The organism is Candidatus Thiothrix putei, assembly GCA_029972225.1.
Lineage (GTDB): Bacteria > Pseudomonadota > Gammaproteobacteria > Thiotrichales > Thiotrichaceae > Thiothrix > Thiothrix putei.
Genome location: CP124756.1, coordinates 907,672 through 1,133,702 on the forward strand (window position 1 = coordinate 907,672; position 226,031 = coordinate 1,133,702).

General features: G+C 50.8%; 237 protein-coding genes, 1 tRNA gene, 3 pseudogenes and 6 CRISPR repeat arrays (2 of these 247 only partly in view). Of the genes and pseudogenes, 141 read left to right on the plus strand and 100 right to left on the minus strand.

What is annotated here, in order from left to right; translation table 11 throughout:
* Positions 1-386 carry the 5' portion of an Hsp33 family molecular chaperone HslO gene (gene hslO / locus QJT81_04690; GenBank protein ID WGZ95286.1) on the minus strand. 451 nt of this gene lie to the left of the window's left edge, so the window shows 386 of its 837 coding nt (coding positions 1-386); the start codon lies at positions 384-386; the stop codon falls past the left edge of the window.
* Between the two features lie 273 nt (positions 387-659).
* On the opposite strand from hslO, the gene QJT81_04695 reads away from it, so the two are divergent.
* The 5 genes from QJT81_04695 to idi all read left to right on the plus strand — a co-directional run bounded on the left by QJT81_04695 (position 660) and on the right by idi (position 4,732).
* Positions 660-1,706 (plus strand): rod shape-determining protein, encoded by a 1,047-nt coding sequence (locus tag QJT81_04695; protein WGZ95287.1) that lies wholly within the window; start codon positions 660-662, stop codon positions 1,704-1,706.
* 37 nt (positions 1,707-1,743) lie between these two features.
* Positions 1,744-2,610, plus strand: coding sequence for a rod shape-determining protein MreC (gene mreC, locus QJT81_04700; protein WGZ96449.1), 867 nt, complete (start codon positions 1,744-1,746; stop codon positions 2,608-2,610).
* Positions 2,611-3,102, plus strand: coding sequence for a rod shape-determining protein MreD (gene mreD, locus QJT81_04705; protein WGZ95288.1), 492 nt, complete (start codon positions 2,611-2,613; stop codon positions 3,100-3,102). It begins immediately after the preceding gene.
* 90 nt (positions 3,103-3,192) lie between these two features.
* Complete coding sequence (gene folE2, locus QJT81_04710; GenBank protein WGZ95289.1) at positions 3,193-4,182, plus strand: GTP cyclohydrolase FolE2; 990 nt, start codon at positions 3,193-3,195, stop codon at positions 4,180-4,182.
* On the plus strand, positions 4,148-4,732 hold the full coding sequence (gene idi, locus QJT81_04715; GenBank protein WGZ95290.1) for an isopentenyl-diphosphate Delta-isomerase: 585 nt from the start codon (positions 4,148-4,150) through the stop codon (positions 4,730-4,732). Before folE2 ends, idi begins: the two co-directional genes overlap by 35 nt.
* On the opposite strand, the gene QJT81_04720 is transcribed toward idi, so the two are convergent.
* Both QJT81_04720 and QJT81_04725 read right to left on the minus strand, forming a co-directional pair.
* Positions 4,724-5,389 carry a nucleotidyltransferase family protein gene (locus QJT81_04720; GenBank protein WGZ95291.1) on the minus strand — a complete coding sequence of 222 codons (666 nt, stop codon included), beginning with the start codon at positions 5,387-5,389 and terminating at the stop codon, positions 4,724-4,726. The two genes, idi and QJT81_04720, sit on opposite strands and share 9 nt — an antisense overlap.
* Positions 5,390-5,397: 8 nt before the next feature.
* Positions 5,398-6,405, minus strand: a complete 1,008-nt coding sequence (locus tag QJT81_04725) for a phosphotransferase (protein ID WGZ95292.1) — start codon at positions 6,403-6,405, stop codon at positions 5,398-5,400.
* 94 nt (positions 6,406-6,499) lie between these two features.
* Here QJT81_04725 and QJT81_04730 point away from each other — a divergent pair, with 94 nt between their 5' ends.
* From QJT81_04730 to QJT81_04750, 5 genes are all read left to right on the plus strand, one after another.
* Positions 6,500-6,943, plus strand: a complete 444-nt coding sequence (locus QJT81_04730; protein ID WGZ95293.1) for a hypothetical protein — start codon at positions 6,500-6,502, stop codon at positions 6,941-6,943.
* Positions 6,944-7,065: 122 nt separating this feature from the next.
* The gene (locus QJT81_04735; protein ID WGZ95294.1) at positions 7,066-7,317 is read left to right on the plus strand and encodes a hypothetical protein; all 252 of its coding nucleotides are present in this window, start codon (positions 7,066-7,068) and stop codon (positions 7,315-7,317) included.
* The gene (locus QJT81_04740) at positions 7,314-7,691 is read left to right on the plus strand and encodes a type II toxin-antitoxin system VapC family toxin (GenBank protein WGZ95295.1); all 378 of its coding nucleotides are present in this window, start codon (positions 7,314-7,316) and stop codon (positions 7,689-7,691) included. The genes QJT81_04735 and QJT81_04740 overlap by 4 nt, the downstream gene beginning before the upstream one ends.
* A gap of 114 nt (positions 7,692-7,805) precedes the next feature.
* Positions 7,806-8,057 carry a hypothetical protein gene (locus tag QJT81_04745; GenBank protein WGZ95296.1) on the plus strand — a complete coding sequence of 84 codons (252 nt, stop codon included), beginning with the start codon at positions 7,806-7,808 and terminating at the stop codon, positions 8,055-8,057.
* A 100-nt stretch (positions 8,058-8,157) separates the two neighbouring features.
* Complete coding sequence (locus QJT81_04750) at positions 8,158-8,919, plus strand: L,D-transpeptidase family protein (protein ID WGZ95297.1); 762 nt, start codon at positions 8,158-8,160, stop codon at positions 8,917-8,919.
* 212 nt (positions 8,920-9,131) lie between these two features.
* On the opposite strand, the gene acs is transcribed toward QJT81_04750, so the two are convergent.
* From acs to QJT81_04770, 4 genes are all read right to left on the minus strand, one after another.
* Positions 9,132-11,078, minus strand: a complete 1,947-nt coding sequence (gene acs / locus QJT81_04755; protein ID WGZ95298.1) for an acetate--CoA ligase — start codon at positions 11,076-11,078, stop codon at positions 9,132-9,134.
* Positions 11,079-11,227: 149 nt separating this feature from the next.
* Positions 11,228-11,968: an ATP-binding protein gene (locus tag QJT81_04760; GenBank protein WGZ95299.1), complete on the minus strand. Its 741-nt coding sequence runs from the start codon at positions 11,966-11,968 to the stop codon at positions 11,228-11,230.
* Positions 11,969-12,021: 53 nt separating this feature from the next.
* Entirely contained in the window at positions 12,022-12,285 is a 264-nt protein-coding gene (locus tag QJT81_04765) for an RNA-binding protein (GenBank protein ID WGZ95300.1), read from the minus strand.
* A 134-nt stretch (positions 12,286-12,419) separates the two neighbouring features.
* Positions 12,420-12,623 carry a cold-shock protein gene (locus QJT81_04770; protein ID WGZ95301.1) on the minus strand — a complete coding sequence of 68 codons (204 nt, stop codon included), beginning with the start codon at positions 12,621-12,623 and terminating at the stop codon, positions 12,420-12,422.
* A gap of 211 nt (positions 12,624-12,834) precedes the next feature.
* Here QJT81_04770 and QJT81_04775 point away from each other — a divergent pair, with 211 nt between their 5' ends.
* Positions 12,835-13,515 (plus strand): cytochrome b/b6 domain-containing protein, encoded by a 681-nt coding sequence (locus QJT81_04775; GenBank protein WGZ95302.1) that lies wholly within the window; start codon positions 12,835-12,837, stop codon positions 13,513-13,515.
* Here the strand turns inward: QJT81_04775 and QJT81_04780 are convergent.
* A complete protein-coding gene (locus QJT81_04780; protein ID WGZ95303.1) occupies positions 13,505-14,122 on the minus strand; it encodes an SCP2 sterol-binding domain-containing protein in 618 nt (205 codons plus the stop codon). The genes QJT81_04775 and QJT81_04780 overlap by 11 nt on opposite strands.
* Before the next feature lie 103 nt (positions 14,123-14,225).
* Between QJT81_04780 and msrP the strand changes: the two genes are divergently transcribed.
* Both msrP and QJT81_04790 read left to right on the plus strand, forming a co-directional pair.
* Positions 14,226-15,140, plus strand: a complete 915-nt coding sequence (msrP, locus tag QJT81_04785) for a protein-methionine-sulfoxide reductase catalytic subunit MsrP (GenBank protein WGZ95304.1) — start codon at positions 14,226-14,228, stop codon at positions 15,138-15,140.
* Entirely contained in the window at positions 15,140-15,784 is a 645-nt protein-coding gene (locus QJT81_04790) for a protein-methionine-sulfoxide reductase heme-binding subunit MsrQ (protein ID WGZ95305.1), read from the plus strand. Before msrP ends, QJT81_04790 begins: the two co-directional genes overlap by 1 nt.
* On the opposite strand, the gene QJT81_04795 is transcribed toward QJT81_04790, so the two are convergent.
* From QJT81_04795 to QJT81_04810, 4 genes are read right to left on the minus strand one after another with little or no spacing between them, the layout of a single operon-like run.
* A complete protein-coding gene (locus tag QJT81_04795) occupies positions 15,759-16,811 on the minus strand; it encodes an HD domain-containing protein (GenBank protein WGZ95306.1) in 1,053 nt (350 codons plus the stop codon). The genes QJT81_04790 and QJT81_04795 overlap by 26 nt on opposite strands.
* The gene (locus QJT81_04800) at positions 16,804-17,307 is read right to left on the minus strand and encodes a Rab family GTPase (GenBank protein WGZ95307.1); all 504 of its coding nucleotides are present in this window, start codon (positions 17,305-17,307) and stop codon (positions 16,804-16,806) included. Before QJT81_04800 ends, QJT81_04795 begins: the two co-directional genes overlap by 8 nt.
* A 16-nt stretch (positions 17,308-17,323) precedes the next feature.
* Entirely contained in the window at positions 17,324-18,799 is a 1,476-nt protein-coding gene (locus tag QJT81_04805; GenBank protein ID WGZ95308.1) for an OmpA family protein, read from the minus strand.
* A gap of 3 nt (positions 18,800-18,802) precedes the next feature.
* A complete protein-coding gene (locus QJT81_04810) occupies positions 18,803-19,321 on the minus strand; it encodes a hypothetical protein (protein WGZ95309.1) in 519 nt (172 codons plus the stop codon).
* A gap of 182 nt (positions 19,322-19,503) precedes the next feature.
* Between QJT81_04810 and QJT81_04815 the strand changes: the two genes are divergently transcribed.
* The 4 genes from QJT81_04815 to QJT81_04830 are packed head-to-tail and all read left to right on the plus strand — an operon-like array spanning position 19,504 to position 23,567.
* Positions 19,504-20,340, plus strand: a complete 837-nt coding sequence (locus tag QJT81_04815) for a CbbQ/NirQ/NorQ/GpvN family protein (GenBank protein WGZ95310.1) — start codon at positions 19,504-19,506, stop codon at positions 20,338-20,340.
* Between the two features lie 9 nt (positions 20,341-20,349).
* Complete coding sequence (locus QJT81_04820; GenBank protein ID WGZ95311.1) at positions 20,350-20,955, plus strand: hypothetical protein; 606 nt, start codon at positions 20,350-20,352, stop codon at positions 20,953-20,955.
* Entirely contained in the window at positions 20,952-21,887 is a 936-nt protein-coding gene (locus QJT81_04825; protein WGZ95312.1) for an IS1595 family transposase, read from the plus strand. The genes QJT81_04820 and QJT81_04825 overlap by 4 nt, the downstream gene beginning before the upstream one ends.
* A 27-nt stretch (positions 21,888-21,914) precedes the next feature.
* Positions 21,915-23,567 (plus strand): nitric oxide reductase activation protein, encoded by a 1,653-nt coding sequence (locus tag QJT81_04830; protein WGZ95313.1) that lies wholly within the window; start codon positions 21,915-21,917, stop codon positions 23,565-23,567.
* Between the two features lie 10 nt (positions 23,568-23,577).
* Here QJT81_04830 and QJT81_04835 read toward each other — a convergent pair whose 3' ends face one another.
* Positions 23,578-24,750, minus strand: a complete 1,173-nt coding sequence (locus tag QJT81_04835; protein WGZ95314.1) for an ATP-binding protein — start codon at positions 24,748-24,750, stop codon at positions 23,578-23,580.
* 167 nt (positions 24,751-24,917) lie between these two features.
* On the opposite strand from QJT81_04835, the gene QJT81_04840 reads away from it, so the two are divergent.
* Positions 24,918-26,126, plus strand: a complete 1,209-nt coding sequence (locus QJT81_04840; GenBank protein WGZ95315.1) for an RNA-guided endonuclease TnpB family protein — start codon at positions 24,918-24,920, stop codon at positions 26,124-26,126.
* 137 nt (positions 26,127-26,263) lie between these two features.
* A complete protein-coding gene (locus tag QJT81_04845) occupies positions 26,264-27,001 on the plus strand; it encodes a hypothetical protein (GenBank protein WGZ95316.1) in 738 nt (245 codons plus the stop codon).
* Here QJT81_04845 and mdoH read toward each other — a convergent pair whose 3' ends face one another.
* From mdoH to QJT81_04860, 3 genes are all read right to left on the minus strand, one after another.
* On the minus strand, positions 27,002-29,029 hold the full coding sequence (mdoH, locus tag QJT81_04850) for a glucans biosynthesis glucosyltransferase MdoH (protein ID WGZ95317.1): 2,028 nt from the start codon (positions 29,027-29,029) through the stop codon (positions 27,002-27,004).
* Entirely contained in the window at positions 29,026-29,460 is a 435-nt protein-coding gene (locus QJT81_04855; GenBank protein WGZ95318.1) for a hypothetical protein, read from the minus strand. Before QJT81_04855 ends, mdoH begins: the two co-directional genes overlap by 4 nt.
* A 68-nt stretch (positions 29,461-29,528) precedes the next feature.
* Positions 29,529-31,112 (minus strand): glucan biosynthesis protein, encoded by a 1,584-nt coding sequence (locus tag QJT81_04860; protein WGZ95319.1) that lies wholly within the window; start codon positions 31,110-31,112, stop codon positions 29,529-29,531.
* A 142-nt stretch (positions 31,113-31,254) separates the two neighbouring features.
* On the opposite strand from QJT81_04860, the gene opgC reads away from it, so the two are divergent.
* Positions 31,255-32,433, plus strand: a complete 1,179-nt coding sequence (gene opgC, locus QJT81_04865; protein WGZ95320.1) for an OpgC domain-containing protein — start codon at positions 31,255-31,257, stop codon at positions 32,431-32,433.
* Positions 32,434-32,450: 17 nt separating this feature from the next.
* On the opposite strand, the gene ubiE is transcribed toward opgC, so the two are convergent.
* Complete coding sequence (ubiE, locus tag QJT81_04870) at positions 32,451-33,203, minus strand: bifunctional demethylmenaquinone methyltransferase/2-methoxy-6-polyprenyl-1,4-benzoquinol methylase UbiE (GenBank protein WGZ95321.1); 753 nt, start codon at positions 33,201-33,203, stop codon at positions 32,451-32,453.
* A gap of 74 nt (positions 33,204-33,277) precedes the next feature.
* On the opposite strand from ubiE, the gene QJT81_04875 reads away from it, so the two are divergent.
* Entirely contained in the window at positions 33,278-33,691 is a 414-nt protein-coding gene (locus tag QJT81_04875; protein ID WGZ95322.1) for a hypothetical protein, read from the plus strand.
* Positions 33,692-33,695: 4 nt separating this feature from the next.
* Here the strand turns inward: QJT81_04875 and QJT81_04880 are convergent, their stop codons facing one another.
* The 4 genes from QJT81_04880 to QJT81_04895 all read right to left on the minus strand — a co-directional run bounded on the left by QJT81_04880 (position 33,696) and on the right by QJT81_04895 (position 39,296).
* Positions 33,696-34,571: an A24 family peptidase gene (locus QJT81_04880; protein WGZ95323.1), complete on the minus strand. Its 876-nt coding sequence runs from the start codon at positions 34,569-34,571 to the stop codon at positions 33,696-33,698.
* A 14-nt stretch (positions 34,572-34,585) separates the two neighbouring features.
* Positions 34,586-35,836: a type II secretion system F family protein gene (locus tag QJT81_04885; protein ID WGZ95324.1), complete on the minus strand. Its 1,251-nt coding sequence runs from the start codon at positions 35,834-35,836 to the stop codon at positions 34,586-34,588.
* Between the two features lie 96 nt (positions 35,837-35,932).
* Entirely contained in the window at positions 35,933-37,654 is a 1,722-nt protein-coding gene (gene pilB / locus QJT81_04890; protein ID WGZ95325.1) for a type IV-A pilus assembly ATPase PilB, read from the minus strand.
* A gap of 103 nt (positions 37,655-37,757) precedes the next feature.
* Positions 37,758-39,296 carry an ATP-binding protein gene (locus QJT81_04895; protein ID WGZ95326.1) on the minus strand — a complete coding sequence of 513 codons (1,539 nt, stop codon included), beginning with the start codon at positions 39,294-39,296 and terminating at the stop codon, positions 37,758-37,760.
* 88 nt (positions 39,297-39,384) lie between these two features.
* Here QJT81_04895 and QJT81_04900 point away from each other — a divergent pair, with 88 nt between their 5' ends.
* On the plus strand, positions 39,385-40,260 hold the full coding sequence (locus tag QJT81_04900; GenBank protein WGZ95327.1) for an ATP-binding protein: 876 nt from the start codon (positions 39,385-39,387) through the stop codon (positions 40,258-40,260).
* A gap of 43 nt (positions 40,261-40,303) precedes the next feature.
* Here the strand turns inward: QJT81_04900 and QJT81_04905 are convergent, their stop codons facing one another.
* The 3 genes from QJT81_04905 to QJT81_04915 all read right to left on the minus strand — a co-directional run bounded on the left by QJT81_04905 (position 40,304) and on the right by QJT81_04915 (position 43,079).
* Positions 40,304-42,034, minus strand: a complete 1,731-nt coding sequence (locus tag QJT81_04905; GenBank protein ID WGZ95328.1) for a sulfatase-like hydrolase/transferase — start codon at positions 42,032-42,034, stop codon at positions 40,304-40,306.
* 22 nt (positions 42,035-42,056) lie between these two features.
* Positions 42,057-42,518 (minus strand): pilin, encoded by a 462-nt coding sequence (locus QJT81_04910; protein ID WGZ95329.1) that lies wholly within the window; start codon positions 42,516-42,518, stop codon positions 42,057-42,059.
* 78 nt (positions 42,519-42,596) lie between these two features.
* On the minus strand, positions 42,597-43,079 hold the full coding sequence (locus tag QJT81_04915) for a pilin (protein ID WGZ95330.1): 483 nt from the start codon (positions 43,077-43,079) through the stop codon (positions 42,597-42,599).
* 312 nt (positions 43,080-43,391) lie between these two features.
* Between QJT81_04915 and QJT81_04920 the strand changes: the two genes are divergently transcribed.
* Complete coding sequence (locus QJT81_04920) at positions 43,392-43,703, plus strand: BrnA antitoxin family protein (GenBank protein ID WGZ95331.1); 312 nt, start codon at positions 43,392-43,394, stop codon at positions 43,701-43,703.
* A gap of 10 nt (positions 43,704-43,713) precedes the next feature.
* Here QJT81_04920 and QJT81_04925 read toward each other — a convergent pair whose 3' ends face one another.
* Both QJT81_04925 and QJT81_04930 read right to left on the minus strand, forming a co-directional pair.
* Positions 43,714-45,147, minus strand: coding sequence for a sigma-54 dependent transcriptional regulator (locus QJT81_04925; protein ID WGZ95332.1), 1,434 nt, complete (start codon positions 45,145-45,147; stop codon positions 43,714-43,716).
* 18 nt (positions 45,148-45,165) lie between these two features.
* On the minus strand, positions 45,166-46,794 hold the full coding sequence (locus QJT81_04930) for an ATP-binding protein (protein WGZ95333.1): 1,629 nt from the start codon (positions 46,792-46,794) through the stop codon (positions 45,166-45,168).
* Between the two features lie 262 nt (positions 46,795-47,056).
* Here QJT81_04930 and QJT81_04935 point away from each other — a divergent pair, with 262 nt between their 5' ends.
* Genes QJT81_04935 through QJT81_04945 form a run of 3 tightly spaced genes read left to right on the plus strand, consistent with a single transcriptional unit; the run spans position 47,057 to position 50,681 of the window.
* Positions 47,057-48,772, plus strand: coding sequence for an NAD+ synthase (locus QJT81_04935; protein WGZ95334.1), 1,716 nt, complete (start codon positions 47,057-47,059; stop codon positions 48,770-48,772).
* Positions 48,773-48,774: 2 nt separating this feature from the next.
* Positions 48,775-49,113: a P-II family nitrogen regulator gene (locus QJT81_04940; protein WGZ95335.1), complete on the plus strand. Its 339-nt coding sequence runs from the start codon at positions 48,775-48,777 to the stop codon at positions 49,111-49,113.
* 59 nt (positions 49,114-49,172) lie between these two features.
* Positions 49,173-50,681, plus strand: a complete 1,509-nt coding sequence (locus QJT81_04945) for a GNAT family N-acetyltransferase (GenBank protein WGZ95336.1) — start codon at positions 49,173-49,175, stop codon at positions 50,679-50,681.
* Here the strand turns inward: QJT81_04945 and QJT81_04950 are convergent.
* Both QJT81_04950 and QJT81_04955 read right to left on the minus strand, forming a co-directional pair.
* Positions 50,658-51,425 carry an undecaprenyl-diphosphate phosphatase gene (locus QJT81_04950; protein WGZ95337.1) on the minus strand — a complete coding sequence of 256 codons (768 nt, stop codon included), beginning with the start codon at positions 51,423-51,425 and terminating at the stop codon, positions 50,658-50,660. The two genes, QJT81_04945 and QJT81_04950, sit on opposite strands and share 24 nt — an antisense overlap.
* 20 nt (positions 51,426-51,445) lie before the next feature.
* Positions 51,446-52,564 carry an SAM-dependent methyltransferase gene (locus tag QJT81_04955; GenBank protein WGZ95338.1) on the minus strand — a complete coding sequence of 373 codons (1,119 nt, stop codon included), beginning with the start codon at positions 52,562-52,564 and terminating at the stop codon, positions 51,446-51,448.
* Between the two features lie 47 nt (positions 52,565-52,611).
* On the opposite strand from QJT81_04955, the gene QJT81_04960 reads away from it, so the two are divergent.
* Positions 52,612-53,355: a pteridine reductase gene (locus tag QJT81_04960; GenBank protein WGZ95339.1), complete on the plus strand. Its 744-nt coding sequence runs from the start codon at positions 52,612-52,614 to the stop codon at positions 53,353-53,355.
* Between the two features lie 3 nt (positions 53,356-53,358).
* Here the strand turns inward: QJT81_04960 and rfaH are convergent, their stop codons facing one another.
* Positions 53,359-53,874, minus strand: coding sequence for a transcription/translation regulatory transformer protein RfaH (gene rfaH / locus QJT81_04965; GenBank protein ID WGZ95340.1), 516 nt, complete (start codon positions 53,872-53,874; stop codon positions 53,359-53,361).
* Between the two features lie 204 nt (positions 53,875-54,078).
* Here rfaH and QJT81_04970 point away from each other — a divergent pair, with 204 nt between their 5' ends.
* The 7 genes from QJT81_04970 (at position 54,079) to QJT81_05000 (ending at position 63,107) form a co-directional block, all read left to right on the plus strand.
* Positions 54,079-54,828, plus strand: a complete 750-nt coding sequence (locus QJT81_04970; protein WGZ95341.1) for an ABC transporter ATP-binding protein — start codon at positions 54,079-54,081, stop codon at positions 54,826-54,828.
* Positions 54,825-55,586, plus strand: a complete 762-nt coding sequence (locus tag QJT81_04975; protein ID WGZ95342.1) for an ABC transporter permease subunit — start codon at positions 54,825-54,827, stop codon at positions 55,584-55,586. Before QJT81_04970 ends, QJT81_04975 begins: the two co-directional genes overlap by 4 nt.
* Positions 55,587-55,598: 12 nt before the next feature.
* Positions 55,599-56,975: a GldG family protein gene (locus QJT81_04980; GenBank protein WGZ95343.1), complete on the plus strand. Its 1,377-nt coding sequence runs from the start codon at positions 55,599-55,601 to the stop codon at positions 56,973-56,975.
* A gap of 1 nt (position 56,976) precedes the next feature.
* On the plus strand, positions 56,977-57,780 hold the full coding sequence (locus QJT81_04985) for a DUF4340 domain-containing protein (protein ID WGZ95344.1): 804 nt from the start codon (positions 56,977-56,979) through the stop codon (positions 57,778-57,780).
* Positions 57,781-57,909: 129 nt separating this feature from the next.
* Positions 57,910-59,916 (plus strand): FecR domain-containing protein, encoded by a 2,007-nt coding sequence (locus QJT81_04990; protein WGZ95345.1) that lies wholly within the window; start codon positions 57,910-57,912, stop codon positions 59,914-59,916.
* A 52-nt stretch (positions 59,917-59,968) separates the two neighbouring features.
* Positions 59,969-61,903 carry an adenylate/guanylate cyclase domain-containing protein gene (locus QJT81_04995; GenBank protein ID WGZ95346.1) on the plus strand — a complete coding sequence of 645 codons (1,935 nt, stop codon included), beginning with the start codon at positions 59,969-59,971 and terminating at the stop codon, positions 61,901-61,903.
* The gene (locus QJT81_05000; protein ID WGZ95347.1) at positions 61,881-63,107 is read left to right on the plus strand and encodes a hypothetical protein; all 1,227 of its coding nucleotides are present in this window, start codon (positions 61,881-61,883) and stop codon (positions 63,105-63,107) included. The genes QJT81_04995 and QJT81_05000 overlap by 23 nt, the downstream gene beginning before the upstream one ends.
* A gap of 45 nt (positions 63,108-63,152) precedes the next feature.
* Here QJT81_05000 and QJT81_05005 read toward each other — a convergent pair whose 3' ends face one another.
* The 3 genes from QJT81_05005 to QJT81_05015 form a co-directional block, all read right to left on the minus strand.
* Positions 63,153-65,105, minus strand: coding sequence for a DEAD/DEAH box helicase (locus tag QJT81_05005; protein WGZ95348.1), 1,953 nt, complete (start codon positions 65,103-65,105; stop codon positions 63,153-63,155).
* Positions 65,106-65,172: 67 nt separating this feature from the next.
* The gene (locus QJT81_05010) at positions 65,173-66,402 is read right to left on the minus strand and encodes an alpha/beta fold hydrolase (GenBank protein WGZ95349.1); all 1,230 of its coding nucleotides are present in this window, start codon (positions 66,400-66,402) and stop codon (positions 65,173-65,175) included.
* Between the two features lie 90 nt (positions 66,403-66,492).
* The gene (locus QJT81_05015; GenBank protein WGZ95350.1) at positions 66,493-67,284 is read right to left on the minus strand and encodes an enoyl-ACP reductase; all 792 of its coding nucleotides are present in this window, start codon (positions 67,282-67,284) and stop codon (positions 66,493-66,495) included.
* Between the two features lie 65 nt (positions 67,285-67,349).
* Here QJT81_05015 and QJT81_05020 point away from each other — a divergent pair, with 65 nt between their 5' ends.
* Positions 67,350-69,194: a peptide-binding protein gene (locus tag QJT81_05020; protein WGZ95351.1), complete on the plus strand. Its 1,845-nt coding sequence runs from the start codon at positions 67,350-67,352 to the stop codon at positions 69,192-69,194.
* Here QJT81_05020 and QJT81_05025 read toward each other — a convergent pair.
* Positions 69,191-69,880 (minus strand): Crp/Fnr family transcriptional regulator, encoded by a 690-nt coding sequence (locus QJT81_05025; protein ID WGZ95352.1) that lies wholly within the window; start codon positions 69,878-69,880, stop codon positions 69,191-69,193. The two genes, QJT81_05020 and QJT81_05025, sit on opposite strands and share 4 nt — an antisense overlap.
* A 184-nt stretch (positions 69,881-70,064) precedes the next feature.
* Here QJT81_05025 and QJT81_05030 point away from each other — a divergent pair, with 184 nt between their 5' ends.
* The 3 genes from QJT81_05030 to QJT81_05040 are packed head-to-tail and all read left to right on the plus strand — an operon-like array spanning position 70,065 to position 73,982.
* Positions 70,065-71,141, plus strand: coding sequence for an ABC transporter permease (locus tag QJT81_05030; protein ID WGZ95353.1), 1,077 nt, complete (start codon positions 70,065-70,067; stop codon positions 71,139-71,141).
* Between the two features lies 1 nt (position 71,142).
* Complete coding sequence (locus QJT81_05035) at positions 71,143-72,324, plus strand: ABC transporter permease (GenBank protein WGZ96450.1); 1,182 nt, start codon at positions 71,143-71,145, stop codon at positions 72,322-72,324.
* On the plus strand, positions 72,321-73,982 hold the full coding sequence (locus tag QJT81_05040) for a dipeptide ABC transporter ATP-binding protein (protein ID WGZ95354.1): 1,662 nt from the start codon (positions 72,321-72,323) through the stop codon (positions 73,980-73,982). The genes QJT81_05035 and QJT81_05040 overlap by 4 nt, the downstream gene beginning before the upstream one ends.
* 13 nt (positions 73,983-73,995) lie before the next feature.
* Here QJT81_05040 and QJT81_05045 read toward each other — a convergent pair whose 3' ends face one another.
* Genes QJT81_05045 through ftsY form a run of 4 tightly spaced genes read right to left on the minus strand, consistent with a single transcriptional unit; the run spans position 73,996 to position 76,915 of the window.
* Positions 73,996-74,214, minus strand: coding sequence for a hypothetical protein (locus QJT81_05045; GenBank protein WGZ95355.1), 219 nt, complete (start codon positions 74,212-74,214; stop codon positions 73,996-73,998).
* A 57-nt stretch (positions 74,215-74,271) separates the two neighbouring features.
* Positions 74,272-75,264 carry a permease-like cell division protein FtsX gene (gene ftsX / locus QJT81_05050; protein ID WGZ95356.1) on the minus strand — a complete coding sequence of 331 codons (993 nt, stop codon included), beginning with the start codon at positions 75,262-75,264 and terminating at the stop codon, positions 74,272-74,274.
* Positions 75,264-75,908, minus strand: a complete 645-nt coding sequence (ftsE, locus tag QJT81_05055; GenBank protein ID WGZ95357.1) for a cell division ATP-binding protein FtsE — start codon at positions 75,906-75,908, stop codon at positions 75,264-75,266. The genes ftsX and ftsE overlap by 1 nt, the downstream gene beginning before the upstream one ends.
* A complete protein-coding gene (gene ftsY, locus QJT81_05060; GenBank protein ID WGZ95358.1) occupies positions 75,905-76,915 on the minus strand; it encodes a signal recognition particle-docking protein FtsY in 1,011 nt (336 codons plus the stop codon). Before ftsY ends, ftsE begins: the two co-directional genes overlap by 4 nt.
* A 41-nt stretch (positions 76,916-76,956) precedes the next feature.
* On the opposite strand from ftsY, the gene QJT81_05065 reads away from it, so the two are divergent.
* From QJT81_05065 to QJT81_05080, 4 genes are all read left to right on the plus strand, one after another.
* The gene (locus QJT81_05065; GenBank protein WGZ95359.1) at positions 76,957-78,381 is read left to right on the plus strand and encodes a pitrilysin family protein; all 1,425 of its coding nucleotides are present in this window, start codon (positions 76,957-76,959) and stop codon (positions 78,379-78,381) included.
* A gap of 4 nt (positions 78,382-78,385) precedes the next feature.
* The gene (locus tag QJT81_05070; protein WGZ95360.1) at positions 78,386-79,699 is read left to right on the plus strand and encodes a pitrilysin family protein; all 1,314 of its coding nucleotides are present in this window, start codon (positions 78,386-78,388) and stop codon (positions 79,697-79,699) included.
* The gene (rsmD, locus tag QJT81_05075) at positions 79,689-80,237 is read left to right on the plus strand and encodes a 16S rRNA (guanine(966)-N(2))-methyltransferase RsmD (protein ID WGZ95361.1); all 549 of its coding nucleotides are present in this window, start codon (positions 79,689-79,691) and stop codon (positions 80,235-80,237) included. The genes QJT81_05070 and rsmD overlap by 11 nt, the downstream gene beginning before the upstream one ends.
* 85 nt (positions 80,238-80,322) lie before the next feature.
* On the plus strand, positions 80,323-80,844 hold the full coding sequence (locus QJT81_05080; protein ID WGZ95362.1) for a C40 family peptidase: 522 nt from the start codon (positions 80,323-80,325) through the stop codon (positions 80,842-80,844).
* Positions 80,845-80,888: 44 nt separating this feature from the next.
* On the opposite strand, the gene QJT81_05085 is transcribed toward QJT81_05080, so the two are convergent.
* The gene (locus QJT81_05085; protein ID WGZ95363.1) at positions 80,889-81,128 is read right to left on the minus strand and encodes a hypothetical protein; all 240 of its coding nucleotides are present in this window, start codon (positions 81,126-81,128) and stop codon (positions 80,889-80,891) included.
* A 129-nt stretch (positions 81,129-81,257) separates the two neighbouring features.
* Between QJT81_05085 and QJT81_05090 the strand changes: the two genes are divergently transcribed.
* The 8 genes from QJT81_05090 to QJT81_05125 all read left to right on the plus strand — a co-directional run bounded on the left by QJT81_05090 (position 81,258) and on the right by QJT81_05125 (position 89,088).
* Positions 81,258-81,416 carry a hypothetical protein gene (locus QJT81_05090; protein ID WGZ95364.1) on the plus strand — a complete coding sequence of 53 codons (159 nt, stop codon included), beginning with the start codon at positions 81,258-81,260 and terminating at the stop codon, positions 81,414-81,416.
* Between the two features lie 21 nt (positions 81,417-81,437).
* Positions 81,438-81,698, plus strand: a complete 261-nt coding sequence (locus QJT81_05095) for a hypothetical protein (GenBank protein ID WGZ95365.1) — start codon at positions 81,438-81,440, stop codon at positions 81,696-81,698.
* Between the two features lie 9 nt (positions 81,699-81,707).
* Positions 81,708-83,606 (plus strand): ATP-binding cassette domain-containing protein, encoded by a 1,899-nt coding sequence (locus tag QJT81_05100; GenBank protein ID WGZ95366.1) that lies wholly within the window; start codon positions 81,708-81,710, stop codon positions 83,604-83,606.
* Positions 83,607-83,898: 292 nt separating this feature from the next.
* A complete protein-coding gene (locus tag QJT81_05105; GenBank protein WGZ95367.1) occupies positions 83,899-84,522 on the plus strand; it encodes a hypothetical protein in 624 nt (207 codons plus the stop codon).
* A gap of 26 nt (positions 84,523-84,548) precedes the next feature.
* Entirely contained in the window at positions 84,549-85,187 is a 639-nt protein-coding gene (locus QJT81_05110) for a hypothetical protein (GenBank protein WGZ95368.1), read from the plus strand.
* A gap of 10 nt (positions 85,188-85,197) precedes the next feature.
* A complete protein-coding gene (locus QJT81_05115; protein WGZ95369.1) occupies positions 85,198-86,466 on the plus strand; it encodes a hypothetical protein in 1,269 nt (422 codons plus the stop codon).
* A gap of 27 nt (positions 86,467-86,493) precedes the next feature.
* Positions 86,494-88,014: a hypothetical protein gene (locus tag QJT81_05120; protein ID WGZ95370.1), complete on the plus strand. Its 1,521-nt coding sequence runs from the start codon at positions 86,494-86,496 to the stop codon at positions 88,012-88,014.
* A complete protein-coding gene (locus tag QJT81_05125; protein ID WGZ95371.1) occupies positions 88,015-89,088 on the plus strand; it encodes an aminotransferase class I/II-fold pyridoxal phosphate-dependent enzyme in 1,074 nt (357 codons plus the stop codon).
* Here the strand turns inward: QJT81_05125 and QJT81_05130 are convergent.
* The gene (locus QJT81_05130) at positions 89,056-90,408 is read right to left on the minus strand and encodes a sigma 54-interacting transcriptional regulator (GenBank protein ID WGZ95372.1); all 1,353 of its coding nucleotides are present in this window, start codon (positions 90,406-90,408) and stop codon (positions 89,056-89,058) included. The genes QJT81_05125 and QJT81_05130 overlap by 33 nt on opposite strands.
* Positions 90,409-90,545: 137 nt before the next feature.
* Positions 90,546-91,424 (minus strand): 5'-3' exonuclease H3TH domain-containing protein, encoded by an 879-nt coding sequence (locus QJT81_05135; GenBank protein ID WGZ95373.1) that lies wholly within the window; start codon positions 91,422-91,424, stop codon positions 90,546-90,548.
* A 106-nt stretch (positions 91,425-91,530) separates the two neighbouring features.
* On the opposite strand from QJT81_05135, the gene QJT81_05140 reads away from it, so the two are divergent.
* Positions 91,531-92,127, plus strand: coding sequence for a DUF1131 family protein (locus QJT81_05140; GenBank protein WGZ95374.1), 597 nt, complete (start codon positions 91,531-91,533; stop codon positions 92,125-92,127).
* A 38-nt stretch (positions 92,128-92,165) separates the two neighbouring features.
* Here QJT81_05140 and QJT81_05145 read toward each other — a convergent pair whose 3' ends face one another.
* On the minus strand, positions 92,166-92,432 hold the full coding sequence (locus QJT81_05145; protein WGZ95375.1) for an oxidative damage protection protein: 267 nt from the start codon (positions 92,430-92,432) through the stop codon (positions 92,166-92,168).
* A gap of 17 nt (positions 92,433-92,449) precedes the next feature.
* On the minus strand, positions 92,450-93,493 hold the full coding sequence (gene mutY / locus QJT81_05150) for an A/G-specific adenine glycosylase (protein ID WGZ95376.1): 1,044 nt from the start codon (positions 93,491-93,493) through the stop codon (positions 92,450-92,452).
* Between the two features lie 58 nt (positions 93,494-93,551).
* On the opposite strand from mutY, the gene QJT81_05155 reads away from it, so the two are divergent.
* Positions 93,552-93,625 (plus strand) — tRNA-Gly (locus tag QJT81_05155).
* Between the two features lie 16 nt (positions 93,626-93,641).
* Here the strand turns inward: QJT81_05155 and QJT81_05160 are convergent.
* From QJT81_05160 to QJT81_05170, 3 genes are all read right to left on the minus strand, one after another.
* A complete protein-coding gene (locus QJT81_05160) occupies positions 93,642-94,337 on the minus strand; it encodes a hypothetical protein (GenBank protein ID WGZ95377.1) in 696 nt (231 codons plus the stop codon).
* A gap of 3 nt (positions 94,338-94,340) precedes the next feature.
* Positions 94,341-94,811 carry a hypothetical protein gene (locus QJT81_05165; protein ID WGZ95378.1) on the minus strand — a complete coding sequence of 157 codons (471 nt, stop codon included), beginning with the start codon at positions 94,809-94,811 and terminating at the stop codon, positions 94,341-94,343.
* Positions 94,812-94,925: 114 nt separating this feature from the next.
* Positions 94,926-95,405 (minus strand): hypothetical protein, encoded by a 480-nt coding sequence (locus tag QJT81_05170; GenBank protein WGZ95379.1) that lies wholly within the window; start codon positions 95,403-95,405, stop codon positions 94,926-94,928.
* Between the two features lie 143 nt (positions 95,406-95,548).
* Here QJT81_05170 and QJT81_05175 point away from each other — a divergent pair, with 143 nt between their 5' ends.
* Genes QJT81_05175 through QJT81_05185 form a run of 3 tightly spaced genes read left to right on the plus strand, consistent with a single transcriptional unit; the run spans position 95,549 to position 98,279 of the window.
* Complete coding sequence (locus QJT81_05175) at positions 95,549-97,024, plus strand: SulP family inorganic anion transporter (GenBank protein WGZ95380.1); 1,476 nt, start codon at positions 95,549-95,551, stop codon at positions 97,022-97,024.
* A 12-nt stretch (positions 97,025-97,036) separates the two neighbouring features.
* On the plus strand, positions 97,037-97,903 hold the full coding sequence (locus QJT81_05180; protein WGZ95381.1) for a universal stress protein: 867 nt from the start codon (positions 97,037-97,039) through the stop codon (positions 97,901-97,903).
* A 22-nt stretch (positions 97,904-97,925) separates the two neighbouring features.
* Entirely contained in the window at positions 97,926-98,279 is a 354-nt protein-coding gene (locus QJT81_05185) for a YkgJ family cysteine cluster protein (GenBank protein ID WGZ95382.1), read from the plus strand.
* A 15-nt stretch (positions 98,280-98,294) separates the two neighbouring features.
* Here QJT81_05185 and QJT81_05190 read toward each other — a convergent pair whose 3' ends face one another.
* Together QJT81_05190 and QJT81_05195 are read right to left on the minus strand one after the other, a co-directional pair.
* Positions 98,295-99,002, minus strand: coding sequence for an anti-sigma factor (locus QJT81_05190; protein WGZ95383.1), 708 nt, complete (start codon positions 99,000-99,002; stop codon positions 98,295-98,297).
* The gene (locus tag QJT81_05195; protein WGZ96451.1) at positions 98,999-99,325 is read right to left on the minus strand and encodes a sigma-70 family RNA polymerase sigma factor; all 327 of its coding nucleotides are present in this window, start codon (positions 99,323-99,325) and stop codon (positions 98,999-99,001) included. Before QJT81_05195 ends, QJT81_05190 begins: the two co-directional genes overlap by 4 nt.
* Positions 99,326-99,459: 134 nt before the next feature.
* On the opposite strand from QJT81_05195, the gene QJT81_05200 reads away from it, so the two are divergent.
* Entirely contained in the window at positions 99,460-100,314 is an 855-nt protein-coding gene (locus QJT81_05200; GenBank protein ID WGZ95384.1) for a transposase, read from the plus strand.
* A gap of 75 nt (positions 100,315-100,389) precedes the next feature.
* On the opposite strand, the gene QJT81_05205 is transcribed toward QJT81_05200, so the two are convergent.
* Positions 100,390-101,091: a trypsin-like peptidase domain-containing protein gene (locus tag QJT81_05205; GenBank protein WGZ95385.1), complete on the minus strand. Its 702-nt coding sequence runs from the start codon at positions 101,089-101,091 to the stop codon at positions 100,390-100,392.
* A gap of 117 nt (positions 101,092-101,208) precedes the next feature.
* Positions 101,209-102,469: pseudogene (locus tag QJT81_05210) on the minus strand (alpha-amylase family glycosyl hydrolase).
* 73 nt (positions 102,470-102,542) lie between these two features.
* Between QJT81_05210 and QJT81_05215 the strand changes: the two are divergent.
* Positions 102,543-102,815 (plus strand): hypothetical protein, encoded by a 273-nt coding sequence (locus QJT81_05215; GenBank protein WGZ95386.1) that lies wholly within the window; start codon positions 102,543-102,545, stop codon positions 102,813-102,815.
* 17 nt (positions 102,816-102,832) lie between these two features.
* Positions 102,833-103,774, plus strand: coding sequence for an ISAzo13 family transposase (locus QJT81_05220; protein ID WGZ95387.1), 942 nt, complete (start codon positions 102,833-102,835; stop codon positions 103,772-103,774).
* A gap of 21 nt (positions 103,775-103,795) precedes the next feature.
* Here QJT81_05220 and QJT81_05225 read toward each other — a convergent pair.
* From QJT81_05225 to QJT81_05250, 6 genes and pseudogenes are all read right to left on the minus strand, one after another.
* Positions 103,796-104,023 (minus strand): annotated as a pseudogene (locus QJT81_05225) (alpha-amylase).
* Positions 104,024-104,044: 21 nt separating this feature from the next.
* Positions 104,045-104,437, minus strand: coding sequence for a type II toxin-antitoxin system VapC family toxin (locus QJT81_05230; protein ID WGZ95388.1), 393 nt, complete (start codon positions 104,435-104,437; stop codon positions 104,045-104,047).
* Complete coding sequence (locus QJT81_05235; GenBank protein WGZ95389.1) at positions 104,437-104,661, minus strand: hypothetical protein; 225 nt, start codon at positions 104,659-104,661, stop codon at positions 104,437-104,439. The genes QJT81_05230 and QJT81_05235 overlap by 1 nt, the downstream gene beginning before the upstream one ends.
* A 102-nt stretch (positions 104,662-104,763) precedes the next feature.
* A complete protein-coding gene (locus QJT81_05240; protein ID WGZ95390.1) occupies positions 104,764-105,075 on the minus strand; it encodes a PfkB family carbohydrate kinase in 312 nt (103 codons plus the stop codon).
* Between the two features lie 384 nt (positions 105,076-105,459).
* A complete protein-coding gene (locus QJT81_05245; GenBank protein ID WGZ95391.1) occupies positions 105,460-106,551 on the minus strand; it encodes a glycosyltransferase in 1,092 nt (363 codons plus the stop codon).
* Positions 106,552-106,555: 4 nt separating this feature from the next.
* Positions 106,556-106,876: a hypothetical protein gene (locus QJT81_05250; GenBank protein ID WGZ95392.1), complete on the minus strand. Its 321-nt coding sequence runs from the start codon at positions 106,874-106,876 to the stop codon at positions 106,556-106,558.
* Positions 106,877-107,046: 170 nt separating this feature from the next.
* Between QJT81_05250 and QJT81_05255 the strand changes: the two genes are divergently transcribed.
* Entirely contained in the window at positions 107,047-108,228 is a 1,182-nt protein-coding gene (locus QJT81_05255) for an ATP-binding protein (GenBank protein WGZ95393.1), read from the plus strand.
* Between the two features lie 10 nt (positions 108,229-108,238).
* A complete protein-coding gene (locus QJT81_05260; protein WGZ95394.1) occupies positions 108,239-109,585 on the plus strand; it encodes a mechanosensitive ion channel in 1,347 nt (448 codons plus the stop codon).
* A 118-nt stretch (positions 109,586-109,703) separates the two neighbouring features.
* Here the strand turns inward: QJT81_05260 and QJT81_05265 are convergent, their stop codons facing one another.
* A complete protein-coding gene (locus QJT81_05265) occupies positions 109,704-110,888 on the minus strand; it encodes a DUF481 domain-containing protein (protein ID WGZ95395.1) in 1,185 nt (394 codons plus the stop codon).
* A 210-nt stretch (positions 110,889-111,098) separates the two neighbouring features.
* On the opposite strand from QJT81_05265, the gene QJT81_05270 reads away from it, so the two are divergent.
* Genes QJT81_05270 through QJT81_05280 form a run of 3 tightly spaced genes read left to right on the plus strand, consistent with a single transcriptional unit; the run spans position 111,099 to position 112,836 of the window.
* On the plus strand, positions 111,099-111,689 hold the full coding sequence (locus QJT81_05270) for a sigma-70 family RNA polymerase sigma factor (GenBank protein WGZ95396.1): 591 nt from the start codon (positions 111,099-111,101) through the stop codon (positions 111,687-111,689).
* Positions 111,690-111,695: 6 nt separating this feature from the next.
* Entirely contained in the window at positions 111,696-111,959 is a 264-nt protein-coding gene (locus QJT81_05275) for a hypothetical protein (GenBank protein ID WGZ95397.1), read from the plus strand.
* Complete coding sequence (locus tag QJT81_05280) at positions 111,949-112,836, plus strand: mechanosensitive ion channel (GenBank protein WGZ95398.1); 888 nt, start codon at positions 111,949-111,951, stop codon at positions 112,834-112,836. Before QJT81_05275 ends, QJT81_05280 begins: the two co-directional genes overlap by 11 nt.
* Before the next feature lie 9 nt (positions 112,837-112,845).
* Here QJT81_05280 and QJT81_05285 read toward each other — a convergent pair whose 3' ends face one another.
* From QJT81_05285 to QJT81_05300, 4 genes are all read right to left on the minus strand, one after another.
* Positions 112,846-114,198: a dicarboxylate/amino acid:cation symporter gene (locus QJT81_05285; GenBank protein ID WGZ95399.1), complete on the minus strand. Its 1,353-nt coding sequence runs from the start codon at positions 114,196-114,198 to the stop codon at positions 112,846-112,848.
* A 92-nt stretch (positions 114,199-114,290) separates the two neighbouring features.
* Complete coding sequence (nhaD, locus tag QJT81_05290; GenBank protein WGZ95400.1) at positions 114,291-115,697, minus strand: sodium:proton antiporter NhaD; 1,407 nt, start codon at positions 115,695-115,697, stop codon at positions 114,291-114,293.
* A gap of 95 nt (positions 115,698-115,792) precedes the next feature.
* Positions 115,793-117,718 carry a cation acetate symporter gene (locus QJT81_05295; protein ID WGZ95401.1) on the minus strand — a complete coding sequence of 642 codons (1,926 nt, stop codon included), beginning with the start codon at positions 117,716-117,718 and terminating at the stop codon, positions 115,793-115,795.
* A gap of 12 nt (positions 117,719-117,730) precedes the next feature.
* Complete coding sequence (locus QJT81_05300; protein WGZ95402.1) at positions 117,731-117,985, minus strand: DUF4212 domain-containing protein; 255 nt, start codon at positions 117,983-117,985, stop codon at positions 117,731-117,733.
* A gap of 43 nt (positions 117,986-118,028) precedes the next feature.
* Here QJT81_05300 and QJT81_05305 point away from each other — a divergent pair, with 43 nt between their 5' ends.
* The 3 genes from QJT81_05305 to ntrC all read left to right on the plus strand — a co-directional run bounded on the left by QJT81_05305 (position 118,029) and on the right by ntrC (position 120,847).
* Positions 118,029-118,229, plus strand: coding sequence for a hypothetical protein (locus QJT81_05305; GenBank protein ID WGZ95403.1), 201 nt, complete (start codon positions 118,029-118,031; stop codon positions 118,227-118,229).
* A gap of 142 nt (positions 118,230-118,371) precedes the next feature.
* On the plus strand, positions 118,372-119,442 hold the full coding sequence (gene glnL, locus QJT81_05310) for a nitrogen regulation protein NR(II) (protein ID WGZ95404.1): 1,071 nt from the start codon (positions 118,372-118,374) through the stop codon (positions 119,440-119,442).
* Positions 119,429-120,847, plus strand: coding sequence for a nitrogen regulation protein NR(I) (gene ntrC, locus QJT81_05315; protein ID WGZ95405.1), 1,419 nt, complete (start codon positions 119,429-119,431; stop codon positions 120,845-120,847). Before glnL ends, ntrC begins: the two co-directional genes overlap by 14 nt.
* A 32-nt stretch (positions 120,848-120,879) precedes the next feature.
* On the opposite strand, the gene QJT81_05320 is transcribed toward ntrC, so the two are convergent.
* The 8 genes from QJT81_05320 to QJT81_05355 all read right to left on the minus strand — a co-directional run bounded on the left by QJT81_05320 (position 120,880) and on the right by QJT81_05355 (position 129,386).
* Positions 120,880-121,635, minus strand: a complete 756-nt coding sequence (locus QJT81_05320) for a WecB/TagA/CpsF family glycosyltransferase (protein ID WGZ95406.1) — start codon at positions 121,633-121,635, stop codon at positions 120,880-120,882.
* Between the two features lie 305 nt (positions 121,636-121,940).
* Positions 121,941-123,350, minus strand: coding sequence for a glutamate--ammonia ligase (glnA, locus tag QJT81_05325; GenBank protein ID WGZ95407.1), 1,410 nt, complete (start codon positions 123,348-123,350; stop codon positions 121,941-121,943).
* Positions 123,351-123,479: 129 nt separating this feature from the next.
* Positions 123,480-125,654, minus strand: a complete 2,175-nt coding sequence (locus QJT81_05330) for a glutamine synthetase III (protein ID WGZ95408.1) — start codon at positions 125,652-125,654, stop codon at positions 123,480-123,482.
* Between the two features lie 140 nt (positions 125,655-125,794).
* Positions 125,795-126,958, minus strand: coding sequence for a cation diffusion facilitator family transporter (locus QJT81_05335; protein WGZ95409.1), 1,164 nt, complete (start codon positions 126,956-126,958; stop codon positions 125,795-125,797).
* The gene (locus QJT81_05340) at positions 126,955-128,106 is read right to left on the minus strand and encodes a homoserine kinase (protein ID WGZ95410.1); all 1,152 of its coding nucleotides are present in this window, start codon (positions 128,104-128,106) and stop codon (positions 126,955-126,957) included. The genes QJT81_05335 and QJT81_05340 overlap by 4 nt, the downstream gene beginning before the upstream one ends.
* A 4-nt stretch (positions 128,107-128,110) precedes the next feature.
* Complete coding sequence (locus QJT81_05345) at positions 128,111-128,419, minus strand: hypothetical protein (protein ID WGZ95411.1); 309 nt, start codon at positions 128,417-128,419, stop codon at positions 128,111-128,113.
* A 5-nt stretch (positions 128,420-128,424) separates the two neighbouring features.
* The gene (locus tag QJT81_05350; protein ID WGZ95412.1) at positions 128,425-129,150 is read right to left on the minus strand and encodes a TIGR00730 family Rossman fold protein; all 726 of its coding nucleotides are present in this window, start codon (positions 129,148-129,150) and stop codon (positions 128,425-128,427) included.
* Entirely contained in the window at positions 129,150-129,386 is a 237-nt protein-coding gene (locus QJT81_05355; GenBank protein ID WGZ95413.1) for a BolA/IbaG family iron-sulfur metabolism protein, read from the minus strand. The genes QJT81_05350 and QJT81_05355 overlap by 1 nt, the downstream gene beginning before the upstream one ends.
* 109 nt (positions 129,387-129,495) lie before the next feature.
* Here QJT81_05355 and QJT81_05360 point away from each other — a divergent pair, with 109 nt between their 5' ends.
* The 3 genes from QJT81_05360 (at position 129,496) to sctL (ending at position 131,372) form a co-directional block, all read left to right on the plus strand.
* Positions 129,496-129,990, plus strand: coding sequence for a cyclic nucleotide-binding domain-containing protein (locus QJT81_05360; GenBank protein WGZ95414.1), 495 nt, complete (start codon positions 129,496-129,498; stop codon positions 129,988-129,990).
* 91 nt (positions 129,991-130,081) lie between these two features.
* Positions 130,082-130,777 carry a SctK family type III secretion system sorting platform protein gene (locus QJT81_05365; protein ID WGZ95415.1) on the plus strand — a complete coding sequence of 232 codons (696 nt, stop codon included), beginning with the start codon at positions 130,082-130,084 and terminating at the stop codon, positions 130,775-130,777.
* Positions 130,755-131,372 (plus strand): type III secretion system stator protein SctL, encoded by a 618-nt coding sequence (gene sctL, locus QJT81_05370; GenBank protein WGZ95416.1) that lies wholly within the window; start codon positions 130,755-130,757, stop codon positions 131,370-131,372. The genes QJT81_05365 and sctL overlap by 23 nt, the downstream gene beginning before the upstream one ends.
* On the opposite strand, the gene QJT81_05375 is transcribed toward sctL, so the two are convergent.
* The 10 genes from QJT81_05375 to QJT81_05420 all read right to left on the minus strand — a co-directional run bounded on the left by QJT81_05375 (position 131,326) and on the right by QJT81_05420 (position 140,709).
* On the minus strand, positions 131,326-131,748 hold the full coding sequence (locus QJT81_05375) for a YscO family type III secretion system apparatus protein (GenBank protein WGZ95417.1): 423 nt from the start codon (positions 131,746-131,748) through the stop codon (positions 131,326-131,328). The two genes, sctL and QJT81_05375, sit on opposite strands and share 47 nt — an antisense overlap.
* A gap of 5 nt (positions 131,749-131,753) precedes the next feature.
* Positions 131,754-133,088: a type III secretion system ATPase SctN gene (gene sctN / locus QJT81_05380; protein WGZ95418.1), complete on the minus strand. Its 1,335-nt coding sequence runs from the start codon at positions 133,086-133,088 to the stop codon at positions 131,754-131,756.
* On the minus strand, positions 133,085-135,130 hold the full coding sequence (sctV, locus tag QJT81_05385) for a type III secretion system export apparatus subunit SctV (protein WGZ95419.1): 2,046 nt from the start codon (positions 135,128-135,130) through the stop codon (positions 133,085-133,087). The genes sctN and sctV overlap by 4 nt, the downstream gene beginning before the upstream one ends.
* 30 nt (positions 135,131-135,160) lie before the next feature.
* The gene (locus tag QJT81_05390; protein WGZ95420.1) at positions 135,161-135,688 is read right to left on the minus strand and encodes an NfeD family protein; all 528 of its coding nucleotides are present in this window, start codon (positions 135,686-135,688) and stop codon (positions 135,161-135,163) included.
* 91 nt (positions 135,689-135,779) lie between these two features.
* A complete protein-coding gene (locus QJT81_05395; protein WGZ95421.1) occupies positions 135,780-136,838 on the minus strand; it encodes an EscU/YscU/HrcU family type III secretion system export apparatus switch protein in 1,059 nt (352 codons plus the stop codon).
* A complete protein-coding gene (gene sctT / locus QJT81_05400) occupies positions 136,835-137,617 on the minus strand; it encodes a type III secretion system export apparatus subunit SctT (GenBank protein ID WGZ95422.1) in 783 nt (260 codons plus the stop codon). Before sctT ends, QJT81_05395 begins: the two co-directional genes overlap by 4 nt.
* Positions 137,617-137,889: a type III secretion system export apparatus subunit SctS gene (gene sctS / locus QJT81_05405; protein ID WGZ95423.1), complete on the minus strand. Its 273-nt coding sequence runs from the start codon at positions 137,887-137,889 to the stop codon at positions 137,617-137,619. Before sctS ends, sctT begins: the two co-directional genes overlap by 1 nt.
* A 4-nt stretch (positions 137,890-137,893) precedes the next feature.
* A complete protein-coding gene (gene sctR, locus QJT81_05410; GenBank protein ID WGZ95424.1) occupies positions 137,894-138,547 on the minus strand; it encodes a type III secretion system export apparatus subunit SctR in 654 nt (217 codons plus the stop codon).
* 2 nt (positions 138,548-138,549) lie between these two features.
* On the minus strand, positions 138,550-139,608 hold the full coding sequence (locus QJT81_05415) for a FliM/FliN family flagellar motor switch protein (GenBank protein ID WGZ95425.1): 1,059 nt from the start codon (positions 139,606-139,608) through the stop codon (positions 138,550-138,552).
* Positions 139,609-139,740: 132 nt separating this feature from the next.
* Positions 139,741-140,709: a hypothetical protein gene (locus QJT81_05420; GenBank protein ID WGZ95426.1), complete on the minus strand. Its 969-nt coding sequence runs from the start codon at positions 140,707-140,709 to the stop codon at positions 139,741-139,743.
* Positions 140,710-141,321: 612 nt separating this feature from the next.
* Here QJT81_05420 and QJT81_05425 point away from each other — a divergent pair.
* From QJT81_05425 to sctJ, 7 genes are all read left to right on the plus strand, one after another.
* Positions 141,322-141,999, plus strand: a complete 678-nt coding sequence (locus tag QJT81_05425) for a hypothetical protein (protein ID WGZ95427.1) — start codon at positions 141,322-141,324, stop codon at positions 141,997-141,999.
* On the plus strand, positions 142,000-143,376 hold the full coding sequence (gene sctD / locus QJT81_05430) for a type III secretion system inner membrane ring subunit SctD (protein ID WGZ95428.1): 1,377 nt from the start codon (positions 142,000-142,002) through the stop codon (positions 143,374-143,376).
* Complete coding sequence (locus tag QJT81_05435) at positions 143,342-143,557, plus strand: EscE/YscE/SsaE family type III secretion system needle protein co-chaperone (protein WGZ95429.1); 216 nt, start codon at positions 143,342-143,344, stop codon at positions 143,555-143,557. The genes sctD and QJT81_05435 overlap by 35 nt, the downstream gene beginning before the upstream one ends.
* 121 nt (positions 143,558-143,678) lie before the next feature.
* Positions 143,679-143,885, plus strand: a complete 207-nt coding sequence (locus QJT81_05440; GenBank protein ID WGZ95430.1) for a hypothetical protein — start codon at positions 143,679-143,681, stop codon at positions 143,883-143,885.
* Positions 143,886-144,001: 116 nt separating this feature from the next.
* On the plus strand, positions 144,002-144,367 hold the full coding sequence (locus QJT81_05445) for a tetratricopeptide repeat protein (GenBank protein WGZ95431.1): 366 nt from the start codon (positions 144,002-144,004) through the stop codon (positions 144,365-144,367).
* Positions 144,368-144,379: 12 nt separating this feature from the next.
* On the plus strand, positions 144,380-144,931 hold the full coding sequence (locus tag QJT81_05450; GenBank protein WGZ95432.1) for a hypothetical protein: 552 nt from the start codon (positions 144,380-144,382) through the stop codon (positions 144,929-144,931).
* 42 nt (positions 144,932-144,973) lie between these two features.
* Positions 144,974-145,570: a type III secretion inner membrane ring lipoprotein SctJ gene (gene sctJ / locus QJT81_05455; protein ID WGZ95433.1), complete on the plus strand. Its 597-nt coding sequence runs from the start codon at positions 144,974-144,976 to the stop codon at positions 145,568-145,570.
* Here sctJ and QJT81_05460 read toward each other — a convergent pair.
* Genes QJT81_05460 through QJT81_05475 form a run of 4 tightly spaced genes read right to left on the minus strand, consistent with a single transcriptional unit; the run spans position 145,567 to position 148,734 of the window.
* Positions 145,567-146,493, minus strand: coding sequence for a lysophospholipid acyltransferase family protein (locus QJT81_05460; protein ID WGZ95434.1), 927 nt, complete (start codon positions 146,491-146,493; stop codon positions 145,567-145,569). The two genes, sctJ and QJT81_05460, sit on opposite strands and share 4 nt — an antisense overlap.
* Positions 146,475-147,215, minus strand: a complete 741-nt coding sequence (locus QJT81_05465; protein WGZ95435.1) for a molybdopterin-binding protein — start codon at positions 147,213-147,215, stop codon at positions 146,475-146,477. Before QJT81_05465 ends, QJT81_05460 begins: the two co-directional genes overlap by 19 nt.
* Positions 147,212-148,324, minus strand: coding sequence for a ferrochelatase (gene hemH / locus QJT81_05470; protein ID WGZ95436.1), 1,113 nt, complete (start codon positions 148,322-148,324; stop codon positions 147,212-147,214). Before hemH ends, QJT81_05465 begins: the two co-directional genes overlap by 4 nt.
* Complete coding sequence (locus tag QJT81_05475) at positions 148,321-148,734, minus strand: phosphate-starvation-inducible PsiE family protein (GenBank protein WGZ95437.1); 414 nt, start codon at positions 148,732-148,734, stop codon at positions 148,321-148,323. Before QJT81_05475 ends, hemH begins: the two co-directional genes overlap by 4 nt.
* A 50-nt stretch (positions 148,735-148,784) precedes the next feature.
* On the opposite strand from QJT81_05475, the gene QJT81_05480 reads away from it, so the two are divergent.
* Positions 148,785-149,579, plus strand: a complete 795-nt coding sequence (locus QJT81_05480; GenBank protein WGZ95438.1) for an inositol monophosphatase family protein — start codon at positions 148,785-148,787, stop codon at positions 149,577-149,579.
* Positions 149,549-150,388: a glutamate racemase gene (gene murI, locus QJT81_05485; GenBank protein ID WGZ95439.1), complete on the plus strand. Its 840-nt coding sequence runs from the start codon at positions 149,549-149,551 to the stop codon at positions 150,386-150,388. Before QJT81_05480 ends, murI begins: the two co-directional genes overlap by 31 nt.
* A 6-nt stretch (positions 150,389-150,394) precedes the next feature.
* Here the strand turns inward: murI and QJT81_05490 are convergent, their stop codons facing one another.
* Entirely contained in the window at positions 150,395-150,886 is a 492-nt protein-coding gene (locus QJT81_05490; GenBank protein WGZ95440.1) for a peptidylprolyl isomerase, read from the minus strand.
* 147 nt (positions 150,887-151,033) lie between these two features.
* Between QJT81_05490 and hldE the strand changes: the two genes are divergently transcribed.
* The 3 genes from hldE to QJT81_05505 are packed head-to-tail and all read left to right on the plus strand — an operon-like array spanning position 151,034 to position 154,465.
* Positions 151,034-152,470 (plus strand): bifunctional D-glycero-beta-D-manno-heptose-7-phosphate kinase/D-glycero-beta-D-manno-heptose 1-phosphate adenylyltransferase HldE, encoded by a 1,437-nt coding sequence (hldE, locus tag QJT81_05495; protein WGZ95441.1) that lies wholly within the window; start codon positions 151,034-151,036, stop codon positions 152,468-152,470.
* The gene (locus QJT81_05500) at positions 152,470-153,654 is read left to right on the plus strand and encodes an FAD-dependent oxidoreductase (GenBank protein WGZ95442.1); all 1,185 of its coding nucleotides are present in this window, start codon (positions 152,470-152,472) and stop codon (positions 153,652-153,654) included. The genes hldE and QJT81_05500 overlap by 1 nt, the downstream gene beginning before the upstream one ends.
* Positions 153,655-153,676: 22 nt before the next feature.
* On the plus strand, positions 153,677-154,465 hold the full coding sequence (locus tag QJT81_05505; GenBank protein WGZ95443.1) for a type II CAAX endopeptidase family protein: 789 nt from the start codon (positions 153,677-153,679) through the stop codon (positions 154,463-154,465).
* Here QJT81_05505 and QJT81_05510 read toward each other — a convergent pair.
* Positions 154,438-155,547, minus strand: a complete 1,110-nt coding sequence (locus tag QJT81_05510; protein WGZ95444.1) for an ISAs1 family transposase — start codon at positions 155,545-155,547, stop codon at positions 154,438-154,440. The two genes, QJT81_05505 and QJT81_05510, sit on opposite strands and share 28 nt — an antisense overlap.
* A 414-nt stretch (positions 155,548-155,961) precedes the next feature.
* Here QJT81_05510 and QJT81_05515 point away from each other — a divergent pair, with 414 nt between their 5' ends.
* From QJT81_05515 to QJT81_05525, 3 genes are read left to right on the plus strand one after another with little or no spacing between them, the layout of a single operon-like run.
* Positions 155,962-156,600: a hypothetical protein gene (locus QJT81_05515; protein WGZ95445.1), complete on the plus strand. Its 639-nt coding sequence runs from the start codon at positions 155,962-155,964 to the stop codon at positions 156,598-156,600.
* Positions 156,597-158,270 (plus strand): vWA domain-containing protein, encoded by a 1,674-nt coding sequence (locus QJT81_05520; protein ID WGZ95446.1) that lies wholly within the window; start codon positions 156,597-156,599, stop codon positions 158,268-158,270. The genes QJT81_05515 and QJT81_05520 overlap by 4 nt, the downstream gene beginning before the upstream one ends.
* Positions 158,271-158,288: 18 nt before the next feature.
* Positions 158,289-158,678, plus strand: coding sequence for a hypothetical protein (locus QJT81_05525; protein WGZ95447.1), 390 nt, complete (start codon positions 158,289-158,291; stop codon positions 158,676-158,678).
* Here the strand turns inward: QJT81_05525 and QJT81_05530 are convergent.
* Positions 158,641-159,558: a DMT family transporter gene (locus QJT81_05530; GenBank protein ID WGZ95448.1), complete on the minus strand. Its 918-nt coding sequence runs from the start codon at positions 159,556-159,558 to the stop codon at positions 158,641-158,643. The genes QJT81_05525 and QJT81_05530 overlap by 38 nt on opposite strands.
* The gene (locus QJT81_05535) at positions 159,555-160,388 is read right to left on the minus strand and encodes a S1-like domain-containing RNA-binding protein (GenBank protein WGZ95449.1); all 834 of its coding nucleotides are present in this window, start codon (positions 160,386-160,388) and stop codon (positions 159,555-159,557) included. The genes QJT81_05530 and QJT81_05535 overlap by 4 nt, the downstream gene beginning before the upstream one ends.
* 94 nt (positions 160,389-160,482) lie before the next feature.
* Here QJT81_05535 and QJT81_05540 point away from each other — a divergent pair, with 94 nt between their 5' ends.
* The 6 genes from QJT81_05540 to csm6 (QJT81_05565) are packed head-to-tail and all read left to right on the plus strand — an operon-like array spanning position 160,483 to position 165,049.
* On the plus strand, positions 160,483-161,172 hold the full coding sequence (locus QJT81_05540; protein WGZ95450.1) for a BPSS1780 family membrane protein: 690 nt from the start codon (positions 160,483-160,485) through the stop codon (positions 161,170-161,172).
* Positions 161,169-161,963 (plus strand): aldo/keto reductase, encoded by a 795-nt coding sequence (locus QJT81_05545; GenBank protein ID WGZ95451.1) that lies wholly within the window; start codon positions 161,169-161,171, stop codon positions 161,961-161,963. The genes QJT81_05540 and QJT81_05545 overlap by 4 nt, the downstream gene beginning before the upstream one ends.
* Positions 161,960-163,246 carry a lipid IV(A) 3-deoxy-D-manno-octulosonic acid transferase gene (gene waaA / locus QJT81_05550; GenBank protein WGZ95452.1) on the plus strand — a complete coding sequence of 429 codons (1,287 nt, stop codon included), beginning with the start codon at positions 161,960-161,962 and terminating at the stop codon, positions 163,244-163,246. The genes QJT81_05545 and waaA overlap by 4 nt, the downstream gene beginning before the upstream one ends.
* Entirely contained in the window at positions 163,243-163,623 is a 381-nt protein-coding gene (locus QJT81_05555) for a hypothetical protein (protein WGZ95453.1), read from the plus strand. Before waaA ends, QJT81_05555 begins: the two co-directional genes overlap by 4 nt.
* 6 nt (positions 163,624-163,629) lie before the next feature.
* Positions 163,630-163,917, plus strand: a complete 288-nt coding sequence (locus tag QJT81_05560; GenBank protein ID WGZ95454.1) for a 2Fe-2S iron-sulfur cluster-binding protein — start codon at positions 163,630-163,632, stop codon at positions 163,915-163,917.
* A 4-nt stretch (positions 163,918-163,921) separates the two neighbouring features.
* Entirely contained in the window at positions 163,922-165,049 is a 1,128-nt protein-coding gene (csm6, locus tag QJT81_05565) for a CRISPR-associated ring nuclease Csm6 (GenBank protein WGZ95455.1), read from the plus strand.
* Positions 165,050-165,115: 66 nt separating this feature from the next.
* Here csm6 (QJT81_05565) and QJT81_05570 read toward each other — a convergent pair.
* Positions 165,116-166,164: pseudogene (locus QJT81_05570) on the minus strand (IS630 family transposase).
* 127 nt (positions 166,165-166,291) lie between these two features.
* Between QJT81_05570 and QJT81_05575 the strand changes: the two are divergent.
* From QJT81_05575 to csx16 (QJT81_05630), 12 genes are all read left to right on the plus strand, one after another.
* Positions 166,292-166,621, plus strand: a complete 330-nt coding sequence (locus QJT81_05575) for a hypothetical protein (protein ID WGZ95456.1) — start codon at positions 166,292-166,294, stop codon at positions 166,619-166,621.
* Between the two features lie 103 nt (positions 166,622-166,724).
* Complete coding sequence (cas10, locus tag QJT81_05580; GenBank protein ID WGZ95457.1) at positions 166,725-169,376, plus strand: type III-A CRISPR-associated protein Cas10/Csm1; 2,652 nt, start codon at positions 166,725-166,727, stop codon at positions 169,374-169,376.
* Between the two features lie 5 nt (positions 169,377-169,381).
* Positions 169,382-169,834: a type III-A CRISPR-associated protein Csm2 gene (gene csm2, locus QJT81_05585; GenBank protein ID WGZ95458.1), complete on the plus strand. Its 453-nt coding sequence runs from the start codon at positions 169,382-169,384 to the stop codon at positions 169,832-169,834.
* Positions 169,835-169,846: 12 nt separating this feature from the next.
* On the plus strand, positions 169,847-170,563 hold the full coding sequence (gene csm3, locus QJT81_05590; GenBank protein WGZ95459.1) for a type III-A CRISPR-associated RAMP protein Csm3: 717 nt from the start codon (positions 169,847-169,849) through the stop codon (positions 170,561-170,563).
* A 1-nt stretch (position 170,564) separates the two neighbouring features.
* Positions 170,565-171,497 carry a hypothetical protein gene (locus QJT81_05595; protein ID WGZ95460.1) on the plus strand — a complete coding sequence of 311 codons (933 nt, stop codon included), beginning with the start codon at positions 170,565-170,567 and terminating at the stop codon, positions 171,495-171,497.
* Positions 171,494-173,062 (plus strand): RAMP superfamily CRISPR-associated protein, encoded by a 1,569-nt coding sequence (locus QJT81_05600; protein WGZ95461.1) that lies wholly within the window; start codon positions 171,494-171,496, stop codon positions 173,060-173,062. The genes QJT81_05595 and QJT81_05600 overlap by 4 nt, the downstream gene beginning before the upstream one ends.
* 38 nt (positions 173,063-173,100) lie before the next feature.
* Positions 173,101-173,466: a hypothetical protein gene (locus QJT81_05605; GenBank protein ID WGZ95462.1), complete on the plus strand. Its 366-nt coding sequence runs from the start codon at positions 173,101-173,103 to the stop codon at positions 173,464-173,466.
* Positions 173,467-173,493: 27 nt separating this feature from the next.
* Positions 173,494-174,792, plus strand: a complete 1,299-nt coding sequence (csx2, locus tag QJT81_05610) for a TIGR02221 family CRISPR-associated protein (GenBank protein WGZ95463.1) — start codon at positions 173,494-173,496, stop codon at positions 174,790-174,792.
* Between the two features lie 180 nt (positions 174,793-174,972).
* A CRISPR array of direct repeats spans positions 174,973-176,546; the repeat unit is 36 nt; unit sequence TTCTGAAGACTGCCCTGATTTAAAAGGGATTAAGAC.
* 96 nt (positions 176,547-176,642) lie between these two features.
* Entirely contained in the window at positions 176,643-176,966 is a 324-nt protein-coding gene (locus QJT81_05615) for a hypothetical protein (protein WGZ95464.1), read from the plus strand.
* Positions 176,953-177,084: a hypothetical protein gene (locus tag QJT81_05620; protein ID WGZ95465.1), complete on the plus strand. Its 132-nt coding sequence runs from the start codon at positions 176,953-176,955 to the stop codon at positions 177,082-177,084. Before QJT81_05615 ends, QJT81_05620 begins: the two co-directional genes overlap by 14 nt.
* 64 nt (positions 177,085-177,148) lie before the next feature.
* On the plus strand, positions 177,149-177,487 hold the full coding sequence (locus QJT81_05625; protein WGZ95466.1) for a hypothetical protein: 339 nt from the start codon (positions 177,149-177,151) through the stop codon (positions 177,485-177,487).
* Between the two features lie 207 nt (positions 177,488-177,694).
* Positions 177,695-177,988: a CRISPR-associated protein Csx16 gene (gene csx16, locus QJT81_05630; protein ID WGZ95467.1), complete on the plus strand. Its 294-nt coding sequence runs from the start codon at positions 177,695-177,697 to the stop codon at positions 177,986-177,988.
* 223 nt (positions 177,989-178,211) lie between these two features.
* Positions 178,212-179,085: direct repeats of the CRISPR family, unit length 36 nt; unit sequence GTTTGAATACCGCCCTGATTTAAAAGGGATTAAGAC.
* Between the two features lie 275 nt (positions 179,086-179,360).
* Here the strand turns inward: csx16 (QJT81_05630) and QJT81_05635 are convergent.
* Positions 179,361-180,416, minus strand: coding sequence for a transposase (locus tag QJT81_05635; GenBank protein ID WGZ95468.1), 1,056 nt, complete (start codon positions 180,414-180,416; stop codon positions 179,361-179,363).
* A 295-nt stretch (positions 180,417-180,711) separates the two neighbouring features.
* Here QJT81_05635 and QJT81_05640 point away from each other — a divergent pair, with 295 nt between their 5' ends.
* Genes QJT81_05640 through csm6 (QJT81_05650) form a run of 3 tightly spaced genes read left to right on the plus strand, consistent with a single transcriptional unit; the run spans position 180,712 to position 184,136 of the window.
* Positions 180,712-181,815: a putative CRISPR-associated protein gene (locus tag QJT81_05640; protein ID WGZ95469.1), complete on the plus strand. Its 1,104-nt coding sequence runs from the start codon at positions 180,712-180,714 to the stop codon at positions 181,813-181,815.
* Positions 181,816-181,824: 9 nt separating this feature from the next.
* Positions 181,825-182,976, plus strand: a complete 1,152-nt coding sequence (locus QJT81_05645) for a DUF1887 family CARF protein (protein WGZ95470.1) — start codon at positions 181,825-181,827, stop codon at positions 182,974-182,976.
* Entirely contained in the window at positions 182,973-184,136 is a 1,164-nt protein-coding gene (gene csm6 / locus QJT81_05650) for a CRISPR-associated ring nuclease Csm6 (GenBank protein WGZ95471.1), read from the plus strand. Before QJT81_05645 ends, csm6 (QJT81_05650) begins: the two co-directional genes overlap by 4 nt.
* A 456-nt stretch (positions 184,137-184,592) precedes the next feature.
* Here the strand turns inward: csm6 (QJT81_05650) and QJT81_05655 are convergent, their stop codons facing one another.
* Positions 184,593-184,733, minus strand: coding sequence for a hypothetical protein (locus QJT81_05655; GenBank protein ID WGZ95472.1), 141 nt, complete (start codon positions 184,731-184,733; stop codon positions 184,593-184,595).
* A gap of 348 nt (positions 184,734-185,081) precedes the next feature.
* Between QJT81_05655 and cas2 (QJT81_05660) the strand changes: the two genes are divergently transcribed.
* The 6 genes from cas2 (QJT81_05660) to QJT81_05685 all read left to right on the plus strand — a co-directional run bounded on the left by cas2 (QJT81_05660) (position 185,082) and on the right by QJT81_05685 (position 191,042).
* Positions 185,082-185,369: a CRISPR-associated endonuclease Cas2 gene (gene cas2, locus QJT81_05660; GenBank protein WGZ95473.1), complete on the plus strand. Its 288-nt coding sequence runs from the start codon at positions 185,082-185,084 to the stop codon at positions 185,367-185,369.
* A gap of 3 nt (positions 185,370-185,372) precedes the next feature.
* Positions 185,373-185,708, plus strand: a complete 336-nt coding sequence (gene cas2, locus QJT81_05665; protein ID WGZ95474.1) for a CRISPR-associated endonuclease Cas2 — start codon at positions 185,373-185,375, stop codon at positions 185,706-185,708.
* A 9-nt stretch (positions 185,709-185,717) separates the two neighbouring features.
* Positions 185,718-186,764 carry a CRISPR-associated endonuclease Cas1 gene (gene cas1 / locus QJT81_05670; protein ID WGZ95475.1) on the plus strand — a complete coding sequence of 349 codons (1,047 nt, stop codon included), beginning with the start codon at positions 185,718-185,720 and terminating at the stop codon, positions 186,762-186,764.
* Positions 186,721-187,548: a reverse transcriptase domain-containing protein gene (locus QJT81_05675; GenBank protein WGZ95476.1), complete on the plus strand. Its 828-nt coding sequence runs from the start codon at positions 186,721-186,723 to the stop codon at positions 187,546-187,548. Before cas1 (QJT81_05670) ends, QJT81_05675 begins: the two co-directional genes overlap by 44 nt.
* Before the next feature lie 44 nt (positions 187,549-187,592).
* Positions 187,593-188,195 carry a Uma2 family endonuclease gene (locus QJT81_05680; GenBank protein ID WGZ95477.1) on the plus strand — a complete coding sequence of 201 codons (603 nt, stop codon included), beginning with the start codon at positions 187,593-187,595 and terminating at the stop codon, positions 188,193-188,195.
* A gap of 231 nt (positions 188,196-188,426) precedes the next feature.
* Positions 188,427-190,072: direct repeats of the CRISPR family, unit length 36 nt; unit sequence GTTTGAATACCGCCCTGATTTAAAAGGGATTAAGAC.
* Positions 190,073-190,118: 46 nt separating this feature from the next.
* Positions 190,119-191,042 carry a DUF4143 domain-containing protein gene (locus QJT81_05685; GenBank protein ID WGZ96452.1) on the plus strand — a complete coding sequence of 308 codons (924 nt, stop codon included), beginning with the start codon at positions 190,119-190,121 and terminating at the stop codon, positions 191,040-191,042.
* On the opposite strand, the gene QJT81_05690 is transcribed toward QJT81_05685, so the two are convergent.
* Together QJT81_05690 and QJT81_05695 are read right to left on the minus strand one after the other, a co-directional pair.
* Positions 191,039-192,586, minus strand: coding sequence for an ATP-binding protein (locus QJT81_05690; GenBank protein ID WGZ95478.1), 1,548 nt, complete (start codon positions 192,584-192,586; stop codon positions 191,039-191,041). The two genes, QJT81_05685 and QJT81_05690, sit on opposite strands and share 4 nt — an antisense overlap.
* Entirely contained in the window at positions 192,583-194,130 is a 1,548-nt protein-coding gene (locus QJT81_05695) for an ATP-binding protein (GenBank protein ID WGZ95479.1), read from the minus strand. Before QJT81_05695 ends, QJT81_05690 begins: the two co-directional genes overlap by 4 nt.
* Before the next feature lie 113 nt (positions 194,131-194,243).
* On the opposite strand from QJT81_05695, the gene csx16 (QJT81_05700) reads away from it, so the two are divergent.
* The 7 genes from csx16 (QJT81_05700) to QJT81_05730 all read left to right on the plus strand — a co-directional run bounded on the left by csx16 (QJT81_05700) (position 194,244) and on the right by QJT81_05730 (position 198,372).
* Positions 194,244-194,534, plus strand: a complete 291-nt coding sequence (gene csx16, locus QJT81_05700; protein ID WGZ95480.1) for a CRISPR-associated protein Csx16 — start codon at positions 194,244-194,246, stop codon at positions 194,532-194,534.
* A gap of 248 nt (positions 194,535-194,782) precedes the next feature.
* Positions 194,783-195,328 (plus strand): hypothetical protein, encoded by a 546-nt coding sequence (locus QJT81_05705; GenBank protein WGZ95481.1) that lies wholly within the window; start codon positions 194,783-194,785, stop codon positions 195,326-195,328.
* Positions 195,321-195,611 (plus strand): CRISPR-associated endonuclease Cas2, encoded by a 291-nt coding sequence (locus tag QJT81_05710; GenBank protein WGZ95482.1) that lies wholly within the window; start codon positions 195,321-195,323, stop codon positions 195,609-195,611. Before QJT81_05705 ends, QJT81_05710 begins: the two co-directional genes overlap by 8 nt.
* Before the next feature lie 113 nt (positions 195,612-195,724).
* Positions 195,725-196,678, plus strand: coding sequence for a CRISPR-associated endonuclease Cas1 (cas1, locus tag QJT81_05715; protein ID WGZ95483.1), 954 nt, complete (start codon positions 195,725-195,727; stop codon positions 196,676-196,678).
* A complete protein-coding gene (locus tag QJT81_05720) occupies positions 196,671-197,441 on the plus strand; it encodes a CRISPR-associated endonuclease Cas1 (protein WGZ95484.1) in 771 nt (256 codons plus the stop codon). Before cas1 (QJT81_05715) ends, QJT81_05720 begins: the two co-directional genes overlap by 8 nt.
* Positions 197,441-197,764: a CRISPR-associated endonuclease Cas2 gene (gene cas2 / locus QJT81_05725; protein WGZ95485.1), complete on the plus strand. Its 324-nt coding sequence runs from the start codon at positions 197,441-197,443 to the stop codon at positions 197,762-197,764. The genes QJT81_05720 and cas2 (QJT81_05725) overlap by 1 nt, the downstream gene beginning before the upstream one ends.
* Positions 197,765-197,781: 17 nt before the next feature.
* Positions 197,782-198,372 (plus strand): Uma2 family endonuclease, encoded by a 591-nt coding sequence (locus tag QJT81_05730; GenBank protein ID WGZ95486.1) that lies wholly within the window; start codon positions 197,782-197,784, stop codon positions 198,370-198,372.
* A 180-nt stretch (positions 198,373-198,552) separates the two neighbouring features.
* A CRISPR array of direct repeats spans positions 198,553-199,416; the repeat unit is 36 nt; unit sequence TTCTGAAGACCGCCCTGATTTAAAAGGGATTAAGAC.
* A 217-nt stretch (positions 199,417-199,633) separates the two neighbouring features.
* On the opposite strand, the gene QJT81_05735 is transcribed toward QJT81_05730, so the two are convergent.
* Positions 199,634-200,689: a transposase gene (locus QJT81_05735; protein ID WGZ95487.1), complete on the minus strand. Its 1,056-nt coding sequence runs from the start codon at positions 200,687-200,689 to the stop codon at positions 199,634-199,636.
* A gap of 146 nt (positions 200,690-200,835) precedes the next feature.
* A CRISPR array of direct repeats spans positions 200,836-201,221; the repeat unit is 36 nt; unit sequence TTCTGAAGACCGCCCTGATTTAAAAGGGATTAAGAC.
* A gap of 43 nt (positions 201,222-201,264) precedes the next feature.
* Between QJT81_05735 and QJT81_05740 the strand changes: the two genes are divergently transcribed.
* The gene (locus QJT81_05740) at positions 201,265-202,599 is read left to right on the plus strand and encodes an IS4 family transposase (GenBank protein WGZ95488.1); all 1,335 of its coding nucleotides are present in this window, start codon (positions 201,265-201,267) and stop codon (positions 202,597-202,599) included.
* A 1-nt stretch (position 202,600) separates the two neighbouring features.
* A CRISPR array of direct repeats spans positions 202,601-202,919; the repeat unit is 37 nt; unit sequence TTCTGAAGACCGCCCTGATTTAAAAGGGATTAAGACT.
* Between the two features lie 100 nt (positions 202,920-203,019).
* On the opposite strand, the gene QJT81_05745 is transcribed toward QJT81_05740, so the two are convergent.
* Positions 203,020-203,505, minus strand: a complete 486-nt coding sequence (locus QJT81_05745; GenBank protein ID WGZ95489.1) for a GDYXXLXY domain-containing protein — start codon at positions 203,503-203,505, stop codon at positions 203,020-203,022.
* The gene (locus QJT81_05750; GenBank protein WGZ95490.1) at positions 203,498-204,721 is read right to left on the minus strand and encodes a DUF2157 domain-containing protein; all 1,224 of its coding nucleotides are present in this window, start codon (positions 204,719-204,721) and stop codon (positions 203,498-203,500) included. Before QJT81_05750 ends, QJT81_05745 begins: the two co-directional genes overlap by 8 nt.
* A gap of 75 nt (positions 204,722-204,796) precedes the next feature.
* Between QJT81_05750 and QJT81_05755 the strand changes: the two genes are divergently transcribed.
* Genes QJT81_05755 through QJT81_05770 form a run of 4 tightly spaced genes read left to right on the plus strand, consistent with a single transcriptional unit; the run spans position 204,797 to position 208,181 of the window.
* On the plus strand, positions 204,797-205,891 hold the full coding sequence (locus tag QJT81_05755) for an ABC transporter permease (protein ID WGZ95491.1): 1,095 nt from the start codon (positions 204,797-204,799) through the stop codon (positions 205,889-205,891).
* Between the two features lie 2 nt (positions 205,892-205,893).
* A complete protein-coding gene (locus QJT81_05760) occupies positions 205,894-206,652 on the plus strand; it encodes an ATP-binding cassette domain-containing protein (GenBank protein WGZ95492.1) in 759 nt (252 codons plus the stop codon).
* Positions 206,653-207,588, plus strand: coding sequence for an MlaD family protein (locus QJT81_05765; GenBank protein WGZ95493.1), 936 nt, complete (start codon positions 206,653-206,655; stop codon positions 207,586-207,588). It begins immediately after the preceding gene.
* Positions 207,585-208,181: an ABC-type transport auxiliary lipoprotein family protein gene (locus tag QJT81_05770; protein WGZ95494.1), complete on the plus strand. Its 597-nt coding sequence runs from the start codon at positions 207,585-207,587 to the stop codon at positions 208,179-208,181. The genes QJT81_05765 and QJT81_05770 overlap by 4 nt, the downstream gene beginning before the upstream one ends.
* Here the strand turns inward: QJT81_05770 and QJT81_05775 are convergent.
* Positions 208,164-208,544 carry a hypothetical protein gene (locus QJT81_05775; GenBank protein ID WGZ95495.1) on the minus strand — a complete coding sequence of 127 codons (381 nt, stop codon included), beginning with the start codon at positions 208,542-208,544 and terminating at the stop codon, positions 208,164-208,166. The genes QJT81_05770 and QJT81_05775 overlap by 18 nt on opposite strands.
* Positions 208,545-208,631: 87 nt before the next feature.
* Here QJT81_05775 and QJT81_05780 point away from each other — a divergent pair, with 87 nt between their 5' ends.
* The 4 genes from QJT81_05780 to QJT81_05795 are packed head-to-tail and all read left to right on the plus strand — an operon-like array spanning position 208,632 to position 211,086.
* Positions 208,632-208,862 (plus strand): DUF4258 domain-containing protein, encoded by a 231-nt coding sequence (locus QJT81_05780; GenBank protein ID WGZ95496.1) that lies wholly within the window; start codon positions 208,632-208,634, stop codon positions 208,860-208,862.
* Positions 208,863-208,873: 11 nt separating this feature from the next.
* A complete protein-coding gene (locus tag QJT81_05785; GenBank protein ID WGZ95497.1) occupies positions 208,874-209,059 on the plus strand; it encodes a DUF2283 domain-containing protein in 186 nt (61 codons plus the stop codon).
* A 4-nt stretch (positions 209,060-209,063) separates the two neighbouring features.
* Positions 209,064-210,287, plus strand: coding sequence for a flavodoxin-dependent (E)-4-hydroxy-3-methylbut-2-enyl-diphosphate synthase (gene ispG / locus QJT81_05790; GenBank protein WGZ95498.1), 1,224 nt, complete (start codon positions 209,064-209,066; stop codon positions 210,285-210,287).
* A 19-nt stretch (positions 210,288-210,306) separates the two neighbouring features.
* Entirely contained in the window at positions 210,307-211,086 is a 780-nt protein-coding gene (locus QJT81_05795) for a dienelactone hydrolase family protein (GenBank protein ID WGZ95499.1), read from the plus strand.
* A gap of 3 nt (positions 211,087-211,089) precedes the next feature.
* Here the strand turns inward: QJT81_05795 and QJT81_05800 are convergent, their stop codons facing one another.
* The gene (locus tag QJT81_05800) at positions 211,090-211,872 is read right to left on the minus strand and encodes a formylglycine-generating enzyme family protein (GenBank protein WGZ95500.1); all 783 of its coding nucleotides are present in this window, start codon (positions 211,870-211,872) and stop codon (positions 211,090-211,092) included.
* 47 nt (positions 211,873-211,919) lie between these two features.
* On the opposite strand from QJT81_05800, the gene QJT81_05805 reads away from it, so the two are divergent.
* On the plus strand, positions 211,920-212,558 hold the full coding sequence (locus QJT81_05805; protein WGZ95501.1) for a phosphoribosylanthranilate isomerase: 639 nt from the start codon (positions 211,920-211,922) through the stop codon (positions 212,556-212,558).
* Between the two features lie 5 nt (positions 212,559-212,563).
* On the opposite strand, the gene QJT81_05810 is transcribed toward QJT81_05805, so the two are convergent.
* A complete protein-coding gene (locus tag QJT81_05810) occupies positions 212,564-212,977 on the minus strand; it encodes a DUF3368 domain-containing protein (protein ID WGZ95502.1) in 414 nt (137 codons plus the stop codon).
* 135 nt (positions 212,978-213,112) lie between these two features.
* Between QJT81_05810 and QJT81_05815 the strand changes: the two genes are divergently transcribed.
* Together QJT81_05815 and QJT81_05820 are read left to right on the plus strand one after the other, a co-directional pair.
* A complete protein-coding gene (locus QJT81_05815) occupies positions 213,113-213,343 on the plus strand; it encodes a hypothetical protein (GenBank protein WGZ95503.1) in 231 nt (76 codons plus the stop codon).
* Positions 213,333-213,752, plus strand: coding sequence for a PIN domain-containing protein (locus tag QJT81_05820; protein ID WGZ95504.1), 420 nt, complete (start codon positions 213,333-213,335; stop codon positions 213,750-213,752). The genes QJT81_05815 and QJT81_05820 overlap by 11 nt, the downstream gene beginning before the upstream one ends.
* On the opposite strand, the gene QJT81_05825 is transcribed toward QJT81_05820, so the two are convergent.
* Positions 213,745-214,119, minus strand: a complete 375-nt coding sequence (locus tag QJT81_05825) for a hypothetical protein (GenBank protein WGZ95505.1) — start codon at positions 214,117-214,119, stop codon at positions 213,745-213,747. The two genes, QJT81_05820 and QJT81_05825, sit on opposite strands and share 8 nt — an antisense overlap.
* A 3-nt stretch (positions 214,120-214,122) precedes the next feature.
* Positions 214,123-214,689, minus strand: a complete 567-nt coding sequence (locus tag QJT81_05830) for a Uma2 family endonuclease (GenBank protein WGZ95506.1) — start codon at positions 214,687-214,689, stop codon at positions 214,123-214,125.
* 548 nt (positions 214,690-215,237) lie between these two features.
* Here QJT81_05830 and QJT81_05835 point away from each other — a divergent pair.
* Positions 215,238-215,474 carry an AbrB/MazE/SpoVT family DNA-binding domain-containing protein gene (locus QJT81_05835; GenBank protein ID WGZ95507.1) on the plus strand — a complete coding sequence of 79 codons (237 nt, stop codon included), beginning with the start codon at positions 215,238-215,240 and terminating at the stop codon, positions 215,472-215,474.
* A gap of 2 nt (positions 215,475-215,476) precedes the next feature.
* Positions 215,477-215,887 (plus strand): type II toxin-antitoxin system VapC family toxin, encoded by a 411-nt coding sequence (locus QJT81_05840; GenBank protein ID WGZ95508.1) that lies wholly within the window; start codon positions 215,477-215,479, stop codon positions 215,885-215,887.
* Here the strand turns inward: QJT81_05840 and QJT81_05845 are convergent.
* Positions 215,884-216,822, minus strand: coding sequence for a hypothetical protein (locus tag QJT81_05845; GenBank protein ID WGZ95509.1), 939 nt, complete (start codon positions 216,820-216,822; stop codon positions 215,884-215,886). The genes QJT81_05840 and QJT81_05845 overlap by 4 nt on opposite strands.
* A gap of 205 nt (positions 216,823-217,027) precedes the next feature.
* On the opposite strand from QJT81_05845, the gene trpB reads away from it, so the two are divergent.
* The 9 genes from trpB to QJT81_05890 form a co-directional block, all read left to right on the plus strand.
* Positions 217,028-218,212 (plus strand): tryptophan synthase subunit beta, encoded by a 1,185-nt coding sequence (trpB, locus tag QJT81_05850; GenBank protein ID WGZ96453.1) that lies wholly within the window; start codon positions 217,028-217,030, stop codon positions 218,210-218,212.
* The gene (gene trpA, locus QJT81_05855; GenBank protein WGZ95510.1) at positions 218,209-219,012 is read left to right on the plus strand and encodes a tryptophan synthase subunit alpha; all 804 of its coding nucleotides are present in this window, start codon (positions 218,209-218,211) and stop codon (positions 219,010-219,012) included. Before trpB ends, trpA begins: the two co-directional genes overlap by 4 nt.
* A gap of 21 nt (positions 219,013-219,033) precedes the next feature.
* Positions 219,034-219,930, plus strand: a complete 897-nt coding sequence (accD, locus tag QJT81_05860) for an acetyl-CoA carboxylase, carboxyltransferase subunit beta (GenBank protein ID WGZ95511.1) — start codon at positions 219,034-219,036, stop codon at positions 219,928-219,930.
* Positions 219,927-221,159, plus strand: a complete 1,233-nt coding sequence (gene folC / locus QJT81_05865) for a bifunctional tetrahydrofolate synthase/dihydrofolate synthase (protein ID WGZ95512.1) — start codon at positions 219,927-219,929, stop codon at positions 221,157-221,159. The genes accD and folC overlap by 4 nt, the downstream gene beginning before the upstream one ends.
* A gap of 61 nt (positions 221,160-221,220) precedes the next feature.
* Positions 221,221-222,300, plus strand: coding sequence for an SPOR domain-containing protein (locus QJT81_05870; protein ID WGZ95513.1), 1,080 nt, complete (start codon positions 221,221-221,223; stop codon positions 222,298-222,300).
* 7 nt (positions 222,301-222,307) lie between these two features.
* Positions 222,308-222,823, plus strand: a complete 516-nt coding sequence (locus QJT81_05875; protein WGZ95514.1) for a CvpA family protein — start codon at positions 222,308-222,310, stop codon at positions 222,821-222,823.
* Between the two features lie 114 nt (positions 222,824-222,937).
* A complete protein-coding gene (gene purF, locus QJT81_05880) occupies positions 222,938-224,443 on the plus strand; it encodes an amidophosphoribosyltransferase (protein WGZ95515.1) in 1,506 nt (501 codons plus the stop codon).
* 13 nt (positions 224,444-224,456) lie between these two features.
* Positions 224,457-225,092 (plus strand): L,D-transpeptidase, encoded by a 636-nt coding sequence (locus tag QJT81_05885; GenBank protein ID WGZ95516.1) that lies wholly within the window; start codon positions 224,457-224,459, stop codon positions 225,090-225,092.
* A gap of 3 nt (positions 225,093-225,095) precedes the next feature.
* Positions 225,096-226,031, plus strand: partial view of an O-succinylhomoserine sulfhydrylase gene (locus tag QJT81_05890; GenBank protein ID WGZ95517.1) — the 5' portion only. 246 nt of this gene lie beyond the right edge of the window; 936 of the gene's 1,182 nt are visible here — the first part of the coding sequence; it begins with the start codon at positions 225,096-225,098; its stop codon lies off the right edge, out of view.

A 226,031-nucleotide genomic window follows, 5' to 3' on the forward strand; every position in this document is an offset into this window, starting at 1 on the left:
GCGGCACTTAGTGATTCACCTTCTACCGGGATCAGGCTTTGGTAACGTTCATTGCTTTGGTTCGATTCCAGGGTAATGGCAAGTTGTGCCTCGCCAAAGAGGGCAGGCAGGCTCGTGCCATCGGCTTCACGACTCCATTGTGCCAGCCCACGTACCGTGCCGTGTGCGGTGGCTTGAATGACCAGTAAATGGATGGGGCCATCTCCCCGAATCTGCAACGAGAGTGACCCGTCATGCTTGATGGTGGCGGCTAACAATACTGCCGCTGTTAGCGCTTCACCTAGGATGGTTTTCACAAAGGCAGGGTAATCTGCCCGTGACAAAACGTCTCGCCAGGTTTGGTCGAGGTGTAACCACTCACCACGAACATGTGCCTGTTCTAGCATAAAATGTCTTAATGTATCTGCTGACATATTTTCTATTAACCTCACGCGGTGAGAATTGCTTTCTAAATGCGGCTTAATCTGCTAAAAAGCATCCATTTTAGCCGGAACGTGAACTTATCACACAAGTCGGCTTGCCCAAAGTAGCGGCGGTTGTTACATTTAGCGAATTATTTTGGGGCTGCCCAGAGGTTAGCCTGTTCGCGGAAAAACGACAGTCACACAGGACGTGTTCGAGTACTCCCTTTATTAGCTTTAAGCCGGATTGATTAGATTATGTTCAGAGCCTTATCAGGTTTGTTTTCCAATGATATTTCCATTGACCTGGGCACCGCCAATACCCTGATTTATATGCGTGGCAAAGGTATCGTACTGGATGAACCTTCTGTTGTCGCTATTCGTCAAGATCGTGGGCCGGGCGGCCCTAAGTCCATTGAGGCGGTGGGAACGGAAGCCAAGAAAATGTTGGGGCGTACCCCAGAGAATATTACCGCGATCCGCCCGATGAAAGACGGCGTTATTGCCGACTTCACCTATACCGAAAAAATGCTGCAACATTTTATTCGTAAAGTGGATGCGGGGCGCATTTTGCGTCCAAGCCCACGGGTGGTGATTTGTGTGCCGTGTGGTGCAACGCAAGTTGAACGCCGTGCCATTAAAGATTCTGCACTAGGGGCAGGTGCTCGCAAAGTTTACCTGATTGAAGAACCCATGGCGGCAGCCATCGGTGCAGGCATTCCGGTGGATGAGGCGATTGGTTCCATGGTGTTGGACATTGGCGGCGGCACTTCCGAGGTGGCGATCATGTCATTGCGCGGGATTGTGTACTCGGCTTCGGTACGTATTGGTGGCGACCGTTTGGATGATGCCATCATCAGCTATGTGCGCCGTAATTACGGGATGTTGATTGGTGAAGCCACCGCTGAACGGATTAAGTGCGAAATCGGTTCCGCTTACCCCGGTAAAGAATTGCTGGAAATTGAAGTCAAGGGTCGTAACCTGTCTGAAGGTGTGCCACGCAGCTTCACCCTGACGAGCAATGAAATTCTTGAAGCCTTGCAAGAACCCCTGTTCGGCATCGTTAGTGCGGTGAAAACAGCGTTGGAGCAAACACCACCAGAATTGGCTGCTGACGTCGCCGACCGTGGGATTGTGCTGACAGGTGGTGGTGCTTTGTTACGTGACCTTGACCGCTTGCTGATGGAAGAAACAGGTATTCCGGTTGTTATTGCTGATGATCCATTGACTTGCGTAGCCCGTGGTGGTGGCAAGATTCTGGAAATCATGGAAGAAGAAGGCGTTAACTTCCTCGCTACCGACTGATCAGCAAGCTGAATAACAAGCAGCAGCGGAGGCGACTATTAACGACACAAACTATCATGCTACGCCGGGCTTTTCTTTTCGGTTCATGGTATTGATCTTAGGTGCATTGGTGCTGATGGCCGTGGATAATCGAACTCCTGCGGCGTTAGCGCCTGTGCGCACGTTCGCGACTATGGTGGTTTACCCGCTGCTGTATGGCGTTGACTTCCCGCAACAGGCGTATCAACGTTCCAGTGGATTCTTTTCTGCCCAACGTCAATTGGCAGAGGAAAATATCAGCCTTAAGCAGCAAGTGCAGGTATTTTCCGCACAACAGCAAGACCTGAATAGAGTGTTGGCTGAAAACCAGCGCCTACGCACGATGTTGAATGCTGCTCCCCGCGATGCTTATACTTTTGTGATGGCGGAAATCTTTAAGGTTGCTCAAGACCCAGTGCGGGGGTTGGTTACGCTGAATAAAGGAAGCAGTGAGGGTGTGAAAGAAAGCCAAGTTGTCCTTGACGGTAATAAGATTTATGGACAGGTGGTGAATGTTACCCCCTTTGATTCCAGCGTTATGCAACTCATCGACCGTGAGCATTCTATTCCTGTGCAAAACCAGCGCACCGGTGAACGTGGCTTGGCAAATGGTCATGGGCGTGGAATGCCTTTGGAAATCAAAAACTTGCCTGCAAGCAGCACCGTCAAGGAAGGTGATGTGTTTGTGTCATCTGGTTTGGGTGGTTTGTTCCCTGCCGGTTATGAGGTGGCGCAAGTACTGCCCAAAGGGGTGGAATTTAAGCAAGGTGATTTGTTTGCAACGGTGTGGGCTATGCCATTGGTTGATTATGAAGCAGTGCGAGAGGTTTTGTTAGTGCGAGGCAAGGCCAGTGACGAAACTGTGCAGCCAGCAGGGGGGAATTAGATGCCCGTTAATGACCCACGATTTCCTGGTGCGGTATTGCTGACGCTTATTCTAGCGATAGTGTTGTCAATCATTCCCTTAGGGGAGTCTGTGGCTTTTTGGCGACCAGAATGGGTGGCATTAACGTTAGTACACTGGGCGCTGATTATTCGTGATCGCATCAGTCTGGTGATGGTGTTTGCTATTGGCCTAATAGTTGATGCTTTATACGGCTCTTTGCTGGGGCAACATGCTTTAGGTTATGTGTTGGTGACTTATTTGGCTGTGCGTCTCAGTTTGAGGATGACACCGGAAGCCTTTTTACAACAGTTGGCGCTCTTGTTCGCTATTTTAGGTGTGTATATGTTGGTGAACCTGTGGATGCTGCGGGTAATCAGCAGCGGTGGTGCTCTGGGTTGGATTTACTGGGTCTCATTGCTGAGCAGCATTGTTATCTGGCCGGTTTATCACTCCCTGTTGGGGTATTTCCATGTGCAGCGTAAAGCCCTTTAATCAACGCCTACTCTAGGTAAATTGTCACTGTGTTGGGTGTTTTGTTACTGTGGTAGTCATAACGCCAAGCCGTGACTAAGAGGAATTCACATGATGTCTACAAATGCCTGCCAGGAATTGCCCTGTGCGGTTGCCGCTATGCCGGATGTTGCCAAGCAACCCCTTGCAGGTGCTAAAGGAACGCTCAACTGGGTGGGAATGAGTCAGATTGAGTTGCCCGTTTTTTTACGTAGTGCCAAAGGCGATCGGGTGCAAACGTTGGCGCGGGTGCAAGCTTACGTCAATCTCATCGACCCGAATAGCAAGGGTATCCACATGTCGCGCTTGTACGTGGCACTCGATACCATCCTCGGCATGAATGATCTGACCCCTGAGGTTTTACGCGGAACCATTACGCAATTTGTCGATACTCACGGTGGCTTGAGTGATGCCGCTTATCTGGAATGCCGGTTTGACTATTTCGATCGCCGTAATTCCTTGTTGAGCGATAACAGCGGGTGGAAGAATTACCCCGTTAAAGTAGCGGCTACCTTGCGTCATGGGCAGATTGATACCGAAGTCAGTGTGGAAGTGCCTTATTCTTCTACTTGCCCGTGTTCGGCGGCATTAGCGCGGCAGTTAATTCAGGAAGGTTTCCGTGAAACGTTTGGCGATGCATCCGTCGTGGATGCAAACACCGTTTTCGACTGGTTAGGAACAACCAATGGGATTCGGGCTACCCCGCACAGCCAGCGTAGCATTGCACAAGTGCGGGTAAAATTGGCAGAAAAAGTGCGCACACTGCCCATTACCAGCCTGATCGACCGGGTGGAAGAGGCGCTCAAGACCCCGGTACAAGCCACGGTAAAACGCGAAGATGAACAAGAATTTGCGCGTTTGAATGCGGCAAATCTGATGTTCTGTGAAGACGCGGCTCGTCGCTTGAAAAATGCCCTGAACGACGATATTTCGGTGCGCGATTTCTGGTTGCGCGTGAATCACATGGAAAGCTTGCACGCTCATGATGCCGTAGCGGTTGTCGTTAAAGGTGTGGAAGGGGGCTACCGTGACGATCCACGCGAATACGTCCACCCGACCTGATAGCTGGATGGAACACGTGGTGTTGGTCGATCAGCATAATGCGGTGCTGGGGACTGTGCCGAAAAGCCACGTGCATACGCTGGAAACCCCGCTGCATCGGGGATTTTCGGTGTTTATCTTTAATCAGGCGGGGGAACTGCTGCTGCAACAGCGCAGTTTCAGTAAGCTAACGTGGCCCGGTTTCTGGTCGAATTCGTGCTGTGGGCATCCGGCATTGGGCGAATCGGTCGCAGAGGCGATTCAGCGGCGGGTGGCATTGGAGTTGGGGATGCAAGTGTATGATTTGCATGAAGCCTTACCCAATTTCCAGTACCGTTGTGAATACGGTGGTGTGGTTGAGAATGAAATCTGCCCGGTATGGTTGGCGCGTACCCGCGATGAACCCATGCCTAACCGGTTAGAAGTAGCCGCCACTCGCTGGATTCCATGGAAAGATTTCAAGCAAGTGTTGGCGGCTGACGCTGCCGGGCGTTATTCGCCCTGGTGCAAGTTAGAAACCACGCTGTTGGATGCGGTGGTAGAGACGCAAAATTTTGCGTCTCTACGCTGATAGGTCGTGATCTAATTCTGCTAACCGTTCGGGTGTACCGATGTCGCGCCAGTCGCCCGCAAAATATTCCCCGCTGACTTGATGTGTCGGCATCGCTTGGCGCAGTAACGGTGCAAGTGGATGCTTGCCTTGAGGCAATCCGGCGAACAGTTCGGGGCGGTAATAACCAATGCCGCTGAAGGTGTAACGCGGTTCGCCACTGCTGCTAACCCGACCTTGATTCAAGCCGAAATCGCCTTGCGGATGGTGTACCGGATTGGCAACCAGCACCAGATGCGCCAGATCGTGTTCCGCAAGGGGGAAAGGCAGGCACGGGTAATCACACCATACATCACCATTCACCACCAAAAACGGTTCGTTGCCCAGCAAGGGCAGGGCTTTGATAATGCCACCGGCGGTTTCCAATGCACCCTCTTGCTGCTCGTCGGAATAGTGCAGATTGACATTCCAGCGTGAACCATCGCCCAATGCTTCGGGGATTTTCCAGCCCAGCCAAGCCAGATTGATCACAATGTCGCGAAAACCCGCACGAGCGAGTTTTTCGATATGCCACACGATTAACGGCTTGCCGCCAGCGGGTAGCAAGGGTTTGGGAGTGTGGTCGGTTAATGGGCGCATCCGTGTGCCGTGCCCGGCGGCGAGAATCATGGCTTTCATGGTAGGCATCAATCAGGAATGTGGACAGTGCCGATGCGTTCAGGAATGCCTGCGCGGCGCATCCATTCGATCAGTTCACTGGTTTCCGGGTAACGTGAGCCTACATGCAGCACATAACTTAGTACCAGTGGCAAGTCGTTAAGGTAGCCCGGTTTGCCGTCACGGTGATTGAGGCGGGCAAAAATCCCCAGCACTTTGAGGTGGCGTTGCAGCCCCATCAGGTCAAACCATTGCTGGTAGGTTTGTTGGTCAACGGGAGGCAGGATACCGGCAGCAATGGCTTCTTTGCGGTAACAATCGACCCACCATTCCACCATTGATTGTGGCCAGACAATGTAGCAATCGCGTAACAAGGAAACTAAGTCGTAGGTCGTAGGCCCCAGTAGTGCATCTTGATAATCAATAATGCCGGGATTGTTGTCGGGCGTCACCATCAGGTTGCGGCTGTGGTAATCGCGGTGTACAAAGGCGACGGGTTGACCGATGGCTGCTTCAATCAGGTCTTCAAAGGTTTGCTGAATTAGTTCGTGTGGAATTTCTTCTTCAGTGAAGCCTAAATGCGTTTTCAGGAACCATTCAGGCATCAGCTCCATTTCACGGCGCAAGATACGTTCATTATAAACGGGCAGGTGGTCACAGTCGGCTTGCTGGAGTTGCAAAAGGGCGTGCAGCGCATCGGCATACAAGTCTTTAGCCGTTTCTGGTGTCAGTTGGCTGAGGTAGCTGGTATTGCCTAAATCTTCCAATAGCAGAAAACCATCCAGCAAATTTTGCGCTAATAATTGCGGCGCATGGACGCCCGTAGCACTCAGTAAGTGGGTGACTTCCACAAACGGGCGGATGTCTTCTTTATCGGGAGGGGCATCCATGCAAATGGCAGTGCCTTCTGGCCCACGGGCGCGAAAATAGCGGCGGAAACTGGCATCGGCTGAGGCGGGTTCCAGTACGGCGTGTTCCCACTGGGGTAGGCTGTTGACCCACTGAGTTAATTGTTCAAGACGTGTATCCTGTGTCATAAACCTCGGCGTTTCCTGTCTCGTTGGTAGGCTATTAAAGAGTGTATCCTAACATGCTAGGCTTTCTGTAAATTGAATAATAAAGTGGCAAATTATGATGAATCATGCTGAAGATTTGTGGCCTTCTGCGGCGTATTACCAGCAAGTAGAGCAATTGCGTGGCTTGATTGGGCAGCCGTTGTATGTGGTGGAAATTGACTCGACTGAAATCAATGCCGGCGTGAGTTTCACGGGTAAGCCTTTTGTATTGCTGGCGATTGTGGATTTTCCCCGACCTGACCCGTATCGGCAATTATGCCCACATTTATTGGTGCTGGATGATGGGCGTGGGGTGAATTTAGGGCGGGTGGCGCGTATCAGTCGTGAGCGTGCATTCGCACCCGCAGCGGAGGATATTGTGTTTAGCAATCAGGAGTTTGTGGAAAACGTATTGTTTGCGCCGCGCAAATTCAGCCGTGCATTGGTGGCAGCCACGTCGCGGCTGGCGTTGGGGGAGATGCTGGGGAAACAGCCTGATACGCTGCTGGAGAAAACGTAGTGTGAACATCCAACTCACGGCAAATTTGGTTGTAAAAATGAGGATGCGTCAATCAGATAGCATTGACAGCAATGCAGGCAATAACTACATTAAACTGTATTGTTGAACGGAGATAAAGTGTTATGGCTACGTTAAGTATCCGCAGTTTGCCCGATGATATTCACGCCGCTTTACGTGTCCGCGCTGCTTTGCGTGGGCGCAGTATGGAAGCGGAAGCCCGCCAAATCTTGATCCAAGTGTGTAAGCCGCCGCCAAAACCAGCCGATTTTGCACAATTACAGCAATGGGTCGATCAGATGTACGGCGATAAAAAGCCCACCCAAGTTGTCGATACATTAATAGCCGAACGCCGTGCGGAGGCAATGCACGAATGATCGTCCTCGATGCTTCGGCGCTATTGGCGTTTATGTTCAAGGAAACGGGGCATGACATCGTCGCGGGTTATTTGGATGATTGCTGCATTTCCAGTGTTACTTTGCTGGAGGTCGCGTCCCGTTTCAGCCGTGATGGTTTGCCTGTCGCCCCTGTGTTGCAATTAATCAGTAGCTTGGGGATAGCCATCATCCCATTTGAGGAAACCCATATTTTACCCGTGGCAATGTTGGCAACAGTGGGTAAGGAATACGGCTTGTCGCAAGCTGACCGCATTTGCCTTGGGCTGGGTCTGTTTCTGGATTTACCCGTGTTGACAGCGGATAAGGTTTGGCAGGATGTGGGGCTGGATATGGAGGTTGTTGTATTCCGCTGATGATGGGATATATGGATTGGGTAGCGGATAACGCAACTTCATTTTGCTGCTGAACTTTTGTTTAGGCGCTAACGTCGAAGCCCTGCAATAAGCAACGAAAATGGATACACCACAATGACTGATTTCCCATCCTTTGGCAGCGTAATTATCGCCAACCGTTTACTGCTTGCCTGCGGCTTACTCCTATCAACACAGAGCGCAATCGCCGAGGGTTTGCCCATCGCCGACGGGCGTTATGCAGGTGGCGAAGTGCTGACCCTTACGCTGGATGAAGGGCAAAAGGGCTTCATTGAAAACCTCAGAAATTGCCATTTGGAAGGTGAATGGGAAACGCCAACGAATACGTCCCCTACGTGTTCCACCTAACCGCCGAACAAGAACAACGGCTGAAGCAGAAAGCGGGCTTCAGCCCCGCCGCCTTCCAGTTATACGAAACGTATCGGGGTGACAAGGATGTTGCCAGCGAATGAGCATCCATAAAGGCATACCGATGAAAAAAATCCTGCTCATCCTCCTGCTGCTGATTATTGGCAGCGGGGCATTATTCCAAATGATTCCTAACACACTGGAAACCGTCATGGATTACGTGAAGCTACAAACCACCAGCAAATTCAGCGTGGCACAACGGCTGGAGCAATTCGGCACGGCTGCGACCAACCGCCTTGCCCCGCATTTCCAGCAAGCAGGCGTGGCATTCCCACCCACCGCGATCACCTTGCTGGCATTCAAAGACAGCAAACGGCTGGAACTCTACGCCCGTGACCCGCAAGGCGCGTGGCAACAGGTACAAACCTACCCCATCCAAGCCGCCAGCGGGGTATTGGGACCGAAGTTGCGCGAAGGCGACCGCCAAGTGCCGGAAGGCATTTACGCCATCGAATCGCTTAACCCCAACAGCCTGTTCCACGTATCGTTACGGCTCAATTACCCCAACGCTTTTGACCGCGAATGGGGGCTGGCTGACGGGCGTGAAAAGCTGGGGTCGGACATTATGATCCACGGCAAAGCCAAATCCATCGGCTGTCTGGCAATGGGCGATGTGGTAGCGGAAGAATTGTTTGCGCTAGTGGCGTGGGTAGGCAAGGAAAACGTGCGCGTGATGATTGCCCCGACCGATTTCCGGTTAGCAGCATCGGCAAACGTACCAACCGCGAACTTGCCCTCGTGGACAGAGGGTCTTTACCAAAACCTGCGTACAGAACTCGCCCAATACCCGTTGGGAAAATGAACCGATGGGACATGACACCTAAGCGATGGTGCGCTCGATATGCATTTCAAATTCCCAGCAGATGAACAACAAACCTTCTCCAAATTGTGCGAATACTGGCGGCAACATGCAGTAGGAATCTCCTTCCTTTAGGGAGGGGAGGATGTCAAAGCGTGAAATAACAGCAGGAAAAAACCCTCTCGAAGCGAGGAGAGGGGCTGTGAGCTAAGAGCTTACTTGTTTTCGCGGCAGTCGATCAGGTTATCCACCACGCTTGGGTCAGCCAATGTGGACGTATCGCCCAAACCATCAACTTCATTCGCAGCAATCTTACGCAGAATCCGGCGCATGATTTTACCGGAACGGGTCTTCGGTAAGCCCGGTGCCCACTGAATCAGGTTAACCTTCGCGATTGGGCCGATTTCTTTACGTACCAAATCGCCCAGTTCTTTCTTCAGCGCATCCGTACCCTCTTCGCCCGCCATCAAGGTGACGTAAGCGTAGATGCCTTGACCGGTCAGCTCGTGCGGGTAGCCAACAACGGCTGCTTCGGCGACTTTCGGGTGCAGTACCAACGCAGATTCGATTTCCGCCGTACCCAGACGATGCCCGGAAACGTTCAAGACGTCATCCACGCGCCCGGTGATCCAGTAGTAGCCGTCTTCGTCACGACGTGCGCCGTCGCCAGTGAAATAGTAACCCGGATACATCGCGAAATAGGTTTCATAGAAACGCTTATGGTCGCCGTAAATGGTGCGCATCATCGAAGGCCAGGGGGCTTTGATACACAGCAAACCTTCTACGCCATTGCCTTCGATTTCCACGCCTTTGTCATCCAGCAGGCACGGTTGTACACCGAAGAATGGGGTAGTCGCAGAACCTGGTTTCAACGCGGTAGCACCCGGTAATGGGGTCAGCATGTGTGCGCCGGTTTCAGTCTGCCACCAGGTATCCACGATCGGGCAACGACCACGACCGACCACACGGTGATACCAGTGCCATGCTTCGGGGTTGATGGGTTCGCCGACCGTACCCAGCAAGCGCAACTTGTCGAGTTTGGCGCGGTTAACCAGCTCTTCACCTTGCCCCATCAACATACGGATAGCAGTTGGCGCGGTGTAGAAAATGGAAACGTCGTGCTTGTCGCACACATCCCAGAAACGCCCCGCATCCGGGTAAGTGGGGATACCTTCAAACATCAGCGTGGTCGCGCCATTGGTCAGCGGGCCGTACACAATGTAAGAGTGACCTGTTACCCAGCCCACGTCAGCCGTACACCAGTAAATTTCGCCGTCTTTGTAGTCGAACACGGTTTTGTGCGTCATGGCCGCTTGCAGCAGGTAGCCGCCCGTGGTGTGCAACGCGCCTTTAGGCTTGCCGGTAGAACCAGACGTGTAAAGGATGAACAATGGGTCATCCGCGTCCATTTCTTCCGGTGGGCAGTTAGCATCAGCAGCAGCAACCGCTTCGTGATACCAAACGTCACGGGTGTCGTTCCATTTTACCGGATCGCCACCGCGTTGTACCACGATGCAAGTGTGAACGGTTGGGCATTGATCCATCGCTTTGTCAGCATTGCCTTTCAATGGCACTTTTTTGCCGCCGCGCATGGATTGGTCAGAGGTAATGACCACGCCGCATTCCGCATCTTGAATCCGGTCACGCAACGCATCCGGTGAGAAACCGCCGAATACGATGGAGTGCATTGCGCCGATACGCGCACACGCCAGCATTGCCACGGCTGCTTCTGGAATCATTGGCAGGTAAATGGATACGCGGTCGCCTTTTTTCACGCCACGACCTTTCAGCACGTTCGCAAATTTAGACACTTCGGTGTGCAGTTCACGGTAAGTGATTTTGCGGTCTTCGTTCGGGCTATCGCCTTCCCAAATGATTGCTACTTGGTCGCCACGGGTGTCGAGGTGACGGTCAAGGCAGTTATAAGAAACGTTGAGTTTGCCGCCGGTGAACCAGTTGATATGCAGGTCATCCGCACCAAAGCTCCAGTCGAGAACCGTGTCCCACTTCTTTGACCAGCTTAAATATTTTTCGGCTTGTTCGCCCCAGAACGCTGACGGATCGTCAACCGATTGCTGGTACATCGTGGCGTATTGTTCGGCATTGACGTTTGCTTGAGCAGCAAATTCGGCAGGTACGGGGAAAATTTTCATTTCTGACATTCTGGAAGACTCCTCATCTCTAGTCGGGTGATTCTGCTGCGGTGTTTAAGTCTAGTGGCTAATGCCTACTTATTATTGGGTCATATCTTTATACAATCTGGTGCAAGTGTCCAGCCGAATGGTAGAAAAAGCCTATAATTGTCAACAATTCAGGTTTTTTCCAAACCATCGCGTATCAATGGCTGCATCGCAGTCAGCAAGCTCTTGAACAGGTTAGTGTTTTGTTGTTCTTCGCCTGCCAGCAATTCTTTCATGTGCTGGCGTTGGGTGGGCATATCGAAACACATGGGGCAGTTTTCCACGATCACCGGCAAGGCGGCTGCTTTGGCAAAATCAGCGGTTTGGCGTTCGCGCACCATCACCAGTGGACGGATGACGCGCAAGTCTCCGGCATCAATGCGGTAATGCGCTTTCATGGTTTTGAGTTTGCCACCGTGGAAGGCTGACATGAGGAAACTTTCTGCCAAATCGTCCAAATGTTGCGCCAGTGCCAAGACGTTATAGCCGTGTTCGCGGGCGGTGCGATACATCAAGCCGCGTTTCATGCGCGAGCAGAAGGCGCAGTAGGAATCGTTATCCATGTGCGTTTCTGCCAGTTGCACAATCGGTTCGCGCACGTAATGGTAGGGAATGCCTAGGCTTTCCATGTACGGAATCAGTGGCGAGGGGTCAAACGTGTCGGCTTGTGGGTCAATCGTGACCGCCGCAAATTCAAATTTGATCGGCGCGTGGCGCTGAAAATGGTTGAGCAAGTGCAGCAAAGCCAGCGAGTCTTTGCCGCCGGATAGCCCCAACAAAATGCGGTCGCCTTCACGGATAAGCTGGTATTCGCCGATGGCTTTGCCGACTTTGCTCAGCAGGGATTTGGGTGGTTTGACAAATTCATTCATGTCAGAAACATAAACGATTGCAAGCAAATATGCTACCGCATTGAGGTATCGTTCTAACGACGACCACGGCCTTTGGCTTTGGGTTTATCGTCGCTTACTTTAAGCGGGTTATCGAGGAAGGTTTTGCCATTCAAACCGCCCATGACTGCACGGGCTTCGTGGCCTTCCATGTCGATCAGGGCGAAGCCTTTGCATTTGCCACTGAAAATATCGCGGGGCATTTCCAGTTTACGAATCGTGCCAAAGGGTTCGATGAGGGCGCGAAGTTCTTTTTCAGTTGCTTGAGGCGCGATATTGCCGATGAAGAGTGTTTTCATGGTGAGATCCCCCGAATGGTAGGGTGAATGAGTAGGCTGGGCAATGCTAGTACCCAATAGGAAACGGGCTGGCTGCTGTTACCCGCGAGAGGTGGAGGCCAGCCCGGTTGCTGAATAAGCGCTAGGCTGAAAGCTTATTGGGGAACGACGTTGGTAGCTTGCGGGCCTTTGTTGCCTTTTTCTACGTTGAAGCTGACGGGTTGACCTTCTGCTAAGGTCTTGAAGCCTGAGCTTTGGATAGCGCTGACGTGAACGAATACGTCTGGGCCGCCGTCGTCTTGAGAAATAAAGCCGAAACCTTTGGTGTCGTTAAACCATTTTACTTTGCCTGTAGCCATGATGAATTTCCTTTAAAAACAGGTGTGAGTGAGTTTGTGCTAACAGGTAACGGGGAAGGTGTTCGTGAAGTAACCGGGAGGAACTGTTGAAACTGCCAGGGTAATCGCTGTAGCTTCTGCCAGAGTAGGCTAATCCCTAGCTGAATACCACTATTATTTTAAATTCCTGCTAGACTGGTTTTCTGGAATTAATGCAGTTAGAGAGGCTTTCATGCAACAAGAAACGATACGCTATGTGTTGGTTTGGTCGGGTTGGGTACGCCTAACCCATGGTCTGATTGCTGCCGGAGTGCTGTTTTTATTGGCGAGTGCGTGGGTATTGCAACAGGGTGTGGTGGATCCTGACTTCTGGCGCGATTGGCACATGATTGTGGGGCAATTGGTGCTGATTACGGTGGTAGGGCGGGTGATTTTGATGTTTTTATTACCCGGTACTGCAAATTGGCGTGCGTTTTTGCCGGATAAGGCGCAATGGGTGGGCATGAAGCAAATGGTGCTGTTTTACCTGAGCTTTGCGCGGTTTCCTCTGCCGAATTGGTATGGGCATAACCCGTTTTGGCGCGTGATCTACCCGCTGTTTTGGTTGGTGTTGCTGGTGTGCGCAGTCACGGGTTTATTTTATAACGCGCCGTATCAATTCTTGGGAATGTCGATGTTTGGGCTGCACGGCGGTTTGGCGAGCCTGATTCTGGGTTTTACGGTGGCGCATGTGGTGGCGGTGGTATTGCATGACCTGAAAGGCAAGGGGGCAAGCATTTCCGGCATGATCAATGGCTACCGTTATTTTCATGTGGATACACCCGCTGCGGGCGTGAAGCCACAACCTGCCACCGGCAAAGCTTCGATCACACATGTGTCGATTGCGAGTATTCAAAAGCCGCCTAAGCCTTAAGTTCCAGCCGTTTGAGCCGCGCTTCTAGGCGATCAGCATCCATCCGCAGCGTATCGACTTCATCCAGATACCTGCGGATTTCGGCTTCAGCGGGCAATAAGCGTGCTTCTTCCTGCAAGTATTCTTGGGTATTCAAACGCATCGCGTGGGCGGAATCGTCCAGCCAGCCTTTACTATCACGTGCCAATTGTCCCATTTGGTGTGCAAGCACATCGCCGACTGCGCGTGACAGCAATTCTTCCCAATCCACGTCGATTTCGCGCAAGATGGCGCTGAAACGGTTGCCCAAGCCCATATCACCGTCGATTTTAATGCCGTTGGCTAACATGGCTTTGCCGGTATCTTCAGCAGCAGATAAGCGCATCAATGCCAGTGCCGAGCCGTGAATGGTGACGTCGGGTTCGGCTTCATACGCGGTGGTGACACGCATGGTGTCAGCCGTGGGCAGAAAATACAGTTTGAGATCAGGGTTGCTGATGTGTAAGCAGATCAGCTTGCCTTGCAAGCTTTGCAACTGTGCCAAGGCGTTACCGTGGCTGGCTTTATCCAATTGCAACCAAGCATTGAAGGCGGTTTCGAGTGTGGCAGTCAGGGCGGTAAATAGCATGGCGTATTCCTCTCAATGATAAATTAGCATAACGTATCTGCGTGGTTATTTGCATCCAAACCGCGTGTTGATGCGTAATAACATCAATTAAGGAGGGATCAGCATGTTAATCAAACGCCCATTCGATCTGACCGACAACGATGTGACCGACTATGCGCTTTACCAGCGGCGGCGGGATTTTCTAAAAACACTAGGAGGAATCGCATTAATCGGCGCAAGTGGCTTCCCCTTGAGCGCTACGGCGAAATCAGCGTTTTCGACCGATGAAGCGCAAACGCCTTTCGACGACATTACCACTTACAACAATTTCTACGAATTTGGCACGGATAAAAGCGACCCTGCCCGTTACGCCAGCATGATGAAAACCTCACCCTGGAGCGTTACCGTCGGTGGCGAATGTGCCAAACCGGGTAAATTTGCCTTAGAAGACATTCTCAAACCTCATAGCAAGGAAGAGCGCATCTACCGCCTGCGCTGTGTGGAAGGTTGGTCGATGGTCATTCCTTGGCTTGGCTTTCCACTGGCGGATTTACTGAAACGCTTTGAACCAACGTCCAAAGCCAAATACGTGAGTTTTGAAACCTTGTTTGACCCGGAACAGATGCCGGGGCAAAAACGCAATGTGCTCGACTGGCCTTACGCGGAAGGCTTGCGCATGGATGAGGCGATGCACCCATTGAGTTTCATCGCAACGGGTTTGTATGGCAAGGATTTATTGAATCAAAATGGCGCACCATTGCGCTTGGTCGTGCCCTGGAAATACGGTTTCAAAAGCATTAAATCCATCGTCAAAATCAGTTTTGTGGAAGAACAGCCGGATACCAGTTGGGGGCGCTCGGCTCCCGGTGAATACGGGTTCTATTCCAATGTGAACCCTGAAGTTGATCACCCGCGCTGGAGTCAGCGTAAAGAGCGTCGTATCGGTGAATTTCGCAAGCGTGAAACGTTAATGTTCAACGGTTATGCGGAACAGGTGGCGAGTTTGTACAGTGGCATGGATTTACGGAAAAACTACTGATGCGTGCGCCAATTCCTATTCAGATTCGTGAGCCGTATTTCACCAAAGTTTTCAAGCCGGTCGTGTTTGCATTGGCATTGCTGCCACTGGCGTTGTTAGGCTGGGGCGTGTGGCAAGACACGCTGGGGGCGAATCCGATTGAAACAGTTACGCGCAGTTTGGGGGAGTGGACGTTACGGTTTTTGCTGTTAACGTTATTGCTCTCGACACTGCGGCGGGCAACAAGCTGGGTTCAAGGGATACGCTTGCGGCGTATGCTCGGCTTGTTTGCCTTTTTTTATGGCGTATTGCATTTGCTGAGTTACTTGTGGCTTGACCAGTTTTTTGATTGGGCGGAAATCTGGTATGACATTGTGGAACGCCCTTTCATTACGGTGGGAATGTTGGCGTTTGTGTTGATGTTGCCGTTGGCGCTGACTTCGTTCAAAGCGGCGATCCGCAAGCTGGGGCGCAACTGGCAACGGCTGCATACACTGATTTACCCGCTGACGGTATTAGGAGTGTTGCATTTTTGGTGGTTGGCAGACAGCAAGGCACGCACGGAAGTGCCGCTGATTTACGCGATATTGTTGGCAATTTTGTTGGGTGAGCGGCTGTGGCGCTGGTTTGTTCCACGCTTTAGTAAGACACCAGTAACTCGTTAATTTCGTTCACTTCCTGCCGAATCCGGCGCATCACCGGCAGTATGCCTAAAAATACCTCGAACAATTTGGCATCCAAATGTGAGCCGGTCATGCTCTCCATGAGTTCCAGTGCTTCGGCTTCGCTGAGCGCTTTTTTGTAAACACGCTCGTGTACCAAGGCATCGTAAATATCAACGATGGCGGTGATACGCGCTGAAACGGGGATTTCTTCACCCATTAGCCCGCGTGGGTAGCCGGAACCGTCCCATTTTTCGTGGTGGCACAGTGCAATATCGGCTGCCATGTCGAGCACTGGGATGTGGGATTCTTGCAGCATTTTTGCGCCAATCTCGGTGTGGCGCTTCATAATGGCGAATTCGGTATCGGTGAGTTTGCCTTTTTTCAGCAAGATGCGGTCGGGAATGCCGATTTTGCCAATGTCGTGCATGGGGGCGGCAATGCGGATGTCGTCAATTTGCTGCGCTTCCCAGCCCAAGGCTTTGCCCATCGCGGCGGCGTATAAACCAATGCGTTTGACGTGTGCACCGGTTTCTTCGTCGCGGTAACTGGTGAGGCTGACCAGTTTGATGGCGATTTCTTCTTCGCGCTGTTTGATTTTGAGGGTACGCTTCTGGACTTCGTTTTCGAGTTTTTCTTGGGTGAGCAAGCCTTCGCGGAGTTGTTGCAGGTGGCTGACTTCTTTGCGGTATTTTTCACCTAGGTTATTGAGCAGTAATACGGCTTGCCCGTCGACCCACAAGGCGTTGGCTTCGATGGCGATTTCATTGCCGAGTTCGTCGGTTTCGACCCACACGCCGGAGGATAGCGGGGTAGCGTTGCGTGCTTGCCAGTGCTGTTCGGCATCGTCAATAAAACAGGTGAGATAGGGAAACGCATCGGTGAGCGCACATTCGGTTGAGACGGATTGACCTAGGAAAAATACCAGCCAGTCGGGGGTGGGGGAAAGTAGCTGAAATGAATCATTGGGGCGTTGGCAGAATACCGCAATGTTCAGCGAAGCACAGATATTGGCGAGCAGCTTATCCATGTTGACCTCCTAATTGTTCGACCAGTTTCAGGAACATGGTTTCAACGCCGATGTTTTGTTTGGCGCTGGTTTCGACGATGGGGTGTCCCAGTTGTTGCAGGTGTTGGTGTTGCGGAGCCTCGAATTGCCAGGTGGATTTTAGGTCGGCTTTGTTGAGGGCAAACACGGCTGGCAAGTCACCGACCGTGGTTTTCACCATGTCATGAATCGAGAGGGCGGTTTCATACGAGTGTGGGCGGGTGGGGTCAATCACGATAATGTAGCCGGACATGCCGCGTAAATAAGCGCTGCGGATACTGGTGAAATCGTCTTCGCCCGCAATGTCCCAAATCATTAGGGAATGCGTGTTGCCGTTGAATTCGATCTGCTTTTTGTCGATTTTGACGCCGACAGTGGTGAGGTATTTGTCACTGAATAGGCTGTCAACGTAACGGCGGATGAGGCTGGTTTTGCCTACCGAGAAGGAACCTAACAGGCATATTTTTTGCTGAATCATGATTCTCTCGCTGGTATTAGTAAAGGCTGACGCGGTAGTGGGTACTGCGTTCGTTTTTTTGCAAATGGCTGGGTAGCCCCGGATGCTGTGCGCCATAAGCGACGAGTATGAACGCTGGGACTCCTGATGCTATCAGGACGGTGCGTAAGTTATCAGCACGTTGTTGGGCAAGTTGACGATTAAGCGTGTCAGTACCGCTATCATCCGCATTGCCGATAATCATGACTTGTGGCGTTTTGCCTATCCGATGTGCTGTTTGCAATAGTTCATTGAGGTGTTTAGTGAGTGCAATAAGGGTGGGGTGTTGCGGGTGAACGTCTGCTGTCGCTTTTTCAAACGGGTAGCGGGCAGTTTCTATCTGTCGGGTGAGCATGGTCAACGTTGCGGTATCGGCGGCGATTTGTTGTGCGCTGCGTTGCTGTTGCTGGGTTTGTTGCTCAAGCAGGGTTTGCAGAGACGTTTGCACGGTGGCGTATTGGGTTTGCTGCTGTGCCAATTGTGCGCGTAATGCTTGCAACGTGGCTTGTTGCGCGTGTTCTGCCTGTGCTTGCTGGTGTGCCAGTGCTGCTTGAGCTTGTTGGTATTGGTAAATCCACCAGCCGAGTGCACCGATGAGGCTGGCGAGTAAGAGGTAAGCCAGCCAAGGCGGGCGCTTTTTGTGCTGTTGTTGTTTTTTGACGAGGCAGTCATTTAATACGTGTGCAATGCCGCTGAAAGCAGTTGCATCACCGTTATACGTTTCGAGTTGCGTGGCGTATTGTTGATGAATCGTTTCGGAGGTTTCAATGAGCATCACCCGCAGCTCGCTAGGAACACTCCCTCTGACGACGGCGGCAAGCACAGCATGTGGCCCGTGTTCCACTAAAACCGTTAATTCGCCGAGCCGTAGGGTGTCGAGCGTGTCGTCGCCGGTGGTGGCGAAGGAGTCTTTGATGAAGTCCTGAATCGCGGTCAACATGCCGGAAATGATTTCAGGGTCTTTGCTGGCGACGTTTTCTGAGACTACATGCTGCAACAGCAAGCCGGTGTCACGGTGAATCAGAAAGACCTGTTCTACCTGATAGACCAAAGTGCGTAGCAGGGCAATTTGGGCATACGATTGCCCGGTGCGCCAAGCATCAAAACGCCAGCGCCAGGAACGTACCGAGAGGCTTTGTTCGAGGAGTTGGTTGAAGTTTTCCAAGGCTTCATTCAGGGCTTGCTGAATGGATTTGCGGATAGCAGGCCCCATCACCGGGTAGAGCACGTCGGCAAAGCGTTTGGGGTCACTGCTGATAGCGTGGCTCATGGCACGTTCAACTGTCGGTGCTAAAACGCTGGATACACCGCCATCGTATGCTTCGCGATGTTGCAGCGCTTCGGCAATGACGCTGGCGACACTGGCGCTGTATGTCGCAGAGTTCTCAAACTGTGCTTTTAATGCCAGCAAGGCATCGTAGTCCTTGCCGAACAGTAGGTGGCGCAATTGTGAAATATCAGGCGTGCCTTGCATGGCTTATGCCTTGTCACCTGCCAATTGATGGCTCACGTTTTCCAACAGGGAAGCCAGCATTTTGCGATCGGCTTTGTCTTGGCGTAATTGTTCAGTGGCCTGTTTGAGTTGAGTGAGCAAATCGTTACGTTGCTCTTCCATGATTTGGCTGAGCAGTTTGGATTCTTCAGTAATGCGTTCGTTGAGTATGGTGTCGCTGCTTTGAAGCTGGCGTTGCAGATTTTCGATGCCTTTGCTGCTGTGTTCAAAATGTTTGCGAGCGGTGGCGGTGTCTGCCATGCGGGCTTTGGCTTCTTGATCCAACAAGTCTTGCAGCATGTGGATTTCGTGGTTGACGCTATCCATGTTTTTGCGCATTTCGTCACGCACGGAATTGGTCCACACTTTGACGAAACGTTCCAGATTGGCGAGGCGTTTTTCGTTTTCACGCGCTTGTTCGCCAAACAGGATATTGCGCACCATGTCGAGATTTTTGTCTTGAACGGGCGGTGCAAAGTCGAGATCTGCTTCTGTTGTTGTCATGGGGATAGCCCTTGTTTTTATTGTTGGGAATGGTGACGACCTTAGCATTCGCGCGATGTGGTCGCCAGTTTTCCTGATATTTGGTTAACTCCCTTAGTATCTGTCACAGAATAACCGTACAACGCTAGGTGCTGTTATTATCGTGTAATCTTGATGTCAAGCAACCACAGGAGTCCGTTGTAGTGGAGAATACCGCTAATGCCAGCAATCACGCCCTCATTCATGACCCGTCAACGTATCTCATTGAAAAAGAGCCGTATTATGTGCCAGTCGGCAATGAGATCACGCTGTTTGAAGCTGCTTACGACAACCATTTGCCCTTGCTCTTGAAAGGCCCGACGGGGTGCGGCAAAACCCGTTTCATGGAATACATGGCGTGGCGGTTGCGCCGCCCGATGATTACGGTGTCGTGTCATGACGATTTGACGACTTCCGATTTGGTGGGGCGTTATTTGGTGAAGAATGGCGAAACGGTGTGGGTCGACGGCCCGTTAACGCGGGCGGTACGTTCCGGCGGTATTTGTTACCTCGATGAAATTGTCGAGGCGCGTAAGGATACGATGGTGGTGATTCACCCACTGGCGGATGATCGGCGCATTATGCCGATTGAAAAGCTGGGGCAATTGTTGGAAGCACCGGACAGTTTTTGTCTGGCAATTTCTTACAACCCCGGCTACCAAAGCGTGTTGAAGGAATTGAAGCAATCCACCCGTCAGCGTTTTGTCGCCATCGAATTCGATTACCCGAAACCGGCATTAGAACGCGAAATCATTATGCACGAGACTGGGCTAGACCCCGCCGTGACCGATAAATTGCTGAAACTCGCCGAAATGACCCGCAACCTGAAAGATAACGGTTTGGAAGAAGGCGCATCCACCCGCTTGTTGGTACACGCGGGCAAGCTGATTTCCAAAGGCGTGGAGCCGCGTGCGGCGTGTCAGGGGGCGATTGCGCTGGCATTGACGGATGACAGTGACATGATTGCGGCGATTAACGAACTGATTGGCGCACTATTCTAGGAGACGGGTTTGAAAGCAACGGAGCAACCCTATGCTTACGCCACTTTGCTGGAGCGGCTTGAGGAATTGTATGAAGTTGAATTTACTTGGCTGAAAGTCGAGCAACTGGTGCAAGGCTTGGTCAATTTGGATCGGAATACGCAAGATTTCATCCTTGGTTGGGCGGAGCGTTTGCTGACCACCAATGTCTACATTAGCCACGAATTTATTATTCGCGTGGTGGAGGCGTTGGATCGCTTGGAACGGCGCGTGATTGAGGCTTGGGCAGTTCACGCGGCAGATACTTTTGACCAGCAGGGGTTGCGCCCGGCCTTGGCGGTGATTCAACAGGTTGATAGCTTTTTGGAAAGCGCTCATGCCCATGCGGAAGGGGTTGCTTTTGATGAGGTTGAGTCGATTTTGTCGACCTTCGTGTGCGGATTGTCGGGGCGGCGGCTGAAATTGGCGCAAGGCGAGTCGGTGTACACCGACAGTGAAACACTGTATTTGCCGAACATTACCGCGAAATTGGTGAGGCTCAATATGCGTTTCAGGGTCTTGTTTTCCCCGGCATTGCAAACGTGCTGGATAGCGGTAAAGTTAGTCATTTCCGATAGCCAAGGAGAGGCTTTATGACCTCGCTCATCAGTATTTCCAGCCTGACCAGTGATGCCGCCTGTTTCGAGCAAGTCCGTTCCGTGCGTTGGCCTAATGGGGTGATTTGTCCGCACTGCGGTTCACAGGACACTATCCGTCGAGGCAAGGATGACACCCAGCAGGAACGCCAGCGTTACCAGTGTAAGGATTGCCAAAAGCGTTTTGATGACCTGACGGGCACGGTGTTTGAAGGCCACCACCAGCCGCTGAAGGTGTGGGTGTTGTGCCTGTACCTGATGTCGTTGAACCTGTCCAACCAACAAATCGCCCGCGAATTGGGGTTGAACAAGGATGATGTTCAGGCGATGACGGAACAGTTACGGCGTGGTGTCGAGAAAAAAACGCCAGTAAACCTGTTTGGGAATGTTGAATTTGATGAGGTTTATGTCAAGGCTGGACACAAGGGAAACCCCGAAGCCGTCGCGGATGCTGGGCGTGAAGGTCGCCGCCGCGCCCTGAAAGGTGCGCCGGGGCGTGGGACACTGGAAAAGGACAAACCACCCATTTTCGGCATGATCCAGCGTTCCGGGGAGGTCGTGATCCGTATGCTGGCGAATGTGAAACAGACGACGATCAAGCCGTTGATTGTGGAAACGGTGGCAGCAGGCACGCTGGTCTACACCGATGAGTACAACATTTACAGCCGATTGGAAGAATGGGGCTATGCCCACAAAACCGTCAACCATGGCGCAGGCGAATATGCCCGTGACGAAGATGGTGACGGTTTCCATGAAGTCCACGTCAATACGATGGAAGGTTTTTGGTCACTGTTACGCTCATGGTTACGACCTCATCGGGGGATCTCACAAGAAAAGCTACCGTGTTACCTTGCATTCTTCGAGTCTCTTCACAACATCAGGAAACGGGGGCAAGCTGCCTTACAGTCCTTGCTTTCGCTGCTGTTGGGATAAGACCCTGAAACGCATATTGAGCCATTGGTGAAATCTAAGGATAATTTCCTGTTGTGCAAGGCGCAGGTGGCGTTTATGTGGGCGCAGACGCGCTTTGGCAGTTTTCGGGTGGATTTTGCGACGGCATTCGCGGATTACCCTGATCGGCAACAGGCGTTGGCGGCGTTTCATGCGTTGGATACCTTGCGTCTGGAAGCGTACATCGAGCGTGAATTGCCGGGCTTGTGGCGTGATATGCAGCACTTGGAAAACTTGTACGATGAAACCTCTTGTCCCTCCCCTGATAAGGGGAGGTTAGGAGGGGTTTCTTTACGCCTGCAATCCCCCAACGCCACTATCAACGACGTATTAGCACTGATTCCAGAGGTATTAGGGCAAAGCTTCCCGCCACGCATTTACCAACCTAGACTTAATCCTGAGGCTGTTACTGCTTGTATGTTGGCGCGGATGGAGCGGGAGAAGATTTTATTGCGGGTGAAACTCGCGGAGTTGGTGAAGGAACACAAGGAAGAAACCCCTCCCGACCTCCCCTTGTCAGGGGAGGAGGAAGAGAAGAAAGAGGTTGCGTCGCCGGAATTTGAGATGCGCGAGGTGCAAGAGGGGCAGGGCATGGAGTTGGTGCTGGATGACAAGCCGATTGCGCCACCGGAAGACGTGAAACAGTTGCTGACCTCGATTATGTTGGATTGGGGGGATGTGCCGCCGGAATTTTTGGTGCCTGCGGGGGATGGGGAATACGATCCGTCGTTGTACCAAAAAGAAGAAAAAGACATTGAGGACGTGTGGAAAGGGATTTACCACGAAGAGGGGGCGTTTTTGTACCGCGAGTGGGATTTTGCCCGCCAGCATTACCGTAAAAACTGGTGTGTATTGCGTGAATTGGAATTGCCCCCCGGCGACCCGGCGTATGTGGACAAGGTGCTGGATAAGTATCAGGGCATGATCAAGCATTTGCGGCGCACCTTCGAGGCGATGCGCGATGAAAACCGGTTGCTGAAACGCCAGTCGCAAGGCGATGACGTGGATATTGATGCGCTGGTGGAAGCACTGGCGGATAGCCGCGACGGTAGCGAAATGAGCGATAAGCTGTTTCAGCACATGCATCGGGCGGATCGCAGCATGGCGGTGATGTTCATGGTCGATATGAGTGGCAGCACCAAAGGCTGGATCAATGATGCCGAGCGTGAAGCCTTGGTGATGTTGTGCGAAGTGCTGGAAAAACTGGGCGACCGTTACGCGATTTATGGCTTTTCGGGGATTGGGCGCAAGCGTTGCGAAATCTACCGCATTAAGGCGTTTGAGGACTCGTATAACAGCGCCACTAAAGCGCGGATTGCGGGGATTGTGCCGAAAGATTACACCCGTTTGGGCGTGGCGATTCGCCATTTGACCGAAAAGCTGAACGCGGTGGAGGCGAAAACCCGCTTGTTGATTACGCTTTCGGATGGCAAGCCGGAAGATTATTTCGACATCTACAATACGCAGTATGGGATTGAGGATACGCGCCAAGCCTTGTTTGAAGCGCGGCGCACGGGGATTCATCCGTTTTGCATCACGATTGATCAGCGCGGCAAGGATTATTTGCCGCACATGTACGGTCACGCCAATTGGGTGGAAATTGATGATGTGAAGAAATTGCCATTGAAGGTGGCGGATATTTACCGGCGGTTAACGTCTTGATTTTGCGTCTCTACAAACACCCCGCTGGTATCTGAATGATCTTGTCTGCCAACATTTGCACGGTGGGATTGTTATTCACAACGATTCCGAAAGGCAGTTCGTGCTGCTCCACAAACTGCCGTAAAGCCGTTAATTGCTTCACTGCCGTTTGCTGTCCTAGCTTGATTTCAATGGGTAAGATACCAAAGCTGCCATCCAGTACCAGATCAACTTCAGCACCATTCTTGGTACGAAAGTAATAATAATCCCAACGAGTGACGCGGGTCGCCTGTATGCCTTTGATGATTTCTTCGGTGACAAAAGCTTCAAAGTTCTGCCCGACCTGTGGGGAGCGCAGCAGGGCTTCGCGGTTTTCGATGCTCGCGAGATAATGCGTCAGGCCGCTGTCACGCAGAATGCCTTTGGGCATTTTCAATGCCGATTTGCTTTTGCTGGTTTCAAACGAGGGGATGGTGCGCCAGATATAGGTTTTGTCAGCAATTTCAATATAGTCGCGGATGGTCACTTCTGACACATCCACCGAACGCCCCAGTTGTGCCTTGTTGATGATCGTGCCAGAGAGCGATGCCAACATACTGATAAAACGCCGGTAACGAATGCTATCCAGACGCGGAAATAGTCGCCGGATGTCACGATTGATGTAGGTCTGGTAGTAGTTTTCCATCCACAGCCCGAAGGCATACGGGTCTTGCGTCAACACAGGTTCAGGATAACCGCCGCGTAAAAACAGCGGAATCACATCCGGGATCGGATTTTCCAGTGTTTTCAGGTAGTCCAGTGTATCGCTCGTCAGCGGCTGCTCAAAAATACGGTAAAATGCTGGCAGTGGCTGTTGGAGAATTTCGTTCATTTTCAGCGTGCCAATTTCCACAATCGCAATTCGACCTGCTAACGAATCACTGGCACGTTGTAACAGCTCCGGTGAACTTGACCCAGTTAGGATGAAACGCCCTTTTTCCTCCCGTTTGGCATCAATCACGCCGCGCAGGTGACGGAACAATTCAGGGTCTTCTTGGGCTTCGTCAATAATGATGTGGCGTGGGTATTCGCGGAAAAAGAAGTCGTAGTCGCGGCTGAGAAAGTCGTGGTCAGCGGCATTTTCCAGATCAAAGTAGCGCCATTCTGGGCGTAGCTGTTGGCTGAGGGTGGTTTTGCCGGTTTGCCGCGCACCAATCAGCAACACCACCGGAAATAGGGTTTGAAACAGTTACCATAAAATCTATCTAAATCTATTCAAGCTTTATCATTTTGGTTAGGTTTATAAAAGCGTAGTGCCGTTTATCCGTAAAAGATAGCAGCAAAAGCACGGATGACTAGACAACTATCACACCGCGCTGCATTCTGTTTGCCATGATCATCAGCCACAAAATCCGCCTTGACCCCAACCATAAGCAAGCGACGTACTTGGCGAAAGCCGCTGGTACAGCACGGTTCGCCTACAACTGGGCGTTGGCAGAATGGCAAACCCAATACGCCGCATGGAAAGACGATAACACCCAGCCAAAACCCAACCAAATGGGCTTGCGCCGCCAATTGAACGCCATCAAACGCGAACAATTCCCCTGGATGCTGGAAGTCACCAAAAACGCCCCGCAAATGGCGATTATCCAACTCGGTGCAGCTTTCAAGAACTTCTTTGCGGGGCGAGCCAAGTACCCGCAATTCAAAAAGAAAGGCAAAAGCCGCGACAGTTTCACCCTCACTAACGACCAGTTTGCCATCGACGCTTGCCGCATCCGCATTCCCAACCTTGGGTTAGTGCGGATGCGGGAAACGTTACGCTTTTCCGGTAAAATTCTCTCTGCCACGGTTTCCCGCACCGCTGACCAGTGGTTCGCCAGCATCACCGTGGACACCATCTCAAACCACCTCCTGCCTGCCGAAAACCAAGGCGCAGTGGGGGTAGATTTGGGTGTATCCGCACTGGCAACGCTGTCAACGGGGGAAAAAGTGGTCGGGGCGAAGCCGCATAAAGCCTTGCTTTCCCGCCTAAAACGGCTCTCGCGCAGCCTGTCCCGCAAGGTCAAAAGCAGTGCCAACCGCCACAAGGCAAAACAAAAACTGGCAACACTTCACGCACGTATCGCCAATATCCGCCAAGACAGTTTGCACCAACTCACTACGGATTTAACCCGCCGTTTTCACACCATCGGCATTGAAGATTTGAACGTGTCGGGTATGGTGAAAAACCGTCATTTATCCCGTGCCATCAGTGACATGGGATTCTTCGAGTTCCGGCGGCAACTGGAATACAAGGCGGAAATGCGCGGTGCGGTGGTCGTGGTGGCTGATCGGTTTTTTGCCTCCAGCAAAACCTGTTCTGCTGCTGGCTGTGGGCATAAAGTGGAGAAGCTGCCACTGTCGGTACGTGAATGGACTTGCCCCGTTTGCGGTGCAGTCCATGACCGTGACGTAAATGCCGCCAAGAATTTAGAAGAATACGCCGTGAGTTACACGGTGTCTGCCTGTGGAGGGGAAGGCTCTGGTCTTGGGCGCAAGCCGAAGACGAAACCAGCCCCCGTGAAGCAGGAATTCAACACCATGACTACTTTTAGTTAGCTATAGGTAGATTTGGGTAGGTTTGAAATAACGGTGAGTAGCAGATGGATTTTGGTTGCTAAATTGCGCTTTATATCAGACATATCCAAAGTCTACGTTAGGATTTTTCTGGTGTAAAGGATTTCACTGTTTTCATCTTGTTAAAAATTTCACCTGAAACAGCTCAGGCAGAACCGTTGGCTGCGGGTGTGAATATGGTTGCCCCGGAAGACAATGTAGTGGCACTGCGCGATTATGATTTGCACATGCGCATGATGGGTTACTTGTCGGCTCGTTATCTTGGTGTGTCGATTTCTTTACACGCGGGTGAATTGGCGCTGGGATTGGTTCCACCCGATCACTTGCATGACCATATCCGCAAAGCGGTTGACATTGCCGGAGCCAAGCGGATTGGGCATGGCGTGGATGTCATGCATGAGGACAATCCTTTCCAGTTACTAAAAACCATGAAAGACAACAATGTGCTGGTTGAAGTTTGCCTGACCAGCAATGATGCGATTCTGGGCGTGGCGGGCAAGCAGCATCCTTTCCCGGAATACCTCAAGGCTGGTGTGCCTGCGACACTTGCATCCGATGATGAGGGCATATCCCGGATAGACCTGACTCACGAATACCAACGTGCCGCGTTGGATTATGGTTTGAGCTACCCTGACTTAAAAACGCTGGCACGCAACAGTATCCATTATGCCTTCCTCAAGGGTGAAAGCCTGTGGGCGAATCCCACTTATCGTCAGATGCAGCCTGCTTGTAATAAAGTTGATGTGGCTGAACTCAGCGCATCCTGTCAGCAGTTCCTGAATGCGAATGACAAGGCTAAAGTTGAATGGACGCTGGAAAAGCAGTTCCGGGCGTTTGAAAACGGTAGCTGGATGTAATTACAACTTCGACATCCAATGCTCGTGGAACTGTGTTTCCGGTAATTGCCAGACCTGTGTGTGTAATTGGCACAGCATGTCAGCATCTTCCAAAATCACCAGCCGTTCGCTATTGGAAATCGAGCCGGGGCCTTGTTTCAATAGACGCTTGACCAATTCCTCACGTTGTTGGCGTGTTCCCTCGGGTACGTTGGAGCGTTGCGGGATATAGGTCATGTGTTGCTTGAACGCCAGCGGGTCAACCAAGACACGGATGAACAGGTCACGGGTGGACATGCACGGGTTCGCCAGCATTTCTGCGTAATTTTTCTCAAATGCTTGGAGGATGTAATCGGGGGCAACTTCATCCGGGGTACGGAACAGGTTGGTCTTGACATCGGTTTGCACACTGGTCAGCATCCCTAGCGGCACGGAAAATACCAAGCCTGCGATCACGGGCGACATCCACCAGAATGCCATCGGGTTGACGAGCCACAATAATGCGCCCCACGCTAACCCTGTCCCGCTAATCCAGCCGTATTCACGCAGTGCATCTTCCCACGCCAAACCGCCGCCGGTGCGTTGCTGCGTACCCCATACGGCACGTTTGCCCCGCAGGATTTCCACCACGAATTTGCTGTAAAACATCATCCGCACGGGTGCAGTTAACATGGAGAGGATGGTTTCCATGAGAATGCTGCCGGTTAAGCCCAAGACGCCACCGAAGTGTTGCACCGTTTTGCGCTGAATCGCTTGCGTCACCCCAAATGTTTTGTAGAAAAACAGCAAAAACAGGGTCATGACAAACAGTGCTGTATTTCCCGGCGTGAGCGGAATCAGGGTCAAATGCGGGTAAAATACGGCAATGGCACTGAGAACCACCAGCCAGCCCAGCCAAATTAACGAGCTGACGTAAGACATAATCCCACCCAGCAGCAGGAAGCGGTGCAAGTGCGGGATGCCATGTGCCCAAATGATCAGCCAGTGTTGCAAGTTGCCCTGACACCAGCGGCGATCCCGTTTGAGGGAATCCATCAGTGTTGGCGGCGGGCGCTCGAAACTGCCTTCCATGTCATAGGCCAGCCAGGTTTCCCAGCCTGCCCGACTTAATAACGCCGCCTCGACAAAATCATGGCTGAGGATTTCCCCACCTAATGCACCGCCTTCAGGCAGTTTGGGTAAGTGGCAATGCCCCATGAACGCTTGGGTGCGAATAATGACGTTATGCCCCCAGTATTGGCTTTCGCCCAACCACCACCAATGCAAGCCCGCAAAGAAAATCGGGCCGTAGATGCGGTTCACGAATTGCTGTCCACGGGCGTACAGCGTATCCAAGCCGATGGTGTACAGCGGGGTTTGGATTAAGCCAACGCGCTCGTTGCGATCCATCGCATCCACCAAACGCACCAGTGCGTCGCCCGTCATGAGGCTATCCGCATCCAGCACCACCATGTAGGGGTGGCGTTTGCCCCAACGGCGACAAAAATCCATGACGTTGCCGCTTTTCTTTTTGGTGCGGTGTTTGCGGCGACGGTAATGGATGCGATCAGCCGAGCCAACGGTGCGGCACAGTGCTGACCAAGCGGCTTCTTCACGCAACCAATTGCTGGCATTGTCCGAATCCGAGAGGATATAAAACTCGAAGTGGTGCAACTGTCCGGTTTTTTCCAGAGATTGGTAAATGCTTTGCAGCCCGGCGTACACGTAGGCTATGTCTTCGTTATAGATGGGTAGCAAGATTGCCGTAGTTTCGCGGGTTTGCAGTTGCGGTAAGGGGGTATTGGGGGCGCTGGCAATCCGGTTTTGCCCCCCGAAATTCAGTACCCATACGCCTGCCAACGCGGTCATAAATCCCAGTGCCAGCCACAAAAACAGCACAGCAAAAGGGATAACCACCAAGATTTTCCAGAGAAAACCCAGTTCGCCAGGCAGGTTAGCACCTAGCCAAAAGGTCGCTAACCCGGTTAATAAGGCAATGGCTGAGAAAAATACCACGCGCCGTTGAAAAGCCGTCACCTGCCAGGGTATTTGCCCGCTGTTTTCGCTCATTTGCGTGTTGATGGCAACAAGGTAATAGCTTGTAAGGGCGCAACCCGAATGCTGCTGCGCTCAAAGCGTGGGCCAGTTTTATTGGTACGATTATCCGTTTTGTTCTCGGTTTCCTCCACACTGCTACTCACGTCCGCTGTGGGTTTCTTGCATTGACAGCATGAGCCATCTGCGTTAGTTGCTTGCATTAGCGCCAATTCTTCTTGTGCAGTGCTGATAAACAGTTGGATGAGTTCTTGTTCCGTGAATAAGCCTGCACGGGCAAGTTTGTCGGTGATGCGTGCGAGTAATTGTTCACGGTCTGCTTCGGGGAGGCTATGCAGTTTCAGGTAATCATTGGCGCGTTTTTTTGCTAATCCCCATGCATTTGCTGAGGTGGTGGTGTCCAGTGCTGACATGCTGGATGAGGTTTGTGTTAACTGTTCAGTCATCTGTATCAATCCATGCTAGGGTTGTTAAGGTTAATACGTTTAATGTTGTTATTATGGGACTGTCCTGTTCACTGTGCATTGCATAGCGACTCAGGAATAGGATAAGACCACGTTTCGCTCAAAGGGTTTACACCGTTTGTCAGACGGATGGTGGCGGTCATGGGTTTGTCACAAGTTTCGGGGAATACGGCGGCAATTACACGCCAGCCGCTAACGTAGGGGTTTTCTTGAACCGCTGGGGTTTGGGTTTGTCCTACGCCGTTTAGGGTAACTTCTGCCTGTGGCCACGCATTGGCAGGCTGCTTGGGTACATCAGTAAAGTCAACGATGAAGCGAATTCGGCCTTTATGCCCCGGTAATCCATCGACCGCTTTGTTGGTGGCACGGGTGGCAACGACTTTGCCCAAGGTGTGCGCGGCGGGTTCATCCGAGCGCCATGATAGTCGGTAATGTAAATGGCGGAAGGCATTGCCCGCATCACTTTTCCAATAGGCCACAATATTATCCACAATGTCGGATTGTGTATGCAAACGCAACAGTTTAACGCTGCCTTTGCCCCAGTCTTCGAGGGGTTCTACCCAAACACTTGGGCGTTGATGATACCACGCTTCTAAATCTTGGTAATGGTCGAAGTCACGATCACGCTGCATTAAACCAAAACCCGATACATGGGTAAAAGGCAGGGATTGCAGGTTGAAATAGGGGACTTCAACCAAAGGTTGCCAGAGCCAGCTATTGTCTTGTTGTACCAAGAGGCCATCAGAATCGTGCACTTCTGGGCGGTAGTCACCATAGTGTTGCTGGGAGTTTTCCCCGTGGAAGAACATGCTGGTGAGTGGGGCAATGCCAATTTCAGCCATGTCCTTGCGCGGATACAGTTGGGTTTCGACTTCCATTTCGGTGTTTTTGCCGGGGGTGAGCACGAAGCGGGTTGCACCTGTGGTAGAGGCTGAGTCCAGCAAGGCACAGAACACCATGGATTTGGCATCTTTAGCAGGCTTTTCCAGCCAGAACTGGGTGTAATCGGGGAATTCCTCCTGCCCTTCCAGCGAGGTATTGATTGCCAGCCCGCGTGCGGAAAGGCCGTATTTTTGCTCTTGCCCTAAGGCACGAAAATAGCTTGCCCCTTGGAAAACCAGCGTTTCGCTGTGCATATCGCCTTCATTGGTTTTGCCCAGCTTTGATAAGATGCGGAAGCCCGTAAACCCCATATTGGGTTCGTCTTGCTCGAGGTTGAGGAAATCGACCTCTGAGTAGTCGAAGTAACGGCTCGAAAAGTTAAGCGGTTGCGCTTTGCCATTTTCCCACGTGAATAATTGAATGGGGTGAATGAAGTGCATTCCGGGGTGCATAAATTCTAACTGAAAGGGTAACGCTTCGGCTCGCCAGAAGGTTTCATCCCGCCGGAACTTGATGTGCTGGTAATGGTCGTAGGTAATTCGCCCGGTATCGACCTTCATCATGGGTGTTTTGGTGAAGGGTTGAGTCGACAGTTGTTCAGCAACTTGCTTAACGTGATTGAAACAGCCAGTGTCAGCCTGTGCAGACAAAACAGGTAGCATGAGCAGGGTGAGCGATAAGAGCCAGTGAGGCAGGTTGGATTTCATGATGGTGGGGATACCGAAGAACATTCTACTGAGTGAAACTGCCAAGATTGACCATGGGACTTGAGTGAGAAATTCTAGAGCAGAATTGAAGTGACGTCTAGCGGTATATGGTTGGCATGACGGGCACTTGGTCGTATAGTTCGCACCGCAATAATCGTTAAGCCGCAGGGCAAGGAAATCGTAGTCGATGAACCGTGACATTTCGCTGGATATACTCAGAGGGTTGATGCTAATCATCATGGCAGCCGACCATTTTGGCGAGCCTATTTTTCAGCACCTTTATGAGTTTGCAGGTTATGTGAGTGCAGCAGAGGGGTTTGTATTCCTTTCCGGGATGCTGGTGGCATTGGTGTATAGCCGTTATCACAGCGCTGGTGGGCAAGTATTAGAACAGCGGGTTTGGCATCGTGCTGGAGTCATTTATCTCTACCATTTAGTGGTGCTGTTGTCAGTCTTTGTTTTTTCGGTTGCGACACAGTGGTCGGGCGCTTATTGGACGAGTTTTGCCAATGAAATGCAGGTTGAACCCGCTCGTGGTTTGTTGTCAGGTATGTTGTTGGTGTATCAGCCACCAATGTTGGATGTATTGCCATTATACGTAGTGTTGATGTTGGCAGCGCCTTTTGCGTTACGCCTGATGTTGCAATACCAAACAATTGGTGTGGCAATGGTGTTATTAGGCAGCAGTGGTTTTTGGTTGGCGGCGCAATACGGTTGGGGGCGTGATGTTTTGGCACTGTTGCCGCAAGGGCTGATGCTGCGGGGTGGAGCATTCGACTTTATGGCCTGGCAGTTGGTGTTTGTATTGGGCATGGTGCTGGGTTTTCTGCGTTTCAGTAGCAAGGGGAAATTACCAGGTTTGAATGGTTGGTTGTGGTCGGCAAGCTTTGCCATCATTGTGTTTTTGTACTTGCAACGCCATGGGTATGTGCAGCGCGAATGGTCGTCTGTCACTGTTTGGTTACAAGAATACCGCCATATTGCCCGTGATAATCTAGCGTGGCTGCGCTTGTTAAATTTCTTAGCTTTCGTCTATGTGATTGCGGGTATGATTGCGCTGCACCGACGCTACAATGTGTTCGCGTTACTGGCCTTGCCAGGGCGCTGGTTGGCGTTTTTGGGGCAGCATTCCCTACAAGTGTTTGCTTACCATTTGGTGGTGTTGTATTGCTACATTCCCTTCCGTTGGGGCGATTGGGCGTTGACCGATAACCAAAAGTGGTTTGTATTGGCAGCCTTTCTTGCCAGTTTGAGCCTGCCTGCCTTGTGGCACAAAGCCTATTTACAGCGTAAGAAACAACAGAAAAACAGTAGGTCGGACTTTAGTCCGACAACATCCATTGTTTTGACACCCATGTCGGGCTGAAGCCCGACCTACAGAGATTAGAACTTGAAGCCTTTGTGCAACGCTACGATGCCACCGGTCATGTTGGTGTAAGTAACGCGCTCAAACCCAGCGGCCTCCATCATGGCTTTGAGAGTCGCCTGATCGGGATGCATACGGATAGATTCTGCTAAGTAGCGGTAGCTTTCAGCATCATTGGCAATCAGCTTTCCCATCATCGGTAAAAATTTAAACGAATAGTGGTCGTAGATCGGTGATAAGCCGGGTACGACCGGCTTGGAAAATTCCAATACCAATAAGCGCCCACCCGGTTTCAACACACGGTACATGGAGCGCAGCGCTTTATCCTTATCCGTGACATTACGCAACCCAAATGCCATGGTGATAATGTCGAAATGGTTGTCGGCAAACGGTAAGCATTCGGCATTCGCTTGCACGTAGCGTACATTGCCGCCGATTCCCATGTCTGTCAGGCGTTCACGCCCATTTTCCAACATTGAGGCATTGATGTCGGAAAGAATTACTTCGCCATCTTCCCCCACAATCCGCGCAAACTTAGAAGCCAAGTCACCGGTACCGCCTGCCAAATCCAGCACGCGATTGCCGCGTTTTGCCCCGGCAGCATCAATGGTGAGGCGTTTCCACAAGCGATGCACGCCAAATGACATTACGTCGTTCATTACATCGTATTTGTCGGCTACTGAATGAAATACGCCAGCAACCCGATTAGCTTTCTCGGTAACGGGTACTTGTTGAAAACCGAAATGGGTGGTTTGTTCCTGTTCTGCCATGCGACATGCTTCCGTGTGATTCAAGTTTCCATGCATTGTAACAGGCAAACACTATTTCTACATGGAGTCTTAGTATGAAAAAGTTGATTGCTGGTTTAGGGCTAACCGTCTTAGCGGTTCCCTCGGCGCAAGCGTGGTCAGGTGGTATTGACGATATGCGTACTGCACGTGCGAATAAAAGTGAGCCGGTGGTGCGGGTGGTCAAGTATTATCAAGAAGCAACGTTGTCTTGCGAGCAATGCCGTATTAGGTCGGGGCATGTACAGCGTACACCCCAGGCAACCGGGTGGCAGCGTTCTGCGAAAGTAATGCCCCATATGCGGCGGCATCCGCAACGCCAGCACCCTGCCACAGCGGCAAGAGTACCTGTGCGCCCCGTGCAAATGTATGCCTATTACGTGCCACAACGTCATCAGGCTGCCAAACATCCCCCGCGCATTCATCGTATTGTGGGGCAAGCACCGCCGATGTGCCGTTATATCCGCTGATGGTTTAAAGGGGCATGAAGATCTTGCTCATCCCGTCGAGAATTTCTGCTCGCCACACTACCGCAACAAAGCCTGCCATTGCCAGCCAGGGCCCAAATGGCATGGGCAGGCTTTCGCGGTTGCGTTTGGCAATCATCCACAAAACACCGAAGAGCGCACCAAATGCCGACGAGGCAAAAATGACGAACGGCAAGATTTGCCACCCGCCCCAAGCACCCAGGGCGGCTAACAATTTAAAATCACCATGCCCCATGCCTTCTTTGCCGGTCAGCAAGCGGAATAAGTGGAAAACCGACCACAGTGCCAAATAGCCAAACGCTGCGCCCAGTACTGCATCCGGCAAGCTAACAAAGGTTCCGTTAATATTGAGCAATAAGCCTGCCCACAGTAGCGGGTAAGTCAGAATGTCGGGTAATAGCATGGTTTTCGCATCAATCATGAAAAGCGTGACTAACACCCAGGTAAAGCCCAGCAGCGCCATTAATTCCATCCCGTAACCGACCCGCCATGCCACTAGCATCGAGAATACCGCAGTTGCCAGTTCGACTAAGGGGTATTGCATGGAGATAGGTGTTTTGCAGCCCGCACACTTGCCTTTGAGGAACAGGTAACTCAGGATTGGAATGTTCTCTATCGCAGTAATTTTATGCCCACAGGTGGGGCATTGTGAGCGTGGTACGACCAGATTGAAGTCGCCGGTATCCAACTTGTCATAGGGTTTATCCAGCCATTCGTTGCAGTCGCGTTTCCATTCACGTTCCAACATGATGGGCAGGCGATAAATGACCACATTCAAAAAGCTGCCCACCAGCAGTGAAAACAGGCCAACGACACTGATTAACCAAATTTGGCTAGTGCTTAATAAAAAAATTAGTTCCATGATGTTGTGTGTTCCTAAACAACAGCCCCAAGTTTAAAGATAGGGAGATACATGGCAATGACCAGACTGCCTACAATTCCCCCTAACACTGCCATGATTAATGGCTCAATTTGTTTGGCAAGGGTATCAACCAAGGCATCTACCTGCGCCTCGTAATAATCGGCGACTTTCGCCAACATTTCTTCTAAACGCCCAGATTCTTCGCCGATACGGGTCATTTGTACCATCATGTTAGGAAATAATTGGGTGGTTTGCATCGCGGTATTCAGTTGCACGCCACGGGCAGTATCATCTTGAATCCGGCGGGAAGCTTCTTCGTAAAGCGCATTACCGGTTGCACCCGATACAGAGTCCATTGCTTCCACTAACGGTACGCCTGCTGCGAACATGGTGGCAAGGGTGCGGGCAAAGCGAGCTACCGCCGACAAATTCAGAATATTACCCATGATTGGTATTTTTAACGAGACTTTATCCATAAAACGGTCGAAGGCTTTGGAGCGCTGCCTTGCTTGCGTATAGCTAAAACCGACGGCAATAAAAATCAGGATCGGCATCCACCAGTTAGCGACTAACCAGTCTGAAAAAGAGATAACTAATAAGGTAAAGGCTGGTAAATCAGCGCCAAAGCTACTGAATACTTCTTTAAATTGCGGGATAACCCAGATCAGCAAAATCGCCGATACCACTACAGCGGCAACCACGACAATGATGGGGTACATCATGGCACTTTTGACTTTTGCTTTGAGTGCTTCGCTTTTTTCTTTGTACGTGGCAACTTTTTCCAGCATGGTTTCCAGCGTACCGGCTTGTTCGCCTGCCTTGACTAAGTTGACGAATAATTTATCGAAATATTTGGGGTGACGTGATAAGGCCGTACCTAGACTTGCACCACCTTCAATATCGGCTCTTAATTTGTGGACGAGTTCACGTACCGAGGCATTGTCACCGCCAGAGGCCATCAGTTCGAGCGATTGCACCATTGGTACGCCGGAACGCATCATGGTGGTTAATTGGCGGGCAAATTGGGCAATGTCACCGGGTTTAATCGCGGGTTTGAACAGTGGTTTGGGCTTACGGTAAATACGCCCCGGATTAATGCCTTTACGGCGCAATTCAGCGCGTAGCCAGTTGGGGTTAACGGCCTGGGTTTCGCCGCGTATTTTTACACCGTTACGGTTAATGCCTTCCCATTTGTAAATGGCTTGTGGCGCACTGGCAGCGGGTTTTTTGCCAACAGTCGGCTTATTTAACGTTTTACTGTGCATGTCTGTGGCTCTGTGTCATTTTTTATTATCAGTTACCAGTCTAACACGGAGAGTAGCTGGGCGGTGTGCTTGTTGGATAATCGGTGGTTATTGGTTTTAGTCGGAGGTAACACGTTCCAGCTCGGCAAGTGAAGTGATCCCTTGGCGAACTTTGTCTAGGGCGGAACGTCGTAAATCGGCTATGCCTTCTTTGAGTGATTGTGCGGCAATTTCTAGCGAGTTGCTGCCGTTCATGATCATGCGCCCCATTTCTGCGGAAATCGGCATGACTTGATAAATCCCCACCCGACCTTTGTAGCCGCGTGAACATTCTGAACAGCCAACAGGTTCATACAGCGTGAGTGACGCTAATTCTTTAGGTTGGAAACCCATTTGCAGCAATATGTCGTTGGGTACATGCGAGGGTTGTTTGCACTTCTCGCATAAGCGTCGTGCCAGACGTTGGGCGATAATCAGATGAATGGATGAGGCAATATTAAACGGTGGTACACCCATATTCATTAGGCGGGTTAGGGTTTCCGGGGCGCTGTTGGTATGTAGAGTAGATAACACCAAGTGGCCTGTTTGTGCAGCTTTTATGGCAATTTCAGCCGTTTCTAGGTCACGAATTTCCCCAACCATGATGACGTCTGGATCTTGGCGTAGAAACGAGCGTAAAGCTTCGGCAAAGGTTAGCCCCACTTTGGCGTTGACGTTGACTTGGTTTACGCCGGGCATATTGATTTCGGCTGGGTCTTCAGCCGTTGAAATATTTTTTTCCGGGGTATTCAGAATGCCTAAACCGGTGTAGAGCGTGACGGTTTTACCGCTACCCGTTGGGCCGGTTACTAAAATCATGCCGTCGGGTTTTTCCAGCGCTTTCATGAAATCACGTTGTTGTTTGGGGTCAAAACCCAGTTTTTCGACCCCTAATGTAGCGTTGGATGAGTCGAGTATCCGCATAACAACCTTTTCACCAAACAAGGTGGGAAGGGTGTTAACCCGGAAGTCAATTTTTTGCTGGTCGCTGACGGTAAAGCGGATACGCCCGTCTTGTGGAACCCGGCGTTCGGAGATATTCATGCGTGCCAATACTTTGATACGTGAAATCAGTTGCTGGGCGGAATCGTTCGGCGGGTTGGCGACCACTTGCAAAATACCGTCGATTCGGTAGCGGATACGCATGGTTTTTTCAAATGTTTCGATGTGAATATCCGATGCTTTGGATTTGATGCCGTGTGCCAGCAGCTTATCCACGAACTCAATGACAGCCGGGTCTTCGTCTTCTTTGGTTTTAAGATCGCGGACATCCAGTAAAATTTCTTTAGCCGCAGCGGGAGCCGCCGCAGTGGGGGCTGCTTTGCCGGAGTGTGTCGGTGCGGCACGCCCCATCATGCCATCATCTACTTGTAAGTAGCGTTGCAGCTTGTCGAATTCGACGAATACCGGTTCGGGGATGAGGCCGGTCGCAAATTTGACGTCATCCAGATTGGTCAGGTAGGTGGGGTCAGCCAAACCCACCATGATACTTTTGCCACGCTGATAGAGTGGGATCAGATTGAGTTTACGCATCTGCTCTTGATTGAGCAGGGTAGCAACCAGCGGTGGAATGTTGATTTGATCGATGTCGACCATGCTTAGCCCGTATTCAAGGCTGGCGGCATAGGCCACGTCTTTGGTCGATACAATGCGCGAACGGATTAGCCACTCAACCAGTGAAACCTTTTCGGCACGTGCTTTCTGCACGGCTTGCGTAGCTGACTCCTTGTCGAGCAAATTTTGCACAACTAATTGTCTGGCTAGCCCCGGTAAGGGGATGGAGGATGTCAGCGGTATCATTTAAGTGGCTTTGTTGTGTTATTTATTGTGTCGTTAGCAAATCGGTATTCGACATGATACCGTGTCGAAAGCGTCTATAAAATGAATTTATTTTAAACTGGATTTAAGCGGTTTCAGTGATCCAGTCATCTACGGTTTTGATTTTACTGCTGAAGTTGATGCCTAACAGCACCTTGGGGCGTGGGTCTGTCTGGTACGCGCCTGCATAGTCCTTGTCTTTGATCTGCTTGAGTGCGGCTTTGGCGCTTTTATTGAGCTTGAATTCGATAATGTAGATGTGCGTGGGAGTTTTGACCACGCAATCAATGCGCCCGGTGTTGTCGTTGACTTCGGCCTCGGTGTATTGCCCAAGGTAGAAAAACACCAGATAAATCAGGCTGTGGTAATAGGCTTCGGCTTCTTTGATGAAAATTTGCGAGGGGATTTTTTTGAAGATGCTTTTAATGATGTCAATGACCGTGGGTAGGTCATTGTTCAGGAAGCTTTTGTGCAGTTTTACTACCAGCGGCGTGGTGTTAGCGGGTTCTTCGTGCGCCCATTCTGCGAGTAGGTACATGGACATGGAAGCTTGTACTTCGCGATTGGGGTAGTCGAGGTGGTAGAGACCGTATTCGTCGCGGCTTTTTAGGGTCAGATACCCGGTCTGAAACAGCACGGGGGCGAGTTGCAGGCGTTCAATGTCGTAGTTGCCGAGTGCGAGTTCATCGACTTCCATTTCATTGACTTGGTATACCCCGTCGCGGCGCATCAGTTTGGGTAGGAAAGTGGGTGTGCCGGATTCAAACCAGAAGTTGCGAAACGCATTGGCGCTGAAAAAACTGAGGATGGAGTAGGGGTTATAGACGAAGTTTTCGGTATCCCATGAGTAGCCGTTGTACCAGCGGCGTAAGGTTGCCAGCAGTTCTTCACGGCTGAGTTTTAGGCGTTGTTCGGCAGCGGGGAAATAGGGGGCGAAATAATGTTCCAGTTCGGTTTGGGTGTAGCCGACTAGGGTGGCGGCTTTGTGGTCTAATGTTAGGTCGTAGAGGTTGTTCAGGTCGGAAAATATCGACACTTTGTTGAATTTAGAAACACCCGTGATCAGCAGGAATTCCAGATAGGGGTCGCTGTCTTTGATCACCGAGTAAAAGCTTTTCATCACCTGTTGGTTAGCTTTGACTTGTGGAATGTCATCGAGGTAGTCAATCAAGGGCTTATCGTATTCGTCGATCAATAATACGGCTGTACCGTATTGCTTCGCTATACTTTCAAGCAGCTCAGCAAACAGGCTTTTGGCAGTGGTGTTGTGCAGGGTCAGTTGGTAGTGATTGGCAACAGCGTGTAGACCTTGTTGCAGTGCCACTTCTAATCCAACCCCTTGATAGTCTAGCTTACTGAGTTGCAAGTGGATGACTGGATGTGTTTTTCCCCAATCCCATTGGTTTTCAATCCACAAACCTTTGAACAGGTCGCGTTTTCCGCTGAAAATGGCATTGAGGGTGGAAAGTGTCAGTGATTTTCCGAAGCGGCGCGGGCGAGAGAGGAAGTAGTATTTGCCGCTGGCAATCAGGCGGTGGATGGCTTCGGTTTTGTCGATGTACAAGTAGTCCTTGCCGATGATTTCTTCAAAGGTTTGGATGCCGACGGGGAGTTTTTGCAACATGGTGAATCCGCTCTACAGGGTGCATGGGGACAGGATAGCACAGTTGGGCTAGACTGGACGGTATCGACGGGAATGGAGCAGGAAGACGATGCGGCAAGATGAGTTATTGGAACTATTAGCTAACGGCGAAAATTCCGGTGTGGAATTCAAGCGTGATGATATTCGCCTCGAAGTAATGCCCGTACCGGGAACGTCCATTGATGCCTTGGATCAGGCGAAATTGCAAAACTACATCCAAACCGTGATCAATGATCCCGACGTGCCGCAAACACCCGCAGATTGGCAGGAACGTTTGTTGGGTTTGGGGTTTTTGGTCAAAGTACCCACGGGGGAGGTGATGTGTACCATTGCGGGCTTGGTGTTGTTTGGTATTAAGCCGCGTCGTTATTTGCGGCAGGCGGGTATTCGGGTGATGGTGTTTGATGGGGAGGAAAAAACCTATCAGGCGCGGCTGGATGAAACCTTGGATATTGCTTTGCTGGGGCGTATTCACTATGAAAAATCAGGTGGTCGTACCATTCTTGAAGATGGCTTGGTTGAAAAGCTATTGTCGGTGTTGCGTCCTTTTATTTTTTACGAAAGTGATGTGTTGGATGCGAATAGCTTGCGGCGTGATCGGGGGTGGATGTATCCGTTGAATGCGTTGCGGGAATTGGTGATTAATGCGTGTGCGCACCGTGATTGGACGCGCTTTGTGGATATTGAGGTGGGGGTGTACGCAAATCGCTTGGAAATCATTAGCCCTGGTGCATTACAGAATTTCATGACAGTTGAGAAAATGAAAGCGGGGCAGCGTTCGCCGCGTAATCCGATTATTGTAGAAATATTGCGGGACTATGGGTATGTGGATGCGCGGGGCATGGGCATCCGTACCAAGGTGATTCCGCAGATGCGGGAGTTTAATGGTACGGAGCCGACGTTTGATGCGACGGAGGATTATTTGAAAACGACGTTGTGGCGTTGAATGCTTCGTGAAGTTTGAGTCTGCTGTCGAAGTCGCCGCTAATTTACTGTACCGTTGTTCTGCCGCTGGGGGGGAGTAGTTGTTTACAAACTGCATCACGGGGAGATGTGTCGAAATCTAAGCCCAAACTCATCATGTCACCTTGAGTCCAGCGTGGATGTGACAACCAAGTACTACTTAATATACTTTTACGCTTATCTTTAACGGGATACTCAATATTAGCAGCATCTAGCATGGTATAAAAAGTGTGTTCAGTTGTTAAAGGCATGTCTTGGCGTGTGCGGATGTACGCTACTTTTTCGGGTTGTAAATCTGCATATTCAGCAGAATTCCACCACAATGAGGCTACCCTGAAATCGTATTCAGTACCATGACCATGCCCACTCTTATCACATTCATTATCAAATAGGTTTTCCCCATGATCTGCGCTGTATAGCAGTGTTGCGGGACTGCGAGTTGCTTTTAATCGCTGAATGACTTCGGCTAAAAAATAATCGGTGTATACAATGCTATTGTCGTAACTGTTGACCATCAATGTTTTCTGCGTGCGGTCGTACATGTTAGCACCGTTAAAACCCGTCAACGAAGGGGTAAATACATTGAATTCAGGTGGGTGTCGGTCAGCGTAATTGTAATGCCCACCTAATGTGTGCAAAACAATTAATTGTTTTAATTCATTCTTTTCCAATATGTCTTGAAGTGGTTGTAACAACACCCCATCGTGCGCACCCGACCCTCGATAATCTACTTTATTGAGAAATTTGGTTTCATGTGCCTCGTGTGCGTGCAAAGCAATGGAGCTTTCATGTACGCCTAAAGGACCTTGAGTGGATAACCAATACGTTTTGAAACCTGCTTCACGGTAAGCACTAACCAACGATTTTTCATTGAAAAAAGCGGTTGTGGTGCTGGCGGGTTTGCGAGTAATCATGATGGGTACGGCCATACGTGTCCATGCCCAACCACTGATTACATTGGTTAAGCTTATGACATCTGGGATGTTTGATAACTGTGGGTTAGTCGGACGTGTGTAGCCATTTAATTGCCAGTGATCAGGTCGACCTGTTTCCCCGATAACCAAAACGTGGATCTGGCGACCTGCCATGACCGGATTTTGTGTAGCATTGAACTTGAAGTCGTTCACAATTGCTTGTGCCTGTTTTAAACCACGAGATTGATTAATGAAACTGTTGATACGAAACGGAATGCCAATAGGATAAGAGTTTTCCAAACTGGCTGAGGCCAGAGAGGTTTCTTGGTTGCCCATGATTAATGAATCATTATTAACAGGTAGACCCGCTACCGATTCGCTTAGGGTTTCGGGAAGAATGAAAATGCCAGCAACCAACCAGCCGAGTATTAATGTTAAACGTCGTTGCTTATTATTCCACAGCCAGTTTTCTTTGAAAGATTTTTTGATAATAAAGATAACTACTAATATAGGAGTCAATAGACCCAGTATAAGCCAAGGATTTACACCTATTAGAAACTCTCCGCTTTCGGTTACATTGGTTTCCGCTAATACGCCAAAAATATGTGCATCACTAGGTCGTCCGTAAGTATTGATATAAAATAATTCAAAGGGAACAATAGCCAAGAGAGGGAGCAAAAAGGTCAGACCTACCCATAGTTTTTTGAATGTCGCTAATAAGAATACTACGACGATGATGTTAACCAAAAATATATCTGCTGAAAGATACTTCCACCAGAAGGTATTCGGCATCAAAATAAAAAAAATCACAGTAATTATTAAGATATAGGCGGTTATTTTCATTGTTGTGAGCCTTATTGATTACTTATGACCCCAAAGGTGCATTCGCTTCAAAAATACAGGTATGTGGCAAGATACTACGGTTGTTAATATTTGATTTGCAAAGCCATTCACCATTAATGTTTCTGGTATACCAAATGGATTTGTTTTTTATAATATCATTAACATTATTGTTATTGAATATAAATACTACATCACCTGTTGGTGAGTTAGTTGTTGTGTTGGCGGAACCAGTTATTTGTCCGAAAGAACCATTTGTTTTAGTATTGATACTGATTAAAGCTGGTTTGTCTAAAGGAAACTCACCTGTAATCGAAATATTGTCTTCACTATTTGTGCGAGCAGCATCGAGTAAAACAATGGCTTCAAGGACTTGAGACTTCGCGACAAACGTATGATAAGTAGGTATCGCAATGGCTGCAAGAATTCCGATAATCGCAACGACAATCATCAGTTCAATTAGTGTGAAGCCTTTTATTGTTCTCATTATTATAACTCCTCACGAAGAGAAGGGCTTTTATGAAGCCCTTCTCTTGTATATTAATCAACCTATTTCTTAGGTAAATTAAGCGCCAGATGGAGTAGAGCTTGCACCAGCAGTACAACCTTTAGGTGCATATTGAGTGCCTAAGTCTGTGGAGCAAGACCATGCACCATCAGCAGTACGAGTGTACCATACAGACTTGTTTTTCAGCTTTTCGTTTACAGTAGATGCTAAGAACTTATAGACAACAGTACCAGCCGCACTGTTGGCGGCAACGCCGCTCACCCCTGTGATAGTGCCATATTTACCTGTAGGGTTGACACCGTTGTCGGTCAATGATGTGACAGTTTGTAGATATTCACCACTAGATACAACTTGATCTTCGATAGTAGTACGTGCGCCATCCAACAGAACTACTGATTCAGAGGCCTGTGAACGTGCCATGAAGTTTTGGTATTGTGGCAGTGCAATCGCAGCCAAAATGCCGATGATGGCAACTACGATCATCAATTCGATCAAGGTGAAACCCGCTTGTGCTTTAGATTTCATTGTTTTCATACTCATTTGAATCATTCCTTATTGTTAGGATTAGTTGGGAGATTTGTTAATGTCCTGAGACACTAGGAGTAATGCAGGAGACGTGCCAACCGCCATTTGGGTGTTAGCGGTAGGTTTTCTGGGATGATCGGTGGTTTTGCGGAGGGGGTTGTCAAAATGTGACAGGCAGGTAGGAGGAATGTGACAGCATGGAAGGAATGCGCTATAACGTAGTTACTGTTCTGTAAGTGAGATATGTATGGATTTTGAATGGGATGAGGCTAAAAACATCCGTAAGCACTTCAGCGAGAAGGGCAGAACCTAAAGAAAGGAAACGTTATGGACAAGCAAACCAAGACTGTTAAATTCTCATTAGATGCCTCCAATTTACCCGCTTTGACCGCTAAGCAGGAAGAGGAATTGAAGATATTAGCAGCGATGCCAGATGAAGAAATTGACTTCAGCGATATTCCAGAAACCACTGAGGCGATGTGGAAAAATGCCGTGGTTGGTAAATTTTACCGTCCGATCAAGAAACAAGTCACGGTGCGAATTGATGCGGATATTTTGGCATGGTTGCAATCCAGCGGCGCAGGCTACCAAACGCGGCTAAATCAACTGCTCCGCGAGGCGATGCAGCAGGCAGCTTAGGAAGCGTCACTTAGCCCTCATCCAACCCATACTTCTGAATCCGATAACGCAACTGCCGGAACGACATCCCCAACACTTCCGCCGCCTTGGTGCGATTCCAGCGCGTCTGCTCCAACGCCCGCAAAATCAAATCGCGCTCCGCCTCCTCATCCACCGGATTCCAAGCCGGTAACGCCTCCACTTCCCCTCTACTTTTCTTCTCTTTTTCTTCAAGCCCCTCACCCCTTGCGGGGGAGGGGTTGGGGAGGGGGGTAACGGCGCAAGCCGTCATGTTTGCTTCCACCGGCAACTGCAAATCATCCGGCTGAATCGTATTGTTATCACACAACGTACTCGCCCGCTCCAACACGTTTTCCAGCTCGCGCACATTCCCCGGAAATCCATACGCCCCCAACTCTTGCCGTGCCGCAGGCGACAACCGAATCGGTGGCATCTGCCAACGCTCGGCAATTTTCTGCAAGAAAAAGTCCGCCAACAGCAAAATATCCTCCTGACGTTCGCGCAGCGGTGGCACTTTCAACTTGATCACATTCAGGCGGTAATACAAGTCTTGCCGGAAATGCCCGGCGGCGACCTCGTGTTCTAAACTCTTGTGGGTCGCACTCAGAATCCGCACATCCACCGGAATTTCCTCCAAGCCCCCCACGGGTTTAACCGCGCCCTCCTGAATCGCCCGCAGCAATTTGACCTGCATGGTCAACGGCAAATCAGCCACCTCATCCAAAAACAAGGTGCCTTTATGCGCCGCTTGAAACAGCCCCTGTTTATCCGCCATTGCCCCGGTAAAGCTGCCTTTTTTGTGCCCGAAAAATTCGCTTTCCATCAAGTTTTCAGGAATCGCCCCGCAGTTGACGGGCACAAACGGTGCTTTGCCCCGCGAACCTTGCTGGTGAATCTGGTGCGCCACCAATTCCTTACCGCTGCCCGATTCGCCGTGGATGTATACCGGCGCTTGGCTACGCGCCAGTTTGTGGATGGTGGCCTTGAGTTGCTGCATCGCCGGGGAATTGCCCAAAATACTGCTGCTGTGGGTGTCGCTATCGTCATTCGCTGGCACGGGTTGTTTGCCTTTACCAGCAGAAAGTTTGAGCGCGGTTTGAATTAACTCACGCAGTTTCGGCAAATCCACGGGTTTGGACACGAAATCGTAAGCGCCCGCTTTAAGCGCCTCCACTGCCGTATCCATGCTGCCAAACGCCGTAATCACTGCGACCGGAATGTGCGGGTGATTTTTTTGCAGGTAACGCACAATGTCGATGCCGCTACCATCCGGCAATTTCATATCGGTCAGGCACAAATGCGGGTGGTAATTTTCGATCTGGCTGAGGGCATTTTCCACATTGCCAGCGGTGATGGTATCCAGCCCCATGCGTAACAGGGTGATTTCCAACAGTTCACGAATGTCAGGTTCATCATCAATGATGAGTACGGTTTGTTCAGTCATTATAATTATCTTATGGTTTTAACGATGATGCGCAAACACAAGGCGGAAACAGCTTCCACCGGACGCTAATGCAACATAGTCCAAGGTTGCGCCATTGGTCAAGCACAGTTCGCGTGACATGAATAAACCCAAGCCTGTGCCTTGGGTGCTGGTGGTGAAAAACGGTTCAAACAGGCGTTGGCGCTGGGCTTCGGTCATGCCGCGTCCGTTATCCATCACATTGAGCATAATGTCGCGGGTATGGGTCGGGTTGCCGCCGTGAATATCGAGTTGCAAATACTTGGGGTCATCGTGAGCGTATTTGTAAGCATTGCTGCACAAATTCCAAATAATTTGGTGCAAATGCGCCGGGTCGAATTCGATTACCGTGTCCGCCGGTTCAATGAACAGGTTCATTTGATCGTCACGCAATTTGTTTTGCAGTAAGAAGTCTTTGCGAAATTCGTGTAACCATAATTTGAGTGCCAAGCGTTCGCGGTTGGGCGTTTTTTTGCGGGAGAGGTTGAGCACGCTTTCGATGGTCAGATTCATGCGGCGGGCATTGGATTGGATGATTTGCAGCAGGCGCAAATCGGCTTTGTCCAGATTTTGGGATTCGCCCATGAGTTGCGCGGCGTGGCTGATTGCACCCAAGGGGTTGCGAATTTCGTGCGCAATGCTGGCGGTGAGCTGACCGAGAGAGGCGAGTTTGGCACTTTGTAATTTTTCGCGTTGTTCGGTGGTGTCTTCCAGATTGATCATGGTAGCGCGGCGTGATTGGTTGCCCAGTTGGGAAAACCGCGCCCGCATTTCGGTGGTGTTTTGGTGGCGCACATCAAAGCTGGCAATACGCGGGCAAATCGTGTGCAGCCAATGTTGCAGGTGGTGATCAAGTTCGGGGGCAAATTGCTGCAAAGGTTTGCTGCGCCAGTTGCCGGGTTGCCCTAGCATGTCCCACGCGGATTCGTTCATGTGGCGGATTGCACCGGAACCTTCCACTACCACAATGCCGGATTCGAGTTTGTCGAGAATCGACTGATTGAGTTGCGACAGATTGGCAAGGTCAATACCACGGCGTTGCGCGAGTGAGGCAACGGCGCTGGTTTTGCGAATCCAGCGGTTGCTGGCAAGGCTAATCAGCAGGATGAACAAGGCAATCAAGCCGCTGTGCATCACCCCGCTGGGTTCGGATGCGCCCTGATTTTGCAACCAGATTTGTATAGAAACCAATAACATGCCTGTTATGGTGGCAAGCATTACCGAAACGTGACCGGGGTTGCCCAAGTGAGGAATCAACACGGGAATGATGAGCAAGATACCAAAGCCCGCTTCAACCCCGCGACTGGAATACAACAACCCTAGCAGCAAGCCAATATCCAGCAAGACAAATAGCACCGTTTGCACAGACAAATCCGGCCATTGGAAATAAGAGGCAAGGTTGCTGATCACCGCCAGAAACAAGTACGCGCCGGTTAACCATGTGAATAAATGGTAGTCATGTTGCCCCAGCTTCATATTGCCCTCTGCCATGACCAATGCAACCAGCAGTGCGCCTGCAAGGGTGAAGCGGTAGACATGGTAGAGGCGCAATAAATTCCACGGGTCTTCGCGTAAGAAGATCGGCGTTAGTTTTTCGTCAAGTGTTGTGTCGCGTGTTCCTGGCTGCAAAAGTGTTTCCCCCCCTGGGAAATCGCTTCGGGTTCCGGGACATGCAGGCCGCAGTGTTCGCAGCGTACCATGCGGGTATTTGTTGTGATTTTCCCGGACGATTGTTTATGTTGTTGTTTCAGACTTTGCCTGCGTTGCCAAGATTTTAACAGAAGGAAACCGACTACCAGCAAAACAAGGATAAAAATAATGCGGGACATGATGTGTTACAGCCTTTTCAGGTATAGTCTTTGACTTAACTACCTTAACGTTTTATGACACCGTGCAAAAGAAAAATCAGACATTACGCATCGCTTTAGCCCAATTAAATGTGTGTGTGGGGGATGTGCAAAATAATCTCGGTCAAGTACTAGCCGCTATCCGTCAAGCGCGGGAGCAGCAGGCTGACTTGATTGTCTTTCCAGAACTGGTCTTGGCGGGGTATCCGCCGGAAGATTTGTTGTTTCGCCCCGACTTTTTGACGCAAATGCAGGCAGGCGTGGAAACGCTGGCAGCAGAAACCGCTGGGATGACGGCAATCGTGGGAGCGCCCTTACGTCGCGGTACTGCGTTGCAAAACATGGCGTGCGTGTTGCGCGATGGGCAAATTCTGGCGGAATACAGCAAGCAATGTTTGCCCAATTACCGTGTCTTTGATGAAAAACGCTATTTTACGCCGGGTGCGCAATCCTTGGTGGTGGAGGTGGCGGGTGTTAACGTGGGTATCCTGATTTGCGAGGATATTTGGGAGGATGCGCCTGCTCAAGCGGCGGTGGCAGCGGGAGCGGACGTGCTGTGCGTGTTGAATGCGTCGCCGTTTAGTTACGACAAGCAAGCGCAACGGGCGGCTCTGTTGCAACGGCAGGCGGCTAATAATCAATGTCCACTGGCGTATGTGAATCTGGTCGGTGGGCAGGATGAGCTGGTGTTCGATGGCGATTCGATGCTGCTGGATGCGGCGGGAAATATCGTGTTTCGGGCAGAGGCGTTTGCGGCAGGGGTGTTTGTGCGGGATTGGAATATTGCTCCGAACCTTCCCCCCATCCCCAACCCTTCCCCCGCAAGGGGTGAAGGGAGTAAGAGTTTTGTCCCCTCCACCCCTTGCGGGGGGAGGGTTAGGGAGGGGGGGGGATGCGATAGCATCATTTACCAAGCCCTTACCACAGGTATCCGCGATTACGTCCACAAAAACGGTTTTTCCAGCGTGCTGCTGGGTTTATCGGGGGGCATTGATTCCGCTTTGGTGTTGGCGTTAGCCGTCGATGCGCTGGGGGCGGAAAATGTCGAGGCGGTGATGATGCCGTTTCATTACACATCCGGCATGAGTTTGGAAGATGCGCAACAGCAAGCGGCCTGGCTGGGGGTGCGTTACCGCAATATGCCGATTGCGTCGATTTACGACAGTTTCACGACTTCGTTAGCGCCGGAGTTTGGGGAGCGCCCGGTGGATGTGACCGAGCAGAATTTGCAGGCGCGGATTCGCGGCGTGTTGCTGATGTCGCTGTCGAATAAGTTGGGCAGTTTGTTGCTGTCTACCAGCAATAAGAGCGAGAGTGCGGTGGGGTATGCCACCTTGTATGGCGATATGGCGGGGGCGTTTTCACCGCTGAAAGATGTGTACAAAATGCAGGTGTATGCGTTGGCGGAATACCGCAATACCTTGGGGCAGGCGATTCCGCAGCGGGTGATTGAGCGCCCGCCTTCCGCTGAACTGGCGCCGGGGCAAGTGGATCAGGATTCGTTGCCGCCGTATGCGGTGTTGGATGCGATTTTGCGGCGTTTCATCGAGGGTGATGAGGTGCTTGAGGATATTATCGCCAGTGGATTCGATGCGGCAACCGTGCGCCGCGTGGTGAATCTGGTACTATTGAGCGAATACAAACGGCGGCAAGCAGCACCGGGCGTGCGCATTAGCGGGCGCGGTTTTGGGAAGGACTGGCGTTACCCCATTACCTCTGCTTGGCGTAAAAATTTACCTTTCAACCCCCCAAAGGAGTGAGCATGAAGCTGATTCAGGCGATTATTAAGCCGTTCAAACTGGACGATGTGCGCGAAGCCTTGACCGAAATCGGTGTGACCGGGATGACGGCGATTGAGGTGAAAGGTTTCGGGCGGCAAAAAGGTCACACCGAGTTGTACCGTGGCGCGGAATACGTGGTGGATTTTCTACCAAAAGTGAAGCTGGAAATCGTGGTCAAGGAAGAAGACGTGGAGTCGGCGATTGAAGCGATTCAAAAAGCAGCACACACCGGCAAGATTGGCGACGGTAAGATTTTCGTGTTGCCGGTTGAGCAGGCTATCCGTATCCGTACCGGCGAAAGCGGGCGGGATGCGGTATAAATAACCTGCCGCGCCGTCTGGAGCTGATCGAGGGTTCACAGACGGAATGCTTGCAGCGGGTGCAATGCCTGCTGCCTGCGGAAGGCGAGGTGTTTTGGCTGACGGGGAGTGCGATCAAAAAAGCGCATACCCTGTTGGGGCAAGCGTGTGATGCGCTGGTGTTTGATGCGCATAGTGGCTTTGATGTGAATGCGTTTGCGGCGGTCAGTGGCACATTGCGCGGTGGCGGCACGTTGTTTTTGTTGATACCGCCGTTGGATGCGTGGGCGGCTTTTCCTGATCCTGATTATCGGCGGTTTATTCCTTATCCTTATCAGCCGGAAGACGTGCGGGGGCGGTTTTTGCAGCGCTTGGTACGGTTATTGAAAGTAGCTTGGCAGGGTAGGTCGGGCTTTAGCCCGACAGTCGGACTGAAGTCCGACCTACAGGCGGTGGCGGTTACGACCATTCTCCAAGCCAATGCCCCAGTGGTATTAACGGCTGATCGCGGGCGTGGCAAATCGGCAGCGTTGGGCATGGCGGCGAGTCAGTTGCAGGCGGGGGGAAAGCGAGTGCTGTTAACTGCGCCGTCACGGGCGACGGTCGCAACTGTTTTCAAACATGCTGAATTTCCGCCGTTATTTTTTGCCCCTGATGATTTGCTGCAAACTTTGCCACAAGGTGATGTATTGCTGGTCGATGAGGCGGCGGCGATTCCTGTGCCGCTGTTGCTGAAAATGCTGGAACATTACCCGCGTTGCGTGTTTTCCACCACTTTACACGGTTATGAGGGGAGCGGGCGTGGGTTTGCCTTACGGTTTCAAAAAGAACTGGATGTGCGTGTTCCGAGTTGGCAGGCAGTGCGTTTGCACACGCCGATTCGTTGGGCTGAAAAGGATCCATTGGAACATTTCATCAATCGGGCGTTGTTGTTGGATGCGGATGTGGAAGAGGGCGTATGCAATACGCCCCTACATCCTATTTACCGCCAATTAAACCGTGATGAACTTGCCGCCAACGAACCCTTTCTCCGCCAACTCTTCGGCTTGCTGATCACCGCCCACTACCAAACTCGCCCCTCCGATCTGCGCCAGATGTTGGATGCGCCCGACATTTCCATCCACGTTCTCGAACAGGAGGGCATGATCCTGGCAGTCGCCTTGCTGTCCCGCGAAGGTGGTTTGGACGCAGAACTGACCGCTGCGATTCACGCCGGAATGCGCCGCCCTCACGGACACCCCGTGCCACAAACCCTCACCTTTCACGCGAAAATTCCGAGGGCAGCGGAACTCATTTGCGAGCGGGTGATGCGGATTGCGGTGCACCCTGACTGGCAAAACCACGGTCTGGGGGCGCAACTGCTGCAATATCTGTTAGGATTTGCTACCCGCAGCGAGGCAGATTACGTGGGGGTGAGTTACGCCATGACCCCGCCATTGCTGCGCTTCTGGGAACGTGCCGGATTTGTGTTGGCACGAGTCGGGTTTCGCAAAGATACTGCCAGCGGCAGCCGTTCCGTTGTACAAATTTACGGTTTGACAGCGGCTGGGAAGCACTTGTGTGCTTTATGCCAGCCACCACAGCAGTAATACGCCAAACAGAATGCGGTAAACGCCAAAGGTGCGGAAGGTAAAGCGTTCCAAAAAGCCGATAAACACTTTCATGGTGAGGTAAGCGACCACAAAAGCGACCACAAACCCAACCAGTAATGGCATAAAACTGGTGGTGGCGAATTCGTCGTAATGTTTCAGCAGGGAGTACGCAGAGCTTGCCCCTAATACCGGCAACGCCAGCAGAAAGGAAAACTCGGTGCTGGATTTGCGATCCAAGCCTGCCAACATGCCGCCGATGATGGTTGCACCGGCTCGACTGGTGCCAGGAACAAGGGCAAACATTTGCGCAAATCCCACCCAAGCGGCTTGTGCATAACTCATGTCTTCCATGCGCTGCACCCTATGCGCGTCTTCGCGGTAAAAATGTTCGACGATGAGGAAAATAATCCCGCCGATAATAAACATCCAAGCGACCGTTTTTACTTGGAACAAACTTTCGATCAAATCACTGAATAAAAAGCCAATGATGGCAATCGGTAAAAATGCGATTAACACTTTTACCCACAATGCGAAATGGCGCGGGTGGAATTTCTCGGTGTAATTGGCGATGACTGCAAAAATAGCAGCAAATTGGATAATGATTTCAAAGGCGGTGTGTTTCGCATCGCGATCCATGCCTAGCCAGTCGGCAACGACAATCATGTGTCCTGTGGAGGAAATAGGCAGAAATTCGGTAATGCCTTCAACAATGCCTAAAATAATGGCATGAAAAATATCCATGACGGGTTTTCCTAATGGTTTTATAAATAGTGTTGACGGCTGGCAAGTCTAAAGCCATCCAGCGTTGGGGTAAATCCTTTACTGAATGCGATTGCTTTGAAACGTTCGCCCATTTCGGCAGGCAGGCTTAAGGTGCGTACTTGTTGGGCGAGGTGGTATTGCTTAGCGGGGTTGGCTTCCAGTGCTTGTATGAATAAGGTTTCCAAGCCGCTGTTGGCGAGGAACATCGCTTGAGTGGTGTAGCCTGCCAATTCCAAACTGGCATCAAGCCCCGCATTCGCGACAGCGGTGAAATCGACGCTTGCGGTGATGTCTTGCAAGCCGGGGTAAATCAGTGGGTTGGCGTGTACACGGTGTTGGTAATGGCACAGCAAGGTGCCTGCGGTGCGTTCCGGGCGGTAATAATCGGCGTGTTCGTAACCGTAATCGATTAGCAGCAAGACGCCAGCGGCGAGGGTGTCTGCCATGCTGCGCATCCAAGCGGGTAGGGCGGGGTTGAATTCTGAGGTATAATCGCCCTCTACGGCGACTAATGCAAAATCTTTATCTTGTGTAGTGACGTGACGGATGACTTTTTCGCCATCGACCAGTGTAAACAATTCCACTGGCATCGCATCCAGCACCTCATTGCCGACGATCACGCCGCGCAGTGGCGTTGCAGGCAAACGGTCTAACCATTCTACCCGCTCCAGCAAATGCGGCACGTGTTGTTGCAAGGTTTGGCGTTGGCGGTCACGTAGTTCGGGGCTGAGATCCAAAATCAGGTAATGGTCGGGCAAGCAGCCGATGTTTTCCAAATGTGCCAGCATATCGGCTGCCATGATGCCGCTGCCTGCGCCTAATTCCAGAATATCGCCACCGCCGAGTTCGGTCAGTACTTGCGCACATTGATTGGCAAGGCATTGTGAGAAGAGTGGAGAAATTTCCGGTGCGGTGATGAAATCGCCATCCTTACCGATTTTGCGCAAACCTGCGACGTAGTAACCCAAACCGGGTTCGTAGAGCGCCATTTGCATGAATTCGCGGAAGGGGATGCTGCCAGCGTCGCGTTCAATCGCCGCACGGATGCGTTGGGCGAGTTGTTCGCTGTGGGCTAATGCCTCGGCGGAAGGTGTGGGTAATGTGTCGGTAACGCGCATGTCAGGTTATGATGATGGAAAATACAAAGCTTAACAGAAGGTATGGCATGGCGACATTACAAGGTAAAGTAGCACTACTCACCGGCGCAGCTCGCCGTATTGGCGCAGTTACTGCCCGTACACTCCACACAGCGGGCGCAACCGTTGTTATTCACTACCACCATTCCTCACAAGATGCTGAAAATTTACAAAAAACACTGAATGCCCAACGTGCCAATTCTTGCTTTCTGGTGCAAGGTGATTTACGCGATGTATCCAGTATCTCTACCTTGATGGCGCAAACCCTTGCGCAAGCAGGCAGGTTGGATATTCTGGTGAACAACGCTTCATCTTTTTACCCAACGCCCCTGGCTAGCGTGACTGAACAGCAGTTTGACGACCTGATTGGCACTAACCTGAAAGCGCCTTTGTTCATGGCGCAAGCCGCTGCCCCCTATTTACAAACCAATCACGGTTGCATTATCAATATGGTCGATATTCACGGAATGCGTCCACTCCACGGCTATGCGGCCTATTGTACCGCCAAAGCCGGTTTGTTGATGTTGACACAAGTATTAGCGCGGGAATTAGGGCCAGAAGTGCGGGTGAACGGGATTGCTCCCGGCGCAATCTTGTGGCCTGAAATGCCCGCTAATCATGCCATGCACGCCGAAATTCTGGCAAAGACAGCCCTCAAACGTGAAGGCAGCCCTGAAGATATTGCCAACGCAATCCTGTTTTTAGTGCGTGACGCCGCTTACATCACCGGGCAAGTGATCCCGGTGGATGGTGGGCGCTTGCTCAATCACTAATGTTTAGGCGGCGTACAAATGCCCTGGATTTAGGGCTAATTTGGTTTGTTTGTGGAGAATTTCCAGCAATACAATGACGCGCTCTTCACCGTCATATTTCTGAAAAATAGCTTCTAAACCCCGGAAAGGGCCTTCCGTGATAATCACTTTGTCGCCAGAGTGATAGCGGTCAAGGTCAATGGCACGTTCGCCAAATAAGGCTTCTTGCTCTTTCAGGGCTGTCACGAGTGCATCGGGTACTCGCGCTGCTTCTGTACCAAAACGGACAAAGCTACTAATGCCGGTGGTGGAGCGAATGGGAGCCCAATTGTCATTCACGCCGTCATCCAGATGAATAAACATATAACGTGGGAATAAGGATTCGATTTTTGTAATGACTTTGCCGCGTTGTGTGCGCAAACGCTTGGCGAGTGGGCGGTAGACTTCGTAGCCTTGATTTCGCAGTTGGAATTCTGCGACTTCATCTTTATGTGGTTTACTGGTCAGCAAGAACCAGTTTCTAGCCATTTCAACACTCATGTTTCAATACCTTTTAGTAAGCCCAACTAAACCGTTTGTCAACGCCGCACTTGTTCAAGCCCCAAACTTGATGTGCGTTATTATTGCGTTACACTGGGTTCAGTCTATTCGATATACTGTTAAGTTCAACCCTTATTATCATAGAAAATTTCTTTTAATTAAGTAATATTATTAATGAAGACTGAATCAACAAGGGCAAGTTGCATGATAAATCATCAAGATAGACTCATTAGTGCGTTAGGATTATCACGTTATTACGGTGAACGTTGTGTAGTAAATAATGTTGATGTTGTATTGCGCAAAGGCGAGGTCTTAGGTCTATTAGGGCCGAACGGTGCAGGTAAGTCGACGACCATGCAAATGTTGACCGGCAACCTTTCACCTAGCGAGGGTGAAATTCAGATAAATGGCATTGATTTGTTAGATGAGCCGATCAAAGCCAAACGGCAAATGGGTTATTTGCCAGAACAACCGCCGGTGTACCGTGATTTGACGGTGAGCGAATACCTGCATTATTGCGCTCGGTTGCGCCATATACCTAAGGTAGAGTGCCGCAGGGTGGTGGCTTATGCCAGTGAACGTTGTGGTTTGCAAGCCGTGAGCAAGCGCTTGATTGGCAACCTCTCCAAAGGGTTTCGTCAGCGGGTGGGGATTGCGCAAGCGATTTTGCATAACCCTGCGGTGGTGATTTTAGATGAGCCGACCGTGGGGTTAGACCCTATTCAGATTCGTGAAATTCGTCGTCTTATTCGTGAGTTAGGTCAAGATCACGGGATTATTCTGTCTACGCATATTTTGCCGGAAGTGCAGGCGGTATGTGATCGTGTACAGATTCTTAATCAAGGTAAAACGGTGTTTAACGGTACGTTGGATGGGGTGGAATCGTTGGAAAAGGTGTTTTTTGACTTGATCTTCGGTGCAGACGCGGTAGCACCTGAGGAGGTGGCAGTATGAATGCGATTTGGGTGATTGCGAGTACCGAATTTCGCCGCATGTTCTTGTCGCCGTTGGCGTGGAGCATTTTGGCGGTGGTGCAGTTTATTTTGGCCTGGATGTTTTTGCTGGGGGTGAATGAGTACACCTTGCAAACCCAAGCGACTGCGGTGGGGGCAGAAGATATGGCGGGGATTAGTGAGGCCATGATTCCGTTTCTGTTTTCGACGGCTGCTTCGATTATGCTGGTGGTGACACCGCTGATGACCATGCGCTTGTTTGCGGAAGAGCGTATGAATCAAACCTTGACACTGCTGACGTCTGCGCCGGTTTCTAATACGCAAATTGTGTTGGGTAAGTATTTGAGTGTATTGGGGTTTGTGTTGCTGTTTGTTGGTTTGGTGGCGTTGATGCCAATGTCGTTGGCATTTGCCACATCGCTGGATTGGGGGCAATTAGCGGCTGCCGTTTTGGGGTTAATGTTGCTGTTGGCTGCGTTTTCCGCAGCGGGCTTGTTTTTGTCGTCGCTGGCACGTCAGCCCGTGATTGCCGCTGTGACTACCTTCGGTTTTTTATTGCTGTTGGATGTATTGTACCAATCCGGCAATGCACAAGGCTCCGCCAGTGAGTTGTTTGTGTACTTGTCAGCATTTGGACACTTTTTGTCGTTTGCTAAGGGGATGTTTGATAGCAGTGATTTGGTGTATTACCTGCTGTTTATTGTAGGGTTTTTGATACTCACCATTCGTAAACTCGACAATGACCGGCTACAGGGGTAAGCACCAATGAAAATGAGTAAAAGATCCCACCGTTGGATAGGGTTAAACAATGCCATTTTTTACCTGTTATTTGTAGTGGTGATTGGCTTATTGGGATTTTTCGGGCGTGAATTCAAATTTGCAGCGGATTGGACGTATGGCAGCCGGAATAGCTTGTCTGCACCCACGCAAACCTTGCTGAAAACCTTAGACCAGCCGCTGAAATTTATTGCTTATATTCCCGACAATCCTGCGTTGCAGACACAAGTGAGGGATTTGGTGGCGAAATACCAGCGGGTGAAGCCCGATACCACCCTGGAATTTGTTAACCCTGATCTTGACCCCACGCGGGCGCAGCAAGATGGCATTGAACATTCCGGGCAGCTTGCGATTCACCTTGGGGAGCGCAGTGAGGTAATGGATTCTGCCAGTGAGCAAACCATTGGCAACGCGATTCAGCGCATGAGCCGGGGTGGGGAGCGTCTGGTGGTGTTTTTGGAGGGGCATGGTGAGCGTCAACCCTTGTCTGGCGAATCCAACGGTATGTCACAATTGGTGGAAAACCTACAACGTAGTGGATTTGTGGTGCAGCCGCATCATCTGGTGCGTACTCAATCTATCCCCCAAAATGCGAGCTTCGTGGTGATTGCAGCCCCGCAGCAAGATTTTCTGCCCGGTGAGGTGACTGTATTGCAAACCTATTTGGAGCAGGGGGGCAATTTACTGTGGTTACAAGACCCCGGTGGGTTAAAGGGTTTGGAACCGTTAGAAGCATTATTGGGGGTGCAAATTCATGATGGCACAGTGATTGATGCCAATGAACAATTGCAGGCATTGCTGGGAATTAATCATCCGGCGGTGGTGCCTGTGGTGGATTATGGTCGCTCTGCCATTGTGAAAAATTTGGTAGGCAAGCAAACCCTGTTTCCGTTTGCAACGATGGTGGCGCGTGATCAACAAGCAGATGCTAAGGATGGTGCGCTGGCATGGCAAGCGGATGAATTCCTCTATACCTTGCCTGCCAGTTGGTTAGAAAGCAGTGGGGTATTGGAAGGCGCGGTGAAGTTCGATGAGGGCAGTGCTGATCAGCCGGGGCCAGTGCCGCTTGGTGTAAGCTTGGTGCGCTCATTGGATGAGAAGGAGCAGCGCGTCGTGGTGATTGGCGACAGTGACTTCATGCTCAACAGCTTCATTGGGCTGGGCACGAACTTAGATCTCGCCAGCAATGTGTTTAATTGGTTGAGTGCTGATGATAATTTGATGGAAGTACCAGTGATCCGTGCACCCGATACCCAGTTGAATCTGAGCGAAACAGCGGGAGCAGTGTTAGGCACATTTTTCCTATTTGTGTTACCACTGAGCTTGTTACTGGCAGGTGTGTGGATTTGGTGGCGTAGACGGAGGCGTTGAGATGAGTCATGCAACCCAAGCACGGCGTTTATTGCTGAATCTGGTGCTGTTGTTGATACTGGCAAGTTTGGGGGGCGTGGCTTGGTGGCACTCCCAACAGCCTGAACCTCAGGCAGAAACCTTGTTGAGTTTGACACGGGCGGATATTACCCGTGTCACCATTACCCGTGAATTGGGTAGAGAGAAGCCTGACATTATCCGCTTGGAGCGAGAGGGTGAGCGTTGGCGAATGTTGGAACCTAAACAGGTTGAGGCAAATGCGACTCGCGTTAGTCAGTTATTTACCTTGTTGGATGAGACGGTTGTTGCCAGTTACGATGCTGAGGGTAAGGACTTATCGCAGTACGGGTTAGCACTAGGGGGGGTGAGTATTGCGTTCAACGATGAGGTGTTGCAATTTGGGATGGAAAACCCTGTTTCGCGTAAACGTTACATTTTACACGCGGGAAAAATCAAGCTGGTGTCAGAGGCGGTGTACGGTTTATTGACGGGTGAAGCGACAGCTTTGGTGGCAAATAAGCTCGTGCCAGAGGGGCGCAACGTTAAAGCGGTATTATTGCCGGAGGGGTTTAATGCTAAGGCGGCAGGGTTGTTACAGAACTGGCAATCAGCCGATGCACTGAGGGTTGAGGCGTATGAAGGCGGTACGAGCAAGGGCAATATTATTCTGACATTGGATGATGGAAGCCATCTCGAATTTGAATTACTTTCTACACAGGGGGAACTTATTTTGGCGAATATTGCCACAAGACTACGTTATGTATTGGCTGATGCTCAGAGCATTAATTTATTGCCAATAAATTAATATGATTGATATGGTGTGGAAATATGCTGGTGCTAAAGTGGCTGTAAGAATGTATTATAGGGAGGATGAAATGAATCAATATTGTTCGGGGCGCGTTCGAGCAGTTCACAATCAGGGGATTCAAGCACTATGAAACAGCGAGTATCATTTTTCGGCGTTATTGCATTGGTTAGCGCACTCATGTTCCCCTCTCATTTTTTGTTGGCAGAAGAAATTAAAACCGATAAAGCTAATGCAACTGAGAGCCAGGAAACAGATCGTGTCATTGGTAAAGTGACGTTTCTAACGGGGCAGGCAGAGATGACGCTGCGTGATGGAACCATTGTGCCACTGGAAAAGTCCGTAGAGATTATGGATGGCAGCCGTATCGCGGTTAAAGATCGCAGTAAAGTGCATTTGAAAATGATCGACGAAGGCATCGAAAAGTTGGAAGCGAACACAACGTTTGATTTCAACGCCTACGCATATGATCCTGGCAATCCACAAGCCAATCGAATTAGTAAAACGATTTGGACTGGCGAAGTAACCAGTAAGACAGGCAAGGGTGGCGAAGATTTTAAAGACCGTTACCGCTTGAATTCACCGTTGGCGGCGATTGCGGTATTGGGTACAGAATACACGGTGCGGGTGGCTGATGGTGAAACCCAGATTGTGGTGCATACGGGCAGTATTTCGATCGCTAAATTGGGTGGCAGTTGTTTGTCATCGGGTTTAGGTGCTTGTGCCGAAGGTGAAGTGCTTTCAGAAAGCCAGCGTGGTTTTGCACTCGTGGTACGCGGTGATTTGTCAAAGCCTAAGCTAACGCCTGTCGCTACATTACCGCCTCTTTCTCAGAGTGAGACGCCTGCGGCGTCGGAGGAGCCTACTAAGGAGGATGATAAATCAGGCAAACGAGAAGAGTCAGTCAAGAAATCTGACACGAGTACAACGGGTACAAAAGGAACAGATAGCAAGTCAAGTACTGCGTCGACAACCACTGCCACCGAAGGTGTAGACGAGAAAAAAACCGCTGCGGCTGTTACCGCCAAAACTGAAAGTACCGCTGCTGACAAGTCAACGGAAGCGGCAGCAACGGGCGTACCGTCAAAAACAACCAGTGTGGCAACAACGACCACGACTAAAACGGTTGTTGATGAACGTGACCCTTTGGCAGATTTGAAGGTAAAAACCACAACAACGGCGGTTGATACGGAGAAAACTACACCGCCTGCCGCGACGGTGCCTGCTGCAACTCCGGTGGAACCGTCCACTACTGCCACTGTTGCTACGGTAGTACCCGTGACCACACCCGTTACTACAGTTGCTGTTGTCCCAACAGCAACGACGACTACGCCCTCTATATCTACAGCACTGCCTGCAACACCCTCCACGACCTCTACCACACTGGAGTCAACGGGTACTGGCTCGTTGACAGGTAGCGGTAGTACGACGACTGCAACAACGCCTGCATTGGGGGGCACTAGCACCAGTTTGTTAGAGTCTGCTAGCGGTTCCTCGACGCTAACCACACCGACGGGTGAAGTTACCCCTGTGGTGACATCACCTCCCACGGTTGTGCCCCCTCCTTTGGTGACTGCGCCGACGACACCTGTGGTTGAGACGGCACCGTTAAAAGTGGTGGAGTGGGGTGCACATGATCCTAACGCAACGGTTGACGGTTCAACCACGTTGAGCGAGCAGGTTAACAACAATTATAAGCAGGTTGTGCTGCCCAATACGGGTAAATACGATTTTTCTATGTTGGAAAATGCAACGGCTGGCCTAACAGACCAGCGTGATGCAACGTTCATGTTGAGTTCCTATGAGGCTTACATGAATAACAGTGCGACGGGTACGCGGACATCTGCGGCGGTGAGTAACGCCAGCTTAAATGTTAGTCCGACCCGCAGCACATTTGATACACAATTCAATTTAAGTTCCCCTGAATATTCCGGTACGGTGGTTGCGACGGGGTCTTTCTCGGCAAGTAATGGCTTATTAGTGGATGATGGGAGTCATCCGGGAACTAGTATTAGCGGTATCGTAGGCACCATGGGCAGTTCTATTGGTGCTGGTTACGAATTCAATCATCAGATTAACCCTACCCTAAATGCAGGGGGGGCATTGAGCTTCACTGGTTCGCATGTTGGGAACTAAGCGATTCCCCCTAAAGTTGCGAGTATGGTTACGTAAAGTTGGGCGGCTGCTGGTGCTGATAGGCATCGCAGCCGTTTTGCTGTTAGTGCAACGTTATGATCCCGAAAATGTGTACAGTGAATGGCAGACACGTGTCTGGAATGCCTACCAGCATTGGGGGGTGAAGGTTACTGATCGCAAACCGCTGGCTTTTGTGGTGCAAATTGATGGTGAAAGCATCAAAACAGTACGCGAATTATACGGTGAAGATTGGCCTTGGCCGCGCAAGCGTTATGCTGAGTTGCTCAGAATTTTGTTTGAGGAGTATCACGTTGATGTGGTTGGGGTGGATATGTTTATGCCCTACGTCCGCGATGCTGAGGGTAATGATGCTTTACTCACGTTAGCACATCAGCATCATTTGGTTTTTGCTCAGGTCTTTGATTTTAGCCCGCCAGACAAGGCATTTACCACGGGGCGCATTGCGGGTGGTGTACCGATGCAAGCAGTGCCGGGGGGTGAAATATTTCCTCAGGCCAATGGCTATCTTGGGTTGACGCCACAGCTTGCTGAAGCGCCTTGCGTTGGGCATGTGTCGCCGGTCAAAGATGCAGCCAATGGTTTGATTACCAAAGTGCCGTTACTAGTGACGTATGACGGGCGTTTGTACCCGATGCTGGCAATGGAGATGTTGCGTTGCAAAGCGGATGGACAATACGACTTGTCAGTGTCGCCCCATGCCAATGGCTGGCAATTAGCAGCGCATGATTTGTTGGGTGATGGTGAAACGGTGCGTCTGCTGGTGGATGAGTCAGGGTTGTGGCGTGTACCCTATCAAATTAAAACCGATAATATTGATGCCATTTTTGCTAGTGACGTTTTTCGGCGTCAGTTGCCTGATCAAATAGCAAGCAGTTTGCGTAACAGTATGGTGTTGCTAGCCGGAACGGCTCCCGGTCTGGGTGATCAACATGCTACGCCATTGGATGCGAGTGTGGCCGGTGTTACGGTGCATTTGCAATTGCTGGAGTGGTTGTTGTCAGGGCAAGAGAATGCACCTGCATTTTCATTGAATGCCTGGTCATGGGTGATCGGTATTGTTGGTTTAGCAGGGCTATACCTACTGTTGGTGTATGGTACAGGGGCTGGAGTCGTGGTAGTGACGCCTTTGTTATTGGCTGTTGGGTGGTTGGGGCTGGGTTTCTGGGCATGGGTAGAAAAGCAGTGGTTTATTCCGATGCATCCTGCGGTGGTATTTCTTGCCTTTTTGATGATTCAAGTGCCATTAGAATGGTGGTTAGCCCAACGTACCACGGGGCGTTTACGTAAATTATTTCAAGATTATCTACCGATGCAATTGGTGGGGCATATTGTTAACGACAATCGCCAGGACTTATTGCTGCCGAGTAAGCGTTGTCTCACCCTGCTGTTTGCGGATATTGCGAACTTTACGCAACGGGCTGAACATACCTCCCCTGAAGTGTTGGCGGAGTTAACGCAGCAAATTTTAGAGCGTCTTACGGCTGTCGCTCATCAGCATGAGGGAACGGTCGATAAATACATGGGCGATGCCGTGATGGTATTTTGGAATGCGCCCTTTCCACAGGAGGATCATGCCGATAGGGGAGTAAACGCTGCCATTGACATGATGCAGGCGATTGCTCAGTTCAATGCCGAAGGAGGCTCGTTATTACAGGGCGAGCCAGTCTCGGTCAGAATTGGTGTGAATACGGGTGAGGTGGTCGTGGGGGATTTAGGGACGCGTTTCCGTCATGCTTATACTGCAATTGGGGATGCCGTTAATGTTACTGCTCGTTTACAATCCCTAGCACGCGAATTGCAAGAGTCTCTTGTGGTTAGTAAACAAACCGTTGAACGTTTGTCTAAGTCTTGGCCGCTCGTGAGCAGTGGTGACATTACGTTAAAGGGACGACAAGAAGCGGTGGGGATTTATACCCTGACCAACCCGAAAGGAAGTGAGAGAAATGGCGAATCAATGGAGCAGTAGACGCAAGACAAATGCCAACATGGTATTAGTTTGTGGCGTGTTGAGTGTTAGTAGCGCGGCAGTTGCTCAAACGAAAATCAATATGGGCGCTTTGCTTGATCAGGCCACTGAGGCTTGTGAGCAAGGTGATACTGCGCGTTTAGTTAAACTTGATCAGCACATTCGTGGGTTGTTAAAACAGCATCCTGAGTTACAAGCACAGGAAAAGTATCTCACCGAAACACTGGCGCTGTTTCAGACAGGTGTATGTAAGCCGCAACAGCCACTGTCTAAAGCTAATTTTCGGGTTAGGCCGCCCAATGGTTTAGCGTTAGCTGCGACAGAGAAAAAAACGACGGTACAATTATCGACAGGCTACTTCGATAATGTCAATCAAGGTAGCCGTCATGAGCTGATTAGCTTCACCAGTCCATTCAATGGTCTTCAGATAGAAGGCCGTTTGGATGAGCGTAGCCTACCCTTGTCGTCTGCGTTGGTGGGGGTTCGGGGTATTTATCAAGTGATTCAGGATGGGGGGCGCAAAGTGAGTACGGTTGCGGTCTCACGTCAGGAATACCCTGAAGCCTCAGATTTCAGTAATACAGCGCTCTCTCTCAGTCGGCAGCAAGTATTGTCAGCGGGTAAGGAAGCCAGCGCCCGTTTGAACGTTATTCGGGATGATCAGGGGAATACGGAGCAGCGTCTTGGCGGCAGTTATTATCAACCTTGGGGTGCGACAGAACAGCGTAAGCTTGGTTTGCTGTCGACACTGGAATACGTTAATTACCCGAAAAAGCCTGAGTATGAAGCAGTGTTGGCGGGTGTGGCGGTTGAGCGCCTTCAGGCTCTGCCCAAAGGTGATGTGCGTATTCGGGGAGGATTGGAGTTTGACCGTGCGTTAGATAATCGCCCCGGTGGGGATCGGCGCAAAATAGAACTTTCTGCTCAATGGGGAGGCAAAGAACGTTGGGCGGGTTGGCAGCCTATTGCAGGCGCTAAGGTGACTTACCAGCTTGATGCCGAGCCTTTCGATCCGAGGTTGTACGGTGACAGTACCCGTACACAACGCTATACCGGCCTAAATGTGGGTGTTACTAGAAACCTGAGCGATAAGCAAAAACTACATCTTGGCTACCAATACAGCCAAATACAAGATCGTGAAGTGAAAATTTTTGATCAGCCCGTCGGGAATGCAGTGGGAGTGACGTTCGAGACAAGCTTTTGAAACAGCAGGGGTTAGCTTAATGCGCTAACCCCGCGTTTTGGGTTGTTAGGGGCGTTTGGGTTTGCCCTTATCTTTGTTCGGCGCTTTCTTGATAGTTGGTTTGCGAGCAGGCGGCTTGTCACCACCAAACTTGGGCTTACCGTCTGCCACGAAAGGGGCTTTTTCTTTCTCGCTGCGTGGGCGACGATCAGGGCGTTCACCACTACGTGCACTATCACGGCGGGGTGGTGGGCCGTCACGGCGCGGCGGGCGACGGTCATCACGCTCGCGGCGTCCGCCACTACTACCCCCACGGTTAGGGGAGTAATCAGCGGCGGCTTCACCAGCCGGTTCGATATTGAGCATTTGCCCTGCGACCCGTGCGGTTCTTAACTCATGCAAAATGTCTTTCGGCATTCCAGCCGGTAAGTCGACTAAGCTGCAATCCTCTTGGATTTCGATATAACCGATGTAACGGCTATCCAACCCCGCTTCGTTGGCAATAGCACCAACGATGTTACCCGGTTTTACCCCATGAGTACGCCCCACCGCAATGCGGAAACGTTCCATAGGAATGGTGTCGTCGTCGCTACTAAATGCGGAATTGGCAGCATTGGATTTGCGTTTGCCGGGGCGGCGTTCTTGCTCACGTTCACGATCAGCGTTGGGGTTGAAAGCAGCATGATTCTTCCTTTCTTCCAGCAACAGCGGCGCATCGCCTTGCAGTAGTTTGGCAAGGGCTGCGGCGATTTCGATAGCAGGAACGTTGTGTTCGCGCTCGTAGCTTTCCAGCAATTGTGAGAAGAAATCCAAGCCTTCTTCTGCCAAGGTGTCGGTGATACGTTGGCTGAATTGCGCAATCCGCAAATTGTTGATGACTTCGGTGGAGGGGAGTTCCATCAGGTCAATCGGTTTGCGGGTGGCACGTTCAATGGCGCGGAGCAAATGGCGTTCACGCGGGGAAACGAACAGGATGGCGTCACCACTGCGTCCCGCACGACCGGTACGACCGATACGGTGTACATAAGATTCGGTGTCTGTCGGAATGTCATAGTTGATGACGTGACTGATGCGTTCCACATCCAGGCCACGAGCCGCAACGTCAGTCGCAATCAGGATGTCGATTTTGCTTTTTTTCAACTGATCAATGGTACGTTCGCGCACATTTTGCGGAATATCACCGTTGAGGGCAACGGCGCTGTAACCACGCGCCTGTAGTTTGTCAGCCAGTTCCACCGTTTCGTTTTTGGTGCGCACGAAAATGATGACGGCTTCAAAAGGTTCGGCTTCAAGAATGCGGGTGAGGGCATCCAGCTTGTGCAAGCCGCTGACTAACCAGTAACGCTGACGGATAGTGTCAGCCGTGGTAGTTTTGACCTTGATTTTGACTTCGGCAGGGTCAGTTAAATAACTTTGCGCAATGCGGTGAATGGCCGGTGGCATGGTCGCTGAGAACAACGCAATTTGGCGGTTCGGCGGGGTTTGTTCCATGATCCATTCAATGTCTTCGATGAAGCCCATGCGCAACATTTCGTCGGCTTCATCCAACACCAGCGCTTGCAAACCGTCAAGCTTGAGGGAGCCTCTGCGTAAATGATCCATTACCCGCCCCGGTGTGCCGACCACGACTTGCACGCCGCGTTCCAATTGGCGGAATTGGGTACGGTAGTCTTGCCCGCCGTAAATGGGCATGACGTGGAAACCGGGGAGTTTACCGGCGTATTTTTGGAAGGCTTCGGCGACTTGAATCGCCAGTTCGCGGGTTGGCGCAAGCACGAGAATTTGTGGCCCGGTTTTGCTCATGTCCAAACGTGAGAGCAGGGGTAGGGCGAAGGCAGCGGTTTTACCTGTGCCGGTTTGCGCTTGTCCTAATACATCGCGCCCCTCCAGCAAGTAGGGAATGGTTTCAGCCTGAATCGCTGAAGGAGTTTCATAGCCAAGGTCTTGTACAGCCTGTAAAACAGGGGCAGCAAGGCCGAATTCAGTGAACGCGGGGAGTGTGTTTGTTTCTGGGGACATGGGGTTTCAGAGTGAGGAGGAAACCGGGCATTATGCGCCAGTTTCCTGTTAAGATAAATCCTTATTTCTATAAATCGCGTGCGAAGGTGCTGAAGTATTCGGTCATGATTTGAGCGTAAGGTTTGATGCAGTTGGTGTGATCAGCGGGTACGGCTGCGCATACTTCTAAAGCTATGTCGGGCGTGTTTTTAGCACGCATTCCGCTAATGGCACGTTCTGAATTCCCATAGGGAACGGTCTCGTCATCACGTCCATGTGTCAAACGGGTGGGTGTTGTTGATCGCCAGTCGTAAAGGCTGTTGCGGCGCATGGTGTCGTAATCATCTGCCATCCAGTCAAGCAGGAAGGTTTTACTGAATTTAATGTCGCTTTCTTTGGGGATCAGAAAATACAGCAATACATCTACCGTAGCTTCGTCGATTTTGCCGGGGTATTTAGCTGCTGGTGCAGGGCGGCTAAAACCTAATGCACCACCAGCGGCTGCCAGTAATGCTTTAGTGCTCAGTAACTCATCGAGTGTGTATTGGAGGTCGTAAGGCCCTGCACCCGCAACACTGGCGGTAATCGGGATACCCGCTGCTTCCAGTGCTTGTTGTGCGGCAAGTGCTACGTAGCCACCTTCGGAATAGCCGGTGAGGAACAGTTGATCGTTCAGGGGCAAGCGTTGTTCAGCAAGCCATTGTTTCGTCGCTGTAATAAAGTCAGTGACAGCCGCCGCAGAGGGTTCTTTTTGCAGGTAGGGGTGCTCTTTGCCGCGTGATTCGCCATAGCCGATGTAGTCTGCTGCAATCACCACATAACCCATTGAAGCAAGAATATTCACAGGGGAGGTGGCGGCGGTGTCATTACTGGGGGCTTCTCTGTCGAAGAAAACCGTGCCGTGTTGGAAGCTGAGCAAGGGGCTTTTAGCGCCAGCAGGTTTTTGTGGTACGGCAATCACGCCGGAAGCGTTGGTGAGATTGTTGCTGCCATCCAGTGTTTGGTAGGTAACGCGGTATTGTTTAACATCATATAATGGAATGAGAGGGGGCGTCTTGGTGATAGGGTTGCTGACAGCCGCAGTACTGTCTTGAACGGTATTGGTTTTGACGAGTTCCCCGTTAAGTAATGCACCACGTGTATTGGTGATGCGAGGGGGGATAGCAGGGAGATTAAGCGCGTTGCTTGCATTTGAGGCATTGTCTGCGAGGTTGGTCTGTGCGGTGCTACTTCCTCCGCCACAAGCAGTAAGCAAGACGCTACACGTCAATAACAGCAACGTGGATCGCAAAAAACTGCGATAAGACACTACAGGCATAGGGGAACACTCCAAAATTGTCGATTTGACCAAAGTATAGGTTATTGGTCGAATAAACGAAGCCTTGGGTTCACGTGTTCCCCTTGGAATTTACGCCTCGCCCAAACCTGACATGCCTAGGATATTCCAGCCACCGTCAACGTAGGTAATTTCACCGGTAATTCCCGATGCCAAATCAGAACACAAGAAGGCTGCGGCATTACCCACTTCCTCAATCGTCACATTGCGACGCAGTGGGGCATATTTCTCGAAATGATCCAGCATTTTGCGGAAACCGGCGATGCCCGAAGCGGCTAGGGTACGAATGGGGCCTGCGGAAATCGCATTCACACGAATGCCTTGTGGCCCTAAGTCAGCAGCCATGAAACGTACACCCGCTTCTAGGCTGGCTTTTGCCATGCCCATGACGTTGTAGTTAGGAATGGCGGCGACCGCACCCAAATAGCTCAGTGCTAACAGCGATCCCTTGCGCCCTGCCATCAGTGGCTTTGCATACCGTGCCATTGCTAGGAAGCTGTAAGCGCTGATGTCGTGCGCAATGTTTGAGCCTTCGCGTGTGGTGTTATCCACAATACTGCCTGACAGTTGTTCTTTGGGCGCAAATGCGATGGAATGCACCACAATATCCAGCCCATCCCAGTGCTCACCGAGTTGCTGGAAAGCCGCTGCAATGCTGGCATCCTCTGCGACTTCGCAGGGAATCACGATGCTGGAGCCAAATTGGGCAGCGTACTTTTCCACGCGGCCTTTCAGCTTGTCATTCTGGTAGGTGAATGCCAGTTCCGCGCCTTCGCGGTGCATGGCTTCGGCGATGCCGTAGGCAATGGAACGGTCACTTGCGACCCCGGTAATCAGGGCGCGTTTGCCAGTCAGAAAACCCATGTGAACTCCTGTTGCGTTAGTGTTATGCTGTAGAACCCTGAATTATGCAGTAAATGAACAAGCGTATGCAAAAACGATCGAGTACGTCGAGTTGGTTATTGTCTCTGCTGATTGCATTGGTGATAGTGTTATTGCTGTTGACGATGTACCAAATTGATCGGCAATGGTTAAAGTTGGCGGAAGTGCAGACGACGCTGACGGAACAAGCCAAAGATATACGCGAACTGCGCACCGCACTTGCCAGTGGTACGGTACGCCAGCAAACCGGGAATGCCAGCGATAACAGCGGCGTTTCCCCCGCCTTTCAACGCGCCCAAGCGATGACGCAACAGTCTGATTATGCGCAAGGCGATTGGAGTGTGGATGCGTTTGGCACGAACCTCAAAACGCTAACGCCACTGGTTTCCAGTGATGCTTATGCGTCAGAAGTACAAAATTATGTGTTGGAAAGTTTAGTTACGCGCAACCCTGATACGTTGGCGTGGGAAGGCTTGATTGCCAAAAGTTGGCAGGTCAGCCCCGATGGTTTGACGATTAGTTTCCAGATGCGTGATGACGTCACGTTTTCCGACGGTGTACCACTCACTGCAGACGACATTGTGTTCAGCTTTAACTTCATTATGACCGAGGCGATTCAAGCGCCGCGCCAACGTGCTTATCTAGAGAAAATCAAAGAAGTGAAAGCAAATGGCAAATACGAAGTTGTATTTATTTACAAAGAACCGTATTTCGAGGCGTTTGACCTGGCAGGTACGTTGAGTATTTTACCGAAACATTTCTATGAGCCTTATTTACAGAAGCCACAGGAATTCAACGAGTCCAAAGGCTTGTTGTTAGGGAGTGGGCCTTATCGTTTACTTGACCCGAAAGCATGGACACCTGACAAAGGTAATGTGGAGCTGGTACGTAATGAGCGTTATTGGGGTGATGTGCAACCATCTTTCAATCGTGTGTTATGGAAAATTATTCAAAATGACAGCGCTCGTCTGACCACGTATCGCAATGGTGAGATTGATGCCTATGGTGCAAGACCCAATGAATACGCTGATCTGAAAAATGATGCACAAATTATGGGGAAGAGCCATAACTTTGAGTACATGCCGCCGGTTGCGGGTTACAGCTACATTGGCTGGAATCAGGAGCGTGGTGGCAAACCGACGCGCTTTGCAGATAAACGGGTGCGGCAGGCAATGTCGTATTTAACCGATGTGCCGCGCATTATTCAGGATATTTTCCTTGGTTATGCGGAACCTGCCGTTAGCCCGTTCAGCAATACCAGTAAGCAACATGACACCAGTTTGCAGCCTTGGCAATTTAATTTAGAAAAAGCCCAAGCCTTGTTGAAAGAGGTGGGTTACGAAGACCGTAACGGCGATGGGTTGTTGGAAGATCCACAAGGCAAGCCGTTTGAGTTCAAGCTCACGTATTTTGAGGCGAATGAAGACACCAAGCGCATGGTGTTGTTGCTGAAAGATTTGTATGCGCGTGCGGGTGTAAAAATGGAACCGTTCCCGCAAGAGTGGCCGGTGATGCTGGAATCGTTGAATAAGAAAGAGTTTGACGCGATTACTTTGGGGTGGACGAGTGGGATTGAGACGGACATTTTCCAGATGTTCCACAGTTCACAAGCCAAAACGGATGGGGATAATAGCATCAGCTATAAAAATCCAGCACTGGATAAGCTGATTGATCAGGCACGTGCTACGGTCGATGAAGCACAGCGGATGCCAGTGTGGCAGCAAGCCGAGCGCATTATGGTAGACGATCAGCCCTATACGTTTTTGATGCGTCGCCAGTCATTATCGTTTGTGGATAAGCGGATTCAGAACTTACAAATGACCAAGCTGGGGTTGAATCGGGGTAGTTTGCCAGTGGAAAACTATGTGCCAGTTGCAATGCAGAAGTATTAATCATCTTCCAGTAGCTGATACAAGCCGGGAATATCGTTTAAGTAGAGATTCTTACCATCTTTGGTGACTAAGCCTTCGTCCACCAGTGTGGTGAGGGCGCGGGAAATACTTTCGCGGGTTGTCCCCAGTAAGATGGAGAGGTCGTATTGAATCGGCAAGTTGCGGATGCAGACGGTTTCCTTGGGGTCAATATTTTTCGGTAACTGCCCCAATAAATAAGCCGCAAGGCGATTGGAAATACTCTGTTGTTGCAATACTTGGCGGTGCAGATTGTTGTTGCGAATAACTGTTGCCATGTTTTGCATGATTTTGCGTGATACTTGTGGCACGGTATAGATGAGTTTTTCTGCGTCTTGCGGGCTAATTGAAGCGACTTCACAGCGTATTGTTGCTTGTACACTCGCTGAACGCGGTAGACTGTCAATTACTGCCAGCTCACCAAAGTGAGTGGGTGCATCCAAAATCGCCAGTGCAATTTCTTGCCCTTGCCGATTAAGATCCAGCATTCGTACTTGCCCACTTAATAGAAAAAAGAAACGCCGTGTTGTGTCATGGCGATCAATAATAACATGCCCTCTGTTTACCTGTTCAAAACGGCAAGACTTGGCTAATGATTCCAGTAGCTCTGTGGGTAAATCGGTCAATAAGGGGACTTGAGCCAATAGTTTTGTGTGTGTAACTTTCATTTTGCGACATCAATGCCAATTAACAGTGTGTATCCTACGGTAAGGATAGCACTTTTGTATTCAATATATTTTATGAATTGCGATTGATTATTGCCGAATGTGTTGGCGTGTGTACTGCTGAGCTAGACGGTTTGGGTGAGGTTGTGTAATCTGAGCCTTCCACCACCAGTCAGGATAGAATAACTTGCTAAACTACCTCCTGCGTCGTTTGCTCTTGATGATTCCCACTTTGCTGGGTATTACCCTTGTTGTGTTTACGGTGATGGCACTCTCCCCCGGTGGCATTACGGCGCAATCGCTGGTCGGGGGCGCGAATATGAATCCGCAGGAAAAAGCGGCCTTGACGGCTTATTACAACCAGCGTTATGGCCTTGATCAACCCGCGCCGCTTCAGTATCTACGCTGGCTTAATAACGTTTCGCCTATCGGTTTCACACAGGATGCGGAAGGTGATTACACAGGCTTTTCCTTTACCAAGGGCATGGATTTGGGTAATAGCTTCATGTATGGCAGACCGGTTAGCGACATTCTTGCTGAACGAATTCCGATCACGCTGCTGCTCAATCTGGTGACGATTCCGCTGATTTACCTGATTGCGATTGTGGTGGGGGTGAAAGCAGCAACGGATAGAGGTGGGCGCTTTGATGTGGTGTCCAGTGTGTCGATGTTGGCGTTGTGGTCGATTCCGACGATGTTGGCGGGGGTCTTATTGCTAGGCTTCTTTGCGAATACCCAATATTTTCAGTGGTTCCCAACGGCGGGGATTTCCAGCCGTGCCGCGCAGGATATGCCGTTTCTGCCGCACCTGTTAGGCGGGGAGTTTGTGCCGGGGTATTTGCTGGATCGCCTTTGGCATTTGGTGCTGCCCGTGATTTGTTTGTCTTACGCCGGTTTTGCGGGGTTGGCTAAACTGACGCGCACCTCTGTGTTGGAAAACCTGCAAGCGGATTATGCTCGCACGGCTCGTGCTAAGGGGTTAGCAGAGGAGGATGTGCTTTGGAAACACGTGTTTCGCAATAGTCTGTTGCCATTGATTACGGTATCGGCGGGTTTACTGCCGAGCTTGTTAGCGGGTTCGTTGATTGTGGAAAATATTTTCAGTATCAATGGCATGGGGCAATTAGCAGTTGAGGCGGTGAAGGGGCGGGATCGTGAATTGGTGCTTTCGATTACGTGGATCAGTGGTTTCTTGACCTTGATTGGTTATCTGATTGCGGACTTTTGTTACACACTGGTGGATCCGAGGGTATCGTATGACTGAAATGACGGCACATACGGTTAGCCGCGAATCCTTTTCACGGCGTATCTGGCGCAAAACATGGCAAGGTGTTGGGGTGAAACTCGGTTTTGCCTGGGTGGGTATTCTGGTTTTCATGGGGGTATTTGCGCCCTTTTTGGCAAATTCCATGCCCTTGCTGATGAGCAAAGCGGGGGTGATTTCTGCGCCAGTATTGGTGTATCTGACCGCAGAAGATGTGCTGGTACTGATGATGTTGGTGTTGGCACTGGTGTTGGTGTGGTTGCCGTTAAGTGGCGCTAAACGGGTGTTGTTGTTTGTGGCAGGCACACTCGTGGCTGCGGTGATGGCGAATGCATTCGTAAAGCCGCCTGCGGTAAAAATCTACGATGAATTTCGTACCCCTGCTTATACCGAAGTCGATTGGCGTGTTATGCCGCTGATTCCCTATGCACCGACGGACTATTTGCGTGATTACCCTGAGCATGGTCTGGAAGCACCGTTAGCCGCAACAGAGCGTTTTCACTTGATGGGTACGGAAGAAAATGGTGCGGATGTCTTCAGTCGTATGATTCACGCTTCACGTATTGCCCTGAGTATTGGCTTGATTGCCACGGGTATCGCGATGGTCATAGGGGTGATTCTGGGGGGGCTGATGGGTTATTTTTCCGGGGTGGTCGATATGATTGGGATGCGCTTGGTGGAAATTTTTGAGGCGATTCCCACGCTATTTTTGCTGCTGACGTTCGTGGCTTTTTTCGGGCGTAGCTTGTACATGATGATGATTATCATCGGTGTGACCAGTTGGTCGGGGTATGCCCGTTATATTCGTGCTGAATTTCTCAAGTTGCGCAAGCAGGAGTATGTGCAAGCAGCCGTGGCGAGTGGCCTGCCGTTGTCGTCGATTTTGTTCCGCCATATGTTGCCGAATGGTGTTGCCCCGTTGTTGGTAGCGGCCAGTTTTGGTGTCGCTTCTGCGATTTTGGCCGAAGCTACCTTGAGCTTTTTGGGGCTGGGTTTAGTAGGGGAACCGTCTTGGGGGCAAATGTTAGATCAGGCGGTGAAATCCTCTACCTTTAATTGGTGGATGGCGGTATTTCCCGGTGGTGCTATTTTTCTGACCGTGTTTGCTTATAACCTGATTGGGGAAGCGTTCCGCGATGCCATTGACCCGAAACTGTCACGTAATGCGGGGGTTGGTTCATGACGCAGCCTTTGCTTGAAGTCAGAAATTTGCGTACCTACTTGAGCAGTGGTGGGCGTACAGTGAAAGCGGTTGATGATGTGAGCTTCAGTATCCCCAAGGGCGAAACGTTTTGCTTGGTGGGGGAGTCGGGCAGTGGTAAGTCGATTTCGGCGTTGTCGATTATCCGCTTGTTGCCGCAGGGTATTGCCACACACCCCGGTGGGGAAATTCTGTTTAATGGACAGAATATGCTGACGTTGCCGGAAGCATCGTTACGGGGTATTCGCGGTTCGCAAATTGCGATGATTTTCCAAGAGCCGATGACTTCTTTGAATCCGGTGTTTTCGGTGGGGGAGCAGATTACCGAAGTGTTGCAATTGCATCACCCGACCATGAGTGATGCCGAGGCGATGGAGCGGGCAATGCTGGCGTTGGAGCAAGTGCAAATCCCCAACGCACGGGAACGTTTCCGTGATTACCCGCATCAGTTGTCGGGTGGGCAACGTCAGCGGGTGATGATTGCAATGGCGTTGGCTTGCGAGCCGGAATTATTGATTGCCGATGAACCAACCACGGCACTGGATGTGACGGTACAGGCAGAAATTTTGCGTTTAATGCGGCAGTTGCAAGATGACACCGGTATGAGCACCTTATTTATTACCCATGATTTTGGGGTGGTAGCACAAATGGCGCAACAAGTCGGGGTGATGCAGCAAGGCAAGTTGGTGGAGGTCGGCAATACTGCACAGGTATTGCGGCAACCTCAACACGCTTACACCCAACAATTGCTGGCAGCAGTGCCGGAGAATTTAGCGCGGTGTCGGCCTAGTAGGTCGGACTTCAGTCCGACAATGCTTACAGAAGATGTCGGACTGAAGTCCGACCTACCCACTCTCCTCTCCATCCGCAATCTCAAGGTTTGGTTTCCGATTAGAAAAGGTATTTTACGCCGCACGGTAGATCATGTACGTGCGGTCGATGATGTGTCGCTAGACATTCCTCAAGGTCAAATTGTGGCGCTGGTGGGCGAATCGGGTTGCGGTAAGACCACCTTGGGGCGTGCTATTGTGCAATTGGAAAAGCCGACATCAGGCAGTATTCAACTTCAAGGGCAGGAGCTGACTGGGCTTTCAGCACGGGAACTACGCCCGTTACGCCCGAAAATGCAGATTGCTTTTCAAGACCCGCAATCATCCCTTAACCCACGTCTGCTGGTGGAAACGACGCTAACTGAACCGCTTAAAGCGCACGGCAGGTGTGCTAACCATGAGGAGCGCATCGAATACGCTGCTAAAATTCTGGCGGATATGCAGCTTTCCCGTGACACGTTGTGGCGTTACCCGCATGAGTTTTCGGGGGGGCAACGTCAGCGCATCGGTTTGGCTCGCGCTTTGGTATTGAATCCAGCGTTTATTGTGTGTGATGAGATCACCAGTGCGCTGGATGTGTCGGTACAGGCAGAAATCCTGCAATTGCTGCTAAAAATTCGTGCTGAACACAACCTGACATTGTTATTCATTACCCACAATATCGGGGTGGTGGAATATTTGAGTGATCAAACCGTGGTGATGTATAAGGGGCAAATTGTGGAGCGAGGGACTACCGCTGAGGTATGCGGTAATCCCCAAGATGCTTATACAAAAAAACTGTTACAAGCTGTGCCGCGTTTGTGGGGTTGAACGTAGCGCAGTATTAATCTTTTTTCCAGAATTTTGAGCCGCAATCCTGACACCAGAATTTATGTTGGCGAGTTAATAATTTCTCATACCAAGTACGCCGTACTGGTAGAATATAAGCACTACGGCAGCTTGGGCAGCCGATGCGGCTTTGCTTAAGCCAATCAAAATGATGCTTTTGAGAAAATGGACGCGGCGGCGTGGTGACCACCAATGCTTTGGATGTACTTAACATAATATAAGCCCCTGACACTGCGAAAGATCAGCAAACTAAACTAAGTGAGCATAAAAATCAATCCTTGATAGCATCATCACTTTGCCACAAATAACGCCCAACTGCTAGCCATGAGCCAATAATCCCTAACAGGCTACTGGCTAGGAGTATTTTCAAGGTCATAAACACATCAATACCGCTGAGAATAAACGTACTGCCATAGAGATTTGCCAGTTTAGTAACAGGTTCGACCAGAAATAGCAGTGCCACATGGACAATCACTAGACTCAATACCCCGCCGAACAAGCCTAGCCAAATACCGTTATAAATAAACGGACGACGAATGTAGGCATTGGTTGCGCCAATCAGTTGCGTGACACGGATTTCTTCCTTGCGGTTTTCGATGTCGAGACGAATGGTATTACCGACCACCAGCAGCACGGTTAGTCCCAGCAAAATGGAGACAACCAGTACGATACGTTCGGCGATGCGTAAAATGCCGCGTAGCCGTTGCACCCATTCCACATCGATTTGAACATCGTCCACTTCGGGGAAAGCTTTGAGTTTTTTGGATAAGCCTTCGACATCCATTTCCAGATCGCCGAGCAAACTGAGCCGTGGGGTGAGGATCAGTACGTGCGGCAGGGGATTTTCATCCAGTGTTTCCAAGGTTTGTGCAAAGCCGGTGATTTTGCGGAAATCAGCTAAGGCTTCTTCGCGGGTCACGACACGCACATTGTCGATTTCTGGCATTTCAGAGAGCAATTCTGCGCGGTCTTTGGCTTGTTGTTCGGCAACGGATTGTTTCAGGAATAAGGTAATGGTGGGAACTTCGCGTTTATCCGCCGTTAACGTCTGCATGTTTTTGAGCAATAAATGCAGGCTGGTGGGCAGGGAAAGTGCAATAGCAATCGCTGCGAGTGTGATCCAAGTGGATACGGGGTTGAACCACAAACGTTCCATGCTGAATTTGATGGCACTCGCTTGTTGATTCCACCAGACGCTTAGCGGGTTGGTGGTAGATGCCGCATTACGCTTTGGAGCCGTTTTTTTATTACTTGGGTTAGCCATTAGTCCACCTTTTGTAAGACGATGGTGCGTTTTTTCATGCGTTCTACCAGCCCATGATCGTGGCTGGCAATCATGACGGTTGCACCGAGTTCGTTGAATTGCGCAAAGGTAAACATAATGTCTTGCGCCAATTCCGGGTCGAGGTTACCGGTAGGCTCATCTGCCAGAATAATGGTGGGCTTGTTAACCATGGCACGGGCAATGCCGACACGCTGTTTTTCCCCGGCAGAGAGCATTAAGGGAAAGGTGGTTTCCCGCCCCGTCAGCCCGACTTTATCGAGTGCGGCCTGTACGCGGCGACGGGTTTCGCTTTGCCCCATTCCGGCAATGCGCAAGGGCAGAGCAATGTTGTCGAATACGCTACGGTCATACAAGAGATGTGGGTCTTGAAAAATAAAGCCAATGCGGCGACGGTAATTGGGGATTTGACCACGCCCTAGCTTGCTTAAAGAACGCCCGCCAATCAAAACTTCCCCTTTGCTAGGGCGTTCTAGCATAGCGACCAATTTCAAGAGGGTGCTTTTACCTGCGCCGGAATGCCCGGTGATGAACACCATTTCACCGGCTTCTAGCGTCAAGTTAATGTTGTACAGGGCAAGCTGCCCCGTGGGGTATTTCTTACTAACTTGTTTGAATTCAATCATGTGGTTTTGTCGTCTCCGGCAAGCAGGGCGCTGGTGAATTCATACGCATCGAATTCTTGCAGGTCGTCAATGCTTTCACCCACGCCGATGAAGCGTACCGGAATTTTGAGTTGTTGGGCAATGGCGAACAGAATCCCGCCTTTGGCAGTTCCGTCCAGTTTAGTGACGGTGATTCCCGTCAGCCCTAATGCTTCGTTGAATTGTTTGGCTTGTACCAAAGCATTTTGACCAATGCTGGCATCCACAATCAGCATGATTTCATGCGGTGCAGTGCCGTCGAATTTCTGAATAACCCGTTTGACCTTTTTCAGCTCATCCATCAAATTGGTTTGGGTGTGCAAGCGCCCGGCAGTATCCGCCAGCAATACGTCGATCTTACGCGCTTTGGCGGCTTGAAACGCATCGAAAATCACCGAGGCGGAATCCGCGCCACTGCCTTGGGCAATCACCGGAATATTATTGCGTTCGCCCCAAATGGTGAGCTGTTCCACGGCGGCAGCGCGGAAGGTATCCCCAGCGGCGAGCATCACGGATTTGCCGTCTTGCTGGAATTTTTTGGCAAGCTTGCCAATGGTGGTGGTTTTACCCGCACCATTGATACCGACCATGAGCAGCACAAACGGCTGGTGTGAGCCGTCGATTTCCAAGGGTTGTGCAGCGGGGCGGAGGATGCGGTGCATTTTGTTGTAGAGCGCTTGCATCAGCGCATCCATATCCGCGAGTTCGGCACGCTTCACCCGGCTGGTGAGGTCGCTCATGATTTCACGGGTGGCTTCGATACCAACGTCGGCGGTAAGTAAGCGCGTTTCCAGCTCCTCCAGCACATCGTCGTCGATTTGCTTTTTGCCCACCACCAGCGTTGCCATGCCCTCGGTAAGGGCATGGCTGGTTTTTGATAGACCGCGTTTTAACCGCGCAAATAAACCTTCCGCCGGGGCAGGGGCTTGCGGAACTACCGTAGTGGCATCAGGTAATTCCGGCTTTTTTTTCTTTCCGAATCCAAACATCGTACAATGACCGTCCAGCTTTATTATCGTCAGGTGCGAGAATGCGAAGAATACTACCATTTGCCAGACAAAACCGTAATATCAAAACAATTCTAGCGGTTTCCGTCATATTTTCAGGTTTTTTTACAGCCCCTGCGCACGCTATCGAACGTGTAAAAGTCGAAGTACCCGTACACGAATACAAGCTGGATAACGGTTTGAAGGTATTGGTGAAACAGGATAAGCGTGCGCCGATTGCTGTGGTGCAATTGTGGTACAAAGTGGGTTCCAGCTATGAACACAACGGCTCGACTGGCCTATCGCACGTGGTCGAGCACATGATGTTCAAGGGGACGCAAAAATACCCTACCGGCGAATTCAACCGCATCATCGCTGAAAATGGCGCGGAAGATAACGCTTTTACTGGGCAAGATTACACCGCTTACTACCAAGTGATTGCGGCAGACCGGCTGGAAGTCGCGTTTGAATTGGAATCGGATCGGGTGCGTAACCTCACTTTGCCACCCGCCGAATTCAAAAAAGAAATCGAAGTGGTCAAAGAAGAGCGGCGCTGGCGTACCGAGGATAAACCCACGGCCTTGACCCGCGAACAATTTGAAGCAGTGGCTTTCCTCAATAGCCCCTACAAAAACCCGGTCATCGGTTGGATGGCGGATTTGGATGCCATGCAAGTAGAAGACCTGCGGGCATGGTATGAACGTTGGTATGCACCTAACAATGCTACGTTGGTGGTAGTGGGTGATGTTGACCCTGACAACGTGCATGAATTAGCCAAAAAGTATTACGGGCCGCTGAAGCCTACCGAGACGATTCCCCCACCGAAACCGCAAACTGAAGTCGAGCAAAAAGGCTTGCGCACCCTTAAAGTCAAAGCTCCGGCAGAATTACCTTACGTGTTAATGGGTTACAAAGTCCCCGGTATGGTCAATGCCAAGGAGAAATGGGAACCGTATGCGCTGGAGGTGCTGGCGGGTATTTTGGATGGTGGCAACAGTTCGCGCTTATCCAAAGAGCTGATTCGGGGCAAGGAAATTGCCTCCAGTGCCAGTGCTTGGTACAGCGGGTTTGGGCGCTTGCCCGATTTATTCAGCTTAAGCGGAATGCCGACCAAAGGCGAAAAGTTGGAAACCGTGAAAGTCGCGTTGTTGGAGCAGGTGGAAAAACTCAAAAACGAGCCGGTGACTGCCGCAGAATTAGCGCGGGTCAAGGCGCAAGTGATTGCGGGCGAAATTTACGAACGTGATTCCCAACAGAATCAGGCGAACGTCTTAGGTTCGTTGGAAACGGTGGGATTGGGGTACAAACTGGCGGATGAATACGTGGATAATATTCTGGCGATTACACCTGAACAGATTCAAGCGGTTGCCAAGAAGTACCTGATTGAAGACACGCTGACGATTGCAGAACTCGATCCGCAGCCCATTGACCCCAACAAGCCGAAAAATGCCCCTAGTTTTGTGAGATAACCCCATGTTGAAAAAAATCGTATTGGCGCAACTGGCGCTATGGTTAGTGGTGTTTGCATCGTTTGCCCAAGCTGCCCCGAAAATTGAGCATTGGACAACGGCTAACGGTTTGCGGGTCTATTATGTTCCCGCGCCTGAATTGCCGATGCTGGATTTACGTTTGGTATTTGATGCGGGTAGTGCGCGGGATGGCGCTAAACCCGGTCTGGCGATGCTCACTAATAGCATGTTGGATAAAGGTGCTACCGGTTTGAGTGAGGATCAGCTTGCTGAGCAGTTTGAAGCCATTGGGGCAATCTTTTCATCAAGTACTTCCAAGGACATGGCAACGCTGGGGTTACGCACCATTACCTTGGAGCAAGAGCAAAAAGCAGCCTTGGATTTGTGGCTGAAGGTGATCGCCAAACCGGATTTTCCGCAGAAAGATTTTGAGCGGGTGCAAAAGCTCACCTTGGTGGGGTTGCAAGCGGAAAAGCAAGACCCCGCGAGTTTAGGTGGTAAGGCGTTTTACCAAGCCTTGTACGGTGATCATCCTTATGGTCAGCCGGAGAATGGTACTGAAGAGACTATTCAAGCGTTGAAGGTGGATGATTTAAAAGCCTTTTATCAGCAGCATTACGTGGCGAAAAATGGGCTGTTAGCCATTGTCGGCGCAGTAGACCGCACTCAGGCAGAGGCGTTAGCGGAACAAGTGGCAGGGGTATTGCCGGTTGGGGAAGCGGCAGCACCATTACCCGAAGTCAAAGCCTTGACGGCAGCCAAAACCGTCAAAATTCCTTACCCGTCAGCGCAAGCCCATATTCTGGTGGGGCAGATTGGCAATAAACGCGGGGATGATGACTATTTCACCTTGTACATGGGCAATCAGGTGCTGGGGGGAAGTGGCTTCACCTCACGTTTGATGAAGGCGGTGCGTAATGATCGGGGATTGAGTTACAGCGTTTACAGCTACTTTGGGCCGTTGGCACAGCTTGGCGTGTTTGAAATTGGCCTGCAAACCAAGCTAGAACAAGCCGATGAAGCCTTGAAAGTGGTGCAAGACGTGCTGGGTAAATTCCAGCAGGAAGGCCCTTCGGTTGAGGAGTTAGAAGCTTCTAAGAAGGACATTACGGGTGGTTTCCCCCTGCGCACGGCGAACAATAGCCAAATTGTTGACTATGTGGGCGTTATCGGTTTTTACCACTTGCCATTGGATTACTTGGATACCTTTACCGGCAAGGTGAATGCGTTAACCCGTGAGCAGATTACCGAAGCGTTTGCCCGCCGTGTACAGCCTGACAAAATGGTAACGGTCATTGTGGGTGGTGATGAAAAATAACCTGCTGCGCATCATCGGTGGCGAATGGCGTAGCCGTAAACTGCGTTTCGCCGATGTACCCGGTCTGCGCCCCACGCCGGATCGGGTACGTGAAACCTTGTTCAACTGGCTGCAAACGCAAGTGCCGGGGGCGCGTTGCCTCGACTTGTTTGCAGGCAGCGGTGCATTGGGGTTGGAAGCCTTATCGCGAGGGGCGAGTGAGGTGGTAATGGTGGAAAAGCATCCGGCTGCGGCCAAGGCGTTGCGTGACAATATCGCCTTACTGGGGGCGCAACAGGCGGTCTTGGTGCACGATGATGCTTTTCGCTATTTGCAACGGGAAACTGGGGCGTTTGACTTGATTTTCCTTGACCCACCGTTTCGCAAGAACCTATTGGAACCTGTTCTCGAAACGTTGTTGGCTAAATCCCTGTTGAACCCTGATGGGATGATCTATTTGGAGCAGGAGGCGGATGCCGCCATTAACTTTGGTCGTTTTAACCTGCGTATCCACCGTGAAACCCAGGCGGGTCAGGTGAAAAGTTTGTTGTTAATTTGATTGCATTCGTTCAGCAAAGATTCAGGTTTTGATCTAATCTCATATAGCGAGTGTGTTTTGTTGACAATTCATGGAGGGTGTTTAGATGCCTAGTGTCGTAGTGCAAGGATTAGCCGTTCTGTTGGCTGTTACGCTGGTCGGTTGTAGTGCTGTTTCAGAGCCTAAAAAACAAATTAGTGTTGCGCAAATTCCGGTGGCTCAGCCATCCGTGAGTTTGTTGGATAAAGTGGTGTGGAATGCGCAAAAACAGCAAGGAAAAATGTACCGCTGGGGCGGGACTAGCCCTGTCACCGGGTTTGATTGCAGCGGTTTAACACAATACGCTTTTAAAAATGGCGCACGGGTAGCGATTCCACGCACGGCAGCGCAACAGTATGCCGCAGCAGTCAAAGTCCCTAGAGAGCAAAGCCAGAAGGGTGATTTGGTGTTTTTCAATACCAGTGGCAAGCGTGTCAGCCATGTGGGGATTTATCTGGGGAACGATAAGTTTGTCCATGCACCGCGCACGGGACGAGCCATTGCTACCGACCAACTGAAAGGTTATTGGGCAAAGCGTTTGATCGGGTTTGGACGGATTCCCGGAGCGTGTAAGCCGAGTTATTCGTGATAAAATAACAGTTGTTCGCACATGGTGGGTAGTTTAAAGCAAAGCTAACTGCTAATTAGCGCGGTATATTCCTTGAAATCATCCAGCGGTGCGTCGAAATTATCAATGATATGTCTGACCAAACCGCGTAATGAACCGAGCTTGCGTTTGGCGGGTGGTTTGGTGAGTGCTTGCTGGCGTACTACAGGTTGGTTGTCACGGGTGATGATGACTTCTTCCCCGTTCAGCACACATTCTATTAGGTGAGAAAGCTGAGTGTTGGCGTCGTGAATGCTGACTTGCATGGTTAGTTCCTTGGTTAGTTCTGAGTCTAGCTAGGTGAGATAGGTGCAGCAAGCGGAAATCAGCATTCACAAGCTACCGTTGGTCTGCTATTAATGCAGCATTCCTTTCAATCAGCCGACTTTTATCTCATGCCGAAAGCCTTTATCAGTTATGCCCGCGATGGTAGCTACGGTGAAAACCTTGCCGCCGAGATTCAGCAGCAATTGCAGGCGGCTGGCTTTGCCGTGTTCAGCGAGTTCAAGATAGCAGGCAGAGCGGCGGCAACTTTGGTGGTATACTCGCGTTAGAAATTAATCTGGAGTCGTGGTGTGCCTGATTTGGAAAGTCTTCGGCAGAAAATGCAACAACTTAATCCTGAGCAGTTACAAATGTTGGAAGGTTTTGTGAGCTTTCTATGCGGTCAACAGGATGGAACAATTGCCCCAGACGCAGAGTATTCAGCAGAATACACCGCATGGCGAAACAATGTGCTTAAAGATGCCAGTTTCATTGAAAAGCTCGCCAATGATCCTGTTCATTTGGGTGAAAACACTGATTTCCTTTCCCGCGACGAAGCCAATCAACGATAGAGTTCTTCCATGCTAGTCTTCTCCGACCTAACCCTACGGCGCGGCTCCAAAGCCCTGCTCGAATCCGCTTCCTTCAGCATCCACCCCGGTCAGAACGTCGGGGTTACGGGTGCGAACGGTGTTGGCAAATCCACCCTGTTCGCGCTGATTCGCGGCGAATTGCACCAAGACACGGGCAATTTTTCGATACCGCCTTCTTGGGTCATCGCGCACGTCCAGCAGGAAACGCCCGCCACCGACCAGTCCGCGCTGCATTACGCGCTCGAAGGTGATGCTGAATACGTCAGCCTGCGCCAGCAGCTCGAACACGCCGACGGCGCACACCTCGGCGAACTGCACGCCCGCCTCGATGCCATCGACGGCTACACCGCTGAAAGCCGCGCTGCCACCTTGCTGCACGGCCTCGGTTTCAAACCCGACCAAATTCACAACCCGGTCAGCAGTTTTTCCGGCGGCTGGCGGATGCGGCTCAACCTTGCGCAAGCCCTGATGTGCCGTTCCGACCTGCTCCTGCTCGACGAACCCACCAACCACCTTGACCTCGATGCCGTCATCTGGGTGCAAGATTGGTTGAAAAATTACCGTGGCACGCTGCTGCTGATTTCGCATGACCGCGAATTCCTCGACGCCATTTGCACCAGCATTGCGCACATCGAACACAGCCGCCTGACGCTGTACACCGGCAATTATTCGACCTTTGAAATCACCCGTGCGGAAAAACTCGCGCAACAGCAATCGGCTTACGAAAAGCAAAAGCGCGAACGCGAACACATGCAAAAGTATGTCGACCGTTTCCGTGCTCAAGCCACCAAAGCCCGCCAAGCGCAAAGCCGTCTCAAAGCCTTGGAACGGATGCAAGTGATTTCCGCCGCGCACGTCGATTCACAATTCCATTTCAGCTTCCGCGACCCCGAAAAGCTGCCCGATCGCTTGCTGCATGTGCGCGAAGCACGCCTTGGCTACGCCGACAAAACCATCATCGACAAGGTGGAGTTGCAAATTTTCCCCAGTGACCGTATCGGGCTGATTGGCCCCAACGGTGCGGGTAAATCCACCCTGATCAAATTCCTTGCCGGACAACTGCCCGCGCAAGCCGGTGAAAGTTGGCAAGCACCCGACCTGAAAATCGGCTATTTCGCCCAGCACCAGCTCGAACAACTCAAAGTGGATCAATCCCCGCTGCAACATCTGCGTGAAATGGATAAACAAGCCCGTGAACAGGATTTGCGCAATTTCCTCGGCGGATTCGCGTTTCAAGGCACACGGGTGGAAGAAGCGATTGCGCCCTTTTCTGGCGGCGAAAAAGCGCGTCTAGCACTGGCATTGTTGATTTACCAACGCCCCAATTTGCTGCTGCTCGACGAACCGACCAACCACCTTGACCTCGATATGCGTCTTGCCCTCAGCATGGCGTTGCAGGAATTCAAGGGTGCAATGGTTATCGTCTCGCACGACCGCCACATGCTCAAAACCGTCACTGATAAGCTGTTGCTGGTTGATAGTGGCAAAGCGCTGGAGTTCGACGGCGACCTCGACGATTATGCTGCGTGGTTGCAAAACCGTTTCCGTGCAGAAGAAGTTGCCAGTAAACCGACTGATCAAGCCGCCGCGCACACCTCCGCCGGACGCAAAGACCAGCGCCGCGAAGCCGCCGAAAAGCGTAAACAGTTGCAGCCCTTAAAGAAAAAGATCGACAAGTTGGAGCAGGAAATGAACAAACTCCAGCAACAACAAGCCGCGTTAGAAGCACAGCTTGCCGACCCCGACATTTACAGCGATGTCAACCGTCACAAACTCAAGCAACTGGTGCTCGACAAAAGCAACCTCGATGCCAAGCTCGAAGCAGTGGAAATGGAATGGATGGAAGCCAGCGAAGCATACGAGTCTGAACTGGGATTTTTGGGATGACAGGATTAGCAGGATGGAGAACATCACGTGATGAAGGTGCGCTCTTAATCCTGCTAATCCTTTCATCCTAGTAATCCCAGTTCAGACAATCTCCCCTCAATTACTCCTCTCTCTTTGACGAAATACAGTTCGCTCCCTCAGCGCGGTTAACCACGCTGGGCGAACTGCTTTTCGCCTATCTAATCTGCATTTTCATCTCAAATATTTGATAAATATATAAAAATAGGATTGGCACACCCATTGCATTACCACTGATGTGATTGGAAACGTATTTCATCAAGGAGAAGCCATCATGTATGCAGCAGAATTTGAAGCCTTTGAATTTGAAGACGAATTCGAGAATGCGTTTGAGGATAACAGTCTCACCCGCCCGTTTACCGAACAGCAGGAAATGGAATTAGCAGCCGAGTTATTGGAAGTCGGTTCTGAGGAAGAGCTGGAGGAGTTCCTCGGTAAATTGGTCAAGAAAGCCGCCAAGGGGATCGGTAACTTTGTACGTTCGCCTGCGGGTAAAGCGGTGGGTGGTTTCCTGAAAGGCTTGGCAAAGAAAGCCTTGCCCGTAGCGGGTGCCGCTTTGGGTAATTTTGTCGTGCCGGGTGTCGGGGGCGCGATTGGCGGCAAACTGGGGTCGTTTGCGAGTTCTTTGTTTGAGCTGGAAATGGAAGGCATGAGTCCAGAGGACATGGAGTTTGAAGTGGCTCGCCGCTTTGTACGTTTGGCTGGCGCGACCACGGCTTCGGCTGCTCAGAATAGCCAACGTGGAGCACCGGATGTGGTGGTCAATCGTGCGATTCAGAATGCTGCACGTTTGCACGCTCCCGGCTTATTGCAAAACCGCCAGCCTGCACGCACTGGACGCGCTCGCTCCGGGCGTTGGGTCAGAAGTGGCAATCGCATCATTTTGTTGGGTGTTTAAACAATTCAGGCAAGAGGAGACGTGTCATGCACGATATTGATGGAACCCTGTTACGTGGGGTGCAAAGCGAATGGGAAACCGACAATGAATCAGAATGGGAAGCCGACAACGAGTGGGAAACTCAAGATGAATTCGAGTTTGAAACCGATGGTGAGTTTGAAACGGAAATGGATGCGGAAGAAGCCTTAGCCAATGAATTATTGGAGCTGGATAGTGAAGCTGAAATGGAGCAGTTTCTCGGTGGCTTAATCCGCCAAGCTGCGAAACGTGCTGTGCCATTAGCCAAACAGGCGGGGCGTTTTTTATTCAATACCGCCAAGCCGCATTTGAAACAAGCCTGGACGGGAATCGGTACTGACTTGGTGAATAAGGGAGCAGATACGGCGCGGGGTTGGGTTGACCAAAGTGCTAGCCGCTTGTTTGGCGAATTACCCAGTGCCAATAAAAGCCGCGCATCCCTGAATGTGGCGCGTCGGGTGGTGCAAGCGGCACAAACTACGGGTAAGCAAATGGCACGTTTGCCACCGAGTGCACCACCATCCGCCGTGAAAGCGGTGGTTACTAAGGCTTGTCAGCGTTATTTCCCTCCCATCACGGGTGGTATGGCAGGCAAACGCGGTACGTGGGTCAGGAAGGGTAACAAAGTCATTTTGTTCGGCTTCTAGGAGGTGTGTCATGTCGGCTGCCCTGAATGCGTATCTGGATCAGGAGGCAAGTGCTTTGCTGAGCCGCTTGGAGGCGGTGTTGCCGTTTTCCAAGACGATGCCGATGGTGATGGCTTCATCGCCGGGTCATGCCATTTTGCACGCCATTGAGGAACATTTGCGGGTGCAACGTGAGTTGCAGCGCCAGCGCATTGTGGGATTTCGCCAGTGGTTACACAGTCAGGCAGGCAGAGTGGCTAAGCCTACGGTGGTGCAACGCCAATTCACGGTGGTGAAGCTGCGTTTCAATGCGGTATTGGATCAGTTGGATATTTTTGCGGATGTGCTGACTCAGCGTGGTGAGTATCGGCATGGCGTGTGGATGTCAGCGTTGGATTTTGCCGCCAAAGATGCCTTGCGTAAACCGGGCGGTTATTACGAGTTGTTGCCAATGATTTGTTACTTGGAACGTGGGCATGGTGCGGCGATTCGACGCGCACGAACCCGCTTGCCGGGTGGAGTCGCGAACCCGGTCAGTATTGTGCGTGTTCCGCGTGAACGCATGGTGGGTGGCGGGATTGCGTCGTCGTTGTTTCATGAGGTGGGGCATCAAGGGGCGGCGCAATTGGATTTGGTCAACAATTTTGGCGAGGTGTTGCAGGCACAGCGCCAAGCAGGGCAGGCATGGGATTTTTGGATGCGCTGGCGTTCGGAAATTCTGGCGGACTTTTGGGCGTTAGCGCAGCTTGGCGTGACCGCCACCACGGGTTTGATGCTGGTGGTGCTGCTGCCGCGAGCATTTGTGTTCCGTATCAATATGGATGCACCGCACCCGTTCCCTTGGATGCGGGTGCAGATCAGTTGCCATTTGGGAGAAATGCTGTTTCCTGATCCGCAGTGGCAACGGATTCGGGAGCGTTGGGAGGCGATGTATCCCCTCAGTAGCGTGAATCCGGCTGAACGCCAGATTGTTGAGGGATTAATGGAAAGTTTGCCTGATTTCGCCCAGACCTTATTGGCGTTCCGACCGCAGGCGATGGGGGATAAGCCATTGGTGGATTTATTTCCTTTGGCAGCGCGGCAACCGGCACGCTTGCGACGGCGTTTCCGGCAATGGCAACAGCATCCACCGGCGATGTACAGCCGCCCGCCCGGTGAAGTGTTCGCGGTCTTCGGGCAAGCGCGTGAGGATGGCGCATTGGGTGCGGCGAATGAAGCAGAACTGTTAAAGCGTTTATTTACCCATTGGGCGCTAGAAAATTCAGGCATCGGCAGAGCCGATGCGCTTAGCAAATCGTAAGGCATACCCTAGTATGCAGGAGAGTGAATGATGGCTACTGAAAAAGGGCAATCTGAGAAACCAGATAAGTCTGTGGCTAAACCAGCAGATAATAGCAGTGAAACAACCATTGAATTGGCGAAAACAGTGTTAATGGATTTATCCCAATTATTGGGTAAGCGTGGTGATGATAAAATTCTGCCTGTTACCTTAACACCCCCCAGTTTTGAAACAGACTACGCGAAACGTTTATGGAAAGTGATTAAGGAGCGTAATGAAGCGATAGCTTTTAAGCCGTACAGTGATTTTGTGGATGCTATGTTATGCCCCCCTAATCAGCATAGCATGGCACAGGCTCAACAACGGCAACACCCAGTGAAAGTGTCGCTTGAGGGTGGTAATGCCTATGAATTATTAAAAGTCGCTACGGATTGTTTCTTAAAGCAAGAAACTGGCATGGTTGAGGATGATAATAACAACTTGATCTGTCAGCATTCTGATGCACTGAATCATATTTCTTCCGAAGAACTGGAGAAGCTACGTGAACAGTATGTGTTGAATGTAGAGGATAGTGGCAAATTGCCGTTGCCGTATTTGCAGTTAATTCGTGAAAAATTAACAGAAATTCCCGTAAAAACGGCTGATGCCCTCGCAATCGGTTCAATAGATGATATTTGTTATGGTCTTTCGCCTTTAAAAGCAACTTGCCCGACCATGATTGAACTCATTTGGTCGTATTGGATGGAGGAAAGCCTGCTAATTCAAACCATGAATGCGATTACCCGTCGTTTTCAAAATGTACGCAGTGGTGTGCGTGACCCTTTGGCACGGATGGATATTGACCCTTTACGCCCCATGAACAATTTATTATGGGGGTTTATTCAAGATGAACCAGCGCGGTTATCGTTAGTGCGCCGTGCTTATGAGTACGACCATCATTACGGTTTTTCCTTGGTTGGAAAAGCCGTGCCTAAGGCGCGTACTGCTGACAGCCGTTCGCGTTTTTTGGGGGCGTTCCATCAGTTATTGAATTTGGCACACCGGTTTTTCCGTGCTTACGATGATATGACGATTAAGGCGGATGCGTTTCCACTGTTAAATGCCTTGCGTGAGGTGCATCTGATTTTGGCAGAAGGGGCGCATAACCAATACGGTGATTTGCCTTGGGTGGCGCGTAAGGAAATGCTGATGATGCAGTGGATGTTAGCCCGCCCTGAAATGCGTGAGTTTATTGGTGGGCGCATCATGGTTCCCCAAAAAGAGCGCTGGATGGATCGGGTGGATGGCATGAAGCGCTTGCAAGGTTGGTCGGGTACGGCAACCACCCATTTTGTGGATTTGGCGCAAACCGGTGAGCGTTTATTGTTGTCGATTCGTTTTGCGTCTTGGAGTCAGATTGAGAAAAGCGACGTGGCGTTGTCTTGGGCGGTTTTCTGGCGTGATGACATTCAGCGTTATGCCCATGCTTACCGGGCGGTGACGGGGGTGGATCTGACGGATCCGGTGACACAGGCGGCGTTGGATGCAAAACCACCGTCTTATTGGTTGTTGCAACGTGAGGCTTCCTGAGTGTTGCAGTTTAATCGTGCGCATTACCTCGATCTGAACCCTTATCCGCAACAGCTCAGCACGCAACCCGTTGCTACCGGAATGCCCGCTGTCTTGTACGAATCGGTGCAAGAGCGGGCATTAGCCGCGCAACTCGCCGCAATGCAGGGGCAAGCGGCGGCAGTATTGGGGGCATCAACCTTGCAGTTGTTCTGGGACTGGTTTGAATGGGTGCGGCAAATGCCCGTACAGGTTTTTATGGCGCAGGATACCTACCCCTTTATCCAGCTATTGGTAAAACGTGCCTTTAATACGCAACGGTTGCAGACGTTTCGGAATATAACGGAATTGGCACAGCAACTGGCACGGATGAACTCTGCCAGTGTGGTGATGGTAGTGGCGGATAGTTGGTCATTACGCACTAATCAACCATTTGCAGTGAATGCTTGCTTACAACTATTGGCAGGGCGGTGCGGGTGGTTGGTGTTGGATGATACGCAAACCTTGGGGCTATTGGGGCAGAATCCCTCGCCGTCATTGCCCTTTGGTAGCGGTGGTGGCGGTATTTTGCCGTGGGTCGGGGTAGCCAGTGAACAGGTGGTGCTGATTGCCTCGCTGGCTAAAGCGTTGGGTACGCCGCTTGCGGTGTTATCAGGGAGTAAGGCAGTGGTGCAGGGGTTTCGTGAACGCTCACATACCCGCACCTATTGTAGCCCGCCTTCACCTTGGTTGGTGGAACATGCTTTATACGCTCTCCAGCAACATGCACAAGCAGGCGAATGGCGGCGGCGCTTGTTAGTGGGAAATATTCGTTATTTTCAGGCACAACTGCGCGGTTTGGGTATACGCTTGGAAGGTGGGGTGTTTCCGGTGCAAAAGTTGGTGTTTCCTCACGGTTGGCAGTGCGTAGCGGTATACCGTTATTTGCGCCAACGGCAGGTAGAAACCGTGGTCACACGCACGGATTGCGGGGCTTGTGCGTTAACCGTGATTTTGCGAGCGGGGCATCGGCGCGACGCGATTCAGCGCTTGGTGCAGTTGTTGCGACAAGCTTTGGTACATTTAGGTCGTCCACTTCGCACGGAATTGTTGTAAGGAGCGCACCGTTATGCCCAAACGTTCCGCTGCTTTTGCCATATTGCCATGTTCTTCTTGCAGTGTGAGGGTGCGGGCGATGTCTGCCACGTATTCTTTGAGGGTCTTTAAATCCATGCCGTGATGCAGCGCCGTGAGGACAGGTTGGTGGAAACTTTCCTCATAATCCGCGAAATAGGCAGTGCCAATTTTGTGCAAGTAATCACGCGGAATATCATTAATGGATAATGCACCGTAACCGTTATAACGCCCGCACATGGCTCTTACCAGTTGACGCAATTCACGCACATTTCCCGGAAAATCATGCGCTTGTAGGGCGTGGATGACGGTGGGATCGACTGTGGGTGCTTGCTCGGACAATTCTTCCTGCAAGAATTTGTCGAGTAGCAGCGGAATATCATCCTTGCGCATTCGCAGTGGGGGGAGGCGAATAATATAACTGGCAATGCGGTGGAAAAAATCCTGGCGGAATGTGCCTTGTTGCTGGGCGCTTTCCAAATCGCGATTGGTGGCGCTGACTAAACGGAAGTCAAGGTTATGCCAGCGGTCGCCGCCGACTTTTTTATAGGCTTTTTCCTGAATCACCCGCAGTAACGAGGCTTGCAGAAAGGCGGGCAGTTCGCCCACTTCATCCAAAAATAATGTGCCGCCTGCGGCTTGTTCAAACATGCCTTCACGGGTGCGAATCGCATTGGTGAACGCACCTTTTTCATGCCCGAAAAATTCACTGCCTGCCAATTCGGGAACGACGGTGGTGCAGTCCAGTACCACGAGATCTTGTTTGTGTTCGCGTTGATCGACCGTGTGTAACAGGCGGGCAATCAGCTCTTTGCCTGTACCCGGTTCGCCGAGTAGCAGCACATTGGCATTGGAATAGCGCCCAATTTCCACGGTATTGCGTAAGACTTTGAGCCATGCAGGGCTTTGTCCGATGATCTGCTCGCGGATAGCCCGCGCATTTAGAATGCGGTCGATTTGCGCCCAGCGTTGTAATTGCCCTAATACGGCTTGCAGGAGGCTATGTGTATCTTGCCAGCAAAATAAGCGCGACACGCCCGCCGCGATTAGGTGGAGTTGCTGTTCCAGCGTGAGGTTCGTGTGCGCATAAACGAGAATCAGGCGGTAGCTGGCTTGTTCAGCGTAATAGGGGAGTTTTTCCAGTAACGCATCATCAACCCGATTGACGATCAGCACACCCGGTTGGTCGCTGTGATGAAGTTCAGGTATTTGGTGATGTTGTGTTGCCCGACACAGTGCGGTTATCCATGCAGCACACGTTTGTGTAGCAGCATCGGTTTCGATAGATACCCAGCCCAGCATAATGGTTGCCCTCGCATTTTTGCCTACTCATTGGCTTGATATATTTTTATTCTGCTTATTATATAGCTGATTGAGAGCATGGATGCTGGAGGAAAGTGCCATTGAAATTTATGATGTATCAATTGCTGCGTTGATGCTTAGACCGCAGCCCACAGTTTGAATTGCTGTTCTGTTAACCCCAGTTGCTTACAAAGTGCTTGTAATTTCAAGAAATCCTTAGCCTTACGCTGCAAATCCAGCGGTATATCCGGCACGTCGCAATAAATCTCGGTTAATTGCCGTGCCAGCCGCACGGTGGCTTGATGTTCGTCAACCAGTTCTTGCAGGCGTTTTGCGCCACGGGTTTTCATCAGCCCAATTTCAGGAATGCGCGACAGCAACACTTCCACGCTGCTGAATTTCTGCAACAGTTTGGCGGCGGTCGACATGCCCACACCCGGAATGCCGGGGATGTTATCTGCCACATCCCCCGCCAGCGCGAGTTGATCGGGGATTTGTGCAGGCCACACCCCAAATTCTTTTTTCACACCACCGGGTGGCAGCGGGGTGCGTTTGCCATAATCCCACCAGATGTCACGTTCAGCAACCAATTGCGCCAAGTCTTTGTCTCCGCTGATAATCATGCAGGCTTGCCCGTTATCGCGTTGCTGTTTTGCCCATGTGCCAATCACGTCATCCGCTTCAAAATGCGGGCTGGCAGCTTGCACAATACCGAGTGCATCCAAAAAATCGCGGCACAGTTGAAACTGTACTTTTAATTCCGTTGGGGCGGGGGAGCGGTTGGCTTTATACGCGGGGTAAATGGTTTTGCGGGTGGAGGTTTGCAGGCTAATGTCGAAAGCAAACGCAATTTGCTGCGGTTGTTCGGTTTGCAACAGGTTATACACAAAGCGTAGGAATCCCAATACCGCATTGACGGGATTACCCTCACGATCCAGCGTGATGGGTTGGCGTATAAACCAAGGACGGAATACATAAATGCTGGCATCAACGAGCCAGACAGGATGTTGGGGCATGGTATTTTTCAGGTGATGGCTAAGTTTCTGGACTATAAACAGAGAAGCATAAAAATGCACGGTTAGGCTTTATATTTTGGAATAGTCATTAACTAGAGGAGTGAAGATGCTGAATCTGCGTGCAAAGGGATGGGGAGTCTTGGCAATTGCCACACTGTTCACCGTAGTCGGTTGCGATGATAGGCAGTCGGATACTTCAGTGGCACAATCATCGGTCAAGCCGGTTGAGATGTTATCCGTTGATGGTATTGGGCCGATCAATGGTAGCACTGCTTTCAATCTGCATGACATCACCATGGTCTTCCAAGGCTTCAATGTGGCACAGCGGACAAATTACACCGAAGGAGAGGAGTACCCTGTCATTATGGTTAGCAAAGAGTTGAAACCGCTGTTGACCATTAACCCAGATGCTAAACAAGCAAGAGTGTTTTCCGTGATGGTGCATGACAATTTAATCGGTAACGGTTTAGGCCATGCCATTGGGGCAAAATTTACCGATATTTACGCGTATGGTGCAACAGAAGAATGTGCCGCAGGCTCAGAGGAGTTATCGGGGAAAGTGCTGTGTTACGCACCTAAAACCGGCAATATCCTGTATCTGTTTGGCGGAACCTGGAATGGCCCTGATGGTTCTGTGCCACCGAAAGACGTATTGGCGAACTGGCAGATGGAGGCCATCATCTGGAAACCACCGGCGAAGTGAAGGCTTGTAGGGGCGTATTGAATACGCCCCAGCACGGCTTAAACCGGTTTGAAATTATCAATCGTGCTTGCGCCCTCCCCAAAGAAAAACTTGTTCATTTCTTCTTCCAGAAATTTGCGGTCTTTGGGGTTGATGGGGCTAAGGCGGTATTCATTGATAAACATGGTTTGTTGCTTTAACCATTTTGCCCAGGCTTCTTTGGAAACGTTTTCGTAAATCTTCACGCCCAATGCGCCGGGGTAAGTGGGGCGGTCTAAGCCTTCGGCTTCGCGGCCTAAATGGATGCAGTTCACCATGCGTGTCATGTGTTTTCCTCAGTGATTCAGTCAATGGTCTGGAAAAATTGGCGGACAGCGGCTGACAGCCCGCCGGTATATTCAGTGTTTGCTTTATACCAGAGCCAGCCGTTGCCTTCCATTATCCGTGCGGGTTGCGCGTCTAAATCGACCTGTAAGGGCTGTAAATGCAGGCGATAATGCGAAAAAGTGTGGGTTAAGGTGGGCAAACGGGTCGAAGTGGTCGATGTTGGGGTGAAATGCTGTACCAGCCAGTCATGCATGGCGGTTTCATCGGCAAATTCGGGGAAACTCCACAGCCCACCCCAAACGCCGGTTGGCGGGCGCTGTTGCAGCAGTAATTCGCCTGCCGTATTGCGTAACAGCAACACCACTGCGCTTTTTTCGGGTAGCGCTTTTGTCGGGCGTTTGCCGGGGTAGGCTTGCGGTTTGCCTTGTTTGAAAGCTTGGCAATTGTCTTGTAAGGGGCAGAGCAGGCACAGCGGTTTGCTGCGGGTGCAGAGGGTTGCGCCCATGTCCATCATGGCTTGGGTATAATCAGCGTTGCGTTCAGCGGGCAGGTGTTGTTCGGCGTATGCCCAGAGTTGTTTTTGCACACGAGGCTCCCCCGCCCAGCCTGCTACGGCGTGGTAACGTGCCAGTACGCGCTTGACGTTGCCATCCAAAATGGCTTCGCGTTGCCCGTGGCTAAGGGAGAGAATGGCGGCGGCGGTGGAACGCCCAATGCCGGGTAAGGTTTCCATGTCTGTCATGGTGGTGGGGAATTCGCCTGCGTAGGCGTCGCGGACTTGTTGCGCGGTTTTGTACAGGTTGCGGGCGCGGCTGTAATAACCTAAGCCTTCCCACAATTTCAGCACATCGTCTGGTGGTGCATCGGCAAGGGCTTGCACGTTGGGGAAGCGTTGCATAAAGCGTTCGTAATAGGGAATGACGGTGGTGACTTGGGTTTGTTGCAGCATAATTTCCGACACCCAAACGCGGTAAGGGGTGGGCTTTTGCTGCCAAGGCAAGTCTTTGCGCCCATGCCGGTCGAACCATGCCAGTACTTTGTCAGCAAATGTCGCCATCATGATTGTTGTCTCGACCAAAACGCACTACAATAGCGACCTGCTGACACTATCTCAATAAGCGGGTGTAGTTCAATGGTAGAACGGTAGCTTCCCAAGCTGCATACGTGGGTTCGATTCCCATCACCCGCTCCAAAATTCCGCGATTCCCTTACTCCTCCATGTAATCGCCCATCTTCGGCGCAAACGGATCCATAATCACAATCTTGCCGTCTTTCACTTGGCGCATTAAGTTGTCGCCGTGCAAATCCCAGTTCAGGTATTTTTGGTGTTCGCGGTAATACTTACATAGTTTGCGCATGTCATCCGCTAATTCATCGCCATAGTGTTTGGCGACGTAAGCCCAAACTTTGATGCGTTCGGCTTCTTCCATCCAGTCGACTTCGTGAACGTGTTCGGTGAAAAAGGCAGAATCGGCTTCATCCAAATGTTCCAAGCGTTCCATCACGTAGATAATGCGGTAATCCGGTTCTTCAAAGGTGAATAAGTGGATACAGGCGGGGTCAAGCGGTTGCCCCTCTTCATCCAATACCCCCACGCGGCGGGCAAACGGCACACTGGTGAGCTGGTGTTTTTCGATGGCATCCAGAAAATATTCCAGCCCTAGCGATTGTTTTTCCAAGACGACGTAATTTTTCCACGCATCACTCTCCGTATTGGCGGTGAATAGCCGTTTGCATTCGGCGCATTTCACGCTGAGTTTCTTGCCGCCATCAAAGCATTTCATTTCGTAGACTTTAGTGAGGAAGGTGTTCTCACACTGCGGGCAGTCCATGCGTTTGAATTTGCCGCTAAGGAAGCAGTCGAGGATTTCTTTGCTAGAGTCGAGTGGTGCTACGGTATCCATAAATCAGTACTCTATTCCGTTTCTGACGAGCAGTGGTGTGCCGAATTGGGTAATAGCGGGGAAGTAGTCATCAATCCACAACCCAACGCTGATACCTTCGTGGAGCATAAAGGCACGTTTTTTCTTACCATCGGTCGTATAGACCCGGATGCCTGCATCATGCAATTTGTCGTGAATTTCCACCAAATTGTCATTGTCATCATCACGCAAGGTGCAGACGATGGGTTCCCAGTCACGACTGCGGTAAGCGTCGATCAGGTCAAGGTAGAAGTCCACGTCTGCGGTAATGGTGTTATCAAAATCAATGGCAACAATGCGGGAGGTTGGGGAATCTGCCAGCACGTAAGCGTCGATGGCGAATTCGTCAAACTGCGTAATAATACGGTGTTCGCCATTCAATTTAATGGCAGCTTCCAACACACCAAAGGCCGCACAGGGCAGACGGTTGTGGTAATAAAAAACGAGTCCAGACATGTATTTTCTCACTAGCGGGTGAAAGTATTTGTTTTATCAGTTGCTAGGATAAGGACAGCGACGCAGACAGGCAATGATCTAAAACAAGAAAAGGCTCTACGGAGCCTTTTGTGTTCAGAAGTGGGGCTGAATTTCGGCAAACGATACCGAGCCAAACTTTGCCAGCGCAATCCGCAATGCTGACGGGGAAGGTGTCAGCAATTTATCGGGGAATTCCGCAAACCACAGATTGCCATCCGGTGTGGATGTCACCACGATTTGGTGTTCATTTTCCAATTGCACCAAGGACATTTGGATGCCGCGAATATTGGTATCAGGGATAATTTCCATCCGCACTATGCCCGGTTTGCCGGAATCTTTAAGCAGCATCGAAAGCTTCATCTTGTCGTGTTGCAGCAAGCATTGGTTGGTGGCGAGAAAGCATTCGCCCTGCAATTGCAGCGGCAGCATGGCAACTTGCTGCTCTACGGTCGGCTTGGGTTGGTCTTTTGTGACCCACAAGTCCATCATGCCCCAGCCGCCGATGGCGAGTATTGGCGCAATCATAATGGCAATGCGCAGGTGTAAAGGTTGGGCAAAAAACCAGCGTAACATCAAGCAATCTCCAGTGAAAACACAGCGATTAGCATACACGAGTCATCACGGTATCGCTGTATTTTGCGGGTTGATTTCCCTAGAATGCAGCGCTTCTGCTGTTTGCTTCGCGCACTCACTCTTCAATAATGGAATCTAGCACCATGAAATCTCTCCAACAGGATTGGTTCGGCAATGTCAAAAATGACCTGCTTGCCGGACTCGTCGTTGCTTTGGCTCTCATTCCCGAAGCCATCGCTTTTTCGATTATCGCGGGCGTTGATCCGAAAGTGGGGCTGTATGCCTCGTTCAGCATGGCAGTGGTGATTGCATTTGCGGGCGGTCGTCCGGGGATGATTTCCGCTGCGACAGGCGCAATGGCCTTGGTCATGGTGATGCTGGTGAAAGATCACGGTTTGCAGTATTTGTTTGCAGCAACCTTGCTCACAGGCGTATTGCAGATTGTGGCGGGGATGCTGCGGCTGGATTTGCTGATGCGCTTTGTGTCACGCGCAGTGATTGTTGGTTTTGTGAATGCGCTGGCGATTCTGATTTTTATGGCGCAATTGCCGGAGCTGGTCGGGCATGGCTGGTTGGTGTATGCAATGGTTGCCGCCGGTTTGGGGATTATTTACCTGTTCCCGTATGTGACCAAAGCCGTGCCGTCGCCGTTGGTGGCAATCGTGGTGTTGAGCGCGGTGGCGATGGTGTTTGGGCTGGAAATTCGCACCGTTGGCGATATGGGCGCGTTGCCGGATAGCCTGCCGGTGTTTTTGTTGCCGGATATTCCGCTGAATTGGGAAACGCTGACGATTATTTTCCCTGTGTCGGTCACGCTGGCGGTGGTGGGTTTGCTGGAGTCGTTGATGACGGCGACGATTGTGGATGATTTAACCGATTCCACCAGCAATAAACAACGCGAGTGTGTGGGGCAGGGCGTGGCGAATATTGCCACGGGTTTCCTGGGTGGCATGGCGGGTTGTGCGATGATTGGGCAATCGGTGATCAATGTGAAGTCCGGCGGGCGTGGGCGGTTGTCTACGTTTGTGGCGGGTGCATTTTTGCTGCTGATGATTGTGTTCATTGGCGACTGGGTGGCGCAAATTCCGATGGCGGCATTGGTGGCGGTGATGATCATGGTGTCGATTGGCACGTTCAACTGGGATTCGGTGCGTAAATTGCGTGAACACCCGAAAAGTTTCAATGCGACCATGATTGCCACGGTAGCAGTGGTGGTGGCGACGCATGATCTGGCGCAAGGCGTGTTGGTTGGGGTGTTGCTGTCGGGTTTTTTCTTCGCCAACAAGATTGGGCGGTTTATGTTTGTGAAATCGCGTTCGGAAGACGAGGGGCGGATGCGCGTTTACGACGTGGTGGGGCAGGTGTTTTTTGCGTCAGCCGATGCGTTTATTGCGTCGTTTGATTTCAAAGATGTGTTGGATAAGGTGCAAATTGATGTCAGTCGGGCGCATTTTTGGGATTTAACGGCGGTGGGTGCGCTCGACAAAGTGGTGGTGAAATTCCGTCGTGAAGGCACGGAAGTGGAAGTGGTCGGTTTGAATGAAGCCAGTGCTACGTTGATTGACCGTTTCGGAACACACGACAAAGCCGATGCCACCGACCCGCTGGCAAGCCATTAAGGAGCAACCCCCATGAAACCTGAAAATAAGATTTTGGCCTGCGTTGACCAGTCACATTACGCCGATCATGTGGCGGATTATGCCGCGTGGGTAGCTTCCCGCATGGGTTTGCCATTGGAATTCCTGCATATTCTGGATCGTCACCCTGAACGTTCACGCCACAATCACGACCACAGCGGCGCGATTGGCATGGATGCGCAAAACCTGTTGCTGCAAGAATTGTCGGCGGAAGATGCCGCGTTCAGCAAGCAAGCGCGTGAACAGGGGCGCGTCTTCCTGAATCGCTTGCGGGAGCGTGCCATTGCCGCAGGGGTGGAAGCCCCCGACGTGCGCCAACGCCACGGTGCATTGACCGATACGCTGATCGAACAGGAAGACGCGGTGCGCATGTTCATTCTCGGTCGGCGCGGGCAATCGGCGGAAACCACCCAACGCGACTTAGGGCGCAATGTGGAAAACGTGGTGCGTGCCTTGCACCGCCCGATCCTAACGATTACCGACGATTTCAAAGTGCCGGAACGGGTAATGATTGCGTTTGACGGCGGCAGTTTGTCGCGCAAAGGCGTGGAACTGATTGCGGCTTGCCCGTTATTTGTGGGTTTGCCGATTCATGTGATTACGTCCGGCGAAGCGGGCAAAGGCTTGCGCAAGCAGTTGGAGTGGGCGAAAACCACGCTGGAAACGGCAGGGTTTGAAGCGCATACCGCGTTGTTGGCAGGCGACCCGCAACAAGTGATTGCCGCACAAGTGCAGGAGCGCACTATCGACGTGTTGATCATGGGGGCGTATGCGCATTCGGCGTGGCGCAGTTGGTTGTTTGGCAGTAAAACCAATGAGTTGCTGCGTTCGGCGCGGATTCCGACGTTGTTGCTGCGTTGAGAGTCAACCCTGTTAGGTTAACATGACTAAAAATTATCAAGTAATACGTTTTTTGCGCCGCAATATTCCTGCATTTGCCTGCGAGCCGGGTTGCCATGATTGTTGCGGGCCGGTCACGGCATCCAGTGAGGAAATCGCGGCACTACCCGTTAAAAGTGAAGCAGAACATGCCGAGGCGTTGGCTGACTGGCGTTGCCCCTATTTGGGGGAACACGGTTGTACGGTGTATGCGGAACGTCCGCTGATTTGCCGCGTATTTGGAACAACGCCGCGCTTGGCTTGCCCCAGAGGGAGAAAGCCTGAGGTGTTGCTTGCCCCAAACGTTGAGCGGCAGGTATGGCAGTTTTTACGGGAAACTCGGCAAGTGTTGCTCTAATGCATTTTGCTAATTTTACAGCGCTGCCAGTTCTCCACTAAAAATCACTTTGCCTTGTGGGGTGTCGCTAGGTGGTTTATCCATCGGTTCGAGGCTGATGGCAAACTGGCTGACATTTGCCATTTCCTTCCAGGTTGCTTTATCAATCGGCATTCGGTTTTCACCTTGTGCGGTTAGCGTGCCCATGCGCATCGGTGGTTTATTGCTGTCTTTGGGGATGCACCACACGGTGGGCATCATGTCGTCTTTGACCGGCAATGCACCGTTTGGCATATCGAAGGCAATTTCCATCGTCTCATGGTAGACCATCACCACCATCATTTTGTCTTGTTGTACCGGGGTTTTCATATTTGCCATGTAAATATCGGGCTGGTTGCTAAGGTTTAGCAGCAATACCGTTCCAACCGATGCAACGACGGCGGCAAATGCAGCTACCGGTACATGGCTCCACACACTCGCGAACCAGCTTTTTCGTGGTGAAGCGGCTTTGCCTAATTGCAATTCCTTGCTGATGGCATTCCATACTCGCGCTGGTGGCGTTTCGCTGGGGAGCAGGGTTGCCAATGGTGCAAATTGTTGCTGGTAAGCGTTGGTAATTGCCCGCAAGTAGAGGTGTTTACGCATCAGTTTCTCAAAGCGCAGGCGTGCTTTACCCTGCAAGGTGCCGAGCGCGTAAGACATCGCCAAGTGTTCAAAAATGTCTGGGTTTTGGTAACGCTTCATTGTAAGCACCCCCGTAATTGTTCCAATCCACGCCGTATCCACGCTTTCACCGTGCCTAACGGTTTTGCCAACGATTGTGCCAACTCCTCATGGGTTTGCCCCTGGTAAAAGGCTTGAAGGATACATTCGCGCTGTTCTGGTTTTAGCTGATCTAAGCAGTACAGCAGCCGCTCGGCATCTTCGCCCATTTGTTGCAATGCATCCGGTCCCGGTTCCAGTGAGGCAAATTCTAGGGATTCGTATTCCACATCATCAACCACAGTCGGGCGGCTTTGGGCTTGGCGCAGTTTATCGAGTGCTTGGTTACGTATGATTGTGGTCATCCACGTCATGGCGCTGGCTTTGCTGGCGCTGAGCTGTGCGGCGTGATGCCACACTTTGATCAGATTGCGCGGGAAACGCCTTTCATACTGTTCACCAAAGCCGACACCACCACTTTTAGCGTATGATCAACCCTATGCAACGATTACAAGCCTTTAAATACGAACTCAAGCCCGACGGCGCACAACAGCGACTGATGCGCCGTTACGCGGGTTCGTACCGTTTTGTTTACAACAAAGCCTTGGCGTTGCAACAAGCCAACCATGCAGCGGGTGAGACATTCATCGGTTATGTGGCAATGGCAAAACACCTAACGGCATGGCGCAATGGTACAGAAACACCTTGGCTAAAAGATGCCCCTGTCCATCCCTTGCAACACGCTTTAAAGGACTTGGACAAAGCCTACAAAAACTTCTTTGCCAATGGTTTGCGAGCATCCAGACCCAGCGGGAAGTTCAGCAACAACTGGAAAAAAGCGAAAGCCAAAGTTCAAAAAATCCACACCAAAATCGCCAACGCCCGCCGCGATTTTCTGCACAAAGCCACGACCACGATCAGCCAAAACCACGCGGTAGTGTTCGTCGAAGAATTGCAGGTATGGAATATGTCCCAATCAGCGGCAGGCACAGCAGAAAACCCTGGCACAAACGTTGCAGCGAAGTCTGGCTTGAATAAAGCCATCCTCGACCAAGGCTGGGGCGAGTTCCGGCGGCAACTGGACTACAAGACAGTATGGAACGGCGGAATGCTGTTTACTGTGCCACCGCAGTACACCAGCCAAACCTGCCCGTGCTGTGGTCATGTTTCAGCCGATAACCGCCAAACCCAAGCGTGCTTTGCGTGTGTGGCATGTGGCTATGAAAACCATGCCGATGTGGTCGGGGCGGTCAATGTGTTAGAGCGGGGACACCGCTTGTTAGCCTGTGGAGATGGGGCGTTACGCCTCTCGATGAAGCAGAAACCCGCCGAAGTAAGTCAGCTATCTGGCTGAATGCAGTAGGAATCTCCTTCCTTTAGGGAGGGGAGGATGTCAAGACAGCGGTACAACGCGGCTGGGTATTGTCGTTCACAGTACTTTAGGTGCGTTGATCAAACGCGGCACAATCTGGCGTACCACATCCATCGGCACCGCAAAGCCAATTCCATCTGACCCTCCCGACAAGCTGTAAATAGCAACATTCATGCCAATAACGCGCCCGCTGCTGTCCAACAACGGCGCACCAGAACTGCCGGGGTTAATCGCCGCATCGGTTTGAATCAAGTTGCTGATCCCGCCGGTTTGTGGATCGCCAAAATTACGCCCTAACGCAGAAATAATGCCAGAGGTAAAACTGCGACCTAGGTCAAAGGCATTGCTAATGCTGTAAACGTGCTGCCCGACTTTCAAATTCTTGCTGCTGTGGGTATGTGCGGGGGCGGGTAGGTTGGTAATGTCGCGCAATTTCAAAACAGCCAAGTCGTATCTGTTGTCTGAATTCACCACATCTGCTTGCCGAGTGCCTTCCTCGTCAAAACTCACGGTCAGGGTTTTGTAGCCAGAGACCAAATGCTGGGTGGTGACAATGTGTCCTTTTGTGTCCCAAAGGAAGCCCGTACCCGTGGCAATTTCACCAAATGCATCCGGCTCTTGTTCTTCAGCATGAATACACACGACCGCTGGATTGGCACGCTCATAGATAGCAATGGTTTGGCGTTCCGCAATAGGCAGCAGGCTACAGCCACCTAGCACAAAGCCCAATAAAGCGATGATAAACAGATTTTTTTTCATTGTGTGACCAGTGGTTTTGGTTACTAAGAACCGTAAGAGTAACACAAGTGACACGTAAGCTAGTGTCGTAAATGCATCAAATGTTGCTAAAAAGTCACATATTTTTCAAGAGACAACTCATTGATCGCTTAACCAATAAAACTGCAACGGCGGAATCACCAACTCCTCCTTGAACATGGCAGGGCGTTCCCCCGAATACAAATCACGCACGCTGGCATGGCGGAAAAACGCCTTGCGCCCCAAATCCTCCAGATTCAGGTGTTGCGGGTTGGCATCAAAGTTTGCCACTACCAGCACTTTATTCATCGGCTGGTGAATATCGAACCGCGCAAATACAAACAAGTGCGGGTTGCCCACATCCAGTAATTCGCGGTTATTAAAATCGGCGAATGCCGGAACTTCTTTGCGAATAGCGATGAGTTTCTTCAAGGCAGTGAACAGACGGAATTCCAGCGTGCCGGGGGTATTGCGCAAATCAGCTTTATTCCAGTCGATTGGCATTTTTGGTGGCGACCGCATCCCACAATAACGCCATGAAGGTCGCGTTATAAGCAATTTCACATTCCTTGGCGTTAATCGCATCCTCGCCGAAATACTTGATGATTTCTACCGGCGCAACAATGGCTTCGGCAATGAACAGCACACCGGGGGCAGTCACTTGGCAGCAATCCTTGAACAGTTGCAACAACAAATAGGCTTCGCGCTCATTCTGGCAAATGCTCCCAATTTTTTTCCACAGAAACGCTACCGCATCCAGCCGCAGAATATCCACGCCGTGATTTGCCCAATACAAAATAATGTCGAGCATCTCAATGAAAACGGCGGGGTTGCTGTAATTCAAATCCCATTGGTAGCTGTTGAAGACTGTCATTACCCACTTGCCCATGTCCTCATCCCAGGTGAAGTTTCCGGGGGAGGTTTCCGGGAAAATTTCTGGCATGGTGCGCTCAAACATATCCGGCACTTCGCGGTTATCGAAGATGTAGTAGTAATCCTGATGCGAAGGGCAACTTGCTTTGGCTTGTTGCGCCCATTCGTGTTCGTTGGAGGTGTGGTTTAACACTACGTCCAGCGTCAACAAGATGCCGCGTTTGCGCAACTCGTCTGCCAGCGTTTGCAAATCTGCCAATGACCCCAAGCGGCTGTCAATCTGACGGAAATCGCTGATCGCATAGCCGCCGTCACTTGCCCCGCGTGGGCATTGCATCATGGGCATTAGATGCACCATGTTGACTCCCAATTCCTGAAAGTAATGCACCCGTTCCGTCAAATCGGGAAGGTTTTGAGCGAAGCCATCGGCGTAAAGTGCCATGCCGACCCATTGTTGGCTTAAAAACCAGTTATGGTCTTTTTCACGTTCCAGATCGGATTCGCGCAAGTGGTTAGGAACTGTCCCGAAATAACTTCCCTCTTTTCTGCTAACAGCGAAAGGGGGAAGATAGCCCCTTGTAATGCCAATCAACACCGAGGATGAGCCAATGGATGTTTACCCATCAGCCATAGAAAAACAAATGCAGCGGTTCTACCAATCGCTCAATGAGCGTGACCGCCGCCGCTACGCCGCCGTGGAAGCCGTCCGGCTTGGGCACGGGGGGCAGGACTACATTTCCCGGTTATTGGACTGTGACCCCAAAACCATCCGCCACGGGTTGACGGAGTTGGAATCGGAAGATGGCTTGCCCACCGTAAGGCAGCGAAAAAAAGGGGCGGGCGCAAACGGCTGAACGCTACGCACCTGCAATTGGATGAGCATTTTCGCCAAGTTTTAAAGGATCATACGGCAGGCGACCCCATGCGGGAGGCGGTGAAATGGACGAACCTGTCACGTCGGCAGATTGCCCGGCGGATGCAGGCATTGGGGACATCGGCTGGGAAAAACGTGGTGTCGCGCCTATTACGGGAGCACGGCTACCGCCGCCGCAAGCCCCAGAAGAAACGCACCATGGGGCAACACGCTGACCGTAATGCCCAGTTTGAAAAGATTGCCCAACTCAAACAAACCTACCTGCAAGCAGGCAAACCCGTGATCAGCATTGACACCAAAAAGAAGGAACTGCTGGGCAACTTTTACCGTGAAGGGGTAACGGATGCCGTCGAACCCACGGAGGTCAATGACCATGACTTCCCCAGCTATGGCAATGGTCAGGTGATCCCCCACGGCATCTACGACCTTGCCCGCAACGAAGCGGCACTGCACCTGAACACCAGCCACGACACCACCGAGTTTGCCTGCGAAAGCCTTGGCTTATGGTGGCGTGAGCAAGGGAAACCCAACTACCCCGAAGCTGACGAGCTGTTGGTCTTATGTGACGGTGGTGGCAGCAACAGTTCCTCTGCGTACCTGTTCAAGCAAGACTTGCAGGCATTGGCGGACAGCCTGAACCTGACAATACGCATCGCCCACTACCCGCCCTATTGCTCCAAATACAACCCGATTGAACACCGACTGTTCCCCCATGTGACCCGTGCCTGCCGGGGTGTGCCGTTGGAAACGGTCGAAACCGCCAAACACTACATGGCAAAAACGGAAACCACCACTGGCTTGAAGGTCGCTGTCCGCATCATCAGTAAAGTTTTTGAAACCGGGCGCAAGTATACCCAAGCGTTTAAGGATAACATGACCATCCAGTTCGATGATTTCCTGCCAAAATGGAACTACACCGCTACCCCTCAGTCCCCCTGATTTCGGGAAGTTATTTCGGGACAGTTCCTTAGGGCGCAAAACGTATTGCCGTGCCATCGTTTCCACCAAGCACTGCATCTGGGCGCGGTAATCGTCGCGTTTGCCATACAGCACGGTAAACAACGAATGTATCGCGTAAAAATTTGCCCCCAAGCGGGTGTAAAAGTGCCGCAAGCCTTCGCCTTTAATGCTGGGGTCAAGCTCAATCAGAATGTCATTGAGCAGAGAATGGGAGACTTGTTCGTACATGGTGAATCCTTCGCGGGCTATTTACGCTGCTGGTTTTGATTTTACCGCGATAGAAACCGTTCCTACGCCTAATCGTTTGAAATCATCACTATTGTTGGTTGCAACGCTCATCCCATTCACTAACGCGGTCGCTGCAATGATGGCGTCAGGTGTCTTGGTTTTGAATTGCTGACGCAGCGAAATGGTTTTTTCTGCGATTTCATCACTTAAGCCCAAGACTCTGGCTTTGCTGATAAAGGTTTTGGCTTTTTCGTACAGTTCGGCATCCGTAGCAAAGCGACTCCAGCCCAGAAACTCAATCTTGGTGATGATGGAAATATTGAAGCTGGTTGCCAACAATGTGTGAATCCCTTCATCGTCCGTCATGCCGTTGAAGTAATAAATGATGATATTGGTATCAAGCAAAGATGGCATCATTGCCACCCTTCGCGCATATCTGCCAGATAAGCATCCACTTCCTGCCGGGAACTGTGGGCAACCCCGAAAAACTGGCGAGGGTTGAACGGTTGGGGATCTGGCGGCGACTGCAAGGCAATGCCGTCTTCTTTTGCCAATTGTTCCAGCAATAATTGTACGAGTCGGAATTTATCGGCATGGGGCAGGGAAATCACACTGGGTAGTATTTCTGCGATTGACATAACACGGTTTCCTGTTGGTGAGTCCTCAAGAGTTGCTCTCAGTATAGCGGTCTGGTAGCAGCACATCCATATCACACCACCCGATAATACCAAGTGACTTAATCAAGCTTTATGCAATTGCCATGCGTCAATAAACGGCTGGTAAAACGCCATCGAACGGGTTGTTGCCCCACGCAAACCCACCACCGCACTGGCAAATTGTTGGGCGCGTTGCACAGTTTGCGCCATTCCCCAGCCGTTTAACAAGCCCAACAGCACCACGCTGCTGAAAGCATCGCCCGCACCAACGGTATCGACGACGTGGGTGGTGTGTTCCGGCGCAACGTGCCAGCGTTCCCCACTGGCAGCGATTGCCATTGCCCCCGCTGCGCCTTGGGTGAGAATCAGGTATTGCAATGCTGAATCAGCAAACAACTGCTGGATTTGCGCCTCGGTGTCGGCGGCTTGCGGGATGAGGTTAATAACAGTTAGTATGAGAGTTGTACCTAATTATCCAAATATCATCAAAATGGGTAACTTTGTCGTTATCAATGTGGAGAAATAGCGCACTATCTACTAGATTATTGGGGTGATTGACGGTTTTCTCGAACCTGTTTTGAGAGGTAAGTCCGGTTGCTTTGGCACAATCACCTACGGCGAGTTACGCCGGATGTAAAGTCTGTGGAGAGGTCGTGAGACCTGGGGGAGCAAGCGGTCGCCTCATCAGCGTAAAGCCCCCCACTGTGGGAGTTTTAATGGCAATAACCAAGCCGTTCCTCTGGGCAGCCTCGATGAAGCAGAAATCTGACAATAAATCTATCATGAGTAGGTTTGTATAGGTTCAGAATAACGGTTGATGAATACGCCTTTGCTGGCAGCCGCCAGCCGGTACAAATCCGGCACATCGTGGGCTTGATGGTGTTTGGGGTAGGCGACTTTGCCATACAAATCGTATTGGTCAACCGTGAGTAAAATGTCGCTGAGAACTTCCTGCGCTCCGCTGTCAAGATCGTGGATGTCATCACGGTTGCCTGCCACAATTACCAAATTCGCCAATTGCTGAAGTTCGGGGGATTCGCCGTAGGCACTCACCAATTCCACAATATTCTTGCGTGGGTCAGGGCGTGACAGTGCCAGAATCATGGGTTTGTCTGGCTGCGTCAGGAAACGTGCCAGTTCAGCCTGCATCGGGCTTGCGGGTGAGTCGGCTTGCGGCGGGTAAAATTGCTGTAAGTCTGTTCCCGGCGGAATCACCCGCATGTGTTCGGGGCGGTAGTGGTCATACAGGGCATATTGTTCCTGCACTTCCTGTTGGGTGCTGGTGATGACCCGTTCGGCGACACCGAGGGTGGTTTCTTCGGCTTCAATACGGCGGGTAATGTGGTAACGGGTTTCGAGGGCTTCCTTGCTGTGACCGGCGGCGAGTAACTGACGGCGTTTGCTGTGCCCCAAGGAATGCCCGGTATGCACCAGTGGAATCCCAAGTAAACTGGCAAGGCGTACCCCGACATAACCGGCATCGGCGTAATGGCTGTGGAGGATGTCAGGCAAGCGCGGTTGCTGTTTGAGGTATTCCAGGGTGGAATCGGCAAAGCTGTCGAGCGAATCCCAGAGTTGTTCTTTGGGAATACAGCCCGCTTCGCCGCAGTCAATGCGCACGATTTGGACATTATCACTGAGTGTTTCGCGAGGTTGAGCATAATCGGCACTCACTGTCGGGTCATCAACGCGGCGGGTGAGCAGGTCAACCCTGCCCACCCACGCATTCGCACCCAAAGCACGCGCCAGCTCCACCAGGTATTTGGTTTGTCCGCCAGTATCCGCATCGCGCCCTAATTCGAGGTTATGCCCGCGAATCAGACCGTGAATACTTAGCAGAACAATATACGGTTGATGGTCATCTGGGGTCATGGATTTAGCACTCTCCTTCCAGCTCGGTGAGAATTTCCTGACGGTGCGCAATCATGTCGGCGTATTCTGCCTCGTAGAAAAACTGCTTTGCGCCAAACGCAGGCTTGAGATGATTTAACCAAGTCGCCTGTTCATCGTATTTGGCAAAAAATGGCTTTTGCACCCACTGAGGATTGCGTCCTTGAATAAACCGTAACACGAATACTTTTTCGCCGCGAATTTCCGCCACACCTTGAATCTCTATTTTGCCGGGGCTGGCGCTCATGGAGGGGCCACGCGCAGTACGCGCCAAACCGGATAAAAGTAATGTTGTGCGCCGGTACACGGAAATGGTGCATTACGAATTTGCGTTTGATGTTACCACATTGAGCAGGGTTATGCTGTGTGCAAATTATTCAATCAATGGATATTGCAAATTTCAAATTAAACTTGAGATTTGCAAATAATGGCATTAAGCTACTGTCTTTAAAGTATTTATTGTGTTGAAATATGCCCATGATCAAGCGTGACATTACGCCAGAATTACTGGAAAGCAGCCGCGAATACCCCGTTGTCACGCTTTTTGGGCCACGTCAGTCCGGTAAGACGGTGTTGGCTCAGCAATGCTTTCCTGACAAACCTTACTTTTTGCTGGAAGACCCGGATACCCGTCTTGCCGCTGAAGCTGACCCACGTGGCTTTTTGGCACAGATGCCTGATGGTGCAATTCTGGATGAAATCCAACGTTTGCCGATGCTGCTCTCTTATTTGCAAGGCATTGTGGATAAGACACCGCGACCGGGCATGTTTATCCTGACTGGCAGTCACCAGCCGGATTTGCATACAGCGGTTAGTCAGTCTTTGGCGGGGCGCACCGCTTTGCTCACCTTGTTGCCGCTGACGTTGGAAGAAATTCGCCAAGCGCGGGCGGAGTTGAATGTTTTCGAGCTGATTTATCAAGGCGCATTTCCGCGCTTACACAGTCAGCAATTGCAGCCTAACCGTTTCTTTAATGGCTATGTGCAGACTTATGTGGAACGCGATGTTCGAGCTATCTTAAACATCAAGGATTTGAGCCGCTTTCAGCAATTTTTAGTGCTGTTGGCGGGGCGAGTCGGGCAAGTGGTGAATTACACGTCACTCGGTAATGACGTGGGCGTGTCATCCACCACTATCCAGCATTGGGTTAGCGTGTTAAAGGCTTCGTATATTCTGTTTGAATTGCCGCCGTTTTTTGCCAATATCCGCAAGCGCGTGATTAAATCGCCTAAGTTATATTTTACGGATACGGGGTTGGCGGCATTTTTATTGGGTATTCAGTCAGCGGAACAGGTGGCACGTGACCCATTACGCGGCAATTTGTATGAAAATCTGATGATTCTGGAAATTCTCAAAGCGCATTTGAACCGTGGATTACGCCCGGATTTGTATTTTTACCGCGATTCGCAGGGCAATGAGGTGGATTTGCTGATTCGGCAGCGTCAGGGGTTATTGCCAGTGGAAATCAAATCGTCTGCCACGTTTTCCACTGCATTTCTCAAGGGAATTCAAACCTTTCGGGCAGATTCCCCCGACTGTTTGCCAAATGGTGTGGTGCTATACAATGGGGAACAAACGCATCAGGTAGCGCAGACGCGGGTGGTGAATTTATTACGCAGCACCGCGCCGGAATGCCTTGCCGAATTGATTGGGAATTAGTGGGGGCGCTGTGGCTGATCCAAAAGACAAAGATTTGATAGAAACCAGCAAGGAATTGCTCGAAACCAGTAAAGACCTGATTGAAACCGGTACAGTGCAGGATTGGGTGATTACGCATGTGTTCACCCTGGAGCGCATCGTGCAGTACGGTTTGGCGATCCTTGGGTTGGTGTTGGCGGTGTATGCGAGTCAATGGGTGCGTCGTCGCTTTCCGGCGCAGACGGTTGAGCAATTCCGGCTGCAAAATTTGCTGTATCGCTTGCTGCGACGCTTGGCGTTTCCGTTGTTACTGGTGTTGTGGACCAGTTTTCTGATTGTGGTTTACGAATTGTTGGTAAAGCCACACCTGATTATTACCACGGTGAATAATCTGGCAATTGCTTGGGCATTGATTCGCTTGGCATCGGCTTTTATCAGTAATCCAACGGTTAGCCGTTCGGTGGCGACCTTTATTTGGGGCGTAACCGCGTTAGCCATGCTGGGTTATTTGCCCAAGGTGGTCGAATGGTTGGAAAGCATAAAAATCGGGATAGAAAAAGACTCCCTCAGTTTGTATGACATTATTACCTCGACGCTATCGGTGGCGGTGTTTGTGTGGCTGGCGTTGGTCGTGGCGAGCATGATTGAACGCACCCTGCAAAACAATCCGAATTTGAGTGTGTCCGCGCAGGCATTGCTGGCGAAGGTTTCCAAATTCGCTTTGCTGATGCTGGCGTTTCTTTTTGGTTTAAATGCAGTCGGAGTAAATTTAACCACCTTTGCGGTATTCGGTGGGGCGATTGCGGTTGGGATCGGTTTGGGCTTGCAGAAGGTCTTTTCCAACTTGATTGCGGGCATTATTTTGCTCATGGATAAGTCGATCAAACCGGGGGATACCATTGTTTACAGCGGGCGATACGGGCGCGTGAATAGCCTGAGTGCGCGGTATGTGTCTATGATTACCCGCGATGGCATTGAGTATTTGATTCCCAATGATGAGTTAATCAATCACCAGGTGGAAAACTGGTCGTACAGTGACACCAATGTGCGCTTGAAGATTCCTGTCGGGGTACATTACCAAACCGATGTTAAAAAGGCGATGGCGTTGTGTATCGAAGCCGCACAAGAAACCCCCAGAGTGCTGAAATCGCCTACACCAGTCTGCTTGTTGAAAGGCTTTGGCGACAATTCGGTGGACTTGGAGCAACGTATTTGGGTCAGTGACCCGATGAACGGTTGTGCGAATGTGAAAAGTGCGGTGATGGTGCGGATTTGGGAAAAATTCCGTGAGCATGGCATTGAGATCCCTTACCCGCAGCGCGATTTGCATTTACGCAGTATCGCCCCAGAATGCTTTGCTGAATTGATCAAGGATTAATTGACACGCTTTGCTGCTGTAAAAAATGAGGAAGCCTAAGCTCCCCCAAAAGTCGACGGGTGTTTTAAGACAGGATAAACACTACGTCAGGTGAACAAGATCGAATCAGACAGTGCGCTTATTTCAAGCGGTAAGTCACGCCCATGAACAGTGACTTGTCGATTTCATCATTGCCGTTGCCGCTGATTTCGTCATCCACTTTAGTGAGTGCTGCTGAGGTGTCAAACGCCAGCTTGTTGCTGATGTAGTAACGGTAAGTGGAGGTAGCCGCATTGGTCGTAGTATCACGCCCTGTGGTGTCATTGTGGTCAAAGTCCAATGCCCAACTGTTTAACCAGTCCACACGGTCAGACACTTCATGGTTTAAGCTCATGGTGTTTTTGAGGTTGTAGCTTTTGTCGCTGTCTTTGAGAATGGCAGACGCGCTGGCTTCATTGGAAAACTGGGTGCGATTGCTCAGTGGCTTGTGGTATTCATAGCCTAAATCCAAGGCAGGTTTGCCGCTGTCACCGTCATAATCTTTGACGACTGCGCTTAAACCCGCCTTGGCCACCCAGCCGTGTTTACGGGTAGAAATACGTTCATTGACCAGCACATCATAGGCTTTGAGGATGCCTGCTGCCCCTAAATCACCACGGGTTTTACCGGATGCTTTCAAAACGGCTTCCATATCCGCAACCCATGTTTGCTGATAATCCGCTGCACCGTATTTGGCACGGTATTCGCTTTCTTTGGCGATAATATTGGCAATTTGATTGTATTGCGCTTTATTTAAGTTGCCAGTGAGAATGTTCTTATCACGTAAAGCTTCTACCAAGCGTAATGCTTGTGCCATTGGGGTAACGTTCACGACCCGCCCGTAACCCACACCAACACCGGTTTTTAAACGCGGATCATCTGCACCTTTTTTGATGCCTAATTCACCGTCGGTATACCAGAATGCGGTATTGCTGCCGGGTTGGAAATAGGTATTCATGCCTGCTTTTGCAGTGCCAATGTAATTGTCTTGGGTGCTGTCACCGGCACTGCCGCCACGTTTGGAAGAGCCTTGCAAGTCACCGCCAATGGTGATGTCACGATCGGGTGAGCTGAACACACGGTCATAATTTAGGTCGACATTTAAGTCATGGCTGGTTTGCGCTTGATTGCCACTGTTGATATTGAGGCGACCGGATACGTAGGCATCTTCGTAAGCACTGGTCGGTTCGGTGTAGTCAAACAGGGTGACTTCTTCCGCAGTAATAGTTGCGCTGATGCTCATAAGCGCAGCGACAACGCTCAAGTTTAGTGCATGTTTTTCCATGTTATCTTCTCCATAAACTGATTCAAAAATCATTTAAAAATTGTTCCACAGCTAAGGCTTGTGCTAGTTTCCACTGCTTCACTGTTGGGTGGGACTGCATCAGTTGCAGAAAAGTCACAACTTTTTCGTAAAAATTTTTGTGATAGCAATGTTGGGAAACGTGTGTGACTTTCTGAGCAGTTGGTGAGTCACTATCATGCTGGAGGATTGATGAACAGCACCTTACAAGCCTTGGATGATGACAATTTGTTGGAACGTTGCCGCCATGAGCTACCGTATGTCATGGATGCATTCAGCGAAGTGGTGCGGCGTCACGAGCGCTATGTGTTCAATTTGTGCCGTCGCTATTTGGGTACGGAGGCAGATGCCGAAGATGTTACGCAGGATGTGTTCATGCGGGTATTCCATGCTTTGCCGCAATTTGAAGGGCGGGCGCAATTTAAAACGTGGTTGTACCGGATAGCGATGAATCAATGCCACACGGTCGCCGCGAAACGTAAACAATGGCTTCACGAGGCAGATTTGGGTGATCAGGCGACTGGTAATGCGTTTGATAGCTTGTTGGTCGATGAGCATACCCCGCAGGATGCCTACAGCCATTCCGAGGAGGAGGATTGTGTACAAAAAACCTTAGGTGAGATGCGCGAGGCAGAAAGTGAGATCCTCAACTTGCGTTTCATGGGCGAGTTGTCATTGGAGGACATTGCCAACACCTTGGGTAGCAAATTAAGCGCAACCAAAATGCGCTTTTACCGCGCAATGGAGCAATTTAAAAAACTTTACGAAACACTGTGTCAGTGAGCCACTATGCCGAATGCAAATGAACAATTGGAACAAGAATTACGCGCCATCTGGCAGCAAGCCGCAAATACGCGCAAGGCGACTTCATCGCAGCGGATTGAGCGGATTCTGAAACGCTCCCGTGCCGAGTTGTCGTTGCGTGATTTATTCAAGTTTGCTGGCTTTTTGCTGCTGACCTTTGTGCAATTGTTCACGGCGGTTGTGGCAATCATGGCTGGCAAACGCACTGTTATTCGCTCTCGATTGGAGAAGTCTTCGCATGAATTTTAATATTAATGAACCCACCCGTTTTAGTGATTTACTCCAATTTGATGAATTATTTAATCAGCGTCTCTTAGAGCCACTGTTTTCTCAATGGGATTTGTTAATCGGTTTTCTGCCCAAAGCCATCGCCGCGCTGATTATTCTATTGATTGGTTTGGTGATTGGGATTGTGCTGGCGATGATTACCGGCTCGGTATTACGCAAAATGGGCATCGACAAGCTCAGTCGCAATGCCGGTGTTGATGCCATGATGTCGGAGGGCGGGGTGAAAAGCACACCGTCACGTTTGATCGGCAAGATGGTATTTTGGCTGGTATTTTTCGCCACGTTAATGCCCGCGACTGAATTATTGGGTGTCAAGGAGCTGACTCAGTTAACCGAAAGCTTTGTGGTATTTCTGCCTAAAATCATTGCGGCAATTATTATTGTGGTGTTTGGGTTTGTGGTGGCAAATTTTCTGCGGCATACCGTGCAGGGTAGCGGCAGTTTGGGATTAACTTCGACGAACACGATTGGCGGTTTGGTGTATGGCTTGACGGTGGCGATTACGATTGTGGTCGCGCTAGGGCAAATGGGCATGGATACGCAATTGTTGTATACCGTGTTGATCACCATTATTGCGTCAATGGGGTTTGCGATTGCGTTAGCCGTCGGTTTGGGGGGGCGTGAGATGGCGCATAATTTGGTTGCGGGGTTTTACGCGCGAGAGACTTTTATACCTGGGCAAACCTTGGGCTTCGGTGAATATAGCGGTGTTTTACGCGAGATTCGGGCGCAAAATGCGTTGATTGAGCTTGGGAATGGCAAGATTATCGCCATCCCCAACAGCCAGTTGTTTCAGTATTTAGTGAGCATTGAAACGCAATCTGATGTTGAAGGCTAAGTGAGATTGCTAATCCTTGCGGGCGTGCGTGCTTGCCACCACTTCCGCCAATTCACGCTCGGTGGCTGCATCCAGCACAATGTCACTCGTGGTAACGCCCGCCATTGGGTCGTTGTAAACGCTGGTATCTAACTTGCCTTCGCTTTTCGCCACAATCACCGATACGGTGGCATCGCCCGACACATTCACAGCGGTGCGAATCATATCCAGCAAGCGGTCAACGCCCAGAATCAAGCCGATACCTTCTACCGGCAAGCCGACTTGCACAAACACCATTGACAGCATAATCAGCCCCACGCCCGGCACACCTGCCGTGCCAATCGAAGCCAATACTGCCATGGCAATCACCACGAGGTAATCGCTGACACTCAGGTCAATACCGTAGACATGCGCAATAAACACGGTTGCCACGCCTTGCATAATTGCCGTGCCATCCATATTGATGGTCGCGCCAAACGGCACGGTGAACGAAGCAACGGAATTGTTGACCCCCAAGCGTTCGGTGACAGTACGCAAGGTGACAGGAATGGTGGCGTTGGAACTGGCAGTGCTAAAAGCGAAGACCTGTACATTACGCATCTTGCTGATAAAGCGCAGTGGGTTAAGCCCCGTAAGTACTTTCAACAATAGCATCAGTGTGCCGAACAGGTGGAACATGAGTGCGGCGACCAACACCAGCACGTAACCAATAAGGACGCTGAGTAATTCAAAACCCAGTTCCGCCATTGCTTTGGCAATCAGTGCGAACACGGCGTAGGGGGCGGCTGCCATCACAATGCTGACCATTTTCATCATGACTTCGTTGGCGAGTTCCGCGCCTTCAATCAGGGGTTTGGCTTTTTTGCCGACCATGAGGATGCTGATTCCGGCGAGAATCGCGAAGAAAATCACCTGCAACATTTCGCCGTTTGCCATTGCATTAATCGGGTTGGTGGGGATGATGTTGGTGAAGACGTCCAGCAGTGGCGGGGCTTCTCTGCCGGTGAAAGCAGCATCGGTACTGGCTTGCATCCCTTGCCCAATGCCAGCGGTCAGCGCGAAAATGACGGCAGTGGCGACGGCTATCGCGGTGGTGAATAAATACAAACCGAAGGATTTCACCCCGACGCGCCCCAAGGTGCTGAGGTTGCCAATGCCGCACACGCCGCAAATCAGTGAGAACAATACCAGCGGTACAACCAGCATTTTCAGCGCATTGATGAACAATGTGCCGACAGCTTGGAATAAACCGTTGACGATGTATTCATTCACAAAACTGCCAGCGGCATTTAACCCGCTGACATTGAGGAGTAAGCCGACGGCAATGCCAAGCAACATGGCTATGACGACTTGGGCGGTAAGTGATGGTTTGGTCTTGGGCATTCGTGCATCCTCGCTGCTGGTGTAGAGTCTTGGAGGTTAGCACATAGCAGTATGCCGGTTTATCCGTAATCTTGCTTACGTAGACTCTAGCATCACATCACTGCGGCATTAATCCATAGATGGATCCAAATGCTAATGACATAACCGAGAGCCACCGCCCACGTCCATTTCAAGTGTGACATAAACGTGTAAATCCCGCGTGCTTGCCCCATCAGCGCGACCCCAGCGGCTGAACCGATAGACAACAACGAACCACCCACGCCCGCTGTCAGCGTCACCAACAACCATTGCCCGTGCGACATTTCTGGGTGCATGGTAATGACTGCAAACATGACCGGAATATTATCGACCACTGCTGATAGCAAGCCGATCATCACGTTTGCCCACGTCGCCCCCATATCGGTATACAGTACTTCGGAAACCAGTGCGAGGTAGCCAAATGCTCCCAAGCCACCGACACACAGAATAACACCGTAGAAGAACATCAACGTGTCCCACTCGGAACGTTGCAGTTGATTGAAAATATCAAAACGCCCGACGCTTTCTTCTTCCGTGTCATTACGAGGGTCGTGATCGCTGATTTTTAAATACCAACCGTACATTTTCAGTACCCCTAAGCCGGTCATCATGCCCAATACCGGCGGTAAGTGCAGGGAGTTGTGGAAGGTCACAGCCGTGGCAATGGTGGCAATAAATAAACCCAGCACAATGAAACCGCCCCGTTTGATTTCCACCACATCGTTCATCGCGGCTGGCTTACCTTTTTCAACGAAAAATGACATGATCAGGGCAGGTATAAACCAGTTGAGGACGGAAGGTACAAACAGCGCGAAAAACTCTTGAAACTTTACTATGCCTGCTTGCCAAACCATCAAGGTGGTTATGTCACCGAACGGACTCCATGCGCCGCCTGCATTGGCTGCCACGACTATATTGATGCAGCCCATTGCGACGAATTTAGGTCTGTCGGAAGCTACCGCAACCAATACCGCCGCCATTAGTAATGCTGTCGTCAGGTTATCGGCGACGGGTGAAATAAAGAATGCCAGTACACCCGTTATCCAGAAAATCCAGTAGAGCGAAAAGCCTTTGGATACCAGCCATCCCCGTAAAGCCGCAAACATATTACGTTCGTCTAGCGTGTTGATATAGGTCATCGCAGCAAGCAGGAATAGGAACAACTGCCCGTATTCCAGCAGGTTGTGATTGAGAATTTCAGTCATCTGCTCCTGTCTGCCCGCACTGCCGTAAGCAATGGCAACCAGTACCCAGATAATACCTGCCGCGACAATCACGGGTTTGGATTTACGCATGTGCAGGTGTTCTTCACCAATCACCAAACCATACGCAAAAATGAACAGAATTAAGGCGGTCAAACCCAACGCTGTCCCAGTCAGATTAACAACCTCAGTGCCACCGCTGCCACTGGCGAAACTGAGGGCGGGCAGTAATAACGTCATAAGTCCGGTAAAACAGGCTAACGGGAACGTCGATTTCATGTATTGATCACACTTTTTTGCTGCATAACAGCACGATTATGTCATAAAAAAAGGCTCCCGAAGGAGCCTTTTCTCAAACCGAGTGGAGAGTCGGTTTAGTGAGTAGCAGCACCCGCACCACGTGGTACGCGAACGTCTTCAACCAAGTGTTGAATATGCTCTGGTGGCGCTGGCGTGAAGCGGGAAACAACAAACGCAACCACGAAGTTCGCAATCGCACCGACTGTACCAAACGCTTCAGGGGAGATACCCAAGAACCAGTTAGCCGCAACGTTAGGTGCCATTTCTGTACCTTTGATGAAGAACCAGCCTTTGAACCAGAAGATGTACAACAGGGTCAAGCCGATACCCGCCAACATCCCGGAGATAGCACCCGCCGTGTTCATGCGCTTGGAGAAGATACCCATCATCAACACAGGGAAGATGGAGGATGCCGCCAAACCAAACGCCAAGGCCACAACTTCTGCCGCAAAGCCCGGTGGGTTCATCCCCATGTAGCCTGCCAGAATAATAGCGACGGTGATCGCAACCCGTGAAGCCATCAATTCGGTTTTTTCAGAGATGTTAGGCATGAAAATACCTTTCATCAAGTCATGAGAAACGGAAGATGCGATAGCCAACAACAGACCAGCCGCTGTAGACAGTGCCGCCGCGATACCACCGGCTGCTACCAGAGCGATAACCCAGTTAGGCAAGCCAGCGATTTCTGGGTTAGCCAGTACCATGATGTCGTTGTCAACCTTGGTGACTTCGTTACCTTTCCAGCCGAAGTCAGCAAATTTTTTGGTCTTCTCGTCACTCATGTATTTGGTCATGGCTTCGTCAGCCGCAGCTTTGGCTTTATCAACCGCTTCTTGCGCTTTCGCTGTATCGCCGCCTTTGCCCTGTGCTTCTTTCAACGCTTTTTCGGCTTCGCCAACAGCACCTTGTGCTTTGCTCAGTGCGCCGTCGTTGTAGTACTGGATTTTGCCATCGCCATTCTTGTCCTTGAATGAAATCAAGCCGGTTTTTTCCCAGTTTGCCATCCATTGTGGACGTGCATCCATTGCCAAGTTGCCATCAGCCGCGCCGACTTCACCGGTTTGGATGGTGTTCACCAAGTTCAAGCGAGCCATTGCGCCAACTGCTGGTGCAGTGGTGTAAAGGATAGCGATGAAGATCAATGCCCAACCCGCAGAAGAACGTGCATCTTTAACAGAAGCTACCGTGAAGAAACGGATAATAACGTGTGGCAAACCCGCAGTACCGATCATCAGCGTCATGGTTAACATGAAAACGTTGATGGTAGTGTCGTTTTGGGTGGTATATGCCTTAAAGCCTAGGTCAGTGACGACTTGATCCAGTTTATCCAACATGAAAATGCCACTGCCATCCGCCATTGTCGAGCCTAAGCCCAGTTGTGGGATGGGGTTGCCAGTCAGGTTAAGGGAGATGAAGATGGCAGGAATGGTGTAAGCCAAGATCAAAACAACGTATTGCGCAATTTGGGTGTAGGTAATGCCTTTCATACCGCCGAAAGCAGCATAGAAGAACACGATAATCATACCGACAACCAGACCCATTTCCATGGAAACACCCAGGAAGCGAGAGAAAGTAACGCCTACGCCTTTCATCTGACCGATTACATACGTCAGGGAGATAACGATCAAGCAGATAACCGCCACGATACGCGCCGTCTTGGAGTAGTAACGGTCGCCAACGAACTCAGGTACGGTAAATTTACCGAATTTACGCAGATACGGTGCTAACAGCATCGCCATCAGTACGTAACCACCCGTCCAACCCATCAGGTAAGCCGAAGCGTCATAGCCTTTGAAAGCAATGATACCCGCCATCGAGATGAAGGAAGCCGCTGACATCCAGTCCGCTGCTGTCGCCATACCGTTTTGGATAGGGCCGATACCACCACCCGCTACGTAGAAGTCACTGGTAGAGCCAGCACGCGCCCACCATGCAATACCGAAGTACAGGGCAAAGCTCAAGCCGACGAGGGCATAAGTCCAGATTTGAAGTTCAGTCATGTATTTCTCCCCTTATTCGTGAACATCAAATTTGCGGTCGATCTGCCCCATGCGCCATGCATAGAAGAAAATCAAAGCCACGAATACGTAAATTGAACCTTGCTGGGCGAACCAGAAGCCAAGTTTATAACCGCCAAGTTGGATGGTATTGAGTTGATCAAGCAACAAAATACCAAAGCCAAACGACACCACGAACCAAATAACAAGGCAAATAGAAAGCAAGCGAACGTTCGCTGCCCAATATGCCTTTGCAGATCTATCCAACATATATAAGACTCCTCCGTTGTTGTACAAACGCGAAGAGTTTAGCGTGAATGCAAATCATCAAGCAATCACAAAACAAAGATTTTTGGTGATTGCACAACATTTTGTAGATTCTTGTGCGGTGTTTTGGGGGGTGAGCGGCATATTTTGCGGTGCTTTACTTTGTTATTGTCGACAATCTGAAGATTTGCGTGATGTGCAAGTGTTGGGTCAGGTTGTTGCATTTATACCTACAAAGCAGCTATGACGTGCACTTAACGGTTAAAACTGAATGCATTATTTTGGTGCATTATCGTTGTTGGTGTATGTGTGGTGAACCCTATGTCATATATAATTAATTGAAATAAATAGATAAATTTACATGGCATTGAATTTGCATTGGTTTCATTATGGATAATACAAGTCTGAAGAAAAGTGATCTGCTGGATACCCTGACATGCTCCATTGTGGTGCTTGATGCAGGGCTTGCTGTTGTGTACATGAATCAGTCGGCTGAAATATTATTTGGGCAAAGCCAACAGCGTGCAGTGGGGGAGCCGGTAGCATTATTGTTGCGCAGCAAAGAAGTCTTGGAGCATTTAGCCCTAGCATTACGTTTAAGCGACCCACAATCCATCCGCGAATGCATCATTGAGCTGGCAACAGGGGAAGCCATCACCATCGACTGTGTGATCACCCCCATTAGCTTGCGTGACTGGAAAAATCACCTGCTGTTGGAAGTGCATCGTATTGATCGCAAACTGCGCATTGTGCGTGAAGAGCAAGTGATCCACCAACAAAAAGCGGTGCATGAGCTGGTGCGCGGTATTGCGCATGAAATTAAGAACCCGCTGGGTGGTTTGCGTGGCGCCGCGCAACTGTTGGAAAGTGAGCTGGATAACCCCGAACTGAAAGAATACACCCAGATTATTATTTCCGAAGCGGATCGTTTGAAACATTTGGTGGATGGTATGTTAGGGCCAAGCCGCTTGCCCCACCCGGAAAGCGTTAACATTCATGAGGTGTTGGAGCATGTACGCCATTTGGTGGGGGCAGAAGTGCCTGCTGATGTGCAGTTTATCCGTGACTATGACCCCAGTTTGCCTGAGTTTCAGGGCGACCGTAACCAGCTTGTGCAAGTGGTGCTGAATATTGTCAATAATGCCACCCGCGTATTGGCTGGTAGTGGGGTAATCGTGTTGCGTACCCGCATTTTGCGACAATTTACGATCCAGCAAACCCGTTATCGCCATGTACTGAAAGTCGAAATTTGTGATAACGGCCCCGGTGTGCCGGAACATTTGCGGGATAAGTTATTCTTGCCAATGGTAAGTGGGCATCCTGAAGGCAGTGGTTTGGGCTTAGCGATTGCCCAAACGCTAGTGCGCCGTCATAACGGCTTGATCCATTGTGAGTCCGTTCCGGGACATACCTGTTTTTCTATTCTGATCCCGTTGGAGGAAGACCATGCCGCACATTGAAAATGTCTGGGTTGCTGATGACGACCGTTCGATCCGTTGGGTGTTGGAACGCACATTACAAAAAGCAGGCATCGCAGCACGCAGTTTTGAAACGGCGGATCAGGTCATTGCAGCCTTGCGCAGTGAGCAGCCGGATGCGTTGATGACCGACATCAGAATGCCGGGTACGGATGGTCTGATTTTGTTGGAACGGATGCAGCGCGAATACCCCATGATCCCCGTCATCATTATGACCGCGCATTCGGATTTGGAAAGTGCGGTATCCGCGTATCAGGGTGGGGCGTTTGAATACTTGCCCAAGCCGTTCGATGTCAATGACGCTTTGGAGCTGGTGCGCCGTGCATGTAAAATGCGCCGCGAACGTGAGGGTGAAAAAGCGCCTGATCAGGTCTTAGAGTTGCTGGGTGGGCGTGACATTATTGGTCATGCACCCGCGATGCAGGAAGTGTTTCGGGCGATTGGTCGACTCTCCAAGTCCAGTATCACCGCGCTCATTACGGGCGAGTCGGGCACAGGGAAGGAATTGGTTGTCAAAGCCTTGCATACGCACAGCCCGCGTTCGAGTAAGCCGTTTATTGCACTCAATACCGCCGCGATTCCGCGTGAATTATTGGAATCGGAATTGTTTGGGCACGAAAAAGGTGCATTCACGGGGGCATACGCACAACGCAAGGGACGTTTTGAGCAAGCCGATGGCGGCGCACTGTTTTTGGATGAAATCGGTGACATGCCAGCCGAGTTGCAAACGCGCTTATTGCGGGTGTTGGCGGAAGGGACGTTCTACCGTGTGGGTGGGCATACCCCAGTGAAGGTGGATGTGCGCATCATTGCAGCGACGCATCAAAATTTGGAGGAGTTGGTGCATAAGGGGCAGTTCCGTGAAGATTTGTTTCACCGCTTGAACGTGATCCGTATCCATAACCCACCGTTGCGGGAACGGCGTGAAGATATTCCGTTGCTGCTCAATCATTTCTTACACCGTGCAGCGGAAGAGTTACAAGTGGAATCGAAAACACTGTCAGGCCGGGTGACGGAGCACTTGCAAACCTTACCTTGGCCTGGAAATGTGCGCCAGTTGGAAAATACCTGCCGTTGGCTTACTGTCATGGCTTCCGGGCGTGAAATCGTGATGGATGATTTGCCTGCTGAGTTATTGGATAGTGACCCCGGCAAAACCGAAATCCCGGATAACTGGGAAAAAGCGTTAGCACAGTTTGCCGATTACAAACTCAATAAAGGCGACATGAACTTGCTAACAGAGCTAAACCCCATTTTTGAGCGCATTTTGCTGCAAGCAGCATTGAAAAAAACCGGCGGTCGTAAGATTGAGGCTGCTGATTTATTGGGGTGGGGGCGCAATACCCTCACTCGTAAGCTTAAGGAACTGGATGTTGAAGATGTGTAAGGCTATCTTCAGAAGCGATCTTTGCGGATGAGTTATTGGTGACGTCCGCCTAGTGCAAGATGGTGGTTATACAGTACGCCAAAGAATCGCGCACTTTCTAAGAGCCGTCGAAACCGCAGCCGGAAGAGGCGTGGTTCTGCTAACAGACGCCAGACACCTTCAAATCCTGCTTTTTGCATAAAGCGCGGTGCGCGTTTGACTTGGCCTGAAACAAAATCAAAGGTGCCGCCGCAGCCAACCACCAAACGTACTTTATGTTGTTTGAGGAAGTCGAGATTATCATTGATCCAATATTCTTGTTTGATAGCACCAAAGGCAACAAATAAAAAATCGGGTTTGAATTCGATAATTTGATCAAGAATTTCTTGGGTGTTTTTTGTGCTAAAAGGGTAGTCCTCATAAGGAGGGGAATATCCACCTACCCGTAGGCCATAGGTTGCCCTGATTTTTTCTACGGATAGCCTATTCGCTTGGGTAGCGCCCCCCAAAAGAAAAATGCTTTTATTATTTTTTTGCGCGTTTGCACAGGCATCGTAAATCAGATCAGAACCACTGATCTTGTCAAAATGCTGCTGTGAGTTCAGTAAGCGTGCAAAGAAATACGGAATCTGACCATCAAACGTGGCGTAGTTATCATTGATAATATTCAGAAAAGTGGGGTCATGACTGGCTTTCACAATAAACTCAGCATTTACTGTGACAACAAAACGTGTCTCCTCATCTTCCCTGAATAGTTGTTCTTGTTCTAAACAACTAAAATTGATGCCGCAAAAATTAACAGCCTCCATCTACTATTCCTCACCTTGAACTAAAAACAATAACCCTTAAGAGTCGCGCATCCTGCGTCATTATATGTTTTAAGCTACTAGTTGCTATTTTACACTTAACTTCTCTTTGAGAGAGAGGGTGTAGTGAGCAATAACAATTCGATGATTAAGTCTACAGTAATTTATGCGCAGAGTTGTGTGATCCTCATCAATAAATTATTCATTATTTTGATGTGAGTGTTATCAATAAATGGTTATTATTAGTCATCAACACAGAAAAGAAAGCCCCTTAACGAGGCATTCTTTTCACTTACCTAAGAGTACACTTACAGTGAGTAATACATATCAAACTCAACCGGATGTGTGGTCATGCGGAAGCGTGTTACTTCTTCCATTTTCAGGTCGATGTAAGCGTCGATCATATCGTTGCTGAAGACACCACCTGCGGTCAGGAATTCACGGTCTTTGTCGAGTGCATCCAATGCCATATCTAAAGAGTGGCAAACCCGTGGGATGAGTTTGTCTTCTTCTGGCGGCAGGTCATACAGGTCTTTATCCATTGCTTCGCCGGGGTGGATCTTGTTTTTGATACCATCCAAGCCTGCCATCATCAGGGCAGCAAATGCCAGGTAAGGGTTTGCAGATGGATCAGGGAAGCGCACTTCGATACGGCGGCCTTTAGGGCTTGCCACGAACGGAATGCGAATGGATGCCGAACGGTTACGTGCAGAGTATGCCAACATAACGGGTGCTTCAAAGCCCGGAACCAAACGCTTGTAAGAGTTGGTGCCAGGGTTGGTGATCGCATTCAGTGCTTTGGCGTGCTTGATGACACCGCCGATGTAGTACAGCGCGGTTTCAGACAGACCCGCATAGCCGTCACCTGCGAAGGTGTTCACCCCGTCTTTTGCCAGCGACATGTGAACGTGCATCCCGGAACCGTTGTCGCCCACGATAGGCTTAGGCATGAACGTTACCGTTTTGCCGTACTGATGCGCAACGTTGTGGATAACGTATTTTTGACGTTGTACCCAATCCGCACGTGTAGTCAGGGTTGCAAAACGTGTACCGATTTCGCACTGACCAGCGGTAGCCACTTCGTGATGGTGAACTTCAACCGGAACGCCGACTTCTTCCAGAATGTTACACATGGTGGAGCGAATGTCCTGGAACGAGTCAACCGGTGGCACAGGGAAGTAGCCGCCTTTCGTGGTCGGGCGATGTCCCATATTGCCGTCTGGATACACTTTTTCGGAGTTCCAGCCTGCTTCTTGTGAGTCAATTTTGACAAATGTGCCGCTCATGTCTGAGCCCCAACGCACGTCATCAAAGATGAAGAATTCAGGTTCCGGACCAAAGAATGCGGTATCGGCAATGCCTGTGGACTTCAGGTAAGCTTCAGCCCGCATCGCGATAGAGCGTGGGTCACGCTCGTAGCCTTCCATCGTGGTTGGGTCAACGATGCCGCAAGAAATGTTCACGGTAACGTCTTGGAAAAACGGATCAACAAACGCAGTCGCAGGATCTGGCATCAGGATCATGTCGGATTCGTTGATGCCTTTCCAGCCTGCGATGGAAGAGCCATCGAACATTTTACCTTCAGTAAACGTGTCTTCTTCTACGGTGTAGGCAGGAACAGTGACGTGGTGTTCTTTACCACGAGTGTCGGTGAAGCGGAAATCGACGTATTTGGCGTCGTTGTCTTTGATCATGTTGAGAACGTCTTGTGCAGACATTACTGGCCTCCTGATGATTGTAAGGACTAAAAATAGGCGTTTTAGGGTCGATGCAGCATGGTACGCAGAGTCACATAATCTGTAAATGGTCATGTAGGGGCGAACTATTTTTCGCCCCTACAATCGGCATTACTTAATGAACAACATTTCGCTGTATTTAGGTAATGGCCAAATCTCGTCAGCAATCAGGGTTTCGAGCGTGTCAGCATGGGTGCGAACTTCAGTCATCAGCCCACGTACCGTACCAGCCAGGAACGTCATGTGGTCTTGTATGCTGTCGAAGTCGTGTTTCGCACGGGCTTCACTCAGTTTACCAACGGCAACCATCAGTGCATTGGCTTCAGTGGCAACGCTTGTTGCAACACTGTTATCCAGCGTGATGCCCAGTTCTTGCAAGTTGCCAGCAGTAGCCGCTAGCTCTGATAGGTAAGTGACTGCCGCAGGGTAGATCATGGTGGTCGCCATATTGATCATCAGCTTGGCTTCTACATCAATGCTGTTGATGTATTGTTCAGCATACACCTCAAAGCGGCTGTGCAGTTCGGTGGGCGTCAATACACCCGTGCGCTCAAACAAGCCGGAAACTTCTTGGCTTAACAGCTCAGGCAGTGCATCCGCAGAGGTGGGCAGGTTTTTCAGGCCGCGTTCTGCAACGGCTGCTTTGTGCCATTCTGGGGAGTAGCCGTTGCCGCCGAAGACCACATTACCGTGTTGTTCCATTACGACTTTCAGTACCGTCAGTGTCGCTGAGGTAACATCTTTGCCGCTGCTGAGTTCGGTTTCCAGCTTGTCGGCTATCCAGTTTAGGGAGTCAGCCAGCATGGTGTTCATGGCAACCAAAGGACCGGAGACAGATTGGGAAGATCCGACAGCACGGAATTCAAAGCGATTGCCAGTGAAAGCGAATGGGGAGGTACGGTTACGGTCGCCAGGATCACGCTCGAAGTGCAGAATCTGGGACAGACCCAAATCCATGTTGCCGCCTTTTTCGGTTTTGAGGATTTTTCCAGCTTTGATGTCGTTGAAAACTTGTTCCAGTTGGTCGCCGAGATAAACCGATAAAATTGCCGGAGGTGCTTCGTTTGCACCTAAACGGTGGTCATTAGAAGCCGAGGCAATAACTGCTCGCAGCAATGGGCCATATAAATGCACGCCTCGGATAACCGCGCCGCAGAATGCTAAAAAGTGCAGATTTTCTTCAGGGGTATGCCCTGGATCAAGCAGATTGCCTTGAGTGCTGTTACCGACAGACCAGTTGACGTGCTTGCCTGAACCATTCACTCCAGCGAACGGCTTTTCGTGTAGCAGGCACATGAAACCGTGGTTTTTGGCAGTCATTTTCATGACAGTCATCAGCAATTGCTGGTGATCGGCTGCCACGTTTGCGGCTTCAAAGTAAGGGGCAATTTCAAACTGACCCGGTGCTACTTCATTGTGGTGTGTTTTGGCAGGGATACCGAGGCGGTAGAGTTTGTCTTCGATGTCCTGCATAAATACTTGCACGCGTTCAGGGATTGCACCGAAGTAATGGTCATCGAATTGCTGACCTTTTGCGGGTGCAGCGCCGAACAGTGTGCGGCCTGATAGCATGATGTCAGGGCGGGCAACTGCGTAGGCTTCGTCGATAAGGAAGTATTCTTGTTCTGCACCACAGCTTGAGTTCAGGGTGGCAATGTCGGTTTCACCCATCAGTTTCAACACGCGCTGGGCAGCGGAGTTCATTGCCGCGTTGGAACGCAGCAAGGGGATTTTCTTGTCGAGTGCTTCGCCCGTCCATGACAGGAATACGCACGGGATCATCAGGGTTGCGCCGTTGGCAGTGTGCATGATGTACGCAGGGCTGGTTGGATCCCATGCGGTGTAACCACGTGCGGAGTTGGTGGCACGGATGCTGCCATTCGGGAACGATGAACCATCGGGTTCACCTTTGATCAGAAGACTACCGCTGAAATCAGTAATGGCATTGCCTTCGGGGCTGGTGATAATGAAGCCGTCATGTTTTTCAGCCGTGGCATTGGTCATCGGGTAGAAAATGTGCGAGAAAAATTTTGCGCCTTTAGACATCGCCCATTCTTTCATCGCAGCAGCAACAACATCCGCCGTCGCAGGGTCAAGTGGTGCGCCGGTTTGGAAGGTTTTTTTCATGGCCTTAAATGCATTTTTGGAGAGTGATTCTTCCATGCGTGCCAGATTGAAAACGTCACATGCCCAAATCTTGCTTAATGGTTCAGTCTTACCCAGATCCATCGGGGCGCGTTGACTGATGGTTTGAAGTGCTTGGGTACGTGCTAAGTTGCTGCTCATCTATTAACCTCGTTCAATGCGATAAATCAGAAATAATAGGCTTCAAATGCAATTTTTGTGCCATGAAAAAAATCCTTACAACGCCATCCGTTGTAAAAAGAGAGCAGAACTTATGCGACAATTTGGTGCTTTCAGTGATATTAATGCACTAATTTAGTGAAAAATTGAATGTCTTCAATCGTCGGGATGCTGGTGCTGGCTTGTTTAAAGGCGTTAAGTGCATCAACACTGGGGGTTTCCGTTAACACGATTTCCAGTTGCAGTTTTCCGCCGTTGTAGTGCAAGGTGAGGGCGTCAATGCTGGGGAGTAATGCCGTAGCCGCTGGCAGTGCTTGCAATTGCACCAGTAAGTCCGCCCGTGAAGGTAGGTTTTTGCAAGGGTGTGCGGTCTCGTCATCTTCGGGGTCAATATGAATAATGACATCACTGATAATTGGAAACTGGCGGCGCAAACGGTACATCACCGTTTCACCGATATGATGCCCTTCAGATACGCTGATGCGCCCATCGACTTGTAAATGCACATCGGCTAATACGCGCCCACCCATGCGGCGGGTACGTAATAGGTGAACATTTTCCACACCGTTGATGGTATAGATGAAGTCACGGATCTCTTGTACTTCTTGTGTGTCGAGTCCGGTATCTACCAATTCGCTGGTACTTTCCAGAATCAGTTGGATTGCCATGTAAAAAATCATCGCCGCAACTACGATAGCTGCCGCCGAATCCAACCAAGGGTAGCCTAGTTGTGCTCCACCAATTGCCAATAGTACTAAGACAGATGAAATCGCATCCGAGCGGTGATGCCAAGCACTGGCTTTGAGCATCGGCGAGCTGATGCGCTTAGCAATATGCACGGTGTAATGGTATAAGCCTTCCTTGCCGATGATGGCGAGTGCCGCGATAGCCATCGCCCATGGCTCAGGTGTGATTAACGGTGAATGACCTGTTAAACGATCCCATGCTTGCAGGAAAATGACCGCAGCGACACCACCCAGCAATAAACCGAGAATAACCGTTGCCAGCGTTTCGATGCGCCCATGCCCGTAAGGGTGATTGGCATCGGCGGCTTTGCCTGCATGGTGGGCGGCAACTAGCACAACCACATCGCCGATCAAATCGGAAAGCGTGTGCATAGCATCGGCAACCAATGCTTGGGAGTGGGTGAGAATGCCGCCAATGATTTGTGCAATCACCAGAAAAATATTGACACCCATGCCGACGAAGGCGACGCGCTGGGTGACGGCTTTGCGGCTGTTGTCCTCGGTGGGCGTATCGGCCAAGGTGTGATGGTGTCCGCTCATATTGCCTGCCCCGTTTGTAGCACGATAGTGTATTCACGCCCTTCACTGCGGGTGTCAAGTACCGTATGCCCGTGAATCCGCGCCCATGCAGGAATATCATGCAAAGCACCAGGATCGGTGCAAATGGCGGTAATGCTGACACCCGCAGGCAGATTTTCACAGGCTTCCTGTACGCGAATAACCGGCAATGGGCAAAGTAGTCGTCGTGCATCAACGCTTACTGAGGCAGCAGCAATACGGTGCAGCAGTTTGTTGCGAAATTCCGCAGGGTCTTTCTGCAAAATCATATCACCTGTCCGTGGGTTTAAGGTTGCATCCAAGCGTGAGAGCCAGAAACGCAAAGCAGCAGCACGTAATAAGCCAAGCCAGTAACGTTGCTCAAGGGGTTCCCAAGGGCGCACGCGTTGATAAGCGCTAATACAAGCGAGTGCCCGTGCGTTATCCAATGAGCCATCGGCATGGCAACACCAGTCATTCACCACGATGGCTAAGTCATATAACCAGCTATCGTTGCACGCAAAATACACATCCAGAATGCCGCTTACCTGCCCGTCATGGAACAATACATTGTCGCGGAATAGATCGGCGTGCACGGTTCCGCTGGGCAGTTGGGCAAATGGGATGGCGTGTTGGAAGGTGATTTCCGCTTGTAACAAGCTTGCATTGTCGGTATCCAAGCGTGGTAACAAGCGGGACGCCGTTTGTACTCGCCACTCATGTTCCCGATCTGGGGAGCGGTGTTGCGGGAAGGTTTGCCCCGCGATATGCATCTTAGCCAGCCATGTGCCGAGTTCAGCGCATTGCGCAGGTGTTGGTTCGTCAAGGTGTTGACCCTGTAAGCGTAGTACTAGCGCGGCAGGTTTGCCCTTTAGTTGGCTGAGTAATTGTCCGCTATGGTTGAGTATAGGGCGGGCAACAGGAATGCCCGCATCTGCCCAGTGCCGCATCAATGCCAGAAAGTAGCCAAGTTCTGCCAGTGTATGGTGCTCAAACAGGGTAAGCACAAATTCTCCCTGCGTCGTGGTGACGAAGAAGTTGCTATTTTCGACACCTGCACTGATACCCGCATAATCCGTCAGCGCTCCGGCAGGGTATTCATTCAGAAAGCTTTCCAGCTCAGGGCGGCTGACGGGGGTATAAACTGACATGCATTTACCAGGAGAATAGGTTCCAGCTTGGAATCATCATATCCCGATTTTGGTGCGCATTCTGGCTTTTGCCTTGAGAGCTAACGGAATCGACTAGGTTATAACCACCTTCACCATCGGTTGGCACATAGCGGATTTCAGTACGCATGGCTTGCACGCGCTCTTCTTCAATCGTGCCGAAATTGTCGGTGACGCGAATCGTTTCCATCTTTAATTTGTTGGCAACGTCAGCATCAGTGGTGGCTTCATCTGCATGAGCTGTCGCTGTCAATAACGCGATGAGTGGCAGTGTTAGCCAGTATTTTGTTGTCATTGTTTTTATAACTCCATGAATTTAGCGCGTTCTTCTGCGGATGGCCCCGATATCGCGCGTTCGTAATAACCGAAAATATGATCGACGATAGCATCTGCGTCATCCAGCAGGACAAACAGATCCAAATCTTCCGCTGAAATTGTACCTTGTTTTACCAAGGTGTGCTTGAACCATCCGACCAAGCCTTCCCAAAAGGACGTATGTACCAGCACGATGGGTATTTTACGGGTTTTAGCGGTTTGTACCAAGGTCAGGATTTCCGCCAATTCATCCAGAGTCCCAAAACCACCGGGCATCACCACATAGGCAGAGGCATGTTTCACGAACATCACTTTGCGTGAAAAGAAATGCCGGAAATACAAGGAAATGTCTTGGTAATGATTGGAGTGTTGTTCGTGCGGAAGTTGAATATTCAAACCAATGCTAGGGGATTTACCTTGCTGCGCACCTTTATTGGCTGCTTCCATCAAACCGGGGCCACCACCACTGACGACGGCAAACCCTGCATCTGATAGTTTGTGAGCAATGGTTTCGGTTAAGTGATACAGCGGATCAGCCGGTGGAGTACGTGCTGAACCGAAGATACTGACCGAAGGCCGTAAGTGGGCAAGGCGTTCAAACCCATCCACAAATTCCCCCATGATCTGGAAAATTTTCCAGCTCTCGCGTGCCAGCTCCTTGTCACTGATGGGTTGCAGTACTGGGTGTTGGGTACGGGTTTTCGCATCCATTAGGCGACTTCCGCCGGTGTTTTCGCACGAATGGTGAGCGCATGGAGCTGGCCTGCGGTAATCGCATCATTAACCGCCGCGTAAACCAGTTGATGACGTTTGAGGGTATTCAAGCCTGCAAAAACGTCACTGATAACATCGGCTTCATACTTGTAGCCGTCACCCTGAATAGTGACTTGTGCATCGGGGATATGTGCTTGAATTAAGGCGGCAACTGCGTCATTAGTAATGCTCATAGAAGAGGCTCCTGTTAAGGGTAAATTGCGTGATTATACGCTGTACCTGCCGACAACGCGTATTTCTGCGCGTATAATACAGGCATTTAGTTTAAGCGGATCAATCCCCATGAATAATGCTAGTTCTTCCCTGCTGGAGCAGGTTAAAGATACCTGTCCTGAGTTTTGCGCAGCGCTGACGGATGATGAAGTTCTTAAATTTATTCGTTACACCCGACTGCGTGAGCTGGGGTCGCAAGAGATTGTTGCGGATATTGGCGAAATCAGTGACCGTTTTTATCTGGTGATCGGGGGGGCTGTTAAGTTGTTGCAAGTCGACGGTGAGCGTGAGTTTGAAGTGGGTCAGTTAAATCCTGGCAGTTTGGTGGGGGAAATGTCTTTCTTCGATCGCCAGCCGCGTACCGTGCGACTGAAAGCCCGCCGTAGCGGGGTACGTTTACTGGAAATTAATCGCCAGATGTATAACCGTATTCGTATCGAAGAATCTTACATTGCGACCAATTTATTAGAATTCGTGGTACGTAGCCTGGATTTTCTGGTGCGCCATTTGAGCGATGAAAATGCAAAGTTGCACAAGCAAGTAACGGGATTGGGCTACCGCTGATTCAGACAAGCGAGTGGTTTTGTCAGGAAATGCCTGTCTAGCTGTGTATAGACAGGCAATAATGCCAGTATAGTTAAAAAATGTTGGCATCATGAGCATATCCAATCATTTCGATATTACTGACGAATTTTCACAGGCAGTGTGGCGGTTTAATTTTCGCCCCGATTCCTATATTCATCCGAGTTGGCTGGCGACCATGCCGGATGGCAAAGTCATGCAAGCACTCTTTGGTCAAGCCCGTGGAGAAAGCCGTTTATTGCAGCATATGATGCAACGTCTTGGTTTGCATGACAGTGTGTTTTTTGATTTTAGTAAGCCCATCACGCGCTTAGCCTTATGGCGCGGGCAAGAATTAGGGCAATTGATTTTGTATCTTGGCGCAGTTTTTCATTTTCAATTATTGCGTAGGATTGTCACTCGTGAAGATATTATCAAAACCCAACGTTTGCTTGGGGATGACCTTTACCGTTTTTTACAACAACGCGCACCCCTACTAACGCATAATATCAGCACAACTATTACGTTTCCTCAGCATATGGGGCTGAAAAAGCGCTTTGTATTGGCGGGCATGTTGTGTTTGCGTGCTGCCTTTGCGGGTTATCCTCCGGCTTTTTGGAAACGTTTGGTCTACAAGTTGGAGCGCGAATATTATGTGTTGTGGAAACGCCACGCGAAATGCGGTCAGGTATTAGAAACACAAGCGGCTGAATGTGCCGTTTTGGTACAAAAAGTGGCAATAGAAATCAAAATGGGGGTCAGCCGCGATGGCAAAATTCTTTTCAATTAAGCCAGTAGAGGCGCAACTGCGTGCCGGTCAGAAAGTACTAAAAGCTGAAGATTACGAAGAGTTGGTTGCGTATGAACGCTTAGCTTTTGATCTGGAGCACCGCCACCGTCAGCGTGAAGAAATCATGTCGGTAGCGTTGGGGCGTTCCATCAAGCGAGGATTAGAACAGGGGCGGGAGCGTGCCAACCAAGAAGCTGCTGAGAAAATGGTGTTATTTACCGGGCGGGTCAATGACACCCTGATGGCACTGGAAGGCGAATTGGTGGAATTAGTGACTAGTGCTGTACGCAAAGTGATTGCCGGTTTTGATCAGGAAGAGCGGGTTCGGCAAGCGGTATTGGGCGGTTTGGAGTTAGTACGGGGCAGTCATAAGCTGTTGGTTAGGGTTCACCCACAAATGCAGGCAACGATTTCGGAGCAATTGGATGCGATTCCGCATCGCTTTACCAGTCTGGAAGTGGTGGGTGATGACCAAGTGGCGGTGGATGGCTGTATTCTGGAATCGGATCTGGGGATTGTGAATGCAAGTCTGGAACAACAAATCCAGATTATTGAGCAAGCTCTTCGTGGGACTTTTTATCGTCCTGCATTTTAATCATTTCCTTGAGCTTTTCCAGTTTCAGGTTGGCCTCGCTGGAATGCTGCTGTGCGGTTTGGACTTGCGTCGCAGCCGTTTGCAAGCCTTGTTGCGCAGCGGTGAGTTCAGCGCGTAGGCGTTCTTCTTCCAAGCGTAAATCTTCCAGATTTTTTTGGTATTCAAACAGCATTTGCGGGGCGAACGGCTGATTTTTTAGGTTGGCAAATAGCGCTTCCTGATGCTCCAGTCGCCATTGCCCGAAACTGATCAGTTGTTGTTCCTTTTCATGCAGTTGTTGTTCGTGCGTTTGCAAGATGCGGCGTTGTTCTTGCAATTCGATGAAACGTTGTTCCATGCGGCGGGCGCGAATGGTTTTTAACTGTTCTAGGCTCATGAGGCTTATCCTGCCAATTGTATTAGCCAGTTGATGGTGTCATCAAAACCGGAATATTCGTGGGATGGCTGTTTGAGAAAGCGCAGAATTTCATCCATTTTGCGGATCGCTTCGTCTGCGAGTGGGTCGGAACCGTGTTTGTATTCACCCACTCGTAGCAAGAATTCGATCTCTTTGTGTTTCGCCATCAAAGTACGCAAGTGTGCGGCAGCGGCACGGTGTTGTGGGCTAACCAGTTGCGGCATAATCCGGCTCAGACTCGCGAGGATGTCGACCGCTGGATAATGATTGCCCGCTGCTAGGTCGCGTGACAGCATAATGTGTCCATCCAGCAAGGAACGTACTTCATCCGCAATCGGGTCGCTCATGTCATCGCCTTCCACCAGCACGGTGTAAAATGCGGTGATTGAGCCTTTGTCTGAATTGCCTGCGCGTTCGACCAGTTTGGGCAATTCCGAAAATACCGAGGGTGGAAAGCCACGTCGGGCGGGGGCTTCCCCAGCGGCTAAGCCGATTTCGCGTTGCGCCCGCGCAAAACGGGTGAGCGAGTCCATTAGTAATAAAACATTATTGCCTTTATCGCGGAAGTATTCGGCAACTGCGGTGGCAACATAAGCGGCTTTGAGACGCTCAATCGCCGGGCGGTCAGAAGTGGCAACGATGAGAACGGTTTTTTGCATCCCCGCTTCGCCCAAGGCTTCTTCCATGAATTCACGCACTTCGCGCCCACGTTCGCCGATGAGGGCGACCACGTAAACGTCCACTGCCGCGTGTTGCACCAACATGCTAAGTAAGGAACTTTTGCCGACCCCAGCACCGGCAAATACACCGATGCGCTGCCCGATGCCGCAAGTAATCAGTGCATCCATTGAGCGAATCCCCAGCGATAGCGGGCTACTCACCCGATCGCGGGAGAGTGGATCGGGTGGATTGGCGTAGATGGGGTAGTATTCGGTGAAAGTCGGTAACGGTCTGCCAGGATTTTCTTGCACGCGCCCAATGCCATCGAGCACGCAGCCGCGCAGGTGTTCACCAACGCCGACTTCAAGCATTTTGCCGGTGGTAATCACTTGGGTGTGCGCGGATACGCCTTGCATATCGCCGATCGGAGCAAGTAATGCAATATTTTGTTCAAAACCGATGACTTCCGCCGGAATTTCGCGTGGATCGCCGCTGTTTTTTAACAAGCATAATTCGCCGAGTTTGACACGCGGCACAATGGCACGAACCACCGTGCCAGTGACTTGCACAATGCGCCCGTGTAATACCAGTGGTGTGCATTTTTCGAGGTTATTGCGCAAACGTTCGGTGACGTGGCTCAGGGGGGTACGCGGTCTCATGTCAGCCTGATCTCGCCAATCGGATTGAGGGAAATGCTAGTGGTGAGTTCCTGCACCGAAATGACCGGCAAGTCGGGGAAGCTGGTTTCGAGATGGCGGCGAATATGGCGGCGCAATTCCAAATTGGTGAGGATAACCGGGCGCACTTTATCTTTGGCGTGTTCGGTTTCGAGTTCATGCAATACGTTGGTGAATTGTGAGGTGGCTTCTGGTGCAAGGGCGAAAAAGACGCCATTCGGGGTTTGTCGCAGGCTATTTTGCAGCAGCTTTTCGGTTTCGGGGGCGAACATGTAAACAGGTAAGACGCCTGTGCCATTGGTAAAGGTATAAGAAAGCTGGCGTTTGAGGCTGATACGTACCCGTTCTGCCAACATGCTGGTGTCTTTTTCCATTTCACCAAACTCAACCAATGTGCCCAAGATTTGGCGCAGGTCGCGGATGGAAATACCTTCGTTGAGTAGACGGCGGAACACATCGACCGTTTTCGGGGTATTCACTGCGCGTTGGACTTCCCGCACCAGTTCGGTGTAGCTGGATTGCTCCAGTTTGTTATAGAGGGTGTGCATTTCCTGAATACCAATGAATTCAGAAGCATGTTTGCGCAACACATACGCCAAATGGAAGCTGATTGCCTGGATGTTGTCGGGAGTTGGTCGGGCGTTATTAGTTACCAAATCAGCACTGGTTTTATCAGCAGGTGGTGTGGGTAAGGCAGTTACGGTGGGGCTTGCTGGTTTGAGATTGCCTTGCGCAACCGGCACACCTCGGATGGAAATCTGATACGTGTCACTGTTCAATTGAGCTGAAAGTCGCAGGCTAATTCCTGGTAGTGGTACACCCATGTCCTGATAGAAGTCACGACGGATACGCATGAAGTCTTGATTCAGGGTTTCCAGTGAAAAGAGATTTTTGGCTTGTGCAGGTAATTCCACCAAGGCAGGTGAGAGTGGTTGCATCTCTTCCAATGCTAATTTGGTATCACTGCCGCCTGCCAGTTGAGCGGCTTTTCCTGCGTCTTGTTGACCGATAACAGTGGTGATTTCAGCATCAGCAAACTCCATTTGGGTTTGTACTTTGCGTAGTGCCATGCCGGTGAAGCCTAATAACACCGCGAGAAACAGGAAAACGACCGTGGGGAAGCCAGGAACAAGCCCCATTGCTCCCACAATACCTGCCGCTGCGAGTAAGGCGCTGGGCTGTGCGAGTATTTGTCCGCCAATATCAGAACCAAGGTTAGTGTCATCTTCGCCACGTACACGGGTGACAATAATGCCAGCGGTAATGGAAATGAACAGTGCTGGAATTTGTGATACCAGACCATCCCCAATGGTGAGGATTGAATACAATTCCAGTGCTTCACCCATTGGCATTCCGCGCTGCATGGTGCCGATAGCGATTCCCCCCAGAATATTGACTAAGATGATGATCAGACCAGCAATGGCATCGCCTTTGACGAATTTCATTGCACCGTCTAATGCGCCGTATAACTGACTTTCTTTTTCAAGGTTGGAGCGCCGATGACGAGCATCTGCCAAGGTAATCAGACCTGCACGCATGTCGCTGTCGATGCTCATTTGCTTACCGGGCATGGCATCTAATGAAAAGCGGGCGCTAACTTCTGCGATACGTTCGGAGCCTTTGGTAATGACGATGAACTGGACAATCGTAATAATCAGGAACACGACCAAGCCCACGATCAAGTTACCACCGACCACGAATTCGCCAAAGGTTTGAATGATGTGTCCGGCATCCGCTTCCAGCAAGATCAACCGAGTCGTGGCAATGCTGAGGGAAAGCCGAAATAGTGTCGTTAACAATAGAATGGAGGGGAACGATGAAATAGCCAACGGATGTGGAATATAAATTCCTAACATCATTAATAGGATGGCAATGCTCATATTTAAGGCGATCAGCATATCCATGACCAAGGTAGGCATGGGGAGGATCATCATGGCAATAATAGCGACCAGCAACAGTGCCAGCGCTACGTCACTGCGACGGGTCAGTGACGTAAGGAAATCTTGTGAGGCGCTGGATTGCATGGAAACGGTGCTCCTGATCCTTATAATGAGTTATGACGTTTGGTTTAGGGGAGTTATGTATAGCGTTCGGTCATTGATGGCAATAATTCTGGCTTGAGTACCGGCAAGGCAATCAACGCCTGCCAATTGCCACTCCAGATTATCTAAGCGAATAGTGCCAGTGCCTTCCACGATGGGTTGCTCTAGCGTAATCACTTGCCCGATAAGCTGTTTACCCGGATATTCGGTAAAGACTTTTTTTAGTGAATGAAAAAGGTTGGCTAACAACGGTGCTAATAAAACGCTAATTAATACAAGCACAAACTGCCAGCGCCACAAGCTGTCTGGGTTGAGCAACATTAGTAAACCGGTAATGCCAGCACCAACACCTAGCCATTTCTCCCACCCTGCTATAAAACGTTGTTGGTATTGTTTAACCAATCCGTTCTTATTTTTTATGTGTTGGGTGGTGCGAAAAACGGCATAGTGCGCTTGAGCTCGCAAGTTGGTTTGTCTTAGGTCGGCCCAGCTTTTCTGTAAACGTTGAGCCAATGTCATTTGCTGTTTTTCTTGTTCCATAATACGTCCATTGTACGAGGAAGCGGGCTAAATGTGGGTTATGTCCATCGTGAATTCGCCCGCGCCTGTCTTAATTGTGCGGGGCGACTGGTCATTGTTTGACTTTTCCTTGGGTCTGACGCAATAAATTAGCGACTCTATCAATAGTTTTTTCGGGTATGTATTGGTCTACTTTGCCCTCGCTAAGCAAATCCTGCACTAACCCTGGATCACTGACTAACGGTACATTTTCAATGGTGGCAATTTCCGCCATTTTGCGTGACATATTATTTTTACCGATAGCTACTATAATGGGCAGGGGCGTAGTGCCTGCTTCGTATTGCAACGCAACGGCAATCCCCATGTCGAGAATCACCAGCCGAGCGGTACTAATACGCTTCTTGATGTCTTGCTCGGAGAGTTCGCGCCGAATTCCCTGACGCGCCGAACGCACATGCGGATCACCAAAGATGTCTTTCATTTCTTTTTTGACTTCTTCTTTGGTCATGCGCTGATCTTTAATGAATTGTTGGCTTTGAAACAAAAAGTCGAGTATGGCGATAAAAATGAGTATGGGCAAAATGTACAGCATGAGTTGACGGGTTAGGTCTTCGACGACGGTTTGCTGGCATTCAACGTTGCATTGTTTGATGGCGTGCAACAACTCGCCAAGCCCGATACGCAATACAATCAGTAGGATTGCCCCGATAATGATGGTTTTCAACAGCGATAGTAATGTGGTAACGAATTGCTTGGCAGAAAAAATCCGCTTAAAACCACTGGATAAGCTAACTTTTTCCGGTTTCGGAATGATCGGGTCGAAGGAAAACACAAAACCAAACTGAACAATGTTGCCTAAAATACCTGCAACCACAGTGATCATTGCAAAAGGGAGTGCGATGCCGTACAAGGCACTTTCCAGCATGGTTTTAAAACCAATTTCCACAGCTTGGGGAAATGGCATGGTGTATAAACGGGGTACAATACTAAACATTTCCTTGAACTGATCCAAGATCCAGTTCCATGCCAGCATAAAATACAGCACGGTAAACAGCATGATTAATGCTGAAGCAACGTCATTACTGCGAGCTACTTGGCCTTGTTCACGGGCTTTTTGCAGTTTACGTGAACTGGGTTGCTCGGTTTTTTCTTGGCTGCTATCACCGCTCATCGCAATAATGCATCCAATATTGTGAGATTATTGCTCATGCGGAAAAAGCCGTCTTTAAGGTATTCCGCTAAAAAGCCGATATACAGTGTCAACATGAAAAAAGTTAAACCGCTTTTGACCGGCATGGCAGCTAGAAAGACGTTAAGTTGCGGCAAGAAACGCCCCACCATCCCCAGCCCAAAATCGATGAGAAACATCATCCCAATAAAGGGGCCGGCAATCAGTACGCTGGTATACAAAAGCAGGTCCAGTTGTTGCAGGAAGAATGAGGCAACTTCCAGCGTAAACTGCGGGAAAAACTGATCTATCGGCCAAGTTTGGTAGCTGAAATAGAGTGTTTGTAACAAGATTAAAAAGCCGCCCGATACCAATAATAAGGTAGTAAGCAATAGGTTAAATAATCCACCCAGCGGTGACACCATATTCGCAGTGACAGGTGAGAAAAATAAGGCACTCATGACCCCGCGCTGCATGTCGATCAAAAAGCCAGCCGCTTTCACTGCCCAGAATGGCACACTCAGGGTGTAACCCAATAAAAGCCCTAACAACGCTTCTTTCACTAGAATGCCAAGCATCGTTAGCATGTTTAGCTCAATATTGAGAAACTGCTCGTGGGTGAGTGGCAAAATAAACAGGCTCATGGTCATAATGACCCCATTGCGCAAAGTGCGGGGGACAATGGGTTCAGTCATTATCGGCAATAATGCAAACGCAACCAAAACCCTGGGCGCGGTAAATGCCCAAGCCAATAGCCATGATTGCAGTGCATCGGTTTCCATCAGCGATGCCGTATCAGCGCAATTTGATCAAAGGCATTTTCGGTAAAGGTGAGCAGATCAGGTCCTAGCCAGCGCACGGTTGCTACGAGCGCCAGCATGGTTACGACTAGCTTAAAACCATGCGGAAGTGTTTGTTCCTGAATAGACGTTAAGGCTTGCAATAATCCAATCAGCAGCCCCACAACAGTTGCGGCAATAATGGCGGGCAGCGATAGATACAAGATAAGTTCCATCGCTAAGGAGGTTTTGTGGATGATGTCGGTTTCATTCATGGTGTCAATAACTCAGTATCAAGCCGTGGATCAAGCGTGACCATCCATCCACTAGTACAAAGAGCAGCAGCTTGAAGGGTAGGGAAATGGTCATGGGTGATAGCATCATCATACCCATTGACATCAATAAGTTAGATATAACCAAGTCAATCACCACAAACGGGAGAAATATCAGGAAACCGACCTGAAATGCGGTGGTTAATTCGCTAACCATGAAGGAGGGAATCAACACCAAAAGATGGTTTGTGGTTATTTCTGCTGAATATTTTTCGGGCCAAAGTTTTTGCGTGGTTTGAGTGAAAAATTCACGTTCACTTTCGCTGGAGTGCTTGATAAGAAATTGTCGCAACGGTTCAGTGCTGCCTTCTAAGGCATTAATCAGCAACGGATTGCGAATATCTTCGATAGCAACCCCAAAACTATTAAATTGTTCATAGGTTTCCATGAACACGGGAGCCATGATGTAAATAGATAGAATGATGGCGATACCGCTAATCGCAATATTGGGTGGCTCTTGTTGCAAACCTAGGGCGCTGCGGAGGATATGCATCACAATCACTAGCTTGACGAAAGAGCTAACCATAATCGCAATAAACGGCGCTAACCCCAAGATGGTGAGGGCTGCCAGTAATATGACCGGATTAGGGAAGCTTTCCATGCTTAAGCGCTCTTCGCTTTTTTGTTAAACAGGTTGATGATGCGTACCGCAATGCGCCCGTTGATTTCGACCAATTCTCCCGTGCCAATCAGCCGATGCTGTGAACGTATCTGAATGATTTCCGGCAAGGATTTCCCCAATTCGAGAATATAGCCGGGGCGTAATTGCCGCACTTCGTTGAATGACAGGGTTTTTTCTCCTACATCGAAGGAGAGTTGTACCGGTATCTGGCTAATGTGTTCTATGTTTTGTTTTTGTTCATTATCGGACATGGGCATCCACTCAGTATTAATGGTCAGGGTTGAGGGTGTTGTTTGGCTGAGCGTCGCTTCGCAATAATAACCGGAGTCGAGGCATAACCTGAGTAAACCTTCGTCTTCAAAGCGAGTATCTTCCAATAAAATCAGGTCAGACGGTTGCAGTTGGTTGATCTCTTGCATGGAAAACACTACGCGGCTGATTTCAAGCCACAATGGTGTGTCGTGTTCTTCCCAATCCGGATTGCTGTCAGAAGGCCAGTGGCGCAGGCGTTCTTGTATATGCATGTAAAGGTGCGGGTCGAGCATCAATACCCCAAATACTTCTTGCAACATCTGCCGGTTTTCTTGCTCAAGTATTTGAATGGTAAAACCTAATGGCATGGTGTATTGGGTGCTGAGTGGATCGGCTGACATGGATTGCAGGGTTAACTGCAACCCTAAGCCTGTTTCCGCTTGATGCAACAAGGAGGCAAGCGCACTTTCGATAATGCTGATAGCCAGATTTTCGGGTAATTGATGCAGCAAACCATCCGGTAAAAATTGCTTGATGCGTTCTGCAAGTGGCCATGCTGATAGCCATAAACCCGCCATCGTACCGCCCAATTCCAGCGTTATGCTAATGGGACAGAGATGTTGAGTGTCTGTGTTCCCCTGCCGCATCTGAAAATTAGCCAGATGCTTATCGTCCACTGGGAAATTAAAATTTGTTGTTTTATTCAGCAGTATATTGTTCAGGCGCATATTAAGTGCTGCCTGACTGGGAAAGTTGATCGGGGTAAACAGGGTCTGCCGGTTTCTCATTATGGTTATTATCCTGATTGCTGTTCGCAAGCACAGCAGGGCGTAGTTTATGACTGAAAACGTGCAATATTCACATCAGTCTGCGGCTATACCTTGTGAAGTTCAACTTTCTTTAGCCATACGGTCTTAATCTCAGACTGAACGGCTTGCATCCCAGTTTTGCAGACGAGCAACATTCGGGTTGGCATTGACTGCACCCAAGTAATAACCTTTGAAACTATCTTGAGCGAACCAGTTGTTTTCGCCAAAGCTAACATCTACATTGCCGATACTGGAACTCCAGAAACGGTAAGAGCCGTTATCATTGCGCCCTAAATAAACCGCATTCCAGCCTTGGGATGAGGATTTATTGTCCCCTGGTAAGTCAAAGTAATAAGCAGAACCGGGAATCAGTGCGTCACCTTTGTTAGGATCGAATAAAGCGGTTTCGCCTTTCAGGTTGCTAACCCCATCGACATTGATTTCACCTGCCTGAGCGGTGCGTACTTTGGTTGAGAAGCCACCATCAAAGCCTGAACTGTCATGCTGGTCGTACCAAGAGGATATTTGTAAGCGCCCGGCTTTGTTGTCGAAATCGCCAGCGCCGATAGTGTCCAAGGTGGCTTTCAGATTGAGCAGGCGCATGGGGCTGGCGCAGTCAAATGCATAATTCTGCCGGTTATTGAAAACATCATTAATAGCCTCAGAAGGTTTGACGGGCTGACCTGTAGGGTCTGTTTCGCGCATCAGTAAATAGCGGTTGGAGCCACGCTGTACCACCTCCCAGTAATTATTGCGTTCCAACACCGTTTCAGTGGATGCACTACCATTACTGGCAGTGTAGGTGCGGGTTTCTGCTTGAGGTAGCTGACCATCTTTGATTTGCACCAGAGCTTCGCTGAATGTCCAGCCTTCACCTAGCGAATTAGCCGTTTTGACCATATTGTCGCGGAAGCGTAGATCATACATGTCCTCTGTTGTCAGTGTTTTGCGCGAGACTTCTCCACCCGCTGCATTCTTGACAATCAAGGTGTCGCCAGCACTTAGGTGTTGATCAGCATTCGTGCCATCTTGTACGGATAGGGTTTGCCCTGTGGGAATGTTGCCTTTGCTGTCAGCCACATATTTACCTTGCAGAATGCTTGTTTCAGAATCACTCAGATTTATCAATGGATTGGCTACAGGTAATTCACTAGCTCCGATTGGGGTTGTACTTTCAGTTGTGGGCATAGCCGGTGTTGACGGGGGCTGCGGCCTTGATGTGCTGGAAGTAGACGCTAATGAGCCACCATTGTATTGCTGTTGTTGCATGATTTGTTGTAGCAAATTAGTAATAAGGGGCAAGAGTTGCGCGATGAGGTTGCCACTAAGGGTGTTAGTGTGATTGGTGGATGGGACTTGCTGAGTAATTTTGTTTGCTTGTGAGAGCGAAGCAGGAAGCCAGCCCAATCTTGCTGTCAGTTGGTTAGGTAGCGTTATGGTAGTCATCTTAATGTCTTCCGATAAAATGTTAGATGAGTCGATCACTCATATAGGGGCAGTGTAATCATTTAGGTGTTTGGGACAGGGGGATGAAAAGATAAATGGGCTGTTTTGACGGATAACCCGAAGTTGTGCAGGTAGTGTTTTTCCATTGAGTAGGGTTTCTGGTACGGTTTATCTCCTTTGGCGTGAATGTTAGTGGGCTAAAGCCTACAGTAGACTCGTTTATATTTGCCGGGGGATTGCTTGGCTATGCATAAGATATTATTCAGATTCCGATGGGCTGTTTTGCTACTAATGCTGTATGTGGGAACGGCAGTTGCCGCGCCTGTGCCATGGAAAGAGGATAATTATTCGCACTTTTCTGATCAGGAACCATTACCGGATCTGTTGAAAACCTTGGCATCATTACAGGATTTACCCATCGTCGTTAGCCCTAAGGTCAAAGAGGTGGTGAGTTTGCATCTCCAGAATCGGAAGTCTCAGGAGATTTTTAATGAACTGGTTAAAAATTATGGCTTGATTTGGTACTACGACAAAGAGGCGCTGTTTGTTTACAAGGAAGAAGAAGTGCAATCAGCGAGTGTGAGCATGAAAAAAATGTCGCCGCAAGAATTCACCAATGCCTTAAAGCGGCTGGAGGTGTTGGAAGAGCGCTTTCAGTGGCAGATTTCCGAAGTCGATAACATTATTTACCTGACAGGCCCCGAACGTTTTGTCAGCGCAGTGCTGGATATGGCCAAGGTCATGGATACGCAGGATCTTTCCAGGCGGCAGGTGTACCGTTGGAAAGATAAAAAGGGTGTGATGAATTACAGTTCAGAAGACCCCGTGGGTGGGATGGGTGCTGAATTTGATGTTAAGACGGATGAGAAATTTCCGGGTTTTGATGTAGTGGATGTCGTTAAAAACAAAAAACAGGCTGAATAAATGGCAACTCAACATACTTCCTTTATTCTCAAGGTATTGAGTGGAATTAATAGCGGTGCATCCGTCAGGCTAAGAACCGGAAGCTTAGTTATCGGGCGTTCTATGACCAGCGATATTATTTTGCATGATGACGATATTGCTGATCAGCACATCCAATTATTGATTACGCCAGATTCTATTACGCTGCAACCGCTCGCTCACCCAGTGTTTGTTGAAGCTAAGGAGGTGACGGCAGACAGTATGGATTTGCTACCTTATCAGACGATCCGGCTGGGTAATGTGGATCTTCTCGTGGCAGATAGCAGAGTTGGTAGTGGTCAAATAGCGGGCAAGCAGCGAGCAGCTAAGGCTGCTTCTGGCGGTGAAAGTGCTCATTTTCATGGCAAGCATAACGCGCAGTCAGTAACTTCAGTCAAATCGAATAAAGTTTCATCTAAAAAAAGCGGGAATGGCAAAAGTTGGTTATTTGCCGGGTTGGGCTTGTTGTTGCTGGCAAACTTGATTTATTGGGCTCCTCAGTTTAACCATTTCCTGGAAACCCTCGGCGTGCGCGATTCGGGGGAGCAGCAGGCAGCCTTGTTGTTGAGGGATTTGGGACAGCAGGATTTCAACTTGGTGAATGAGGTTGATGGTTCAGTTAGCTTACGTGGGTATACCAGTACGACGGTAGAGCGCAATGAACTCATGAGCAGGCTTCAAGATGCCGGTATTAAGGCCAATGTGCATATTTGGGCACAAGATGAGATGGCGAATAGTGCAGGAATGATTGCCCGTGCAATGGGGCAGCCCGGCATTAGCTTTAAGCCGGGAGATACAGACGGTGTGTTGGTCGCTGAGGGGTTCGCCAGTAAGAATGCGGATTGGGAGCGCGTCAAAGTCAGCATTCTCAATGATGTTGGGGGTGTTCGCTCTATCGGTGAGAGTGAATTTCAAACATTGGACGGTTATCTGGCGTCTTTTGTGCAGTTCATCGAGAAAAAAGGACTGTCTAGCCGCATCACAGCCACAACCGACGGCAAGAGCGTTATAGTTAAGGGCGAGTTAACGCAGTCGGAAATCGAAAAATTAAAAGATTTGCGGCAGGAGTTCATTAGCATACAGGGCGACGGTCCCGCGATTGTGCTCAATGTCACTGATATACGTGATCGCATCACATTAGCGATACGCAGCGTAAGTGTTGGCAAGATACCTTTTCTTGTCGCAAAAGATGGTAAGAAGTACATGGAAGGCTCAGCGCTTGGTGGAAAATATTTTATTAAGAGCATCAAGTCCGACCATGTGGTGTTAACGAATAACGGGATGGATATTCCTTTTTATTACGGTATAGACAAGGGGAGACTAGATGATGCTGCAAATCGAGCAGAACCTCAAAAATGATGTGTCAGGTATGTATAAAAATGAGCTTCTGGATAAGTTTAACCAAGCAGCTTCGGACGTTCGCTCTGAACTGAACCAAGGGGTTTCACCTGATGAATACGAAAAACTAAATAGTTTTTTGCTGGCATTAGAAGCCAGTTGCGAGGTCGTTGACCAGTTTTGGACGCAAACCCACCAGTAGGGTTGGTTCAAAAGTAAGCATGGAACGCAATGTGTAACAGGAAGTTAGGAATTCCCTGCGTTTGGTGATATTTCACCGGGGATTTATTTTTATGGACGATTAATTTTTAGGAGATATGACAATGGATGCAACTACAGCAGCCGCTTCGATTCAAACTGCAACTCAAGAGAGTGTTAATTTATTAAATACTCAAATGCAGAGCAATCGCCAATTGACTAATGCCGGTGTTGCCGCACAGTCAGCGCGTATGCAAGATCAGATGAACTCTGATGCAATGGCTGGTCTGAAGACGATGGCACAAACAATTGGTCAATCAATTGCCCGTTAATTAATTGGGTATTATTCATTTAAATGGTAGTAATCTGATTATTATCAAAAAGTGATTTTCCAATAAATGATCAGTGACATCACATTTTTGTGGTGTCACTGTAAGGATAAAAAAATATGCAAGCTAGTGTCGAATTACTTCAAATGATTTCTCAAGTTGGTTACATGGCCTGTTTTGGTGGCGATGTGCAGCGTTCCCAAACGATTATGGAAGGTGTTAATGCTATTGGTGTTGAGCAGACTCCCATAAAAATGGGCGTGGCTATTGCTAAAATTTACGCAGGTCACTACGATCAGGCTATTCATATACTGCGAGATGATGTATTGCTGAAAGAAGTTGATCACATGAGTGCGAAGTGTTTCTTAGGTATTGCCTTAAGCCAAAAAGGTGAGAAAGCAGAAGCGAGAGAGCTATTTGAAGAGGTAGTGCGAAAAGGCAATAAAGATGAAAGCAGTATTGCAGCCGCTTACCTTAATACTTAAAGGTTTAGGATCATGTTTGATGCGAGTACGTTAGTTAATCCAGTGATGCAGACGGGGAATTTGCAACAGCAGTTACCCGCTCCACCCGCGAATGATGTGATGCGTTTAGAGAATATTCTAACTCGAAGTCATAATGAGATCGGTTCGGCTTCTATGCGAGATACGCCTATCTTACAGATTCGAGAGCCGGTTACGACTGACTCGTTTGATTTCAAGCGTGTTATGCTGAATAAAATGGGTGAAATTGATCAGTCTTATCATGGCATGATGTCACAAATGTCGACGATGCCTAAATTTTCAGATTATCTTGCTGAAAAACAAGCAATTAGTGGCAATAATGAGACACGTAGTTATCCTGAAGTCGGTAAAAGTGACAATCTTATTAAGCAAATTGAGGAGTCCACAAAAGCATCAGCAGAAAGCCTTTTAGCTTCTAGCGAATATAACCATGTTCTAAGCCAGTGGGGAATTAAGTCGCAGATGTGGATGGGTAAAATGAATATTGTGATTTCTGCTGTGGGACAAGTTTCTCAAGGTTTTAAAACATTATTCCAAGCAGGTTGATACATATCAATATTGATTGCTATAAGTCGGGAATATACGATAATGATAAATAAAAAGCTTCGACGTATTGCTATTGTCGTGACACTACTGCTCCTCACCGGTTGCAAAACGGAACTGTACAGTAATTTGGCAGAAAATGATGCTAATTCAATGTTGTCAATTCTGTTAAATAACAAAATAGACTCCGAAAAGATCTTCGATAAGAAAGCAGGCACTTACTTTTTACACGTGGAAAAGTCGAGAATTCCTCAAGCAGTGCAGCTTCTGAAACAGCACGGTTATCCCAAAGAAAAAATTGCGACAGTCGGCGAATTATTCAAAAAAGAAGGTTTGATTTCTTCCCCATTGGAAGAGCGTACCCGTTTCATTTTCGCCTTATCGCAAAGTGTGCAAGAAACCTTATCGCAAATTGACGGTGTGTTAGTTGCACGGGTTCACGTGGTATTGCCTGAAAACAATCCGATTGATAAGGAGTTCAAGCCATCATCCGCCTCGGTTTTCATCAAATACAATCCAGCCTATCGTTTGGAAGACATGAAGTCAGACATTAAGCTGATCGTTGAGAAAAGTATCGAAGGTCTGACTTACGATAAGGTATCCGTGGTGATGGTTCCGGCACAGTTTTCGGCAACCAATTAGTAGATTGGCGCTTCATCTGCTGGGCGAGTGCGGAACAGTTTGAGTACCCACATGTATTGCTCAGGATATTGGCTAATCAGTGTTTGTAGCCCTGTATTCAGAATCTGCGCATTCTGAGCTTCATCTTTACCGGGAAAATTGGCTAAGGGACTGCCAATGACAATCTCATAACCACCATTATCGGGATTAAAAAATGCCATGATCGGCAAGGCAACCGCCTTACCCAATTTCGTCAGCCGTGCGGGTGTGGTAAGCGTGGCTTTGGGAACACCGAAAAACGGCGCGAACACCGAATGTTTGCTGCCATGATCTTCATCCGGCAAAAAGAACATTAAGCGCCCCGGTTCCAACGCTTTTACCAATTTCATCATGCCTTCTTCACGTGCTACCACAAACTCCACATCTTGCAGGCGGCTGCGGGCAATCAGCCAATTGATGACAGGGTTGTGGAACGGTTTGTACGAGCCGTAAGCGCGGTAATATTGCCCGATAGCAACCGGCGCGAATTCTAGCCACACCGAATGCCCTAACATGAGGATAACATTCTGTCCGGCAGCAATGGCTTGCTCCAAATGTTCACGTCCACTAATGCGGGTGCGTTGGTATATGTGGCGGCGGGTGCGAAAAAATAAGATGCTGTAGTCCAGCATCGCGCAGGCATATTCTTGTAAATGGCTGTGCGCCATTTGTTCACGTTGGGTATCAGCCAGTGCAGGGAAGCACAAGCGTAAATTACTCAACACGACGGCGCGGCGTTTGCGATTGTGGCGGTAAATCCAATTACCCAAGCGTTTGCCAAGCCAGCGGCGTGCTTGCCAAGGTAGCCAGGCGATTCCGGCGAATACCCCAACACCGGCCCAGGTGAGCCAGTGTCGCGGGGCAAGTAAATCGCGGGGGAATGTGGTCACGCTTGCGGTATGCAATCGACGTTCTCCGCCTGCATTCGTGCCGTAAACCATGCGGCGGCAGGGGCTACGTCAGCGGCGCGACCTTTGATACCAAAGTCGATTTTGCGGCGTTCAACCGTGCTGGGCAGACTGGAAATGCGCACCGCAGGAAAGGTTCTGAGCAGTTCTTCCATCATTGGGATCAGTTCGCTTTCTTGCACTGAATGCAGCGTCCAACGTTGTTCAATCGGCGGGGTGGTGTCGAAATACTGTGCGTAGTAAGTATCCAGCGCCCACTCGACCATTGGCCATGCCATATTCGGAAAACCGGGGACAAAGTGGTGATGTTGCAGTTTGAAACCGGGGATTTGGTTGATGGGGTTGGGAATCAAACTGGCACCATCCGGCAGTTCACTCATGCGAATGCGGTTAGGGTAAGCATCCGCACCGAAGCGCCCTTCGATCAATGCGACGGCTTGCGGGTGGCGCAATAACCTGACTCCCGCAGCAGCGGCAGCCGCTTGGCGCGTCAGATCGTCGGGGGTTGCCCCAATGCCGCCGAAACTGAACACAATGTCGTCACTTTGCAGGGTTTCGCGCAGGGTTTGCAGCAATAAATCCCAATCGTCGCCGATCATGCGTACCCACGCCAGCGCCAAGCCGCGTGCTTTGAGGAAGCTCATGACTTGTGGCAGGTGTTTGTCTTGGCGCAAATCGCTGAGCAGTTCGTCGCCGATGAGGATTAGCCCGACTTTCATTTTTTTGCCCCTTTAGCGATGGCGTTTTGTAAGGTGTGTTCGGCTTGTTTTTGTTGTACAGCCGCTGACCAGTTGGGTGAGGTTTCTGCCCAGCCAGCGGTATGTTGTTGGATGATGTCAGCAAGTGCCTGAATGTGGTCAAGGTTGGTGTTTAGAGCGGGGATGTAGTGGTAAGTTTCGCCGCCCGCGTGTTGGAAATATTCGCGGTTTTCTTCGCGGATTTCTTCCAGCGTTTCGAGGCAGTCGGCGGCAAAACCGGGGCAAATCACGTCAACGTGTTTGATGCCTTCAGCGGGCAGGGCTTGCATGGTTTTGTCGGTGTAAGGTTGCAGCCATTCCGCTTTGCCGAAGCGCGATTGGAAGGTGACACGCCATTCGTTGGGGCGTAGGTTGAGTTCTGCTGCCAGTAAGCGTGCGGTTTTGTGGCATTCGCAATGATACGGATCGCCGAGCATGAGGTTGCGTTTGGGGATGCCGTGGAAGGACATGACCAGTAATTGTCCGCGTGGGTGGTTGTCCCAGTGGGTGAGTACGCTGTTGGCAAGTGCTTTGATGTAACCGGGGTGATCGTGGTAGTGATTCACCAGACGCAATTCGGGCATCCAGCGCCAGCGTTTGAGTTCGTCGAATACTTTGTCGAAAGTGGTGGCGTTGGTCGCGGCGCAATATTGGGGGTAAAGTGGGAGTACCAGCACGCGTCGTGCTCCGGCTTCCTTGAGTTTTAGCAAGGTGTCAGGGATGGAGGGGTTGCCGTAGCGCATCGCTAAGGCGATTTTTACCGGCCCTTTGAAGCGGATTTCCATTTCTTTCTGGAGCGCTTTTTGTTGTTGCAGCGAAATACTCATCAGTGGAGAACCGTCTTCTGTCCATACGGTTTGGTATTTTTCGGCACTTTTGGCGGGGCGGGTGTTGAGGATAATGCCGTGCAGGATGACGTTCCAAATAATGCGCGGAATTTCCACGACACGCGGGTCAGAGAGAAATTCTTTCAAATAGCGCCGCAACCCGGCTTTGTCGGGGCTGTCGGGTGTGCCTAGGTTGGTGATCAAAATGCCGGTGCATTCGGATTTGCCGTGGAAATAATCCTGTTCGTTGATAAAACGGCTCATGGGTGGGGCGTTCCTCTGCGGTTCTTTTCATAAGGGTATTTCACATGACCAAAGCGCACGATGAGTACCGCCAGTGAAATCAATAAGATGGAGGCAGCAATTGCTAACATTTGCCATTCGGTCATTGCTTTCATGTCGAGGATGAGGTAGCGGGCAAGGGCGACCATGCCGATGTACAAGGGCATTCGTACCGGCACCTCCCCGGATTGCAGGTAAACGACGACCATGGTGATGATTTCTAAATAAATAAACAGCAGCAATAGGTCGGCAATCTGCACTTTGAGATGGACGAAAATGGTATAAATTTCCTGTCCCACGGCAATAATGGTGGCGAGAGTGATGATGCCGAGGAGCAGGTATTCGATCCCATGCAACAATTTCTGGCTGGCAGAAACGTTCGGTTTGTCCATGTGTGGGTATCCTTGTATTGTTAGCGTTTTGGTAACGCTGGGTAGGTTAAATGATGCAGCCTGATTTGCAAGTATTGGTGCAGGAAATACGTCAAATTGCACGCGAGGAAATTTTACCGCGTTTTGAACACATCGGCTTTGCGGTAAAACAAGACGGCAGTTTGCTGACCGAGGCGGATTTGGCAACGAATCAGCGCATTGCGACGTTTTTGCTGCAACAGTGGCCTGAGATTGCGTTTTTGAGTGAGGAGATGGAGCGCGAGGAACAAGAACGTTTATTGCGCGAAGCCGAGGCGTTGTGGTGTCTTGACCCATTGGATGGTACGAGCAATTTTGCGGCGGGTATCCCGTTGTTTGCGGTGTCACTGGCGTTATTTCAGCGCGGTGAAGTGGTGCTGGCGCTGACTTACGATCCGGTGCGTGATGAAATGTTTACCGCGCAACGCGGGCGGGGAGCTTGGTTGAATGGCAAGCCTTTGCGTTGTCAGCCCAGTGAGTTTCAGTTGTGCAATGCGGTGGCAATCGTGGATTTCAAGCGCTTGCCGTCTGCCTTGAAGCAAGCCTTGGTGACGAACCCACCTTACGGTTCGCAGCGTAATCTGGGCAGTTGTGTGCTGGAATGGGCGTGGATGGCGGCGAACCGTGGCAATTTGTATGTGCATGGTGGCATGAAGTTGTGGGATTTGGCGGCAGGTTCGCTGATTTTGGCAGAAGCGGGGGGCTATGCCGCGACCTTGCAGGGTGAGCCGGTGTTTGTCGCAGCGTTAGCGCCGCGTTCGGTGGTGATTTCCCCTGATCCGGTGTTGTTTGCAGCGTGGTTGGGTTATTTGCAGGCACAGCAGTGAACAACACACGGCACACACAACCCATTGGGGTATTCGATTCGGGGTTAGGGGGGATTTCGGTATTGCGCGAAATTCACCGCCTGTTGCCTGCGGAACACCTGATTTACGTGGCGGATTCGGCTCATGCGCCTTACGGGGCGAAAACTTCCGATTACATTCGGGCGCGTAGCAAGCGGGTGGCGGATTTCTTGCTGGAACAAGATGTTAAAGTGTTGGTGGTGGCGTGTAATACGGCGACGGTTCATGCCGTGGCGTATTTGCGCGAAACTTTGCCGATTCCGGTGGTGGGGATTGAGCCTGCGGTGAAACCTGCTGCCCGCCTGACGCAAACCGGGGTGATTGGGGTGTTAGCCACGCAACAAACAGTGAATAGCCCGCGTTTGCAGCAGTTGATTTGCGATCATGCGGCGGGGGTGCAGGTGATTACACAAGCCTGCCCCGGTTTGGTGGAGCATGTGGAGGCGGGGGATTTTAGTAGCGCGGCGGTACGTCAATTGCTTAAAGTTTATACCTTGCCCTTGTTGGATGCGGGGGTGGATACTTTGGTGCTGGGGTGCACGCATTACCCGTTTCTGGCGGACGCACTGGTGGATGTGACCCACGGCAAAATGACGATTTTGGAAACCAGTACACCAGTGACGCACCAGTTGATGCGGGTGTTGGAGCAAGAAGATTTGCGCCGCCCGCAAACAGGGCAGGGCAGCGTGCAATTTTTTTCCAGTAAAGCCGATGCGCAGCATCTGAGCAGTATGCAAACCTTGTGGCAACACCGGATCACAGTGGGACTGCTGCCAGACGCTTACCGCTGAACGGGTTTAGTGGTGGTGATGACTACCTTCACCGTGAGCGTGACCATGAGCAACTTCTTCCGCAGAAGCCGCACGTACATTGAGGATGGTGACATCAAACGTCAAGGCTACGCCTGCGAGTGGATGATTGGCGTCGATGGTTACGCTGTTGTCATCGACGGCGGCAATGCGAATGGTTTGATTGCCAGCGCCTGTTTGCGCGTGGAACTCCGCACCGGCAACGATTTGTTCAGCCGGAATACCTTCAAACATGCTGCGCGGTACTTGCTGGGTCATGCGTTCGTCGTATTCGCCGTAGGCTTCGGCGGGCGCAACAGTGACTACTAAGCTGTCGTTGGCTTGTTTGCCGACTAACTGTTTTTCCAGCCCCGGAATAATATTGTCAGCACCGTGCAGGTAGGCGAATGGTTGAGCGGCATCCGCTTGATCGAGTACTTGACCTTGGTCGTCGGTGAGGGTGTAGGTCATAGTGACCACGGTGTGTTGTGCGATTTGCATCGGGTTTCCTTAGAGTAGAGAGACTATTGGGATTATATATCGGTAGTTTGGTGTCAAGTATGGCTTGGCTAGGAAATTTTTCAAGTGTAGGAATGGAACGTGATAAACTTTCCCACTGCTTTTTCTGGTTTTATGTGAAAAATAACGATGAGCTTACAAATTCCTCCTTTTGAACGGGCGCGGGTATTGGTGGTCGGCGATGTGATGCTGGATCGCTATTGGTCGGGTCAAACCTCGCGTATTTCCCCCGAAGCCCCCGTGCCAGTGGTGCATGTCAAAGCCAATGAAGAACGCCCTGGCGGTGCGGCAAACGTGGCGTTGAACGTTGCCAGCCTTGGCGGGCAGGCGGTGTTGCTGGGTTACGTGGGCAATGATGAGGCGGGCAGGTCGCTGGCGAATACCTTGCAAGCGCGTGGGGTGCAAACCCATTTCGTGGCGCTGGATAATGCGCCGACGATTACCAAGTTACGGGTGCTGAGTCGGCATCAGCAATTGATTCGCTTGGATTTTGAAGAAGGGTTTGCGGGGCAGGATCATGCGCCACTCTTCAGTCAGTTCATGGCGTTGTTGGAATCTGCGGATGTGGTGGTGCTGTCCGATTACCGCAAAGGGACGCTGGAACGGGCGCGGGAGTTGATTGCCTTGGCGCAAGCAGCCGGTAAGCCGGTGGTGGTTGACCCCAAAGCGCAGGATTTTGCCACGTATCAGGGGGCAACGGTGATTACGCCGAATCTGGCAGAATTCCGTGAAGCCGTGGGCGAGTGGGTGGATGAGGCAGATTTGGTGCGACGTGGGCAGGCATTGCTGGCGCGTTGTGAGTTGGGGAATCTGTTGCTGACCCGCAGTGAACAGGGCATGACGTTGTTGCGGCATGAGTTTGCGCCATACAACTTGCCGACCCGTGCGCGTGAAGTGTTTGATGTGACCGGGGCAGGGGATACCGTGGTGGCGGTGTTAGCGGCGGGTATGGCGGCGGGTTTGCCGCTGGAACAGGCGATGGGGTTGGCAAATCTTGCGGCGGGAATTGTGGTTGGCAAGGTGGGGACGGCAACGGTGAGTGTCCCTGAATTGCACAAAGCCTTGCAGCAACACCATGCGCAGGTGAAAGGCGTGGTCAGTGAGGCGCAATTGCTGGCGGCGGTGCAAGAGGCGCGTATCCACGGCGAACGCATTGTGATGACCAACGGTTGTTTCGACATTTTGCACATTGGGCATGTGACGTATCTGGAAGAAGCCCGCAAGCTCGGCGACCGTTTGATTGTGGCGGTGAATACGGATGAATCGGTGCGAGCGCTTAAAGGCTCGACGCGCCCGGTGAATACCATGGCAAACCGAATGCGGATGTTGGCGGCGTTGGCGTGTGTCGATTGGGTAGTGGATTTCAGCGAATACACGCCCGAACGCCTGATTTGCGCGGTTAAACCGGATTTGCTGGTGAAAGGTGGGGATAACGATCCGCAGAAAATCCCCGGCAACCGTTGCGTGTGGGATAACGGTGGCGATGTGGTGGTGTTGAGTTTTGTGGATGGGGTGTCGACTACCAGCACGATTGCACGGATTCAGGCGATGGAGAAAGAAGCGTAATGCAGGTTGATGTTCTGATCGTTGGTGGCGGCATTGCCGGGTTGTGGTTGCTGGCAGAATTGCGGGCGCAAGGCGTTAATGCGTTGTTAGCCACCGATGAGTTGGGCAAGGGGCAAACCATTGCCTCGCAAGGCATTATTCACGGTGGCACCAAATACGCGCTGACTGGCAAGGTGACGGGGGCAACGTTAGCGATTGGCGATATGCCGCGTTTGTGGCGGGCGGCACTCAATGGCGAAGGTGCGGTCGATTTGCGTCAGGTTAAGGTATTGGCGGAATCGCAATTGTTGTGGACATCGGGTGGACTCGGTTCACGCATGACGGGCTTTTTTGCCAGCAAAGCGATGCAAAGCCGGATGGAGGCTGTGCCACGCGACGCTTACCCTGACTTGTTCCGGCATCCTGAATTTCACGGCAGTTTGTATCGCTTGGATGAGCCGGTGTTGGATGTGCCGTCATTGCTGGAAACGTTGCGTGAACAATTGGCGGATGCGTTGGTGCAGGTGGATGCGCAACGTTCCGGTTTGCAGCCCGCACACAATGGTTATGGTTATCAGGCAGTGTTACCTGACGGTCAGGTGCTGGCAGTCACCGCGCAGCAAATCATTCTGACCGCAGGAGCAGGTAACGAGGCACTATTGACCCGTATTGCCTGCCTTTGTCAGCCGCCGCTGCCTATTCCGAAAATGCAGCGCCGCCCGTTGCAAATGGTGATGGTGCGCGGCAATTTGCCGCTGCTGTACGCCCATGCGCTGGGGATGAGTGATAAACCACGCGCCACAATTACGTCACATCGGGATAAGCACGGCAAGACAGTGTGGTATATCGGCGGGCAACCGGCAGAGCAGGGTGTGGGCAAACCTGCTGCCGAGGTGATTGCAGCTACTCAGCATGAACTGGCGCAACTGTTACCGTGGGTCGATTTCACGGGTATGGCATGGTCGACTTGGCATGTGGATCGTGCCGAAGGTTGCCAGCCGGATGGCGGTCGCCCTGATCAGCCGATGGTGCAACGCTTTGCGAATGTGACGGTGGCGTGGCCGACTAAGCTAGCGTTTGCGCCGATGTTGGCAGCCCGTTTACAAGCAGACTTAGGTATTCGGGTATCCGATACCGTATCAATAATACCTCCTCTTGAGCAGTTGCCAACGCCGCCGATTGCGTCCAGTATTTGGAATTTTTAAGCAACGTCAAGCAGGATGCACAATGGCTTATCTGGATCTGGTCAAATTAGGCAAAAATCATTGGTGGCGTTATGTTCTTGGGGTTCTTCTCATTGTGCTGATGTGGCAGGGCTTGGGGTTATTGCCTACCGTTGCGTTGGCTATTTGGGTGGAGCTGGATCAGAATGATACGACTCTGTTCAATACGGAGACTTTGCTATTTGAGGGTTTGCCTATGGAAGTCATTTTTGCGGACTTCATGGGGATGTTTCTCTTTCTGTGGCTAGGGGTGTTTCTGGTAGTGTGTTTCTTGCACAATCGCCCATTCTGGTCATTATTCACACCTTTGCAGCGCCTTAGTTGGCGACGTGTATTGCACGGAGCCGTGGTCTTTGCTGCCATTTACCTGGCAGTGGGGGTGATAATGGAGTGGCTTTTTCCTACCCCAGCTAAGGATATTGAGTATGTGCTGCAACCCGGTAAGTTTCTGGCGTTTTTGCCGCTGGCACTGTTACTGATCCCTATCCAAACCTCGGCGGAGGAGTTGTTATTTCGGGGGTATTTCATGCAAGGGCTGGGGTTGATCATGAACCGCTGGGGTGTTGCGCTCGTGAGCAGTGTGTTATTCGCCTTGCCGCATTTATTGAACCCGGAGGTGTCGGACGCTAATCTGTGGATTGCATTCCTGCCCTACTGGATCATTGGATTGTTATTAGCGTTGATCACGTTGCGGGATGGTACGCTGGAACTGGCACTAGGGGTTCATGCAAGTAATAACCTGACAGGGCAACCGCATATAAATTCTCAATCAAATAAGACCTTGGCGCGGTAGGTATCATTCCACGCGGCTTTGTTTTGCTTTTTGGGCAAACTGAGTTTGGAGCCTTCGCGTTCAAAGAGGTTGATGCACAGATGGCGGATGCTGGTCATCATGGCGGGGCCATTTCCCTTGCGGATACGGCTGGCATCTTCTGAGAAGGTCACATCCAGCCGCCAGTGCAGGGTATTCTCAATCCCCCAATGCCCACGGACTGCCTTGGCGAACAGTTTGGCATCAGCGGGGATGGAGGCGATGAAGAAACGCCGTTCCACCGTCGTCGTGTCGCCTTGTGTGCATTCCCGCTCTACCATGCCGATGCTGCGTAACCCTGTCCACACCTCAATGTTGGGCAGGGTGGTGAGATCTTCGGTGATCCAGTAGCGGCGGATTTCCAACCTGCCATGATCCTTGTCAAGTTCTTCGGTGTAAGAATGGGGGACAGCATTGAAAGCGTGTTCCCGTGCGGTGGTGAAGTAATCGTCCACCGCTTCATGCAGGTTGCTTTGGTTGCCTTTCAGCCCCATCACGTAATCACCTTGCTGTTCCTTAATCTGTTCGGCAATGGCGCGTTGGCAGCCCATCGCGTCCAGCGTCACAATGCAGCCTTTCAGTTCCAGCAGTTCAAGCAGCTTGGGGATGGCGGTGATTTCATTGGATTTCTCATCGGTTGCCTCTTGTGCCAATACCAGCCGGTTTTCACACGCCCAAGCCGTCACCATGTGCAAAGGCTTGCCGCCATTGGCACGGTCACGTGAACCTCTGGCGGTTTTGCCATCAACTGCGATAACCTCTTGAACTTCACGTTTGACCGCCTGCGTCCAATTGATGAAGCACTCCCGGAATTTGACGGGTGACAGCCGGGTCATTACATATTCAATGCAGTCGTGGGAAGGAACTCCATTCACCAGCGGCACGTACTGACGCAGCCAATCCAGTTTGGCGTGTCCAAAATCTTCTATCGCCTCCCAACCTTTGGCATTACTGCATACCGCACTGACCACCAGTACCAGTATGTCCAACAGCGCGTGGCGTTTGTTACGCTCTATCCGGGGATCTTCCAATGGCGAAAAATGATCTATCAGACTGGCACTCATCATGGTTTTCCGTAACGGCTAAAACCGGTAGTGTCGCTAACTGCATTGTTTCAATGCAAATTTATATGCGGTCGCCCTGAATAACCTGATGGCTTTTTTGTTAGTCACTGTGCCGCCGTATGACATGTTTCCCTCGGTGTTTGTCTATCACGGTGAGTTATTTACCTGGGCGACTGTTGTGAATGGTGCTGTCGTGGCAGTACTGTTTTATTGGGTAATTTTTCGATTTTTTGCGCGATCTGTACCGATTACTGAGGTAAGTTAACCCTATTAGCCGCAGTTTATCGTACTGTTAACACAAAGAGGCGATATGCCTCTACAATAACTGTTAGCAAAGGCTGTGCGAGGAGAACGCTTATTTCTACCACAACTCCCTACAACACCATCAAAATATACACCCTAAGTGCAGCCATATTGTCGGCGGCATTAGTTGGTTTGTTTGCATGGTGGTTTCAAGCGCCTTGGTGGCTGCTCGGTGTTTACAGCGTGGCAGCGGTTCTAATAACGCTAAGTGTTCCGCTGCTGTACCGTCTGCTTGGTTACAAAACCGCAGATGAGGCCGTGTGGTTGCATGAACGCAATTTGCGCGAACATGCAACCCTGATGCAACGCTTGGAAAGCGCCCGCCAGTCATTAGCGGAATTGAATATCACCGCTGGGGTGAAACAAGCCAATATGCTCACCGCTATTCTCGATGATTACCGTTCAGTGGTCGAAACCCGCTTTGTGGGCAAGACGTTTGCCCCGATCACTTACCTCAATGCGGCTCGCAGTGTGCAAGAACACGTCATACAAAACCTGACCGATATGGTCGCGGTGGGTCATAGCCTTGCGGGGTTAAACCGTCAGGCGGATGCATCGGCTTTGCATCAGGAACAACAACAGCGCATCACGGCATTGCTGGCCGAAAACGATAAGTTTTTTACCGCATTGAATGAAACCGCCGTAGAAGTCGCCAATATTCGCAGTGTCAGTCAGTTTGAGCGGCTGGATACGCTGGCACGTTTGGTTAGTCTGGCACAAACTGCCAACCACACAGGAACACGCGCATGAAACCTTTCAACACCCTAGTAAGCACCGCCTTCGCCTTATGGCTAACAACCGGTTTAAGCGCGTGTGGTGAGGCTGTCGACACCAAAGAACAAGCGGAAGCTAAGATTGCTGAACTGGTACAAAACACCATTCGCCCCACTCAACACGAAAACCAGTACCGTGCCAATATTCAGCTTACCCGCACGAATTTATTAGCCATGCTGCCCGATTTAGCGGAATACCCACTGCTGCTTAATGTGACGGACAATAGCGATACCGAAGTGGCGGAGATTTTCACTTCCGCCGATAAAGCAGGCAAAGGCTTGGACGGTGTGTATCTGGAATTAGCCGAAAATTTCAACCAACAACGCCAAACTCTCAGCAATGGCAAAAAAGCAGCCATCACCATCCGCAAGCTGGATTCTGGGCTGGGGGCGCAATTCATTATGACCGGGCAGTACATTGCCGAAGCGTATTCCCCCGCCAATGCCTTGTGGGGCAGTCTGGTGAATAGCAGCAGCAATAAACTTACGACCATTGCCGACGTAACCGCTTCCAGCGTCGGCGGTGTGATTGCACGCAAATCCAAACTCGACCTGATCACCACCGATGGCAAACTCGACGTTGCCAAGTTGCTGACCAATGTCAGCAGTGGCGCGTTTGCGATGGGTTATACCAACCCTTACCAATCTGCCACGGGCTTGAACTTCCTGATCACGATCCTCGATGCCTTTGCCAAAGGTGATCACACACAAATGTTATCGCCGGACGTTGCCAGTGCGTTTGAAGCGTTCCAGCTCGGTGTGCCGTTTGTGGCGCAAAATACCCTGCAAATGCGTGATGCGGCGATGGGCAGCGGTGTGTTGGATGGGTTTGTCGGCAGCGAACAAACCTGGTTGAGCACCACTGGCATGGACGATTATCAGTTTGTGCCTTTCGGGGTGCGTCACGATAACCCGCTCTATGCGACCAGTGAAGCCGACCCTGCCGAGCAGGAAGTGTTGAAACTGTTTGCACGTTACATCAGCACGCAAACAGCCCTGTTGAAAAAATACGGGTTTGAAACCAGCCTTGACTACAAGGATGCGTACAAAATCCCCGATGGCAATACCATTGCCCAGGCACAAAAGCTGTGGAAACAGAAAAAGTCCGGCGGTAAACCGATTGCAGCGGTATTCGTGACGGATATTTCCGGTTCGATGGAAGGTGAACGCATCAAAAACCTGAAAAAAGCCTTGATCGAATCGTCTGATTTGATTAGCGCCAATAACGCGATTGGTTTGGTGTCTTACAACGATGCAGTGAATGTGGATTTGCCCATCAACCCCTTCAACGTACAGCAAAAATCGTTGTTTAACGGTGCGGTGGAACAGCTTTCGGTAGGCGGCAAAACCGCTACCTACAGCGCTACCTTAGTGGCGGCGCATTTGTTAAATGAATTCAAAAAGACCCACCCCGATTACAAAACGGTGATTTTCGTGCTGTCGGATGGCGAAACCAACACCGGTGTCGATTTCGAGCAAACCAAAGCGTTGTTGGAAGTGCAAGGTACACCGATTCACACCATTGCGTATGAACTCAGCTCGCCGGAACTCAAGGAAATGGCGAGTTTGGCGGAAGGCGCTTATACCGAATCCAGCGCGGGTTCAGCCTCGTTCCGTATCGGCAATTTGTTGAACTCGGAAATGTAAGCAACAGAAGGGGATCGCGTGAAACGCTTAACGGTTTTTGGTTTGTTTCTGGTGCTGCACCTCGCGGCTTGGGCGGGTACGCATGTTTACCTGAAGCAACATCAGCCCGATATTTTGGTGGTGGTGGATACCTCTTATGCGTTGAAACCGCAGTTTGCGGCGATGGAGCGCTGGATTGCACACCGCGAAGCCAATACCCGTTACCAGCGCATTATCGTGGGAACCGATAAAGCCTTGCTCGGTGAATTGGCGACGCTCAAATCCAGAGATGCGATTTTTCGTACAGCGTTCGGGCGCATGAGTGCCGACAATTTACAGCGTTATGAGGCGACCATTGCGCGTGAGAAGATTCTGCTATCGGATGGTAGTATCAGGCCGCAGGGTTGGACGGTAGTGACCTTTCCTTAGGCTCAGCGTGTATTTTTCCTGAAAACAGGCTGGAAGCAAGGATCATGCAGGAGCCAAGCCATTCTTGCCAATCCATGCGTTCTTGCGTCAAAAAATACGCAGCAATCGCGGCGACCACCAATTCAAATAAAAAAATGATGTTGGATTGGTTGGCAGGCACACGGGTAATGCCGTATTGCACCGCATAGGTAACGCTGCCAATCGCAACTGCTAAGCCAAATAGCAAGCCAATAGCCGTGGGTGTCAGTGTGGTTAAGCCCGCTTGAGGTGGCACAAACAGCAAGCCGACGCCGGTCAATACCGCCACACCGAGCCACACCGTTAAGGTTTTGACGCCATTGCTGATGTCAGTGCCTAAATACCGCCCTGCCACAATGCTCAGTGCAAAGGTAATGCCTGCCGATAAGCCGAACCATTCTGCTTGATTGGCGGGTAGGGGTAGTCTGCCATCGGGTTGCCAGAGCATGACCAAGGCACCGCCCAGTGACAGGGTAATCACCACCCAGCCAAGGCTGTTTAAGCGCTCTTGCAAAAACAGGCGGGCGAAGACAACAGTCCACAGCGGTGAAAGGTAAAACAGCAGCAGCACCCGCATGATTTCACCTTCCAGTGCACCGAGGACGTAGCCCACATTGCTCCACCCCGACGTTAATCCCAGAATCACCAGCCATACCCAATAGGATCGGGCTTTCCACAACGCACTTGCATAGCGCCAGCCGATCAAGAGGGTGGGCAATAGGTAGGCAATGCAGGTGGCGGTCAGCCCATCCACCCCCATGCCGTTCAGCAGCCGAAACGGATACCAAAACAGCCCCCATAAGGTGGCAGAGTAAAACAGGGTGAATAAGGCAAGCTGGTGTTGCCAACGGGGTGTCATCATGGTTGGAGTTGAATACGGTCTTTGCTCAGCAGAATCTTTTGCTGCTTGTACAACAAGCCAATAGCGCGTTTGTAATGGGCTTTGCTGACCTGAAATTCGCGGTAAATGTCTTCTGGCGAACTTTTGTCAGTAAAGGTGGAGCTGCCCCCGTGCGCTTGCAGGTGATCGAGGATTTTTTGTGCCAAGGCATCCTGTACCACCGGGCTGGGCAATTGCAGGATCAAATCAATCTTCTGATCCGGGCGGATGGCTTTGATATAACCTTGGACACGTTGCCCAATCGCCAGCGGTTGAAAGACTTCGTTGGCATACAGCAGGCCAAGGTGTGTGCCATTAATCACCGCTTTAAAACCGAGATCGGTGCGTTCGGCGATCAGCAAATCCACGGCTTGACGCGGGCTAAACTGCCCGCCGAATTCGTTAAGGAACAAATCCAGACGCGACGAGCCGACGATGGTTTCGGTTTGCTCATCCAGATACACACACACGACGTAGGACTGGCCTTCCTGCATCAGTTGCGCCTGTTCTTTGCGGGGGACAAGTAAATCCTTGGGCAAGCCCCAATCTAAAAATGCCCCGAAACGGTTCACCGCGACCACTTTCAGGCAAGCAACTTCGCCGACTGTGGTCAAGGGTGTTGCGGTGGTGGCAATTAAACGGTCTTCTGAGTCCAAGTAAATGAAGACTTTCAACCAGCTATCGGGTTGGCAGTCTTTGGGGACATAGCGTTTAGGCAACAAGATTTCGCCGTAAGTACCGCCATCCAGATACACGCCGAAGCTGGTGATTTTCGTGACCCGCAGCAGGTTGTGTTTACCGATTTTTAACATGAAAGCATCCTTTCTGGGGTGAGCGAAACCGCTATTGTACGCAATAGTCTATACTAACGGCACATTATACCATCCTCAATCAAGGAGTTTTTCGATGCTTAAGGTTAAGACGGTCGACCCCCTGCAATCCATTGAATGGTTTAAACAGGGGTGGCGTATGTTCATGACCAATCCGGTGAATTGGGCCTTGATGGGGCTGCTGTTTGGCGTGATTGTGTTGGTGTTGAGTATGTTGCCCTTCATCGGGGCGTTGGTGTTGAACTTGGTGATGCCGATTCTCACCGGGGGAATGCTGCTGGCGGTGAAAAATACGCAGGCGGGGGCTGCTGTGGAAATCACGGATTTATTCCGTGTCTTTAAAGATGAGCCGAAGCGGAATCAGTTGTTAGTGGTGGGAGCCTTGATGTTAGGCGCTGGTTTAGTGGCGGCGGTGCTGAGTACCTTGTTTGTTGGGAATGCGATTCGGATTGATGAACTGACCGGGATGCCCAGTTTTAATTTGGGCTTGAGTGCGCTGCTGTTCATGTTTGTGGTGGTGATCTTTTTGGGCATGTTATTCACGTATGCGCCTGCGTTGGTGGTGTTTGAGGGCATGAGTGCGGTGGACGCGGTGAAAGGCAGTTTGCAAGGGGCATGGGCGAATGTGTTGCCGTTCATTGTGTTTGTGTTGCTGTACGCGGCACTAGCTTTTGTGGCGTCGATTCCCTTTATGCTGGGATTTGTGGTATTAATTCCGGTGATGATGGGGGCGGTGTACGCGGGTTACAAGGATATTTTTAGATGATGGAAAAGCGTCCGGTAGCCAATACCGGGATAGCCATTAGCCCTTTGGGGCTGGGTACGGTCAAATTAGGTCGCAATCAAGGGGTGAAGTACCCGCAGGGGTTTGAGTTGCCTTCTGACCGGGAAGTGCGGGAGTTACTCGCCTTAGCCTTTGATCTGGGGATTAATCTGCTGGATACCGCCCCCGCGTATGGCTTAAGTGAAGCCCGTATCGGCAAGCTGTTGCCCAATTCGCGCCATGAGTGGGTGATTGAAACCAAGGTGGGTGAGCAGTTTGCCGACGGAGTTTCCCGTTTTGATTTTAGTGAGCAGGGGACACGCCGCAGCGTGGAAAATAGCCTGCGTTTGTTGAAAACCGATTACCTTGACATGGTATTGATTCACTCCGATGGTGATGATGTCCGCATTTTGCAGCAAGAGGCGGTGTTGGATACGCTGTTACAGATGCAGCAACACGGTTGGATACGCGCAGTGGGCATTTCCTCAAAAACGGTTGAGGGGGCGTTATTGGCGTATGCCTTGGGTTGTGAGGTGGTGATGGCGGCGTATAACCCGGTGTACACCGATGAGTTACCCGTGTTGGAAGCGGCTGCGGCGCAAAACAAGGCGGTATTGGTGAAAAAAGCCTTTGCCAGTGGGCACTTGGATCAATTTGCAGCAAAAAATCCGGTGGAACAGGCGCTGAGTTTCATTTTGGCGCAAGCCGGGGCAACCAGCGTGGTGTTGGGAACGCTGAACCCAAAACATTTACGTGAAAACGTGGCGGTGGCCTCAGCGGTGTTAGGCGCGTGAGCGTGCGGCGGTGGCTGTATAGCGGTTTGCTGTATGGTTTAGTGCCGTTATTCTTGTTGCGGTTGTTGTGGCGCAGCCGCACGAATCCGGCGTATCGGCAGCGTTTGGGTGAGCGTTTTGGCTTTAGTGCGGTGCGTGAGTCGGCGATTTGGTTACACGCCGTATCGGTGGGGGAGACGATGGCGGCTCGCCCGTTGATCGAGCGCTTGTTGCGTGATTATCCGCACGAACGGTTGCTGGTAACGACGACCACACTCACGGGGTCAGATACCGTGAAGCGCTTGTTTGGGGAGCGGGTGGAGCATTGTTACCTGCCGTATGATTTGCCGGGAGCCTTGGCGCGGTTGTTGCAGCGGGTGCAGCCGCGCCTCCTGGTGGTGATGGAAACGGAAATTTGGCCAAACCTTTACGCGGCGTGTGCGCAACGCCAGATACCGTTAATGGTGGCGAATGCCCGCTTGTCAGCACGTTCGGTGCGGGGGTATACGCGGGTGGGGGCATTGGTGCGGGAAACCTTGGCCGATGCTGGGTTGATTGCGACGCGCAGTGTGCAGGATGCGCAGTATTTCCAGCAACTGGGGGCGCAGGCTGAGCAGGTGGTGGTCTGTGGCAATATTAAGTTTGATTTACAGATTCCAGCAGGTGTGGCGGAGCATGGTAAGCAATTGCGCCAGCAATGGGGGGAGAATCGTTTGGTGTGGGTGGCAGCCAGTACGCATGAGGGGGAAGATGCGGTGATTCTGCGGGTGTTTGCGCAATTACGTGAAACATTGCCGGGATTATTGCTGATTATTGTGCCACGTCACCCGGAGCGTTTTGAGGCGGTGGTGCAGTTGTGTGCGGAAAGTGGCTTGCTGTACGCCCGCCGCAGCAGGGTGGGGATGGCGATTGCGCCGGATACCGCGATCCTTGTGGGTGATAGCATGGGGGAAATGTTGTTGTGGTATGCTTGCGCTGATGTGGTCTTTATCGGCGGCAGTTTGGTGACGCATGGCGGGCATAATCCACTGGAGGCGGCGGCATTCGCCGTACCGGTATTGAGTGGCGAGCATGTGCATAATTTTGCTGACATCTTTCCGCCCTTGTGTGAGGCAGGTGGGGCGGTGTTGGTGAGTGATGAGGTGGCGTTGCAGGCGTATTTACAGGTATGGTTGCAAGATACAACGACGCGCTTACAGGCCGGTGAGGCTGCTAAAGTTTTTTTCCAACAGAATCAGGGGGCGCTGGCTTGCTTGGTTCGGCATATCCATACCATGTTACCTATAACGAGAGACGAGCAATGAAACGATTAACTTCTTTGACATTGGTGCTTGCCATGACTGCCTTGGCGGGGTGTGGTGAGAAACAGGCTGACACGGCTGCTGCGCCTGCAACCGCGAAAACCGCAGACACGGCAACGACACCGAATGCGCCACCACAGGCGACTGAGCAGGTGGCGGCGAATAGCGGGCATCCGGGGCAGGCGATCCACGATGCGAATTGCATCAGTTGCCACGATTCCGGGGTGTATACCCGCGCTGACCGCAAGATGACTAGCCTTGATATGTTGGCAGGGCAGGTGCGCCGTTGTGATGCGAATCTGGGGACTAAATTATTCGATGAGGATCTGGATAATGTGACGGCGTTCCTGAATGAAACCTACTACAAATTCCCGAAGTAACCGCGCATGAGTTATACCGTCACCATTTTGGATACGCCGTTTCAGTTTCAGGTGAATGCGGGGGAAACCGTGTTGCAGGCGGCTTTGCGGCAAGAAATACCTGTGCCGTGGGGCTGTGGTGGCGGTATTTGCGGGGTTTGCATGACTAAAGTGGTGTCGGGGGAAATGGTTTACCCCGATGGTGACCCGCTGGCCTTGTTTGAGGAAGATGCAGAAGCGGGGATGGGGTTATTTTGTGTGGGGGAGCCGCGTTCTGATTTGGTGCTGGCAGTGCCGGAGATGAATACTGAATGACGGCATGACAATCCCCGACCCTACCCAACCGCACACTTACCCGCGCCGCATCTTGCTGGCGGTGGCGGCGAATTCCCCGCAAATTGTCACCGAAACCGTTTACGCCCTCACCCAACACACCCGCCCCGCGTGTATGCCCACCGAAGTACACATTATCACCACCCGCCAAGGTGAACCGTTTGTGCGCCAATTGGTGTGCGGCACACAACCCGGCTGGCTGGCGAAACTGTGCGCGGATTATGCCCTGCCCGCCCCCGCTTGCGACCCCGCGCACATCCACCTGATCACGGATGCGGCGGGGCAAGCGCTCGACGACATTCGCACCCACCGCGACAATACCCACGCCGCCGATTGCATCACCCGTATCGTGCAACAACTGACCGCCGACCCGCACAGCCAACTCACCGTGTCGCTTTCCGGCGGGCGACGCACCATGACGTTTTACGCTGGCTACGCCCTCTCGCTATTGGGCAGGGCGCAAGACCGCCTCACCCATGTGCTGGTTGATGAGGAGTATTTTTTTCACCAAGAATTCTTCTACCCACCGCCGCGCAGTGTCTGGGTAGTGCGCGAAGACGGCTCCGGTTTTGATGCCAGCAAGGTGGAAGTGACGCTTGCCGACATCCCGTTTGTGCGCCTGCGGGAAGGTTTGCCGCAAGACTTGTTGCAAGGCAGCAGCAGTTTCAGTGACACCATTGCCGCCGCACAACGCCGTTTCGACCCCGCGCAAGTGCGCCTCGACTGGCAACGCGCCAGCCTCACTTGCGGCGGAATTCCCATCACCATGCCCCCGGTGCAACTCGCGTTTTATGCGTGGATGTTGCAACGCCGCGTCAACGATTTACCCCCCATCCACTGGACTAGCGCCGAAACCCCCGACCTCGCCAGCCAATTCCTCAGCGTTTACGCCCGCCTGCACGGGCAAACCGGCAGCTACGAACAGGTGGCGCTGGCGTTGCGCGATGGCATCACCAAAGCGTGGTTTGAGGAACGTAAATCGAATACCCACAAGGCATTGAAAAAGGCGCTGGGGAACATGGGGGCGGAAACGTATTTGCTCCAGCCACACGGGGCGAAGCCGCGCACCCTGTTTGGGTTGACATTGCCGCTGGATGCGGTGGTCTTCAGTTAGGCATCAGCCTGCCTTGTCAAGTGTGACGGTCATCACCGTATCCGATACATTGTTCAGTAATATACCTTACAGCGTCAAGACCTGAACATTTTTAAAGGTTTGAAAATTTGTTGTCATCAACTGGGTCAGTTCTTTCTTGTGATCGGTATCCAGCTTGTCGAGACAGTTGGTGATGGCCGCCTTGAAAGCGGGAAACTTATCATAGTATTTCGAGTACAAGCATTTTTTCTTGACGAACTTCCACAACCGTTCAATCAGATTGAGGTTGGGTGAATAGGTCGGTAAAAATAATAGTTCAATATTGAGCCTTTTCGCACAGGCAAACACGGCTTCACAGCGTTGATACTTGGCATTATCCAAGACCAAAGTGATCGGTATTTTGAGTGCTAACGCTGCAATTTTTTCCAATAATTCACACACGCTGTTAGCGTTGATATAGGAGTCGTTAGTGATCGTGATGAGTTGTAGCGTTATCGCATTGAGTGCGCCCAATACGTTGTAGCGTTGTCGACCACAGGGGGCTTTGATGAATACGCGGGAAAATGACCACAAAAACCCCAGAAACGGTGCTAACACGAAGTGGGCGGCATCGACAAAAAAAGGGCGCGTTTGCCCTCCTTAGCCTCCTGAATGCGCGGTTTTAGTTCATTTTCCAGGAACTTTTCTTGTGCTTCCACATCAGCTTTGGCGGGTATCATCCCCACTTTATGGATGTCCATCCCTATTTTCTTCATAAAGACACGTACCCTGTCCTCACTGCGTTTGATGCCTGTCAGCTCCTCAATCTTAGCGGCTGCCGCCTTGCTGGTTGCGGGGGGATATTCACGAAAATAGGCTTCAATCTTGTCTTTATATGCCATCAAATCACTCTGTGGTTTATTGAATCGTATTTCTTTAAGAGCTTCTAAACCGTTAGGTTGTAGGTAGGCGTTTAGGTAGGCAAGCAGCGTGGCTTCTGTAATCCTTTCCAATCGTTTGATTTCCTTATGCGTCAACTGTTGGGATTTCAGGTACAGCACGGACATTTTCTTACGGACTCTGGGATGAGGATGGCGCTCCTTCCAGTAGAACAGCTCCGCTATCTCATCCTCAGTGAAAGTGATTTTTAATGTCATACATTACTCATGGCTGCTTTTGTTACCAGTCATCTAACCATATTTCCCTGATCAAAAAAACTATTTTATGGCACGGACTGGTATAATTCAAGGATGTCTTGCGTCGGGCAAACTTCGGGGGCTGGTCATGGATATTCTCACTTCCTTATTTTTCCTGTTACTGGGGGCAGCGGTAGGGTCGTGGTTTGGGCATAAAAGTGGCTATAAAGACGGGCTGAGCAAGGGCAAAGCCGATGGTGTCAAAGAGGGTATGAAAGAATACCTGCGCAAGGAACTGATCGAATCCAAGATATTGGGTGGCACTTATAACGCCGACGCACTGGGCAAAGCCCGTGAAGAACTCCAGAAAGCCCTGATACCCCAAGCCAGTAAAAAAAAGGAAAAATCGTCGTGGCTGGCATTTTTCATTGTGGCTGTGGTGCTGGTGTGGGCAGTGGGAACTGTGCTGAAGGGCTGATTCGGCACGGGTGGATTTGACAAGCTTGTCAGTGATGACAGGTGGGGCTGTTTAGTTAATACTCAGAAGCATAAATTTATTGCATCAATCAAAAGGGGCTGATATGCCAGATAAGCACTTGTTGAATGCATCCAGCCGGGTTGCATTAGCGGCATTTTTGCATGACTTGGGGAAGTTTGCAGAACGGGCGCGTATCGAAGAAGCCTATCAAAAAGACACGGATGGCAACCAGCGCCGCGACTTGAATGTGCAGCTTTATTGCCCGAAGTATAACGAACGGCATACCCACATCCATGCAGCTTACACCGCCATTGGTTTTGATCTGCTGGAACACCACATGCCCGATTTGGTCGGGGATGACATGACACCGTTCAAACCGTGGAAAGACCGGGATGCGGATGATTCGCTGATCAATGCAGCGGCAATGCACCACAAGCCGGGGACATTCCTGCAATGGGTGATTGCCACGGCGGATCGGGTGGCTTCGGGTTTTGAGCGCGAGAAGTTTGAGGACTACAACAAACTTGCCGATGATGAAAAAGCCAAACTCAATCACTACACCACCCGCCAGTTAACCCTATTGGAACAAATCCGGCTGGATGGCAAAGCAGCAGAAAAACTGAATTACCGTTATGCGTTGCAAGCGTTGACGGTTGATAGCCTGTTCCCGCAGAAAAAAGAACAGTGTGAACCCGAAGGTAACAACGCTAAGGCACAGGCAGAATACAAGGCATTATGGCAAGGTTTCCGCGAAGCATTGGCCAAGATTCCTGAGGCTCACCGCAAAAATCTACCGTTATGGTTAGACCATTTCGATACGCTTTGGCAGGTGTACGCCCATGCCATCCCAGCGGCTACCGTGTCACCGATGAATCAGAGTATCAAGGCGGATGTGTCGCTGTATGACCATTCCAAAACCACCGCAGCGTTGGCAGTGGCTTTGTGGCGTTACCATCAGGAAACCGGGCAGGAAACGGGCGAACTGAAAGATTGGGATACCAACAAATTCCTGCTGATACAGGGTGATTTTTTCGGTATTCAAGACTTCATCTTTGCCAGTGGCGGCGAAACTCGCAAACGGGCGGCAAAGCTGTTGCGTGGGCGTTCATTCTATGTGTCCTTGCTGATGGAATGTGCCGCGCTCAAGATTATGGATGCGCTGGATTTACCCTCCACCAGCCAAGTGACCAATGCAGCGGGTAAATTCCTGATCGTTGCGCCGAATACGCCAGACACCATCCAAAAACTCGAAAAGGTGCAACACGAACTGAATCAGTGGTTCATTGACCATACCTTCGGGCAATCGGGCGTAGGGTTGGCGTGGTTGCCTGCCGCGTGCAATGACTTTACCCAAGGCAAATTCAGCGACTTGATGACGAGGCTGTTTAAGCAACTGGAAAAAGTAAAGCTGCGCCGTTTTGATTTGTGTGCTGCTCAAGCGCCTATGGTGTTTGATGGGTTCTTGGATGCGTTCGATAACAATAAAACCGTGTGTGCGGTTGACGGGCGTTCGCCCGGTGTCGTGGCGTTGGAAGATAAATGGATTAGCCGTCTTGCTGCCGATCAAATCAAGGTGGGTGAGTATTTGACGAAGTTTGAGAGGCTGCTATTAACCTGTGAATCTATTGGTACACGCACAAGCCTAACGTTGCCCATTTTTGGCTTCCACGTCAGCTTTACAGGTGATGAAGACAAAAGCGGCAAGTTTGGGCAATTAGCGCGAGAGGGCAAATTGTTACGGGTTGTTGATTTCTCTCTGCCAGTGGCAGCGGATAAAGTGCTGTGGAATGGCTATGCACGTCGCGCCATCAACGCATGGATTCCAACAGCAACAGAAAAGGATTTACTCGAAGATCAAGCAGGCAAATACCAAGACGTAGAGGAAAAACTTGCAGTCTTAGAAACCAAAACCCTGAATCATCTGGCATGTGATGATCGAATGCTGGATGAAAAAGGCGATTGGATTGGCATCAGTGCCTTGATGACCTTGAAAGGTGACGTGGACAACCTCGGCATCATTTTTCAACGCGGCATCGGTGCGCCCAGCTTCGCAAAAATGGCGGCATTATCGCGCCAGATGAATGCGTTTTTCTCTATCTGGTTGCCGTATTTGTGCCAGAAAGAATTCCCGAACACTTACACCGTGTTTGCAGGTGGGGATGACTTTTTCCTCATCGGGCCGTGGCGTTCCACCATGAAACTGGTGCAACGGATGCAGGTGGAATTCAAGCGCTATGTCGGTGAAAACCCCGATGTGCATTTCTCGGCGGGGCTTTCCATCACCAAACCGGGCTTGCCAATCAATTATCTGGCGGATATGGCTGAAGCCGCTTTAGAAGCAGGCAAGAAACATAATCCAGAGAAAAAAGACATTCCACCCAAAAATGCGGTGACGTGTTTTGGTCATCCCGCAAGCTGGGAACATTTCAATGATCTGCTGGAATGTGCCGAGCAACTGAATGTCATGCGCAAGGATTTTGACTTGAGTACCGGCTACCTATACGGGCTGCTAAATCTTACCAGTCTTGCCGAAGATCGCAGCAAACCAGAAAACGCCGTTTGGCATTCACGCTTTGCCTACCGCACTTACCGAATGCTGGAAACCCGCCGTCGGGATGGACGCAAGCTGGATGAAACCGAGCGCAGACGTTTACAAGCCGAATTGAGTCTGGCAATCGCCAATCAGGGCATCGAAAAACACAAGGGTAACTACCGCATCGCTTTGTTTACCCACATCTATCAACATCGGAGATAAGTTGCATGAGCGGATATAAAAATGATCGGCGGAATACCGGCTGGGATGAACCCAAGCCAACGCTGGAAACTTCAAGCATCAAGTTCACTCCAGAACCTAATACATCATCAATTAATCCAGAATTGTTCAACAGCATTGCCTTGAACACGGCAAAAACGTTGGCGGCAACTGGGCGTGAACAGAACAAGTCCACGCAAATCCGGCGTTTCTACGATGAATTGCTGATGTGGGAAGCCAAGGTTACGCAGAACCCGGAAAAGTTTGGCGAATACCTGCCCTTCATCCGCATGTTGAATGCCAAAGCCGCGTATGCGGAAGGACGCAAGCATGTGGATAATAACTTTACCGCCTTCATGCAGCACTGCCTGCAACAAGTGACGGATGATAAGACACTACGCACCTTCAAGCTGTTTTTTGAAGCGATGCTGGGCTTTTACAAACTGAAAAAGAAAGACTGACGGAGAACCGACATGCAATTGACCAATATCCAACTTCTGCAAGGCAAAATCCGCCTGTTGACTGGCTTGCACATCGGCGCAGGCAGCGAAGAAATGCACATCGGTGGCACGGATAATCCCGTCATCAAGAATCCGTTGACTGGGCAACCGTATATTCCCGGCTCTAGTTTGAAAGGCAAAATGCGCAGCTTGCTGGAATGGCAACTGGGTGTGGTTGGCTTGACTGAAGGCAAACCGCTGAGCTTCAAACACATCAGCAAGACTCCGAATCAGGCAGCCGCCAAGCAATTGCTAAAGCTGTTCGGCGGTTCACCCGATCCGTCCAATGACGACAAGCTGATCACCGAAATCGGCCCCACTCGCTTGGCATTCTGGGATTGCTCACTGAATCAGGATTGGGTAAAGCGTGAAGTATCCGACAAAAACCGCTTGTTCACTGAGACCAAAATGGAAAACATGATCGACCGTATTCAAGGTGTGGCACAACACCCGCGCAATACCGAACGTGTTCCAGCCGGTGCGGAATTCGATTTCAAACTGACCTTGCGCGTACACGATGGCGAAGACCTGAGCGATATGCTGTTCCAAGGTTTGAAGCTGATCGAACTGACGGGCTTGGGTGGTTCATTGTCACGCGGTTACGGCAAAATTGAATTCGTTGACCTCAAGCTGGGCAATACCGACGTGCAAGCCAAACTGGATGCCGTCACTTTCGGTGAGGCGGCCTGATATGCAAACCCTGACCCTGACATTACGCCCGCTGTCAGCCTTTGGCACATTGCCGCTGGGTGACACGCTGTTCGGGCAGTTGTGCTGGTTATTGCGGGACGGCACGGGCGAAGGCAAGTTGACAGAATTGCTGGACGGTTACACGACTAGCAAGCCGTTTGCGGTGGTATCTGATGCCTTGCCACACGGTTATGTACCACGCCCGAATGTACCGCTGTATTTCTTCCAGCAAGTCAAAGATGCCGACCGTAAAGCCGTAAAAAAGCAGGCATGGCTACCTTTGAACGCACTCGATAAACCTTTTGCCGACTGGTTGTCAGTGTGTGAAGCCAAGGATTTCATTGAAGAACACCTTCAGCAACACAACAGCATAAGCCGTTTAACGGGAACAACCGGGGACGGTTTTGCCCCCTACGCCTTAGATCAACACTGGTATAAAGCAGATACCTTGCTGGATGTGCATGTGGTGTTCGATGAGAGCAAATTAACGGCTGAAACCCTCAAGCAACTTTTCGAGCAAATGGGAAATGTGGGTTTCGGGCGTGATGCCAGTGTTGGTTTGGGCAAATTTGAAGTGCAGGCAACGACCACTCAAGCCATGCCAGCCAATCCAAACGCTAATGCGGTGCTGACGCTTGCCCCCAGTGCGCCGCAAGGTTTGAACTTTGATGCAGCCAATAGCTATTACCAGCTTTTCACCCGTTTTGGTCGGCACGGTGGGCAGGCGGCACAAGCGGGCAAACCGTTCAAAACCCCCGTATTACTGGCAAAAACAGGCGCAGTATTCAGTTCCACACAATTCAGTGCAACGACTACGTTTATCGGGAAAGGGCTAGGTGGGAACGGGCAATTATCCAAACAGATTCCTGAAACGGTGCAACAAGGCTACGCGCCCGTCATTCCGATTCACTTTGAGCCGGTGGAGCAAGCATGAAAACCAATACAATGGAAAGCGTCACCCTGCACATCACACCGTTATCACCTGTGCATGTGGGGATTGGCGAAGACTACGAACCCACCAACTACGTGATGGAAGAGGAAGCACTGTTTGCGTTTGACAGCGATGTCGCCAACCGCGTTTTGACCGAACGGCAACGTAAAGACCTGCTGGAGATGGTGAGCAAACCGACGCGCCGCGCCGAAGACATGATCAAGCAGGTACAGGATTTCTTCTACAACAACCGCAAACCATTGGCGGCTGCATCCAGCCATTTCCTGCCTGTCAGTGCTGGCGTGTTTGATTTGTACCAGAAGCGTGTTGGGCAAAGTGCCAATCGTGAAAGCGGTGGCAAAAGCGTGGTCAACAAGCTCGCTATCCAGCGCACCTTTTTCAACCCGTATAGCCAGCATCCCATTATTCCCGGTAGCAGTATCAAAGGCGCAATCCGCACCGCCTTATTGGATGATGCAAATGATGGTCAGGGTTTGTCAGAAGAAGTGCATCGTTTAAAACCAACTCAGCGAAATCAGGCATTACAAAAAGAGTTGTTCAAAGGCAGTTTTGCCACTGACCCAATGCGGCTAATTAGCTTGGGCGATGCGAATTACCAGACCCCAACACTCTTTGGTAGTGAAATCCGTTTTGCTGTTGACCGGAAGAAAAAAGAAGTCGTCAAAGACGGGCAAATTGTGCAATCACAAGCAGAAGCCCAAAACCTTTACCAGCTTCTGGAATGTTTACCAGCATTACGCTACCGCAGTTTTGGTGGCACATTGAGCGTACAAGACCTGCAAGGCATGACAGGTAAAGGCACACCAGCCAAGGAATTACGCTGGACGGTGCAAGACATTGCCGCTGCTTGCAATTACTTCTATCACAGGCGTTTCGTCGCTGAAATGAAAGTCTTACGGGAACGCCGCTATCTGCACCCTGACTGGGAAAAACTTGCCGAAGCCATTAGCAGTGGCGTGATTTTCCAGAAAATGAAGGCTGGCAAAGCCTTTTTGCTACGAGTTGGGCGACATAGCGGGGCTGAATCCGTCACTATCGAAGGTGTCCGTAACATCAAAATCCTGCAAGGCAAAGGTCAACAACCCAAATACGAACCCGAAGCGAAAACCGTATGGTTGGCAGCCAACACGGAAAAAGATCGTGGTGGGATGTTGCCTTTCGGTTGGGTATTGGTGGAACTGGACGATGCACCCGATGCTGAACTGCAAGCCTTGCTGAAACCTTGGCAGGACAAAGACCAGCAGCGGCAAGAACAATTGCAGCAAGCCAGCGGCAAACACAGTGCAGCATTACAGGCACAACAAGCCGCGATTATTGCCGAATCCGAACCTGAAATCTGGGCTGGCGCACGGATCAAATTCAACCGTGCTAATGGCACATTGACGGTTGAGAAAAGCGGTAAAACGGTCAATGCACTCAAGCCAAAAGGCGAAGAACTGCTGAATACCCTACCTGCTCCCGTCAAACAAAAAGTGATGAGCAATCAGTTTGTGAAAGTGAATGCTTACGTTCAGGACAAAGAGTTAATGAAAGTTGAATCGGTATAGGGCTTTACACACCCCGTACCTAACGGCATGATATTCAGATGAAAACCCTGAACATCCACCTCAACCACCCCGCCGAACGTGCCCTAGCCACCTTCGGCGCAACCCTGCAAGCCCTCGAAGCAGGTCAAGCCGTCGCGCCCCATTTCAGCATCGGCTTTGAAACCGTACCGCAGTTCGCCAAGGTCTTCACGCCCAAACGCTGGGAGTTGATCAGTGAACTCAAGAAACTCGGCGCAGTTTCCATCTACGAGCTGGCAAAGCGGCTGGATCGGCATTACCGCAATATGCATCAGGATGTCGCTCTACTCAGCGAATGGCTGGTGATCGAGAAAGACGAACACGGCAAGGTCTTTGTGCCTTGGGATGAGATTGATGTGCGCTTGCCGCTTGCTGCCGCTGCCTGACAACCAACGATATAAAGGATAAAACCCATGCGACTAATCAGCTTTCTTGGTCTTGGTGAAGCCAAACGTGACTCAGATGGCAAGCCGACGGGTGAATATGTTTACCAGCCAACCACTTACCGCTTTAACCAAGACCCTCAAACGGACATTAACGACACCTGCTATGTCGTGCGGGCAATTGCACAAGGCTATGTCATTGAGGAAAAAGGCACAGGTTCTCACAAAGTCAACGAGGTGGTATTGCTGGCAACCGAACAGGCAGAAAAGGCGCATTTGCATAAAGTTCTTGCTGAATTTGAGGCAAATCAATTACCGCAACCGCGTGTTGTCCGTGTTCCTTTTGGGGCAAATTCTGAACAGCAGTGGGAGCAATTCAATACCATTTTGGAAAATATCCCGCAAGGGAACGATAAAAAAGTGATTTTTGATATTACCCACGGCTTCCGCTCGCAACCTTTTTTTGCTGCTGCGGTGATCAACTATGTTCGTTCAACCCGTAGCATAGAAGAGATACCCGATATGCGTATTCTGTATGGTGAATATAACCGTGAGAAACGTGTCTCTGATATTTGGGATATGAGTACTTTTATCAATCTATTGGATTGGTCAAGCAGTCTGCAAAGCTTTATGAAAACCGGGCATGGTGCGGGCTTGGCAACGCTGGCACGTCAGGAAAATGTCAGCATCCAAAAAGCAGGACAAAGCGAACGTCCGAGAACATTGGGACGTTTGGCGGAATCCATCCGTGCATTTTCCGACAATATTTCCACGGTGCGTGTCCCGCAAATCATCACAGGTAAAGCCAGCGATAGAGGTAGCGTGCTTAATGTGCTCTCCTGTATTGCGCAAAGCGAAGTCGAAGTGCGCACCCATTTCATGCCATTGTTCCCGGTGTTGGAACAGTTGAAAGCCAAGCTGCAAGCTATTCCGGCGGATTCGTTGTTTAGCCCGCAGGGGCATCAGGCGATGTTGGAGCTGGCGAAATTGTACGTCAGCTACGAGCGTTACCCCGAAGCGGCGATTGTGTTACGCGAAGGCTGGATTTCTGTTTATGCCGATACACAGATGAGCGATGACGATCTGCTTACCAAAGCAGCGCGGGAGCAAGTAGAAAATCGTTGGTTCGAGGTCGAGAGCCAATTGCGCGACCACGATAAAAAATGTGCGGCTGATGATCTCGCCAATTTGCGCAATGACATTCAACACGGTGGTTTTAGAACGGGCAGGAAGCCAGCCGATTTTCTGATTAATGATCTGAACCGTTTGGTGCAGCGTTTTGCCGAGAAAGTTGCATCCTCCGCTCACCCAGTGGAAACTGCCGGATAATTCTTCCATATATGATAAAATCATTGTAAAATCAGTCTATTAACACGCGAAACCTGAGCGTGTCGCCTCTTTAACAATTTACCATGTCGAACTTTCGCTCAAGACAACTTTTTATACAGTGAATTTTCTGCTAAGGGTCTCTGTAACCCACTGATTCAAAAGGCCGATTAGACACGAGCCTTCTGAAGACTGCCCTGATTTAAAAGGGATTAAGACCTAAAAACTGGATGTAATCGACGTGCAAAACTTTTCTGAAGACTGCCCTGATTTAAAAGGGATTAAGACGCTGAACTGCCAATCGCGTTCACAATCGCCTTTTCTGAAGACTGCCCTGATTTAAAAGGGATTAAGACTTGCAGGTAGGGGTTAGCGTCTCTAGGCTTGCTTCTGAAGACTGCCCTGATTTAAAAGGGATTAAGACACCACGCCCATGATGACTTGTTGATAGACATTTCTGAAGACTGCCCTGATTTAAAAGGGATTAAGACGTCAACTTGCTGCTGACGCAGGCCGCCTTTTATCAGTTCTGAAGACTGCCCTGATTTAAAAGGGATTAAGACTTTCCGCTGCTCCCATTTGAGCAATCTGGTCATTTCTGAAGACTGCCCTGATTTAAAAGGGATTAAGACCGTTATTTTGCTGCATGGCTTTCTCCTTTTGGCTTTTCTGAAGACTGCCCTGATTTAAAAGGGATTAAGACTTGGTTTTCCATGCTTGTCTCCGGTTAGTTTAGGTTTCTGAAGACTGCCCTGATTTAAAAGGGATTAAGACTGAACAACATTTTTTAGTTTCCATTTTTTTAAGCTTCTGAAGACTGCCCTGATTTAAAAGGGATTAAGACAGCCACCATCAACTGTCACTGTGATGGTTACATGTTCTGAAGACTGCCCTGATTTAAAAGGGATTAAGACATCAAGCTGGCAACACATGCGGCAAGGCTAGCCTTTTCTGAAGACTGCCCTGATTTAAAAGGGATTAAGACAATAACTGCTATGCAAATTAGAACTAGGTGTCAAATTTCTGAAGACTGCCCTGATTTAAAAGGGATTAAGACCTTCTATTAAAAGATAATCTTAGCCAGTTCAATCGTTCTGAAGACTGCCCTGATTTAAAAGGGATTAAGACGTAGTAGGAAGTCACCAGTGAGCACACAGAAGCTTCTGAAGACTGCCCTGATTTAAAAGGGATTAAGACGCCTGTTTCATTGGGAATGACCGCATTTTGTTCTCTTCTGAAGACTGCCCTGATTTAAAAGGGATTAAGACTAATGGTCACTTCAACTTTTTTGAATTCCGCTTCTGAAGACTGCCCTGATTTAAAAGGGATTAAGACTGTAGGACAAATACAGCTTCCTCGAATTTGACGGTTCTGAAGACTGCCCTGATTTAAAAGGGATTAAGACTCCTGCATTACTGTGGGGGGAAGCCCAAGATTTTGTTCTGAAGACTGCCCTGATTTAAAAGGGATTAAGACGTAGCCCTCGAATGCTCTTTCTTCATACTGGCGTTTTTCTGAAGACTGCCCTGATTTAAAAGGGATTAAGACCGTTTGGAGAGATCGAGCACTACGGCATTGTATTTTCTGAAGACTGCCCTGATTTAAAAGGGATTAAGACTGCGCTTTTTTTCATTCTGCGCAAACCTTAGTTCTGAAGACTGCCCTGATTTAAAAGGGATTAAGACGCCGCCATCTTTTAGCTTTGCGGCGTATACTGCTGCTTCTGAAGACTGCCCTGATTTAAAAGAGTATCGTCTTGAGGTTGGGCTGGGGGGATGCTTCGGAATATGGAGGCTTGCAAGTTATTGTCCTTCGCTGTATTTTGATGTTTTCAGCCTGTCGTTCTGTGCCAAATGAACAAGCAAACCCTTATCGAACAACGCATTTATCGGCTGCATCAGCGGGTCATCGAAAAATTGCAAGCTGACCCAGAGCAGGTGGTGGGTATCGCCCGCGCCAATTTACAGCGTTACCGTGCCAACAATGGTAATTGGCAGGCTTACACCGATTGGGAGCAAAAGCTTTCCTTACCAGTGACAGACATCATCAACATTCTGGATTCCCACGAAGAAAGCGCAGTACTGGCACGCTCAAACTCTCCTTTTGCTGGATGCCTTTCTGCCCACGAACGCTGGGAAATCCTACGCGAATTCAAAAACACCCATGAAACGTTATGAAATCGAACATTTGATCAGAGCAGCGGGGGCAATCACACAGAGCAATGAAATCATTGTCATTGGCAGCCAGTCGATTTTTGGTAGCTACCCAGAAGCCCCAGATGCCCTTTTGCAATAACGCGAAGCAGATTTGATCCCTGTCCAGTACCCTGAACGTGCCGACCTGATTGACGGTGTATTGGGTGAGTTGTCCCCCTTCGACGAAACGTTTGGGTACTACGCTGACGGTGTTGACAAGACCACCGCCACTCCCCGAAGGCTGGGAAAGTCGTCTGATCAGGATTGCTAACACGAACACCAATAATGTTGTCGGCTTGTTTCTGGAGCCACATGATCTGATGGTCAGCAAACTTTATGCTGGGCGGGAAAAAGACATGGACTTTGTGGCGACAGCCATTCGTAGCGGTATTGTGGATGCCAATCTGGTCAGGGAACGGATAAATAAGGTGTCTGGTCAAGACGCCATACGCGATACCGTGCAGGCAAGGCTTGCGCGACTACTTTTTTCGCAGACCAGCTAAGTTGGGATTGCACCGAAGGCTTGACACCCACTTACATCCCACTAATCCTAAAAATCCCAGTTCAAGACAAAAAAACAATGAATCTGAGTTATCGATGGCACGCCCGTACAGGCATGGCTGGCTTAAACCAGCACGACAAGCTTGCCAACCTCGCGCCCCTCCCGCCGCTGCATTACACTGCGATTTTTACAAAACACAGGGGAAACCATGACCACTTACTTTATTTCGCGCCATGCTGGGGCAGTCGATTGGGCAGAATCGGAAGGCTTTCATGTCGATGCGCGGCTGGCACATTTCGATGTGGACATCGTGCAACCGGGTGACAGAATCCTTGGCACATTGCCAATCAATCTGGTGGCGGAAGTGAATGCACGCGGCGGCACGTATTTTCATCTGACGTTGGAATTGCCCGCCGAGGCGCGGGGTAAGGAGCTGACGGCGGAGGATATGCGTACCTACGGGGCGCGGTTGGAAGGGTATGCGGCACAGAAACATACTTGATTAAAAGAATAGCTTTGGCATTCATTTTTACTTATAATAAGCGCAACAGGCAACAACGTTTGCCTGTGTTCTTTGACAACTGATAATGCTGTATTTGCTAGAAATATAGTCTGTAAGTATCCAAACGACGTGAGCCCAAATGCTAACTTTTCAAAGCCGATTTGATGTCAAAATTCATACACCGCAAGTTGTTGAAACCAAAGCGTTTCCGACGAACGGCGGGGTTTGAATACCGCCCTGATTTAAAAGGGATTAAGACGCACGGATCGCAGCGTGATGAACGTGGGGTGCGGCTGTTTGAATACCGCCCTGATTTAAAAGGGATTAAGACACCGAGATACTTGGTGTCATACTATACTCTCCTCAGTTTGAATACCGCCCTGATTTAAAAGGGATTAAGACTAGCATACCCTGAGCGCCCAACGTTGTTCAATGTTTGAATACCGCCCTGATTTAAAAGGGATTAAGACCATAGTATTTCGTTGTGTATTAGTTTACCTTTCGTTTGAATACCGCCCTGATTTAAAAGGGATTAAGACGAACACGATGGCACTGAATGGTGGAAGCTTACTGTTTGAATACCGCCCTGATTTAAAAGGGATTAAGACGGAATCGAACCAACGACCCACCGAATCTCTCGGCGTTTGAATACCGCCCTGATTTAAAAGGGATTAAGACCACGTTACTGATGTATTCTGCAAAGTCAACAACGTTTGAATACCGCCCTGATTTAAAAGGGATTAAGACATAATGTTAAACCATTCCCCACTGACTTTACGGTGTTTGAATACCGCCCTGATTTAAAAGGGATTAAGACCAAAGAGAGCTTCTTGTGCACGCAACAGTGTGCGTTTGAATACCGCCCTGATTTAAAAGGGATTAAGACAAATTTCGAAGATTGTCTTCCTCTAATTTAATCTGTTTGAATACCGCCCTGATTTAAAAGGGATTAAGACCTCTTTTATAGCTTTCCAGCCCCAATTTAAAAAACGTTTGAATACCGCCCTGATTTAAAAGGGATTAAGACCTTCTAGACCGGTTGGGAGCAACAGGTTGTCAGTGTTTGAATACCGCCCTGATTTAAAAGGGATTAAGACACTTTTCTTAAAAATTTTTTAGTCCGAACTAAGATTTTCAGGATTAAAAGATTTCCAAGATGCCCACTGAGCGACTTGCAAAATCCGACAAACTGAGTTGCTCAATTTTCAGCATTGACCGAACGCCGCATATTCAGCCGATTTTTTACTCAATTTGACCAACGAAACCTGAGCTTTTTCAGTTTTACCGTAACTTTTGCTAAATTTCACCCATACCGATGCGACTGCTCCTGTTTTTCAGTCAGTCTTCCCGTGTTTTTTCAAACCCAGTCGCTTTATAACAAGACACGCATCAGTTGATCAGCACTCAACACCAAAATCCCAAACATCAAGTGGCTGTAAACTTTTTGCGCACCTTGCACCCACACATTCCGACCACCAAATTCATCCTTCAGGCGGGCATTGGTTCGTTCTACGGTGCTGCGAATTTTGTAACGCTCGGCATCAGCAGGTTCAAACGCTTCTTTCTGTCCGCCGCGAGGATTGTGATCAATCAGAGGGACATGCCCCAGATGACGGCTGTATTCGTGCAAATCAGCACTGCAATAGGCCGCATCCATCAGGTCGTAGAGACTGGTGACACGTTGGGCACTGATTTGAGAGAGTGGGATGGCTGCCCCGCTGTCGTGAAAGGAGGCGGAAGACAGAATGGCTGCTATCGGGACACCACAATCGGCGGTATCGATATGCAGTTTGTAGCCGTTCCAACTGTGCTTGTAGCCTTGGGCATTCTTCTTCGTCCCCCGGTTACACTGAACCGGTATCTCATCGAGTGCTTGCTGAAGTGACTGTTCCCGTTGGCGCTGAATCCGTGTTTGCCCTTGTTTTTTCTTTGGCTTTTCCTCGGCAACAGGCCGTTCACGTGCCTCAATGGCTGTTGAATCCCGACACAGGTGGCCGATCAGCGCATCGCCCAAATACGTTTTCACCAACGTTTCATGCACACGTTCCGCTAAACGCTGTTCAGCAAATTCAGCGAAGGCACGTGAAAAGGTGGATTCGGAAGGCAGTTTCTTGGTCAGGGGAAACCCGCAGATGCGTCGCAGGGAGCGATCGTTTTGCAGCCGGTCAATGAGTGCTCGCGTATTGACAATATTGAGCACGCTTTTGGCGACAAAAGCATTGGCAAACCAAGATCGCTCCGTCGCTGGCCGTCCAGACCCATCACGAAAAGAGCGCACAAAATCTTCAATGCGCGTCAGCTCCAGTACGTGAATGAGCTTTTCAAGCTTGGGGGTCAATGTGCCAAAGGCATCATTGAAGCAAGGCAGTATTTCAATTTGCAGCAAACTCCAGCGTTGTGCAATCAGGGCGCGTTCGGTAGAATTCATAGCGTGGGCTTAATGGTTGTTTTGACGCTTCTATTATCGCCGAAAACGGCAGCCCACACTTCTTTTTTCCTTCAGATGAAGGAAGGTTCACGCTGAAAATGTAATTTTGCAAGTGGCTCCACTTACATCCTACCAATCCTTTAATCCTAAAAATCCCAGTTCAAAACAAATTTCTAGCCCCTTCCCCTCAACCCTTCACAAGCTTGCCAACACGCCAGCATTCATCAACATCGTATATAATGCATCCCTGTTAAAGATTGACCACCGCGCAACTTTCACCAAGGATACCAACACAATGCCCAACCTGATCATTTCCACCTGCGGCACTAGCTTGCTCACCAACAACGCAGACGGCGACGTGCGCTCCTTGTTGATTCGCCACGCCAACCTGAAAAGTGCCAGCGACTGCCCGACCGCCGAACGGCTGCTCATCGACAATCACTTGCGCCAACGCGCCAGCCATGTAAAGCAAGCCGGTGATGCCGAGCTTGCCAAACTCAGCGCGGAAATGAACGCCATCTTCAAATTCTACGACGGCAACCCGACCCCGCAAGACATGCACATCCTCATTCACACCGACACTTGGTTAGGGCGTGAAACCGGCAATTTGCTGCGCGACGTGCTAAGCCAACGCGGTTTCAGTGTGGATACCCCCACCATCAGCGACTTGCGCACCCAAGACCTCGACAGTTTCCAGCTTGCCCTGTCGGAGCTGGTCAAATGGGCGGTGGAAACCCTGCCCGCGTACCAACAACAGCAATACAACATCATTTTCAACCTCACCGGCGGCTTTAAAAGCATTCAAGGATTTATGCAAACCCTCGCCATGCTCTACGCGGACGAAACCATTTATATCTTTGAAAGCAATAAAGAGCTATTGCGCCTGCCCCGCCTGCCGGTACGTTTGGATGGTGAGCAAATCGTGCGTGACCACCTCGCGGTGTTGCGCCCGCTCGCGCTCGGCTTGCCAGTATCAAGCGATGCCGTGGATGCCTTACCCGAAACCTTGGTCTTGCGCCTTGACACTGACCGCGCCCTATCACCTTGGGGGGAACTGTTGTGGCAACAGCATAAAACGGCGGTCTACCGTGAAAGTTTTCACGCCGCGCCATCTGCCAATATTCAATTCACTGACACATTTCAGCGTTCCATTGCCGGGCTGTCACCGGATCGTTATGAACGCCTGAATCAGCAAATCGACAAACTGGCGCAATACCTGCACTCGCAACGTGCTACCAATCTCGCCTCTTTGGATGTAAAAGCCCTGCACGTGCCGCGTCACGGCGGTTGCACCCACGAATTCGATGCATGGCACGACCAAAACGCCAAGCGTGTGTTCGGCTGGCTCAAGGGTGATACGTTCATCTGCGAAATTTTAGAAAACGGCGTAGGGCATTAAGGAGCCATCATGCACATTCACATTTGTTTGGTTTCCCAACAATTGCTGGCGAATTACATCCCGATTCGCATGGATAAACCCGACCAAGTGCATTTGGTTAGCTCGCTGGATATGCAAAAGAAAGGGCTAACCACGCGCTTTGAAACCTTGTTAAAGCAAGGCGGGTTCAATAGCGTGACCCATACCGGAATGCCTGATGCGGGCATGGCAGAGATTCAACGCTTCACACGCACACTGTACGAAACGCTGACACGGCAATACCCCCATGCGCACCTAACGGTGAATATCACGGGTGGCACTAAGTTAATGTCGGTCGCCATGCTCGATATTTTCAGTGCGGCAGGACACGCGGTTATCTACACCGACACGGCTAAAGATACCTTGGAGCGCGTCCATAATTGCACCCTCGAACCCTTGCCAGCCGTATTGGGGATTGAGGAGTATCTGCTGGCTTATGGGGCAACGGTTCACAATAGCGCGTCATGGCATAATGAATGGAAAAATCGTGCGGTTAAGCGCAGTGCCGCTGCTGAATTGTTGGCACGTGCTACCCAAGACAAAAAGCTGAAAGCGCTCATTACTGTCCTTAATGCCATGGCGATGAATGCGCTCTCACCCAATGGCGATGAATTGCTTGCGCCCGAACAAGCCTTTAAGTTTCCCCTCACTGGTGAGCAACTCACCTTGGTAAAATCTCTGGCTGCACAAGATCTGTTTACCTTGCATAAAAACCGCCTAAACGTGACGTTTGTGGATGCGGAACGTACCCGCTTCATCGGTGGGCATTGGCTGGAAGAATACGCATGGCACATTGCCGAACAAACCGGTTTAAACGACGTAGCGTGCGGGGTAGAAATCGACTGGGAAAACAGCCGCACTCACAATGAATTGGATATTCTCGCGGTTCACAACAACCGCTTGCTGATTATTGAATGCAAGACGGTGCGCTTTAGCGATGACCGCCAAAAATCCAATAACACCCTTTACAAAATCAACAGTCTGGGCGAAAGTTTACGCGGGCTATTTGGGCAAAAAGTGCTGCTCAGTGCGTGGGGAGTTTCCCCGACGATGCTGGATCGCGCCAAAACCCAAGGCATCAAAATCCTACGCCCGCACGAACTCGCCGCCTACATTCAACAATGGTCTGGAGTAACCGCATGACAACCGAAAAAAACCAACCGGAACACTTCGATCGCCGCATTTTACTGATGGTAGCAGGGCATTCACCCGCCATTATCACCGAAACGCTGTATGCGCTGCCTGCTAATCAAAAACCCACGGAAATCCGCATTATCACCACCGCCAGCGGCAAAAATCTACTCAAAGAACAATTGCTGGGGGCAAACAACATCATTGAGCAATTGTGCAAAGCGCATGAAATACCTGTACCACTGTTTGATGAATCGTGCATTTATGTCATTGCTTCTAAAGACGGTGATGAACTGCAAGACATCCAAACCGAAGCAGAGAATGAAATCACCGCCGATTTTATTACCACGAAAGTGCGTGAGTTGACGCAAGATAGTGATTGCAGCCTGCACGTTTCCATTGCCGGTGGGCGCAAGACGATGACGTATTACCTCGGCTACGCGCTATCGGTGTTTGGGCGCATTCAAGACCGTATGTCGCATGTATTGGTTGAAGACCGTTACGCCATTCCGGGCTTTTTCTACCCCACCAAAGAAAGCCATATTCTGGCTAACAGCCGCACAGGGCAAACATTCGATGCCAAAGAGGTGAAAGTGATGCTGGGGCAACTCCCATTCATCCGCCTGCGTGACGGCTTAACCGACGACTTGCTCAACAAACAAGAACTCAGTTACAGCGACATTATCGAAATCGCCCAACGCCAGCTTTCCCCCATTAGTGTGCGTGTCGTTTATGGAAGCGAGGAAGAGGAAACAAAATTGTATTGCGGCGGGGAAGAGATTACCTTGCCGCCCGCTCAACTGGCTTTGTATGTATGGATGCTGCAACGCCATAAAGAAGGAAAACCTGCCGTCACTTTTACCGATAAAATAACAAAAGCAGCACTTGCAGAAGACTTCAAAGCAGTTTACGCCGAACTCTCCAATAAATCAGGGCATTACGATAACGCCAAAGAGAGCGTTAAAAGCATGGATACTGATTACTTCGGCACACCGCGCACCAAGACCAATAACATGCTCAATACCATACTTGGCAAACCCAAGGCAAAAGCCTATTTGCTGCAATCGAATGGCAGAAAAAATGCTAAAAAATACAGCCTATCCAATAATTTGAATTCTGAGTACATCAGTTTTGAATACCCTGTAAAACAACTGAAAAAGCCAATTTTCTAAGCAGAAAGCTTGCGAAAATCCTGCCTTCGATTCTTTCCTTCATACTGTCCTCATCGAAACACAAACACCGATGAGGACAGCAACATGAACACCAACATCCACGCCGACGCTCACGACTTCGCACTCTTCACTCGCCGCGCACGTACTGACCGTGACTACGTAAAACACATCCTCGACTAAACCCGACGCTTGGCAGGTTTCGCAACCTTGCCAAGCCAATCACCTGACTCACAATACCGTAACCTACACATACTGAAACAACACAAGGAAACACCTATGAAAAACATCATCGACCGCCCGTACCCTAACAAACCCAACCCATGCCCGACCATTTGTGACCTTATCAACATCATTCTTCGCTAATTCATAAGGAGTAATACCATGCCTATCGTTATCGCCGTGCTTGTCGCTATCGCTACTACTGTTACTAACCACTCTTGTCCAACTAAGCGCTAATCATTCAACCAAAGGAGACTCACTATGCCTCTCATCGTACTGTTCCCTGCCATCGCGGCTGCTATTACCAAAATCATCCTCGACGCTAACTGCAACAACCGTTAACACCACCAACGGGTAGCCCCTCACGGGGTTGCCCATTTTTCAGCACACTAAGTCATTACATCAGGAGTCCTCTATGCCCATTATCTTCGCCATCATTGCCGTCGCCGTTATTGCAGCACTGCCTTGCTCCTGCGACCGCGATAAGTAATGCCGCTTGCCCCCCCCGATCAACGGCACGTTCGCAACCTTGCCAAACCCGACAGGCTAACCCACAACAGCTAACCTAGGCGCACTGAAACCAACCAAGGAGAAACACCATGCCCGCAGCACTTATTGCCTGCCTCTGCGCCAACCCCGTTACCGCAGCCATTCTCGCCGTTGGTTGTGCCGCAGCCATCATCATCACCGCCGCCAAGGACTAACCCACTCCACAAGGAAAACACCATGAAACGCAACGCCGCCGTCATCGCTTACGACATCGTGGAAGACTCGCGCCGCCGTCAGGTACACCGCTGCCTGAAAGCGTGGGGGTTGGCTTCCCAATATTCGCTGTTTGAGTGCCAACTGAGTGCGCGGGAAGCGGAAGAGCTGTTCCTGCAACTCACGGCCTTGATCGACCTGCAAACCGATAGTTTGATGCTGACCTGGATGGATACGCAGCGTTCGCCGCGCATGGTTACTGCGGTCAAACACACCCATAACTTCCAAGCGCCACTCTGGTACGAGGGTTAAACGATGAAGCAATGGCATCTGCTGGCGTATGACGTGCGCGACGAAAAACGCTTACGCAAAGTGCATTACTACCTGCGCAAACGCGCCGTGCCGCTGCAAAAGTCGGTGTTTTTGCTGCACTGTTCGGCAGCGGATTTGGCAACGACGTTGCAAGGGGTGCGCGAACGGGCACATTTGCGGGAAGACGATATTCGCCTGTACCCCGTGCATACACCCGCCGCGATTTGGGCAGCAGGTCAGCAAAACAGCGCGGTGGAAGATTTGTACGCGGGTAAAGCCAGCGCGACACCCGCAGACACGGGCTGGTTACAACAACTTAAACAAACACTCTTCGGTTAGGGGGAACACATGCTCTTGGTGATTGATCGCAAGGAAACCACGGTGCGCTATGCCACTGGCGCGTTACGGCTGGAACGCCCGGATGAGCCTGCGAAAACCATTCCGCTCCAGATGTTGGAACAGGTGGTGGTGTACGGCAATCCGCTGGTGGAAAGCGCGGTGTGGCGGGCGTTGGCGGAGGCAGGCGTACCCGCCACCTTGGTGGATTTGCGTGGCAAACAGCACAGCGCGTTTTTGGGCGCAGGCTTGGCAACGCAATTGCCGACGCGGCGGATGCAACACCGTTGTGCCGATGATGCCAGCAAGCAGTTGGCGGTAGCGCGGTATATCGTGCAGCAAAAATTGCGGGGGTATGCGCTGCCGTTGCAACACTTGCACACGCTGTATGGGGTGGAGGAAGAGCGGGTGCAAGCCTTCCAGATGCAAGTGGAACAAACACTGGCAAAGCTACCGAATGCCAACAGCATTAACAGCTTAAGCGGCTTGGAAGGGCAAATTGCTGCCGCATGGTTTGCGTTGTTAAGCACGGCATTGGGGCAGTGGCATTTCACGGGGCGTAACCGTCAGCCGCCGCGTGATCCGGTGAATGCGTTGCTGTCGCTGGGGTATACGCTGATGTTGAGCGAGGTGCGCCACGCATTGTTGCAAGCGGGCTTTGATACGGCGCTGGGGTTTCTGCATCAGGATTATCCGGGGCGGGAGTCGTTGCCGTTGGATGTGCTGGAACTGTTCCGGGGGTCGGTGGATGCGCTGGTATTGCAATGGCTGCACCACACGCCGCTCGATAACAGCAGTTTTTATTACCGTGAGGCGGAAGGTTGCCGCTTGAGCAAAGCGACACGCCCGGCGTTTTATGCGGCGTGGGCCAGCTACCGCCAGCAATGCCCGCGTCCGTTTGCACCGTGTGAGGCGACGGCGGAATGGGGAACAGCGAGTTTGCGGGAAATCATTAATGGGCAGGTGGCACGTCTGCGTGAGGTGCTGAAAGCCGTGGATACTGGGGGGAGACACCATGAGTATTTTGGAGACGGCGATGCAGCCGGAGACCTTGGATAAGGCGTGGAATCTGTTGAAAACCGAGCATACGCCTTGGTCGGTGACGGTGGATCGTGAGCAGTTGCAGCGTAATTTGATGCGCTATTTGTTGCAGTGCCGTGAGGCGGTGTTGTCGGGGCGTTATCAGCCGCAGCCGTTGCGCCAGTTTACGATGGCGAAGCCGGATGGCAAGCAGCGGGTGATTTCCGCGCAATATTTGCAGGATAAGCTGGTGCAACGTGCCTTGCTGATTGTGTTGGAGCCGAATGCAGAGGCGATTTTCCACCACGACAGTTACGCTTATCGGCGTGGGCGTAGCGTGCAAATGGCGTTGAGCAAGGCACGGGAACGTATCCGCATTGGGCAGGATTGGCTGGTAGATGCGGACATTAGCAAGTTTTTCGATAATATTCCGCTGACACCGTTGCAAAAGAAGCTGAAAGCCTTCGTCAAGGACAGCGACGCGCTGGCGCTCATCGAAAAATGGCTGAAACAGGGGGCGCATTCGAGCAGTTTGTTTGGGACTTCGCGGGGGATCTCGCAAGGCTCGATCTTGTCGCCGTTGTTTTGTAACGTGTACATGAATGAGTTCGATCAGGCGTTGGCGGATGCGCATATTCCGTTTGTGCGCTTTGCGGATGATTTCCTGTTGTTCGCCAACGATGAGGCGACAGCGCACAAGGCATTGGCGTTTGCTGGCAAAAAGCTGACGCAAATGGGGCTGGAATTGCACCCGACGAAGACGCAGGTAGTGCGTAGCAGCCGCAAGGTGATCTTTCTGGGTGAGCCGTTGCCGCAACGCTAGAGTTGCCCTATGATCAAAGCTTCGGTAGCGATAGGAGCAATACCATGCTGACAGTCAACATGACGACTGAAAATTCGGCTTATATCACCGAGGCAGAATACTTGGAAGGTGAGAAAATCGCGGAAGAGCGCCATGAGTATGTGGATGGTGTGTTATACGCGATGGCGGGGGCTTCGTTGCGGCATAATCGTATTGCGTTGAATATTGTGCGGGCTTTGCCGTTGCAGCGTGAAGATGGCACACCGTGTGATGCTTATACTTCCGATGTGAAAGTCAGGGCGCGGCGGCACAAAGCCTTTTATTACCCTGACGTGGTGTTAAGCTGCGAACCGAATAATATGGATGACTGTTATGTGGAAAAGCCGTGTTTACTGGTGGAGGTGACTTCAAAATCAACGGACTGGAAAGATCGCAGTGAAAAGTTGTTGGCTTACCAAGCCTTAGAATCATTGCAGGCGTATCTCATCATTGTGCAAGATAAGCCACATGTGACCTTCTATTATCGGGAAGTGGATGGTGCGTGGTGGGTGAGTGCTTATGATGCGTTGGATCAGGTGATTATGTTGCCTTGCCTCGGCACGCCATTGTCACTGGCTGATATTTACAAAGGTATTGATTTCACGCAAGCTGCTGAAACTGAGGCGTAATCATTGCTAAAATTTATAGCTTCAGCCGTTCTTATCCGTTATAATTCGACAAATGCAAGCACTGGGTTGCTTGCCGTTATTTCACAACTGATTTGCTTGTATTTGCTGAAAAACCAGTCTATTTGTATGCATTCCGTGAGCCTGAAAATGCTAACTTTTCAAAGCCGATTTGATGTCAAAATTCATACACCACAAGTTGTTGAAACCAAAGCGTTTCCGACGAACGGCGGGGTTTGAATACCGCCCTGATTTAAAAGGGATTAAGACTCTGGTCAGGAGTCAGATACGTATTCAAGTCTTTAGTTTGAATACCGCCCTGATTTAAAAGGGATTAAGACCTGTTATTTATTACTTGTGAGAAAATATTCAGGGTTTGAATACCGCCCTGATTTAAAAGGGATTAAGACGCAGGGAACAATGTTTTTGCAATTTTCCCTACAAGTTTGAATACCGCCCTGATTTAAAAGGGATTAAGACTCCGTTTGCAGTGCGGTTTTTGAACTGGGATAGAGTTTGAATACCGCCCTGATTTAAAAGGGATTAAGACCTTTTCTGAAATCTTCAAATGCATAAACAATTGCGTTTGAATACCGCCCTGATTTAAAAGGGATTAAGACACCCCAAACTCACGGTTTTGAATACGCCGTGAAGTTTGAATACCGCCCTGATTTAAAAGGGATTAAGACAAAATCCCACTTTCAACTTTCTCAACATGGTTAAAGTTTGAATACCGCCCTGATTTAAAAGGGATTAAGACTTTGACAGAACACTTCCAATGTTGAACGGGTTTGTTTGAATACCGCCCTGATTTAAAAGGGATTAAGACGAACTGGGTTGTTGCCCTCGTCCTCCATTACGAGTTTGAATACCGCCCTGATTTAAAAGGGATTAAGACTGTGCATCGGCTATTGGGTTAAAGCTCATAGTGTGTTTGAATACCGCCCTGATTTAAAAGGGATTAAGACCAATCGTCAGCTTCGCCTGACGCCGTTGCTGCTCGTTTGAATACCGCCCTGATTTAAAAGGGATTAAGACAAAGCTCATAGTATGTACTCCGTATTAGGATGTTGTTTGAATACCGCCCTGATTTAAAAGGGATTAAGACTTGTATCGCAGTGTGGTAGTCGAGGAAGTTGTGTTTGAATACCGCCCTGATTTAAAAGGGATTAAGACGAAGCTGTCTGGCTTTTGTATCAGGGCACATACGTTTGAATACCGCCCTGATTTAAAAGGGATTAAGACCCTCGTAACTCCCTTGGACCTCTATGCTGATCTTTGTTTGAATACCGCCCTGATTTAAAAGGGATTAAGACCCAGAATGTCGACCGCGAAGTCGCGGTCGACATTGGTTTGAATACCGCCCTGATTTAAAAGGGATTAAGACCCAATCCGACTTGAAGGTTTCATCAGTTTATCGAGGTTTGAATACCGCCCTGATTTAAAAGGGATTAAGACGCTACATTCGGAGGGTATGTAACCGCTAGAACGTCGTTTGAATACCGCCCTGATTTAAAAGGGATTAAGACAGGTTGAGACGCTCCAAAAAATAACGGTAAATAGGTTTGAATACCGCCCTGATTTAAAAGGGATTAAGACCGCAGACGCTGTACGTGACGCACAAATGCACTTTGTTTGAATACCGCCCTGATTTAAAAGGGATTAAGACTAACCACAGCGTGTGAACCTGACACACGGGAGCGTTTGAATACCGCCCTGATTTAAAAGGGATTAAGACGAATTATCTTTTTGTCCAGCTGTAGCCCGTGCAGTGTTTGAATACCGCCCTGATTTAAAAGGGATTAAGACGTCTCCGAGTTTGCCTAACTCGCGCTCAGCATAAGGTTTGAATACCGCCCTGATTTAAAAGGGATTAAGACCCTACTAGATTGGCTGAAGAAGCGATCTAGTGCGTGTTTGAATGAAGTGCAAAAAGTCCCGCGTTGGTCAGAAACGGTCAAAATGCTGTGGGATGAAGACAGTTTCAAGCAAACCAACCTGCACGTTGTGCTGCTGGGTTCTGCCCAATTCCTGATGCAACACGGCTTGGGCGAAAGTCTGGTGGGGCGGTTTGAACTCATCCGCCTCCCGCACTGGTCGTTTGCCGAAATGCAGACAGCATTTGATTGGGATGTGGAGCGTTTCATCTATTTCGGTGGCTACCCCGGTGCGGCGGTGTTGAGTGAAGACGAATTCCGTTGGCGCAGTTATGTGCTGGACGCGATTATCGAACCGACGCTTTCCCGCGATGTGCTGCAATTGGCACGTATCGACAAACCCGCGCTATTGCGCCGTTTGTTTGTGCTGGGTTGCCAGTATTCCGGGCAAATTCTTTCCTACCAGAAAATGATCGGGCAGTTGCAGGATGCATGCAACACCACCACCCTGGCGCATTACCTGACCCTGTTGAATGGCGCGTGGATGTTGGCAGGCTTGGACAAATTCGCGGGTGATCTGGCACGTAGCCGTGCCGCCAGCCCGAAACTGTTAGTGTTAAACACTGCCTTACTCACCGCCCAACACAGCTTCGATTTCCACAGCGCACGGCACGATGGCGAGCAATGGGGACGCTTGGTGGAATCCGCTGTCGGTGCTTACCTCTATAACACCCTACCACCCACTATGAGCCTGACTTATTGGCGGGAGCGCAATGCCGAGGTGGATTTTGTGATTCAACACGGTACGCGCTTGCTGGTGATTGAAGTCAAAAGCGGGCGCAATAAAGGCGTGTTAACCGGGCTGGAAACTTTTGCCAAAACATTTCCCAATGTGACCCAATTGGTGGTTGGCACGGGCGGCATTCCGCTGGAGGTGTTTTTGAGTACGCCCGTACAGGTGTGGTTGGCTTAAACCAAGACTTCGGTTTTCCACTCTTTCACCGTTTTGGTTTCACTGCTGAAATTGATTCCCACCAACACTTTCGAGCGCGGGTCGGCACGGTATTTTTCCGCGTACCCCTTGTCCTTAATCTGCTGCATCGCTTTATCCGCACTTTTGTCCAGCTTGAACTCGATCACGTAAATGTGCGTCGGGGTTTTTACCAGGCAGTCCAGCCGCCCGTCATTGGTGTTGACTTCACTGTCGGTGTATTGCCCCAAATAGAAAAACACCAGATAAATCAGGCTATGGTAATAATGCTCTGCCTTGGCGATGAAAATGTGTGAAGGGATGGTTTTGAAAATGCTTTTCACCAGCTTAATGACCCGCTCCAAATCATTGGCAGCAAAGGCTTGGTGCAATTCCACCACCATCGGGCTACTCATCGGGGTATTCAAGCAACGTAAATCACTGATAATGTAATCCAAGAGGGATTCACGTACTTCGCTATTGGGATAATCCAGCGTATATAGCCCAAATGACTGTTGGGCTTTAATCGTCAGGTAGCCAGTCTGGAACAGGATGGGCAGTGCCTGTAAATACTCAATATCGTAGCTGGCAAAAGTGCGCTCATGCACGGTGAGGTTATCCAGCTTATACAGATTTTGTTCGCGCAACAGTTTCAGCAAAAAGGTCGGCGTGCCGGTTTCAAACCAATAATTGCGGAATTGCCCATCGCTGAAAAAGTTCAGGATGGAGAATGGGTTATACACACGGGTACGCCCATCCCAACTGTAGCCGTTATACCATTCGCGCAGTTTATCGAGCAATTCGGGGCGGGTCATGCCTTGGTAGTCTTCGGCTTCGGGCATGTAGGGGGTGAAATAGTGTTCCAATTCTGCTTGGGTGTAGCCTGTTAGCGCCGCAGCGTGCCGGTCAAACGTCAGGTCTTTGAGGTGATTCAAATCAGAGAAAATCGACACTTTGCTGAACTTTGACACGCCTGTGATCAGCAAAAATTCAAGATAGGGGTCGCTATCCTTAATCACCGAGTAAAAGGTTTTCATCACCTGTTGATTGGCTTTTGCCAGTGGAATATCGTCGAGGTAATCAATCAGCGGCTTGTCGTATTCGTCGATTAATAACACGACTTTGCCATATTGGGTGGCGAGTTTTTCCAATAGTTCGGCAAACTGGCTTTTCGCGGTATTACTGAGAAGCGCTAATTGATAACGATTGGCATGGTATTGCAGCCCCTCTTGCAAGGCCACCTCCAAGCCTTTGCCTTGGTAATCCAGCTTGTTGATAGAAAGTTGCACGACTGGATGCACGTTGTTCCAGTCCCATTGCTCTTCAATCCACAAGCCGCTAAACAACTCGCGCTTGCCCTCGTAAACAGCACCGATGGTGGAAAGTGTCAGTGATTTACCAAAGCGGCGTGGGCGCGACAGGAAGTAATACTTGCCGGTGCTGATCAAGCGGTGGATTTGCGGGGTTTTATCCACGTACAGCATGTTACGGGTGCGTAATTCGCTAAAACTTTGAAGGCCAATGGGTAATTCAGGGCGTTTGTTCATGTAAAGTTCTCCTGCTGCCAATCGTCTACCGTTTTGGTTTCACTGCTGAAATTAATGCCGACCAATACCTTCGGGCGCGAATCAGTACGGTATTTTTCTGCGTAACCCTTGTCTTTAATCTGCTGCATTGCCTCATCCGCACTTTTATTCAGCTTGAACTCAATCACGTAAATATGCGTCGGGGTTTTCACTACGCAATCCAGCCGCCCGTCATTGGTATTCACTTCGCTTTCGGTGTACAGCCCCAGATAATGGAACACCAAATGAATCAGGCTGTGGTAATAGCTTTCCGCTTCCTTGATGAAAATATGCGAGGGAATGGTTTTGAAAATGCTTTTCACCAGCTTAATGACCTGCTCCAGATCATTGGCGGCAAACGCACGGTGTAACGAAACCACCGTCGGGGTGCTGCTGATGGTGTCATCGTGGCGCATTTCCGCAATCAAATACGCCAGCATCGCAGCACGAACTTCACGGTTAGGGTAGCCGAGGCGATACAGACCGTATTCCAGCTTGGCTTGTATCGTGAGATAACCTGTCTGGAATAACACTGGCAAAACTTGCAGCTTTTCGATGTCATAAACCGAAAAACCCATTTCGTCGAGTTCCACCTGATCCACGTCCAGCATGTTCTGGGCTTTCATCAGTTTGGGGAGGAAGGTGGGTGTGCCGGTTTCAAACCAGAAATTACGGAAATCACCCGCACTGAAGAAATTGAGAATGGAAAACGGGTTATACACACGGGTACGCCCATCCCAACTGTAGCCGTTATACCATTCGCGCAGTTTGTCGAGCAGTTCGGGTTGCGTAATGCCTTGGTAGTCTTCAACTTCGGGCATATACGGGGCGAAATAGTGTTCCAACTCAGCTTGGGTATAACCGGTCAACGCGGCGTAATGGCGGTCAAGCGTCAGGTCTTTGAGGTGATTCAGGTCAGAAAAAATCGGCACTTTGCTGAATTTCGACACACCAGTGATCATCAAGAATTGCAGGTAAGGGTCGCTATCCTTGAGTACCGAGTAGAAGGTTTTCATCACCTGCTGGTTAGTTTTTGCCAGTGGAATATCGTCGAGGTAGTCGATCAATGGTTTGTCGTATTCGTCAATGAGTAACACCACTTTGCCATCACGTTGGGCGAGTTTGCGAATCAACTCATCAAATTGCCGGTCAATGGTTTTCGCTTGTAATGCAATCCCTAACGTTTCACTCATCACCTGTAGTTCTGCTGCAATCGCTGCTTCTAACCCCAAGGTACGGTAGCCGATGCTGCTGAAAGACAGATGGATGACTGGATGTACCTTGTTCCAATCCCATTGGTCTTCAATCCACAAGCCGTTAAACAACTCGCGCTTGCCCTCAAAAATGGCGCGGAGGGTGGAAAGTGTCAGCGATTTACCAAAGCGGCGCGGGCGCGACAGGAAGTAGTAACCTGCCTTGGATAATAAGCCATGAATGGCTTGGGTTTTGTCCACGTACAGCAAGTTATCAGTACGCAACTTTTCAAAATCCTGGATGCCAATGGGTAATTCGGGGCGCTTGCTCATCTGACAACATTCCTTCGGGTTGATGCGCCTAGTATAGCACGACAAGCTTGCCAACCTCGCGCCACGCCTGCCTCTCCTTTACACTGCGGTTTTTGCCAAACACAGGGGAAACCATGACTACTTACTTCATCTCACGCCACCCCGGCGCGGTCGATTGGGCGGAATCGGAAGGCTTTCACGTCGATGAACGGCTGGCGCATTTCGATGTGGCTATCGTGCAAGCGGGTGATCGAGTGCTAGGCACATTGCCGATCAATCTGGTGGCGGAAGTGAATGCACGGGGCGGCGAGTATTTCCACCTGACGCTGGAACTGCCTGCGGATGCGCGGGGTAAGGAGCTGACGGCGGCGGATATGCGTACCTACGGGGCGCGGTTGGAAGGCTATGCGGCACAGAAACACTAAACAGGGCAAAACCATGTCACACATACTCATCACTATGCTCGGCAAAGCCGCCAGCAAACCCACCGCTAACTGACAAGCTTGTCATTGCCGACTTCTTCCCCTGTTTGCGGCATGATTACCTGAAGAAAATCCTCCCCTAACCCCTCCTTTTGCAAAGGAGAGGAACAAGAAAGTGGCACTTTCCAGCCTCCCCCTTTGCAAAAGGGGGATTGAGGGGGATTTTCTTCAACATCAAACAGGGGGCTACCATGCAAACACTACGCGACATCATCACGAACATTCTCGACCCGCTCGGTATCGTCATCGGGCTGATCCTCGCCATTCCGGTGTTCTGGACATGGTATCAGGTGGTGTGGGGCAATCGCCGCCGTTACCGTCAATACCTGCAAGCCATCCGCACAGCACCGGGCAACCGCCCTGCCATCCTCATTATCGACTTGTTGCCGGGGCGCAATATCCGCGCGGCGGTGGAAAACTATTGCCAGCAACATAACAGCTTGCGTGATATTCCGCGTGATCGGATTTTCTACCTGCAACGTGATGGGCTAGGTACGTATGAAATCGACCGTTTCAAGTCCGATGTGCGCCAGCAAGTCGGGGAAATGTACGCGCAAGGCGTTGACCGCATTCACTACTTCCACGCAGGCCCCGGCATGGCGGCGGCAATGGTGGGCGCGGAACTCGGCAACGGTTGCCCGGTATTGCTGTATCACCACGAGGGTGAGGGCTACCACAACGTCGGCTTGTTGAAGCTGCCGCCAGCACTGGCATACAGCGGGGTGGAACATGGCTGAGCGTCAGCGGGTGTTGTACCTCGCGGCATATGACGTGAGTGATGCGGGGCGGCTGCGGGCGGCGTTGCATTGCGTGCGGGCGTATGCCACGGGTGGGCAGAAATCGGTGCATGAAGTGTGGTTGACGGATGCGGAAAAAGGCGAGTTGCTGGGCGATATGAGCTTTATTCTGCATGACGCTGAGGACAGTTTCCTGCTGATTCGGCTGGATGCGCGGCAGACGGTGCAGACGCTGGGGCTGGGGGTCGTGCCGGTTGACCCGGACTGGTTTTATCTGGGGTGAAGAAAATCCCCCTCAATCCCCCTTTTGCAAAGGGGGAAGCCAAGAATCGAGTATCACCTTCTTGTTCCCCCCTTTGAAAAAGGGGGGTTAGGGGGGATTTAACGGAGGTAACGATGACAACGTTATACATCGACCATAAGAATGCTGCGCTGGAAGTGGAAGGCGCAACGCTGGTGGCGCGGCTGGGTGAGGTGCGCCAGCGCCCCGTGCCGTTGGCGTTGCTGGAGCGGGTGGTGTGTCTGGCGAATGTGCAACTGGATACCAGCGTGTTGGCGACATTGGCGGAACACGGCATTGCGTTCAGTGTGGCGAGTCAGCGTAAACCGCAGCGGCGGGCGGTGTTGCTGGGGAGTGGGCATAACGATGCCAGCATTCGTTTGCTGCATTACCGGCTGGCGCAGGATTCGGCGTGGCGGCTGGCGTTTACGCGGCAGGTATTGGCGGCGAAGTTCGCGGCGCACTTGCGCTTGTTGGATGAGATGCTGGTGGAGCGGGCGGATCAGCGCAAGGCGATTACGGATGCGCAGCAGCAATTGCGGGCGCAATTGGCGAATCTGGACGGCGCGGCAAGTTTGGCGTCGTTGCTGGGGATGGAAGGCGCGGCGGCGCGGGCAATGTTTGGCGCGTTTGCGGCGGTGTTGCCTGCGGCGTTGGGGTTTGCGGGGCGTAAGCGGCGTCCGCCACCGGATCCGGTGAATGCTACCTTGTCGCTGGCGTATACCTTGCTGCATAACCGCGCGGTGCAGATTATCCACACGCACGGGCTGGAGCCGTTGCTGGGGTTTTATCACGAAACCAGTTTCGGGCGGGAGTCGTTGGCATCGGATTTGATTGAGGTGTGGCGACCGCACATTGATGCGTGGGTGTGGGAATGTTTCCGTACTCAGACCTTGCGTGAGCACCATTTCAAGACGGATGTGAACGGTTGCTTTTTGGATAAGGCGGGGCGGCAGGTGTTTTTTGCGAGTTTGGAAACGCGCTTGCGTCCGTTGGGGAGGGCGATGCGCTGGCAGGTGCGGGGCTTGATCAAAGCCATGCGGGAATGGGAGGGGGAATCTTATGCGTAAACCGTTGTATTTGGATGTGGCGCAGGCGAATGCGGTGGGCTTGGACGCGGTGGCGTTGCGGGTGCAAGCGCATGAGCAGGCGGATAGCTTTTACCCGTTACGGCGCATTTCGCGGGTGGTGGTGACGGGCAAGGTGGAGTGGGAAACGGCGGCGTTGCTGGCGTGTTTGGAATACGGGATTCCGGTGGCGTTTCGCGGGCGTGATGGGGTGTTGGTGGGGCATTGTTTGAGTGACCGCAGCAGCCAAACCTCGTTGGAAGCGTTGTTGCACGCTTGCGCGGATGATGCGCTGGGCGATGCGTTGTATCAGCAGTGGCGGGTGCATGAGGAAAGTCGGTGGGTGCAGCGCATGGCACGGGCTTGCCAATGTCCGTTAGTGGGGTCGGTGGCGCAGCAGGTGATGGCGCAGGTGGAACCGTTGGTGCAGGCGCAATTGCCGTGCCGGTTTGCGGTGTTTGTGGCGCAATTGCAAGCGCCGATTGCCAGCCATGTGAGTGAGGTGCTGGCGGTGTATGGGTTTAGTGACAATATCCAGTTGCCGTTGACGCGGCGGGTGCATCTGTCGCGGGATGTGGAAAAGCTGTTGCTGTTGGAGGCGTATTGGCTGGTGGTGCGTGGCGATGTGCCGCAGGTGTTTGCGGATAAGGGCTTGCGTTACAGCATGGTGCATTTTTACGAAACGCATCATGGGCATTTTGAGGAACGCGCACGGGTGGCGTTGAATCGCTTGTGGTGCTTGTTGAAACATCAGGAGGCGGACTAATGGCGCATCGACGTTTGCCGCATATTATTGCGTATGATATTGCTAACCCGAAACGGTTGGGGCGGGTACACCGTTATTTGAAAAAGATTGCGTTGCCGTTGCAATATTCGGTGTTTTTGATTGAGCTGGATGGGGAACGGCGCGAGAAGGTGTTGAAGCATTTGCGCACCTTGATCCACCCCAAGCAGGATGATATTCGGGTGTACCCCTTGCCGAATGAACCGGAATGGGTGATGTTGGGTAAGGCGTTGTGGGGCGATGGCTTGCTGGTGACGGGGGCGAAGTTGCCTGCGGAAGTGCGCTATAATCGGGATACATTGTAGATCGAGGCGTAATCATCATGTTGGCAGTAAAAATGGCATTGGATAATGCGGCTTATATCACCGAGGCAGAATACTTGGAAGGTGAAAAACTTGCGGAAGAACGCCATGAGTATGTGGATGGCGTGGTGTACGCGATGGCGGGAACAAGTCGGCGACATAACAGTATTGCGTTCAATATCGCTTTCAATTTACGTCTGGCTTCACGCGATAAACCTTGTGACATTCACTTATCTGATGTCAAAGCTAGGGCGCAACGCTCCAAAGCCTATTACTATCCAGATGTGATCGTGAGTTGCGAGCAAGATGAAGCGGATGAATATTATCTGGAAAAACCGTGTTTGATCGTGGAAGTTACCTCCAAATCCACTGAGTGGAAGGATTACGCCGAAAAGCTGATTGCCTACCAAAAGCTGGCATCGTTGCAGGTTTATTTGATTGTAGCGCAAGATCAACCACTGGTAACGATGTACTACAGCGATGCAGAAACGGGCTGGGAAGTGGCGCGGTTTGATGATCTGGAACAAGCGCTCACGTTGCCCTGCCCTGACTGCACGTTGACACTGGCGGAGATTTACGAAGGGATTGATTTTACCCAGCCTGCTGAATAATCCTTCCATTCGCCGCTAAATCATCGTAAAATCAACCCATTAACACGCGAAACCTGAGCGTGTCGCTTCTTTAAAAACTCACCTTGTTACATTTTCGCCCAAGACAACTTTTTATACAGTGAATTTCCTGCTAAGGGTCTCTGTAACCCACTGATTCAAAAGGCTGATTAGACACGAGCCTTCTGAAGACCGCCCTGATTTAAAAGGGATTAAGACGTTGCGATCATTGCCGTGATTAAAAATATTACTATTCTGAAGACCGCCCTGATTTAAAAGGGATTAAGACATTTAGGCATTACAAACTCCTAATCCTATTAATTTCTGAAGACCGCCCTGATTTAAAAGGGATTAAGACACAGCGGCGTGACCAGCATACTCCTTGTTGGCGTTTTCTGAAGACCGCCCTGATTTAAAAGGGATTAAGACACGCCAATCTTAGCGCCTTTGCGCACTTTGGCCATTCTGAAGACCGCCCTGATTTAAAAGGGATTAAGACAGCATCTTCTTTACCGTTGCACTATGCAGCTTATTTCTGAAGACCGCCCTGATTTAAAAGGGATTAAGACCAGATCGTGGTGCTTATAGTTTGGATTTGAGCGTTCTGAAGACCGCCCTGATTTAAAAGGGATTAAGACAGATCGTGGTGCTTATAGTTTGGATTTGAGCGTTCTGAAGACCGCCCTGATTTAAAAGGGATTAAGACACCTTGCTCTGCACAATACTTACCAAGCTGATGATTCTGAAGACCGCCCTGATTTAAAAGGGATTAAGACGCGTGAGAAGTTCCATCTCATTGAGTTGTTCAATTTCTGAAGACCGCCCTGATTTAAAAGGGATTAAGACTTGCGCCAGAATTGGTATTGTCGTAATTTGCTTCTGAAGACCGCCCTGATTTAAAAGGGATTAAGACTTGCGCCAGAATTGGTATTGTCGTAATTTGCTTCTGAAGACCGCCCTGATTTAAAAGGGATTAAGACTTGCGCCAGAATTGGTATTGTCGTAATTTGCTTCTGAAGACCGCCCTGATTTAAAAGGGATTAAGACCCTAGCTTCTGAGCGACTTGCAAAATCCGACAAACTGAGTTGCTCAATTTTCAGCATTGACCGAACGCCGCATATTCAGCCGATTTTTTACTCAATTTGACCAACGAAACCTGAGCTTTTTCAGTTTTACCGTAACTTTTGCTAAATTTCACCCATACCGATGCGACTGCTCCTGTTTTTCAGTCAGTCTTCCCGTGTTTTTTCAAACCCAGTCGCTTTATAACAAGACACGCATCAGTTGATCAGCACTCAACACCAAAATCCCAAACATCAAGTGGCTGTAAACTTTTTGCGCACCTTGCACCCACACATTCCGACCACCAAATTCATCCTTCAGGCGGGCATTGGTTCGTTCTACGGTGCTGCGAATTTTGTAACGCTCGGCATCAGCAGGTTCAAACGCTTCTTTCTGTCCGCCGCGAGGATTGTGATCAATCAGAGGGACATGCCCCAGATGACGGCTGTATTCGTGCAAATCAGCACTGCAATAGGCCGCATCCATCAGGTCGTAGAGACTGGTGACACGTTGGGCACTGATTTGAGAGAGTGGGATGGCTGCCCCGCTGTCGTGAAAGGAGGCGGAAGACAGAATGGCTGCTATCGGGACACCACAATCGGCGGTATCGATATGCAGTTTGTAGCCGTTCCAACTGTGCTTGTAGCCTTGGGCATTCTTCTTCGTCCCCCGGTTACACTGAACCGGTATCTCATCGAGTGCTTGCTGAAGTGACTGTTCCCGTTGGCGCTGAATCCGTGTTTGCCCTTGTTTTTTCTTTGGCTTTTCCTCGGCAACAGGCCGTTCACGTGCCTCAATGGCTGTTGAATCCCGACACAGGTGGCCGATCAGCGCATCGCCCAAATACGTTTTCACCAACGTTTCATGCACACGTTCCGCTAAACGCTGTTCAGCAAATTCAGCGAAGGCACGTGAAAAGGTGGATTCGGAAGGCAGTTTCTTGGTCAGGGGAAACCCGCAGATGCGTCGCAGGGAGCGATCGTTTTGCAGCCGGTCAATGAGTGCTCGCGTATTGACAATATTGAGCACGCTTTTGGCGACAAAAGCATTGGCAAACCAAGATCGCTCCGTCGCTGGCCGTCCAGACCCATCACGAAAAGAGCGCACAAAATCTTCAATGCGCGTCAGCTCCAGTACGTGAATGAGCTTTTCAAGCTTGGGGGTCAATGTGCCAAAGGCATCATTGAAGCAAGGCAGTATTTCAATTTGCAGCAAACTCCAGCGTTGTGCAATCAGGGCGCGTTCGGTAGAATTCATAGCGTGGGCTTAATGGTTGTTTTGATGCTTCTATTATCGCCGAAAACGGCAGCCCACACTTCTTTTTTCCTTCAGATGAAGGAAGGTTCACGCTGAAAATGTAATTTTGCAAGTGGCTCTTCTGAAACCGAAGGGAAATATTTTGCTTCTGAAGACCGCCCTGATTTAAAAGGGATTAAGACGCAACCTGCTCGATGTAATCCATAGCAGATTTTTTCTGAAGACCGCCCTGATTTAAAAGGGATTAAGACCGCTAATTTTTTTCTTAGCGGCTTTTTTCTCCTTATTCTGAAGACCGCCCTGATTTAAAAGGGATTAAGACCCCGTTACGCTTATGTAACCCTACGCGTAAGGTTTTCTGAAGACCGCCCTGATTTAAAAGGGATTAAGACTCATTTTACCAGCCTTTTGGTCTTTACTTTTTTTCTGAAGACCGCCCTGATTTAAAAGGGATTAAGACTTTGGCTATTGTTTTCTCTTTCTCGTTTTCAAGGGCTTCTGAAGACCGCCCTGATTTAAAAGCATCTCCTTATACACAAGTTCCCAAGCTGATGTAAGATAAGCAATTTTCACTCATGAACTGGTCATCTACCGAACTCACCGATCTTGATTTGGGAGACAAGCGTCTCGAAACACGAGCCGCCCATATCCTCAAAGCCATGCTGAAAGCCCCCCAGTCCAGCATCCCTAAGGCTTGCCAAAGTTGGTCAAGCACCTTGGCGACGTACCGTTTCTTCTGGAATGAAGCGGTGAGCCATGATGCTTTGATGGCATCCCACTTTGAAGCGACAGAGTGCCGAATTCGTCAACAAGATTCGCGGATTATCCTGTGTATTCAAGATACGACCGAACTGGACTTCAATGGACAAGAAACCGAGGGTTTAGGGCGGTTATCCTACGACAAGCAACGCGGGATGTACCTGCATCCGACCTTGTGTATTACCCCAGAACGTTTGCCGTTGGGCATCACCGATACGTGGATGTGGTCACGGGGATTGAGCAAAGCTGCCGACCAAGCCAACCCCAGCATCAAAGAAAGCCGCCGCTGGATTGAAGGGTATGAACGGGTAGCTGAACTGGCGGCACGCTGCCCTGAACACCGCCTCATCTATACTGGCGACCGTGAAAGCGACTTTTATGACTTACTCAAACGGGCGCAAGCCTTGGATTACCCGGCTGACCTGCTGATACGGGCGCAACATAACCGGGCTTTGGGGGATGACCTCAAACTGTGGGATGCCATTGATCAACAAAAAGCGTTGACTCGTATCACTTTTACCAAACCGCGCAAGCAGGGTGAAAAGCCCCGTAAAGTGGTACAAGAAATCAAGGTGTTACGTTATACCTTGCGTCCCAAGAGTAAGCATCCGATGCTATTGACCTTGGTGCAAGCCAAAGAAATCAACCCACCCGCCGGAAAATCGCCCCTCATTTGGCGTTTAGTCACCAACCGTTGTGTAGAGACCGCCGATGCCGCCTGTGAACTCATCGACTGGTATCGGGCGCGTTGGGAAATCGAGATGTTTTTTGATGTTCTGAAAGTCGGTTGTCGCGTCGAAAAACTGCAACTGGACACCAAAGAGCGCATCGAAAAAGCCCTCGCGCTCTACATCATGGTGGCCTGGCGGATTATGTTTCTGATGCGGTTGGGGCGTACCTGTCCAGAACTTCCTGCTGATCTGGTGTTTGACCCCTTGGAATGGAAAGTCTCCTTCCGACTCGGCAAAAAAGCACTACCCGATGGCATACCTACCCTCAATCAAGTGATCCGCAATCTCGCAGAACTGGGGGGCTTTCTGGGCAGAAAATCCGACGGCGAACCGGGGGCTAAAAGTATCTGGTTAGGCTACTCACGCGTGCTGGACTGCATTTATGGCATTCAGATGGCTAGTGAGTTGGGAATGGACTGATTTGTGTATAAGGAGATGGATTTAAAAGGGATTAAGACAGACTCCCATTTCCCATTGCCAATCGCCTCGTTTCTGAAGACCGCCCTGATTTAAAAGGGATTAAGACTTCGCTTCGCGCTGCCCGTTTAGGAAAGAGCTGTTTCTGAAGACCGCCCTGATTTAAAAGGGATTAAGACTGGCTCGTTTGCGCTGGATGGCTTCGTAAAAATTCTGAAGACCGCCCTGATTTAAAAGGGATTAAGACTTTCAGGTACATGGCTTTGCCGCCAGTCAGTTGCACCATTTCTGAAGACCGCCCTGATTTAAAAGGGATTAAGACGCGATGAAATGACGGGTTAATGCTTTAAGCCAACAGCTATTGGATAAGCTCTAATAGGCAAAGCAAAATTGCTCGCCTGATGCATCAATAACGTCAGTTGCTTATGGCACGCTTGCTTTCCAAGGTTTGCCATCAATCAACAGGTCGCGGATGGCGGCATTGCCTGCCTTATCCACCGACACCACCAACTCGCCGCGTTTGTTGCGGACTTTGGTTTCCAGAGCCTGTGCATACGCTTCGGGAATGTAAAACTGCTCAATACCCGCGTTGAATGCAGCACTGCTGTCACAATAGCCCCGGATGAATAAGTCACAATCGGCAGGTAAGGCGTCAGCCAGGTATAGCTGACGTGTGGGGCGCAAACAGATCGCGGCTTCTACCCCGTGTGCGGTGCAGCCTGTACTCACCCCATAATCCACTTGGTACATCAGGTAATGCCCGGAAAGCAAATCACGCGGGTCAAAACCGATGATGGGCAATACCACCGCTTCACCGCTGGCACGTTGCACACTGTTCAGGTAAGCATTCAACGCCAACGCCAGAATAGGAACCAACAGCGCTATCATCAGCCCACTGCGCTTATGCATGTTGCCCCCTTGTTACCCACTGCCGTAAGCGGTCGCGCCCTTTGTACCACGCCCAAGTCATGCCAATAATCAGGCTACCGGAGAGGATCAAGCCCACACCCGTCGCGGCTAACCCGCCCATGGCCTGAAAATATACAATCACAAAGCGCAGCCCGATCAAAAAGGTCACGGCGTTAAAGGTATGTTGATGCCCAAGATTGCCTGCATGAATGGCATACAAAAACAAGATCAGCAGGGTCAGTAACGGCGCACGGATGTCGTCTGCTTGCCAAAAACTCACACCACTGCTGTCATGCGTGCCAAGCAAGGTATAGCGTTGTGCGCCGGTAAATAGCAAATCGGGGTGGAAGGCCAGCAACAACAGGGCGAGGCTTGCCAACAATAAGACTTTATTCAACCGTTGGTAATCGCGTTGCAGAATAATGCTCAGTGCCAACAATGCCGCCGCCCAATAAGCGGGGTAATACCCTGCGACGGGATAATCCCTCAGTTCTCCCCCCGAACGCGCAATATCAGCGAATGCCAGCGCGAGCATGGCACTGAACTGAAACCAGAAAAACAGGCTGCCACTAAACCCGCGCAGTGGTTTGAGGTGCTGACTGAGGTAATACAGCAAGGCGCTCAGCAGGGGGGCAAACAGCAATACGGCGGGAAATGCCTGCAAATGAGAGGGCGTATGCCCGCCCATGGCAGCCACAATGCTCCAGGACAAGCCCAGCAAGAACAGCGTTACCCAGAAAAAGCGCGAAAATAAATGACGTGCAAACAAACTGAGTAAAAACGTGATGGCAGCCCAAAACAGCAGGGCGTGATACCACTTGCCACTGATATGGTAAATCTGCGCAATCAGGCCGATGCTGGCCAGGCACAACACCATGAAACTCACCAGTAACACCTCAAACCACACACCGTGTTGGCGGTTGGGGTATTGCCAGACAATCCCCGCTGCCAAGCCGCCCAATAGCGTAAAGTCTGCACCCAGCTTTAGTGCATCGGGAAGCGTTGCCCAATTCGCGGCGATCAGGGAAATAATGCCCAGCCCAATAATGACCGCACCCAGAATCATGAAGCTGTACAGCCAGCCGTTTGAATGCTGGCGGTGCTCGGCTTCAAAGCTGAGGATATTGGCGTGTTGTGCGGGGGTGATAAGTCCCGCTTGTAGCCATTGGTTGAGTTTATGTAGGGTGCTCATGCTTTGCAGTGGTGAATCAATCATGAATGCATGGTTGCAGGTTTGAGGTACGACTACAAGCGGTAGCTATCCATAGTGAGAAGCAGGCACAATAAGGTCATGATCGAACTACGGCAACTTTCACAAAATGGCGAGCTTCACCTTTATTTGCAGGGTGAATGGGTGTTTGCGCAAATCGCAGCGATTAAAGCGGCCTTGCAACAGGTTCAGCCTGTGGTAGGTACGCCGTTGGTGGTGGATGCACAAGCAGTGGCACGGTTGGATGTGACAGCAGCATGGGTTGTGTATCAGCAGGCGCAATCTTGGATACGGCAGGGCTACGAAGTCCACTTTGACCATTTCCCCGCCGAATATCTGAGGTATTTCGCCGCCACAGAAGCCTCCGACTCTTCTCCCTCCCCTGACAAGGGGAGGCTAGGAGGGGTTTCTTTGTCCAACCTTTGGCAGGTATTGCGTTCTTTCATCACTTTCTTCGGTCACAGCATAGCCGCGTTATTCACCAGCCTGTTTTCCCCACACCTGTTCCGCTTTCGTGCTGTATTTCACCACGTATTCACCACGGGCATTAGTGCTGTGCCGATTGTGGCGTTGATTGCTTGCCTGATCAGCATTGTGATTACCTACCAAGGTGGCGGGCAATTGCGTGATTTGGGGGCGGAAATCTACACGGTGGATATGGTGACGATTTCGGTCTTGCGCGAACTTGGTGTGTTGCTGACCGCGATCATGGTGGCAGGGCGTTCGGGCAGTGCGTTTGCGGCGGAAATTGGGCTGATGAAAACCAATCAGGAAGTGGATGCTTTGCTGGTGATGGGCAAAGACCCGTTTCTGATTTTGGTCGTGCCGCGTTTGGTGGCGTTGGTGATTGCTTTGCCGTTACTTACGGTATTAGCTGACATCGTGGCGTTGATGGCGGCTGCGCTGATTGCATCCACCATTCTGGATATTTCGTTTGTGCAATTCTTTACGCATGTCCAAACCAATATTGAGTTCCGCACGTTTGCGGCGGGTTTGATCAAAGCACCGTTTTTTGCGGTGGTGATTGCCTTGATTGGTTGTTGGCAGGGAATGCGCGTTTCCGGCTCTTCTGCCAGTTTGGGGGAACACACCACTAAAGCGGTGGTGGATTCGATTTTTCTGGTACTGTTGCTGGATGCGTTGTTTTCCATCCTGTTCTACCGGCTGGGGTTTTAGTGATGGAAACGCTGATTTCGATTCGTCAACTCGTTAACCAGTTCGGCACACAACGGGTGCATGATGGTTTGAATCTTGAGATTTACCGTGGCGAGGTGTTGGGGATTGTGGGTGGGTCGGGTTCTGGCAAATCGGTGCTGTTGCGTACTGTGTTGGGTTTGCAGCCAGCGTTCAGCGGTGAGATTTATTTCGGTAGTACCGAATTAACGCAATTGCCCCCTGAGGATTTTACGCGCCTGAAGCAACATTGGGGAGTGATGTTCCAACGCGGTGCGCTGTTTTCATCATTATCGGTGGCGGATAATATCGAGTTTCCCTTGCGCGAGTTTTCCAATCTGAGCGCTCAGGAATGCCGTGAGTTGATGTATGTACGCTTGGAAATGGTGGGGTTGGAACGGGCGGTGGCGGATAAGTTTCCCGCACAACTGTCCGGCGGCATGGTCAAACGGGTGGCTTTGGCGCGAGCCTTGGTGCTTGACCCGATCGTATTGTTTCTGGATGAGCCGACATCCGGGCTTGACCCGGTATCCGCTGAGGAATTCGATCAGCTTATCGGTACTTTGCACCGCAATCTCAAGCTGACGGTTGTCATGGTGACGCATGACCTTGATAGTTTATTCTCAACCTGCGACCGTATTGCAATGCTGGTTGATAAACAGGTGGTGGTGGGGACGCTGCATGAATTGCTGGCAAACCCTCACTCGGAGATACAACATTATTTCAGTGGCGGGCGGGCGCGTGCGCTGCTCAGGGGGAATTGATTGGAACGGGATGCCCACTATTTTTTGGTTGGCTTGTTTGTCATCGTGATAGCGGTAGCGGGTTTTTTCTTTGCCGGGTTGTTTTACGACAAACCATCGACGGCAACAGCGGTGTATGACATCCACTTCGATACACCCGTTGAAGGGCTGGAAAAAGGCAGTGAAGTGCGTTACATGGGCATTAAGATGGGCGAGGTGTCTGAGGTGTTTTTATTGCCAGATAGCCCAGTGCGCGTCGGGGTGAGAATTAAGCTGGAAGTCCGTACTCCGGTGAATGCTGCGACGGTGGCGACCTTGCGCCAACAGGGCTTGACGGGCGTGCCGTTTGTGAGTCTGGCTCAAGATTCTTCTCTCGAATCAGAGCCGCTGAGCGTTAGCGCAGGCAATGCATTTCCGGTGATTCGCACTAAGCTGACGGATATGGATGCGGTGATACAACAATTGCCAAATCTGGAGCAAAACTTGAGCAAATTGGTGGCAGCAGCCAATGAGGTGTTCAATACGGAGAACCGTGAGCACTTGGCAGGTTTGCTGAAAAATCTGCACGAAGCCTCTGCCGGATTGCCGCAATTAATCGCCAACCTCAACCAGATTAGCCGTGAACTCAAGGTATTGGTGGAGCATCTGGATGGAGCGGTTCAGCGTTCCGAACAGGGTTTGGCGGGTAATCTGCAAGCTTTGCAATCTACCTTGGCTTCCATCAAACAGACGTCGCAGCGGGTGGATAAATTAGTGCAAGACATCGACCGCGTGGTGGTGAACAGTGAAGGACGAGTCAATGAGTTGCTGGGGGAAGGGGGGGAAAACCTGAAGTCTGTGTTGGATGAATCACGCAAAGCCGCCGTGTCGGTGCGCCAGTTGAGTGAGCGTTTGGAGCAAAATCCTTCACAGATTATTTACCAGCCTGTGCCGCAGGGGACGGAGTTGCCGCGATGAATTATTGGGTGTTTGCCTTGTTATTGGCGTTGTTGTCGGCGTGTTCTGTGCCGTTGAAAAGTGATTTGCCGGTCGAGCAGACTTACCGTTTAGCACCGTCGGTTGCTACGGCATCACAACGACTGAACGCGAATGTGTATGTGCCGAAAGTGACCGTCAGCCCTGCGTTGGATAGTGACCGGATTGTGTTGATCAAACCGCTTTTGCAGCAGGATTTTATTGCACATAGCCGCTGGCCTGATGATTTATCGAGCTATTTGCACGCGGTGGTGCTGGATGCGTTAGCGCGGAGTGGCAGTTTTCAGTCGGTTTCCGCGCAGATGCTGGGTAAGGATGATAATTACAAATTGCTGTTGCGGGTTGCCAGTTTTCAGGCGGAATACCCACCCGCTGGCAAAGGCAGTGCAGCCGTGGAAATCGTGATGGATGCTTCCCTCGTGCGGGTAAGGGATCAGCATTTGCTAGGGCAGCACCGTTATGCCGTGCGTAAGGAGCAGATTCCCGTCAGCACCAGTAAGATTGTGGCAGCCTTGAATCAGGCGTTGAGTGAAGTCATTGGCGCATTATTGACGGATTTACAGCGGGATTTGTAAGGCTTCCTGCATCGCTTGCGGGCTGACGGGGTATTTCAGTACCGCGTGAATGGGGAATAATGCCAGCAACTTATCGACGTATTGCGCTTCATTGGGTGGCACGAAAACGATCACTTTGGTGTGTGGGGAAAAACGCTGCAATGCCCGCAAGGTCACATCCAGATTGCACACATTTGCTCCGGCGTAGTTGTTGCCAAAGCCGTAGATGAATTCGCCGACCAGAAAATCCGGTGCTTGTTGCTGCACCGCTTTGTGCAATTTGCGAGCGGCGGTGAAGCGTTGTTCCGCAATACCAAGCTGCTGATACAATGCACTGAAGTTGGGGTGGATGGGTGATTCGATCAAAGAAAAAAGTGTTTGCATAGTTCCGCCATAATAACCCTGTCACTGCCAATTATCGCACGATAGGGCATAATGCCCCAATCCAAGACAGCCGGGAATAACATAAAGATGCAGTACAGGTTGAGCGATCATGCTAAGAAACGCTTTCAGCAGCGAGGGATCAAGCTGGAGTGGATTAGTGCCGCGCTGGCGTTTCCTGATCAGACCGAAAATGACCCCGAAGACGGCACGCTTGCCCATGCCTTGAAAGAAATTCCAGAGAAAGGTTTCAAGCGGCTGCGGGTCATTTACAATGAATCCATTGAGCCTGTTACCATTGTGACAGCCTATTTTGAATAAAGGGTGACTCCATGAAAATCGAATTTGACCCAATGGCGGACGCGATGTACATCCAACTTGCTGAAGGTGACGTGGCAAAAACCGAAGAAGTTAAACCCGGCATGATGTTTGATTACGATGCGGCGGGTAATGTGCTGGGTATCGAAGTCCTTTATGTCAGCAAGCGTGCTGAACTCCCTCTGAAACAGGCAGCATAACAACATGGCAAACAATCACCTTATTCCACGCCACCGCACTGTTCCTGTGAAGGTCGGCAATGTCACCGTCGGCGGCGAATTCCCCGTCGTCGTGCAATCCATGACCAACACCGACACTGCGGATGCAATCCGTACAGCCGCGCAATGTGCAGAACTGTTTCGCGCAGGCTCAGAGTTGGTACGCATCACCGTGAATTCGCTGGAAGCGGCGCAAGCAGTCCCCGAAGTGCGCGAACGCCTCGATAAAATGGGCTGCGATGTACCGCTGATTGGCGATTTCCATTTCAACGGACACAAGTTGCTAACGGCTGTGCCCGAATGTGCGCAAGCCCTCGCCAAATACCGCATCAACCCCGGCAATGTCGGGCGTGGCAAAAAGCGTGATGAGCAATTCGCGCAAATGATCGAATTCGCCTGCCGTTACGATAAGCCGGTGCGCATTGGCGTGAATTGGGGGTCGCTCGATCAGGAATTGCTGGCACGCAATCTGGATGACAATTCCAAACTGGCGCAACCGCTGGAATTGTATGATGTGATGCACGCTGCGCTGATTGAATCTGCGCTCACCAGTGCCGCCAAAGCCGAAGAATACGGTCTGCCGCACGATCACATTATTTTGTCGTGTAAACTCAGTGAAGTGCAGGGTTTGGTGCGGGCTTATCGCGATTTGGCGAGCCGTTGCGATTACCCCTTGCACCTTGGTTTGACCGAAGCAGGCATGGGCAGTAAAGGGATTGTGTATTCCACCGCCGCGCTTTCGATCCTATTGCAGGAAGGCATTGGTGACACCATCCGCATTTCCCTCACCCCCGAACCGCACGCCAAACGTGAAAAAGAAGTGATCGTCGGGCAGGAGATTTTGCAGGCACTCGGTTTGCGTTCGTTCACGCCGCAAGTGGTGGCTTGCCCCGGTTGTGGGCGTACCTCCAGCGACTATTTCCAACACCTTGCCGAAGACATTCAAAACTGGCTACGCGAACAAATGCCGGTGTGGAAAGATCAATACGCTGGCGTGGAAAGCATGTTGGTCGCGGTCATGGGCTGTGTGGTTAATGGGCCGGGCGAAAGCAAACACGCTAATATCGGAATCAGTTTACCGGGCAGCGGCGAAGTGCCGGTTGCGCCGGTTTACGAAGATGGGCAAAAAACCGTTACGCTCAAAGGCGACAATATTGCACAAGAGTTTCAGGCGTTGGTCGAGACTTACGTGCAAAAAACGTATGGATGACCCCAAAGGAGAACGTTACATGAAAAAACTATCAATGCTGGCAATCGCTGGTTTATCCCTGCTGGCAAGCAACGTTATGGCAGCCGTCAAAAGTGAAGCCGTATCCTATGAACACGACGGCACAAAATTCGTCGGTCAGATGTATTACGACGATGCCGTAACGGAAAAACGCCCCGGCGTATTAGTCGTCCACGAATGGTGGGGTTTAAACGACCACGCGAAAAACCGTGCTGAAAAGCTGGCAGAAATGGGCTACGTAGCATTTGCGGCGGATATGTACGGCGAAGGCAAATCCACCGACAAGCCAGAGCAAGCTAAGGAATGGATGACGGAAGTGACCTCTGACGTTGAGGCATGGCGTGCCACCGCGAATGCAGGTCTGGAACAGCTCAAGAAAAGCGACAAAGTAGACGCGGAAAAACTCGCGGCGATTGGCTATTGCTTCGGCGGCGGCACGATGATGCAAATGGCTTACGGCGGCACAGACATTGACGGCGTGGTGAGCTTCCACGGTTCCTTGCCTTCAGCACCGGATGGCACCGAAATCAAAACCAAAATTCTCGCATTCCACGGCAATGCCGACGGCATGGTTCCACCGGCAACGGTGAGCAAGTTTACCGAGCAGATGGAAAAAACCGGCGCGGACTGGCAGTTTGTCGCCTATGGCGGCGATGTACGCCACGGTTTCACCAACCCGAATGCGGGCAAATACGGCATTGAAAACCTGAAGTACGATGAAAAAGCGGATCAGCGTTCATGGGCGGGCATGAAAGCGTTTTTCGACGAAATCTTCAAATAAGCCTCAAAGCGAACGTGCTACGCGGAAGCCACGAAAAATCTGGCGACCGCTGGCATAATCCTTGACCCGATAGGCGGCGCGTAAATAGCGCGGTCTGTCGTTCCATGAACCGCCACGTAGCACCCGCTCGTGGTGGTTGCCAGCCTCTTCCCATGCTTGCGCATTCAGCGGTGCGCCTTGGTAGGAGTCGTGCCAGCAGTCTTGCACCCATTCCCAGACATTTCCGCATAAATCGTGTAAACCGAAGGCATTGGGTGGATAACTGCCTACCGGCGTGGTCATGCCGTGCTGCATGTGGTGATTGGCGTGGGCGCTGGTGATTTGCATTCCCCACGGGTAGGCGGTATGGCTGCCGCTGCGGGTGGCGTATTCCCATTCGGCTTCGGAGGGCAGGCGATAGGTCACGCCATTCATGCTGCTGAGCCAGTGACAATAGGCTTGCGCGTCGTCCCAACTCACGTTAATTACCGGACGTTTGCCGCGTCCCCAGCCGTTGTCGTCAGGTAGCGGAAAACCGCTGGCTTCGCAAAAGGTATCGTATTCGTCGAAGGTCACGGGGTATTTACCGAGTGCAAACACGGCAATGTAAACCTGGCGGGCGGGGCGTTCATGGGCAGTGCAACCGCCTTCCACGTCGTCGCGTCCCTCTATTCCGCCCATGAGGAAACGACCTGCCGGAAGGTTAACCATACGGGGCAAGGGCAGGGCGGTGCTGTAATCGGGTAGTGTTGCGTACATGCGTTTATCGTAAAGCAAGGCGGCGGCGCTTTCCTGTTTGGCTGACAAGCTGTCTGTGGTAACTTGACGGCTTTTATTGCTCAGGAATCACGGTTATGCGCTGTCGGGTAAAAGTGTGCGGAATCACCTCAGTCATGGACGCGGCAATGGTCAGCGCGGCGGGGGCGGATGCGATTGGGTTGGTGTTTTACCCCAAAAGCAAGCGTAATCTGAGCATCGCGCAAGCGGCGGACATTTGCGCGGCGATGCCACCGTTTGTCACTACCGTGGGCTTGTTTTTGGATGCGGAGGCGGATGTTGTGCGTGAAGTGCTGGCAGCCGTGCCGTTGGATATTCTGCAATTTCATGGCTCGGAAACGCCGGAGTATTGCCGCCAATTTTCGCGCCCGTATTTGAAAGCGGTGGGGATGAAGGGCTTGGCGGAATCGGGTGGCTTTGCGGCGTATGCGGCGCGTTTCCCCGATGCGCAAGGCTTTTTGGTGGATAGCCACGCACCGGGCGCGGCGGGTGGCACGGGCGAAACCTTTGATTGGACGCAAGTGCCGCAGGATTACCCCAAGCCGATCATTTTGGCAGGCGGGTTGACGGCGGAAAATGTGGCGGAAGCGATTCGCATCAGCCGTGTGTACGCGGTGGATGTGAGCAGCGGGGTAGAATCCGCGCCCGGTGTGAAGGATGTGGCGAAGGTGCAGGCATTTATGGCGGGTGTGGCAAGTACGGTAGCAGGCAATTGATATTCTCAGCGTTGCAGTTGTTGCAGAAAATCGCTTTCCAGTTGGGCAGACAGGCGGAAATTCATCCGCTTGATTTGTGCCACCAAGTCCAATACTTCCGTGGTGGGAATATGCCCGCGTCGTTGGTTTAGGAGCAGTACGCCGAGCAGCCCGATGATTTTTAGCCTCATGTTCTTGGCAATGTCGCTATAGGATTTGTCCAGTGCGCGAGCCAGTTCCCCCAAGGATAAGCCGCCGCTGGCATAAGCGCGGGTCAATAGCCAGGTTTTCAAGCCTAAATCAAACAGCGGGTCATCCAGTGCGGTGGCGAGCGCAAAAGGTTTGCCGCGTTTGGAAATCAGCAGGTGTTCCTTGGCTTTCATTGCTTTGGTTAAGACGGCGGGGTTGGTTTTCAGCTCTTTGATGCCGATGGTTTGCATAGGGAAATCCTCAAGTGCTACGTTTAGGTAGAACTAAAGTAGGTTAATTGGGTATGTGTAAAATGGAAGTACTGACGGTGTTAGAATGCCGTGCTACACTGAACCCGTGTTACACGACTTCACGGGTATTGTTTTATGACCAATTTTACCATTACGCTTGATGATGAAGATCTCAAGCAAGCACGCATCGCAGCGGTTCAACAAGGTACGTCGTTGAATGCCATCATCCGCAATTTCATTAAGGAATTCATTAGTCGCAACCAGCGTTATCAGCAAACCACCGATCGTATTTTGAAAAAAGCGGAAGCATCAACCTTCAGTAGCGCAGGGCGTAAGTGGACACGGGAAGAGCTTTATGAGCGCTAAGGCATTCTTCGATACGAATGTGTTGGTGTGTGCGTTCGATAAAAATGAGCCAGAAAAACAAGCGATTGCTAAGCGTTTGATTGGTCAGTTTGGTAGTGATGGGCAATTGATCGTAAGTACCCAAGTGCTACAAGAGTTGTATGTCACACTGAGCAAAATGGGTAAGCAGGCACTTCCAGCGGAAGAGGTTGAAGAAATCGTTAATGATTTTGCGGAATATCCCTTGGTGCAAGTGGATAAGATGATTATCGCATCTGCCATGAAACGGCATCAGAGCAAAGCCTTTTCATTTTGGGATAGCCTGATTGTGGAGGCGGCGTTGCAGGCGAATTGCCAAATACTGTTTAGCGAAGACATGCAGGATGGGCGGGAGATTGGGCAACTTGTGATTAAAAATCCGTTTAAGTGATCATTGCCCCCACCCCACACTTATCGGGTAAACAGGGGCTTTTATGATCACCACCGACGCACACGCAGATGCTTTCATTCAACGCTGGCAGGGCAAAGACGGCTCGGAAAAAGCCAATCTCCAACTGTTCCTCGGTGAATTGTGCGAATTGCTTGGCGTGGAAAAGCCGCAACCTGCTCATGCGAATAATGAGATGAACGCTTACGTGTTTGAACGGCGCATTGATCTGTTGAAGGTTGATCACCGTTCCAATACGGGGTTTATCGACCTGTATTGCCGTGATTGTTTTGTGCTGGAAGGCAAATCGACGGGCAAAAAATCCGGTTCTACCGGATTGGATACCGCGATGATTCGCGCGTATCGTCAATGTTTAACTGAAAAACTCCGCCACCTTGCACTCAAACCCCGGCAGGATGGCTTCATCCCGCACCACCGCATCCCCTTGCAGGATGGTGAACTGGTTCAAGGCCGTATAAATCCGCAAGGTCTGGCGGATGGGGTCGGCAATCCACACCCGGTCTACACCAATGGCAAAATACTCTTCCAGCTTTTGTTCCACATCCAGCCAGCGGTCACGCGGGGACAGTACTTCGACTACCAGTTCTGGTGCAACATCCAGATAGGAATCCGATTTGACCTGTTGCAGGCGGGCATGGGAAATGAACAGTACATCTGCCCCACGCACCGTATCCGGGTTGCGGCGAGTATAAATGCCCACCTCTCCGGTCATAGCTTTGCCAAGTTGCTGTTGTGTGACGAAGCGTTTCAGCACACTGCCGATACTAAGCTCGACATCACCGTGTAAAAATCCCGTTGGTGGCATGATTTTTATCTGTCCTTTTACCAGTTCCATGCGTTGCACACTGCCCAAATCGTACAGGTCTTCGCCGGTCATCACGGGGGGTAATTCATATTCAATGCTGACGGTTGCACTCATTATCGTTCCTCACAAAAGGTGATCCGCAGATAGCCCGATTGTAGCATGGAAGTGATGATTGCCCCCACTCCACACTTAGGTTAAACAGGGCGACCGCATATAAATTTGCATTGAAACAATGCAGTTAGCGACACTACCGGTTTTAGCCGTTACGGAAAACCATGATGAGTGCCAGCCTGATAGATCATTTTTCGCCATTGGAAGATCCCCGGATAGAGCGTAACTGACCACTATCCTAAAATCAAAGCGATGCTGGATAGTTTGCCAGAATATCAACTGGCAGTGTCTCCACTGTTACGCATGGAAGTATTAGTCAAGCCTTTACGAGATGGGAATACCTTGTTGATGCAGCAATACGAGGATTTTTTGGCGCAACAAATCTGGTTGCCTATCCCCGACATTGTTTACGAACGCGCCTTACAGTTACGCGCAATTCATCGCCTGAAAACCTGTTTCAAACCCTGTTGGTTTGCTTCGACAAGTAGGTTGCATTCACCTTCTCCTTGCCCTAGCATAGGCTCATATATATGCCTGATCTGGAGGTCAACATGTTAGCCGAACGCCACGTCCGCCTGTTCCGCAACGGGCGCAACCAAGCCATCCGCATCCCCCGCGAATTTGAATTAGCTGGGAATGAGGCGATTATTCGCCGCGAAGGTAATCGTTTGATCATCGAAGCCCTGCAACGCCCCTCATTGCTTGCTTTTTTAGCCACCTGCAAACCATCAGATATAGATTTTCCCGACATAGACAATCTGCCACCGCTGGACGATGTGGTGTTTTGAGCATGACCAACTACCGCTACCTGCTTGATACCAATATCATTTCTAACTTGTTCCGCGAACCTCAAGGCAATGTCTACCAACACTTGCAGCGCGTCGGCGAAGGTGCAGTTTGCACGAGTATCATCGTCGCTGCTGAATTGCGTTTCGGCGCAAAAAAACGCAATTCCCCAGCATTGACTGCGTGGGTGGAACAAATACTTTCCATGATCGACGTGCTACCGTTTGATGCTCCAGCAGACCATGCCTATGCGGAAGTTCGTGCCTATCTTGAAGCTGCTGGGCAGATTATCGACCCGAATGATTTGCTGATCGCCTCCCACGCTTTGCATCTGGGTTTAGTCGCTGTAACCGATAACACCGATGAGTTTAAGCGTGTACCGAGTTTGATCGTGGAAAACTGGTTATTGCCCTAATCAATTGCCCAGCCATCCTTAAGTAGTTCATCCACATGATTGAACAAGCGTTCTTGTCCCGTTTGTTTATTGGTTATGACTATCTTTCCATCTAATAGATTTTGCAGGGTAATGTAGCCAGACTGCTGGTTAAGGTGTTTGAAGTGCAATTTTCCATCAAGAGCGATTTGCATGTTATAAATCATGTCTCTTGTTTGCTGCTTCAGTGCTTTTGTCCAGTCTTTGTTTTGACAGTTGATGTAACGAACCGGAAATGATGCGCCTTTCGGAAATAAGTGGGCAATGGATTTGTGGCGATATTTGAGTCGTCTTTCTTCATCGGCTAGTTCGCCGTTGAATGCCCATCGGCTGTCTTCAACCTGATACCATTCACTGATTCTGTAAACTTCCCGTGTCAAGCCGCGATAAGTTGCAACCGCATACTTGGCTACTTTCCTTCTATTACCACCAATCTTCCACGAGGCACGGGTTGCTTCGTAAATTTGGTCAGTACTCATGTCCCGCTTAAACAGCTTGTTTATATTGATCAGCAATAGTGGTTCGGCAGTTTTTTCGTCGAAGGGGTCTGCTTCGTACATAGCTTTGATTGCATCTGTACTCATGAGTCCGAAATCATTGGAATAATGACCGTTTTGGTCGTTTCTCAGATTTTTTAGGCCGATGAAATCAATCATGGCGGCTTCCAGTTCAAAAGCGGTTTCTTCGGTCAAGCCGTGCCGTAGGATGAGGTGTTCGACAGCGTTTCCGGCTTTGTGGATTGCTTGAATGTGCTGAATTTTGTCTGATTCGCTCCCTTGATCCTTTAGCGCATTGGCAACATGGGCGAACACTCTATTTTCTACACCCTTCCCGACATAGAAAACTGTTTGATCGCGGGGATCACGCAGGAAGTAGACATAATAAGCGAGTTTTTTCTGGACTTCATCAGAGAACATTGATTGATCACCTGCTGGGTTGTTGCATGTGTAGGATATGACACTCGTATTCGGATGCCAATGTCTTTGCAATGCGTGTCTGCTGTTCATATAACCCAACCGCAACATAGCTAGGTTTTACCACTTATGCTAACTTACCCCGTTTTTACGATCTTCTACGTAGGAGCGCGGTAACGTGAAATTCAGCGAATTCAACTGGAATGCCATGCCGGACAAAGCCGGGCATTTTGGCGCATACGGCGGGCGTTTCGTCGCAGAAACGTTGATGGAACCCATCTACGAACTCGAACAAGCCTACGAAAAGCTCAAAAATGACCCCGCCTTTCAAGCCGAATTCGACCGCGACCTCAAATACTATGTCGGTCGCCCCAGCCCTTTGTATCTGGCGGAACGCTGGACACGCGAACTCGGCGGCGCAAAAATCTACCTCAAGCGCGAAGACCTGAACCATACCGGCGCACACAAGATCAACAACACCATCGGTCAAGCCTTGCTCGCCAAACACATGGGCAAGAAGCGCATTATCGCTGAAACCGGCGCAGGTCAGCACGGTGTTGCCTCTGCCACCATCGCCGCCCGCCTTGGTTTGGAATGCATCGTCTACATGGGCGCGGAAGACGTGCAACGCCAAGCCCCCAACGTGTTCCGCATGAAATTGCTGGGTGCTACCGTCGTTCCCGTCACCTCCGGCTCCAAAACCCTGAAAGACGCACTCAACGAAGCGATGCGTGACTGGGTAACGAATGTCGATGACACCTTTTATATTATCGGCACGGTCGCAGGCCCCCACCCATACCCCGCGATGGTGCGCGATTTCCAATCCGTGATCGGGCGTGAAGCGCGTGAGCAAATTCTGGAACAGGAAGGACGTTTGCCGGATGCGCTGGTCGCTTGCGTTGGCGGCGGCTCGAACGCTATTGGCTTGTTCCACCCCTTCCTCGCGGATGAATCCGTCGCTATTTATGGCGTGGAAGCTGGCGGCGACGGCATTGCAACCGGCAAACACGCTGCGCCGTTGTGCGCAGGCAAACCGGGCGTATTGCACGGCAACCGCACCTATTTAATGGAAGACACCAACGGGCAAATCATTGAAACGCATTCGATTTCTGCTGGTTTGGACTACCCCGGTGTCGGCCCCGAACACGCTTGGTTAAAAGACATCGGTCGCGCCAACTACGTAGCGGTGACGGATGCGGAAGCCATGCAAGGTTTCCACGCCTTGACCCGCATCGAGGGCATTATTCCCGCGTTGGAAAGCAGCCACGCGCTGGCTTACGCGATGAAACTTGCGCCTACCATGTCCAAAGACCAAAGCATTATCGTCAACCTCTCCGGGCGTGGCGATAAAGACATCAACACCATTGCACGGCTGGAGGGCATTACGCTATGAGTCGCATCGCCGCTTGTTTCGCCGCCCTTAAAGCACAGGGCAAAACTGCATTGATTCCTTACGTGACGGCGGGCGATCCGCACCCCTCGATCACCGTGCCGCTGATGCACCGCATGGTGGCTGCTGGTGCAAACATTATCGAACTGGGTGTGCCGTTTTCCGACCCGATGGCGGATGGCCCGACGATCCAGCAAGCGCACGAACGCGCTTTGCTGCATAACACCAGCTTGCTCGACATCCTCGGCATGGTGGCAGAATTTCGCCAAACCGACACGACTACGCCCGTGGTGCTGATGGGTTATTTGAACCCGATTGAAATCATGGGTTACGCCGAATTTGCCAAAGCAGCAGAAGCGGCAGGTGTGGACGGTGCGCTGACGGTGGATTTACCGCCGGAAGAGGGCATGGGCGTATTGCCGTTGTTCCGCGCACACGGCATTGATCCGATTTTTCTATTGTCACCGACCACGCCGGAACGCCGCATAGCGACCGTGGCAGAAGCAGGCGGCGGCTTCATTTACTACGTGTCGCTGAAAGGTGTGACGGGCGCAAGCACGCTGGATGTTGGGCAAGTCGCCGAACATATCGCCAAAATCCGCCAACATACTGACCTGCCATTAGGCGTAGGTTTCGGCATTAAAGACGCGGCAACGGCGGCGGCAGTCGCAAAAACAGCGGATGCGGTGGTGGTGGGCAGCGCGGTGATCAAACAGATCGAAGCGACACCGAATGACCATGCTGCTATTATGGATAGTATCAGTGACTTGCTGGCTTCCATGCGTACCGCGTTGGATGCTTGAACCTAGGGGTAAACAGAATACATGAGCTGGTTTGAAAAACTGCGTCTACCATCACGCATCCGCACCGACGTAACGAACACCGAAAAGAAATCCATTCCAGAAGGGCTGTGGCATCAGTGCCCTGCCTGTCAAGCGGTGCTGTACCGGGCGGAATTGGAACGCAATCTGGACGTTTGCCCCAAGTGCAATCACCACATGCGCCTCTCAGGGCGGCGACGTTTGGAGGTGTTTCTCGACCCGCAAGGGCGTGAAGAAATCGGGGCGAATGTTGCGCCGACCGACATGCTGAAGTTTCGTGATACCAAGAAATACAAAGATCGCTTGGTCGCCGCGCAAAAAGAAACCGGTGAGAAAGACGCGCTGATCGTGATGAAAGGCACGGTCTTGGGTGTGCCATTGGTGGCGGCGGCGTTCGATTTCCGTTTCATGGGCGGCTCGATGGGTTCGGTGGTCGGTGAGCGTTTTGTGCGTGGCGCAGAAGCAGCGATGGCGAACAAGATTCCCTACATCTGCTTTGCGGCGAGTGGCGGAGCGCGGATGCAGGAAGCGTTGTTTTCCTTGATGCAAATGTCCAAAACCAGTGCGGTGTTGACGCGCTTGAGCGACAAAGGTGTGCCGTTCATTTCGGTATTGACTGACCCGACGATGGGCGGGGTGTCGGCAAGTTTTGCAATGTTGGGCGATATTCACATTGGTGAGCCGAAAGCCTTGATCGGGTTTGCGGGGCCGCGTGTGATTGAGCAGACGGTGCGTGAAAAACTGCCGGAAGGTTTCCAACGCAGTGAATTCCTGCAAGAAAAAGGCGCGATTGACATGATCGTGCACCGCCGGGATATGCGCGAAACGGTTGCGGATTTGGTAGCCATTATGCAGCACAAACCTTGCCCGATTAACACCACGGTATTGGATGCTGCTTGAAGACGCTCGATGATTGGTTGCGTTGGCAGGAAACGCAATTCCTGACCGAAATCAAGCTGGGGCTGGATCGGATTCGTTGCGTCGCTGAGCGCATGGGCTTGCTGTCTGTACCCGTGCCACTGCTGACGGTGGGCGGGACGAACGGCAAAGGTTCCACCTGCGCCATGTTAACGCGGATTTTGCTGCTGCAAGGTTACAAGGTCGGTACGTATACTTCCCCGCACTTACTGCGCTACAACGAACGCATTGCGCTGAATGGCGTACCGGTAAGGAATGCGGACATTTGTGCCGCTTTCGCCGCGATTGATAAGGCTCGCGATGACATTGATTTGACCTACTTTGAATTCGGCACACTGGCGGCGGTGTGGTGTTTTTTGCAGGCCAAGGTTGATGTGATTGTGTTGGAAGTCGGGCTGGGCGGGCGTTTGGATGCGTGTAATCTGTGGGATGCGGATGTCGCGATTATCACCAGCATTGGCATTGATCACGTGGAATGGCTGGGCAGTACCCGCGAAGCCATTGGCTACGAAAAATCCGGCATTATGCGGGCAGGTAAGCCGGTGGTTTGCGGCGACCCGCAGCCACCCGCCAGCATTGCGCGTGAAGCAGCGCGTATCGGGGCGAATTTGTGGCAATTCGGGCAGGATTTCAGTGCAGAGCATGTGCCACAGCCCGCATTGGTGGGCGATGTGCAACGCCAAAACGCGGCGGTTGTGGTGACAGCTTTGCAACAATTGGCGGATAAATTGCCCGTTTCCCCAGATACAATTGCTGAAGGCTTAGCCAGTGTGAGCCTGATGGGGCGGATGCAGCGGATTCTGGCAGAACCGGAAGTCATCCTTGATGTGGCGCACAATCCCCATGCAGCGACTGAATTAGCGGCATGGTTGAAAAAAAATCCAGTAAACGGCAAAACATTTGCAATTTTTTCTATACTTGCAGATAAGGATGTTGCCGGAGTGCTGAAAATCATGGCGTCGGCGGTGGATGAATGGTACGTAGTGGCATTGTCCAGCAAGCGGGCGCTCAGTCAGGATGATCTGTTAGCACTCATGCGTTCCAATGGCATAAGCCAACCGATTCATGCCTATCCTGATTTCCAGAGTGCATGGAACGTTATGGTTTTAAGCGCAGAAAAACAGGACAGAGTAGTTGCATTCGGTTCTTTTCTGGTAGTATCCGCTATGCTGGAAATAGACGTTTCTCCCCATGGCGCTGGTTCTGCCTGAACAGCTAACAGCACCAACCAACCGTTTTTGAGTGTCAGATTACAAAGGAGCAGTGAATTAAATGGATAATAAGGCTACAACCAAACGAATGATTGGCGCGGTCGTGCTGGTACTTGTTGCCGCATTGCTGTTGGCATGGTTGCTGAAAGGCAAAAACCGTGACGGTCAGCAAGACATGGCAATGAACCAATCGGCTGAAACCAAGCCAATTTTGGGGTTTCCGGGCGTGGGTGGCGATGAGCAAAAACCTACAATTGTTGGCGATGACCCTAATGCGGCTACCCAGCAAACCGGCGCTGGCATTGATGTTGCGCAACAAAATCAAAACGCGGCAGGCACTGCTCAGCAAGCCGGTGGCGCTAACCTGATTCCGGGCATTGATGTTAAATTACCGGAGACTGTTCCTAATACCACGGGTTTTGAAGTACGTCCCGGTATTGGTGGCGAAGTCCGTGATTTAGTCGATACCGACGGTAAAGTGAAAGATGGCATGGGCAGTATGGGAACGGGTAATGCCAAAGCCAACACGCCTGAGACGGGTTCTAAGGCTCCTGTTGCGGCACAACCGACTGCACCAGCCGAAACCAAAACCAGCCAAGTAACTACGCCTTCTGCTTCTCAGAAAGACAAGCCAGCGACCAATACGCCTGCGCCTGAAGAGAAAAAAGCCAGCTCTAAAGTGGTTTTGGTTAACGAGAAACCTGTGCCTAGAGCCGTTTCAGAAGCGGGCGTTGCACAAGCGGCTGCTAAAAAAGCAGCGGAAGAAAAAGCGGCTGCGGCTAAAGAGGCTGCCGAGAAAGCGGCTAAGTTAGCGGCTGAAAAAGCAGCGGCTGCCAAATCGGTTGCATTAGCCAGTGCTGGTGCAGCAGCAGGCAATGCGGCGGGCGGTGCTGGCAGTTTCACTATTCAAGTCTTAGCCAGTGCCGATAAAGCAAAAGCAGACGCTGCCGCAGGCCCACTGAAGGCTGATGGTTACAATGTTGCGGTTTCGACGGCTAATGTTGGTGGCAAGACAGTTTACCGTGTCAATGTGACCGGCTTTGCTGACCGTGCGGCGGCTGAAGCAGCGCAGGCTAAGATGAAGTCTCGTTACAAGCAAAATTCAGCCATTCAAGGCAGTTTTGTGACTAGCAGCAAGTAACCAATCCATGACAGCAGATATTCTGGATATAAGCATTATTGTCTTGATTGTCCTATCGGCTATTATTGGTTTGATTAGGGGGTTTGTCAGGGAGGCTTTCTCCCTGATAACTTGGGTGGCTGCTGCCGCATTTGCCTTTTTTTACTATGAAAAATTGGCGGTGCATGTGCCTTTTGAAGGGCAGGGTAAGCTCGGACAAGTCGTTGTCGCTTTTGTTATCATTTTCCTCAGTGTGTTGATAGTCGGTTCTATTATTAACCACTTACTCAGCGCGGCGGTTTCTTCCGTCGGTTTGGGGGGGATTGACTATCTGTTGGGTGGTGCTTTCGGTATTGTACGGGGTGGTTTGATTGTTACCTTGTTAGTACTGTTGTTTAGTGCAGTGGGGCATTATTCCAAAGAAGCTTGGTGGGCAGATTCACGGTTGATGCCGTGGTTTGAGGATAGCGCCAAGGCTTTGAAGGAAATGATCCCTAATAAGCTCCCGGAAGAACTGCCTGGTATTTTTCCGAGTAAGCCGTAGAGGGTTGTCTGAAAAATAGCGGGTGAATCATGCAGCCATGCACTTAATCGTGCATGGCTGTTTTGTTTTGACGGGGTTAGAATATGACGTTTTCGTTTCACCGGAAGGCTTGTTATGTGCGGAATTATCGGGATTATCGGCCATGAACCTGTTAATCAGGCAATTTATGATGGCCTGACGGTTTTACAACACCGTGGACAGGATGCAGCAGGAATTGTGACCAGTGATGGCAGAAAATTGTATTTGCGTCGTGATAACGGTTTGGTGAAAGACGTTTTCAATGAACGTCATATGGCGATGTTACAAGGTAATATGGGGATAGGGCATGTGCGTTACCCAACGGCGGGGTCATCGTCTTCTGCTGAAGCTCAGCCGTTTTACGTGAATAGCCCTTACGGTATTTCTTTGGCGCACAATGGCAATCTCACCAATGCACATGTGCTGAAAAAAGAGTTATACCGGCAGGATCGCCGTCAAATTAATACGGAATCCGATTCTGAAATTCTGTTGAATGTCTTTGCGCAGGAGTTGCTGCGTCAAGATGCGTTGCATGTACGCCCTGAAGATATTTTTTCAGCAGTCGAAGGTGTGCATCGCCGTTGCAAGGGCGCGTATGCGGTTGTTGCCATGTTGACTCGTGATGGTTTGGTGGGTTTCCGTGATCCGCATGGGATTCGTCCGTTGGTGTACGGGGTACGTGAAACACCGCATGGTAAAGAATTCATGTTAGCCTCCGAAAGTGTTGCTTTGGATGTGCAAGGCTACCGTTTAGTGCGCGATATTGAGCCGGGTGAGGCGATTTTCATCCGCCCTGATGGTCAGGTATTTACGCGCCAATGTGCCAAGAACCCGCGTTATAGCACCTGTATCTTTGAGTACGTGTATTTTGCCCGTCCGGATTCGATTATCGACAATGTATTTGTGCATAAAGCACGGATGCGCATGGGGCGCAAAATGGCGGAAATGGTGATGCGTGACTGGTCGGATAATGACATTGATGTGGTAATCCCCATTCCTGACACCAGCCGTACCTCCGCACTGGAAATGGCGTATACCTTGGGAGTGCCGTATCGGGAAGGTTTCATCAAGAACCGCTACATTGGGCGCACCTTTATTATGCCGGGGCAAGCCAAGCGCAAAAAATCGGTACGCCAGAAACTCAACCCCTTAGCCTTGGAATTCAAAGGCAAAAACGTGATGTTGGTGGATGATTCGATTGTGCGCGGTACAACTTCCGGCGAGATTGTGCAAATGGCACGCGATGCGGGGGCGCGAAAAGTGTATTTTGCTTCCGTGTCGCCGCCGATCAAGTTTCCCAATATTTATGGGATTGATATGCCCGCTGCCAAGGAACTTATTGCGCACGGGCGTACCGAAGAAGAGGTAGGGCAGGCGATTGGGGTTGATCGTTTGGTGTACTTACCGCTGGAGGACTTGATTGCCGCTGTGAGTAAAGGCAACCCACGCTTGAAAGATTTTGACTGTTCCGTTTTCACTGGGCATTACGCCACGGGTGAAAACGGTGACTATTTTGCTGAATTAGAGGCTTTACGAAATGACGAACAACAAACAAACCGTGAAAAAAATATGGTTGCCATTGATATTTGCAACAGCGATTAGCAGTGGGGCATTGATGGCTGAATCAGAAGTGACGCCTTTAAGTTTGCCGCCACCACTGCCTGCGCCCACAGCAGAGGTGGCAACACCCGCTGGTGACGAGCGTTTCACCGCACTGCTTGCGACGTTGGCACGGGATTTCCCCAGCTATTCCACTGCACGGGTATTGGTGGTGGATGCCACCGCGCAAACGCTGATCTTGGTGGAAAACGGGCAGGCGGTGAATGAGTGGGTGATTTCCACTGCCACTAACGGTTTGGGAAGCGTTAAAGGTAGCCAGCAAACCCCTTTAGGTGTACACCGCGTGGCACAAAAGTTGGGTGATGGTGCGCCGTTGGGGGCAATCTTCAAAGCACGGCAAAATACTGGGCGTGTTGCACAAATTCTGACGGGTGCGGATGAGCGCAGCACCGCTGATAATGTCACTACCCGCATTCTGTGGTTGGATGGTTTAGAGCTGGGTGTCAATAAAGGCGGCAACGTGGATTCGTATGAGCGTTACATTTATATTCACGGCACGGATGAAGAAGGCAGGCTGGGTAATCCCGCTTCGCACGGCTGCATTCGGATGCGCAATGCCGATGTAATCGACTTGTTCAACCGCGTGGATGAAGATACCTTGGTGGTGATTACGCGAAAACGTGAGGGATAAATTTTGAACCATACTGAGTGGGAATTTGAAACACTGGCGGTACGTGCCGGGCATGTACGCACCAATGAAGGCGAGCATTCGGAAGCGATTTTCCCCACCTCCAGCTTTGTGTTCAGCAGTGCGGCGCAAGCGGCAGCGCGGTTTGGTGGAACTGAACTGGGTAATATCTATGCGCGTTTCACTAACCCGACGGTACGCTATTTTCAGGAACGTCTTGCAGCGTTAGAAGGTGGTGAAAGCTGTGTGGCAACCGCGTCAGGTATGTCGGCGATTTTGGCGGTGATGTTGGGGTTGCTGAAAGCCGGGGATCACGTGGTGTGTTCCCGCGCAGTGTTTGGTACGACCACGCTGTTGTTGCAAAACATTATCGGCAAATTCGGCGTGACGTTTAGCTTTGTCGAGTTGACGGATTTGGGTGCTTGGGAGGCGGCGTTGCAGCCGAATACGCGCTTATTATTCGTGGAAACGCCCGCGAATCCATTAACCGACATTGTGGATATTCGTGAATTAGCTGATTTGGCGCACCGTCACGGTAGCCTGTTGGTGGTCGATAACTGTTTCTGTACCCCCGTTTTGCAACGCCCGTTGGCATTAGGGGCGGACATTGTGGTGCATTCTGCCACCAAGTATTTGGATGGGCAGGGGCGGGCGCTGGGCGGTGCGGTGGTCGGCGATAAGGAGCGTGTCGGCAAGGATGTCTACGGTATTTTGCGCAATGGTGGCATGACCATGAGTCCGTTTAATGCGTGGATATTCCTCAAGGGCTTGGAAACGCTTTCCCTGCGGATGAAGGCGCACTGTGAGAATGCCATGCAGCTTGCCCAATGGTTAGAAGCGCACCCGGCGATTGAGCGGGTACATTATCCGGGGCTGGTGTCGCACCCGCAACACGCACTGGCGCAACAGCAGCAAAGCGGTTTTGGGGGGATGGTTTCCTTT

Coding starts and splice junctions, on each gene's coding strand:
- QJT81_05500 (WGZ95442.1), top strand. CDS start 152,470: ATGCAGGTTGATGTTCTGATCGTTGGTGGCGGCATTGCCGGGTTGTGG.
- QJT81_05395 (WGZ95421.1), bottom strand. CDS start 136,838: ATGAGCGGTGATAGCAGCCAAGAAAAAACCGAGCAACCCAGTTCACGT.
- QJT81_05720 (WGZ95484.1), top strand. CDS start 196,671: ATGCGTAAACCGTTGTATTTGGATGTGGCGCAGGCGAATGCGGTGGGC.
- QJT81_04770 (WGZ95301.1), bottom strand. CDS start 12,623: ATGGCTACAGGCAAAGTAAAATGGTTTAACGACACCAAAGGTTTCGGC.
- QJT81_05840 (WGZ95508.1), top strand. CDS start 215,477: ATGACCAACTACCGCTACCTGCTTGATACCAATATCATTTCTAACTTG.
- QJT81_05345 (WGZ95411.1), bottom strand. CDS start 128,419: ATGACAACAAAATACTGGCTAACACTGCCACTCATCGCGTTATTGACA.
- QJT81_04985 (WGZ95344.1), top strand. CDS start 56,977: ATGAGTCATGCAACCCAAGCACGGCGTTTATTGCTGAATCTGGTGCTG.
- QJT81_05070 (WGZ95360.1), top strand. CDS start 78,386: ATGTTGAAAAAAATCGTATTGGCGCAACTGGCGCTATGGTTAGTGGTG.
- QJT81_04975 (WGZ95342.1), top strand. CDS start 54,825: ATGAATGCGATTTGGGTGATTGCGAGTACCGAATTTCGCCGCATGTTC.
- QJT81_04910 (WGZ95329.1), bottom strand. CDS start 42,518: ATGAGAACAATAAAAGGCTTCACACTAATTGAACTGATGATTGTCGTT.
- QJT81_05730 (WGZ95486.1), top strand. CDS start 197,782: ATGTTGGCAGTAAAAATGGCATTGGATAATGCGGCTTATATCACCGAG.
- QJT81_05135 (WGZ95373.1), bottom strand. CDS start 91,424: ATGCCCCAACATCCTGTCTGGCTCGTTGATGCCAGCATTTATGTATTC.
- QJT81_04745 (WGZ95296.1), top strand. CDS start 7,806: ATGACTGATTTCCCATCCTTTGGCAGCGTAATTATCGCCAACCGTTTA.
- QJT81_04750 (WGZ95297.1), top strand. CDS start 8,158: ATGAGCATCCATAAAGGCATACCGATGAAAAAAATCCTGCTCATCCTC.
- QJT81_05230 (WGZ95388.1), bottom strand. CDS start 104,437: ATGCCATCTTTGCTTGATACCAATATCATCATTTATTACTTCAACGGC.
- QJT81_05360 (WGZ95414.1), top strand. CDS start 129,496: ATGAATAATGCTAGTTCTTCCCTGCTGGAGCAGGTTAAAGATACCTGT.
- QJT81_05645 (WGZ95470.1), top strand. CDS start 181,825: ATGCACATTCACATTTGTTTGGTTTCCCAACAATTGCTGGCGAATTAC.
- QJT81_05205 (WGZ95385.1), bottom strand. CDS start 101,091: ATGAAAAAAAATCTGTTTATCATCGCTTTATTGGGCTTTGTGCTAGGT.
- QJT81_05295 (WGZ95401.1), bottom strand. CDS start 117,718: ATGACTGAACTTCAAATCTGGACTTATGCCCTCGTCGGCTTGAGCTTT.
- QJT81_04720 (WGZ95291.1), bottom strand. CDS start 5,389: ATGAAAGCCATGATTCTCGCCGCCGGGCACGGCACACGGATGCGCCCA.
- QJT81_05480 (WGZ95438.1), top strand. CDS start 148,785: ATGATGCAGCCTGATTTGCAAGTATTGGTGCAGGAAATACGTCAAATT.
- QJT81_05535 (WGZ95449.1), bottom strand. CDS start 160,388: ATGTTAAAAATCGGTAAACACAACCTGCTGCGGGTCACGAAAATCACC.
- QJT81_04920 (WGZ95331.1), top strand. CDS start 43,392: ATGGACAAGCAAACCAAGACTGTTAAATTCTCATTAGATGCCTCCAAT.
- QJT81_05335 (WGZ95409.1), bottom strand. CDS start 126,958: ATGAGCGGACACCATCACACCTTGGCCGATACGCCCACCGAGGACAAC.
- rsmD (WGZ95361.1), top strand. CDS start 79,689: ATGAAAAATAACCTGCTGCGCATCATCGGTGGCGAATGGCGTAGCCGT.
- cas1 (WGZ95483.1), top strand. CDS start 195,725: ATGACAACGTTATACATCGACCATAAGAATGCTGCGCTGGAAGTGGAA.
- opgC (WGZ95320.1), top strand. CDS start 31,255: ATGAACCGTGACATTTCGCTGGATATACTCAGAGGGTTGATGCTAATC.
- QJT81_05100 (WGZ95366.1), top strand. CDS start 81,708: ATGCTAGTCTTCTCCGACCTAACCCTACGGCGCGGCTCCAAAGCCCTG.
- QJT81_05275 (WGZ95397.1), top strand. CDS start 111,696: ATGCCGAATGCAAATGAACAATTGGAACAAGAATTACGCGCCATCTGG.
- QJT81_04780 (WGZ95303.1), bottom strand. CDS start 14,122: ATGCTATTTACCGCCCTGACTGCCACACTCGAAACCGCCTTCAATGCT.
- QJT81_04760 (WGZ95299.1), bottom strand. CDS start 11,968: ATGAATGAATTTGTCAAACCACCCAAATCCCTGCTGAGCAAAGTCGGC.
- QJT81_04875 (WGZ95322.1), top strand. CDS start 33,278: ATGAAAAAGTTGATTGCTGGTTTAGGGCTAACCGTCTTAGCGGTTCCC.
- QJT81_04775 (WGZ95302.1), top strand. CDS start 12,835: ATGCAACAAGAAACGATACGCTATGTGTTGGTTTGGTCGGGTTGGGTA.
- QJT81_05595 (WGZ95460.1), top strand. CDS start 170,565: ATGCAAACCCTGACCCTGACATTACGCCCGCTGTCAGCCTTTGGCACA.
- QJT81_05330 (WGZ95408.1), bottom strand. CDS start 125,654: ATGAGCAGCAACTTAGCACGTACCCAAGCACTTCAAACCATCAGTCAA.
- QJT81_05110 (WGZ95368.1), top strand. CDS start 84,549: ATGCACGATATTGATGGAACCCTGTTACGTGGGGTGCAAAGCGAATGG.
- QJT81_05620 (WGZ95465.1), top strand. CDS start 176,953: ATGAAACGTTATGAAATCGAACATTTGATCAGAGCAGCGGGGGCAATC.
- QJT81_05040 (WGZ95354.1), top strand. CDS start 72,321: ATGACGCAGCCTTTGCTTGAAGTCAGAAATTTGCGTACCTACTTGAGC.
- QJT81_05000 (WGZ95347.1), top strand. CDS start 61,881: ATGGCGAATCAATGGAGCAGTAGACGCAAGACAAATGCCAACATGGTA.
- QJT81_05760 (WGZ95492.1), top strand. CDS start 205,894: ATGGAAACGCTGATTTCGATTCGTCAACTCGTTAACCAGTTCGGCACA.
- hemH (WGZ95436.1), bottom strand. CDS start 148,324: ATGAGCCGTTTTATCAACGAACAGGATTATTTCCACGGCAAATCCGAA.
- hldE (WGZ95441.1), top strand. CDS start 151,034: ATGAGCTTACAAATTCCTCCTTTTGAACGGGCGCGGGTATTGGTGGTC.
- QJT81_05815 (WGZ95503.1), top strand. CDS start 213,113: ATGACCAATTTTACCATTACGCTTGATGATGAAGATCTCAAGCAAGCA.
- QJT81_05235 (WGZ95389.1), bottom strand. CDS start 104,661: ATGTCAATCGCAGAAATACTACCCAGTGTGATTTCCCTGCCCCATGCC.
- QJT81_05635 (WGZ95468.1), bottom strand. CDS start 180,416: ATGAATTCTACCGAACGCGCCCTGATTGCACAACGCTGGAGTTTGCTG.
- QJT81_05435 (WGZ95429.1), top strand. CDS start 143,342: ATGATGCTGCAAATCGAGCAGAACCTCAAAAATGATGTGTCAGGTATG.
- QJT81_05540 (WGZ95450.1), top strand. CDS start 160,483: ATGCTTAAGGTTAAGACGGTCGACCCCCTGCAATCCATTGAATGGTTT.
- QJT81_05870 (WGZ95513.1), top strand. CDS start 221,221: ATGGATAATAAGGCTACAACCAAACGAATGATTGGCGCGGTCGTGCTG.
- QJT81_05490 (WGZ95440.1), bottom strand. CDS start 150,886: ATGCAAATCGCACAACACACCGTGGTCACTATGACCTACACCCTCACC.
- csm2 (WGZ95458.1), top strand. CDS start 169,382: ATGAGCGGATATAAAAATGATCGGCGGAATACCGGCTGGGATGAACCC.
- sctS (WGZ95423.1), bottom strand. CDS start 137,889: ATGAATGAAACCGACATCATCCACAAAACCTCCTTAGCGATGGAACTT.
- rfaH (WGZ95340.1), bottom strand. CDS start 53,874: ATGAGTGTTGAAATGGCTAGAAACTGGTTCTTGCTGACCAGTAAACCA.
- QJT81_05520 (WGZ95446.1), top strand. CDS start 156,597: ATGAAACCTTTCAACACCCTAGTAAGCACCGCCTTCGCCTTATGGCTA.
- QJT81_05285 (WGZ95399.1), bottom strand. CDS start 114,198: ATGCCCAAGACCAAACCATCACTTACCGCCCAAGTCGTCATAGCCATG.
- QJT81_04960 (WGZ95339.1), top strand. CDS start 52,612: ATGGCGACATTACAAGGTAAAGTAGCACTACTCACCGGCGCAGCTCGC.
- cas2 (WGZ95485.1), top strand. CDS start 197,441: ATGGCGCATCGACGTTTGCCGCATATTATTGCGTATGATATTGCTAAC.
- QJT81_04970 (WGZ95341.1), top strand. CDS start 54,079: ATGATAAATCATCAAGATAGACTCATTAGTGCGTTAGGATTATCACGT.
- QJT81_04980 (WGZ95343.1), top strand. CDS start 55,599: ATGAGTAAAAGATCCCACCGTTGGATAGGGTTAAACAATGCCATTTTT.
- QJT81_05690 (WGZ95478.1), bottom strand. CDS start 192,586: ATGAACAAACGCCCTGAATTACCCATTGGCCTTCAAAGTTTTAGCGAA.
- trpB (WGZ96453.1), top strand. CDS start 217,028: ATGCCGGACAAAGCCGGGCATTTTGGCGCATACGGCGGGCGTTTCGTC.
- nhaD (WGZ95400.1), bottom strand. CDS start 115,697: ATGAAATCGACGTTCCCGTTAGCCTGTTTTACCGGACTTATGACGTTA.
- QJT81_05735 (WGZ95487.1), bottom strand. CDS start 200,689: ATGAATTCTACCGAACGCGCCCTGATTGCACAACGCTGGAGTTTGCTG.
- cas2 (WGZ95474.1), top strand. CDS start 185,373: ATGAAGCAATGGCATCTGCTGGCGTATGACGTGCGCGACGAAAAACGC.
- QJT81_05545 (WGZ95451.1), top strand. CDS start 161,169: ATGATGGAAAAGCGTCCGGTAGCCAATACCGGGATAGCCATTAGCCCT.
- QJT81_05080 (WGZ95362.1), top strand. CDS start 80,323: ATGCCTAGTGTCGTAGTGCAAGGATTAGCCGTTCTGTTGGCTGTTACG.
- msrP (WGZ95304.1), top strand. CDS start 14,226: ATGTTAATCAAACGCCCATTCGATCTGACCGACAACGATGTGACCGAC.
- QJT81_05530 (WGZ95448.1), bottom strand. CDS start 159,558: ATGATGACACCCCGTTGGCAACACCAGCTTGCCTTATTCACCCTGTTT.
- QJT81_05745 (WGZ95489.1), bottom strand. CDS start 203,505: ATGCATAAGCGCAGTGGGCTGATGATAGCGCTGTTGGTTCCTATTCTG.
- QJT81_04940 (WGZ95335.1), top strand. CDS start 48,775: ATGAAGCTGATTCAGGCGATTATTAAGCCGTTCAAACTGGACGATGTG.
- QJT81_05200 (WGZ95384.1), top strand. CDS start 99,460: ATGCAACGATTACAAGCCTTTAAATACGAACTCAAGCCCGACGGCGCA.
- QJT81_05265 (WGZ95395.1), bottom strand. CDS start 110,888: ATGGAAAAACATGCACTAAACTTGAGCGTTGTCGCTGCGCTTATGAGC.
- QJT81_05350 (WGZ95412.1), bottom strand. CDS start 129,150: ATGGATGCGAAAACCCGTACCCAACACCCAGTACTGCAACCCATCAGT.
- ubiE (WGZ95321.1), bottom strand. CDS start 33,203: ATGGCAGAACAGGAACAAACCACCCATTTCGGTTTTCAACAAGTACCC.
- QJT81_05770 (WGZ95494.1), top strand. CDS start 207,585: ATGAATTATTGGGTGTTTGCCTTGTTATTGGCGTTGTTGTCGGCGTGT.
- QJT81_05090 (WGZ95364.1), top strand. CDS start 81,258: ATGCCGAAAGCCTTTATCAGTTATGCCCGCGATGGTAGCTACGGTGAA.
- csm3 (WGZ95459.1), top strand. CDS start 169,847: ATGCAATTGACCAATATCCAACTTCTGCAAGGCAAAATCCGCCTGTTG.
- cas10 (WGZ95457.1), top strand. CDS start 166,725: ATGCCAGATAAGCACTTGTTGAATGCATCCAGCCGGGTTGCATTAGCG.
- QJT81_05115 (WGZ95369.1), top strand. CDS start 85,198: ATGTCGGCTGCCCTGAATGCGTATCTGGATCAGGAGGCAAGTGCTTTG.
- QJT81_05780 (WGZ95496.1), top strand. CDS start 208,632: ATGCAGTACAGGTTGAGCGATCATGCTAAGAAACGCTTTCAGCAGCGA.
- QJT81_05615 (WGZ95464.1), top strand. CDS start 176,643: ATGAACAAGCAAACCCTTATCGAACAACGCATTTATCGGCTGCATCAG.
- QJT81_05505 (WGZ95443.1), top strand. CDS start 153,677: ATGGCTTATCTGGATCTGGTCAAATTAGGCAAAAATCATTGGTGGCGT.
- QJT81_05450 (WGZ95432.1), top strand. CDS start 144,380: ATGTTTGATGCGAGTACGTTAGTTAATCCAGTGATGCAGACGGGGAAT.
- QJT81_05045 (WGZ95355.1), bottom strand. CDS start 74,214: ATGTTAAGTACATCCAAAGCATTGGTGGTCACCACGCCGCCGCGTCCA.
- csm6 (WGZ95455.1), top strand. CDS start 163,922: ATGACAATCCCCGACCCTACCCAACCGCACACTTACCCGCGCCGCATC.
- QJT81_05365 (WGZ95415.1), top strand. CDS start 130,082: ATGAGCATATCCAATCATTTCGATATTACTGACGAATTTTCACAGGCA.
- ispG (WGZ95498.1), top strand. CDS start 209,064: ATGGCAAACAATCACCTTATTCCACGCCACCGCACTGTTCCTGTGAAG.
- QJT81_05875 (WGZ95514.1), top strand. CDS start 222,308: ATGACAGCAGATATTCTGGATATAAGCATTATTGTCTTGATTGTCCTA.
- QJT81_04825 (WGZ95312.1), top strand. CDS start 20,952: ATGACCTCGCTCATCAGTATTTCCAGCCTGACCAGTGATGCCGCCTGT.
- QJT81_05605 (WGZ95462.1), top strand. CDS start 173,101: ATGAAAACCCTGAACATCCACCTCAACCACCCCGCCGAACGTGCCCTA.
- QJT81_04730 (WGZ95293.1), top strand. CDS start 6,500: ATGATGAATCATGCTGAAGATTTGTGGCCTTCTGCGGCGTATTACCAG.
- QJT81_05810 (WGZ95502.1), bottom strand. CDS start 212,977: ATGCAAACCATCGGCATCAAAGAGCTGAAAACCAACCCCGCCGTCTTA.
- QJT81_04790 (WGZ95305.1), top strand. CDS start 15,140: ATGCGTGCGCCAATTCCTATTCAGATTCGTGAGCCGTATTTCACCAAA.
- QJT81_05655 (WGZ95472.1), bottom strand. CDS start 184,733: ATGGGCAACCCCGTGAGGGGCTACCCGTTGGTGGTGTTAACGGTTGTT.
- folE2 (WGZ95289.1), top strand. CDS start 3,193: ATGATGTCTACAAATGCCTGCCAGGAATTGCCCTGTGCGGTTGCCGCT.
- QJT81_05065 (WGZ95359.1), top strand. CDS start 76,957: ATGCGAAGAATACTACCATTTGCCAGACAAAACCGTAATATCAAAACA.
- QJT81_05805 (WGZ95501.1), top strand. CDS start 211,920: ATGCGCTGTCGGGTAAAAGTGTGCGGAATCACCTCAGTCATGGACGCG.
- sctD (WGZ95428.1), top strand. CDS start 142,000: ATGGCAACTCAACATACTTCCTTTATTCTCAAGGTATTGAGTGGAATT.
- QJT81_05415 (WGZ95425.1), bottom strand. CDS start 139,608: ATGAGAAACCGGCAGACCCTGTTTACCCCGATCAACTTTCCCAGTCAG.
- cas1 (WGZ95475.1), top strand. CDS start 185,718: ATGCTCTTGGTGATTGATCGCAAGGAAACCACGGTGCGCTATGCCACT.
- QJT81_04880 (WGZ95323.1), bottom strand. CDS start 34,571: ATGGAACTAATTTTTTTATTAAGCACTAGCCAAATTTGGTTAATCAGT.
- QJT81_04725 (WGZ95292.1), bottom strand. CDS start 6,405: ATGACACAGGATACACGTCTTGAACAATTAACTCAGTGGGTCAACAGC.
- QJT81_05600 (WGZ95461.1), top strand. CDS start 171,494: ATGAAAACCAATACAATGGAAAGCGTCACCCTGCACATCACACCGTTA.
- QJT81_04950 (WGZ95337.1), bottom strand. CDS start 51,425: ATGGATATTTTTCATGCCATTATTTTAGGCATTGTTGAAGGCATTACC.
- QJT81_05775 (WGZ95495.1), bottom strand. CDS start 208,544: ATGCAAACACTTTTTTCTTTGATCGAATCACCCATCCACCCCAACTTC.
- QJT81_05675 (WGZ95476.1), top strand. CDS start 186,721: ATGAGTATTTTGGAGACGGCGATGCAGCCGGAGACCTTGGATAAGGCG.
- QJT81_04740 (WGZ95295.1), top strand. CDS start 7,314: ATGATCGTCCTCGATGCTTCGGCGCTATTGGCGTTTATGTTCAAGGAA.
- sctN (WGZ95418.1), bottom strand. CDS start 133,088: ATGAGACCGCGTACCCCCCTGAGCCACGTCACCGAACGTTTGCGCAAT.
- QJT81_05755 (WGZ95491.1), top strand. CDS start 204,797: ATGATCGAACTACGGCAACTTTCACAAAATGGCGAGCTTCACCTTTAT.
- QJT81_05190 (WGZ95383.1), bottom strand. CDS start 99,002: ATGAAGCGTTACCAAAACCCAGACATTTTTGAACACTTGGCGATGTCT.
- QJT81_05160 (WGZ95377.1), bottom strand. CDS start 94,337: ATGGATACCGTAGCACCACTCGACTCTAGCAAAGAAATCCTCGACTGC.
- QJT81_05195 (WGZ96451.1), bottom strand. CDS start 99,325: ATGACCACAATCATACGTAACCAAGCACTCGATAAACTGCGCCAAGCC.
- sctT (WGZ95422.1), bottom strand. CDS start 137,617: ATGGAAACCGATGCACTGCAATCATGGCTATTGGCTTGGGCATTTACC.
- QJT81_05320 (WGZ95406.1), bottom strand. CDS start 121,635: ATGGAGGCTGTTAATTTTTGCGGCATCAATTTTAGTTGTTTAGAACAA.
- ntrC (WGZ95405.1), top strand. CDS start 119,429: ATGCCGCACATTGAAAATGTCTGGGTTGCTGATGACGACCGTTCGATC.
- csx16 (WGZ95480.1), top strand. CDS start 194,244: ATGACTACTTACTTCATCTCACGCCACCCCGGCGCGGTCGATTGGGCG.
- mdoH (WGZ95317.1), bottom strand. CDS start 29,029: ATGAGCGAAAACAGCGGGCAAATACCCTGGCAGGTGACGGCTTTTCAA.
- QJT81_05885 (WGZ95516.1), top strand. CDS start 224,457: ATGGCTGAATCAGAAGTGACGCCTTTAAGTTTGCCGCCACCACTGCCT.
- QJT81_04905 (WGZ95328.1), bottom strand. CDS start 42,034: ATGAAAATAACCGCCTATATCTTAATAATTACTGTGATTTTTTTTATT.
- acs (WGZ95298.1), bottom strand. CDS start 11,078: ATGTCAGAAATGAAAATTTTCCCCGTACCTGCCGAATTTGCTGCTCAA.
- QJT81_04925 (WGZ95332.1), bottom strand. CDS start 45,147: ATGACTGAACAAACCGTACTCATCATTGATGATGAACCTGACATTCGT.
- QJT81_04765 (WGZ95300.1), bottom strand. CDS start 12,285: ATGAAAACACTCTTCATCGGCAATATCGCGCCTCAAGCAACTGAAAAA.
- QJT81_04955 (WGZ95338.1), bottom strand. CDS start 52,564: ATGCGCGTTACCGACACATTACCCACACCTTCCGCCGAGGCATTAGCC.
- QJT81_05555 (WGZ95453.1), top strand. CDS start 163,243: ATGAAACGATTAACTTCTTTGACATTGGTGCTTGCCATGACTGCCTTG.
- QJT81_05215 (WGZ95386.1), top strand. CDS start 102,543: ATGCCAATCAACACCGAGGATGAGCCAATGGATGTTTACCCATCAGCC.
- QJT81_04885 (WGZ95324.1), bottom strand. CDS start 35,836: ATGCACAGTAAAACGTTAAATAAGCCGACTGTTGGCAAAAAACCCGCT.
- QJT81_05245 (WGZ95391.1), bottom strand. CDS start 106,551: ATGACCCCAGATGACCATCAACCGTATATTGTTCTGCTAAGTATTCAC.
- mreD (WGZ95288.1), top strand. CDS start 2,611: ATGCCCGTTAATGACCCACGATTTCCTGGTGCGGTATTGCTGACGCTT.
- cas2 (WGZ95473.1), top strand. CDS start 185,082: ATGAAACGCAACGCCGCCGTCATCGCTTACGACATCGTGGAAGACTCG.
- QJT81_04735 (WGZ95294.1), top strand. CDS start 7,066: ATGGCTACGTTAAGTATCCGCAGTTTGCCCGATGATATTCACGCCGCT.
- ftsX (WGZ95356.1), bottom strand. CDS start 75,264: ATGGCTAACCCAAGTAATAAAAAAACGGCTCCAAAGCGTAATGCGGCA.
- mutY (WGZ95376.1), bottom strand. CDS start 93,493: ATGATGGCGACATTTGCTGACAAAGTACTGGCATGGTTCGACCGGCAT.
- purF (WGZ95515.1), top strand. CDS start 222,938: ATGTGCGGAATTATCGGGATTATCGGCCATGAACCTGTTAATCAGGCA.
- QJT81_05795 (WGZ95499.1), top strand. CDS start 210,307: ATGAAAAAACTATCAATGCTGGCAATCGCTGGTTTATCCCTGCTGGCA.
- QJT81_05025 (WGZ95352.1), bottom strand. CDS start 69,880: ATGAAAGTTACACACACAAAACTATTGGCTCAAGTCCCCTTATTGACC.
- csx2 (WGZ95463.1), top strand. CDS start 173,494: ATGCGACTAATCAGCTTTCTTGGTCTTGGTGAAGCCAAACGTGACTCA.
- QJT81_05640 (WGZ95469.1), top strand. CDS start 180,712: ATGCCCAACCTGATCATTTCCACCTGCGGCACTAGCTTGCTCACCAAC.
- QJT81_05120 (WGZ95370.1), top strand. CDS start 86,494: ATGATGGCTACTGAAAAAGGGCAATCTGAGAAACCAGATAAGTCTGTG.
- sctV (WGZ95419.1), bottom strand. CDS start 135,130: ATGCAATCCAGCGCCTCACAAGATTTCCTTACGTCACTGACCCGTCGC.
- QJT81_05165 (WGZ95378.1), bottom strand. CDS start 94,811: ATGTCTGGACTCGTTTTTTATTACCACAACCGTCTGCCCTGTGCGGCC.
- QJT81_04990 (WGZ95345.1), top strand. CDS start 57,910: ATGAAACAGCGAGTATCATTTTTCGGCGTTATTGCATTGGTTAGCGCA.
- QJT81_05705 (WGZ95481.1), top strand. CDS start 194,783: ATGCAAACACTACGCGACATCATCACGAACATTCTCGACCCGCTCGGT.
- glnA (WGZ95407.1), bottom strand. CDS start 123,350: ATGTCTGCACAAGACGTTCTCAACATGATCAAAGACAACGACGCCAAA.
- ftsE (WGZ95357.1), bottom strand. CDS start 75,908: ATGATTGAATTCAAACAAGTTAGTAAGAAATACCCCACGGGGCAGCTT.
- QJT81_05270 (WGZ95396.1), top strand. CDS start 111,099: ATGAACAGCACCTTACAAGCCTTGGATGATGACAATTTGTTGGAACGT.
- QJT81_04800 (WGZ95307.1), bottom strand. CDS start 17,307: ATGATTCAGCAAAAAATATGCCTGTTAGGTTCCTTCTCGGTAGGCAAA.
- pilB (WGZ95325.1), bottom strand. CDS start 37,654: ATGATACCGCTGACATCCTCCATCCCCTTACCGGGGCTAGCCAGACAA.
- QJT81_04855 (WGZ95318.1), bottom strand. CDS start 29,460: ATGACTGAACAGTTAACACAAACCTCATCCAGCATGTCAGCACTGGAC.
- QJT81_05010 (WGZ95349.1), bottom strand. CDS start 66,402: ATGCCTGTAGTGTCTTATCGCAGTTTTTTGCGATCCACGTTGCTGTTA.
- QJT81_04810 (WGZ95309.1), bottom strand. CDS start 19,321: ATGACAACAACAGAAGCAGATCTCGACTTTGCACCGCCCGTTCAAGAC.
- accD (WGZ95511.1), top strand. CDS start 219,034: ATGAGCTGGTTTGAAAAACTGCGTCTACCATCACGCATCCGCACCGAC.
- QJT81_05475 (WGZ95437.1), bottom strand. CDS start 148,734: ATGGACAAACCGAACGTTTCTGCCAGCCAGAAATTGTTGCATGGGATC.
- QJT81_05465 (WGZ95435.1), bottom strand. CDS start 147,215: ATGAAAGTCGGGCTAATCCTCATCGGCGACGAACTGCTCAGCGATTTG.
- trpA (WGZ95510.1), top strand. CDS start 218,209: ATGAGTCGCATCGCCGCTTGTTTCGCCGCCCTTAAAGCACAGGGCAAA.
- QJT81_05105 (WGZ95367.1), top strand. CDS start 83,899: ATGTATGCAGCAGAATTTGAAGCCTTTGAATTTGAAGACGAATTCGAG.
- QJT81_05785 (WGZ95497.1), top strand. CDS start 208,874: ATGAAAATCGAATTTGACCCAATGGCGGACGCGATGTACATCCAACTT.
- sctJ (WGZ95433.1), top strand. CDS start 144,974: ATGATAAATAAAAAGCTTCGACGTATTGCTATTGTCGTGACACTACTG.
- QJT81_04900 (WGZ95327.1), top strand. CDS start 39,385: ATGCGGCAAGATGAGTTATTGGAACTATTAGCTAACGGCGAAAATTCC.
- QJT81_05440 (WGZ95430.1), top strand. CDS start 143,679: ATGGATGCAACTACAGCAGCCGCTTCGATTCAAACTGCAACTCAAGAG.
- QJT81_05355 (WGZ95413.1), bottom strand. CDS start 129,386: ATGAGCATTACTAATGACGCAGTTGCCGCCTTAATTCAAGCACATATC.
- QJT81_04840 (WGZ95315.1), top strand. CDS start 24,918: ATGATCATCAGCCACAAAATCCGCCTTGACCCCAACCATAAGCAAGCG.
- QJT81_05445 (WGZ95431.1), top strand. CDS start 144,002: ATGCAAGCTAGTGTCGAATTACTTCAAATGATTTCTCAAGTTGGTTAC.
- QJT81_05425 (WGZ95427.1), top strand. CDS start 141,322: ATGCATAAGATATTATTCAGATTCCGATGGGCTGTTTTGCTACTAATG.
- QJT81_05845 (WGZ95509.1), bottom strand. CDS start 216,822: ATGTTCTCTGATGAAGTCCAGAAAAAACTCGCTTATTATGTCTACTTC.
- csm6 (WGZ95471.1), top strand. CDS start 182,973: ATGACAACCGAAAAAAACCAACCGGAACACTTCGATCGCCGCATTTTA.
- QJT81_05300 (WGZ95402.1), bottom strand. CDS start 117,985: ATGTTGGATAGATCTGCAAAGGCATATTGGGCAGCGAACGTTCGCTTG.
- sctL (WGZ95416.1), top strand. CDS start 130,755: ATGGCAAAATTCTTTTCAATTAAGCCAGTAGAGGCGCAACTGCGTGCC.
- QJT81_05035 (WGZ96450.1), top strand. CDS start 71,143: ATGACGGCACATACGGTTAGCCGCGAATCCTTTTCACGGCGTATCTGG.
- QJT81_05085 (WGZ95363.1), bottom strand. CDS start 81,128: ATGCAAGTCAGCATTCACGACGCCAACACTCAGCTTTCTCACCTAATA.
- QJT81_04795 (WGZ95306.1), bottom strand. CDS start 16,811: ATGGATAAGCTGCTCGCCAATATCTGTGCTTCGCTGAACATTGCGGTA.
- QJT81_05280 (WGZ95398.1), top strand. CDS start 111,949: ATGAATTTTAATATTAATGAACCCACCCGTTTTAGTGATTTACTCCAA.
- QJT81_05750 (WGZ95490.1), bottom strand. CDS start 204,721: ATGATTGATTCACCACTGCAAAGCATGAGCACCCTACATAAACTCAAC.
- QJT81_05375 (WGZ95417.1), bottom strand. CDS start 131,748: ATGAGCCTAGAACAGTTAAAAACCATTCGCGCCCGCCGCATGGAACAA.
- QJT81_05340 (WGZ95410.1), bottom strand. CDS start 128,106: ATGTCAGTTTATACCCCCGTCAGCCGCCCTGAGCTGGAAAGCTTTCTG.
- QJT81_05820 (WGZ95504.1), top strand. CDS start 213,333: ATGAGCGCTAAGGCATTCTTCGATACGAATGTGTTGGTGTGTGCGTTC.
- QJT81_05560 (WGZ95454.1), top strand. CDS start 163,630: ATGAGTTATACCGTCACCATTTTGGATACGCCGTTTCAGTTTCAGGTG.
- QJT81_05740 (WGZ95488.1), top strand. CDS start 201,265: ATGAACTGGTCATCTACCGAACTCACCGATCTTGATTTGGGAGACAAG.
- QJT81_05710 (WGZ95482.1), top strand. CDS start 195,321: ATGGCTGAGCGTCAGCGGGTGTTGTACCTCGCGGCATATGACGTGAGT.
- QJT81_05130 (WGZ95372.1), bottom strand. CDS start 90,408: ATGCTGGGCTGGGTATCTATCGAAACCGATGCTGCTACACAAACGTGT.
- QJT81_05175 (WGZ95380.1), top strand. CDS start 95,549: ATGAAATCTCTCCAACAGGATTGGTTCGGCAATGTCAAAAATGACCTG.
- QJT81_04895 (WGZ95326.1), bottom strand. CDS start 39,296: ATGTTGCAAAAACTCCCCGTCGGCATCCAAACCTTTGAAGAAATCATC.
- QJT81_05835 (WGZ95507.1), top strand. CDS start 215,238: ATGTTAGCCGAACGCCACGTCCGCCTGTTCCGCAACGGGCGCAACCAA.
- QJT81_05145 (WGZ95375.1), bottom strand. CDS start 92,432: ATGACACGCATGGTGAACTGCATCCATTTAGGCCGCGAAGCCGAAGGC.
- QJT81_05005 (WGZ95348.1), bottom strand. CDS start 65,105: ATGTCCCCAGAAACAAACACACTCCCCGCGTTCACTGAATTCGGCCTT.
- QJT81_05830 (WGZ95506.1), bottom strand. CDS start 214,689: ATGAGTGCAACCGTCAGCATTGAATATGAATTACCCCCCGTGATGACC.
- QJT81_04805 (WGZ95308.1), bottom strand. CDS start 18,799: ATGCAAGGCACGCCTGATATTTCACAATTGCGCCACCTACTGTTCGGC.
- QJT81_05510 (WGZ95444.1), bottom strand. CDS start 155,547: ATGAGTGCCAGTCTGATAGATCATTTTTCGCCATTGGAAGATCCCCGG.
- QJT81_05185 (WGZ95382.1), top strand. CDS start 97,926: ATGACTAAAAATTATCAAGTAATACGTTTTTTGCGCCGCAATATTCCT.
- glnL (WGZ95404.1), top strand. CDS start 118,372: ATGGATAATACAAGTCTGAAGAAAAGTGATCTGCTGGATACCCTGACA.
- QJT81_05015 (WGZ95350.1), bottom strand. CDS start 67,284: ATGGGTTTTCTGACTGGCAAACGCGCCCTGATTACCGGGGTCGCAAGT.
- QJT81_05680 (WGZ95477.1), top strand. CDS start 187,593: ATGCTGACAGTCAACATGACGACTGAAAATTCGGCTTATATCACCGAG.
- QJT81_05180 (WGZ95381.1), top strand. CDS start 97,037: ATGAAACCTGAAAATAAGATTTTGGCCTGCGTTGACCAGTCACATTAC.
- ftsY (WGZ95358.1), bottom strand. CDS start 76,915: ATGTTTGGATTCGGAAAGAAAAAAAAGCCGGAATTACCTGATGCCACT.
- QJT81_05020 (WGZ95351.1), top strand. CDS start 67,350: ATGCAAAAACGATCGAGTACGTCGAGTTGGTTATTGTCTCTGCTGATT.
- QJT81_05575 (WGZ95456.1), top strand. CDS start 166,292: ATGGATATTCTCACTTCCTTATTTTTCCTGTTACTGGGGGCAGCGGTA.
- QJT81_05255 (WGZ95393.1), top strand. CDS start 107,047: ATGATCAAGCGTGACATTACGCCAGAATTACTGGAAAGCAGCCGCGAA.
- sctR (WGZ95424.1), bottom strand. CDS start 138,547: ATGGAAAGCTTCCCTAATCCGGTCATATTACTGGCAGCCCTCACCATC.
- QJT81_04915 (WGZ95330.1), bottom strand. CDS start 43,079: ATGAGTATGAAAACAATGAAATCTAAAGCACAAGCGGGTTTCACCTTG.
- QJT81_05140 (WGZ95374.1), top strand. CDS start 91,531: ATGCTGAATCTGCGTGCAAAGGGATGGGGAGTCTTGGCAATTGCCACA.
- QJT81_05170 (WGZ95379.1), bottom strand. CDS start 95,405: ATGTTACGCTGGTTTTTTGCCCAACCTTTACACCTGCGCATTGCCATT.
- QJT81_04695 (WGZ95287.1), top strand. CDS start 660: ATGTTCAGAGCCTTATCAGGTTTGTTTTCCAATGATATTTCCATTGAC.
- QJT81_05695 (WGZ95479.1), bottom strand. CDS start 194,130: ATGAGCAAGCGCCCCGAATTACCCATTGGCATCCAGGATTTTGAAAAG.
- QJT81_05390 (WGZ95420.1), bottom strand. CDS start 135,688: ATGGAACAAGAAAAACAGCAAATGACATTGGCTCAACGTTTACAGAAA.
- csx16 (WGZ95467.1), top strand. CDS start 177,695: ATGACCACTTACTTTATTTCGCGCCATGCTGGGGCAGTCGATTGGGCA.